Below are 230686 nucleotides of genomic sequence, written 5' to 3' on the forward strand. Positions count from 1 at the left end.
CGAAGATGCAACAGATGCAGGTCCGTTTGACAGATGGCCGACAGGAAAAGGATTCGATCATTTCTATGGATTCTTAGGTTCTCAAACCGATCAATACAATCCTGATTTGGTGGAAGATCAAGTTCATATTAAACCTGACGGACGTCACTTAAATGAACTAATTACTGATAAAGCAATCAGCTATATTCAAAAACAGCAAAAAGCTGCGCCAGGAAAACCATTTTTCTTATACTATGCGCCAGGAGCAGTTCACGCACCTCATCAAGTGGCTGAAAAATGGGTTGAACCTTACAAAGGAAAATTTGACGAAGGTTGGGATGTTTACCGCGAAAAAGTTTTAGCTAACCAAAAGAAATTAGGTGTAATTCCTCAAAATGCTGTATTGCCAGAACGTAACGCTTTAATTACAGAATGGAAAAAATTAACTCCAGACCAAAAGAAAGTGTACGCAAGATTCATGGAAGTTTACGCTGGATTCTTAACGTATACAGATTATGAAATTGGAAGAGTTGTCGATTATTTGAAACAAAGCGGAAAGCTTGATAATACTTTGATTTTTGTTGCTATTGGAGATAACGGAGCAAGTAAAGAAGGAACTTTACAAGGAACAATCAGTCAAAGTTTGTTTTCTCAAGGAAAAACGGATGAAGAAAACTTTCAAAGCAATTTAAATAATATTGGAGAAATTGGAACAGCTAAAGGTTTGAATACGAATTATCCTTTAGGATGGGCTCAAGCGACAAATGCTCCTTTCAAAAACTGGAAACAAGATGCGCAATCTGAAGGTGGAACTCGTAATCCGCTGATCGTATTTTATCCAAACGGAATTAAAGATAAAGGCGGCATCAGAAATCAATACAGCCACGTAACCGATCTTTTGCCTACAACTTTGGATATCGCTGGAATTAAAGCTCCGGAATACATCAAAAATATCAAACAAGATATTATTCAAGGTTCTACTTTTAAAGCTTCTTTGGATAATCCTAAAGCAGAATCACTGCATAAAGTTCAATATTACTACATCTTCGGAAATAGAGCGATTTATAAAGACGGATGGAAAGCTTCTGCAGCACACTTACCAGATTCTTTCGCAGTAAAAAAATCTATTGGAAACAACGAAAAACCTGCTCCAAGCAATTTTGATACTGATGTCTGGGAATTATACAATCTAAACGAAGACTTTAACGAACGTAATAATCTGGCGAAAAAATATCCTGAAAAACTAGCTGAACTTCAAAAATTATTTGACGAACAAGCAAAAGAAAATAATGTCTATCCGTTGATCGATTGGCAAGATGTTTACAACAGAAGAATTCACAACACAGGAGCTGAAAAAGGAAAAACAGTTTCTGATTTAATTAAACAGGTTACAAAACCTGGAGGAACAAATAATTAAAACACACAACCTACAAGGTTTTTCAAACCTTGTAGGTTTCTACTAAAAAACAAATACCTACAAGGTTTGAAAACCTTGCAGGAAAAAATAAAACGAACGATTATGAAACGAGTAGATTATGAAATTATAGGAAAAAAGATTGTCGTTGGGATAATCTTATTTTTAGTTCCGCTGGCGATTTTAGCTGGAGGATTATCAATAATAAATCAATTTTTAAAATAAGAAATCATGGCAATAGTACAAAAAGAAAAATTAACAAGAGACTTGACTATTAGTTTCTTCATTTATTCGCTGCCTGTGTTGGCGATATATCTTTATTTTAAATTGGGCGGAAGCGCCGTGAGCGAATCACATATCACTCTACCTTCATTTTTAGAATTTGCGCAACCTATTTTCGCAAACATTAGAACTTGGGGACTAACAGTATTTATGATTGTTTTAGGAATTATAGAATTTGCGGCAGGTTTGTACGATGACGATTGGACAGGCGAAGAACGCAAAATTGATATTGTTTCTTTCTTAGCTCCAAAATTAATTTTACCGCCAGTAATTGCCTTTTTCAGTTTAACTGCTTTGCCTTATTTAATTCCAAATCTGGCCAACTCATTATCTTGGGTTCCGTTTTGGGGAGGCTTTTTCTTGATTGCAATTGCTGATGACTTAACGCAATATTGGTACCACAGATTGCATCATCAAGTGCCGTTTTTATGGCGTTTTCATAGAACGCACCATTCAGCTCCGTATATGGGAATGGCAATGCTTTCGAGACAAAACTTTATCTACACAGTTTTCTTTTCTCAAATTTATTTGACAGCAACTTTAACTTATTTAGGTTTGGGATTACCAGCTTTGTTTGTTTTGGTAATTAAAAGTTTCATCACTTTAGGTGCACATTCAAGCATTGCTTGGGACAAACCATTTTATAAATACAAAGTATTGCATCCAATTGCTTGGGTTTTAGAAAGACTAATTTCTACTCCTGCGACTCATCACGCACACCACGCAGATACAAGCGGAGATGGTGTCGGCTACTTTAAAGGAAACTTCGGAAATATGTTTTTCATCTGGGACGTAATCTTCGGAACAGGTTTAATCACTCGAAAATTCCCAGAATCTTACGGAACAAAATCATACAAACAGGAAGAATGGTACGCTCAATTTTTATGGCCAATATTCAAATCCAAAAAAGAAGGAAGTCCTCTTGCTGAAGGCGTATTAGCATTTTCGACAAAGCCAAAAGTTGTTATCGAAGAAACTCCTGCTCCAGTATTAGAACAGGTTTAATAATTCTTTTAGAAAATTATATATCAAAAGTGCCTTTTTGATTTATATTATATAGCATAATTACTTTTTTTGATATTTTAAGTAATTATACAAAAGCGGTTGTTGCTACAGCAATCGCTTTTAAAAAAAATGGTCTACAAAAAAAGCAGCAATTAAATTTGCTGCTTTTTTATTTTGTTCCCCAAGTATTATTTTATTTTCTAAAATCATTCAAAGATTTCTCGATAATCTCCAAACATTCTTGAATTTGTTCTTCCGTCATTACCAAAGGCGGCGCCAATCTGATTTTGTTTCCGTGCGTTGGTTTTGCTAATAATCCGTTGTCTCTAAATTTCAAGCAGATTTCCCAAGCTAGATCAGATTCTTCATCTGTATTGATTACAATTGCGTTCAATAGACCTTTTCCGCGTACCAGCGTAATCAAATCATTTTTAGCAGCAATGTCGTTTAATCCTTTTCTTAAAATGATTCCAAGACGCTCCGCATTTTCAGCCAGTTTTTCGTCTTTAATAACATCAAGAGCTGCAATCGCAACAGCCGCCGCAACTGGATTTCCTCCAAAAGTAGATCCGTGCTGTCCTGGTTTAATTACGTTCATGATTTCATCATTACATAAAACAGCAGAAACTGGATACACTCCGCCAGAAATTGCTTTTCCTAAAATTAAAACATCTGGCTGTACATTTTCGTGATGAACGGCTAATAATTTCCCTGTTCTTGCAATTCCTGTTTGAACTTCATCAGCAATAAATAATACATTATGCTTTTCGCAAAGAGCTTTCGCTTTCGCTAAATAACCTTCAGAAGGAACATAAACTCCAGCTTCTCCTTGAATTGGCTCAACTAAAAATCCAGCGATATTTTTTGATGAATTTAAAGCGTTTTCAAGCGCTTCAAGATTGTCGTATTCAATTTTAATGAAACCATCTGTAAATGGTCCGAAGTTTTTACGTGCCGTTTCATCATTTGAAAATGAAATAATTGTAGTCGTTCTTCCGTGAAAATTATTCTCGCAAACAATAATCTGCGCTTGATTTTCTGGAATTCCTTTTACTTCGTAGGCCCATTTTCTAGAAATTTTCAAAGCAGTTTCTACCGCTTCGGCTCCAGTATTCATTGGAAGAACTTTATCAAAACCAAAATATTTGGTTACATATTCTTCGTAATCTCCTAATTTATCATTGTAAAAAGCACGAGAAGTCAAAGTCAGTTTTTGCGCTTGCTCTACCATTGCATTCACAATTTTCGGATGGCAATGACCTTGATTTACTGCAGAATAAGCAGATAAAAAATCGTAATATTTCTTTCCGTCCACATCCCAAACATATACGCCTTCTCCGCGTTCTAAAACTACAGGAAGCGGGTGGTAATTATGAGCTCCATATTTGTTTTCTTTTTCAATCAAAACTTCAGATTTTGACGAAAGTGTTTTTTCTGTACTTATCATAATATGCTTTTATTTCTACAAAAATATCAAAATTAAATTAAAAAAGGGATTTAAAATTAAATTTTGACTTATAAATAACAAAAAATAAGTCAAAAAATATATTTTTCAATCATAAAAAAATAAATTTTATTGAAGAGAGACATTATTTATGAATGTTTATTAAAAAAAATAATTACTTTTATAAATCACAAAAACGCAAATTTTAAAAGATTTTTTACTGCATGGAATTATTAGATGAATTTGATATTAGCATTATTAAGGAATTAGAAAAAGACGGAAGAATGGCTTTTTCTGCAATCGCAGCTAATTTAAAAATATCAAATACGATGGTGCATCAGCGTATTAACAGAATGATTGAACAAGGTGTAATTGGAGGCATCAAACCTATTATTCAAGAAAAGAAAATAGGTTATGATTGGGCTTCTTTTACTGGAATTACACTAAATAAAGATTCTGATTCTGATCGTATTATTGAAGCGCTGAAAGAAATACCAGAAATCACAGAATGTTATTATGTAACAGGTTCATTTACACTTTACATTAAAATCATTGCCAAAAATCACGAACACATGCGACGCATTCTTTACGAAAAAATCGATGGTATTCCAGGCATTGCCAAAACCGATTCTATCGTAGAACTGGGGTGCGCTTTTAAACGAAACATATCCTTATAAAAGAGAAAAAACATTCTTTCACAATATTCGTTACAAACCTCACAAGAATTTAGTTGTGAGGTTTTTTTGTAACATAATATTTCTGATATTTGTTAAAAATTGATAAAATCATGAAAAACTCTATAATCATTTTATTCAGTGCAATCTTAATCTCTAATCTTATGAATGCGCAGTTAAAACCCGTAAAATATACCGAAGGAAGCCAACAGCTAAATGGGTTATTTATTAAATCTGCTAAAAAAAGCAGTAATAATCCTGGAATCTTGCTTTTGCCCGCTTGGCTGGGAATTGACAATGCTTCTAAAGGAATTGCAGAAGAATTATCAAAACTAGGTTACAACGTTTTTATCGCTGATATCTATGGCGAAGGAAACTATCCTAAAAATACTGGTGAAGCTGGAAAACAAGCTGGTTTTTATAAAACTAACTTCGAAGCGTATCAAAAACGTATTGATGCTGCTTTGAAAGAATTGGTAAAATCGGGAGCAAATGCAGATAATATTGTAGCGATTGGCTATTGTTTTGGCGGAACTGGAGTTCTAGAAGCTGCCCGCGGACATTTGAATGTAAAAGGAATCGCTTCTTTTCATGGCGGTTTAGGAAAAGATGCCAACAGAAAAACAGAAGCTATCAATACAAAAGTTTTAATCTGTCACGGTGCTGACGATCCGTTTGTTTCTAAAGACGAAATTGCTTCCTTCCAACAAGAAATGCGCGACTCAAAAGCCGATTGGCAAATGATTTATTACGCAAATTCTGTTCACTCCTTTACAAATCCAGAAGCTGGAAATGACAATTCTAAAGGCGCAGCTTATAATGCCGTTGCAGCAAAAAGATCTTTTGAGCATTTACAGCTTTTTTTAAATGAAGTCTTAAAAAAATAATATCATATTAACACCCACCAAAAATAAAATCATAACATAAACCAATGTCACATAGTAAAATTAGAGAAGATAAAACATGCTTAAATTGCAGGCACGTTGTGGATCAGAAATTCTGCCCCAACTGCGGACAAGAAAATAGCGACAGCAGAAAAACTTTTCACCATCTCTTTATTCACTTTTTTGAAGACTTAACGCATTACGAAAATGCTTTTTGGAAAACCATAAAAAACCTTCTTTTTAAGCCTTCAACACTTACTAAAGAATATCTTTCAGGAAAAAGATTGTCTTATCTGGCTCCTGTTCGTCTTTATATCTTCATTAGTTTTGTCACCTTTCTTTTAATTGCGCTATTTCCAAGTAATTTAACAGAGGATCTAGCGAAAAGCGACAAGGAAATAACGTCTAATTTTGAAATAGCAGTCACTCAAGAAAAGAAAAACTGGAATGAGAAATCCTATTTAAAATCTAAAGTAGTAGACAAGTCCTATTTTCAATTGAAAACAATGAAAGAAATTGATTCCATTCAGAAATATGGAAAGCAAAGTGAAAAGTTAAATAGCACGTCGTACTGGTTTTATGAAAAAGCCGTCCATGTAACTGAAAAATATACTAAAAAGGAAATAATTATAAAATTCATAGAATCTTTCTTTCACAATCTTCCAAAAATCCTATTCATTATTATGCCATTTTTCGCTTTTTTCTTGTGGCTTTTTCACAACAAAAAGAAATGGTATTATTTTGATCACGGAATTTTTACGCTCCATTATTTCTCCTTTCTCTTATTGATTTTCCTCCTTATGTTTATCATAGACAGGATTATTGGCTCATTTGGCGAAAATAGTCCGTTGTCTTTAATTTCGGGAATTACAAATTCTGTCGGAACCATCTGGATGTGTTACTATTTTTATCCTGCACATCATCGTTTTTATGGCGAGTCTAGAATTGTGTCATTTGTTAAAAGCGCTATACTCTTTGTAATAAACTCACTTTTTATTCTATTTTTACTGACCCTTTACGTTCTTTACACATTTATTAATTTACACTAACTATTTAGAATGAAAAAATTACTCATTTTATTTTTAATTGTTACTGCGTATTCTTGTAAAACTACGCAGTCAACCGCATCGAAAGACAATTCGGATCCTTCAAAATATATTAAGGCGATCAGCGAAAAAGATCTTAAAACAATGCTTTATACTGTTGCTTCTGATGAAATGGAAGGTCGCGAAACTGGTTCTAAAGGACAGAAAAAAGCGGGTCTTTATATGATTGAGCAATACAAAAAAAATGGAATATCTTTTCCAAAAGGAGCGTCAGATTACTATCAGCCTGTTCCTGCTGCATTTATGAACGCAAAACGTAATCAAAATTTACCTGATTCAGAAAATATCTGGGCTTACATTGAAGGTTCTGAAAAACCAGAGGAAGTTTTGGTAATTTCTGCTCACTACGATCACGTTGGAATTAAAGATGGCGAAGTTTACAATGGAGCTGATGATGATGGTTCTGGAACTGTAGCGGTTATGGAAATGGCTAAAGCTTTCGCGAAAGCAAAAAAACAAGGACACGGACCAAAACGTTCTATTTTGTTCTTGCACGTAACTGGTGAAGAACACGGTTTACACGGATCGCGTTATTATTCTGAAAATCCTTTGTTTCCAGTCGCAAACACAATTGCAGACATCAATATCGATATGATCGGACGTCGCGATGTGGAGCATGCAAACACAAACAATTATGTATATGTAATTGGTGCTGACAGATTATCATCTGATTTACACAATGCTGTTGTAGCTCAAAATGAGAAATTCATCAAAATGGACTTAGATTTTAAATTTAATGATCCAAAAGATCCAAACCATTTCTATGAGCGTTCTGACCACTATAACTTCGCAAAACATGGTATTCCAGCTGTTTTCTTCTTCAACGGAGTTCACGAAGATTACCACGGAAAAGGCGACGAGCCTCAAAAAATCGAATATGATGCTTTAACAAAAAGAACTCAACTTGCTTTTGTTGTAGCTTGGGAATTGGCAAATAGAGAGAATAGACCTGTAGTTGATAAGAAATAGTTAAAGGTTCAGAGGTACAAAGTGATAAAGGCTTCTAATCTTTTCTTTAGCAATAAAAAAGGATGAGTTAAAATGAACTGCCCCAAAAAAGTTAGATACTATTTGGGGGCATTTTTATGGAAAGAAAAGTCAAATACAGTTATGAATTTAAGCTTCTTTGTGTCAATGAAGTTTTAAAAAAGAATTATTCAATTAATTCAGTTGCAAAAGAGAAAAATTTAAGAATATCAAATCTCTGCAAATGGATTAGTTTTTACAAAAAGGTTGGTAAAGAAGGGCTTTTACCTAGAAAGAATCAACACTATTCTGTTGATTTCAAACAAAATGTATTGCAGGGAATTATAGATAAGTCACTATCTTTGGAAGAAGCTTGTGTTGAGTTTAATATTCCCAGTAGTTCCGTTATCATTCAATGGCAGAAGAATTATCAAAAACTAGGAGTTTTAGGCTTACAGAATAAACCTAAAGGAAGACCTAAGCCTATGACTTTCAAAAGAGCCAAAAAGAAATCCGCTAAACCTCTCACTAGAGAAGAAGAACTTTTACTTGAGATAGAATCATTAAGATGTGAAAATGCTCTTTTAAAAAAGTTCAATGCCTTAGTTCAAGCCGACGAAATCAAGAATTTAAAGCGCAAGCCATAATAGAATTAAGGCATGATTATGACCTGGGCATCATGCTGGGCCATATGAATATGGCACGAAGCAGTTATTATTACTATGAAAAAAAATATCATATAATTGATAAATATAGAGATATAAAATTACTCATTCAGCAGATTTACCATCAGCATAAAGGCAGGTTTGGCTACAGGCGCATTACTTTAGAAATAAAAAATAAAGGCGTTTTAATTAATCATAAAACTGTACTCAGATTAATGAAGCTTTTAGGCTTAAAAAGCTTAATAAGAGTTAAAAAATATAAATCATATAAAGGAGAGCATGGGAAAATAGCTCCAAATATATTAAAGCGTAATTTTAAGGCAGAAAAGCCTAATCAAAAATGGGCTACAGATGTCACAGAATTTAATGTATCCGGAAAAAAGTTATATCTCTCTCCAATAATTGATTTATTTAATGGAGAAATTATCAGTTATGATTTATCTGAAAGGCCAGTTTTTAATCAAATTGCATCCATGCTTGAAAAATCTTTTGAAAGAATACCCGATAAGACTAATTTAATATTGCATTCAGATCAGGGATGGCAGTACCAAATGAAACAATATCAGCACTTATTAAAACAAAAGGGAATTAAGCAAAGTATGTCTAGAAGAGGTAATTGTCTTGACAACGCAATAATTGAAAACTTCTTCGGAATATTGAAATCAGAACTTTTTTACCTTAAAAAATTCAATTCCGTTACTCAATTAAAACAGGAAATAATCGAATATATAGAATATTACAATAATGACAGAATAAAACTTAATCTAAAAGGAATGAGCCCGATACAATATCGAGCTCATTATTATCAAATTTAATTATAAATTCGTCTAAACTTTTGGGTGCAGTCTAAAACTCATCCTTTTTTATTGCATTTATATTTTTAAACTCAAAGACAAAACCTTTGTCACTTTGTACCTCTGAGCCTTTGTTCCTTTAAATTAATCATTCATAGAAATCAAAAACTCTTCGTTATTCTTCGTTTTCTTGAAACGATCATTTACGAAGTCCATAGATTCTACTGGGTTCATATCTGATAGATATTTACGCATGATCCACATTCTTTGTAATGTTTTCTCATCCAATAATAAATCGTCACGACGTGTACTAGATGAAGTAAGGTCGATTGCAGGGAAAATACGTTTATTAGCTATCTTACGATCTAATTGTAACTCCATGTTACCCGTTCCTTTAAATTCTTCGAAGATAACTTCGTCCATTTTAGAACCAGTTTCTGTCAATGCAGTTGCGATGATACTTAAAGAACCTCCGTTTTCTACATTTCTAGCCGCTCCAAAGAAACGTTTTGGTTTTTGTAATGCATTCGCATCAACACCTCCACTTAATACTTTTCCTGATGCAGGCTGAACCGTATTGTAAGCTCTAGCTAAACGCGTAATCGAATCTAATAAAATCACAACATCGTGACCGCATTCTACCAAACGTTTTGCTTTTTCCAATACAATGTTTGCAATTTTTACGTGTTCTTGTGGCTCTCTGTCGAAAGTTGAAGCGATAACCTCACCACGAACACTTCTTTGCATATCTGTAACCTCCTCAGGACGCTCATCAATAAGAAGAACAATCAAATAAACTTCAGGATGGTTGGCAGCAATTGCGTTTGCAATATCTTTAAGAAGCATTGTTTTACCTGTTTTAGGCTGAGCAACGATCATACCACGCTGACCTTTACCTATTGGTGAAAACAAATCTATAATTCTTGTTGAAATAGAACTGCCTTTTTCGGCTAGTTTGAATTTTTCTGAAGGAAAAACTGGGGTCAAGTGTTCAAAAGAAACTCTATCGCGAACAACTTGCGGATCGTGACCATTAATTTTTAATACACGAACCAATGGGAAAAACTTCTCACCTTCTTTTGGCGGACGAACCACTCCTTTTACGGTGTCTCCAGTTTTTAAACCAAATAATCTGATTTGTGAAGTTGATAAATAAATATCATCTGGAGAAGCTAAATAATTATAATCTGATGAACGTAAAAATCCGTAACCGTCTGGCATCATTTCTAAAACACCTTCACTTTCAATAATTCCGTCAAATTCAAAATCTGAATCTCTGAAGTTATTATTGTTCTTTTTATTCTTGTGATTAGGGTTTTGGTTGTTGTGATTTCCGTTTCCATTGCCATTCCCGCTCTGATTTTGATTTTGATTCGGGTTTTGGTTCTGGTTCTGATTTTTATTCTGATTCGGATTGATCTTTTTTGCAGGAGCAGTTTGTGGAGTTTTTTCAGCTGTTTCGGCTGTTGGCTCAGAAATAATTGGTTCTGATGGAGCCGATTCTGCAACTTCCTCAGTAGTAACTGCTTCTTTTTCTTTTTTCAGGGCTACTTTTTTCTCATAGGCCTGTTTATTGAATTTTCCACCTTTAGGCTCCTTTTTTTCGGCTGCTGCTTTATTTTCCTGTACTGCTTCAGTTGCCGTTTCTGCAATTGGCTGAACTGTTTCTGCAGTCTCGTTTTTTTGAACAGTTTCCTCTACTTTATCAAATTCTAAAACGGGAGCATTTTTTGTATTAGCTGCTTTTGGTTTTACTGGTGCAATTCTAGCGCGTTTTGGCTTTTCATCTTTAGCATCAGAAACTACTTCTGCTTGAGGTGCTTGAGCCGGAGCATTAGCGCTCTCTTGGTGTGCTAAAATCTGACTAATTAAAGTCTCTTTCTTGACACCGGTAATCTTTATTGTTTTAGCTAACTTAGCTATTTCTTGAAGCTCAGCAAGCTTCATTTCTTTTAATGCAGAAATATCAAACATGAATGTTCTATGAATTTAATTATTTTAAAGGAAATACTGTAAAAAGAATAGGTAGATAATTAATTTGAATTGACCGCAGTATGAAGTGCTTACGGTATTATGATGCAATAATACGAATAAAATTTTATCATACAATAGTATTTTAAAAAAAGAAAATATATTTTTGTAAAACAATTTTTGACCATGATACAAAGAATTCAGACTGTATATTTATTTCTAGCTTTTGCTGCAACTGGCATTTTAATGCTTTTTGTTCCGCTTTGGACAACTAGTGCAGGAAAGCCATTCTTTTTTATGCAGGACCAACTTTATGCCGTTTTATTAGGCTTAACAACTATGCTTAGTATAATCAGTATAATTTCATTTAAAAAGAGACAAAATCAGTTTGTATTAAACAGACTTAATATAATATTAAATTTAATTTTATTAGGATTATTTGTATATCGATCACTAAATTTATCTGGAGAGGCTGAGGTCTCTGAGAAAGGTATTGGGATGTTCATGCCGATTGTTGCTATCGTGTTATTAGTTTTAGCTAATAAGGCCATCAAAAAGGATGAAGATCTTGTAAAATCTGTTGATCGTTTGAGGTAAACCTATAAACTTAGTTTATTTGTGCGAAGAAAAACCCGGATTCTTATTCGGGTTTTTTTTATGCCTAAAACGAAACTATTGTAAGATATTTTTTATATTTTTACCGTTTAATTGGTTTCTCTAAAATGACTTCTAAAATAAAAATATATCTTGCAGACGATCATCAAGTTTTAATTGATGGCTTATCAAACTTGCTTCAAACTGTTTCAAACTTTGATGTTGTGGGAAGTTCGCTTGACGGCACCACAGTTTATGATGATGTGATAAAAGACAAAGCCGATGTCCTAATTTTAGACATAAGCATGCCGAAGAAAGACGGCATTGAAACACTCAAAGAATTTAACGAAAAACAACTGTCTTGCAAAGTCATTATTTTATCTAGTTATGACGACCTAAAAATCATTAAAGAAGTAATGAAATTGGGCGCAAAAGGTTATTTGACAAAAAATTGCGCTGGCGAAAATATTATCGAAGCTGTGGAAGCTGTTTATCAGGGGGAGGAATACTTTAGCGATGCCGTTAGAGAAAAGATTTTCAACACCTTCAGAGACAATCCGAAACTGAACCCGAATGTAATTATAGAAAATCCGATTTTAAGTCCACGCGAGATTGAAATCATTATTTTAATTGCGCTAGAATACAGCGGGAAAGAAATCAGCGAAAAGCTTTTTATTAGTTCGCATACTGTCGAAACGCATCGTAAAAACATCATGAAAAAGCTTAATGTCAAAAGCACAATAGGTTTGGTAAAATATGCCCTCAAAAACAATTTGATTAATCCTTAAAATTGCTTTCATGTTTCGATTCAAACTCCTTATATCACTGCTTTTGCTTTTTGCTATTGAAGGAATTAGCGTCGCAAAGCATAATGACACGATAAAAGTTCCGCAAACTGAAACTAAGAGCAAAACTACAAATCTAAATCTCAGGACATCAGAACAATTACGAAACAAAAAAATCGTCAGTTTATCAATTATACTTACTGTCATTATTTTTCTTTTGCTTTACTTTTTATACCAAAACAATAAATTAAAACAGAAAATAAAACGAAAAGACACTAAACAAAAAATCCTTCTAAACATTATCAATTCAGGTATTGATTCTCAAGAAATTGAGCATAAAAAAATTGCTTCTTTTCTGCACGACAATATTAATTCCCTATTGTCTTCTGCAGGATTACATTTAAATACTTTTACAGCACAAAACGATATAAAATCGGATGAAATACAAAAAGCAAAAGCTATTCTGTCGGAAGCGCATGAACTTTTACGCGACATGTCTCACGATCTTGTGCCGACACTTTTGGTTCGTTTTGGATTAATTTATGCCTTGGAAGATTTATGTGAAAAAAACTCTAATTCTGCTATAGATTTTGAATTTTCAAGCTCAATTCCTACTAACAAAAGATATGTTGAAAAATTCGAAATGAAAATCTATTTTATTATCAGCGAATTATTTAGCAACATTACCAAACACAGTAATGCAAAAAAAGCAAAACTTTCTTTGACCGAAAAAGAAAATCAATTAATCCTAAGAATTTACGATGACGGGATTGGTTTTAAAACTCAGAAATTAAAAGATGCTGAGGGGTTTGGCTTAAACAGAATTAGAGCTCGAATTAAAAAATACAAAGGGACTTTGTCTATCATTTCAAAAGAAAATCAAGGAACTAAAATAAAAATTGAGATTCCTCTTCTTCATTAGATTACTTCGCTCCTATTTCGATAATTTCCAAATCTTTGATTTTATCCTCATCAATTACAAATCGAAGCATGGTTCTCACTTTATGAAATCCGCTTTTCCCAGCCGCGCCCGGATTCATGTGCAGTAAATTATTCTTTTTATCGAAGATGACTTTCAAAATATGCGAGTGTCCGCAAATAAACAGTTTGGGCGGATTCGAAGCCAATTCTTCCCTAACATTTTGATTGTATTTGCCTGGATAACCACCGATATGTGTAATCCAAACTGAAACATTTTCGCATGAAAATCGGTTATTTAGCGGAAATTCTAATCTTGCTTTTGCATCGTCAATATTTCCGTAAACTGCTCTTAAGGGTTTTAGCTTTTTAATGGCATCTGTAACTGCTAAATCTCCAATATCTCCAGCATGCCACACTTCATCTGCCTGAGCAACATATTTTAAAATTGTATCGTCGATGTGGCTGTGAGTATCTGAGAGAAGGAGGATTTTAGTCAATTTTTTGGAGGTTCAAAAGGTTCAGAGGTACAAAGGTACAAAGGTTTTTTCTCTAAATACTAAAATACAATCTTGATATTTATTATTAGCTAATCTAGCGTTAGAGGCACCGCACCGCATCGTATCTACATTATTAAACATATTGAAAAATTTCAAATCTCTTCTCCTTTGAACCTTTGCACCTTTTAAAAGTCATCTTTAAAAAAACCTTTGTACCTTTGTACCTCTGAACCTTTGACCCTCAATTGTGAGATATTTTATTCAATTCGCTTATAACGGAACACACTATCATGGCTGGCAAATACAGCCGAATGCTTCTTCAATTCAAGAAACTTTAAACAAGGCTTTTTCAGTTTTATTAAATGAAACTATTAGCATTATGGGCGCTGGGAGAACCGATGCTGGTGTTCATGCGAGTGAAATGTACGGTCATTTTGACACAGAAAAAACCTTAGATATTCCGGTTTTAATTCATAAACTGAATTCGTATTTACCAAAAGACATTGCTATTTTTAATATTATCTTAGTTCACGACGAAGCACATTGTAGATTTGATGCTACAAAACGAACTTACGAATATCATATTAATACATTGAAAAATCCGTTTTTACAGGAATTGAGCTGGTATGTTACACAAAAACTGGATGTTAGTTTAATGAATGAAGCTGCTCAGTTATTATTGAAACATACCGATTTCCAATGTTTTTCAAAAGTTAATACTGACGTAAACACATTTGATTGCACGATTTTTGAGGCATACTGGAAACAAGAAAATGGAAAACTGATTTTCACCATTTCAGCAAATCGATTTTTAAGAAATATGGTTCGCGCAATTGTCGGCACTTTGATTAATATCGGTTTAAAGAAAATCACTTTAACGGACTTCGAAAACATCATTGCCAGCAAAAGCAGAGAAAAAGCAGGATTTTCGGTTCCCGCACATGGTTTATATTTAACCAAAATAGATTACGATTATTTATAGCTAAAAGCTATAAGCTTCAGGCAATAAGCTCCAAACTTTTGCCTAAGCCTAAAGCCTAAAGCTTAAAGCTTAAAAAGATGAAAGCAAAAGCATTCGATACTGGATTATTCAAAAGAATTTTAAAATATACGCGTCCTTATAAATGGCGATATTATGGCGTAATCATATTTGCCATTTCACTATCAATTTTCGCAGCACTTCGTCCTTATTTACTTAAAGAAACGGTCGATGGCTACATCAAAACCCATGACAAAATGGGATTGCTGATGTACATCGTTTTGATGGGAGTAGTTTTACTGATGGAAGTTTTTTCTCAATTCTATTTTGTTTATTGGGCAAACTGGCTTGGGCAGGATATTGTAAAAGACATTCGAACTAAGCTTTTTAAGCACATTTTGAGTTTCAGAATGAAATATTTTGATTTAGTTCCAGTTGGACAGTTGGTTACGCGTGCCGTTTCAGATATTGAGTCGATTGCCCGTATTTTCAGTCAAGGTTTATTTATGATTATAAGCGATTTGATGAAAATGGTTGTAGTCCTTATTTTTATGTTTTACATGAACTGGAAACTGACTTGGATTGTCGTGATTGCAATGCCTATTTTAGTTTATATAACTAGAATTTTCCAACGCAAAATGCAAGTGGCTTTTGAGGAAGTAAGAACTCAGATTGCCAACATGAACTCGTTTGTGCAGGAACGTGTGACAGGAATGAAAATCGTTCAGCTTTTTAACCGTGAAAAAATCGAAGCCGAAAACTTTAAAGAAATCAACAATAAACATAGAGTTGCTTGGATTAAGACTATTTTATACAACTCGATCTTCTTCCCTATTGCCGATATTATTTCGTCAATAACTTTAGGTTTGGTTGTGGTTTACGGCGGTTTCAGAATTTTAAACGGAGATCATTTTACGACTTTTGGAGATTTATTTTCATATACAATGTTTATCGGAATGCTATTTAATCCGTTGAGACAAATTGCGGATAAATTTAACGAGATGCAATTAGGAATGATTGCTGCCAATCGTGTTTTTGATATTATCGATACACAAGATCACATTCAAGATACCGGAACAATTGAAGCACCCGTTTTTGATGGAAGAATTGATTTTAAAGACGTTCGTTTCAGCTACATTCCAGAAGAAGAAGTCATAAAAGGAATCGATTTATCTGTTTCTGCCGGACAAACTATTGCTATTGTGGGTTCTACAGGAGCAGGAAAATCTACGATTATTAATCTGTTGAATCGTTTTTACGAAATCAATAGCGGGACAATCTGCATTGACGGAGAAAATATCGAAAACTACACTTTGGCTTCTTTAAGAAAACAAATTGCTGTCGTTTTGCAAGATGTGTTTTTGTTTGCCGATACGATTTATAACAATATTACTTTGCACAATCCAGAAATTACTCGAGACAAAGTAATTGATGCTGCAAAGAAAATTGGTGTTCATGATTTTATTATGAATCTACCAGACAATTATGATTTTGATGTAAAAGAGCGCGGGGTTATGCTTTCGTCTGGACAGCGCCAGCTGATTGCCTTTTTACGTTCTTATGTAAGCAATCCAAGTATTTTGATTTTGGACGAAGCGACTTCTTCTATCGATACCTATTCTGAAGAAATGATTCAGCGTGCGACAGAAACGATTACAAAAGGAAGAACTTCGATAATTATAGCGCACAGACTAGCAACAATTGTAAATGCTGATAAAATTGTGGTAATGGATAAGGGTTTAATTGTGGAACAAGGAACGCATCAGGAATTATTGCATAAAACTGATGGTTATTATAAAAACTTGTATGATTCGCAATTTTCAGTAGCTAACTAGCTTAGAGAAATCACCTACATCTTTAATTTTTAAAGCCTTACAAATATTTAAACACTAAAAACACAATTATTCATTATATTTAGTGAAAATGAATTTAACACAAACTCAATAATTTTAATTGTATTCTTACAAATAAATAAGTATGTTTGATGAATAAATAAATCATTTTTAAAAAATACTTATGAAAAAAAAATTACTTTTTCTCGTTTTCTTTTTAGTCTTTTCGGCTAATGCATTCTCAATGCAAATTTTTATAAACGTTCTGGGTGGAAGAGTTATAACTATTGAGATGGAAAGCTCTGACACTATTGATAATGTTAAAGCAAAAATATTTGATAAGGAAGGAATTAGACCTGAGTGCATAAGATTAATATTTGCAGGAAAACAACTTGAAGACGGAAGAACATTATCTGATTATAACATTCAAAAAGAAAGCACTATACATGCAGTTATAAGATTTCCATGTCCATAATTTAATCAATTTATTAAAAAATAAAATTCTATTGATTGCATTTTAAAAATAGCTTTCAATACACACTTATTACAATAAAAGGGTTTGACTTTAAAAAGTCAAACCCTTTTGTTTTTAATATAGTTTGAGAATTGATTCTGAATGTGAATCCCAACCGAATTTGATACTATTGTATCATCAAAAAAAGGAATTCATAATTTAAGCATTCGCAAAACCAATAAATTAATAATTATTTAGCTATAAATTGACGTTTGTTTCTTAAATTAAAAAACTGCAGTATTCCTAAATTGTGATTTAAAATCCGACTAAAAACTATTATAAACGCTTTAAAACGTTAAATTAGCGTTATAGAAATCATAAAATTACTCTTTCCCAATCAGTTAGATAGCAGGATTTTTTTGTTTATTCTTTATCTTTGAGAGTATAGAAATCAAATGTAAAAGAAAATGCCACAAAATAGATTTTATCCTGATGAGAAATTCAAAGAAATAGAAGTAAATGCCTCATTACAATTAAGATACGCCATTTCAAACAGAGGTCGTTTAATAAGTTTTACAGACGAAATTGAAAATGGACGCATTTTAAAAGGAGGTTTAAGCGACGGATATCCAACTTTCCGTTTTAAGGTTAAAAAAGACGATAAAATCGTAAACAAATACCTCTTCTTGTATAAATTAGTTGCCCAATATTTTATCCCAAAAGATTCTGAAGAACAAACGTATGTTCTGCATTTGGATTACAACAGAGCAAATGATGACGCAAGGAATCTTCGCTGGGCAACCAAACAAGAAATGATGGCGCACAGCCGTAAGAGTCCGCGCGTAATTCAGGCTAAAAAGAATTTAATTGAACACAATCTTAAAGCCGACGGACGAAAATTGACTACAACTAAAGTGATGTTAATTAAAAAAATCCTGGCAAGACCTGAACAAAAAACACGTCTTAAAATGATTGCAAAACAATTTGGCGTAAGCGAAATGCAAATCAGGAGAATTGCCAGTGGAGAAAACTGGGGACATGTGAAGATTTAATCATTCAAAAATATATTATATTATTCAAACAAGAAGGAGCTTCCAATAATTGGAAGCTCCTTCTTGTTTGAACGAACTTCTATGAATTCAGATAAAACTATAAATTTTAACTTTTATATTTATTTTCTTTTAAAATATTAAAAAAATAATTCTAAAAAGGCAGAATAATATGATCAAATAATTTTAATAATCGTAAACTTGCATACCAAATCCAAAGATACTTTTATGAAGAGAAAATTACTTATTTTATTGTCTTTTATTACTTTATCCTCTTTTTCACAAAACACTTTAATTCCAGATCCAAAATTTGAATCAAAACTAATTTCACTTGGTTTGGACACAGTCCTAGACGGACAAGTACCAACTTCGAACATTTCATCTATTACTTCTTTAGATGTAAGTTCTTCTTCAATCAAAGATCTTACAGGAATTCAGGATTTTGTTAATCTTCAGACCTTAAAATGTGCTTACAACGAATTAACCGCTTTAAATGTTAGTCAAAATACTAAACTGGTTACTTTGTCTTGTTATGCCAATCAAATAAAAAGTCTGGATGTTACGCAACTTAAATCCCTTCGAACGTTAGATTGTTACACCAATCAATTAAGCTCTTTAGATGTTTCTAAGAACACAGCTTTAATGGATTTATCTTGTTTTCAAAATCAATTAACTGCTTTAAATACATCTAAAAATCCAGAACTGAGCAAACTTTACTGTTCTGACAACTTAATTGGTTCATTAAACTTAACTAACAATCCTTTCCTTATTTTTCTTAATTGTACTAACAATAAGATAAAAAATGTGCTTGATGTTACTAAAAATAGTGGTTTGATGCATTTGTTTTGTGCAAATAACGAAATCACCTTAATAGATGCTTCAAAAATAAGAGAACTCCGAAATATTGATGTGTCGTCAAACAAACTTGTAAGCTTAAATCTAAAAAACGGAAACAATACATCAATAAATCTTGGTCAGAACTTTTGTACAAACAATCCAAAACTGACTTGCATACAGGTAGATGATGTGAGTTATTCCAATTCAAAGTGGCCAAATGCAAAAGATGCTACTGCAAGTTATGCTACAACTTGTCCTAGTTATACTTTGATTCCCGATATCAATTTCGAGAACAAACTTATTTCTTTAGGAATTGACTCTGGAACCCCAGACGGAATGGTTTTGACTTCAAGAGTTTCTCTTGTATCACAATTAGATTTCGGTGTCAATACAACCATTACTGATCTAACAGGGATACAAGATTTTACAGCGTTACAAAGATTATATTGCCATGGAAATACAGGACGTTTAGGTGATGGAGGAAATGGTAAACTAAAAACTATTGATGTTTCTAAAAATGTTAATCTAACTGTTCTTGATGTTTCGTACAATCAACTTGCGAGTTTAGATGTTACGAACAATCCCCTATTGATTTCGTTAAATTGTCAAGTTAATAAATTCACAACACTTGATATTTCTAAGAACGTTAAACTAGACAATTTAAGTGTAAGTCACAACCTTATTACAGAGCTTGACGTTTCAAAAATTCCTACTTTACGCTATTTATCAACTGATAATACCAAATTAACAGCATTAGATCTTTCAAGCAATACCGCTCTTGTAGGCGTGTTTTCTAACAATAGCGATTTAAGAAGTGTAAATTTAAAAAATGGCCAAAATGGATTAATTGTTCCTCAAAGCATTAGCTTTAAAGTGAACCCTAATTTAACTTGCATTCAGGTTGATAATGCTGCAACTTCAACTTCAAATTGGGCTAGTGCAAAAGATGCTACAGCAAACTATTCATCAGACTGCCAATCATTTTCATCTTACACTTTGATTCCCGATATTAATTTCGAAAATAAACTTATTGATTTAGGAATAGATTCTGGAACTCCAGATGGAAAAGTATTGACTTCTAATATCTCTTCTGTAACAATATTAGATTTCGGAACCAATACAACCATTACTGATCTGACAGGAATCCAAGATTTTACAGCATTGCAAAGATTACATTGTCATGGAAATACCGGACGCGCAGGTGATGGCGGAAATGGTAAACTAACGAACATTGATGTTTCAAAAAACGTGAATTTAACTGTATTGGACATTTCATACAATCAGCTTACAAGTTTAAATGTTTCCAACAATCCGCTATTGATTTCATTAAATTGTCAGGTTAATAAACTTACAGCAATTGACGTTTCAAAAAATATTAAACTGGATAATTTAGATGTAAACAGCAATTTGATTACAGAACTTAAGGTCTCACAAATCCCAACTTTACGCTATTTATCAACTGATTTTACCAGACTAACAGCATTAGACCTTTCACAAAATCCTAAACTAGTAGGGCTAATTTGTAACAATAGTGATTTAAGAAGTCTAAATTTGAAAAATGGTCAGAATCAATTAATTTCACCTCAAAGCATAAGATTTACAGCAAACCCAAATTTAACTTGTATTCAGGTTGATAATACTGCAACTTCAAATGCAAATTGGGCTAGTGCAAAAGATGTTACAGCGAACTATTCTACAGATTGTCAGCCTACTTCATCTTACACTTTGATTCCCGATATTAATTTCGAAAACAAGCTTATTGATTTAGGAATTGATTCTGGAACTCCAGATGGAAAAGTATTGACTTCAAATGTTTCTTCTTTAATAACTCTAGATTTAGGAATTAATACAACCATTACTGATCTAACAGGGATACAAGATTTTACAGCATTGCAAAGATTGTATTGCCATGGAAATACAGGACGCGCAGGTGATGGCGGAAATGGTAAACTAACAAGTATTGATGTTTCTAAAAACTTGAATTTAATTGTGTTGGACGTTTCTTACAATCAGCTTACAAGCTTAGATGTTACGAATAATCCTTTATTAATTTCATTTAATTGTAGTGTTAATAAACTTACAGCAATTGACATTTCAAAAAACATTAAACTGGATAATTTAGATGTAAGCCTTAATCTTATTACAGAACTTAACGTTTCACAAATTCCGACCTTACGCTATCTATCAGCTGGTTACACTAGACTAACGACATTAGACATTTCAAGCAATCCTGCCATGGTAGGGCTTTTATGCGACAATAGTGACTTAAGAAGTTTAAATTTGAAGAATGGTCAGAATCAATTAATTGCAGCTCAAAGCATAAGATTTACAGCAAACCCTAATTTAACTTGTATTCAGGTTGATAATGCTGCGACTTCAAATGCAAATTGGGCTAGTGCGAAAGATGCAAATGCAAGTTATTCTAATGAATGCCAAACAAATTCATATACAGCAATTCCAGACAGCAACTTTGAGAAAAAATTAATTGCTTTAGGAATTGATTCTGGAGCTCCAGATGGAAGAGTATTAACTTCAAGCATTGATAAAATAACTGATTTAGACGTTTCTTACAGCTCTATTACAAACTTAACTGGTCTTGAAGCTTTCACCTCTTTAACTTCCCTAAAATGTAATGGCAATTATACTTTACAAGCTTTAGACGTTACAAGAAACAAAGCTCTAAGAACATTAGATTGCAACAACAACTATCTTGTAACTTACTTAGATTTATATCAGAATACTGATTTAGTTTCACTTAATTGTACAGCTAATAAATTGTCCTATTTAGATGTTAGTAGTAATAAAAATCTAACTTCTTTAGAATGTTCATCTAACAAAATATCTTATATAGATGTTTCTAACAATACTGCTTTAACTAAATTGAATGTTGGTTATAATACAATTGCATATCTAAGTGTCTCAAAAAACACAGAATTGACATCATTGACTTGTACATCAAATCAAATTGCGTATTTAGATATTAGCACCAACACAAAACTAGTAGAATTGTGGGCTGGGAATAATCAATACAGTGTTTTAAATGTTTCTAAAAATACTGCTTTGAACACATTAGTTTGTAATACAAATAAGTTGACAACATTAGACGTTTCTGCAAATACGGCATTAACAAGATTACTGGTTTACGGAAACAAACTAACAAACATAGATGTCTCAAATAACACTCTATTAAGTTCGTTTGATTGTAATTCAAATCTAATAACAGACTTAAATGTTTCTAAAAACATAAACTTGCAATTTCTATATTGTGACAATAACAAACTGACTGCTCTAGATGTTTCTGCAAATACAAAACTTGGAACGTTAGATTGTGCTAAAAACGAACTTACAAATCTGGATGTTTCAAACAATAAAAACCTGAGTTCGTTGGAATGCGAATCGAACAAATTAAAAAGTCTTAACTTAAAAAACGGAAACAATACTGCATTTGATTCTTATCAACTTGATCCTAATTTAATTATTTATAGAATAGATTTTAGAGATAATCCTGATTTAACTTGTATCCAAGTTGATAATGCTGCTTACTCAAATGAAAAATGGTCTTCTAGAAAAGATTCTTCTGCAAACTTTAGCACCGATTGTAATAACTCTACATTGATTACCGATTCTAATTTTGAAGATTTCCTTATTGCTGCAGGAATTGATACCGACGGAAAAAACGGAAAAGTATCAACTTCAAGCATTTCAAGCATTAAAACTTTAGACATTTCAAATTCTAATATCAGCGATTTAACTGGGCTTCAAAATTTTACAGCTTTAGAGAAATTAGTTTGTACAGGAAATTCAATCACAACAATTGACTTGTCTGCTAATACGCAATTAACTTATTTGGATATTTCAAATAATCCGCTAACAAGTGTGAACGTTTCAAACAATAAATTGCTAAAAGAATTTTATGTTAATGGAATGAAGATCAATGTTAGAAAATCAGTTTCAACTTCAAACGGATTGACAAGTTTGGATTTGTCAAACAATACTTTGTTGACAAAACTTAACGTTTCAAATAATCAGTTAACAAGTCTTGATTTATCAAAAAACCCAAATCTGACAGATATTAACACTTCTAATAATAATTTATCTGAATTAAATTTACAAAACGGCCACAATGAGCTTTTAGTAAATTTAGATTTCAAAAACAACGCTCAACTATCTTGCATTAAAGTTGATGATCCAACTTATTCTAATTCAAATTGGTCTGGTGCTAAAGATGCTACAGCAGAATATACTGCAAAATGCAGTGCTTTAGGAATTCCAGATGCAGTTTTCAATAAAGCGACAATTTATCCAAATCCTTCAAATGGAGATTTTTATATAATGAATGCTTCAATGAAAAAAGCAAGTATTTACGACAACTCAGGTAAGCTGATAAAAGTGATGCTTTTAGATTCTGAAAAAGAAGAAAATCATATTAAACTTCAAGGAGCTCCACGTGGTGTTTACTATCTTTACCTAGAAAATGAAGATGCGCACATTGTCAAAAAAATCATTATTCAGTAAATATTCTATTTATATTTTAAAATTAAAAACCACGCTTTTACTAAATTAAAAGTGTGGTTTTTAGTTTATGTAAACTTCGATTCAGAATTTCGCGCCAGCAACTTTGCTGTGATTTTATTAAAAAAAAGCAGGATATTATTCTTTTTTTACCTTTTCATATAACTTTTCATTTAATCTCTGTGAAAAGACCAAAATCTCTCTCTTTAAAAACAAAATTTCAAGTGTTCATTTAAAATAAATCCTTAAATTCGCAAACACAAATAACAAAAGAAGAAATCGAAAGATGAGTTTCGGAAATACAAACTTCATTTTCGATAGTTAATACTAAAAACAAAAAAAATGAAATACGACGTTATTGTTTTAGGAAGTGGTCCTGGAGGATATGTAACAGCGATTAGAGCTTCTCAATTAGGCTTTAAAGTAGCTGTAGTAGAAAAAGAAAATCTTGGTGGAGTTTGCCTTAACTGGGGATGTATCCCAACAAAAGCGCTTTTAAAATCTGCTCAAGTTTTTGATTACCTTAAACACGCTTCTGACTACGGATTGAAAGTTTCTGAATTTGATAAAGATTTCCCAGCAGTTGTTCAACGTAGCCGTGGTGTTGCGGAAGGAATGAGCAAAGGGGTTCAATTCTTAATGAAAAAAAACAAAATTGACGTTATTGAAGGTTTTGGAAAACTAAAACCAGGTAAAAAACTTGACGTTACTGATAAAGACAATAAAGTTACAGAATACAGCGCTGATCACATTATCATCGCAACTGGTGCTCGTTCTCGTGAGTTGCCAAACTTACCTCAAGATGGTGTTAAAGTAATTGGATACCGTCAGGCAATGACATTACCAACTCAACCAAAATCTATGATCATTGTAGGTTCTGGAGCAATTGGAGTTGAGTTTGCTCACTTCTACAACTCAATGGGAACTGACGTTACTATTGTAGAATTTATGCCAAACATTGTTCCTGTAGAAGACGAAGACGTTTCTAAACAAATGGAGCGTTCTATGAAGAAAGCTGGTGTGAAAATCATGACTAACTCTTCTGTAGAAAAAATTGATACTTCAGGAAACGGAGTAAAAGCAACTGTAAAAACAGCAAAAGGGGAAGAAATTCTTGAAGCTGACATCGTACTTTCTGCAGTTGGAATCAAAACAAACATCGAAAACATCGGATTAGAAGAAGTTGGTATTGCAGTTGACAGAGATAAAATCTTAGTAAACGCTTACAACCAAACTAATATTCCAGGATACTACGCAATTGGAGACGTTACTCCAGGTCAAGCTTTAGCTCACGTTGCTTCTGCTGAAGGAATCAACTGTGTGGAGAAAATTAAAGGTTTACACGTTGATCCAATCGATTACGGAAACATTCCGGGTTGTACTTACGCAACTCCAGAAATCGCTTCTGTTGGTTTGACTGAAAAACAAGCTAAAGAAAAAGGTTACGAATTAAAAATTGGTAAATTCCCATTTTCAGCTTCTGGAAAAGCAAAAGCTGCTGGAGCTGCTGACGGATTCGTAAAAGTAATCTTCGATGCTAAATACGGAGAATGGTTAGGATGCCACATGATTGGTGCTGGTGTTACAGATATGATTGCTGAAGCAGTTGTAGCTCGTAAACTAGAAACTACTGGTCACGAAATCCTTAAATCTATCCACCCTCACCCAACAATGAGCGAGGCGGTTATGGAAGCTGTTGCTGATGCTTACGGCGAAGTAATTCACTTGTAAAAATATACAATGTAAAGAATTGATTTCTTTACGGAGTTATATATAATTTTCAATTTATAAAATCCGATTTGCGAAAGCAGGTCGGATTTTTTTTATCTAAAATTCAGAATTTATTTATAAATTTAGTACTAAATATTACAATATTTTTTTCAGTCAATTATCACATTATAAGAAAATATCAAGTTTTTATTTTATCGTAGTATCTCTTAAAAACTACTGTTTTCTGCTTTTTTCTGATTATTCGTTACCCATTCAAGAGTAAAAATTAGTATTAAAAAATAAATTGATTCTATGAAAAAATTTCTCCTTCCCATTTTATCTGTACTTCTTTTGATAGCATGCAAACAAAATGCAGAAACAGATACTGCTCAACCAATTGCTGCAGAGAACGACACTACAACCATAAAAAAACTGCCTTCTGGCCCCGATATAAAAGTTAAAATTACAGAATCGTATGCTAGACAAGTTGCAAGAGATGCTTACTTCTGGGCATGGCCTTTAGAGAACATTTATAATCGCCGTTTAGCCTTCAAACAAGCTCCGAAAGTTGGTTTAATGAATGGCGTTCTTCCTTTTGCTCCCTTAAACTCTTTAGCCATGCTTCATGATTACATTCAGCCCGAACAACGCTGGGTTGCTTGTCCCAATCAAGATGTGGTTTATGGCGCTGCAATTGCGGCATTAGACGAAACTCCAGTTATCGTTCAAGTGCCCGACTTTGGCGATCGTTTCTGGGTTTATCAAGTAGTAGATTTAAGAACAGATTCTTTTGCACAGCTTGGCAAAATGTACGACACAAAACCAGGGTTTTATCTGCTTGTTGGACCAAACTGGAAAGGAGAAACTCCAAAAGGAATTACAAAAGTATTTCGCAGTAAAACCGGAACCGCCTTTATTGTTCCAAGAGTTTTTCAAGATGACACTCCCGAAGATAAAAAAGCAGTACAAACCATCATAAATAAAATCGATGTCTATGCTTTGGATAAATTTGACGGAAAAGAAAAAACGCAAGACTGGAGCAAACTTCCTTCATTAGGTTTTCCTACAAAAGATGGTGGATCTGGTGAAACCAAATGGGTATTTCCGGATAAATTTTTCGACGAACTTCCTATAGTTTTAAAAGACGCTCCGCCCCTACCAGGCGAAGAATCTCGCTACGCGCAAATTCTCGCTGTTCTTGAAGCTGCAAAAAAAGATCCTGCCTTAAAAAAAGCAATTGTTGAAGAAGCTTTTAAAGCCGAAAAAGAATTGATTGACCCATTATTACAATTTCGCAATTGGGGAATTCCGTTAAGCGATAATTGGTCGACTGCCGATAACTGCGCCGCTTTTGGAACAGATTATTTTACTCGTACTGCTATGGCAAAATCAAATATATTGGTAAATGCAAAAGCAGAAACCAAATATTTTTATCAAGATCTGGATTCAAAAGGTGCTCAATTAAACGGAGCAAATTCTTATACTGTCACTTTTGCAAAAGATAAAATGCCGCCTGTAAAAGGTTTTTGGTCACTTACTTTGTATGACGAACATCATTTCTTTTCACCAAATCCAATTAAACGTTATTCTGTAGGTACAAAAAATAAAGATCTAAAATATAATAGTGACGGCTCTCTTACCATATATATTCATAATTCTGAACCTTCTGGAGATAAAAAAGCAAACTGGCTGCCATGCCCAAAAGGTATTTTTTGTCTGTACTTTAGATGTTATGGTCCAGAAGAAAAAACAATTAAAAATGAATGGACACCGCCAGCTGTTCTTCTTTCAAAATAAATGAAGTTTCATTTTAATTTAAAAGAATCCGATTTGTTAAGCAAATCGGATTCTTTATTTATAAAGTTTATTCAAAACTATAAAACTTCTTCAATCCCCATGGTATTAATGACAATAAAAGTAATCCAACACTTGACCAGACCACATTTTCAATAGAAAAACTAGATATAAACCAGCCTCCAACCATTGCACCACATGTTACAGCCGCATTTCCGCATGTCGTAAATATGCTATTCACAAATTCTGGCGATTCTGAAACTGAAGAAGTAAGATTGACATTACTTATTAAAAAACCAGATGTATGCATAAAACCCCAAATAATAATTAATAACAACATGGGCACATAGTGAGATCCATAAAAATATAAAAGCAGATGTATAAACGATAGTGAAACTATAAAGACAAAAACAGTTAATAGAATATTTTTTCTTAAAAGCTTACCCGCAATCCAATTGCCGGCAACGCCAGTTAGTCCAAAAACAAATAGCATAAAACTAATTTGTATTCCATCCATTTTGGTAATCTTATTTAGAAAATCTGCCATATATCCATAAGTAGAATACATACCGGCTATCATCAAAAATGACAAAGAAAAACTAATCCATAATATAGGCTTTTTCAGGATTTTGGTCTGAGAAGTCAGAGATTCTTTTTTAGTACTGCTTATTGAGGGCATAAAAAACAATATTCCCAGAAAAGACAATGCATTAATGATTGCGCATAAAATAAAAGAGGATTTCCAACTAAATATCGAAGCAATTAAAGTCGCTATTGGCACACCAATAACACTTGCAATGGTAAAACCTCCAAAAACAACAGCAACACCATTTGAAGAATTCTCATCAGATGGATTATTTGCTGCAATTGAAAGAGAAATTGCCCAAAATACAGCATGTAAAAAAGCAGGCAATACTCTGGCTACCAAAAGCATATTAAAACTTAATGAAAATACAGAAACTATATTTGATAGGGTAAAAACACTTAAAGCAAATAACAAAGTTTTCTTCTTGTCAAAAGACCTTAATAAAAGAACCACAAATGGTCCAGATACAGCAACAATTAATGCAAAAAGACTTAAAAGCCATCCTGCTTTTTCTATTGTTACTGAAAAAGCAGATGCAATTTGGGGTAAAATTCCAATTACTCCAAACTCGGTTGTCCCAATTCCAAATGTCCCCAATGCTAAAAGATAATGTATACGTTTCATAAATTTATTTTTTGCAAATTTGCAATGGCAAAAAATAATTTACACACTACTTACCTTTAAGTAATCCACTTACTTTTTTGAAAGTTAACTGATATTTAAACACTTACTAAAATGCCTGATTTTTTTCACGACAGAAAACTTTACTATACTCCCATAGAATTTGCCTTAGCGCACATTGGAGGCACATGGAAAATGCCGATATTATGGAGATTGCAAAATAATATTCTGCGATTTAGCGAATTAAAAAAAGATATTCCGCACATAACAGACAAAATGCTGACAAGTCAATTAAAAGAATTGGAATCTAAAGGCTTAATTACTAGAAAAGCATATCCTACAGTACCTCCAAAAGTAGAATATAGTATTACATCTAAAGGAAAAAAAGCAATTCCTGTAATTGAAATAATAATGAAATATGGCTACGATTTGATTCAAGAAGAAGGAATAGATTATCCTCCTTTAAAAAAAGAATAAACCCTCCTTATTAAAGGTTAAATAGAAATCTGTTTGTTAAGTCAAATCGGATTTTTTTTTATCCTTTTTGTATTAAAAATATTACTGACAAACTAACATCCGAAACAAAATAATTCTTTAATTTTAACACATATAATCTATCAAAAAAATAAATTAAAAATCATGTCTGAAACAAAGATATTCTACGCCGACGGGGAAAGCCCAAAAATGATCGAAGCCTATAAAAGAGCTCAAGAAACCTTCAAATATTTCTGGAGAGAACTTTCTTGGGAATATAGAAGAATAATTCCAGGATTGGATGTTGCCTGCGTAAAACTAGCTTTTACTCAAGATATTGACGGAGAAACCGTAGTTGAACACATGTGGATTAATGATGTAAATTTTGACGGTGAAACGATCTACGGAATTTTAGTAAACGATCCTAATGAATTGACGAATGTAAATAATGGAGATGAAATCGCAATTCCGATTAATCAGATTAGCGATTGGTTATTTGCAAGTCAAGGAAAAACACACGGTGCATTTACAATTCAGGCAATGCGTTCAGAAATGAGCGATGAAGAAAGAGAAGCTCATGATGAAGCTTGGGGATTAGACTTTGGAGATTTTAACGATATTCAGATTGTTTTTGAACAAAAAGAAAAACCAGAAAATCTGATTGAACATCCAATGAGTAAAAACATGAAAGAAAGTCTCATTGAATTCTTAAAGAGCAATCCAGAAGAAATAGAAGCGCAAGACGATTTGGGCTATACATTTTTACATCGAGAAGCCATTGCTGGAAATCAAACTTCTGTAGAACTCATTTTAAACGCAGGTGCAAATGCAAATGCAAAAACCAATAACGGAAAAACCGCTTTAGATTTTGCCAAAGAACTCAAATGGGATCACTTAATCCCTGTACTTCAATAAAAATTTTCAAAATCCGATTTGCAAAAGCAGGTCGGATTTTTTAGTTTAAATAAAATTCAAAAAACAAAACTATACTTTTAACTTCTTTAAAATTTAGAAAAATTTAAAGAAAATTTCTCTGCACGGCAATCTGTCTTATTTTAATACAAAAAAGACTTCTAGCGACCTCTCATCAATTTAAAGCGAATTAGTTTTGTAATATTTAAAATTCAAAACACTATTAAGATGAGAATCAAAATCATTATCATTGTTCTATTATCAATTTTTATAGCTGGTATTGTATGGAGCTGTAAGCATAACGAAGAAAAAAATGTTGGTAAAAACACCAACGAAGCAGAACAATTAGAAACCGGAAATCAACGTTTTTTAGAAGGTAAATCTATTCATCCGCGTCAAGACAAGAAAACCGTTCTCGCAAATCAAAATGGACAAAAACCTTTTGCGGTTATCGTAACGTGTTCTGACAGCAGGGTATCGCCAGAAATTATTTTCGATCAAGGAATTGGTGATTTATTTGTAATACGAAATGCTGGAAATCTAATTTCAGATATCGATATGGGAAGTATTGAATATGCCATACAACATCTAGACACAAAATTAATCGTGGTTTTAGGCCACACAGAATGTGGTGCTGTAAAAGCGTATATTAATGACAAAGACAGATCGTATAAAAAACATTTAAATCATATTGACGATATTGTAGAAACGATCTCAAATGAAGATGAAGAAATCCAAGCCGACAAAATTTTACCAAAAGCACAAAATTATTTAGGTGCGATTAAAGCCAACGTTAAACATTCAACCAAACAAATTCAGGATAATGCTATTGCAAAAGGGCATAAAGTAAAAGTAGTCTCAATGTGTTACGACGTGCATACAGGAAAAACTGAAAAAATATAGTCTGTGAAAACAGATTCTTAAAAATCCAATTGGCTCTTTTGCTTCTTGGATTTTTTTTCGTTTAATTAATATATTCTTCACTTTCGTAGCTTATTTAAAGTCAAGAATGTGCTACTTTTGCTGCACCAAATCTAACCTCCTCAAGAATGAAAAAATTATTCTTTTTAATTATACTGTTTTCATCAGTTCTTTTATCTGCCCAAATAAAAAACAATGCTGAGTTTGCTTCAAATTTAAAAAATACTTTTTCACAGTCTTCAGACTGTGTTAACGACTTCGAAAAAATTCTTAAACCAGAAGAACTTAAAACCTTAAACACAACTCTAAACAATTTTGAAAAAAAATATCTTTATAAAATTGTTATTATAACGACTCCTTCTGTTCAGCCGTTTCCTTCTTTTGAAGAATTTGCTGTAGATCTTGACAAGTTTTTATCAAAAGATCCGAGATTAGATCCTACCATTTTAATCCTTGTCAGCAAATCATTAAGACAGATTCAGGTTTTAAGCGTAGATTTCATAAAATACAAATTAAATACCGAAGAAACGCAAGTCATAATCAGTACATATGCAGTTCCTGAACTCAAAAAAGGAAACTATTATAAAGCTTTAGAAATGGCTTCGAATGAATTCATGAAAAAATTGCAACAATAAAAATAAATACGTAAAATCCGATTTGTACAAACAGGTCGGATTTTTTATTTATCTTGTCTCTTTCTTAACTCAATTAAAATGATTAATTACAACAATAAAACTTTCAAACCTATCAGCAATAGCGAAAACGGAGAAACATCTAACGAAACTGCTTTTCATTATAAACAAGAAGGAAACATTTTGACTTCAGAATATTCAGGAGGAAAAATCAAAAAAGGCCATCTTATTGGTTTGGTTGATGAAAAAGGGAATATTGAAATGAGATACCATCAAATAAACGAAAAAGGAGAATTAATGACCGGTATTTGCAATTCTAAACCCGAAATTTTAGAAAATGGAAAAATAAGACTTCATGAAACCTGGCAATGGACATCGGGCGACGAATCTAAAGGAAATTCTATAATCGAAGAGCAATAAATGCAAATTCTAAATGGTGCAAATAATAGAATTACGAGAAATCGATTTACCAAATTTAAGAGAACTATTCTTAAATGAAAGACAACGCACATTTATAGAAGAAGACATTTCCGCATTCAGGCTAGAAGATTTTGACAAGCAAACACAGGGAGAATACATTTTAACTGCTCATATAGACAATATTCTTGTTGGATTTATTTCGATCTGGATGCCCAATAATTTTATCCATCATCTTTATGTTGATAACGAATTTCAAGGAAAAAACATCGGTACCAAATTATTAAAAGCCGCCATACAGAAAACCACATTTCCAATTACCTTAAAATGCCTCGTAAGCAATACTAAAGCAGTTGAATTTTATATTAAAAAAGGATTTATAGAAAAATCGAAAGGGCATTCAAGCAACGGAACTTATATTTTATTTGAGCTAACAAAAGATATAAAATAACCCTAAACGCTAAAGACATGAATCAGATTCAAGATTATAACGATGCTCAGACAGCTGAAAACAAAGAAATCTGCGATATTCTTTATTCGATTATCATGAAAAACCTGCCTGATGCCGAAAACAAAATCTGGCACGCTCATCCCGTTTGGTTTCTAGAAGGAAATCCGGTTGTGGGGTATAGTAAATTAAAAGATTCTGTTAGATTACTTTTCTGGAGCGGTCAATCTTTTGACGAAGAACAACTCCAAAACGAAGGCTCATTTAAGGCAGCCGAAAAACGTTATACAAATGCTGATCAAATAGATAAGCAAGATCTAAAACGCTGGCTTGAAAAAAGCAGAGAAATTCAATGGGATTACAAAAACATTGTTAAACGAAAAGGTGAATTGCTTCGATTGAAATAACGCCAGTAAAATACAAAACACGAATTTCAATATTTAATTTTATTAACGTCATATTACTGTTACAAAATTATTTTCCTTTTATAAAATAAAAAGATGGAGACTAAAACCCTTAACGCGCATCAGAGCAAAAAATCGTAGATTTTTCAAGTGTTAAGGCCGATTTGATTCATAAAGAATGATTATCTTAGGGACATTTAGAACATTGAAAATGTAATGGCTAAACACTTTGAACTTATTAATAAAATTCCAGAAAAAAATAAAACAATAAAATAATTCCTAAATCTTAACCAACCTAAAATGATACCAGACAATTCAACTGAAAAATCAGTTTTTGAAGAAATTCCAACGGAGAAAATATATTCTAAAAAAGCGATCAGCACTGCAACTTTTTTTGGCGGTCCATTGGTTGCAGGATATTGCATTGCTCAAAATTTTAAAACTTTTAATGATTTTGAAAAAGCCAGAAACACTTGGATTATTACAGCATCATGCACAATCGCTATCATAGGAATCTCATTTAGTCTTCCTGAAAAATTTCCTAAAATTATTTTCCCTGCCATTTATTCGTTCATTGCTTCTTACATAATTCAGACTTATCAAGAAGAAAATATAAAAAAACATAACGATAACGGAGGAGACACCTTTGGCGGATGGAGAGTAACTTTTATCGCTTTCCTAAGTTTTCTAATTTTATTTGCATCAATTATGGCACTTGCAATACTCTTTTATGGCATTTAAACTTGTCTGAAATCCGTTAAGAAAACAAACTATTTTAATTAAAAGCAATGACAATAGAACAAATTATTGACCTTCAAATGAAAGCCTTCAATAATCGATCAATCGAAGAAATGATGCCTTTGTATACAGACGATATTAAAATTTTTAATTTCTCTGATCGCCAGTTGATTATTAATGACAAAAAAGAATGTGAAGAAATGTTTCTCAAACTTTTTGAACAATCACCAACCTTAAATGCAGCAATCATAAAAACAATTTTTTTTGACACAAAAGCAATTGTTCACGAATACATTACTGGCAGAAATGGAGACGAAACCAAAAAAGAACAAGTAGTAATTTTTGAAGTGCAAAATCAAAAAATAAGCAGAATGGACATAATACGATCTTAACTTGTCTTAAATGCCCCTTAAAATTGTCTCTCAAACACCTTAATTAATTGATTTTTAGATTGTAAATTTACTTTACTAATTTAAAAATCAATTAATTATGAATACTCAAGATTTTACCACATCTATAATAGTCGATCAATCACCACAAGAAGTTTTTAAAGCAATACAAAATGTTAGCGGTTGGTGGTCTGAAGAAATTGAAGGAAAAACAGCAAACGAAGGTGACGAATTTAAATATCATTACGAAGACGTTCACCGATGTAAAATAAAATTGATTGAAGTAATTCCGAATCAGAAAATCGTTTGGCTGATTGAGGAAAATTATTTCAGTTTTACGAAAGACGATACCGAATGGACCAATACAACAGCCGTTTTTGACATTTCGAAAGAAAACGACAAGACAAAACTCACTTTTACACATGTCGGTCTGGTTCCAGAATATGAATGTTTTGAAGTTTGCAAAACCGGTTGGACAAACTACATCGAGAATAGTTTAAAAAAACTCATTGAAACTGGAAAAGGACAGCCAAATGCTACTGGAAAGCCTCAACTTGAAACGGAAAGGAAATTATCCGAAAAATAAAATCATATTTCATACTATTATTTTAGACTACGTCAATCATAGATTTGGCTAAATCTGTTTGTATGATGCTTCGCAACTTTGTATCATCAAAAAAATAGTATTATGAAAATTATAATTACAGGTTCTTTAGGGAACATTAGCAAGCCTTTAGCGAAAGCTTTATTAAAAGACGAACATCAAATTACAGTAATTGCAAGCAGTAATGAAAGAAAATCGGAAATTGAAAATCTTGGAGCTCAAGCCGAAATTGGTTCGGTAAATGATGTCAATTTTTTAACTCAAACTTTTACAGGAGCAGATGCCGTATATTGCATGATTCCGCGTGCAAATTATTTTGACCCAAATCTTGATTTAGATGCTTTTACTCGTACAATTGGAAGTAATTATGCAGAAGCTATCGAGAAATCTGGCGTAAAACGTGTGGTATTTTTAAGCAGTATTGGCGCACATTTAAAACAAGGTTCTGGAATTATTCAGCGTTATAATGAAATCGAAACGGTTTTGAACAAGCTTTCAGATGTTTCAATTACATTCATGCGTCCAACTTCTTTTTACTACAATTTGCTGGCTTATATCCCGATGATTAAAAATCAAGGAATTATCGCTGCTAATTATGGAGCAGATCAATTGATTCCGTGGGTTTCTCCAAACGATATTGCCGAAGCAATTGCAGAAGAACTTACCACTCCGCTTGACGGAAAAAAAATACGTTATGTATCGAGCGAAGAGCTTTCTGGAGATCAAACCGCAAAAATCTTAGGTGAAGCAATTGGAAATCCAGATTTAGAATGGAAATTAATTACTGACGAAGAAACTCTAAACGGATTAATTGCTGTTGGAATGCAACCTAAAATTGCGCAAGGTTTGGTAGAAATGTACGCCGCACTTAACAGCGGTTTGCTAGTTAAAGATTATAATCAAAATCGTCCTGCGGTTTTAGGAAAAACAAAACTGGCAGATTATGCAAAAGAATTTGCTTCTATTTTCAACCAAAATTAAGTACTTTGTAGTATGGCAAATCAGCAACCACTTCGATTTAAAACAATAAGCGAATTTCATGATTTTAGAGATTTGCCAAAACCCGAACATCCTTTGGTGAGCGTTTACAATTTTGAAGATTTAAAATATCTCAATAACGAAGAACCAAAAAGCTTAATGTTGGATTTTTATTCGATTGCTTTAAAAAGAAATGCCAACGCAAAAATGCGATATGGGCAACAGGAATATGATTTTAAAGAAGGAGTTTTAATTTTTCTTTCGCCAGGACAAGTTTTTTCTATTGAAGGAAACGCAGAAATGAAACACACAGGATGGTCATTATTGATTCATCCTGATTTTCTTTGGAATACACCGCTTGCGCAGAAAATCAAACAGTATGATTTCTTTGGTTATGCCGCCAATGAGGCACTTCATCTTTCTGATAAAGAGGAAAATATGTTAATTGATATCATTAAAAATATTCAGCAAGAATATAAATCCAATATCGATAAGTTTAGCCAAGATGTAATTATTGCGCAAATTGAATTGTTTTTGACTTACGCCGAAAGGTTTTATAACAGACAATTTATTACTCGAAAAATTAGCAGTCATCAGATTTTAGCGCGTTTAGAAAAATTGCTTGACGATCATTTTAAAGATGATTCCCTTAAAAATCAAGGACTTCCAACGGTACAATTTATAGCCGAAAATTTAAATGTTTCTCCCAATTATCTTAGTGCATTATTAAAAACGAATACTGGTCAAAGCACGCAACAGCACATTCATAATAAATTGATTGAAAAAGCCAAAGAAAAGCTCTCAACCACTACGCTATCGATCAGCGAAATTGCATTTGAACTTGGTTTTGAGCATCAGCAATCATTCAGTAAATTATTCAAAACAAAGACCAATACTTCGCCTTTAGAATTCAGACAATCATTTAACTAATTGCTTTATTTTTCATAAATTCGTTAGGTAAAAACGAAAATTATGAATCCATTTTTAAGAAATACTTTGGCTGTAATTGCAGGTCTTGTTATTGGAAGCATTGTCAATATGAGTATTATTTTATTGAGCAATTCAATAATTCCGGCTCCAAATGGTGTGGATGTTACCACTACCGAAGGTTTAAAGGCAACCATGCATTTATTTGAACCAAAGCATTTTCTTTTTCCTTTTTTAGCACACGCAATCGGGACTTTTGCAGGAGCATTGACAACGGCTATTGCAGCTATTCATCACAAAACAAAATTAGCTTTCGGAATTGGCGCTTTCTTTTTGTTTGGCGGTATTGTTACGGTTTTTACTTTGCCGTCTCCTATTTGGTTTAGTTTTGTAGATATAATTTTCGCTTATCTTCCGATGGCTTATTTAGCTTCTAAAATTGCTTTAAAAAAGAAAAAATAAAATGAGCGACAAAACCATAAAACCAGCAAAAAAATGCTACGAACATATTGGTGGCAAATTGGGCGAATTGCTTTTAGAGACATTTGCCGACAAAAAATGGATTGCTAAAAATAATCCCGCAGACAAACATTTCTACATAACCGAATTGGGCGAAAAAGAATTTACCAAACTGGGCGTAGACCTTAGCAAAATAAAATCGGAAGTCCTTTAATTTTATAAATTTCCAATCCTTTTCTGCAAAATTTATAGCACTTTATTTCATAACTTAGTTTGCTTTTAAATTTTGAATTATGACTAAGAAAGAAATCGCTAAAAACTTCCTGAAATTGGCAGCAAAAGGGCATCCTCACGAAGGTTTTCGGTTATATGTTGGAAAGAATTTCAAACACCACAACGCTTATTTCAAAGGCGATGCAGACACCTTAATGCTTGCCATGGAAGAATCTGCCAGAACAAATCCGAATAAGGTTTTTAAAATTCATCATATTCTAGAAGACGGAAATTTGGTTGCTGTGCATTCACATCTCAAACAAACGCCTTCAGACATTGGTTTTGCCGTTGTACACATTCTTAAATTTGAATCGGATAAAATCGTCGAACTTTGGGATCTCGGACAGCCCGTTCCTAAAGATTCTATTAACAAAAACGGAATGTTTTAAATTAAAATTTTGTTTCAAGTTTCAGGTTTCAAGTTGCCTGCAAAAAACGTTAAACCTGAAACTTGAAACTCAAAACAAAAAGAAACTCCCAATAACCAAAATGAACTTCATCTCTAAAATTTCCTTATCACTGCTAGTAATCTTAACAAGTTGTCATTCTTCAGCACAGAAAAAAGACAATTTCAAAAAAAGTATCGATAGTATAATTCAAAATACCAATCCTAAATTTAATGGTACAGTTTTGATCTCACAAAACGGAAAAACTTTGTATTCTAAAGCAGAAGGCTTTTCGAATTTTGAAACTAGAACGCCTTTGAAAATGGATACACAGTTTGAGATAATGTCGAACAGTAAATTAATTGCTGCCGTTTTACTTTTATTAGAAGTAGAAAAAGGAAAAGTAGATTTGAATGCTCCGATTAAAAAATATTTGCCTGAGCTCAAACAAACTTGGGCTGATTCTGTTACCGTTCATCAGCTTTTAAACCATTCGCATGGAATTGTCGATTTGCAAAAACCATTGGCTTTTAAACCGGGAACGCAATTTAAATATGGTAATTTAAACTATAGTTTAATCGGAAAGATTGTTGAATTTACCACGAAGAAAAGTTATACAGAAGTAGCCGAATCGCTTTTTAAGAAATTAAAAATGAATCATACTTTTTGTTATTCTGCAAACAAAACTGAGGATTTAGCAACTGGATATGACAACAATAAAAACACTCTAACTCCTTTGAAGTTTGGTTTTATAAATAATGATAACTTAGGCGCAGATGGCGTTATTTCAACAGTTTCAGATCTTGCTATTTGGAATAATAATCTGCATAAAGGAAAAATATTAAAGTCAGAATCGTATCAATTATTGACTAAAAATACAATTCTGTCACAACATAATTTCTTCCGAAAAGAAAAACAACCTTACGGCTACGGAATTAGAATTGTTGAAGAAGATAATGTAAAATATCTTGGACACACTGGTTTAGGAGGTGATGGATTTTCTTCTGTAAATATTTATTTCCCAGAAAGTGATGTAAGTTTTATTGCTATGGAAAATCAGATGCCACAAGATGCTGATTTGTTTTACATAACCGAATTTAAAATCAAAAACTTTTTGCTTAAAAGTGATTTAATAAAGAAAAATAATTCTCAAAATGGCAAAAAATAAAACCAACGAAACAGCAGAAAGCGTTACTGATTTTATTAATGCTGTCGAAAATGAAGTTAAAAGAAATGATGCTTTTGAACTTCTTAAAATAATGCAAGAAACATCTGGTTTTGAACCCAAAATGTGGGGACCAAGCATTATTGGTTTTGGAAGTTATCATTACAAATACGACAGCGGACACGAAGGCGACGCACCATTAGCCGGATTTTCACCAAGAAAAACAGCAATGACCGTTTATTTCTATCTGCCAGAAGAAAAAAGAGAAGAACTTTTACCGAAACTAGGAAAACATACTTCTTCAAAAGCTTGTATTTACATCAAAAAGCTAGATGATGTTGATAAAGAAATTTTAAAAAAGATAATTTTACTTTCTATTCAGTACACCCAAAATTTATATCCCTCAAAATAAAATGATTACATTCTTAATTCTATTATTCATAATAGTTCTTGCCGTTTACTTTTTTTTACAGCATCCTCAATTTGGAAAAGCGCCGTCTGGCGAAAGATTGATTCTAATTCAGAATTCGCCACAATACAAAAACGGAAAATTCGAAAACCAGAGCTTTACGCCAGATCTTGCTGAAGGTGCAAGCATGCCTGGAGTTTTGTTTGATTTCTTCTTCAAAAAAGTAGAAAGAAAAATCCCCACTGATTTGATTCCGTCAATTAAAACCAATTTGAAAGAACTTTCTTTAGATCAAGATATCTTGATTTGGTTCGGACATTCGTCTTATTTTATTCAGTTGGAAGGAAAATGCTTTTTAATAGATCCTGTTTTTAGCGGAAACGCCTCTCCTATTCCAGGAACAACAAAATCGTTTAAAGGCTCTGATATTTATACGGTTGACGATCTTCCAGAAATTGATTATTTATTGATTACACATGATCATTACGATCATTTGGATTATAAAACGATTTTAAAATTAAAGCCTAAAACAAAGAAAATAATTACTGCTCTTGGCGTCGGTTCCCACTTCGAATTCTGGGGATTTCCTACTGAAAACATTATTGAAAAAGATTGGTACAGCACTATCCAATTAGATGAAAATCTAACAATTCATACCGCGCCATCAAGACATTTTTCGGGCAGAAGTTTTAAAAGATGTAATACGCTTTGGACTTCTTTTGTTTTAGAAAGCAAAGACTTTAAAATGTATTTGGGCGGAGACAGCGGTTACGACAAACATTTTGCTGAAATTAGCGAAAAATATGGTCCTTTTGATGTTGCTTTAATTGATAATGGACAATATAATCAGAGCTGGAAATACATTCATAATTTACCAGAAGATGTAATAAAAGCAATGAAAGACTTGAAAGCAAAACGAGTATTTCCGGTGCATTCTTCTAAGTTTGCTTTATCGCTTCATGCGTGGGACGAACCTTTGAAAAAAGTAACCGAATTGAATAGTTTGTCTGAAAATCCGATTAGTTTAATTACTCCAATGATTGGAGAAGCAGTTGAACTAAAAAATGATAAACAGGAGTTTAAAGAATGGTGGCTTAATATTCGATGATTTTTTTTAAGGAACAAAGGCTCAGAGGAACAAAGGGACAAAGGTTTTCTTTCAGCTAATAAACTAAGACAAACAAAAAACATCTGTAATGTCACCCTGAGCGAAGTCGAAGGGCGCAAAGGGCTTCGACTTCGCTCAGCCAGACAATGCAAACCAAAAAACTAAAAATGAAATCAAAAATATATTATTTCACAATTGCATTTCTATTAACAATAAACCTATTTTCTCAAAACACCTACGTGTTTTTGGGTTCTTATAACCGCGATAAAACTGCCGAAGCTATTCAGGTTTATCAATTGGATACTTTGAGCGGAAAATTAACCAAATTTACTTCAGTCAAAAATATTGTGAATCCATCTTATTTGACGGTTTCGCCAAACGGGAAATATGTTTATGCTTGCACAGACACCAAAACTCCAAATGCGGGAAGCGTGAGTAGTTTTGAATTTAATCCGTCAGCGAAAACATTGACTTTTTTAAACAGTCAGAGAAGCGGTGGCGAAAATCCTGTCTATGTAAGCGTTCATAAAAATGGGAAATGGCTTGCGAATGCCAATTATACAGAAGGAAGCGTTTCGGTTTATCCGCTTTTAGAAAATGGAAAAATTGATTCGCTTGCGCAGAATTTTCAATATTCAGATGGTAGCATAAATAAAGAACGCCAAACCAAATCTCACGTGCATTCCGCGGTGTTTTCTCCGCAATGCGATTATTTGTTTTTACCCGATTTAGGAGCCGATAAAATTCGCTGTTATGCATTTGATGAAAATCTGAAAAAGCCTTTAGTCGAAACCAAAAATCCGTTTACAAAAACCGATTTAGAGGCTGGACCAAGACATTTTACTTTTCACCCAAATCAAAAATGGGGATACTGCATTGAAGAAATGGCAGGGCAAATAAGCGTTTATAGTTATGAAAATGGTGTTTTAAATAAAATTCAGCGCATTGCTACGCATTCAGATAAAATAAAAGAGGGTTTCGAAAGTTCTGATATTCATATTTCTCCTGATGGAAAGTTTTTGTATGCGACAAATCGAGGAAAAGAAAACAATATTGCCATTTTTTCTATCGATGAAAACGGATTGCTTAAAAACATTGGCTATCAGTCTACTTTAGGAAAACATCCGAGAATTTTTGCTCTTGATGAAAGCGGAAAATTTTTAGTTGCCTCGAATGTCTTAACCGGAGATGTAATTGTTTTTAAAAGAGATTCTAAAACTGGATTATTGAAAAAAACAGGAAAACAGATTAAAATGAAAAATGTTTCTTGTGTACAAGTTCGAAAAATTTAGCCTTTAACTAAAATCATAAAAATGCAAACATCAAACTTTAATTTACAGCCAGATTTCTTAGAAAACGAAATCTCAAAGTTAATTCCGTTAGAAGAAAAACATTTTGAAGCCTTATTTGAAGCCGCTTCAGACCCGTTAATTTGGGAACAAAATCCAGTTAATGATCGCTATAAAAAAGACGTTTTTAGAAATTACTTTGATATCATCCTTACAAAAAGTCCGTTCCTAATTCTCGATAAACAAACCAATGAAATTATGGGAACAACAAGTTTCTACGATTATAATCCAGAAAAATCGAACGTTGGAATTGGTTACACTTTTATCACCAGAAAATATTGGGGCGGTCCGTACAATAAATCAAATAAAAAATTAATGATCGATTATGCGTTTCAGCATGTTGATTCGGTACTTTTTCACATCGGAGCAGAAAACTTCCGATCGCAAAAAGCTGTTTTAAAACTTGGAGCAGAAAAGATCAATGAGTTAACATTTACGATTAATGGTCTAGAAGTTCCGTATTTTGAATATGAATTGAAGAAAAAATGAGACTTGAGCTGAAATGAAAGAAGCAAGAAACAAGAAACAAGAGGAAAGATATTGAGCATAATCAATTGTCTTGCTTCTTGTTTCTTTGCTCTTTCTCCTCTAAAAAAATAAAAATAAATGAAAAGAATAACCGTTTTCTGTGCATCTAGTTTTGGCACCGAAAAAATTTACGAAGAACAAGCAATTGCTTTGGGTAAAACCTTAGCGGAACAAAATATAGAATTAATTTATGGCGGTGCAAATGTCGGTTTAATGGGCGCTGTAGCTGATGGAGCTTTAAACGCTGGAGGAAAAGTTATTGGTGTATTGCCTAATTTTTTAAGATCTAAAGAAATTGCTCATTTAGGCTTAACTGAATTAATTTTGGTTGAAAGCATGCATGAAAGAAAAACCAAAATGAACGATTTATGCGATGGTGTAATTGGGCTTCCAGGCGGTTTTGGAACTCTCGAAGAACTTTTTGAAATGCTGACTTGGGCACAATTAGGATTGCATAAAAAACCAATCGCCATTTTGAACATAAACGGTTTTTACGATTCACTGATTGAGTTATTGCAAACAATGACAGATAAAGGATTGCTAAAAGAAGCTAATCAAAAAATGTTATTGGTTAGTGATTCTATTGATGATTTATTAAATCAAATGCGAAATTACACCGCGCCAACTGTCGGAAAATGGATTGATAAAAAAAAGTTATAAGTCAGAACTTAAGATCTCAGTACAAAATTTAGAGTTATATTTACATTTCCTCTTTGCACGTAACTAACTAATTTCAAACAAAATGAAAACAGAAAACAACAAATATGCAAAGGCCGAAATGCTGATAAGAAAACCTGTTGCTGAAGTTTTTCAGGCTTTTATTGATCCTCGCATTACAAGTAAATTTTGGTTTACAAAAGGATCAGGAAAATTAGAAGAAAATCAAAAAACAGAATGGACTTGGGAAATGTATGGTTTTTCGCTTTCTGTTACTACACTTGTTCTTCAAGAAAATAAAAAGATTGTAATTGAATGGGGAAATCCTGATGAAATTACTTTGGTAGAATGGGTTTTTAGTCCGTTGAACGAAAATGAAACTTTTGTGAGTATCATCAATTCTGGTTTTCATGGCGACACAGATAAAATTATAGATCAGGTTCGTAATTCGACTGAAGGTTTTACTTTGGTTTTGGCTGGAGCAAAAGCTTATTTAGAACATAATCTGCAATTGAATTTGGTTTTGGATCGTTTTCCTAAGGGACTTGCGTGATGAAGATTTAACCTCAAATTTGTGCCAACTCTGCGTAAAAATTTAACCGCAAAGAGCGCAAAGATTTTTGAGAGTCATTAAAATGAAAAGTTCACAAAGCTAAATCTACGCAAAGCTTTGCGAACTTAAAATAAGGTTCTGCTTAAGTCTCGCAATAAAATAACTTTGCGAACTTTGCGGTAAAAAAATTAACCGCAAAGAAAAGACAACTTGAAACCTGAAACTTGAAACAAAAAAACAAAAGTCATGGACGTTAAAAAACCAGAAAACATAGACGAGTACATTGGCGGATTTCCAAATGATGTTCAGGAAATTTTGGAAAAAGTCAGAATGACGATTAAGAAAGCAGCTCCCGATGCTACAGAGAAAATCAGTTATTCGATGCCAGCTTTTGAGCAAAATGGCATTGTAGTTTATTTTGCAGCTTTTAAAAACCATATCGGACTTTATGCTTTACCTAGCGGACACGAAGCTTTTGCAGAAAAACTTTCTAAATACAAATCAGGAAAGGGCTCTGTGCAATTTCCTTTAAAAGATCCAATGCCTTACGATTTGATCACAGAAATTGTAAAATTTAGAGTCAAAGAAAATCTGGCAAAAGCCAAAAAGAAATAATACCACAATGAATTTAACTGAACACTACAACCAACTTTACAAAACATCTTCTGAAATCATTTCAGCAGGAAAGTATTCTATAGATTCTGAACTTAAAAACAAATCTGATTCTCGTTTCGGAATTACGCTGCTTATTCGTCCAAACGATGAAATTAAAACTAACATCCAGACTTTTATTAACGAATTAAAAAAAGCCGAACCTGAACAGTATTTTTACCCCGATTCAGACATTCATATTACGGTTATGTCAATTATTTCTTGTTCTTCTGATTTTATTTTGAATCAGATTTCTCCAAACGAATATATCGAAGTGATTTGCAGAAGTTTGGTTGATGTTGAGAAAATCAAAATTCAGTTTAAAGGTATAACCGCTTCTCCTTCAGCATTAATGATTCAAGGATTTTCGAGTGATGAAACTTTAAATAATTTACGAAATAGACTTCGTGAAAACTTCAAGAATTCAGTGCTAAAGCAAAGCATTGACAGCCGATATTCTATATCGACGGCATATTCTACTATAATGCGTTTTCAAGAAAAACTTCATGATCCGAAAAAACTAATAGAAATCGCAGAAAAATTCCGTGATTATGATTTCGGAGAATTCGAAGTCAAAAACTTAGAATTGGTTTATAATGATTGGTATCATCGTAAAAATACAACACGCGTTTTGGGTAATTTTTGCTTGAGATAATTTATTTAAAGCCAAAAACATTTTGTTAATAAAACTTCTATTTTCAAGTTTTTAGCATTACAAAATACAGCTACCTTTGAGTTCAAAATAACCAATTATACAAACTTTCAACGGTGGATAAAAAACTTTTCGGACTGGATCATTTACGTGCTTTTGCAATCTGTTATGTTTTTTTATTTCATTATCAAGTTCCCGTTTTCGGTCATCCAGAATGGCTTCCAACAATTGCTAAATTTGGCTGGACAGGAGTCGATTTGTTTTTTGTTTTAAGCGGATTTCTGATTTCTTCCCAGCTATTTTTACAAATTAAAAATGGTATCGAAATTTCTTTTAAAGACTTTTTTGTAAAACGCTTTTTTAGAATTCTTCCAGCTTTTTGGTTTGTTACGGCAATCTATTTTCTTTTTCCATTTTTTAGAGAAAGAGAAGCGTTGCCTTCTTTATGGAAGTTCCTTACTTTTACTCAGAATTTTGATTTAAATCTGAAGGATTTTGGTGCTTTTTCGCATGCTTGGTCACTTTGCGTTGAGGAACATTTTTATCTTCTTCTTCCCGTTTTTCTATACTTTCTAATAACGACAAAATTCTTTTACAAATCATATTGGCTGGTGATAGCCTTTTTTCTTTTGGGATTTGCGATTCGTTTTTACAGTTGGGAAAAATTGTATCTTCCAATTATCGAAAATGAAGATTCTTGGCTTTATTGGTATAAGTACATTTATTATCCAACATATAATCGTTTGGACGGACTTTTAATTGGAGTTTCTATCGCGGCGCTCTATCAATTTCTTCCTGAATTATGGAATAAAATCTCCAAATACGGAAATCTTTTACTGATTACTGGAGTTCTAATATTAGTCGGAGCTTACATTCTTTGCATTGATGAAAGATCTTTTTACGCATCAATTTTCGGATTTCCAGTTATTGCACTCGGCTACGGATTTGTGGTAATGGGTGCGATTTCTCCTGAAAGTGTATTGTATAAATGGAATTCTAAAATCACATCTTTTATAGCGGCGCTTTCGTATGGAATTTATTTAACTCACAAAGGAATTATTCATATTACGCAAGAATTTCTCTCTTATTTGAATATTGATACAAATAGTACATTATCAATGCTAATTTGTATTATTACTTGTGTTACAGCGGCATATCTGCTTCATCAAATAATAGAAAAACCATTTATGAAGTTGCGAGCGAGATTTTTAAGTACGAAAAAATTATTATTTGAATTTCCCAAAATGCCATAAAACTCCAGACGGATCATGCAGAAAACATTCGCTTCCCCAATCTAAATATTTTATCGGAGTTAATTTTGCTCCTTCATATTTTTCGGGAAGATTTAAAGCTAAAAGTTCACTGTAATAATGTTCAACATCATCTACTTCAAGGAAAATCATGGTGTTTTCAATCCAGTTTTTATCGTAGTAATCTTGAAGATAAAAAGCAATTTCTCCTGTTTTAAAAACTGAAAAGTTAGATTCTAAAACTGTTTCTTCAAATCCTAAATCGCGATAAAAACTTCTTGAAATTTCAAAATTCTTAGCGCCTATAAACGGTCGGATAGATTTAGCATTGTGATTCATTTTACTATAAATTTATGTCGTTATAATAAATTAAAAACCATTTGTTCTTAATCAGTTTAAATTTCCTTTCTACATCAAAACCACTATCTGGAATCCAAAATTTTTCTGTGATTAAAGTGTCTGTTTTTACTAATGAATGCTGGTATTCTTCAAATTTTGTATTTTCAGCAACAGGAATAGCTTGAAATTGCCAATTCTTTCTTGTCCAATTGTACTGTTCAAAACCTGCAACGTGTTTTCCTTCAATTGGAAAATCAACTCTTGAAACTTGAAAAAGAGAATCAGAATGGAATTTTTTATTGAATTCGTCAAAATTCTCAGGCAGTTCTTTTTTTATAGGTTTTGCAACGCTATCACTTTTAACAGCAACTTCAGAATTTAAAATCGGCTCTTCTTTAACTTTATTACAATTAAAAGAAATAAAAGCGAAAGCCAAAACAGCAAAAATAGTTGAGATTTTCATGAAGTTCAGATTTTAGCCTTTCTTTAAAATACTTCCTAAACCACGTCCGATTTGTTCGATTGCCTCAATACCTTTTGCTAAAGGTGATGCAGTAAAATCTTCGTAAGCGTCCATTGCGCTTTCTTTACGATCGTCTTGCGGATAAACAAGCATTACGTTATTGCTGTCGAAATACTTTTCAAACTTCGTTGGTAATTTTTCAAAGATTGATTGATAAGAAACAGAACCTTTTCGAGATAAATTGACAACAACCAAATCTGTAGGTTTTATATCGCTTGAAATCACATCAAAATCTTCCCAATCGGAAACATTTTTAAAAGCGAATTTACTGTTCAATTTTAAATTAGAAGCAATCTGCTGAATAGCCTGAAATGTTTTTTCTTCACCAAAAATCACAATCGGAATGCTTAATTCTTGCGCCAAACGGCTGACTTTCTGCATTAGCAAATGAAAACCAACTCCTCTTTCTGAAAACGGCGGGCAAATAAAAACCAGTCTTTTTTCTTCAATAAAATTCTTTTGAAACCTGCAGATAAACAAAGTCTTATCTACATTATTGATAATTGAATCTACATTTTCTCCGAAGATTTTGTCTATAAATCCTGTCTTTCTCGGCCATCCTACAATCACAATATCCGACATGATTTCTTTTGAAGTTCTTGCAATTCCGCTTGCAGGATTATGATCGATTCTCGCAATAGTATTAATTTTCACTTCTGAAGCCGATCCTTGAATTACAAATTTATCAGCAGCTTTTCTGTATTTTAAAATGTTCTTTTCTGCCTGATTATTGTTCGGAACAATCGTCAATAAAGTAACTGGATTTGACGATTTTTTATCTTTTATTAAAAGTGCAAAATCCAGTAAACTTGCCGCAGCAGAAGATTTTGCCAACGGAATTAAAATATGTTCGTCTAATATCTGATCTCTGCCTGCGTCGTCAGGTGAAATTTCTTCTTCGCAGATGGCGATTTTTTTTGCTGCTTTTTCTGTCGCAAAAGAAGCTACAATACAAGTAATTAGAATTAAAATAATAGTTCCGTTTAAAATATTTTCATCTAATATTTTTGCTTTAAATCCCACTAAAATTACAGCCAAAGTTGCTGCAGCGTGCGCACTGCTCAATCCAAAAATAAGCTGTCTTTCGGTTTTGGTATATTTAAAAACAATTTGAGTAAAAAATGCAGCAATCCATTTTCCAAATATTGCTACAACACTCAAAGTTCCTGCAACGATCAAAGCTGTTGGTCCGCTCAAAATAACACTTACATCAACAAGCATTCCCACAGAAATCAAGAAAAACGGAATAAATAGGGAATTCCCCATAAATTCAATTCTATTCATTAAAGCAGAAGAATGCGGAATTAAAGGATTCAAAGCCAAACCTGCAACGAAAGCTCCAATAATAGGCTCTACTCCTGCTACTTCGGCCAAGAAGGCTGCAAAGAAAACTACAGAAAGTACAAAAATATAATGGGCGTGTTTTTCACTTTCTAACTTCTTAAAAAACCATTTTGCAACACGAGGGATTATCAAAAACATTATAGCAGAGAAAATCGCCAATGAAATGATCAATTTAACCCAAAATGCCTGATTTAGATTTCCCTGACTGCTTCCCATAATTACTGCCAGAATAATCAAAACGGCAGTATCGGTCAAAATAGTTCCTCCAACTGTAATCGCAACGGCTTGATTTTTTGCAATTCCTAATTTACTCACAATCGGATATGCGACCAAAGTGTGTGTCGCAAACATACTTGCAGTTAAAAAACTAGCATTAAAATCATATTTCAATAAATAAAAACAAACTGGAAATCCTATTGAAAGTGGTAATATAAACGTAAAAAAACCAAACAGCAAACTCTTATTTTTGTTAGCTTTAAACTCATTCATATCCAATTCTAGTCCAGCAATAAACATAATATATAGAAGTCCGATTGTCGAAAATAAATCGACTGCTGAATTTTTCGCTAGAATATTTAATCCGTGTGGACCAATGATAACACCAGAAATAATAAGTCCGATAATTCCTGGAATGTTAATTTTTTTAAGTAAAATTGGGCTAAGCAGAATTATAAAAAGTATCAATGAAAAAATCAATACTGGATTGCTTAAGGGTAATTCAAATTCTTGTAATAGATGTCTGAAAAATTCTATCATATGGTAACTTTATCTTCTTGTGGTATTATTATTTGTAAAAAGACATTTCAGAATTAAAACAAAAATCCAAGAGGTATTAATATAAAGAATCAGGCGTTATTGCCGTTCGTTCTTTTACAAAAATACCGAAAAAACGTGAACTTTTTACGTAAACTGCATATTAAGGTTTTAAAATTATTTCATTGCCGAATTATTAAATTTTAATATTTTTTTTAACAAATACGCAAGATTAATAATCAAAAAGAAATCATCATTGCATTATTCGATTATCTTTGTCTTAACAAAAATTGAACAATGGAAGAATGTATCTCTGTTTTTGATATGCTTAAAATTGGCGTTGGCCCTTCAAGCTCACACACTTTAGGTCCTTGGCGCGCAGCCGAACGCTTTCTGGAAGAGCTGAAAGACGAAGCAATTTTAGACAATATCACAAGGGTAAAAGTCGATTTATATGGCTCACTTTCTTTAACTGGAAAAGGCCACGCAACAGACCTTGCCGTAATGCTTGGATTGAGCGGACAAGATCCTGAATATATTCCTGTAGAAGATATCGCAGGAATTATTAAAAAAATCGAAACATCAAACGAAATCAATTTGGGCAACCAAAAAGTGATTCCATTCTTTTTTCTTCAAGACATTGTTTTCAATAAAGACTTTCTTCCTTTCCATGCAAACGGATTGAAATTTACAGCTTACAAATCTGACGATTCTGAATATGAATCTACTTTTTATTCTATCGGAGGCGGATTTGTTGTGAAAGAAGAACGCACAAATGCCAAAGTAAAGGAAGCAATAAAATGTGCATTTCCTTATCCGATTCAAAATGCGGTGGAATTATTGAATTATTCGGTTACTGAAAATAAATCGATTTCTGAAATTGTATACGAAAATGAAATTTCGATGCGACCAGAAGCAGAAGTTCATTCTGAATTAATGCGCATTTGGAACACGATGCTGGAATGTATGTATATTGGCTGTCACTCGGAAGGTATTCTTCCTGGCGGACTTCACGTACGCAGAAGAGCTTTTGACATGCACCAAAACTTAATTGGATTATCTAATTATACCGACCCGCAAAGCTGGTTGGAAGAAATTAGAAAAACGGAGGTTAAATTTCGTCAAATCTTAAAATGGGTAAGCTGTTTTGCACTTGCCGTGAATGAGGTCAATGCGTCTTTAGGACGTGTGGTTACTGCCCCAACTAATGGAAGTTCGGGTGTAATTCCTGCTGTTTTAATGTATTATATGGTAATTGAAAACCATAATGCGGGCGAAAAAGAAATCAAACAATTTTTAATGGTGGCTGGCGAAATTGGAAGCATCTTCAAAAAAGGTTCTACTATTTCTGCAGCAATGGGCGGATGTCAAGCTGAGATTGGCGTTTCGTCTTCTATGGCAGCGGCGGCACTTTGCGAATTAATGGGCGGAACTCCTGCACAGGTTTTAATGGCTGCAGAAATTGCCATGGAGCATCATTTAGGTTTAACCTGCGATCCTATTGGCGGTTTGGTTCAAATTCCATGTATCGAAAGAAATACAATGGGCGCAATTAAAGCGATAAATGCTGCTGAATTGGCTTTAGAAACAGATTCTAAAAATGCTAAAGTTCCTTTAGACAAAGTGATCAACACAATGTGGGAAACAGCAAAAGATATGAATTCAAAATATAAAGAAACTTCTGAAGGAGGTCTTGCAATTGCCGTAAATATGGCTGATTGCTAAATTTAAAGTTTGCCATGAATTCCACGAATTAGGACTAATTTAAATAAAAAGGAATTCGTAAAAATTAAGGGAATTCGTGGCAAAAAATCTTAAAAATCACTACACAATTATTTTATTGTATTGGAAACCGTCAATTTCTATTAGAATTTAAAGACCGAAAAACATTTTCTCTCGAAATATTCTATAATTGCTAATTCCCTTTTTACAATTATTCAATACTTTTACAATATCAAAAAAACATAAAATGTCAGTAGCAAAAAAAGATTATAAAAGAATCACAACAAAGTCATTAATTGAAATGAAAAGCAACGGAGAAAAAATCTCTATGCTAACTGCTTACGATTACACAATGGCGAAAATTGTTGACACTGCAGGTGTTGACGTAATTTTGGTTGGTGATTCGGCATCAAACGTAATGGCTGGTCACGAAACGACTTTGCCAATTACTTTAGATCAGATGATTTATCACGCTTCTTCTGTAGTTCGTGCTGTAGAAAGAGGTTTAGTTGTAGTTGACTTGCCTTTTGGAAGTTATCAATCTGACCCAAAAGAGGCGTTACGTTCTTCTATCAGAATCATGAAAGAAAGCGGGGCTCATGCTGTAAAATTAGAAGGCGGAAAAGAAATTAAAGAATCAATCAAAAAAATATTAAACGCTGGAATTCCAGTAATGGGACACTTAGGTTTAACTCCTCAATCTATCTACAAATTTGGAACTTACAGTGTTCGTGCAAAAGAAGAAGAAGAGGCTGACAAACTAATTGAAGATGCTCAAATGCTTGAAAAAGTAGGATGTTTTGCAGTTGTTCTGGAAAAAATTCCAGCAGACCTTGCTAAAAAAGTAGCAGAAAGCATTACTATTCCTGTAATCGGAATTGGAGCTGGAGGCGGTGTTGACGGTCAGGTTTTAGTAATTCACGACATGTTAGGGATGAACAACGAATTCAGTCCGCGTTTCTTACGTCGCTACTTAAATCTTTATGATGAAATGACTAAAGCGATTGGCCAATATGCTGCAGATGTTAAGTCTAGTGATTTCCCAAACACAAATGAACAATATTAATCTAAGGTGCTAAGATTCTGAGATGCTAAGTTTTTCTCTTAGATTCAAAGATTTAAAAAATATGAATTGCCTCCAGCTTTAGCTGGAGGTTCTTTTTAAGATAATATCAAAGGCTTTAGCCAAACTTCATTTTCTAAAGTATAAATTCCATTCTATGAAAATTCTTTCAGACAAAAATAATCTCCAAGTTTTACACGAAGATAATCACATTATTGTGGTCAATAAACGTGTGGGTGATATTGTTCAGGGAGACAAAACTGGCGACAAACCTTTGTCTGATGTTGTAAAAGAATATATCAAAGCCAAATACAACAAACCTGGAGATGTTTTCTTGGGCGTAATTCATCGTTTGGATCGACCTACAACAGGAATTGTAGTTTTCGCTAGAACAAGCAAGGCTTTATCACGAATGAATGAATTGTTTAGCAATCGTGAAACGAAAAAAACATATTGGGCTGTTGTAAAAAACAAACCGAAAGAAGCACAGGCTAAATTGGTTCATTATTTAAAAAGAAACGAAAAAAATAACACTTCAAAAGCGCATTTAAAAGAAGTTCCTGACAGTAAATTAGCTAGTTTAGATTACACCATAATTCAAGAGCTTCAAAATTATACGGCGTTGGAAATTAATCTTCATACGGGGCGTCACCATCAAATTCGCGCACAGTTGAGCGCAATCGGATCGCCAATTAAAGGAGATTTAAAATACGGTGCAGACCGAAGCAATCCTGATGGCGGAATTCATCTTCATGCCCGAAAACTAACTTTTGTTCACCCTGTTTCAAAAGAGAATATCACAATTATTGCCCCTACTCCAGATGATTCAATTTGGAATGCTGTATGATTTTTATGATTTATTTGTTAAATTATTAAATTTTATCGATTAACTTGCAAAGAGAAAAAAACAAGCTAATCGTAAAATGGACTTCAAAAACGACATCGGATATCGAAAAGAAACTCTAAAAAAGTTATTGTATAATATTCAGAAAAGTGAAGACTTGATCGTAAAAGCTTTACATGATGACTTTAAAAAACCGGAGTTCGAAGCCGTTTTGACAGAAACCAATTATGTCATTTCGGAACTTAAAGATGTTATAAAAAACATTCATAAATGGGCTAAACCCAAACGTGTTTTCCCATCGTTGCTTAATTTTCCTTCTTCAGATTATCTTTACAAAGAACCTTATGGCGAGGTGTTAATCATTGCTCCTTGGAATTATCCTTTCCAACTTGCTTTATGTCCGCTAGTTGCAGCGGTCGCTGCAGGAAACCGAGTTGTTTTAAAACCATCTGAACTTACTCCTCACACATCATCAATTATTGCGAAAATTATAGAAAAAACATTTCATATTAATCACGTAGAAGTTTTTGAAGGTGGTGTCGATGTTTCGAATAAATTACTCGCACAACGCTGGGATTATATCTTTTTTACAGGAAGTGTCGCTGTAGGTAAAATTGTCGCAAAAGCTGCAGCAGAAAATTTAACTCCAGTTACTCTCGAATTAGGCGGAAAAAACCCTTGTATCGTTGATGAAACAGCCAATTTAAAACTTGCTGCCAAACGAATTGTGTGGGGAAAATTTATCAATGCAGGACAAACTTGCATCGCACCAGATTATATTCTGATTCAAAAAAATATGAAGGTTAATTTCATTTCTTATATGATTGAAGAAATCATAAAAGCTTATGGAAAGAAAATTGACAAATCACCAGACTTTGCTAGAATAATAAACACAAAAAACTGGTATCGATTAACCAATATGATTCAAGGCGAACATATTCTATTTGGCGGAGAAAGCGATGCCAACAAACTTTATATTGCTCCAACTCTTCTTGAAGAACCAGATTTGGATAGCGCAGTTATGAAGGAAGAAATCTTTGGCCCTATCCTTCCGATTCTTGTTTATGAAAATGAAAATGATATTGAAAAGGTTGTAAGCCGTTATGAGAAACCTCTTTCATTTTACATTTTTAGCGAAAATAATTCATTTGCAAAGAAATTAATTTCAAAATACTCTTTTGGAGGCGGGTGTATCAACGATACAGTCGTTCATTTTTCTAATAAAAGACTGCCTTTTGGCGGTGTCGGGCACAGCGGAATCGGCGCTTATCATGGCAAACGAAGCTTCGATACATTTTCTCATCATAAAGCAATTGTAAAAAAAGGAAATTGGCTGGATTTACCTATGCGTTATGCGCCTTACAAAGATAAATTAACTTCCATAAAACGAATTTTAGACTGGCTATAAATCAGTTAAAAACATTTCGTAATGTTTTGTAGATTTTTATAAGGAATTGATTAAATATATTATATTTACGTCAAGATACCTTTCAAATATTACACGTCTATAAAACAATTTTACATAAAAATGAAATCTACACTTAACCAAATTGAGGACATTAAAAAAAATGGCTATTCCCTTGATTTTGCTACAGTTTTTAATCACGCTTTCGAAAACTATAAAAAAATAGCGCTGTACTCTGGACTTATCATCCTAGTATTTTCGATAATTGCTGCCGTTGCATTTGTGGGTATAATAATTGCCTATTTTGGAGCGGAGGCAATGACAAAAGATTTCATTCAAAATTTAGAAAATCAAGAATTTACTTCGATACAGCTTGTAATACAAACTGTTGCTGTTTCTGTAGTTGCAGGAATTACAGCTCCTTTTGGTGCTGGTTTCCTAAAAATGGCAGATTCTGCAGACAAAGATATCGAATTTAATGTTTCAACTATTTTCAGCTATTACAAGGCTCAATATTTTGGACAAATTTTTGTGGCAGCTTTCATTCCTGCTTTGTTAGGCACGGCTCTTGCCAATTTAATTGAAAGTACAGGAATCTTATTCGTTGGAAATATAATTTCGTTTACTACTTCTTTTTTTATGTATCTATCGATTCCGTTAATTGTTTTCGGAAATCTTAATGCTATAGATGCTATAAAATCTAGCATTATTATCGTCACAAAAAATCCGCTTAACATGTTTGCGTTTTTCATTATAGGTTTTCTGGGTTCAATGGTTGGTTTTATTGGCTGTTGTATTGGAATAATTTTTACTGTTGTTTTTAACAGCTCGATGATATATGCCACATATTTTGCCATTTTTGGAACACAATCAGAAGAAGAAGATTCAATTGATTCAATTGGAAAACAAAATGTAGATTAAAACCGAAAATTCTTATTCATCGAGAACTTAACCACTTCTTTTTAAGAATCTTCAAAAGGCTATTTACTAAACCAACATACCTCAAATTCTATGGCCATAAACTGTAGTTTTTTCAATTCGTTGATTTCAGGAATTTCCAATATTGGAGGTACCTTCGAATCAATTATGACTAGATGGTATGTATTTAATTCTGATATTATTTATTACAACAATCATAAACTTGTTGTCTTAGCATTATCTCTCTTCGCACTTCTTTCGCTTTTGGTTTACCAATTTTTTAGAATCAAAGCTAAGATTGGATATTTTATCGAAAAAAAGAAAGAACAAGATACTGTTGGCAGAGAGTATCAGCTTTACATTTTGTTTTTTGGCATTGCAGTAATTGTTATCGAAATTATAAATGAAATCTTCAAAATCAGGCCAAAAAGTCTATTGTTGACCAATGTTTTAATTGGTATTTTTGTTCTTATAATTTATACAGTAACCGACAAAATCAAATGGGTAAGAGATCAAATCCAGCAGATTTTCATTTCCTGTTTTTTCATTTATATCAGTTATGTAGCTTGCAATATCATCCTTCTAAAAAATGATGTTGTCCCAATCATTGTTTTCCTGATTTCATTTTTCTTTTCGTACAGCATCCTAAAACCCATAAGAATTTATTGGTCTTTTGTTGCCTTAACATTTACATTTCTAATTACCACATTAGTATTTCAGCTCATTCCGATAAAATCTTCTATTTTATTGCTTAATTTCTGCATTCTAATTTTCATTATAAATCAGGTAAAATATGCCGTTTTATTAAACAATCGTGACAATTTCAGATTTGCAAATGAAATTGTCCATAAAGGAAATTCGCTAACAATCGCTTCCAATCAAAAAGGCGAAATACTCTTTTGCAGCGAAACTATAACTCCAATCTTAGGTTATCAGACTGATGAAGTTATGGGCTTAAAATTCTGGGAATTAACCCAAGACTCAGAATCAGAAGAAAAATTAAACCCTATAAAAAGTCAGGAAAACAAGCTTTACATCAGAAAATTGAAAGCCGCAAATGGCGAATACAAATACATTCAATGGAAAGATAAAAAGTTCTCTGACAATCTAATTATCAGTATTGGGCAAGATGTTACAGAACAAGTTATCGTTCAGGATCAATACAAAAATCTAATTCAGACAGCAACCGATATTATTTTTGAAATTGATGCTGAAGGCCATTTTACTTTTATAAATGAATTTGGAATTTCAACTCTTGGATATAGTGAAAATGAAATAATTAAAAAACATTATTCCAATTTTATACATGAAAGCTATATCAATAGCGCCGTCGATTTTTACGAAAATCTAGTCCTTAACGAAAGTAATTATCCGATTATTGAAATCCCTATTTTGAAGAAAAATGGAGAAGAAATATGGATGTCGCAAAAAATTATTGTCCGTAAAAATGAATTAGGATTAACAATCGGATTCTCAGGAATTGCAAGAGATGTCACAGAGAAAAAAAATATTGAAAACGAGAAAAAAAGACGTCTCAAAAAAATTGAAGCCTACACCAATTCAACTAAAAAATTATCTACAACAGACTTTAGCAAGTATAATGACTTAAACACCGTTATTGATTTAATATTAAAAGAAGCTGCTTCAATAAGCAATACCAATCGTGTAAGCTTCTGGAAATATGACGATGATTTAATTACTTGCAAAAACCTTTTCAGCCTTGATAATCAAAGCTTAAGCGACAAAAATATTTTAAACAAAGAATCGTACCCTATTTATTTTGAAACATTAAACAATAAAGCAATTATTAATGCTCCAGACGTATTCACTAAATTGGAAACATCTGAATTTCAAAAGCTTTACTTTACAAAAAACAATATTAAGTCAATGCTGGATGTGCCTATTTTCCTAACAGGCCAATTAGCTGGTGTAGCTTGTTTTGAAAGCACGGAACAGAAACGCGATTGGGACAATGAGGACATCAATTATGCGAGAACTATTTCAGACGTAATTTCTCTTGCCATTTCTTCTCAAATGCGTTTAGAAGCAGAACGAAAATTAGAGCTTAAAAGTCAGCTTTTGTCTGCGCTTTCTTTATGCACCGAAAAATTCCTGTTGAGTAAAACCACTCACCAAATGTTTCATGAAACCTATAACATTATTGGAAAAGCGGCCAAAGTAGACCACATGTATTACTACGAAAAAGATGTAATTTACAATACCGTTAGTCAAAAATACAAATGGTCACGTGAAGGTGTCACGCATCAGATTACGCCTTTGCATCATATGACAGAAGAAAATCTTCAAGAAATTTATGAGGTTGCGTCACAAAGAAAAATCCTAAATACCTTAACTCGAAATCTTAATGATGGTTTTTTCAAAAAGCTTCTGATCGATAATGAAATTCAATCTATTTTAATTTTACCCCTTTACATTAACGATATTTTTACTGGTTTTATTGGTTTTGACGATTGTACAACAGAAAGAAAATGGTCTGAAGACGAAATTAATATCTTTCAGGTATTGGCCAATAACATCTCATCTGCATTAGAAAGAAACCGAAACGAAACTAAAATTATTGAAAGTGAAGAGAAATTCAAATTGATTGCAAACAACATTCCTGGAACGGTTTATTTGTCAAAATTTGATGCTTTTTCAACCAAAATATTCTTAAATGATGAAGTTTTAAATCTTACAGGATATTCAAAATCCGAGTTTATTGAAAATAATTTATCCTTTCTGTCGTTAATTCATCCTGAAGATAAAGAAGAAGTAATCAACAATCAGATTGATAATCTGCAAAACGGAATGCCTTTACATAATGTTTATCGCATTCAGCGCAAAAGTGGCGAGTTTATTTGGATAGAAGAGTTTGGAGATGTGATTAAGCGAGATGACGAAATTGAATTTGTCGGCGGAATTTATTTTGACATTACAAGCAAAAAAGAAATAGAAGACGCTATAAAAGCCAAACAGTTGGCTGAAGCGGCAAACAAATCAAAATCTGACTTTTTAGCTAATATGTCTCACGAAATCAGAACTCCATTAAACGGAATTATTGGTTTTACACACTTATTAATGAAAACAGATTTGGAAGAAATTCAAGAAAAATACATGACCACAATTAATCAATCGGCTCATTCTCTTCTTGAAATTATAAATGACATTCTCGATTTCTCGAAAATTGAGGCTGGAAAACTGGAGCTATTTATTGATTTATACGATATTAAAAAAATCTTAGGACAAGTTTTTGACCTAATCATTTACGAGTCTAACAAAAAAAATCTGGAACTTGAACTGAATATCGATCCTGATGTGCCTAAATATATTTGGACAGATATTGTTCGGATCAAACAGATTTTGATTAATCTGCTTTCGAACGCGGTTAAATTTACAACTGAAGGCTCTATTAAATTAAAAGTTTCTGTTTTAGAGAAAAAACACAACAACAACTGTCTAATTCGTTTTGCTGTAATCGATACTGGAATTGGTATTCTTGAAAAAAATCAGAAGAAAATTTTTAAAGCTTTTTTACAAGAAGATAGCTCTACAACCAGAAAATTTGGAGGAACAGGATTAGGCTTAACCATATCCAACCAACTGCTTGCGTTAATGGAAAGCCGTTTACAGCTAGAAAGCAAAATTGACGAAGGAAGTACTTTTTTCTTTGATTTAAATTTAAAGACGAGCAATCAAAGCATTCATGATAAGTATAATGCCGAACTCAAAAGTTTAAATATCAGCTTAGATTCTGACGAGATAGAGGCTAACGACAACAATATTACTTTTTTAATTGTAGAAGATAATAAGGTAAACATGCTTCTTCTTAAAACAATTATAAAAAATCTATACAATAATGCTTTTATTTTCGAATGTGAAAATGGATATGAAGCCATTCAGCGATTTGAAGAAATTAATCCGACCATTATTTTTATGGATATTCAGATGCCGATTATGAACGGTTACGAAACTGCAAAAGCAATTAGAAATACAAAAAGAGGGCGCGACGTTCCTATAATTGCAGTTACGGCTGGCGCTGAAAAAGAAGAGCGAAATAAATGCATTTCTGCCGGAATGGACGATTATATTTCTAAACCAATTATGAAAGGAAGTGTCGAACAGGCTTTAGTAAAATGGCTCGGATGATTTAGTTTTTCAGTCGCATTCGCAATTAACCACTTTAAATTGAAAACCGAGAGTGAAAAACTTAATACGCAGATTGTGAAATTTATCATAAAAAATCTATAAATTCGTACAACAAAAAATTAAAAAGATCAAAAAGCAATCAATATGAAATGGTTAGGTAGAAGACAAAGCGATAATGTAGAAGACAGAAGAGGTCTTTCTGGAGGAAAAGTCGCTGTTGGCGGAGGTGTTATTGGCATCATTATTTTGTTATTAAATGTCTTTGGAGGTGAAACTGGCCAAACCGTAGGAAACGTTTTGGAACAAATGCAAGGCGGACAGCAACAAACTGAAGCCGCTGCTCCTTTAAGCAAAGAAGATGAAGAAATGGGAGCTTTTGTTAAAACTATCCTAGCTTATAATGAAGACACATGGACTAAAATTTTCGCAGAAAACGGAATGACTTACGAAAAACCAAAATTAGTTCTTTTTAAAGGCTCTGTACAGACTGCATGCGGTGGCGCATCATCTGCCTCTGGCCCTTTTTATTGCCCAGGTGACCGCAAAGTATATATGGATTTAGCTTTCTTTGAAGAATTACAAACCAAATTTGGCGCAAAAGGAGGCGATTTTGCAATTGCATACGTTATTGCGCATGAAATTGGCCATCACATTCAAACTTTAATGGGAACGTCTTCAAAAATGCGTCAAATGCAAGAAGGAAAAAGCGAAGCGGAGGCAAATAAATTATCCGTAGCTTTAGAATTACAAGCTGATTTTTATGCTGGAGTTTGGGCACATGATAACCAGAAAGACCTCGACGTTGGGGATATAGACGAAGCCTTAAGTGCAGCAAATGCAGTTGGTGACGATGCAATTCAAAGTAAAATGCAAGGACACGTAGTTCCCGATTCTTTTACACACGGAACTTCCGAACAAAGAATGTACTGGTTTAAAAAAGGTTTTAAAACTGGAGATATTAACCAAGGAAATACATTTGAAGAAATTAGATAATACATTACATAAACCAAATATATTAACCACCAGAAAAGCACGACTAAACAGTTGTGCTTTTTTTATTTTGAACCCATATAAGTTATATAAATTCATTTCGGATACAGTTCAACATAAGCTTGTCATCCTATAAAACAAGAATCACAAAAGCGGCGCAAATTAATTCGTCATTCGTCAGAATGAGAAAAAAAACAAATAGTCAAAACTTAAATTACTTACATGAACTTATATGGTTTAAAAAAATATAAGCACAAAAAAAGCCTTGAATTTCTTCAAGGCTTTAAATCTGGGTGGCTGACCGGGTTCGAACCGGCGACCCGCGGCACCACAAACCGCTACTCTAACCAGCTGAGCTACAACCACCATTTTTCTGCTTAGCGAGTGCAAATATAGAACAAAGGTTGAGTTCTACAAAGAAAAAAATGAAAAATTTTTATAAAAATTAAATCAAATCCTCTAAACTATTGACTGCCAAACACCTTTCAATTGTAAATCCTTCAGCAAAATCTTTCCCAACTAGCCTTCCTAAGTCTTGCGCACGATAATTTAGGCTTTCAAAAAAGTTTTTACTCGTAATTGGCGTTGCAGGTTCTTTCGAATTCGGATCGTAAAATTGAGTTTTATATGCCATAATAGCTTCAACCTTCTTATCTTCGAATCCTGTTATGTCTACAACGAAATCCGGTTCTAAGTTTTTCCACTGAATATAATGATAAACTACTTTAGGTCTCCAAGCTTCTTGTTGCACTCCGTCAATCGAAGTTTCAATTTTCATTAATCCTGAAAGAAAACAAGAATCAGAAACTAATTTGCTTCCTTTTCCGTGATCGATATGGCGATCGTCAACTGCATTGCACAAGACAATCTCAGGTCTATATTTTCGAATCATTTTAATGACTTCTAATTGATGCTTTTCATCATTAACGAAAAATCCATCGCGCATTGCTAAATTTTCACGCACAAGAACTCCTAAAATCTTCGCCGCATCTTTTGCTTCTTGATCTCTCGTTTCTGCTGTACCACGCGTCCCTAATTCGCCGCGCGTCAAATCTACAATACCTACTTTTTTTCCAAGAGAAACTTCTTTTAAAATTGTTCCAGCACAACCTAATTCAACATCGTCTGGATGCGCCCCAAAGGCTAATATATCTAATTTCATGTTTTTTTGTTTTGTTCTTTTTGTTTCAAGTTTCAAGTTTCAAGTTGAGTTGCAGTCTCAGTTTTCTGTCCCAGTAACTGCAAACTGCGACTGCGACTGAAAACTCATAATTCATAACTTCTAACCCATAACTCTCAATACTCTTTTCATCGTCATCGATTTATTGACGCTTTCTTCCCATTCTTTTTCAGGAATACTTTCTTTTGTAATACCGCAGCCCATGTATAAAATGGCTTTATTTTCCTGAATCTGCATGCATCGTAAATTTACAAATAAATCAGAACTCGAATTATTACCTTCAAATGTGCTGTTTAATTCTCCTAGAAAACCTGTGTAGAAAGTTCTATCGTAATTTTCGTTTTCAATTATAAATGTCTTCGATTTCTTTTTTGGAAGTCCGCAAACGGCTGGCGTTGGATGCAACGTATCAATTACTTCTTCTAGAGTTGAATTTTCTTTTAAAACACCAGAAATATCTGTTTTAATATGCCAAATCGATCCTGCTTTTAAACTATAAGGCTCAGAAACTACAACCGAAGCCGTAAATTCTCGAAGTCTTTTTACAATAAAATCAGTCACAAATTGCTGCTCGTCTTTTTCTTTTTGTTGCCAGACAATTTCCGTTTCCTTATTATCTTTTTGCGTTCCCGCTAAAGCCATTGTTTCAAAAGCATTTTCGTTTGCTTTCAATAATTTCTCAGGTATTGCTCCCATCCAAAGTCCGATTTTAGGATGATAGAAACAATAACAGAAAGTTGCAGGATATAGCTGAACCAAGTGCTGAAAAGTTTCAATAAAATCAAATTCAGACAAAGGAACTTCTTCGCTTCGCGATAAAACTACTTTTTTGAATTCTTCATTTTTAATCGCTTGAATTCCTTGAGCAACTAAATATTCATATTGAAATTTAGCTTCAGGATCAAAATTTAAATCGTCAATTTCGATTGGTTCAAATGAAGTTGTTTCTTTATCGACAGTAATAATTTCCGATTCGTTTTCTGGAATCAGGATTAATTGTTTTTCATCAAAAGAAGCAAAAACAAATCCTTTTTCGCTGTAATCAGAAACTTTGTGTAACGTATTATTTTTTTGTAAAATCCCAACATAATTTTCTGTATTGGGTTTGGAATAAAGTACAAAAGGTAAATTTTGTTCTTTATGATTTTTAATTTTTAAGAAAAATGAATTCATATTTATTCGCTTTTCTTTCTATCCAAAACCATATTCGTCAATTTGCAAAGCGAAACTAAATTCCCTTCTTCATCGGTAATTTTAATTTCCCAAAGATGAAGACTTCTTCCTTTGTGAATAATTCTGGCTGTTCCGAAAACATAACCTTCACGAATACTTTTTAGATGATTTGCCGAAATTTCGATACCTCTTACCTCCTGCTCTTTCGGATTAATAAAAAAGAAGGAAGCTGCACTGCCAACACTTTCTGCCAAAGCAACAGAAGCGCCTCCATGCAATAATCCCATTGGCTGGTGAACACTTGGATTTACTGGCATTTTTGCAGTTAAAAAATCTTCTCCAGCGTCGATATATTCTATTTTTAGCGTTTCCATCAATGTGTTTTTAGTAAATTCATTGCAGCGCGCTAAAATCTGCTCTTTTGTATAATTCATTAAAATAAACTTTAAAATCGTAAAATTAAAGAAAGATAAGACATAAATCTAAAATCGCATTCTAAAATTTAAAATTCAACTCCAAACCTGTAGGTTTTTTGTTATTTTTACAAAAACAATCGCAAACCAATCTTTGGCTCAATATTTTTTGCCACAGATTTCACTGATTATATGGATTATTTTTTTTGCATACAGAAAAAATCATTTAAATCCTTTTAATCTGTGGCTATAAAAAATTAAATATTCAAATGCGTCAATACTTTGCACTCTCCATTATTGGTCTAATTTTAGTTTTTAGTTCTTGTCGAACTGATTTTGATACTGTTGCCAGTTCTGGAGATTTAAAGTTCTCAAAAGACACTGTTTATTTAGACACTGTTTTCAAAAATATTGGTTCAAGCACTTACCAATTGAAAGTTTATAATAAGAGTAAAAACGACATTTCGATTCCTGTTGTACAATTTAAAAAAGGCTTAAATTCTAAATACAGAATGACTGTTGATGGAATGGCTGGTAACAACGGCAAAATCTTTAATAATGTTACGCTTTTAGCCAAAGACAGTCTGTACATTTTCATAGAAACAACGGCAGATATTACAGACGCAAATCCTGCTGATTTTTTATATACTGACGAAATTCAGTTTGACAGCGGAGCCAATCTGCAAGAAGTTGCTTTGGTTACTTTAATTCAAGATGCTGTATTTTTATATCCGAACCAAAATGCAGACGGAACTAAAGAAAAAATAAAAATCGATGGCAAAGACGTTGATGGATTTTATTTAAGTGAAAATGATCCAGCAAATGGAAATGAGCTTCTTTTTACAAACGAAAAACCATACGTAATCTATGGATACGCGGGAGTTCCAGAAAACAAAACGATAACTTTTGAAGCTGGCGCGAGAGTTTATTTTCATGCTAATTCTGGATTATATGTTGGTAAAAGTGCTTCTCTAGAAATTAACGGAACGACTTCTACAACTGATAAATTGGAGAACGAAGTGATTTTTGAAGGAGATCGCTTAGAATCTCTTTATGCTGATATTCCTGGACAATGGAAATCGGTTATTTTTGAAAAAGGAAGTGCAAATCACTCTATTAATCATTTGACTTTAAAAAATGCCGTTGTGGGTCTAGACTTCAGAGGTACACTAAATCCAATTTCGATCAAAAATACTCAAGTCTATAATTGCGTCGAATACGGAATTCTAGCTCAAAATGCACAAATTTCTGGAGAAAACATTGTTATAAACCGTGCTGGAATAGCGAGTTTATCTTGTGTTTATGGCGGAAATTATAGTTTTGCACACTGTACGTTTAATAATAATTGGTCAGGAAGTTCTCCGTTTGCTGTAAATTTAAGCAACTCTTTGGCAGGAGCAACTCCAGAAACTAATCCGCTTACACAGGCTTCTTTCAATAATTGCATTATTTACGGTTCGGCTACAAATGAGTTTAATTTGGATATCAATACAAAAGCATCATTTGTTTATAAATTAAACAATTGCTTATTGAAATTTGGAAGTACTTCAAATCCAAATTATCAATTCAAAACTGATACAGAACATTACACTAATATAATTTTGAACGAAAATCCGAAGTTTTATAATGTTTCTGAGAATAAATTCAATATTGATAAAACTTCTTCCGCTTTCGCGAAAGGGAATCAGGCATATATAATTCCAACTGATATTTTAGGAATTACGAGAACTTCTCCACCAGATTTGGGCGCTTACCAAAGTCAAGATTTTCCTAAAAAGTGATTTGCCACAAAGGCGAACAGGCACGAAGGTTTTAATCTTGCAAAGTCGCGAAGATTTTTAAAAAATAAACTTTGAGCCTTAGCGCCTTTGTGGCAATAAAAGACATCGTAAGAAAATATATCTAAAATTAAACATCGCTTAACATTTTCAATTCATAAAAGTAGTAGATTTGTTACAATACAATTTTAACCTTCTAAAATTCAAATATTTAAAAAGTTTAAAATTCAACTCCAAACCAAATCTTAAAAACTATTGATTATGAAAAAAAACTACTTTTTACTGTTATTGATGTTTGCCACAATTGGTTTTGCTCAAATTCCTTCTGGATATTACAGCACTGCAACTGGAACAGGTTATACTTTAAAAACACAATTGTATAATATTATTAAAGGCCATACCAACAACGGTTATGCCGGACTTTACACAACTTATCTGACTTCTGACGTTGATAATTTTTATGAAAACGACGGAACTATTTTAGACATGTATTCTGAGAATCCTTCTGGAACAGATCCTTACAATTATACAACTGGAACAACTCAAAGATGCGGGAATTATTCTGTTGAAGGCGATTGCTACAATAGAGAACATATTATTCCGCAATCGGTTTTTAATGAACAATCGCCAATGGTTGCAGATGCTCATTTTATTACACCAACGGATGGAAAAGTAAACGGAATGCGTTCCAACTATCCGCACGGAAATGTTAGTTCAGCGACCTATACTTCACAAAATGGCAGCAAATTAGGTTCAAGTGCAGTTTCAGGATATTCAGGAACCGTTTTCGAGCCTATAAATGCCTTTAAAGGAGATATTGCCAGAATGTATTTCTATTTTGCAACACGATACGAAAACACAGTTGCAGGATATTCTTTTCCGATGTTTAATGGTTCTAGCAATCAAGTTTTTACAACCGCTTTCTTAAATATGCTTTTGGCTTGGCACGCGCAAGATCCTGTAAGCGCAAGAGAAATTGCAAGAAATAATGCCATTTATACACGCCAAAATAACCGAAATCCGTTTATCGATCATCCTGAATATGTAAACCAAATTTGGGGAGGAACATCTTCTGGAGATACACAAGCGCCAACTGCACCAACAAGTTTAGCTTCGACCGCAAAAACAGCTACTTCAATTTCGCTTAACTGGACAGCTTCTACCGATAATGTTGCTGTAACAGGATATGAGGTTTATGCAAATAGCACATTAAAAACAACTGTTTCGGGAACTACAGCAACAATTACAGGTTTAACAGCCTCTACAGTTTATTCCATTTATGTAAAAGCAAAAGATGCTGCTGGAAACCCTTCTGCGTCAAGCAATACAATAAGCGTTACAACAGAAAGTGGCGGAACAGGAACTGCATCCGACCTTCTTTTCTCTGAATACATTGAAGGTTCTGGAAACAACAAAGCTTTAGAAATTGCCAACAATACTGGAAGTTCTATAAATCTATCCGCTTACACCATTAAAAAACAAACAAACGGCGCAGGTTCTTGGAGCACAGGATTGGCTTTGAGCGGAACTTTAACAACAGGAAGCAAATTTGTAATTGTAAATAGTTCAATGTCGTCAAGCTGTTTTTCTACAAGTGCAGCCAACATTTCGACAACAGCAACCGAACTGACTTTTAACGGAAATGATGCTGTAGGTTTATTCAAAAATGGAGTATTAATCGACATCATCGGAACTTTCAATGGCGGAACAGCCAATTTTGCTATCGATGTTACTTTAAGAAGAAAATCGACTGTCACTTCTCCTAGTACTACTTTCAATTTGAGTGCGCAATGGGATTCGTATTCTCAAGATACTTGCAACAACTTAGCTAGTAAAATGGTTCAAGCTGCCGAAATTGAAGAAGAAATTATTATAGATCAAATTTCAATTTATCCAAATCCTTCTAAAGGAAATTTCGATATTCAACCAGGAATTGTCGATGGTCCTTATTCAATTGAAATTTTCTCGTTTTCTGGACAAAAAGTTTTCGAAAAGCAAAATACAACTTCAACAGAAGTTTCTGTGCATAATCTTTCAACAGGAATCTATATTATTAAAATTATAAAAGGAGAAAAAATAGCATTCAAAAAGGTCATTATTAATTAAAAATTAGATTTTCATCAATCGAAAAAGCGGCAAATTGCCGCTTTTTTTATAACCTTAGAAAGAATTTTCTTTAAAACCTTTTTTTCTCTTATTCTAAAGCTTCATAAATTTTGCAGATTCATTCCTTAAAAAACATCAAAATTGTGCCGTTTTCTTTTGGATTATTTTCTTTCTAAAACTTTAATATTACAGAACATATCAAAGAAGAGATTTTAATAAATCTTTAATTTTCACAAAACATCGAAACCTATTGATATTGCGTCTTTTTGGTAGAAAAAATGCAAGAAAAAAGCAATTTCATTTTTTTTGAAAAGAGATCGTTTGCAAATTTGCGCTTACTATTTATTTACATTAAATTTGCAGCTCAATACAACAAACTACACAAATGATCCATTTCTTTGAAAACCAAAGCAAAACTGTTTTTGCCGTACAAACGCAAAACGAAATTTCAGCTCAAGACATTTCAAAATTAAACTGGCTTTTTGCCGACGCGAGTAAAATCGAAAAATCAGCATTGACTGGTTTCTTCGTTGGTCCGCGCGCTACAATGATTACACCTTGGAGTACAAATGCTGTAGAAATCACTCAAAATATGGGTGTTCCGGGCATTATCAGAATTGAAGAATTTCATCCGGCAACGGAAGATTTTACTGATTTTGATCCGATGCTTTTCCAAAAATTCAACGAATTAGATCAAGAAATCTTCACTATCAACATTCAGCCAGAACCAATTTTGGAGATTGAGGATATTTCAACTTACAACAAAGTTGAAGGTTTAGCTTTAAGCGAAGAAGAAGTTGAATACTTAAATAATCTTTCGACTAAACTTGGAAGAAAACTTACTGACTCTGAGATTTTTGCTTTCTCACAAGCAAATTCAGAGCACTGCCGTCACAAAATTTTCAACGGAACTTTTGTTATTGACGGTGAAGAAAAAGAAACTTCTCTTTTCAAATTAATCAAAAAAACATCTCAGGAAAACCCTAACGATATAGTTTCTGCTTACAAAGACAACGTTGCTTTTGTAAAAGGACCAAAAGTGCAGCAATTTGCACCAAAATCGGCTGACAAACCTGATTTTTACGAAATAAAAGAATTTGATTCGGTTTTATCTTTAAAAGCCGAAACACATAATTTCCCAACTACAGTTGAGCCTTTCAATGGAGCTGCAACAGGATCAGGAGGAGAAATTCGTGACCGTTTAGCAGGAGGTCAAGGTTCATTGCCATTGGCAGGAACTGCGGTTTACATGACTTCTTACTCTCGTTTGAACGACGACAGAAAATGGGAAAACGCTCTTGAAGAAAGAAAATGGTTGTACCAAACTCCAATGGATATTTTGATCAAAGCTTCAAACGGAGCTTCAGATTTCGGAAATAAATTTGGACAACCGCTTATTACAGGTTCTGTTTTAACTTTCGAACATGGAGAAAACGACCGTAAAATTGGTTACGATAAAGTGATCATGCAAGCGGGTGGAATTGGTTACGGAAAATTAAATCAAGCGATAAAAAACAAACCGCAAGAAGGCGATAAAATCGTAATTCTTGGTGGAGAAAATTATAGAATTGGAATGGGTGGTGCTGCGGTTTCGTCTGCAGATACAGGAGCTTTCGGTTCAGGAATTGAGTTGAATGCAATTCAGCGTTCAAATCCGGAAATGCAAAAACGTGCTGCAAACGCGATTCGTGGTTTGGTAGAAAGCGACAATAATCCAATTGTTTCGATTCACGATCACGGTGCGGGTGGACACTTAAACTGTCTTTCTGAATTGGTTGAAGAAACTGGAGGTTTGATCGATTTAGACAAATTGCCTGTTGGAGACCCAACTCTTTCTGCAAAAGAAATTATAGGTAACGAATCTCAAGAAAGAATGGGATTGGTTATTGGTCAAAAAGATATTGATACGTTGCAAAGAATTGCTGACAGAGAGCGTTCGCCAATGTATCAGGTTGGAGATGTAACGGGAGATCACCGTTTTACTTTTCAATCAAAATCAAACGGTTCAAAACCGATGGATTATGCTTTAGAAGATTTCTTCGGAAGTTCTCCAAAAACGGTTATGACCGACAAAACTATCGACAGAAAATATGCTGATGTTTCGTATTCTGCAAATGATTTCGAAAGTTATTTAAAAGACGTTTTACGTTTAGAGGCAGTTGCTTCAAAAGACTGGCTGACCAACAAAGTTGACCGTTGTGTTGGAGGAAGAGTTGCTAAACAACAAAATGCAGGTCCGCTACAATTGCCATTGAACAATGTGGGTGTAATGGCTTTGGATTATTTAGGAAAAGAAGGAATCGCAACTTCTATCGGGCACGCTCCTATCGCTGCTTTGATTGATCCAGTTGCAGGATCTAGAAATGCAATTGCAGAATCATTATCAAACATTATCTGGGCTCCGATTAAAGACGGAATGAAAGGAATTTCATTGTCTGCAAACTGGATGTGGGCTTGTAAAAACGAAGGTGAAGATGCTCGTTTGTACGCTGCAGTTGAAGGTTGTTCAGAATTTGCAATCGAATTGGGAATCAATATTCCGACAGGAAAAGATTCACTTTCGATGAAACAAAAATATCCAAACGACGAAGTAATTGCGCCAGGAACGGTTATTATTTCAGCTGGAGGAAACTGTACAGATATTAGAAAAGTGGTTGAGCCTGTTTTACAAAAAGACGGAGAATCAATTTATTATATCAATTTGTCTCAGGATGATTTCAAATTAGGAGGTTCATCTTTTGCACAAATTAGAAATACAATCGGAAAAGAAACTTCTACAATTAAAGATTCGGCTTTCTTCAAAAATGCATTTAATACAGTTCAGGAATTAATCGGCGAAAGCCAAATTTTAGCGGGGCACGATATCGGAAGCGGTGGTTTGATCACTACTTTATTAGAAATGTGTTTTGCTGATGTAAATCTTGGAGCTAAAATTGATTTCAGCGCTTTCGCGGAAAAAGACTTGTTGAAAATCCTTTTCGCAGAAAACATCGGAATTGTTTTCCAAGCAAAATCTGATTCAGCTGTTGAAGCTAAATTAAAATCAAACAATGTTGAATTCTTCAAAATTGGTTCTGTACAAAACACAGCAGTTTTGGAATTTGGAATTTACAAATTGGATATTCCAACTTACAGAGATGTTTGGTTCGAAACTTCTTATTTATTAGATCAAAAACAATCTAAAAACGGAACTGCAAAAGCACGTTTTGAAAACTATAAAAATCAGGTTTTAAATTATACTTTCCCAACTCATTTCACAGGAAAAGCTCCTGTCATCGCGAGCGGAGTCGAGCGACCAAAAGCGGCAATTATTCGTGAAAAAGGAAGTAATTCTGAGCGTGAAATGGCAAACGCAATGTACTTGGCTGGATTTGACGTAAAAGACGTTCACATGACCGATTTAATTTCTGGACGTGAAACTTTAGAAGACATTCAGTTTATTGGTGCAGTTGGTGGATTCTCTAACTCTGACGTTTTAGGTTCTGCTAAAGGTTGGGCCGGAGCTTTCAAATACAACGAAAAAGCAAATACAGCATTGAAAAACTTCTTTAAAAGAGAAGATACTTTATCTGTTGGAATTTGCAACGGTTGCCAATTGTTTATGGAATTAGAAGTTATTAATCCGGAGCACGAAGTTCACGGAAAAATGCACCATAACGAAAGTAATAAACACGAAAGCATCTTTACTTCTGTGAAAGTTCAGGAAAACAATTCGGTTATGTTATCGACTTTGGCAGGAAGCACTTTAGGAGTTTGGGTTTCTCACGGAGAAGGTAAATTCAAATTGCCTTATGCTGAAGACCAATACAACATTGTTTCTAAATATGCTTACGAAGGATATCCAGCAAACCCGAACGGTTCTGATTTCAACACTGCAATGATGTGTGACAAAACCGGAAGACACTTGGTTATGATGCCACATATTGAGCGTTCGACTTTCCAATGGAACTGGGCGCATTATCCAAAAGACAGAAATGACGAGGTTTCTCCTTGGCATGAAGCTTTTGTTAATGCCAGAAAATGGATTGAGAAAAACTAATTTTTTAGTTTCCATTATATAAAAAAATGCCCCGACGCTATCCTTGTCGGGGCATTTTTTAATTTCTAAAGGTTGAAACAATTCCAGTCACAACATTTGAAGCACCAAAAGCAAATAGTCCAGAAGCAACTGCATTTTGACCTGCAAAAAATTGATTTTCCAAAATAGCATTACTAAAGATTAATCCGCCGGCAGCTCCTGCTACAAGACCAATTCCGATTAATGCAATTGTCCACCATGGTTCTGGATCTGGCGGTGGCGGCGGGTTTTTCCAAAAACGTCTCCACCATCCTGGGTACTTTGTTCCGCACCATCCCATCGCTAAAAATAAAGCAGTTTCCATAATTTCAATGATTTAATTTGTGCCTACTCTTGTGCTTTTCGGCTTTCGCATCATAGAGGTAAAATTATTAGTCTTCTTGATCAAACCTCTTCTGGTTTTACCTGTTTTTTAAAGGGGAAAAACACCTATTTTTTCTTCGTTTTTAATTCCCTTTCTTAAGCCAATTAATTTACCCTAAGTTTAATTTAATAGTATCTTAAGGCGCTTTATTATTCATTTTTTAATTGGATAAATAACTTTGTTTCATGGAAAAATGGAACCAAAATTTAATCGCCTCAATTATCTTATTCGCTTTAAGCCAACACTCTTTTAGTCAAAAAACAAATTCTATAAACGGAACTGTATCAGATGGAAAAAATCCAATCGAGTTTGCAGATGTGATTTTAAAACCTGTCACCGATACAACCAAAACAGTCGCTTATGCTACTACAGATTCTTCTGGAAAATTCATTCTCGAAAATATAAAACCCGCAGAATACATTTTAAAATTTCGCCTGATTGGTTTTAAAACTTACAACCAGAAAGTAAAATATACTGGCTCTCCTATTTCGCTTAATAATATTGTATTGCAAGAAGATGCGAATCTTTTAAATACTGTAGTCGTAAAATCTGAGAAAAAACAGATTCAAAAAACTGCTGAAGGTTTTGTTTTTAATGCGGTTTCAAATATTTCACAATCTGGCGGAACAGCAATTGATATGTTAAAAAATATTCCAACAGTTTCAGTCGATGCCGATGATGTTATTTCGTTAAGAGGAAAAACGCCTTTAATTTTAATTAATGGAAAAAATTCTGCTATTACCAATATGAATCAGATTCTGGCAAGCAGCATTGAAAGTATCGAAATCATTACAAGTCCGACCGCAAAATACGATGCCAATGCAGAAAGCGGCATAATTAATATTAAACTTAAAAAGAACAATTTAAACGGAATAAATGGCGCTGCGGTTTTAGGTGCGGGTTTTGGGGCAAAAGGAAGATTAAGCAGTTCTTCTCTTTTAAATTATAAAAATGACAAATGGAACGTTGGTCTTGCTTATGACAATCGTTTTGCTGGAAGAACAAAAAGCATAAAAGGCGAAAGAACGAATTATTATATTGATGATGAGCATTATATTAATCAAAAGAGAAATGATGAACGAACAGAAGGTTTACAAAATTTGAAATTTAATTTAGATTTTACTCCGAATGAAAAAAACAGCTTTTCATTTGAAGCGCTTGGAAATATGGAAAGTCAGGACAATCATGAAACTTTGCACACTCTTGTCAACACTAGCAGTAATGCTTTTTTTTCCAAAAATAAAAGACATTCCCTAGAGCTTGAGCGCTCAAAAGTAGCTGAATTTGCTTTCAATTACGACAGAAAATTTGATGACAGCCAAAAATCTCTAAATACAAGTATTAGCTCTTCATTTAATCATGATCGAGAAAATACAGATATTGATACCTACAATTATGACGAATACAATCAGCAAATTGGCGATGTTTTGTTGCAACGCACGCATAATTATGAACACGAAAACATAACAAACGCAATTTTAAACTATGCTGTACCAGTTTCTACAAAAACTGTGCTCGAAACAGGTTATAAGGGAACTTTCAGATTCTTTAATTCTGATTTTCAAAGTGCCGATTTTGTCAATGGTGAGTATATAATTAATCCGCTTTCTAGTAATATTTTCCATTTTAACGAACAGATAAGTGCATTTTACGGTCTTTTAAATTCTTATTCCGGTACAAAAGACAATCAAAAATGGAAATACAACTTAGGGCTTCGCGCTGAACAAGTTTCAAATAATGGAAAAACAGAAACTGGAACGGATAATTTCTCGAACAGTTATCTAAAACTTTTCCCATCAGCATCAATTCAATTAAATCTGAAATCGGATGAGTTTCTAAAATTGGGGTACAGCAAACGTATCAATCGCCCAGATTTAGATGATTTGAATCCTTTTATTGACATTACAGATGCACTTAATCCGCATGGAGGAAACCCTTACTTAAAACCTGAAATTATTCATATTGCAGAGTTAAACTATAATAAAGAGTGGGATGAATATTCATTATCTGGAAATGCTTTTTATAGAAATGCTAATAATACCATCAGACAATATGGAACGCTTCAAGACAATGGAGTTGTTTTATTACAGCCTCAAAATATTGGAAACATGGTTACCTACGGACTTGAAACTATTTTTAGCTTAAAACCTTTTTCGTTTTATGATGCCAATATTAGCTTGACGGCTTTTCAGCAAAATATTAGCACAGGCAATTTAGCAGAAACGGAAGATGTTGTTAAAAGTGCTTTCAGCTGGTACGGAAAAGTCATCAATAATTTTGTTTTGTGGAAAGGCGGAAAACTTCAAATTATAGGAAATTACAATTCTGCTGTGGCAACTCCGCAAGGAAAAAGAATTCCGATTTATAATGTCGACATGGGATTTCAGCAAAAATTAGGAAAAGGAAATGCCCGATTAGGATTGGTTGTAACCGATATATTTAACACGTTGGAAAGCGGTTATAAAAACAATACTTTATTGTTTAAAAACAGCAGAACTTCAAAATCTGATACACGAGCTTTGATGGTTACATTTGCTTATACGTTTAGATCTGATTTTAAAGAAAAATTATTAGAAAATCAGTTTTCTACGGAATAAAAACTTAATTGAAATCATAAAAAAAAGAAAAATTTCATTCTTGTATTTTTAAGGTATAATTCTAATGAAAATTTGGATTATATTAGCCAAAAGAAATCAGCCCGACAGATTTTTTAAAGCCCAAAAACACTTAATCCTACATAGAATGAAATTTTTACCTGTATTCCTTGCTGCTTTATTTTTTATTAATGTAAACTCATATTCTCAAGAAGTAAACCAAATTACCCATAATTCTAAAGAACGTTATATTACCACAACCATTGGTTTTCCTGTTCAAGGAACTTATGCGCCAATTGGAATGAAAGAACCAATTACGGTTTTAAATCCAGATGGTACAGGTTTTATTCAGGCTGATGATTTAAGTAAGAAAAAAATCAATTGGGGAATCGAATGTTCTGAAGAAGGTGTTGCTATTTTTAAAGAAGGTTTTAACAGCAAATCATATACATTTTGGTACAGACCAACTGACGAAAATGAATGGTATTATTCTCAATTCTCAATTCATCTTACGAAGAAAAAAATGTTTTTAATGGGAGAAAGAGTTAAAGTTTATGAAGATTACAACGTACAATAGCATTCAAAAAGCATCTTCAAATTAAATTTTTCTTGATTTTTTAGAAATTTCATAGTGAAAAAGAAAACGTTTTCGTTGATTTTTAATTATCTCTACAAATTTTCTCATTAAATTTTATAAAACTGAAAATCATACCCAAATTTTATTTAATTTGCAATAAAATTCAATATATTAAACATGGTTTCAATCACACGCCTTTTTGATTTTCCCTATTATCAACAAGAAACTTACAACCTTCCAGTTGCTCTTGCAACCAAAAAAAATGGAGTCTGGGAAAAAACATCTAGCCAGGAATATATTGCAAAAGCAAATGCTATTTCGAGAGCATTATTGCGTATAGGCGTTCAGAAAGATGATAAAATTGCTTTAATTACTTCAAATAATAGAACAGAGTGGAATATTATGGATATTGGTATTTTGCAGACTGGTGCTCAAAATGTCCCGATATATCCAACCATTGCTGAAGAAGATTACGAATATATTTTAAACCATAGCGGCAGCATTTACTGTTTTGTTTCTGATGAAGAAGTATTACAGAAAGTAAATGCTATTAAAGCGAATGTGCCAACTTTAAAAGAAGTTTATTCTTTTAATGAAATTGCAGGATGCAAACACTGGACAGATCTTCTTGCTCTTGGTGAAGACGAAAGCAATCAAAGCGAAGTTGAAGCTAGAAAAGACAGCATCAAAGCCGAAGATTTGGCAACTATCATTTATACTTCTGGAACAACTGGAAGACCTAAAGGAGTTATGCTTTCGCACAAAAACATTGTATCGAATGTTTTAGATAGCGCGCCAAGAATTCCTTTTGATCCAGGAAAAAGCACTGCATTAAGCTTTTTGCCTATTTGCCATATTTTTGAAAGAATGATTTTGTACATCTATCAATATTATGGGGTATCGGTTTATTTTGGAGAATCGATTGAAAAAATTAGCGATAACTTAAAAGAAGTGCGCCCAACTGTAATTACCGCTGTACCAAGACTTTTAGAAAAAGTTTACGATAAAATTTATGCTAAAGGTGCAGAACTAACAGGAATTAAGAAAAAACTATTTTTCTGGGCTATTGATTTAGGTTTAAGATACGAACCCTACGGAGCAAATGGCGCTTGGTATGAATTCCAACTAAAAATTGCCCGCAAACTGATTTTCAGCAAATGGAAAGAAGGTTTGGGAGGAAATTTAGATTTAATGGTTTCTGGAAGTGCCGCTTTACAGCCACGTTTGACTAGAGTTTTTGCTGCTGCAGAAATTCCAGTTATGGAAGGTTACGGTTTATCTGAAACTTCTCCGGTAATTGCGGTTAACGACCAAAGAAATAAAGGTTTCAAAATTGGAACGGTTGGAAAACCAATCCAAAATCTTGAAGTTAAAATTGCTCAGGATGGTGAAATTTTATTGAAAGGACCAAACGTAATGTTGGGTTATTTCAAAGATCCTGAAAAAACTGCTGAAGCAATTATAGACGGCTATTTCCACACAGGTGATATCGGAGAAATTGACAGCGAAGGTTTCTTGAAAATTACAGATCGTAAAAAAGAAATGTTTAAAACTTCTGGAGGTAAATATATCGCTCCGCAAATGATTGAAAATGCCATGAAACAATCTCGTTTTATTGAGCAGATTATGGTTGTTGGCGAAGGCGAAAAAATGCCTTCTGCGTTTATTCAGCCAAACTTTGAATTTGTAAAAGAATGGGCTAAAATCCATAAAATAGCTTTAGGAAATTCATCAGCTGAAATTGCTGCAAATCCTGAAGTAGTAAAACGCATTGATAGTGAAGTGGAAGAAATCAACAAAAAATTTGGCCATTGGGAACAAATTAAACGTTTTGAGCTTACTCCTGATGTTTGGTCAATTGATGGCGGACAGCTTACTCCAACTTTAAAATTGAAACGAAAAATTATTAAAGAGATCTACAAAGATCTTTATGCTAAAATCTACGGAAACAATTAATAAATCAAATAATATAACCAACCGAAAAGGCTGTCTCATTGAGATAGCCTTTTCTAGTTTTGAGTAATATTTTTCTTTTCTAAATGTTTTTTTTAATTACTTTTAGCCTACTAAAATTAGAATAATGAAAGAATTTATCGATAGCATAAATTGGCTAGAAGTTTGGGATTTTTCAAAACAATATGTTCTGCCAAACATAGGTTGGTTTATATTTTGGATTATTTTATTTATTGTTCTGGGAATTATTTTAGGCATTATTTTCAATGTTTTTTTATATCGAAGAAAATTCTTTTACCGCGATAGAAAATATTACAACTGGATTGCCAAACTCTGGATTCCGTATTTCGTAATTGTCATTTTATATTTTATGACCATGATTGGCTTATTCTACGCAACACATTCTATTTTACGAAGCGAAAATAAAAAAATTGCCGCTCAGATTTACACTAACACTTTCGGAACTACATTTTCATCTGAAAAGGAGAAAAAAGAATTTCTGCATGCTTTGCAAATCTTCTCAAATTCTTCAGAAGATGCCAGTAAATCGCTTTCCAAAGCATTCGGTGCTTATATCCAACAAAACAATAGCGGTGTAAGTACTCTTGATAATTTCAAAAATTCTTCGACTTCTTATTTGCTTCAAAAATACGAATCGGATGTCTACAGCGCTTGTGTATACGGTTTCATGAAAGCTGTTGACAAAAATGCCGATATGAGAAATGTAAAAGATATTGATTACTCAGAATTCAAATCTACTTTAGCAAAGCTAGATGAGATTGAACCTCAGAAAATTGAACTCTCTTTACAATCAGAAATAGGTAGAAAAGTACAGTCGTTTCAGAATTTTATTTTTTACGGAATTCTGAAACATGAATTGCTTTTTTTCTTGTTTTTTCTTTTGATTCCGTTTGTTGAACTTCTCATTTATATCAAATTTGTAAAAACGCCAGCAACAGCTCAGAATACAGATGCTTCTAATATTTAACAGAAAGGCTTTCTCAATGAGAAAGCCTTTCTTATATCAAAAAACGGGTATTTTTACTTTAAACATCGAACTTTAAATGGTGTATTTTTAAGTTTTCTTTTAACTAAAAACTGAAAAATATGCCTTGGACCGTTCTCGAACCGCTATGGAAACGTTCTCTAAATCCTGAAAACGCAAATCCAGACCTTACCAACTGGAACAACGAAATTAAAACACTCTATCAATTGGGCATTGGAATGGAGGATACTTTGCGCTTTTTATACTCTGAAAAACCTGATTTTGAAACTTTCAAAACATGGATTACTAACAGAAAACAAAATACGGCACCAGAAATAGAGGATTTATCTGAAAACGTTTTGTCTGAACAAGATCTTGATTTTTGGAATCTAAACGGTTATGTTGTGGTTAAAAATGCCATTTCTAAAGAAGAATGCGAAGCCACGCAAAATGCTATTTGGGATTATCTAAAAATGGATCCGAATAAAAAAGAAAGCTGGTACAAAAGACACGAAGAACAAAAAGGACTAATGCTTAATTTTTCAGATCATGAAACGCTAAACCGCAACCGTTTTTCGCCAAGAATAAAAAAGGCTTATGAACAGCTTTATAAAACTACCAAAATCTACAAAACGATTGATAAAGTTAGTTTTAACCCTCCCGAAACAAGTAATTTTTCTTTTTTAGGAAATTCACTTCATTGGGATATGAGTCTAAAAAAACCTCTTACTTATGGCCTTCAAGGATTGCTTTATTTAACTGAATGCGGAGAAAATGATGGAGCTTTTCATTGTGTTCCAGGGTTTCATAACCAAATTAATGAATGGTTGGACAAGGTTGATCCTCATGAAAATCCAAGAGAAAAAGCATTACAAACCTTGCAACCGAAACCAATTATTGGCGATGCTGGCGATTTTATAATATGGCATAATGCGCTTCCGCACTGTGCAACAGCCAATAAAGGAGAAAACCCAAGAATGGTTCAATATCTTACCTATCTCCCAGATGATTACAATGCCACAGGCGAATGGATTTAAATTTTTGAGTAATTGTAAAACGCGAAAAACTGTAAATGCAACGATTTACAGTTTTCTACAGTTATCAGCTATCCTTTGATAACTGCGATTAACAAATTAAATTCTAATTTTTACCCCATAGGAGCGCTAAGATTTGTTTCACGCAGATTGAGCAGATTTGAGCAAACATTTTTATCCTTAATCTGTAGCAAAAAAACTTTGCGTCTTAGCGCCTTTGTGGCAAATGCTTAGAAAAACATGCTTTTGAAATCTAGAAAGAAACTTCTTTTCTTAGACTTTTTTTCAGGCTTTTCTTTTTTTGCAACGGTCTTCTTTTTTTCAAAAACAGCTTTAACTTTTTCAAGCTTTTTAGCTGGTTTTATTTCTTCAGTTTTAGACATTTCGTAAAACTTTTTGAACGGACGTGGCTCAAAATCAACCAAAATAGCTGCCATATTTATAGCATCGATGTTTGATGGATCTGTTTCTCCTTTGAAGAACGTTTCGATAGGTCGGAATTTGTCTTTCTTTTCCTTGAACTTGTTCTTTTTGGTGTGATCGAAATCTAACCCCAAAAGATTCTTGAAAACATTCAAATCATCCTGAGTTGGGTTATTTTCGAAAATAAGCCAGCACAAATCACGAAGTTTACCACGAGAAGGCTTGTACAAATAATCAAAGTATTTACCGCCTTTTTCTATCTCGTATTTATTTCTAATTGCTTTTTTATATATTTCTAGTGTATTGTTTTGCATGGTGTTTTTTTTTTTTGCAATTCTTGGAATCTCAGGAAATCGAAGGTTTTTCTGGGAAATCCAATATCACAAAAGTTCAAAAGCCCTTGCTCTATCAGAGAGATATCTCTAAACGATATATCTCATATCCCAAAATTTCACCTTTTCATTCCATAGGTTAGTGCGTTCTAAATTTGCTTCTCTAATCGAGGCAAATGAAGATTCACTTAACTCCACTGTATCTGTTTGACCGGTATTAAGACCAGACGAAAATCCTATTTCTTGATTCATCCTTAAATTTTTATTATTAAACTAAACTCTCAGCGTTTACGACTAATCGTTTTATTTTTACTTTACGAAGATTTCTTTTAATTGACCAATTACGTTTCCACTGCCAGAAATGGTAATTTCACCAATTTTTTCAGCGATTTTTTCAACGTATTCCATCTCTTTCAACTTCCACAGCATTTCGTTTTCTTCCATCAGCTTTGCTGTGTTAAGCAAACTTCTTGTTGCAGCAGTTTCTTCTCTTCTCATAATACTATTTGCTTGCGCTTTTTTCTCCGCAACCAAAACCTGATTCATGATTTCTTTCATATCTCCTGGAAGAATTACATCTCTTATTCCAGCATCAGAAATTTTCAAACCTAAACCTTCGATTTTAGTTTTTGCTTCTTCTAAAATAGCATCGGCAATTGCATCTTTCTTAGTTAACAATTCATCTAAAGTCAAGCCTCCAACAAAAGCTCTTAAAGCCAATTGCATTGCGACATACAATTGTTTTTCAAAATCTTTATTTTCGACCAAAGCTTTCATAATATCAACAACTTGGTATCTCACAAAAAAGTTGATTCTCAATCCTGCTTTATCTTTAGTTAACAACTCTTGGCCGGAAATCTCCAATTGTTGTTGTCTTGTATCGACAGTTTTCACTTCGATAGTAATGGCATTATTCCAGAAATAATATGATCCTGATTTCAACTCTTTCACAAAATTTCCATTCACAAACAACAATGCTTTATCGTTGCTTGCTACAATGAATTTTCTGCTAAAAATCTTCAATTGCAGATCTAAAAGATTTACTGGAATATCTTCCGTAATTTCAATTTTAGAAAGGTCTGCTCTAGTAAATTCATTTTTTACAATTCCTTTCCAGAACGCATATCTTCCCGCTGGCAGAACTCCTTTAAAGTTTCCGTTTATATATTGCAGAACAATTTCATTATCTGCAACTTCTACAACTTCTAACATTGATGCCAACACTTCATTTTGCAATAAAATATTCAATTCAAATGGAGCCTTAAATGATGCACTCATATCGTAAATCATTACGTTTTTGTTTCCAAAAACCCAGTGCATTCCTTCTTCTAATACTTTTAATAATTTTCTATTTTCGAAAAGCAATCCTACTTGGTATGCTTCTATTTTTATTCTCTTTATCATGGTTATATTTTTTTTTAGTTTTGTTTGTTTCATGTTTCAAGATTCATGTTGAATCATGTTTCTTCTATTATCTTTAATTTTCTTCTATTTTTTCTTTTTTAATAAAAAACCTCTTTGTCTTTCTCCTCCAAGAAAAACGGACGGATAGTTTGTTCTTTGTATGTCTGAATTGTTTCTGATTCTATTTTGTTGAGAGAATCCCCAAATTCTCATAACAATCAAATCAAAAAGAATACAAACTTTTCAAAACACATTGCTATTCGCGCTGGCTTTATCAGAGTGTAAAATTTCAGATCCTAAAATCTTGATTTCACTGACAAAGACAAATCGGTTTTTTTAATGGTCATCTTTTTAAGAGTGATGGTCTCTATGTTACAGGTTTTTGAGACCCGTCGACTTACCGGATTCGTCCAACCGAAGCATATTTGGTGCAGGATTCGAACCTGCATAACACATCCAATGCTCTATCCAAATTGAGCTACCACATTACTGTGAATGGGATTCGAACCCACAACCCTTAGATCCCTTGTGAGATAATTTTTTGGAAAACTACCGAAACCTCCAAACCAAGCTGCATAGAAAAACATAATACGCTTTCGCGAAAAGTCCGCTACATTGGTGCTATACTGAAACACCCAACAAGGCTTGTTTGATATTGTTAAATCAAAGTTTCCTTTGATGTCATTTCATTTTGTAAAAGAACGTACATTGATTCTTAATCAAATATTCAAACGGTACTGCGCAATCATTTTGCGCAGAGAGCAAAATTTTCATTTTGTACAGGAAGAGAGACTCGAACTCTCAGGAAACTGATTCTAAATCAGCCGTGTTTACCATTTCACCATTCCTGTATTTGTCTGGGAAGCAGGATTCGAACCTGCGACCTCCCGCATCCAAAGCGGGTAAACAACCACCGTTATCTTCCCAGTTTCTTTTTTAAGTTTCTAAGCATTTGAAAGCTTTGTCCCTTTGTTCCTTTGAGCCTAAGCAAAAAAAAAGCACCCGATTAAAGGTGCTTCATAACAAATACGATATAATTATCTTATTGCCTATAATGATGCACCGACATGTTTGTCCCTTCACGATCCGAACTCGCTAATAGCCCTTTTGCGTTAGGTATGTTAGTATTAAAATCCATTTTATATATTTTATTATTATTTATAATCATTGCTGTTTGAAACTTTTTGTTTCGATTTTGTTTGGCAAAGATATGATGGAAAAATTCATATTTCCAAATTATTTTAACATTATTTTATTGATAATCAAATAGTTAAACACAAAATAAAAGCAAAGAAATTCCTGTCCGCATACTAGTGCAGATTTCTGTTTTGTATCAAATGGCTGTCGCTCATCGGGTTACTCTCCAAGACTATATTTCGCTATTTTGATTAATCATTAAACATTTTTGTCAATTATTTTTTTGATTTTTTTTAGTTATGGTTTGATTTTCTATTATTTTCTTGTCATTCTATCCCATTTTCTTGTCACACTGAGCGAAGTCGAAGTGGCTTAAAACAAAAAAAGCGCCCTACTTTGAGGACGCTTTTCTATTTTATGATGAGTTTGACTCTAAATTCTACATTTCTTTTTCATAAAAATACATATTGCATCCTGATACTTTAGCTGGAAGTGATCCGGCTAAGTGGTCAAAATATTTTGCTATTGAAAGTGTCATATGTATTTCTTCTGTTTATTGTGAAACAAATGTAGTCTTTTATTTCTTAATTTAACATATAATTACAAAAATGTTTAATTTATAACAATAAAAAGACTTTTATAAAAACAAAAATCATGTGAAAAAATATTTTTTACAATTTCATAATAATGTTCAAAAACTGCTACATCCTCATAATGAAAAACTTACAAATAGTGCGGAAGAAAAGTTTAAAAAAGACGGTATTTTTTAATTTTTACAGTATTCAATTAAAACTTTTTTTTCTATGTTTGTTTTGAGTTTAAGAAATACCTTGCTTTTTCTTGCAAAAGAAAATGATGATGTTTCGTCATCGGTGTAAAATATTTGACATTCAGCACTACTTCTATCTTATGGATGAGAAAAGGTACTATACGTACAGTTTCGGTTCCACCTCCTCGAGATTAACTGTACGTATAGTACCCTTTCTCGGGAGTTGATAGACATAGTCCTTAGAGAATACGAAGGTTTTAAACTTTAAGCCCTATTGCTGCAATAGGGCTTTTTTTTTAATAAAAAAATCGATTATAATTATGTCTGAACAGCTTAGCAAACAACAAATTTATGATAGAATAAGAGCTACCTCAAAAGATAGCTACGTATTAGAAGAGATGCAGCGTTTAGGTTTTTGGGAGTCTAGTGACCAGCCTACTCTATCTGAAATCCTTATCAAGCAAGAAGCTACGATAGAAAAGGAATTGAATGAGCTTTTGGCGCAAGACAGAAAATTTAACAATAAAGAAGCGATGATTCTTGAAATGCGTAAAGCAAGAATGAAAGCTGCTAAAGAAAAAAGAGTCGAAACCAAATTAAAACAAGAACAGAAACGTCTTGATAAAGCTGAAAACTGGAAATTATTACAAGAAAAACAGATTCTTTATTTAGGCGAAACGGTATCAAAAGGGCTAAATTTTAAAGAGGCAAATACTGCAATTTTAGAAAAATACAATCTGCCTGTTTTTGAAGATGCATTGGCTTTGGCTAAAAGCATGAATATCGATTTAAAAGCTTTACAATATCTTGCTTACAACAGAAAGGTTTCTAAAATTAATCATTACCATACTTTTGAACTTGAAAAAAAATCAGGTGGCAAACGTAAAATTTCAGCTCCAAAGCCAAAACTAAAAGAAATTCAAACTTGGGTTTTAGAAAATATCCTTCATAAAATACCTTATACTGCAGAAGCAAATGGTTTTATAAAAGAACGTTCTATTGTAACCAATGCACAGCCGCATATTAACAAAGACATTGTTGTTAATATCGATTTAAAAGATTTTTTTCCAACTATAACTTATAAAAGAGTAAAAGGATTATTCTGTAAAATAGGTTATTCTGAGGAAGTTGCTACGATTTTAGGTTTAGTTTGCACGTATTCTGAAATTAACGAAACAACCTTAGACGGCGTTACCTATTACGTTCAGGCTGGCGAGCGCAAATTACCACAAGGTTCTCCTGCAAGTCCGGCAATTAGTAATTTAATTGTATATAAGCTGGACAAAAAAACAAACGGATTAGCTAAAAAACTGAACTTCAGCTATTCGCGTTATGCAGACGACATGAGTTTTTCTACCACTCAAGAAAACAGCCAAAATGTTTCGCGTTTATTATATTTTACAAAAAAAATAATTGAAGCGGAAGGTTTTATCGTTCATCCTGAAAAAATTCATGTGATGCGAAAAGGAATGCAGCAAAAAGTAACCGGAATTGTTGTAAACGAAAAACTTAATGTTGATCGAAATCAGTTACGAAAATTTCGCGCCCTTCTTCATAATATCGAAAAAAATGGCTGGAAAGACCAGAAATGGGGAAAAGCTATTCATGTAATTAATGCCATAGAAGGTTATATCAATTATATCAATATGGTAAATCCTGAAAAAGGAACTGCATTTAAACAAAACTTGAAAAACATTATAAAGCTTCACGGCTTACCGAACATAGAAAAAATAAGTATTCCAAAAGAAGAAACTCCTATAGTTATTCCTGTATTAGAGGAAAAAGAAGAAGTAACAATAGAGCAAAAGCCAGAAAACTGGTGGAATATTTTTTAATTAAGAGCCTTTTGATTTATGAAATTAATTAAACAGATTAAACTTTTCTATAAAGAAGGAAATTCAGATAAAGTATACGAAATAGACTTATGCGCTATTGATGACACCAATTTTGTGGTAAATTTTAGATACGGAAGAAGAGGCGCTGCATTAAAAGACGGCACAAAAACTCCCGAATATGTATCTGAAGAAAAAGCACAGGTTATTTTTGATAAGCTCGAAAATGAAAAAAAATCTAAAGGTTATGCTTCAGAAATAGAAACACTTATAGATCTTCCTTCATTAGAAAGTGTAGAACCAAATAGTATAAATGGAGTTATTCTTCAGCGTCTTCAAGATGCGGTTACGGGCAAAAACACTTTTAAAACCAATTGGAAAACGAGTCGTGTTATTTGGAAAGCTGGTTTGTTGAACATTCAAGAAGCTATTCCTTATATAATTAAATTGGCTTCAAAAGGAGATGATTTACAAACTTACGCTGCTATTTGGGCTTTAACAAAACTAAAAGCCGAGGCTGGTAAAGAGGTTTTTAAATCCAATGCTTTCCAAGGAAAACAAAAAGAATATATCCGAAATCTTTCCCATGAAGCACTTTTAGAAATCTTAAAAGAGTCTGAATTACAACAGCATATTGCTGTAATTCTAGAAACTATTCCGCAGGAAGCAAGATATTATATTGATAAAAAAGATTTTGATTCGCTAGTTAATTTCCTCAAAGAAGAATTAGAAAATAATGCGATTACCTATCTGACTGCTTTGTATTTAGTGGCAAAATTTGATGCAAAACTGCACGAAATTGTGGAGTTTTTATTAGAAGCTGTTCCTTTTAAACCGCCGTATTTTAAACATATCAGAGCTATTTATAAACTGGCGCATTTAAGAAATGATGCCGATGTGGTTGCTGTTCTTGCTTATCGTTTTGAAAACGAAAACGCAATGTTTAACAGTAATGCCTCTTTACGAAAACAACTTAAAAGAGAAGATACAAAAATTGCATTTTCAAACTTTACAAAATTTTATTTTCAGAAAAATAGCCTTAATTTCTTAAAAGGACTAAACAAGGAAAACGATGCAAAAAAGTATCTAAAATTTGCTGTTTCTATTTTATCAAAGTATAACGAATACGATTATAGAAAAGCAGACAAATCTCCTGTTAACACCTATGGACAATACAATTACCACGATAAAAGATATTATTATACAGTAGTAGATTACCCAGAGTGTTCTAATCTAGCCTTGTTGTCGACTATTTTATTTGGTAATGATAAAAAACGAATTTTAAATTCAAAATTGAGATTCATTTATGGTCAGGAAGTTTTCTCTACCAAAAATTATTACTACATAGAAAATGATCCGACCAGAATTGATCAGAATTCAAATCAGGAGAGAAAAACTAATGAAAATGCTGCCAGTGAAAATTCTAATTCTGTTTTAGATACTGCGAAAAAAGTATTTTCTACATTTTTTGGAAAAAAAGAGGAGGAAAAAAAGCCAGAAAATATTATTTTTAAGGAAGAAGAAAATAGTACTAAAAGCACAGTTTCAAACCGTTTAGAATTATTTCCAGAACATTGGGATGCTTTTCCAGAAGCTTATATTCAGTTAATTATGGAAACGCAGATGAATATTATTCATCAATTTGCTTATAATAATTTAAAAGTAAGAAACGATTTTAATACTTTAATCGGTCGTTTTGACGAGACTAATATTCTATATCTCTTAAATAGTGATTTTGCGATACCAAATAATTTAGGATTCGAAACCATACTTCTAAAAAATGATGCACTTGCCTCTCAAATTGGTTTTGTTGCTGAAGTATTAAACTCTAAAACGGAGTCGGCAAGAAATTGGGCAAAAAAACAGATTGAAGCTAACATTCCTTTGTTTTTTAATGACAACGATTATGTTGTAAAACTGATTTTTAATGAAATTCCAGATTTAAAAAACTGGATTGCCTCTGCTTTAGGAAATTTTACGTTTACTGAAGACAAAGCCAAAGTAATAACCGGAAAAGTTATTGTAGAATTGCTTACGCTTGAAGAATCTCCAGAAAATAACGACCTGGCTACAATTGCTATCGAAAGACTTAAAATAATTGCTACACCACAATTGGAACAATTAAGCTGGGATATTGTAGCAAGTTTAGTTTCTTCTGATTTAAAGACAAATAATCTTCTGGCAAGTACGATTTTAATTTTGAAATCTAAAAAAGTAGATTCGAAAGAAATTCCGTTTTCATTGATTACACTTTTTCTAGAAGATGAAAATCTTGAAATTAGAAAAAATGGAGTTCAATTATTCCAAAATTACCAGCCAGATTATTTACTGGCAAATAGTGAATTGTTGCTAAGTCTATTTCATAATCCGTTTCAAGATGTTCTTTCGGCTGCTTTGGAATGCATTAACAAATTAGGAAAATCTGATGCTGACTTTTTCAATATTGCGCTTCCAAGTGCGGTTTATGCAATGATTAGAAAAGAAAAATTTGAAGGCGCTCATTCGTTCTTTAAAAAATTCATTCTCGAAGAAACACCGAATCATTGGAACACGGCTTTAAAACCGCGTGATGTTATTAAATTAATTTACGCTAATTACAGAGAAAGCCAATTAACAGGTTACGAAATATTGAAAAAATATTCTCGCACTTCCGAATTTACCATACCGCAGATTATCGCCTTAGCCAATCACGAGATTTTGGCGATAAGACAATGGGCTTGGAATTATTTTATGGCCAATAAAGAAAGAATTCGTGCCGAAAGAAATAATGCTTTAGCCATTTTAGATACCACTTGGGATGACACAAGAGCTTTTGCTTTTAATTTTTTTAAAACCGAATTTGATGAAAGTGATTGGGATTTAGATTGTCTAATCAGTATTACAGATTCTGTGCTTCCGGCTGTAGAACAGTTTGGAAAAGAAATGATTACCCGATATTTTAATCCAAATGATGGCGTAACATATTTAACCAAATTGAGTCAGCACCCGAGCGTAAATATTCAGCTTTTTGTGACCAATTACCTCAACACTTATGCTGTTGATAATTTGCCTAAATTAAGAGAACTTGATTTTTATTTCCGTTCTGTCTTAACAAGAGTGCATAAAGCCCGAATTGCCAAACAACGTGTATTCCAATTTTTGCAAAGCGAAGGCAGAAAAAATGAAGAAGCAGCCATTTTTGTAACTGAAATTCTAGACGAAATTTCGGCAACGGTTGCCATTCAAGACAAAGCGAACTGCATTGAAATCCTTACCGATTTAAAAACGCTTTATCCAAATTTGAATACCCATTTAATCCTTAAAAACTAAGTTATGTTATTTGATTATAAATACAGTGGCAGCACGATTGTAAATAACACTTCCAATAGTACGGGCATGAGTTTTTCGCCAGATACATTGCGAGAACCGACTTTTTTTGTTGGAAAACTAAATCAGAAAATTGCTTTTAGAGAAGCTATTTCTGCATTGCACGATGTGGTGATTTCAGATTTACGTTTTTTTCCAAAGGATAAAGAACAATATAAATTATGGGCAGCCGAGCAGGAAAAAATCTGGCTGAGCGAATATATGGCCGATTTCCAAATCGAAAATGTACGTGCGCGTATTCAGGAATTAAAAGAACAATTGAGCGCCGTTCATAAAGAAAAAGCAACGGTTATGGGACCTTTCAACAAAGCCAAATCTGCTTATTTCGATTATTTATACAAAAATGACAGAGATGCTTGGTTTGTTCTAGATCCTGTAATCACGGTGCATCCAGATGAAGTATTCTTTGAATGTTTCAGTAAAGACGAATCATCTTACGGAAAGTTGAGCTGCAACTATAATATATTTACTGAAATCAGTGATTTTAAATGCGGTACAACCAATATTGATTATTCTGAAGGATTGTACAACGAATTTCAAAAAATAAGAAATTACAAAGAAACCGAGTTCAAAATCGATCCTTCTGGTTTTGAGGCTAAAACTACAAACGAAGAAGTCTATAAAGAAGTAAAAATCGATCTGCCCGATTCTTGGGTTCGAGGATTTTTGCAGGTAAGTTCGGCAATGACGCTTCCGGCTACAGTGCTCGATTTACATCCTATGGATATTTTTAGTTTGTGCCAATATTTACGCCGTTTTAAAGAAAAGAAAGGGCCAAGAGCATTACGATTTGTACTCGAACCAGACAAACCTATTAAAGCGGTTTTTGAACCTTCTTATGACGAATTAACTTTTCATCGTTCTCTTTTTCAAGGAAACGAAGCCAAAACAATTCGTATCTGGGGAAGACGCCGTTTATTGATATTGGAAAGATTAGTTCCAGTAGCCAGAAATTTTAAAGTCGTATTATTAGGATCTGGTTTGCCTTCATTTTTTATTGCCGATCTTGGCGATATGTCTTATACGCTCGGACTTTCTGGCTGGACAAAAAATGACTGGAGCACTGCCGGAAATTTTGATTTGATGGCACCAAGAACCAATGTCGATTTATTTACCCAGGAAAAAGTTTTTAATGCCTTAAAAGAAAATTGGTTCGATACGTCTGATAATTTGGCTAAAAAACTAAATCTCGATCCATCGACAGTTTCGGCATCTTTGACAGCATACACGCAAGCGGGACGTGTGATTTACGATTTAAATTTAGGTCTGTACCGCGTAAGAGAATTGACTCAAGAACCGCTAAATATGAAAACCTTACGTTTTGCAAGTCCGCAAGAAGAGGTTGCGAATGCATACATTACGCAAAACCGCGTAAAAATTGACGCCACTGTAAAAGGCGATCAATTACAGATAAAAGGAAGAGTTACTGATAAAGAGTACATTTATTCGACTTTGGCAGTTTTAGACAAAGACAACCGACTGATTGAGGGCAAATGTGAATGCTCTTTCTACAAATCGAATCAATTGCGAAAAGGTCCTTGCGAACATATTTTAGCTACAAGAATGGCAATAAATGAAAAATTGCCAGTATAGATTTTAAAATTTATTAATAAAAAAACTGCCCCAAATACTTGATTAAGTTTTTGGGGCAGTTTTTTAGATAACGTTATTTTCGCAATCAAAAATCCTCGTAAGTAAATTTAATTTGATAAAAGAGGTTTTTATTCTTTTCTATTATAAGTGTTTTTCTACCTTGCTCATCATAAGAATAAAGATGTGTTAGCTCAGAACCTTTTCCAACTACACTTTCTCCTTTGGCTGAAACAATATAACTATCTTTACTTGGTTCGGTTCCTTTTTGCATATAATTATCGTCTCTGCCGATCATTTCATTCTTTTTATTGTATTTAAAATTCTCAGTCCTAACCAAAATTGGCGACTTGTCACCGTCTAAAACTGTCCGTACTTTTTTTATTAGATTTTTATTTTCATAATAATATTCGGTATCATTTAATACTAAATTTCCACTCAGCCATTTCTTCTGTTTCAACTGATACAAATTGTTAAAATAAAAATCGTGTGAATATATATCATCTAATTCATAACTTACCGATGCACCTTGTCCTTTACTAGGCAACACCAATAAACGAAGTGCGAGAGAATCGGGTGTTTTAAGCAATATTGTTTCGTACGATTTTGAGTTAATAGTGGTACGTTCGTTAAGATGCTCAATTTTTTTAATCAACCCATCTGAGAAATAATTTATTTTGTAAGTATCAATATCAGTATTATCATTTAATCTTCTTTTGTAAGTTACAATTCGGTGATGCATATCATATTTAAAAGTATAATTCCTCCCCTTCCAACTGCCTTCCGTATATTCTACATAAACCTGTTTTATATTGCTCAACGTTTTATAATCAGGAAAAATCTCTTCTTCTACAAATAAGGTTTTAAGAATTTGATCATTAGCCGCATCTACAGCATCTTTTGGAAAAGCAATATGCTCTCCTTCACTTTCATTAATATCATTTATTTTATTTTTGAATTCTTTTTTAAATTCTTTGTTGCTTTTTCTGTCCGCTTTTCTCTCAAATCTACTGATCAGTTTTTGAAATTCTTCTGTAGTATTAACTTTGAAAAATTCTTTAAATTGAGGCAGACAAGAATCTTTTAGACCTCTTATAATAATTGGCGCATCTTTTCCATTGCTCAAAATAACACCACATTCTGGATTATAAACACTGTCTAACACAAATTCTCTTTCGCCGTTTTTAAAGCTTAAAGCACCGCTGGAAGTTGTCATCATAGGAAACGAAGTGCCAATTCCATCAAAACCGGAAAATTTATAAATCTCTTGCTGAAGTTTTCTAAATTTATTGAACGCCTGTGGATTTTTGTCTCGATAATTATTAATAAAAATTGCTGCAGGCGTATCGGTAATCTCAAGTCCGTTTTTCTTTTGTTTTTGTATTTGTTTTAAAGCAATCGGAGATAATATTTCTATATCCGGAAGTTTTTCAAAAGCAGTTTGTGCCTGCAAAGAACATATTGGAAATACAAGACAAAGAATAATGCCATAAAGAGCATTTTTAAAATCAATAAGAGAATTATACATAGATTTTTTTAGATAAAAACTAAAGCAGCCGTTTATCTAAATGCATTAAATAATCGGCTGCTTTATAATTAGGAACTCACTTTAAGACTTTTTTTATGCGTACGTTTTATCAATCTGACTTAAAATCGTTGGATCCTGAATTTCGTCGTCTTTAGCAAACAATAAAACTTTAGACATTACCTCAGCCGATTTCGGATCTTCATCTGCAAATGGAAGGAACAAACGTCCTCTGCGCTGCGAATGAATTGGTAGAACCGATAAATACTTACCAGGAAGCTGATGCACAATCGCACTTCCTAAATGCACGCTATAATCTGCCATTTTCCCTTTTATAATCGCATGATTTTCTTTGATTTCAACATTTTTCACTTTAAACAATCTTAATGTTTCTCTCAATAAAACGCCTCTCATTTCGATAGAAGAATGACTTGCTTCTGGATCTACTCCGCCAACATGAGCAACACTTACCACCAAATCAATATCGCGCATTACTTCTGAGAAAATTCTCGGATTGATATCTTCAAAAGCAATATTTTTATAATCTTTTAAAGAATGGAATTCGATCGTTTCTAAAGTCGGACTTTCCACATCTGCTGGCGAAAACCAATCGGCCATTGCATACATTTTTACTTGATAGCCTTCTTTATGGAAAACTTTCTGCAATCCTTCTTCGTAATCTACTTTCCAGCCTCTTGTTTTCAATAAAGCCAAAGTTTGGTTCGGCTGAACTTGATGTCCTGCGTAACGTCTTGAAACCGATTTCTCTTTCAATTCGTCTGGCGTTGGCACATACAATTCTCTGAAAACTTGCTTAAACGGCTGTTGCAATTTATTATCAAAACAATATTTTTGATAATCAACCCAAACGTTATTTTTATGCAAATCAAAACAATGCGCAATTCTAAAAGTCTGTTTTTCGTTTAACGAAATCATTTCTCCTAAACCAGTCACCAAACTTCCATCGACATAAAAACCAATTTTATCATCATTAGAGATAAAAACTAATTTCTCTAGGTGTTTTGAAATAATTGGATGTTCAAAAAGGTTTTGCATTTCTGCGAATAAAAACTCATCGCCACGAATCATACTTTCTTCTAATCCTTTTCTCGAACGTGTCCATTGTTCGCGCATCGTTTTTCTGTAATTCGTTAATTCCAGAATACCTTTGTCTTTTTTGTATTTCGGCGGAATCGATTTTAATTCTTTTCCTGCTTTATACGTGACCAAATCAGCTTTTCCTTCATTATTGATGACCAAACTAATGGTAACATCGTCTAAAACCACTTCGGTTTCTTTCGATAAAATATTCTGAACTTGCTTCGTTTCCATTGCCCAAGTCAAACGAACTGGATCTGGATAACCTGCATTTCTTGCTAAGTTTTCTAACGCTACACGAATTGCTAAAGCCTCGCTCGCCTGTTTCATCGATCCAAATTCTTTACTTTCTTTTTTAAATTGCTGCAAGTATTCGTAACGAGACAAAATATCTTTTTCCGGACTCGCTTTACTCAACGGAACCAATCCGTAAACTCTTAAGTAATCCTGATCGCGTTTGTCTTTTACTTTCGCTGTAACTTCTCTAATTTTCAAATCTCCTGTAATCGTATCAGCGTACAATCTCGCACGTCTGTGACCGTTTCCGTCTGTTACGTATTTTGCAGATTCGTATAAAAGTTCCCATTTTGCTTTTCCTAATTTTTTGTAAGCCGATGAAAACCAATTTTTATCAACAGCACCGTCTTTAAAATCTTGTAAATCTAAAGTCGAAAATCTTGCTGCTTCACTTTCTAATTCTGAATTGGTAGCACTGTAAGACGCTGTTTTAGTATGCGCATGAAACCACCAGATTCCTTCATCTAGCCCGTTCCAATCTAAATAACTGCTGATAAACTTTTGCCATTGCGGTGCGTAAATCGCAGTCTGAATCAATCTTTCTTCAGAGATTTTAGCTTTTTTAATTAAAGCGTTAAAACTTTCCTGTGTATCGGTTTCTAACGGATAACATCTTTTCAATAAGAAACTGAATAATTTCTGTTTCGTTAAATCGGTGTACCTCCACGAATAGATATAACCTTTGTACAAACTTGCTTTTCCAAGCGCTGTAATCAATTCGACTAAGCGGTTTGCGCCAAAAATCTTCTGGAAACTCTGCACCAAATGCGTTACCGTCGTATTAGAATCTCCCCTTTTAAACTCAACATCCAAAAACGTCTCTCTGATTTTATCAATCATCGGAACTAGGAACGGAAACTTCTTGATTAATTCCTCACTTCCATAATGTCTGTAATGTTTGGTTTCGCTTGTTAAAACAGAAATTCTTTCGCTTTCTAAAATACCTTCGTACAATTCGCCTTCGGTAATTAATTTTTGCTCAAACGCAACGCAATACAAGTGAATTGGCGGTTTGGCAAACGATCTGTTTTTTTCCAAACCGTTCAATTGTCTCCATCTGTGCAAATGCCAAACCTTCGTATTTTGCTCTTCTGTCAAATCAAGCAAGCCGATTTTATTCAAATAAACATCAAAAAAGCCTTGACTTTGCCAGCCGTTTCCGTTATTGTTATTGTAATAATACTCGTCTTTTGCAGGTTTATATTCAAACTCGATTACCGATTCTGGAAGATCAGCATACAAAGTACTGCAAGCATCAATTAAGAAATCGGCTTTTTCTTCAAAAACATATTTTAACTGTAATGCATTCAAAATGTTCAGAATAGCATTATCCCAATCGTAACCTCTTTTGTTTTGGTGAGGCAATAATTCTTTATAGTAAAAAACATGCTTTTCTAGAAAATCTCTCCAAATTTTTCTATCGCAATTGCTTACCATTGTCATTAAAAACAAATCTCTATTGGTAAGACCTGATTTTTCAAACCAACCCGACCAAACCTCATACAACGGATAATTGGTTGCCGCTAATTCTGAATTCTTTTCGTCTTTTAGATTTTTTAATTGTCTAAAAGTATTTCCAAGTAAAACAGTCGATTTGCTATTATCGTAGTTTTCAATTTCGTATTCGTGATTTCTATTTTCTTCAAACAATTTATAAAGCTTCGCAATTTCATCTTTAATATGAGACATCGATTTTGAGAAACCGTATTGATGTTCTTTTACCGCTTTAGCATACAAAGAATCTGCTTTTGGTTTTGGAAGCTCATAAGCCGAAATTTCATTTGGCGTAAAAAATCCGTAACCGTTTTCTGCGCTTAAAAGATCTTGCTTTTTTGAAGGCTCTAATTGCTCAATAAACTTGGTTTCTTTCTCGGTAATTTTTGGTCTTTTCAGATAATCTTGAACCCAATCATTAACTTTATCCGTCAATTTATTATTTTTCTGAAGCTGCAACATAACATCCAACATAGACATACGCTGTTCTAAATCGCCTTTTTCTACCGTCTGATCAACAAAATTGATTATTTTCTGATCTTCTTGTTTAATCAGAATCGCCGTTAGGTTTTTCTTTAAATTAGAATTTTTACGTTTAAATAATTCCTGAAAAATCGCCAATTCGTCTTCCGTTAAACTCAAATTATTTAAAACATTAATCGCCGAAGCCACAAGAGATTCTCCTCTATCTTTTAAAATGCGCAAGGCAAAATTTCTCTGGAATTCAGTTGGTTCTGTTTTATCCTTATTATTGTTTTGATTACTGTAGAAAGAATAACTGTAATAATTTCCCAATAAATTTCTAGTCAGTTTCTCTCTTAAATTGATCGAGAAACCTTCAAAATGTTGTAAAACTACCTCTAATCTTTCGTTGTTGTCGCCAACCAAATTAATCGCTGCGGCATAAAGTGTATCTCTTTCGAACTTCGCATTCAGCCATGAAAATACTTTTCCTTCAAAAGTTTTTTCTTTCTCCGTAATACTTTGCGCAAGATTGTAAACTTTATCGAAGAAGTTCGGGTAATCTGCATTTTCAATATAAAACTTCGATTTTGTATTGGCTTCCAACAAAGAATTCATTCTCGGAACTGCGAATGCTAAAACCTGCAGATTTTCATCTTCTAATGCTTTAAAATACAGCGGCATTTCGATATAAGGATCGCTAGTTTCTCCAGCAAATTTCAATGCCAAAGATTTCTTTTCAGCCGAACCTTTTTCTAATAATTCATGCAGATACGGAACTGTTTTCTCCACATCCAAAACACCTTGAACCCAAAGTGCCATATAAACTTCGTTGTTATTTTTGCTTTTTACGCCAGTCGGAATCGTTTCTGGTTTTGAAAAATAGCCGTAAGCCAACTCGATAATATTACGAACAACCGTTTCTTTTTCAGAATCCCAACCTAAACCTGTCCACGTATCAATCGCTCTTACTACTGATGAAAAACGAGTCAGTTTATTGTCGATCAAAACTTTAATCATGTATTGCAAAGCTCCGATACTTGTTTCGTCTAAAGCTTCCAGAATTGTCTGGCGCAAACCTTCCTGACGCTGAGCCGCAAGAAGCAGCTTTTCTACCAACTCCCAGTTTTGTTGTTTTTCGCTGTTTAAAAGTGCTTTGATTATATTTCTAGACACTTTTCCGTGAGCATCTTTATTGAAAATAATATCTTCAAATAATTGATAAAGTCCTTCTTTGCCAGAATCTAAAGCGGCAGACCAAACCATGAATTTATTGTTGGTATTTGAAACCTCGGTATCGTAACGAATTTCGTCTTCAATACTCAAATTATAATAAAAAGTACTGCTGTCCTGATAATGGTATTTGTAAGTTGCGTTTAACAAAGAACGCAGAAAATTAATCTGATTGACAAGCAAATAACTTTTATGATTTGGTGCTCTAAAAGCTCTTCGCGTATAACCACTCTGATACATTTTTTGAGGCAATCTGCTCCAAGCTTCTTTTACGTACACAGCATTTTCTTCGCCAAAAAAGAAAAGCAAAAGGTCGTAATACTCTTTATCTTCCCACATATTCTCTTTTACCAAATCGGCAAATTTTTCGGCTTCTTTAGAACCGAGCGAAATATAAGTGCTGTAATAACTGTCCTGAAGTTTTAAGAGTTCTAGACCAAACTCCGCCACTTCTTTTTTTAGTTTTGTTTTAGAAAGTAATTTCGTAACCAGATTGCTGTTTACAATTTCTTCCAGTTCTTTTTTAAATCTCTTTATTGGATTTTCAATTACTTTACTTTTTAAAAGATCTTCGATCGTCATGATTTGATATTTTAGATTTTAGATTGCAGATTTTAGATTTTTGTTGAGACGTAAAATGTTAGATGTGAATTGTAAAAAGTTTTCACATTTTACATTTTACAATTAACAATTCACCATTAAAATTTACCAATAACTTCCCGCCAAGAAAGTCAGCCTGATAAAAGTGAGGTTTTTATTTTGAGACAAATCGATTTGTTCGGTTAGCGTTTCTAGCTGATCGTCTCCGTAGAAAACAGCGTACATTCCGTCTTCGAAAGCTTGAATGGCATTTTCCTGCGCTTTGGCCAAATCGACTTGATTGTGATTGTACAGCGCGCCGAAACCCACTTTTCCGGTATCGGTAAGAATGGGCAAATAATTTTCTTTTGGAAGATGGATTTTGTCTTCGTCTTCAAACTCAAACGAAGCAGCACGGAACAATTGTACCTGATGATCGACAATCGATTCTATGAGTTTTTGTGTAGTAATGACAGGATTTTCTATCGCCAAAGCGATATTTTTCTCCTGAAGAAGCGGATGTTTTTTTCCTAATTGTTTAACTGAGATGCTTATATTCATCTTTACTGGCTTTTATTTTGAAGCTGTAAAATAAGAATTTTACAGCAAGTTTTGCTTAAAAGAACATCTTTTAAGTGTTAAAAAATTTCGCGAATTAAAAGTACAATTTGATTGCAAAAAAATACCCCACCAATTGGTATTGGTAGGGTTTGAGTTTTTTTATTGCATTGTTTTTAAACTGGCGCAAGCCTCATAAATTTGCCTCTCTGAAAACGGAGCCAAAGTTTCTGCCAAATTTCTGCTTGTTCGTAAACAGCTTAGCATTTTTTGCCTTAACCGAATATCATCGCCATATTCAGTATACATGAGAAGCTCGAAGACTTCCTGCAAATACATTGGCTGTTCTTTGTACTCTTCATCAAACATTTCGTCTGAAAGGAAATTAAGTACGGATGGCACTACATCACGATGTGTTGGTTTGTGATTTTCTTTTTGCATAATAGAAAATTTTAGATGCACGAATACCTCGCTTTAGGTGTGCAAAACATTCAAAGGAATGATTTAGGACAGTTTCCTGTTCCTTCACCGTGACGAGGTATTCGTTTATGTTAACTTTAAAAAAGTTTAAGGATTACTCCTTTGATTGTTTTGCATCGCAAATATATACTATTATTTAAAAAAAAGAAAGAAAAGGATTACTTTATTTAACGTTTTCTGTTTTTTCGTCTATTACCTAAACCTAGTCTATACTTATAAAGAAATGCAAAAGAATATTTGGTATTACCTCCAACTGGTCTCCTTCTAATTATACCATTAATTATTAATAATTCCTCAAGTTCTTTTATACTTTCATTCAATGAGTACTCATTTTTAACATCTAAAAGAAGTTCGTAAAAATCCTTTTGCAAAGATTCATAATATTTGTATTGATGATTATTATCAATATAATCAAATATAATTTCTAGATTTTCATTCCCTTTTTCCTTGATTAAATCATTAAAGTGATTATCTACTGCCTTTCTTCTCACACTTTTTTCAGTATAATATTTACTTGGTAAAATTGGAGTAAAATCACTATTATTACGATCTAAATTGTAACCTTCAATTGATAGTTTTAATAAGTCAATAAAAGGTCTAAGGCTAATAGTTTCGTCTGCATTCATTACATTTTTATAAAGCCAATCATATGAATCACCATGCGCTTTAAAATCAGGATATTGTCCAAAGAAAACCCAACATAATCTTCTTAAAATATATTCTTCTTGATTAATTTGCTTTTCATTTTGGAAATTTTTCGTAAACTTTCCTATCCAACCAATATCATCATTGCTTATAGATTTAAAATCAAAATTATTAGTTGCTAAAATAAAATTATCCTTTGCGTATAATTTAACCAAGTTAAAAAAGTAATTAAAAATTTCTTCCTTCGTCCATTCAATTGAAATGCTTTTATTAATTAACTCTTGGCTATTATTAAGTCCTCTTATTTTTTTAAACAAATCAGATCTTAGAAATAATTTCGAATGAATCCTTTTATAATTCGAATAGTTCCAAAAATTAATTAAAGGCGCGATCTGATCAACCCATTTTAATGGTTGAACCATTAAATCTAAATTATCGTAAATCACTATCAAATTTATTTCTTTGGAATTGAGCGATTTATCAAGTTCTTTTAAGTCTTCTTCTACTTTAATAATATTATCAATTTCAGATATGAAATGTACTATTTTCTTGATATTTATAGTATTATTTTCGATAGTAAAATCTGAACTAATTTTAGACTCAAAAGTTATATTTAATTCGGCAATTTTGGTCATTATTGCTTTCCATGAATATACTTTCCAAAACTTAGTATAAAAATCACCAATTGAATCTATTTCATTTAAAAAAGATTCAAATCCATCCGTATTTATAAAATACTTTGTTTTTTTATCTACTAAATGAAGAAATTGAATTTTTAAGGTTGGCTTTTGAGCTATTTTTTGTAATTCAGCTACAATTGTTTTATTTTTTAATGCTTGAAATAAATAAGATTTTCCAGTGCCTTTATTACCTAAAATTAAGAATTTATCAAAATTAAAAAGATCCTTCATAGAATCTCTATAGAAAAATTTTCCACTTTCAAGCTCTATATCAAAATTCAATGAATCACTATCCCCATACAAATTTGGCCAATTGTTATCTAATGCACTAAGAATTTCCTTTTGAATTAATTCATCAAGAGAATAAGTCAATTCCTCAACTTGAATGTTTTTATTATTAACTTGATAATTTTTAGTAACTATTTCTGGAATATCAACATCTTTCGTATACTCTTTCATTAAGTCATTCAATCTATCAGAGACATCTCCGTAACCTCTATTGAAACGATTATTATCTAGGGAGTCAATCCAATTCCTTCTTTTTTCCCTGCTTGTCCCTATTTCTGCTATTGCAACGTCGTAGTTAAAGAAAAACAAATCTGGAGTGAATAACGAATCATCTAATTCATCATCAGATGTCATATTGATATAGTCATTTACCTTATCTTTAAACTCATCCTCAAAAAAATCTATATCTGAAAATGAATTAACAATTAATGCCCTAAATTCATTTCTTCTTTCTGGAATAGATTTAATGCTATCAATAAATTGATAAATTCCAGGCAAATTTTGAACACTATTACTAAAAAAACCAACAACATGTGATGCCAATTTTAATCCAACTATTCCAAACATATCAGTAAAACCAGTTCTACTATCTATAAATATCGCATCAGGTTTATAAGTGTTTTCAATCTTTTCAATTAAATTTTTAAATTTATTAATTATGTTATCTTTTGAAGAGAAATCTAATCTTGATAATCCTTCCAAGTAATGGGCCAAGTGATTTTCAAATATAATATTATCAACATTCTCAATATTCAGATTTCCCGCCGGAAATATTCTAATTTTACCATCTTTCGAAAATCCCTGAGAGGCTTCCCATGAATAATTATCTAAATTGATTTCATCATCAACTTCAACATCAAAAAAATATTCAATTAATCCGTTTTGATATCTCGGTGCTGCTGGGTTTTCTAAAAAAAAATTTGAGAATCCAGGGGCTTCAAAATCACAATCTAATATTATTATTTTCTTATTATATTTTCGCGCTAAATGTGTAGCAGTTATAGCTAAATGAGTAGATCTTCCCATTCCTCCTTTATAACTATAATATCCTATAATTGGAGTTTTGCTAACATAATCACTTTCTGCATTTAATAAATTAGTAAGTTTTCTTCTAGAATTTTTATAGTATATCAATTCATCTTTTTCTTGAAATAAATCTAAAAAATATTCATCTTCTTCCAACTCATTCGGTTTTAGCTTAGTGAATTTTATATAAAATTTTGACAAATCTTCTTTAGTAATATTATTTTCAGAAACAACTACTACCTGAATAGTATTAGTTTGACTTAACTGTATAAAATACTTTTCAATATCATTTCTCTCTTTTAATAATTTTAATTTTTTTATAATTTCATTGAAAACATCTAATATAAGTATCATGAGAATCTTAAGGTTATTTTTTTATTAATATCTTTAATTGTTTCTATATATTTCTTTATTTCATTATATTCTAAATCAACTTGCTTTATTCCTTTTTTACTCAAATTTAAACTATAACGAATTTGCACATCCCATGAATCAAAAAGTTTAACAACCTCTTTGTCGAATGTATTCGTTCCAAAATATGGTATATCAGTGGAAAAAGTTAAACCTTCATTTTGACACAGAATATTAAGTTGGTCAAAATTATGAACCTTCCATTTTTTTTGAAACTCTAAATTTCCGTAGTTATATACATTTTCATTAGAATCTAGGCTCAAATGACTAAAGAGAGAAAATTTATAAAGAAATTCTATCACATATCCCCCTAAATAAAAAGTTTTATAAAGAATCTGTTTCTGATTAACTAACTTTTCTGTTTCATAGCTTTTTAACAAAATCTCACAAACATTAATATTTCTAATTGCTGCTTTTCGAAATTCTATATAAGACAAAGTTTTATCTGACATAAATTATAAATGGTATTAGTACAAAAGTATGGTTTATATTTAAATATCATAAAAAAGTAAATTTATTTCATTTTGTTTCTTTTGTATATATTTTTTGCTAGTCTTCAAATATATACAAACAAAAAGCCCTCAAACCAAGTAAAAACACCTGATTTAAAAGCCAACATTTTTTTGCCACAAAGGCATTATCATTAAAAAATTATTCTTCCAGAAAATCTTCTAAAAATCCAATAAACTTTTTCCCATCTGCAGACCATCGTAAACCTTGGCCATTTTGCACTCTTATTTCGTACACCAAACCATGTTTATAATGAAAGAAAATATTCCACCATGTTTTATGACTTATAATGTAATGAATTAGTTCTTTAACTTTTTCTTTTTTCTGGGTTGTATTTCCTTTTATTTCTCCAAAAATACTGTCCTTTTTTCTACCAACATGTTTTTCCCAAGCTCTTGCTGCAATTGAAATTTCTTTATTGAAAGGTTCAAAACAGCTTTCTAAAAGAATTTCTTTTTTAGGCGGAATTCCTGTTTCATCTCTTTTACTCGCTGGTGTTAATCGCTGACCTAAAATAAGCAATAAAACTTCAAATGGCGTTTCTTCAAAAGCAAAAACCAAACTTGCCTGCAACTGATCTGAATTATTTTTAAAATTCTCCAAAACAGTTTTAAAATAAGAAATAGCATCTTGCAATGAAACCACAATTTCATCCTTAAAATAAGGCAATCTCGAAATTTCTATTTTCTGATTGTAAAACGAAATCAGGTTTTCTGAAAAAAGACTCAGATTTTCATCTGTTAGAAACAAAGCATATTTCTGTTTCCAGTCTAGATTTAGATCCGGAATTATTGCTTTTATTTCGTTAAAAAGAAGATTTGGATTCATTTTTTGCGTTAATCAAATGTCCCGATGGGACATGCCTTGCCGATCATTATTTTTTTCTACCAACGAAATGTCCCAATGGGACATATTCTAGCAATCTATTACTGTTTCTTTTCCACTCATTTGCGACAGCATATATTTCATCAAATTAAAATTAGCCTTCGCATTATCCAAAATCCAAGCATCAGAAGTTACAGCAATATAATTACTTTCAGCCATTACTTTGTCGGGATTGTTTACTAATTGCACTTCCCAGTTCAAATTATTGTTCAAAGCAATTTCTTCTATTATTTGCTTTAATCTTCCACTATTTGAAACAGGTTTGTCAAATAACCAAAGTGCTTTATTAACTTTTTCATTTCTAAAAAAAGCAGCAATCATTTCAATTGCCTCAGAAGTTTGTTTTACTTTTTTATAAGTTCCATAAACACTTGACAAATCTCGGATAAAACCATCTTGTCCTTTAAAAACATAAGCATTTGATAAAATACTTTCGAGTAAAATCAGAACATTAAATCCGTCAAAACAAATCTCTTTTCCTTCCAAATCCTGACTCTGAATTTCTTTTGATTTTCGGTCTTCAATCTGTTCTTGAGAAGCACTCATTCCGCGAACCGCCTGCTGCTGACGCGCATTTAAACGATAACGGTTTCCAACTAAAGCTAATGTCGATTTTTCGCCATATCCTCGGCTTAAAAAATAATGCATATCGGTTACGGCTTCTTTTAGTTTTAACTGCATTTTTTCAGTTCCAAACAAAGCGTCGTCGCTTGCTTCTTTTCCTCGGTTTTTGAGATCTGTCATTGATAAAACTTTTCTATTTCAATTGGGTCCTAAATATTAAAAAAACTTTTCGAATTCCTCGTCGTTTCCTCCGCAACTTTATCCAAAGCAATTCCTTTAAACTGTGCGATAGTTCCCGCTACATAAGGCAGAAAAGACGGTTCGCATCGTCGTTCGTGGTATTTCTTCAAAAGGCTGTTCGGAACGTTTTTAGGAAGCATAAACGGCGCATCGGTTTCAATCATCATTCGGTCGAGCGGTACGTACTGAATGACTTCTTTTAAATGGCTGAAACGTTTGGCATCTGAAATCGCTCCCGTAAAACCGAGATAAAATCCGTTATCGAGATAGGTTTTAGCTTCTTGCAGCGTTCCTGTAAAACAATGCACAACGCCTTTTGGCAGTTTTGGCAGATAGTCTTTTGTGATATTCATAAAAGAACTAAAAGCGGCTCTCTCATGCAAAAACAAAGGTTTCTGAACTTCAATCGCCAATTCTAACTGCGCTCTATAACATTCTTCCTGTTTGTTTCGGGGCGAAAAATCACGATCAAAATCGAGTCCGCATTCTCCAACAGAAATTACGTGTTTCTGCTGTAATAAATTCTTTAGTTTCGAAATGCTCTGCGCATCAAAACTCTTCGCATCATGCGGGTGAATTCCTGCCGTCGCATACAACACGCCTGGGTATTGTCGGGCAATTTTAGCCGATTCTTCGCTATTTCGTACGCTCGTTCCTGTGAGTATCATTTGCGATACGTCGGCATCTTGCGCGTCTTGTACAACATCGTCTATGTCGTTTTGGAATTGTTTGTTTGTTAGGTTGATTCCTATGTCTATGTATTTCATTTTTTAAAGTTGCTAAGGTTCTGAGGGGCTAAGATTCTAAGTTTTTCCCCTCTTTACCTTGAATTATTTTTTTGTTTTTTGGCCACTAAGGCGCTAAGACGCAAAGTTTTTTTTTCACGCAGATTCTACAGATTTTAGCAGATTTACTTAGATTTTTTTTAAAATAATCTGCGACTATCTGCTTAAATCTTTTTAAATCTGCGTGAAAAAAAAACTTTGCGCAATATCTTGCCTCTTGCTTCTTTCCTCTCCTTAGTCTTCTCGACTCCCATCATCCGCCATTCTCACTAATTTAGGTGTAAACTTGGCTACAACATCAACTAAATCTTGCTGCGCTTCCATCACTTGATTGATATCTTTATACGCCATTGGAGCTTCGTCTAGTCCCGCACCGATAAGCGTAACGCCATGATCTCTCAAGATGGATTTCATTTCATTTTTTGTAATGTTTTTTATAGCCTGAGTTCTGCTCATTTGTCTTCCTGCTCCATGCGAAGCCGAATTAATGGCGTTCTCTTCGCCTTTTCCTCTCACCAAAAATCCTGGCGCGGTCATACTTCCCGGAATGATTCCCATAACGCCTTTTCCGGCTGGAGTTGCTCCTTTTCTATGCACGATCACTTCTTCGCCGTTCCAGATTTCTTTCCAAGCGAAATTATGGTGGTTTTCGACTTTGGCTAAAATCGTTGCGCCTAAAGCTCTTTCCATTTTATTATGGATAATCTCGTGACAAGCCGAAGCGTAATCTCCCGCCAAATTCATCGCCAGCCAATATTCCTGACCTAATTGTGAGTTCATATCCAAATAAGCCAAATTTCTCGCCACTTCTGGAAGTTTACATTCGTCTTTGGCAATTTTAGTGTAATGTCCAGCGATTGTTGCACCCATTCCGCGTGAACCAGAATGCGTCAATAAAGCGACATATTTACCTTTTGGAATATTCAAAACTGCATCTTCTTTGGCAAATTCCATAATTCCGAATTCCACAAAATGGTTTCCACCACCCGAAGATCCTAATTGCGACCACGCTTTATCTTTCAAATTCTTCACAAACGGATTCATATTGAAAGTCTCGTTCTCCAAAACCGCATGATCTGATTTGTACTGACCGTGAAATCCGTGTCCTGCTCCGAAAATCGAATTTGTGATTAATTCTCTTTTGAATTTAGCTTCGTTTTCAAAGTAAAAATCTTCCGGAATATCGTAAACCGACAAAGCCATTCTACAACCAATATCGACACCAACTCCATACGGAATAATAGCGTTTTTAGTCGCAAGAACTCCGCCAATCGGTAATCCGTAACCTTGATGCGCGTCTGGCATTAAAGCGCCTGCAACCGTAACGGGAAGTTTCATCGCAATCTCCATTTGTTTTCTTGCACCGTCTTCGATATGATCTAATCCGTACGCCGAATATGCATTTGGGTTTTCATTTAAAGCAATAAAATCTTCTGGTTTTTCATTGGCTTTTTCGATTAAAGCAACACCCAATTTGCTAAATACTTTATCGTCTATATAATTTTCTGGAGCTTCGAGAACGTTTTTAAAATTTGTTATCATTTCGTCTCTAGTGAATCCGTTTCTTTTGCTGTTTATTTTTAAGGCGATTCCGATTATTTTTCCTTCTGGAAATCCTAATTCTAATATATCTGTACCGTTTATTTGTGTTTTCATTTTTTTTCTTTTTTAAGGGACAAAGGTCTAGAGGTTTATAGGTGCAAAGGTTTATTATTACTGCGCAGTTATTTTGCGTAGATTATTTATTTCACGCAGATTTTGCTGATTTTAGCAGATCTAGACAGATTTTTTTTAAATAATCTGCGTAATCTGCTTTGATCATTTTTAAATCTGCGTGAAACCTTTGCTCCTTTGCTCCTTTGAACCTCTGTCCCCTTTTTCTAATCAATTAACAATTGCGTCACAGCAGCTGAGTTCATCGCCCATTGCGCTGTGTACACCTCATCAGCGATTTCATTTTCGGTGATTGTTAAACCTTGAGCTTCCGCTTTTAGCTGCAATAAATTACCGATATTCAATTTGCTGTTTAATTTTGCCAATAACGCCTGAACTCCTTTAGAATCCAAACCTCCAACAACCTGACCTCCGAACGTCATCTCTAACCAAACGATTTCTCTTTTGGCAACATCCAACACTCCAAAAACCAAACCTTTGGCAACATTTTGCGTCACACGAACCTGATGATCTACACACGACGGATCGTACGCAACACCTGTTTTCTCCGAAATTCTCATCGGATATTTGCTGTTCATCCAACCTACAACTAGATTTGGCGTAATACTTCCGTTGCTGTACGCATTACAGGTAAAAGTCACAAATTTTGCTTTCGCTTTCGCTAATTCCTCGATGTTGACATTGATGTATTCAGCAGTTCCAATTTTATTCGGAATACTTCTGATATCACCGCTATGCTGACAACCTGTTGTGTTTAAACGGCTGAAAGAACAAATATCTGAGCTGTTTTCGTAAGCGATATGACAGCTTAAATCCATATCTAAATGTTGCGCTGGCAAAGCTGCACCCCATTGCATAAACAATCTAACTTCGTTTCCTTCAACTGGGAAACGTGTTCCCATTAAAGCAACTGGCAAATCTTGAACTGTCTCGCTTCGATCTCCAATAGAAACCGGAATATTAAACAATTGCGGATCGATATAAATTGTTTTATTTGAATTTGAAACCGATGAAAATCGTTTTTTCATCGCCAAAATAGTCAAGTCTTCGATTTGATTTTTCATTGTTTCCAACTGATTATCATCGTACAACTTTAACAACTGATTTGATCCTACACGTTTGTTTGTTCCACCCAAAGGTTTCACACTTCTCTGCATGTTTACATCAAAGTAATTTTGTGCATACATGTTTAACGTAAACACCAATCTCGCTGGAACTTTATCAATAATTTCTTCAAAATGAGCGATTGTTTCATCGGCACCAAACCATAGCATATTCGAAAATAACGAACGAGCAAACAATCCTGGACGTTGTTTCAACAAACCGAATGTTTTATCGGCATCAAATTTCAATCTAGACGAATTCACTTTGCTTTGCCAAACATCGTACACTTGGTTGTAGAATACATCCATTAAAAAATTCAATTTCTCAAATCCTTTTCTTTTGCTGTATTCTGCCAAACGCAACGCTCGGATAAAACGAACCCACATTCCTCTTTTTGGATGCATAATTTCGCACATCGCTTCTACATCCAAATTCATGTTATTCAACCAATTTGCAACCATTAAACATTCTTTTCGAGAATATTTTAGTTTCAAATCTTTTTTAGATGCAATTCTTGCTTGCGCGCTTGTATCCAAAGAATTATGAAAATGCTGACCGTTTTTAGTCGCTCTTTTGATAATCGTTTTTGGTTCGATAATTTGCAGCATTCCAGTATTTTTATACCATAAATAACGCAAAATATCAGTTGGAGTTTTCAAAAATTGAGAAGCTAAATCTTCATTGCAATTTTCAATCAAAAGATCGATCACAAGCATTAAAGTTTCCTTCATTGCGATTTCTGTTTTAGGCAAAGCCAAATATTTCATTGCCATTTTTAAACTATCTACCTGAGTAGCGTCTAAAGCTGTTCTTGACTGTAATAACGAAATATAAAAGTTCTCTAAATCTTTTTCATTCCATAATTCAAGGACTTTCAATTTGCTTCCTTGACCGATTTTTTCCAGTTTTCCAAATTCAAACGGAGTACCGCAGAAAGGACAACCGTTGTATCTTTCTAATGGAAAAGTATGATCTGGAATTGTATGTCCGCATTGTAAAGCTGTTCCGTTTTTAGTTTGGAAAACATTTCCGAAAAACGTGATGATATGATCGATGACAGATTCATTTGTTGGCACATTCCATTCTTTCACCAATGGCGTCCAGTTTTTATCAGTTCCTAAAACTTCTCTTAGCACTTCTAAAACCTCGATTTTATAATTTGGGCTGACGTTATTTAAAGCATGCAGTAACGTTTCAGAAAACGTATATCCCAATTTTGAAACATTGGCTGCAAAAACCGATGTTATTCCTGATAAATTTTGGTTATCATTCGCAATCCTTTCTGTTGGAATGAAAATAGCGTTCTGACGCAAACTGATTTTTAATAATTCTTTTGTTTTCATTTTTTTTTAATTTTTAAAATTTAGATAATGGTGCTTCTGAGTTCTACCTTAAAGAGTGTTTGAAGTAAGAAGCACTTGACCTTAAATTCGAGTGTAATTAATTAGCTAGCAAATTTTAAGTCTGTGGGTTTCCCCGAGAAGTAAGCTAATTTTGACCCTCGTTTTTTTTATTAATGATGATTTTAAAACTTGCCGGACTCGAACCGGAAAAACCAATTTTCTAGACGTAAGTTTTAATTGACCATTAATAGTGAAGCAGATGGGATTCGAACCCACGACACGGACATTAGAAGTGTACGAAGTAAGTTTGGATTGACCTTTTAAGGATAATTTCAAAACTACCTGCTCTACCGCTGAGCTACTGCTTCAAATATTGAATAAAAAGGTAATGGTGTAAGTAGTACGTGGAAAGTGTTTCGAAGTAACTCAAACTTGACCTGTTTTTTTTCAATTTTTTATTTCTATGAACGTTTGTTTTTATTTCTGAACAAAGATTTCCAAACTAGTACGCAATTATTCTGCGTAGTATTAAAATTAGAAATGTATTTCTTCAAAACTGTTATTATTATTTTTTTGTTTAACAATAACACTATTAATATCGAATTTAATGTAATGACTTGTCCAACAATCCGAAATCTCAGTTGCAACCTCATGACCATTTAAACATAATTTATTAAGTCCATTAGCCCCACTACTTCCACAGCATCCACTGAATTTTCTTGAATCAGAATGATCTTTTAATTTATGTTTAGTTAATGCGGCTAATAAAAATTGTATTTTAGACTGCGGTTCAACAACATAACAAAAATTATTTTCAGCCATCATATCTTCATAATCTTCATAGCATAAATCTGTTTCAGGAATCTCTATTAATTCATGAGTCAATTCAATTTCACATTCTTTACAATAAATTTTTATAGTCTTCATAATTGTTTCATTTTGACAGAGCAAAGATTTCAAAACTACTACGCAATTATTTTGCGCAGTAAAAAAAGAATTTTAAATTTGAGTAAAAAACAAGATGAATTTGAATAAAATCTACACCGATTTACTTCTAAATATTGGCTTTTCAGCTAACGAAATTCAGCAAAACTGGACTGATTTAGAAAAAGCATATTCCAAGAAATCAAGACATTATCATAATCTGACGCATTTAAAAGAAATGATTGAGAGTTTTGAAATCTATCGAGATCGACTTCAAAATCCGAACGAAATATTATTTTCTATTTTTTATCATGATTTTGTGTATTCAGCTTCAAAAAAAGATAATGAATTAAAAAGTGCTCAATTTGCTCTGTCGATTTTATCTGAAAAACATCTTTTAAATAAGCAATTCGTTTTTGATGCGATCTGCGCAACACAGCTTCACGCACACAACACAAACGAAGATATTAATTGGTTAATTGATTTTGATTTGAAAATCCTTGCCAAAGATTGGGACGATTATAAAATCTATTTTGAACAAATTAGAAAAGAATATCGCATATATCCTGATTTTCTATACAAACCTGGAAGAGCAAAAGCGTTGAAGCATTTTCTGGAATATGAATTTATTTTTCAAACGAATGAATTTAGGAATTTGTATGAAGAGAAAGCGAGAAGAAATATTGAAAAAGAGATAAGTTATTTAGAAAGTAAAAAATAATCTCGCAAAGTCACTAAGACGCAAAGTTTTTTTTATTTCACGCAGATTCTACAGATTTGAGCAGATCTAATAAGATTTTTTTATTATCTCAAATAATCTGTTGAATCTGCCTAAATCATTTTTAATCTGCGTGAAATAATCTGAATAACCTTTATTAAAAAACTTTGCGCCTTCGTGTCTTTGTGGCAAAACAAAATATATGTCACAAAACAAAAACGCCTTAATCCGATATAAAATAATCGACAAATGCCTGCAAAACAAATACAGACAATGGACGCTGGAAGATTTAATCGAATGCTGTTCTGAAGCTTTATCTGAATATGAAGGTCGAGATATTCCCATTAGCAAACGAACCATTCAAATGGATATTCAGCTAATGCGAAGTGAAAAATTGGGTTATAACGCTCCAATTGTCGTTTACGATAAAAAGTATTATAAATATGAAGACGAAGATTTTTCGATAACCGATATTCCGTTAACAGAAACTGATATGAATGTTTTAACTGAAACCGTTTCGATGTTGAAGCAATTTAAAGATTTCTCTTTATTTAATGATGTGTCTGATATTTTACAGCGATTGGAAGATAAAATCTATTCCGAAAAGTCGCATACCAAACCAGTCATTTATCTCGACAAAAACGAAAATTTAAAAGGACTTCATTATTTGGATGAAATATATCAGGCGATAATCAAAAAAATGGTTTTGATAATTACCTATAAATCTTTTAAATCTCGAGAAGAAACCGTATTCCACTTTCATCCATTTATTTTAAAAGAATTCAACAATCGTTGGTTTTTAATTGGAAAGAAAAAGACAACACAACCTATTACCAATTTAGCTTTGGACAGAATTGTTTCAATAGATTACGATTTTAACCTTCCTTATATAGAAGAAGATTTTGATGCTGAATCTTACTACAAAGATATTATAGGTGTAACAGTCAATTCTGGTTTGCCACCGCGACGCATTGAACTTTGGATTGATGCATCGAATGCGCCTTACGTCATTACAAAACCTTTGCATCCTTCCCAGCGATTAATCAAAGAAAATGAAGATCACAGTATTATTGTGCATTTGTTTATTTCGCCTAATTATGAAATGGAAAGGCTTTTATTAGGATTTGGAGATTCTATTGAAATTATACGTCCAGAGAATTTACGAAATCGTATGAAAAAGATATTGCAACAAGCAATTTCTAGATACACGTCAGAAGAAAAAAATGAAATAAATTCATAATTTTTTGAATATTAAAAAATTAAATTCAAAATAAATACCATAAAAAGATTTTTAGCTATATCAAATTGTTAAAATCTAAAAAAAGAATAGTATATTTCATTTTAAAAAAACCACAAACCCCAGTAAATCAAGGGAATCATTTAACTAACCAAAAATTTATGAAAAAATAATATGCATGCATAGTATTTTTTCATTATATTTGAAATCGATATAGTTACCTATGAAAGACAAAACGATAGATTATATTTTGAGAGCAACATGGCAGGCTGTTTCAAGAATGTATAATGAAGAGGCTGCAAAATACGATGCTACAATGGCAACGGGATTTGCTCTGTTAAGTATTGACAAGGAAGAAGGAACTCCGTCGACCGCTTTAGGGCCAAGAATGGGAATGGAAGCCACAAGCTTAACAAGAACATTAAAATCAATGGAAGACAAAGGTTTGATTGTTCGCAAAAAAAACCCAAGCGACGGAAGAGGAGTTTTAATCTATCTGACGGAGTTTGGAAAAGAAAAAAGAGAATTATCTAAAAATACTGTCCTGAAGTTTAATGAAACCGTTAGAAAACATGTTTCAGACGAAAAGCTGAGTCATTTTATCGAAGTTTCGGAAATCATTAATGAATTGATTCACGACAAAAACATATTTAATCAAACAGAAAACGCAGACAAAGAATAGCATTTCGCAAGGCAAGAAATGATTCGAAAACTGCAAAAAACAAACAAGTAACAAATTATGAAACGCACAATTAAAAAAGTTGCTGTAATTGGATCCGGAATTATGGGTTCAGGTATAGCTTGTCATTTTGCCAACATTGGTGTTGAAGTTTTACTGCTTGACATCGTTCCTCGCGAGTTGACAGAAGCTGAAGCTAAAAAAGGATTAACTCTTGAAAGTAAAGCCGTTCGTAACCGTGTGGTAAATGAGCACTTGGCGAATTCATTAAAATCGAAACCGTCTCCTATTTACAGTCAAAAATTCGCTAATAGAATTACGACTGGAAATACGACTGATGATATGGCAAAAATTGCCAATGTTGACTGGATTATTGAAGTTGTAGTGGAACGTTTGGATATTAAAAAATTGGTATTCGAACAAATCGAGAAATTCCGCAAGCCGGGAACTTTGGTTACTTCTAATACTTCTGGTATTCCAATTCACTTTATGAGCGAAGGAAGAAGCGAAGATTTTCAACAACACTTCTGCGGAACTCACTTTTTTAACCCTGCGCGTTACTTAAAATTATTTGAAATTATTCCGGGTCCAAAAACTTCAACTGAAGTATTGGATTTCTTAAACGAATACGGTTCTAAATTCTTAGGAAAAACTTCAGTTGTTGCTAAAGATACTCCGGCGTTTATTGGAAACAGAATTGGTATTTACGGAATTCAGAGTTTGTTCCATTTAGTTAAAGAAATGGGATTAACGATTGAAGAAGTTGATAAATTGACTGGACCAGTTATTGGTCGACCAAAATCGGCTACTTTCCGTACCGTTGACGTTGTTGGTTTGGATACTTTGGTGCACGTTGCCAACGGTATTTACGAAAACTGCCCAACTGACGAACAACACGAATTGTTCAAACTTCCAGATTTCATCAACAAAATGATGGAAAATAATTGGTTAGGAAGTAAAACGGGACAAGGTTTCTATAAAAAAGTAGATAAAGATATTCTTTCTTTAGACTTAGATACATTAGAATACCGCGCTGCAAAAAAAGCAAATTTTGCAACTTTAGAATTAACTAAAACGATCGATAAACCTATTAATCGTTTTAAAGTTTTAGTAAAAGGAACAGACAAAGCGGGAGAATTCTACCGTAAGAGTTTCGCCGGAATGTTTGCTTATGTTTCAAACAGAATTCCAGAGATCTCAGACGAATTATACAAAATAGACGACGCTATGAAAGCTGGTTTTGGATGGGAAAATGGTCCATTTGAAATCTGGGATGCTATTGGCGTTGCCAAAGGAATTGAAATCATGAAAGCTGAAGGTTTAGAGCCTGCTGCATGGGTGAACGAAATGTTGGCTTCTGGAAGCGACAGTTTTTATACTGTGAAAGAAGGAGCAACTTTCTTCTACAACATTCCGACAAAATCACAAGTGAAAGTTCCTGGACAAGATTCATTTATTATTCTGAACAACATCCGCGAAAGCAAAAAAGTTTGGAGCAACAGTGGAGCAATTATTCAGGATTTAGGAGACGGAATTTTGAATTTAGAATTCCAATCTAAAATGAATACAATTGGTGGCGATGTTCTTCAAGCTATCAATAAAGCAATCGACTTATCTGAAAAAGAATATCAAGGTTTAGTTATTGGAAACCAAGCAGCGAATTTCTCTGTTGGAGCTAATATCGGAATGATTTTCATGATGGCGGTTGAGCAAGAATACGACGAATTGAATATGGCAATTAAATTGTTCCAAGATACAATGATGCGCGTTCGTTATTCTTCAATTCCAGTTGTAGTGGCGCCTCACGGAATGACTTTTGGTGGTGGATGCGAAATGAGTTTACACGCTGATAAAGTGGTTGCTGCTGCAGAAACATATATGGGATTAGTTGAATTTGGTGTTGGTGTACTTCCTGGTGGTGGTGGATCTAAAGAAATGGCTTTGAGAGCTTCAGATTTATTCCGCAAAAACGATGTGGAATTAAACGTTCTTCAAGAGTATTTCTTGACAATCGCTATGGCAAAAGTTTCGACTTCTGGTTATGAAGCTTTTGATACAGGTCTTCTTCAACATGGAAAAGACGTTATCGTAGTAAACAAAGATCGTCAGATTGCTGAAGCTAAAAAACATGCGTTGTTAATGGCTGAAGCGGGTTATACACAACCTATCAGAAGAACTGATGTTAAGGTTTTAGGAAAACAAGCTCTTGGTATGTTCTTAGTTGGAACAGACCAAATGGAAGCTGGAAAATATATCTCTGAACACGACAAGAAAATCGCTAACAAACTTGCTTATGTAATGGCTGGTGGTGATTTATCTGAAGCGACTTTAGTATCTGAGCAATACTTATTAGATATCGAAAGAGAAGCTTTCTTATCTCTTTGTACAGAAAGAAAAACTTTGGAGAGAATTCAATACATGTTGACTAAAGGAAAACCGCTTCGTAACTAGAAAAATAGATAAAAAGAAGAAAGAAGCAAGAGAAAAGACAAAACTCTGTTTTGAAATCTTGCTTCTTGCATCTTTCTTCTACCAATCTTAAAAAAACAAAAACAAATGAAAACAGCATATATAGTAAAAGCTTACCGTACTGCGGTAGGAAAAGCACCAAAAGGGGTTTTTAGATTTAAAAGACCTGACGAATTAGCGGCAGAAACTATTCAGTTTATGATGAATGAACTGCCTGATTTCGACAAAAAACGTATCGATGACGTTATGGTTGGAAACGCCATGCCAGAAGCAGAACAAGGACTTAACGTTGGGCGTTTAATTTCTCTTATGGGATTAAAAGTAGAAGACGTTCCTGGAGTTACGGTAAACCGTTACTGTGCATCTGGATTAGAAACTATCGGAATGGCGACAGCTAAAATCCAATCTGGAATGGCTGATTGTATTATCGCTGGTGGTGCAGAAAGTATGAGTTTTATTCCGATGGGAGGTTACAAACCAACTCCGGATTATCAAGTTGCAGCTGCAGGTCACGAAGATTACTATTGGGGAATGGGACTTACTGCTGAAGCTGTTGCGAAACAATACAATGTTTCGAGAGAAGATCAGGATGAGTTCGCATACAATTCTCATATGAAAGCTTTGAAAGCTCAGGCTGAAGGAAAATTTGACAAACAAATCGTTCCGATTACTGTTGAGCAGACTTTCATCAATGAAAATGGTAAAAAAGAAACTAAATCATACGTAGTTAATAAAGACGAAGGTCCAAGAGCTGGAACTTCAGTTGCTGCTTTAGCTGGTTTAAGACCTGTTTTTGCTGCGGACGGAAGTGTAACTGCTGGTAACTCATCTCAAATGAGTGACGGTGCTGCTTTTGTTTTAATCATGAGTGAGGACATGGTTAAAGAATTAAATATCGAACCAATCGCACGTTTGGTAAACTTCGCTTCTTCTGGTGTTGAGCCAAGAATTATGGGTATCGGACCTGTAAAAGCTATTCCGAAAGCCTTAAAACAAGCTGGTTTAACATTAAACGACATCGAATTAATCGAGTTAAACGAGGCTTTTGCTTCACAAGCTTTAGCAGTAACTCGCGAATTAGGCTTAAATCCAGATATCGTAAACGTAAACGGTGGAGCTATTTCTTTGGGACATCCGCTGGGTTGTACTGGTGCTAAACTTTCTGTTCAATTATTTGACGAGATGAAACGAAGAGGTAACAAATACGGAATCGTTTCTATGTGTGTGGGGACTGGACAAGGTTCTGCGGGGATTTACGAGGTTTTATAAAACAGTATTATTAAGTAAAGCATAACGTTCAGTTTGTCATTTCGACGAAGGAGAAATCTCCGTAAGTAACTCGACAAAGATTGAAATACTATGTGGATAATCGTCGCGGAGATTTCTCCTTCGTCGAAATGACAAGATTGAGCAAAAACAAAATATAAAAAAACATAATCATGGCAGATACAATCGAAAAAAACGTGACTCGTGGTGGTCAGTTTTTGGTAAAAGAAACAAAATGTGAAGATATCTTTACTCCAGAAGATTTCTCAGAAGAGCAGTTAATGATGCGTGACTCTGTAAAAGAGTTCGTAGACAAAGAATTATGGGCGCATAAAGATCGTTTTGAAAAGAAAGATTACGCTTATACCGAATCTTCAATGCGTAAAGCAGGTGAATTGGGACTTCTTGGAGTTGCGGTTCCAGAAGAATACGGCGGATTAGGAATGGGATTTGTTTCTACAATGTTAGTTTGCGACTACATTTCTGGAGCAACTGGATCTTTCTCTACAGCTTTTGGTGCTCATACCGGAATTGGAACAATGCCAATTACACTTTACGGAACTGAGGAACAAAAGAAAAAATACGTTCCGAAATTAGCTTCTGGTGAATGGTTCGGTGCTTATTGTTTAACTGAGCCAGGCGCAGGATCTGATGCTAACTCAGGAAAAACAAAAGCAGTTTTATCTGATGACGGAAAATATTATTCAATCACTGGACAAAAAATGTGGATTTCGAATGCAGGTTTCTGCAGCGTTTTCATCGTTTTTGCTCGTATTGGAGATGATAAAAATATTACAGGTTTCATCGTAGAAAACGATCCTTCAAACGGAATTTCTATGAATGAAGAAGAGCATAAATTAGGAATCCGTGCTTCTTCTACTCGTCAGGTTTTCTTCAACGAAACAAAAGTTCCAGTTGAAAACATGTTATCTGAAAGAGGAAACGGTTTCAAAATCGCAATGAATGCTTTAAATGTTGGTCGTATTAAATTGGCAGCTGCTTGTTTAGATGCTCAAAGAAGAGTTACTTCTGGCGCTGTAAAATACGCTAACGAAAGAATTCAGTTCAATACTTCTATTTCATCTTTTGGAGCAATTCGTTCTAAATTAGCTGAAATGGCAACTAGCGCATACGCTGGAGAAAGTGCTTCTTACCGTGCTGCAAAAGACATCGAAGACAGAATCGCTGCTCGTGAAGCGGAAGGAACTTCTCACCAAGAAGCAGAATTAAAAGGTGTTGAAGAATACGCTATCGAGTGTTCTATCTTGAAAGTAGCAGTTTCTGAAGACGTTCAAAACTGTTCTGACGAAGGAATTCAGATTTTTGGTGGAATGGGATTCTCTGAAGATACTCCGATGGAGAGCGCTTGGAGAGATGCTCGTATCGCTCGTATTTACGAAGGTACAAACGAAATCAACAGAATGCTTTCTGTAGGTATGTTGATCAAAAAAGCAATGAAAGGTCACGTAGATTTACTTGGACCAGCAATGAAAGTTCAAGAAGAATTAATGGGAATTCCATCTTTTGATACTCCAGATTTCTCTGAATTATTTGCAGAAGAAAAAGGAATCGTTGCAAACCTGAAAAAAGTTTTCTTAATGGTTGCCGGAAGTGCTGTTCAAAAATACGGTCCGGATTTAGATTCTCACCAACAATTATTGATGGCTGCTTCTGATATCTTAATCGAAATCTACATGGCAGAAAGTACAATCTTGAGAACTGAAAAATTAGCAAAATCTCAAGGTGAAGATAAAGTACAAGAGCAAATCGCAATGGCAAAATTATACTTGTACAAAGCTGTAGATATCGTAAACCTGAGAGGAAAAGAAGGAATCGCTTCTTTTGCTGAAGGAGACGAACAACGCATGATGTTAATGGGATTAAAACGTTTTACAAAATATACAAACTTGCCAAACGTAATTGCCCTTAGAGAAAAAATTGCAGAAAAATTAGTTGCAGAAAATTCATACTGCTTCTAATCTCAAAATAGTTTTTAGCTTTTAATTTGTTTAAGCCCGCGCAAGTCCGAAACTGCGCGGGCTTTTTTTATGTATTTTTTTTCCTGAAAGGCATCACTTACAGGGCGCAATAATTTTGCAACTATTTGCAAAATATTCGTTAAAATAACATCTTGTAAGCCGTGTATTAGTTAAATATCAAATGTATTGCAGTATATTTAGCATTCTAAAAACTATAAAAACAAAATAATGAAAAGAATTACCCTAATCGCATCTTTTTTATTGTGCTTTAGTCTTACTACGACTTTCGCACAAAAAAATAAAAAAATGGATATTATTGCCTATTACACTGGCGATTCAGAACTCATTGATAAATATGAAGTTAACAAATTAAACCAAATCATCTTCAGTTTTTGTCACTTAAAAGATGGAAAATTAACTGTTGATTCAGATAAAGATTCTAATACTATTAAACATTTAGTTTCGCTTAAAGCGAAAAATCCGCAGCTTAAAATTATTTTATCTCTTGGAGGATGGGGAGGTTGCGAACCTTGTTCTGAAGCTTTTTCTACAGCTGAAGGACGCTTAAAATTTGCAAAATCAGTAAAAGAATTAAGTGATTCTTATAAAGTTGACGGATTAGATTTAGATTGGGAATACCCTGCAATTGAAGGACTTCCTGGACATTTGTATCAAGCAGTTGACAAACCAAACTTTACTGAATTAATAAAAATCCTTCGTTCAACATTAGGCAAAAAATATGAGTTAAGTTTTGCTGCTGGAGGATTCCAAAAATACTTAGACGAATCTATTGACTGGAAAGCAGTTACTCCATTAGTTAACAGAATCAATATTATGAGCTATGATTTAGTGAACGGATATTCTAAAGTTACGGGGCACCACACTCCTATTTACAGCACAAATCCTAAAGAAGAATCTACAGATAGAGCTGTTGAGTTTTTATTGAAAGCTGGCGTTCCTGCTGAAAAATTAGTTATTGGCGGTGCTTTTTATTCTAGAACTTGGAAAAATGTAGAAAACATTAATAACGGATTATATCAGGCTGGTGAGCACATTCAAGGAGTTGATTTTAAAAACTTTGCTACAACTTATACTGAAGCTAATGGCTGGAAATATTTTTATGATGAAAAAGCGCAAGCTCCATATTGGTACAATGCTGATACAAAAACTTTTGCAACGTCAGATGATTTAAAATCTATCAAAGCAAAAGCAGAATATGCAAAAGCTAAAAAATTAGGAGGAATTATGTTTTGGGAACTTACTTTAGACAGTTTCCGTGACGGAATGGTAAACGAGATTTACAAAGTTAAAACAGAGAAATAATAAGAAAGGGAATCAATTGATTCCCTTTCTTATTGCTTATTATTATTTTACATCACTTTAGTCTTATCCATTTCGCCAATAAACGGAATCGCTTCTAGAATTTCACTTCTAATTATGGTTTGAAGATAAACCTCAAGCTGAATAAACTTTGCCGCATTTATTGATCCAATTGCTTTTTTCGTCTGATTATACGTTTTTGAGTAAAGTTTCTCATAATCAATATGATTTTTCAAAGTAGCTTTTGCTAATTCATCCGCTTTCGCATCTGTTAAAGTTTCATAATTCGCTGCATAATCATTTATTAATTTGAATTTTGTCTGCCCTAGAGCTTTACGAGCCACTTCGTAATCATCATAAACTTTTGTAAAGGCCGTTGCTTGCGCATCAGATAAATTCATGTATTGTTTTACAAGATCACTTTTAGATTTTCCGTAAACACTTTGTACAACTTCCAAATCTTCCTTATAAGAAGATTGTGCATAAGATGAAAACGAGGCTGCCGCCATGATAAGAATAAGTCCTAATTTTTTCATAGTTTTAATTTTAAATTTGTTTTTAAAAATATATGCATAATAAAATATACTGATTCTAAACACATTAACTCATAATCCAATTCTAAAAAAAGGAATATTGATAAACCGCTGATAAGGCATAATAATTTAATCCGTTGTTGGTATAAGCCCCGATATGATATTGTAATCTGATCGATTGGCCTTTTGCGATTGGAGTAGAAAAAGTTCCTCCAACACGCCAATTATCAATTTGGCTATCGTCAGAAACTCCATCAACAATTGTTTTTCCTCCAAAAAACCAAGTGGTATTAAAACCCAGCCACATCTGATTTTTAAAATAATAACTGGCATGAGCTTGTAAACTATATGTAGATTTCTGCTCCAATTTTTTCCCCATGTAATCATTATTATCGGTATAAAACCAAACCCCAGCGTACGCTTCAGCGTAAACATGTTTAAATAATTTGGAAACGCCAATTTCTGGTTTAAATCCCCAACGATTTGTGCCAATATTAACCTGCTTATCTTCATAATATCTTCCTGTAGGAACAGAAGTAACTAAACTTACCCCAAGAATCGTTTTCTGCTGAAAGGATCTAAATTCTGATTTATCTAAAGCTGGAGAACCCAAAAGATTAATACCAAGTCTAATTTTCATATCTGCAAAACCAGTTCTCGATCCAGTTAGAATATCTCCACTTGTACGCGTTACTTCGCCATCCATAAAAGAATAAGGAAGCGCCACTTGAATACGAGCCAGTTTATCGTACAAACCAAATGTTCTGACATAGTTTACAGCCAGATTATGACTTCGAAGCGTAAAATCGGCGATAGGCAAAGACGGATCTGTGAGTACATTTCCATTCATAAAAACATACCCTGCCGCAATCACATTCAGATCTTTGGGAACATTAGCATAAGCCCGAGGCTCCAAATCCTGACCAAACATGGCGAACGTACCAAAGGAGAAAAACAAAACCGAAAACCGCCACTTTAATAACCAAAAAAACTTTCTTACCATATTATTCAGACGAATTTGTGACAAGTTTGCTAAAATGAATTATGCTATTTTTTCTCCGCTGTTTTTGGAGCATATATTATTCCATCGTAATTAATTGGAGCTCTGTTATTACTAGAAACAGAAAGCGTTGTGCTTCCATTATAATAAATAGAAAACAGTAAATCATATACATCACTCTTACCCTTTACCGTCGCTTTGAAAATTGTATTATTCTTTTTGGCTTCGACTTTAACGTTTTCAGGCTTGCCTTCAAATTTTATTCCGCCATCACTATTATAACCAACATTATAAGCGCGTCCGAAGAAAGGAAGATCGCAAGTTGTGCTATCAGCTTTAAACTTTAAGAAATAAGTATTATAGTCTAGTTGAAGCAATCTTCCGCCTTGAGTCGTTGCTTTTTGAGCTTCAAAAACAAAATTTTGCGAATCAATAAGCGCTTTGATTTCATTCTGTTTTTTTAATTCTCTTTCTTGTTTGAGCTCTTTTTTTGTTTTTTCTTGTGCGGAAACTGAAAAACTTACAACATTTATCAGCAACAGCAAAATCGATAATGTGGTTTTCATGGCATCATTTTTTAGTAAAACGCATCATAGCAATATCTCCAGAAATAAAGTTTAAAGTCTTACCATCATCTGTAATATCGTAAGAAGTTATTTTTTGAAGAGTGTCCAAACACATCATTTTAGTTACTGCTATTGGCTGTGTAAAATCTATTTTATTTCCATCTACAACTAATTTTCCTGTGTATGAATTACAACTGCTGTTTCCAGAAACCTGATTTGCTTTGGCATCAAATTTTATAGTCGGTTTTTTATTTGGATATAATCCATCAAAAGTAATTCGCGGGCCAGAAATATAATTAAGCTCCCAAGATCCGTCCAGTTTAGAAACTGCATCGGTTTTTGCGCATTTGCAAGAAATTAAAAACGAACTAAAAAAAACGAGGGTAAAAATCTTTTTCATCATAACATTAAGGATTAAATGTGAGCGAATTAGATAAATAGGTTTCAGAAATTTTTCGTTAAAAACCTATACGAATTTAAACAATATTTTCGGTTTTTAACTCAATCAACACCAAATTATAACGTATAGTTTGACTTTTTTTTAACTTTTAGAGTCAATCAAATCCGTTATTTTATGTTAAATTTACTTAATCTTTAATTAAAAATGCCCGTAGATATGAAAAAACTAATTGTTTCTTTCGCTATAATTACAGCCTTAATCGTTGGTTGTAAAACAAATAACAAATCAAATGATGCTAAAACTCTGACTGTTGCACTAGAGCCAAAAAGCAACAGTAAAGTTGCCGGAACTGCAACTTTTGTTGAAAAAAATGGCAAAGTAACTTTCACAGCAAAAATAACAGGATTAGAGCCAGGAGTTCACGCGATCCACATTCATGAAAAAGCAGATTGTAGCTCTGCAGACGGAAGTTCTGCTGGAGGACACTGGAATCCGACTTTCAAAAAACATGGAAAATGGGGAGTTGCAGAATATCATAAAGGTGATATCGGAAACTTTACCGCTGACGCAAAAGGTAACGGATCTATCACTTTAACCACTGACGAATGGTGTATTGGTTGTGGAGATGCCAACAAAGATATTCTAGGAAAAGGCTTGATTGTACACGCTGGAACAGATGACTTTACAACTCAGCCAACAGGAAATGCAGGAGGAAGAGTTGCTTGTGCAGGAATCATAAAATAAGAAAAATTTGAATAACCGCTATTTTTAACAAAATCTAGCGGTTATTTCATTTTAAAATGAATTCTAAAACAAGAAAAAGACATAGCTTTGCATCAGCAAAATTAAGTCAATGATTAACCCATCAGCACCAGGCTGGATCGATAAGTTTTTTAGTGAACAGAAGTTTTCAGAAGCTATTCCTTTTGAAACAGTAGATTCGTTTTACTATAAAGTGAGAGAAACGGGATTCATCTACGGACATATTATTGCTATAGATTCTCAATTTCCAATACCTATAAAAGGCTGGTTTAAAACCGAAATTTCTAAAGTAGCTTTACTAAATACGCTCTATCATGTTTTTTGTTTAGAGAAAAGAAATTCGGAACCTAAACATTTTATTTCTGAAGTTTTAAAATTTTACAAGCAAATGAGTCCAGAAGGATTTAATTTGTTTAAAATTTTATTGCCTAAAGATACTCCTTCCCTATCTCTAGAAAATATTATTGATCAGAGAGTTCAAACCAATGATAGCATCATTAGTAAAAACTTTTCGCATTTGGTAACCAATGCTTTATTGTTTATTGATGTTTTAGCTTTCAGACAATATCTAGAACATGGCGAAATCCCTGAAAAATATTTAAAAAGAATAGAAGAAACTGTACTCGGAATTGTTGGTTTGGCTTTAAAAACCAAAACATCAAAATCGCAACACGATGCTCTTTTAATCAAACTTTTTGAAGCTTCTATACGTTATTCTAAATTTTCGAAAGTTACAGTAGAGACTTTAGAAACTTTAAGTTTGGAATACTTCACAAACAGACTTGAACAATATTACTTAATCGATATGGCCGGAATGGCCTTGTGGAGCGATGGAGTTGTAGAAAATGAAGAATCTTATTTTCTATATGCTTTAGGTTCGACAATGGGAGTAGCTGACGATTTTGTAACACAAAGTATGGACACAACCAATACTTTTATTACGACTCATAAAAAGAAGATTCCGTACTTTAATTATTCGAATCCTGTTAAACATTTTTATGATCAAATGACTCATAGCGTAGTCAAATTAATCATTAGAAATAAAAACAGATTAATTAAGGAAATCGTTCAGAGTAAAGAATTAATGGTACTTCTTGCCTATTCGACAACGCGAGATTTGGATGCAAAAGAAAAAAAGAAAGTAAAAAAACAGCTTTTGGATATTTGCAAAACCATTCCGTCGCTTACCATATTTTTACTTCCAGGCGGAAGTTTATTACTGCCGATATTAATCAAGTTTATTCCAACGATGTTGCCATCAGCATTTAATGAGAATTTAGACGAAAACGAATAAAAAAAATCGCCCTGTAAAAGGGCGATTTTTTTTGAACTATATTTTTTAATTAAAATTTCAATTGATAAACTTCATCAAGTTCGTCATTCGAAGCGATATTTACATTCAAATCTGTTACAAATCCAGAATTCAAACCGTAAACCCATCCATGAAGCATTAGATCCTGACCGTTTCTCCAAGCATTTTGTACAATCGATGTTTTAGCTAAATTGTAAACTTGTTCTTTAGCATTGATTTCAACAAAAGCATTAAAACGCTCCGTTTCATCTTCAATTGAGTTTAAATATTTATCGTGTAAACGGTATTCGTCTTTAATATGGCGGATCCAGTTATCAATAATACCAACAGATTGATTTCCCATAGCAGCTTTTACACCACCGCATCCGTAATGACCGCAAACAATTACGTGTTTAATTTTTAGCACATTTACAGCGTAATCTAAAACACTCAGCATATTCATATCAGAGTGCACAACCATATTAGCAATATTACGGTGAACGAAAACTTCACCTGGTTTTGCACCAACAATTTCGTTTGCAGGAACACGGCTGTCAGAACATCCAATCCATAATAATGGCGGTGACTGCCCTTTTGCAAGATCAGCAAAATAATTTGGATCTAAAGCCAATGAATTTTCAACCCACTTCTTATTATTTTCTAATAACTGCTCATAAAATTTTCTCATTTTCTTATTTTTTGTGTGGTAATTTCTAATTCTAAAAATGTCTCAAAAAAGAACTTGAATGTAAAGTTACCTAAAATTTGACATTTCTTTGTTTCTAAAAATACCTAATTTTAATTATTATTTCCTAACAACTTCTTTTTGAACCACTTCCCTTTTAGCCACATCATAATAATGTTCTATCGTAACATGATTATGGTTTTCTGGTGTATTTTCTAATTCGTATGCTTCTTTAAAACCTTTGAGCTTCACTTTTATATTTTCGTCGATTGCTCTGGTTTCTTTAAATTCACGAATTAAATCTAAAACATCATGCGAAATATACTCTGTATCATGAGCATTGATGATAACTTTAGAATTCTCTGGAATTTCAGCTAACGTTTGCTTAATCGCCGCTTTATTCAAGAACGAAACCTCTTGCGCCAAATCGATATGAATGATATCGCCATCTTCATATTCTTCTTTTTTGAAGTTGTAAGCTCTCTTTAAGTTTCCTCTCAAAACAAAAATGATACTAATGATAATTCCCAACGCAACACCTTTTAGCAAATCTGTCGCAACGACAAAGACCAAAGTTGCAATAAAAGGGACAAACTGGTATTTACCCTTTTTCCAGAAATGCATAAAGGCTGCTGGTTTTGCTAATTTATATCCAACCAAAATCAAAACTGTTGCCAATGTTGCCAACGGAATTTTGTTTAAAATTACTGGTATAGACAATACACTTATTAATAAAAGTACACCATGAATTATGGCAGACATTTTAGATTTTGCTCCTGCATTGTTATTTGCAGAAGATCTTACTACTACAGATGTCATTGGCAAACCTCCTAAAAGAGAGCTTATAATGTTACCAACACCTTGCGCTCTAAGCTCTACATTAGTGTTAGTGTAACGTTTTTGCACATCCATTCTATCGGTAGCTTCAATACACAAAAGCGTTTCAATAGAAGCAACAATGGCAATCGTAATAGCAACCACCCAAACTTGCGGATTTGTAACAGCGGTAAAGTCTGGCGTAATTATAATTGATTTAAAGTCATCAAAAGAGTTTGGAACTGGCAAAGAAACCAAATGTTCTTTTGCAATTGCCAAAGTGCTTCCTGTAGAGATAAATATTTGATTCAAAACAATCCCCGCAATAACAGCAACCAAAGCTCCAGGAACTAGTTTCATTCTTTTTAAGAAAGGAACTTTATCCCAAGCCAATAAAATTACCAATGAGACTGCAGAAACTACCACAGCTCCTAAGTGAATATGCTTTAGAACATCAAATAGAAATGAGAATGAATTGCTTCCATCGTTTTGAATAAAAGCCTGATCCCCTTCGAAATCTGCATCATAACCAAAAGCGTGCGGTATTTGTTTTAAGATGATAATAATTCCGATACCTGCTAGCATTCCCTCAATTACGTTTGTTGGAAAATAGTTCGATATACTTCCAGCCTTTAAAAATCCTAATGCTAATTGAATTAATCCAGCAATAAAAACAGACATTAAAAATACATCGAAAGCTCCTAAATCGGTAATTGCGGTTAAAATGATAGCTGTTAACCCAGCTGCTGGACCTGATACACTAATATGTGATTGGCTTAAATATCCTACAACGATACCACCCACAATACCAGCGATAATTCCAGAAAATAATGGCGCTCCAGAAGCCATTGCAATACCTAAACACAACGGAAGAGCCACCAAGAAAACCACTAAACCTGAAGCAAAATCAGATTTAAGGTTGGCAAAAAGATTGATTTTTTTTGTCATAATATAATACTAAAAAAATTATTCATTAAAGATTTACCACATCTCGGTAGAAATGCGGCTAAAGTTCGAAATAATCGGAAGTATTATGCTACGTTAGGTGGTGGAGCAAATATGCTCGGAGATATATTGTCTAATTTGACAATATTTTCAGAAATGATGGTTTTTTTCTCGATGCAAACCGGAATTAAAACTTCGTGCTCAAGAATAGTTGGATGAACTACATTTTTAAGTTCTTTATGCACCTCTTCTTCAGCGATGCTAAAAGATATAGCCGCACTATTCCCTTTCTTCAACGCCTGAACAATTGTCGGGGTCGATAAGAAGGCAATAAATATGAATAATAATATGCGAGCTATATATTTCATCGAAACAAAAATAGCGTTAAACAAATAAAATCAAAGAGATTTGATAGAAATTTAACAAAAATAAAAAAGCAGAATGCGATTTTCATTCCATTCTGCTTTTAATTCTTTAAAAAACAATTATTTACAAAGTTTCTTCTAACCAAGCATTCATCATCCAAATCGTTTTTTCTTGTTCAGAAATGAAATCACTCATCATTGAATTAGTTCCTTCGTCGTTAATTTCATCAGATTTGTTCAATATTTCTCTTTCGATTTTTAATAAATCTGATAACGAATGAACAATTAATTGAACCGCTTTTTCATCATTAGAAATATTTTTCCCAACTGCTAATTTATTGTTTTGGATATAGTCTTCAAAAGTATGCAATGGAGTTCCTCCAATTGTTAAAACTCTTTCGGCTATCATGTCTATTTTTAATTGCGCATCTGTATATAATTCTTCGAATTTTACATGTAAATCAAAAAAACGTTTTCCGCGAATGTTCCAATGAATTCCTCTCAAGTTTTGATAATACACCTGAAAATTCGACAATAATACATTCAGTTCTTTTACTAATAATTCTGATTCTTTTACAGGTAATCCTAAAATATTTGTCTTCATAATCTACTTTTTTACACTAATTTACTACAAATTTAGAGTAACTTTACTAAAATAAACATAAATAAAAATTATATTTTCTTATTTTTGCATCACAAATTACTATCAAAATGACTATAACTCAATTGCAATATGTATTAGCGGTTGCTGAACATAAAAATTTCACTCTTGCTGCTGAAAAATGCTTCGTTACACAGCCAACTTTAAGTATGCAAATACAAAAAATTGAAGAAGAGCTTAATATTTTAATTTTCGACAGAAGTAAAAAACCGATTCAGCTTACCGATATTGGACAAAAAATTGTCAATCAGGCTAAGAATATCGTAAACGAGGCTGATCGTATAAAAGATATTGTAGAACAACAGAAAGGTTTTATTGGAGGAGAATTTCGTTTAGGAATTATCCCAACGATTATGCCTACGTTGCTCCCTATGTTTTTAAATAATTTTATTAAAAAATATCCTAAAGTAAAACTCTTGATCGAAGAGTTAAATACAGAAGAGATTATCTTAAAATTAAAGAATGGACATTTAGATGCTGCAATTGCTGCAACTCCGCTTGAAGACGAAAAAATCAAAGAGATTGTTTTGTATTTTGAGCCTTTCGTAGCGTATATTCCTGAGCATCATTCAAGTTTCCAGAAAAATGAAATTGAAGTTGCCGACTTAAATCTGAACGAAATTCTATTATTACAAGACGGACATTGCTTTAGAGATGGGATTTTGAATTTGTGCAAAAATGTCTCAGACTCCGATCAAAATAATTTCCAGATTCAAAGCGGTAGTTTTGAAACCTTAATTAAATTGGCAGACGAAGGCCTTGGCACAACGTTACTTCCGTACTTGCACACTTTAGACTTAAAAGAATCCGATAGACTGAAACTCCGTAATTTTAAGGAACCAAAACCAGCTCGAGAGGTAAGTTTGATTTACCCAAAGAGCGAATTAAAAATGCAAATTATTGATGCTCTGAGATCTACAATTGCAGGCGTTGTAAAAGGCGCAATTGTTTTTCAGAACGTTCAAATCATTAGTCCGTTGCAAAAGAAAGCGTAATAAAAAAGGAGCCAAATTGGCTCCTTTCTTTTCTTTTATACTTTAATTAGCTGTAGACTTTGTTTTAATTCTGGTTTTCCAACTACAAAATTTAATAACCATTCTTGCAATTGTTCCATTTCATAAGGTAACAGTGTTTTGATAGCTTTTTCTAGCTCTTTGCAGAAAAGTATCGGATCGAAACTAACTCTTTCAAGTATTGATTTCGTGTAATCAAACATCATTTTTGACATAATAAAATAAGATTTTCGGGGGTTATCTATTTTTTAAACTCGAGCCAAATTTAAACAATTAACTAACATAAATTCCATTTTTAACTTATTTTTTAAAAAAAATTAGCAACGAATACGTTTTCTTAAAACATATAAATCAATATGGAATGATTCTAAATAATTCATTTAAACCTTTTTAAAGGCCCTAAACATTTCTCTCTTCCCTGGAGGTCCGGCTAATTTTTCTACAGTAAATCCAACTTCAATCATGCTTCTTTTAACAACTCCTCGCGCTGCGTATGTAACAAGAACTCCATTTGGCTTTAAACTATTATACATTTTCTGAAAAATTTCGGTACTCCAAAGTTCTGGTTGCACTCTGTAACCAAAGGCATCAAAATAAATCAAATCAAAAATTTCAAAATCGTTTATTTCATGAAAAAATTGTTTTCTTTTGGTTAAGGAGAACTGGTCGCAAATTTCTATTTTTTCATTCCATTCAGATTTATGCATTTTTTCAAAAATGTTGTAAAATTCCGACGCTTCTAATTCTTCAGCATAATTCATTTCCAAAATCTCTTCTGCATCTACAGGATAAGCTTCTACTCCAACATAATCAATAATCTGTTGCTTTTTAACAGATTCCAAAAAAGTAATAAAAGTATTTAATCCTGTCCCAAAACCTATTTCTAATATACTTATAGGATTCTCAAATAGAGAAAGTCCATTTTTTATAAATACATGTTTTGCTTCCTGAATTGCACCGTGTTTAGAATGGTAGCATTCGTCCCATTCTGGCAAACGAATTGTAGTTGAGCCATCTAGCGTTTTAATTATTTCTCTTTTCACTTTTTCACAATTTAACAATAGCTATTTATTGATTTCCAAGCCATTTCAGCAATCAAATTTAGTCAAAACTAATGCGTAAAGCCTTAAAAATCGATAGTTTTTTCATAAATTCTTTATAAAAATCAGTTAAATATTTGAGTTTATTATAGGATAAATAAATCTCAGTCAAAACCATTAAATAATGAATTTTCACTAAATGTTTTAGAGATTTTTACGTAATTTTGCATTCTATAAATTCTATTTTACACGATATCATCACTTTGATTTTTATTAAGTGAAAAATATCACACAAAAAACTTACATAACTATGAGTACAACTCAAACAAGCAAAATTGAAATCAGAAAAGCTGATTCGTCTAAGATAAGCTCTGTAGACTTTGAAAACTTAAGTTTTGGTGCTGTATTTACAGACCATTTATTTGAATGCGATTATAAAGACGGACAATGGCAAAACCCTGTCATTAAGCCTTATGCTCCGATCTTAATGGATCCATCATCAAAAGTCTTTCATTATGGTCAAGCTATTTTTGAAGGAATGAAAGCTTACAAAGATGAGAGCAATGATGTTTGGTTGTTTAGACCTGATGAAAATTACAAACGTTTTAATAATTCTGCAGTTCGTATGGCAATGCCAGAAGTTCCAGAAGATATTTTCATGGATGGTTTAAATGAATTATTGAAAATTGATCAAGAATGGATTCAGAGAGGAAACGGCGCAAGTATGTATATCCGTCCTTTTATGATTGCTACAGGTCCTGGAGTTATCGCAAATCCTTCTGACGAATATAAATTTATGATTTTACTTTCTCCAGCAAAAGCATATTACGGAGGTGAAGTAAAAGTTATCATTGCTGAACATTATAGTAGAGCTGCAAATGGAGGAATCGGAGCTGCAAAAGCTGCTGGAAACTACGCTGCTCAATTTTATCCAACCAACTTGGCAAACAAAGATGGTTTCCAACAAGTTATTTGGACAGATGATGCAACGCACACAAAACTAGAAGAAGCGGGAACAATGAACGTTTTCTTCAGAATCAACGATACTTTATTGACAGCTCCAACAAGCGAAAGAATTTTAGATGGTGTTACTAGAAAAAGTTTGATCGCAATGGCTGAAAAAGAAGGATTAAATGTAGAAGTTCGTCCAGTAATTGTTACTGAATTGGTTGAAGCGGCTAAAAACGGATCTTTGAAAGAAATCTTCGGAGCGGGAACTGCAGCGGTTATCAGCGTGATCAAAGGATTCTCTTATAAAGATGAATATTTTGAAATGGCTCCAATCGAAAATTCGTATGCTTCTTTCTTAAAAGAAAAACTAACAAGTCTTCAAAACAAACTTTCTGAAGACACTTACGGATGGACAGTTAAAGTTCAATAATCCAAAACCATATTACAAAAGAAACCCGATAAATTAAGTTTTATCGGGTTTTTTATTTTTATAACAATTTAGAAAAATCTGGTTTAAAGTAATTTGGACCTTTCATTACTTTTCCGTCTTCGCGATAAATTGGTTGTCCATTTTCTCCAAGTTTACTCATGTTACTTCGCTGGATTTCATCAAAAACAGCTTCAATTTTATCTTGAAGTCCGTGCTCGATAATTGTTCCGCACAAAATATACATCATATCCCCAAGAGCGTCTGCAATTTCAACTAAATCATTATTTTGAACCGCTTCATAATATTCCTCGTTTTCTTCCTTCATTAAATTATAACGAAGCAATTTTTTCTCTGATCCTACATCAGCAACTGGCGTATCGCTGTGGCCAATTTTAAAAGCAGTGTGAAATTCTGTTACGGCGTCAAGTTGTTTTTTCATATAGTGGTTTTCTTTTTTTTGGCTAATTTAAGTCACTTTCTTGTAAATCTGAAAATTTATTAACCGAAATGGAAAGGCAATTTAGCAGCAAATCGTTTACAAATCTCTAAATTTGCTAAAAATTTTTATAACTATGTTTAGTCAAGGTCAAATACAATTTGGAATATGTTTTTTTATCGTTTTTGTAATCATTATGATATTTGCTTATCGAAAAGATTTAAAATTACACAGAGTCTTTTATAAAGGAAATTACAAAGTATTACTTGCCTTTCTACTTTTCATTGTTCTTTTGTTTGTAATCAAAATATTTTTGAAAAGATAAATTATTCTCTGGTTCCAATAAAATAAAACCTAATAATTATGGGTTATTAGTAAGACTCATAATAAAATTTATAACTTTACCGAAACCAAAAAATCTGCCATGAAAATTCTAAAGTATTTATTTCTTTTCGCCTTATTAAGCTTTGTCGCCCTTACTGTTTTTGTTGCTACTCAGAAAGGCGATTTTTCTGTAGAAAGAAGTAAAGTTATCAATTCTCCTCGTACAACGGTTTATAACTACTTAAATGACTTTAGAAATTACGAAGATTTTGAATCATGGTCTATTGAAGATACTTCTATAAAAATGACCTACCCTAATAAAACTAGCGGAAATGGCGCTACATTTTATTGGGATGGTGCTGATGGAAAAGGAAATTCTATTATTCTTAAAACAAAAGAAAGCGAAAGCATTGACCAAAAAATGCAATTTGACGGCACAGAAGCTGATGTAAATTGGACATTAAAAGATACTTTGAATGGAAAAACAAAAGTTACTTGGAAAGGAAAAGGAACTATGAGTTTTTTGTTTAAAATATACACTGCTTTACACGGAGGCTCTGACAGAGTTATCGGAACTATCTACGAAAAAAGTTTAGCCAATATTGACAAAAACTTAGATTACGAAACCAAAACTTATGCAGTAAAAGTAGATGGAGTAGTTAAGAAAGATGAAACACCTTATATCAAACAGACTTTTACAAGCGAAATTGCCAAAGTATACAAGAATGCTAGAATTGTGATTCCAAAACTTATTCATTTTAGCGAAACAAATGGTTTGGCTGCAAGCGGAAAACCATTCATTATTTATCATACTTATGATACTAAAACTGGTTTAGCAAAGATTTCAATCTGTCTGCCTATTAATAAAGAAATTTCTACTAGTTCTGGAAGCGATATTTTAGCTGGAAAACTGAATGGTTTTGATGCCGTAAAAACAACTCTAACTGGAGATTACTCACATAGAAATGAAGCAATCAATAAAACAACAGCTTACATAAATAACGAAAAGATTATTCCAGATTTAAGCTGGTCACATCTTGAAATTTTGACATTAAGCAAGTTGGATGTAAAAGCTTCATCTAAATTGGTAACTGAAATTTATTTCCCAATAAAACCAAAAGTAGTTCCAGTTACTCCTGAGGCTGTTTATGCTCCTGAAGATACTGGCGAAACTACAAGTGAACCTCGTACAGAACAGCCACGCACAGAGCCAGTAAAACGCAAACCAGCTGCTCCTGCACCTGCTCCAACGCAAACACCTGCAAAAGAAGAAGATTCAGAATTTTAAATAATTTCACAGACGCATTAAACCTTTTGCGTTAAATTCTGTCTTACTTCTATTAAAGAAAGTTTACAAAACAAAAAGTTTGATAGACGAGAAAGAATTTATAAAACAATTATTAAGTCCTGAAACGCAAAATACTGCGTTTCAAAAACTCTTGTCTGATTATCAGAGACCTTTGTATTCTCATATTCGAAACATCGTTTTGAATCATGACGATGCAGACGATGTTTTACAAAACACTTTTGTAAAAGTCTTTCAAAATCTTAAAAACTTTAAAGGAGAAAGTAAACTTTTTTCCTGGATGTATCGTATTGCTACAAACGAAGCTTTGACTTTTTTATCGCAAAAAGCAAAATTAAGCGGAATTTCATCTGAAGATCTTCAAAACAAAACGATTGACAATTTAAAAGCAGATCTTTATTTTGACGGAGATGAGATTCAAATCAAACTTCAAAAGGCAATCGTACTTCTTCCAGAAAAACAGCAATTGGTTTTCAAGATGAAATATTTTGAAGAATTAAAATATGAAGAAATTGCAGAAATCTTAGGAACATCTGTTGGAGCCTTAAAAGCATCTTATCATCACGCAGTAAAAAAAATTGAATTATATGTTACATCAAATTAAACCTTTTGTAACTAAAACTATCTTATAAGTATTATGAAAACATTTAAATTAGAAAACGAACCCAAAATAAAATCTGGTTTTAAAACCCCAGACAATTATTTTGATGATTTTTCAGGAAAGGTTTTACAGCAATTAAACGAAAAAGAAGTTAAAGTAATTCCTTTTTACAAACGCAAAAAAACATTTACACTAGCGGCCGCGGCAGTAATTGTTTTTGCATTATTAATTCCGATTGTAAACAATTACAAAGCCAATTCTAACGAACTTGATGAAGCTACTTTAGAAAATTACTTATCATATCACTCTAATATCAGCCAATACGATTTAATCCAAACCTTAGACGACAGTGATATTGAAAAATTAGGCAACGATGTTACTCTAGAAGACGAAACACTAGAAGATATTTTAGCTACAAGTCCAAACATAGAACACTTAATTTCAGAACAAAATTAAATCAAACTTAACTCAACAACTTAGCTTAACAATGAAAATAAAAAACATTTTACCGCTATTGCTATTTCTGACAACTTTTTCATTTTTTGCACAAAATGGAAAAATTGATGAAAAGCGAGAAAAAATTAAAGCTTTTAAAGTGTCGTTTTTAACAACAGAATTAGAATTAACTTCAACCGAAGCAGAAAAATTCTGGCCTATTTATAATGCTTATGATGATAAGCAATATGAATTAAAGTATTTAAAGATGAAGACTTATCTGAAACAGCTGAAAGACGACAGTCTTAAAAATCTTTCAGATAAAGAAGCAGCGACTTTATTATCTCAAATAGAAAGCACAGATAAAGAAATATATCAGCTTCGCGAAAAATACATGAGCAATCTGAAAAAAGTACTTCCTGCAAAGAAAATATTGTTGCTTAAAAAATCAGAAGACGATTTTAATCGAAAATTATTGCAACAATATCGCGACAAAGCCAATAAAGATTAAGCTTAACGAAACAACAGCGATAAGAACCCTATATAATAATACTTACTTTATTATTTAGGGTTCTTGTTTTTTTATCTAAAGTGAATGCGAACCATTTTATTATAACCAGCCGCAATTGCAGTATTTCTATTGATAAAACGAATGGTAAAAAGTTTATCGTCTTGTGACATCATAGTCCAAGTTTCTCCTCCATTTTGAGAATATTGAATTCCGCCAGAACCTACACAAACCAATTCTTTTCCTCCTCCGCCAGGCACATATTGAACGCAAGAAGCATATCCAAAACCTTGATTCTGACCAACTAATTCCCAAGTTTTTCCTCCGTCTTTAGTAACGATTTTATTATCTGTTTTCAGCATTGGCGATTCATAATCTCCTCCTGCAGCAAAACCATGTTTAGAATCGTAGAAATCGGCAGTAAAAATACCCGTCATTTCTTTTCCTTGCACGATTGGTGTCTCTACCGCTTTCCAGGTTTTTCCTTTATCTCCAGAATAAAAAACACGAGATCTTTTTCCGCCAGAAACGATCCAAGTATCATTTCCTTTAATTACAATATTCGAATTACTGGCTGCAAAAGCCGCTTCGCCTTGAGCATTTGTTGGAAGTTTATGAGATAAAACTTTTGTCCATGTCTCTCCGCCATCTCTTGTAATAATAACTGAAAATGCATCTTCTGTTGGATCACCAATTGCAATTCCTTCTTTATCATTCCAAAACTGCATGCTATCGTAAAATACTTTTGGATGAACTTCTTTGTAAACCAATTTCACTTTATTGGTTTTCTTAGAAACCTGATATAATAATGCAGGATTTCCAACACTTAACAGAAATATGTTTTTTGAGTTCTGAGCAATACTTCTGAATTCTAACTTTAAAGTATCTCTGTAAATATGCTCTTCAAATTTTTCTTTTTTTTCTAAATCAAAACTGCCAAAGCGAGAATTATCTCCTCCGTACCAAACCTTATTTTTATCGATTACGATGGCACGAATACTAATTTTCTCCTGAAATAAAGTATCAACCTGTATTGCTATAAAACCATTTTCAAAATTTGCTTTATTCTTATTTGTCAATGTTTTAAAGGACACAAACAAAACAAACATGCAAAAAAATAGCGTTACTTTTTTCATATAATTAAAATTTAGGGTTTTGCTAAAATACAATTATTTATAAAAAATAAAACTAATTTTTACTTTTTTTGAATTGTATTACAAAATAAAAAAGAATGGAGACAAAAAGCGGCTTATACAACAAATTCTGGCATTAGGCCGAAAGACATTATCATTCCATTAATGTTTACCATGCGGGATCTTATTACATTAAAACAGCAACAACAACAAGAACTAAACAACTGAAAAACAATACGTAAGAACAGAACAATTCAGTAAAAATTTTGTGGCACAGTAATTGAATATCTCAGAATATTAATCTTCAATATGATTTTATCATGAAAGCGAAAATACTTTTATTAGCCCTATTTGCATTAGGAATTAGTTCTTGTGCCGTACAAGGTCAGACTACTGTTTATGCAAAAAACTCAGATATAAGCGATAACTTAGATTTAAGAGCTGTTGCCTCGATGTTTGGAGAATCAGCTAACCTTCAAGATTTTGAAAGACGTTTAAATGATCCAAAATATCAAATATCAAACTTAGACCTTAATGGAGATAACGAAGTGGATTATCTTCGTGTTATTGAGAGTGTTGAAAACAGAACGCACGTTGTTATTATACAAGCGGTTTTAGATCGTGATGTCTACCAAGACATTGCAACTATAGATGTTGAAAGAGACAATTACAACCAAGTAAGCGTTCAGGTTGTCGGCAACACTTATTTATACGGAGCAAATTACATTTACGAACCTGTTTATAACGTAGTTCCTGTTATTTATTCTTCTTTCTGGGTTACAAATTACAGACCATACTGTTCAACTTGGTATTGGGGTTATTACCCAACCTATTACACAGCTTGGAACCCGTATCCAGTTTACAGATATAGAAATAATGTAAATGTTTATATCAACGTAAACAATCATTACAACTATGTAAATGCAAGAAGAAGTTATGCAGCTCCTCGAATCTACGAAACAAGACGTACTTATGGTTATGAAAGAATGCGTCCGAACTATAGTTTCGCTGATAGACATGCTAACACATCAAATAGATATGAATTAGACCAAAGACGTGTTGCTAGCAGAGAAACTAACAGAAATACCTATAATACAAACAGAAACTATACTGGCAGAACAACTTCTAATAATGGAGCTTCTAACAGAACTTATGCAGAAAACAGAAATACGACAAATAGACCTTCTGTAGACAGAACCAACAACGGTTATGGAAACGGCAGCAGAAATGGAGGTTACAACTCTACAGGCAGAAGCTCTGAAAATGTAAACACACCAAGAAGCACTAATCGCGGATATTCTAATAGTGATAACAATTCTCCAAGAGTTGAAAATACTCCTAGAGTTCAGAATACTTCAAGAGATTACGGAAATAACAATTCTTCTAATGCATCATCAAGAAGATATTCAAACAATGAAGCATCTTCTCCAAGAGTAGAAAGAAGCTCAAGAAGTTCTGAAAACCAATCAAACAATTCAAATAGAGATTATTCTGCTAGACCACAACAAAGCCAGCGTTCAGAATCTCCTAGAATGAATCAGGAAACTTCTAGAGGAAGCCAAGAATCAAGAGGCGGACAAAGCCAGAGAGAAAGCGGTTCTAGTTCTCGAGGAGGTGGAAGACGAGGTTAATTTTAGAAACAAATAACATTCAAAAAAGGAAGCACAATTTTACGATTGTGCTTTTTTTTATCTTTTTGATTATAATAGCTGCTAATTTGTTTTAAAAGAGTAAATTTGCAACCGTCTTTTTATAAAATTATACATGAGCGCATCGCATAAAAACTTACATAGTAAGTTATCTATTGGGGGTCTATTAATTACTTTAGGGATTATTTATGGAGATATTGGAACCTCTCCATTGTATGTAATGAAAGCCATTTTAGGAGATCACACCATAAATGCTGATATTGTTTTAGGAGGTATTTCTTGTGTCTTTTGGACTTTAACGTTACAAACTACAATAAAATATGTGCTAATAACCTTAAGTGCAGACAACCATGGCGAAGGAGGAATTTTTGCATTATATGCATTAGTCAAGAAAACAAAAATTCAATGGCTCATTGTACCCGCGATAATTGGAGGTAGCGCCTTGCTTGCTGATGGGATTATAACCCCACCAATTTCGATATCATCTGCTGTAGAAGGAATTAGAGCATTCTATCCGACTATGGAAACGCAAACAATTGTATACATTGTAATTACAATTTTATTCGTTTTGTTCACCATTCAGCAATTTGGAACTAAATTGGTCGGTAAATTTTTTGCCCCAATGATGTTAATCTGGTTTGCAATGTTAGGAACGTTAGGATTCATCCAGATCTTACAACATCCAGAAGTAATAAAAGCAGTTAATCCTTATTATGCCTACCATTTATTACAAATTCATCCTGAAGGATTTTTTGTACTTGGATTGGTTTTCTTATGTACAACTGGAGCAGAAGCTTTATATTCGGATATGGGACACTGCGGTCGAAAAAACATCAGAATCAGCTGGATTTTTGTAAAACTGACTCTGGTCTTAAATTATTTTGGACAAGCAGCTTATTTAACACACCATGAAGGGAGTACTTTACAACAATTAGGTGGAGAAAACGGAAACCCATTTTACTTAATTATGCCGCATTGGTTTTTACCATTCGGAATTGTAGTTGCCACTTTGGCGGCCGTAATTGCTTCTCAAGCACTTATCTCAGGTTCGTTTACTTTGATTAACGAAGCAATGCGTTTGAATTTCTGGCCAAAAGTAAAAATCAAATATCCGACAGAAGTAAAGGGTCAGTTATATATTCCATCAATTAACTGGTTATTGTTTTTTGGCTGTGTTGGTATCGTTTTACATTTTAAAAAGTCAAGTAATATGGAACATGCATACGGTTTAGCAATCGTATTATGCATGATCATGACTACCATATTACTTAACTATTATCTAATCATGAAACGTGTGAAATTATATTTCATGGTACCGCTTATTACCATTTATTTAGTAATCGAGTTCAGTTTCTTAATTGCTAATATTACAAAATTTGCCGACGGTGGTTATGTAACGTTGATTATTGCCAGTATGCTGATTTCTGTAATGACAATCTGGTATTTGGCTAAGAAAATCAACAAAAACTACACAAAAGTCGTTAAAATTGATGATTATAAACAAGTTTTGGTAGAGTTAAGCCAAGATTTATCTATCCCGAAATATGCTACACATTTAGTTTATATGACTAACGCAAACCGCATTGATGAATTAGAGGAAAAAATCATTTATTCTATTCTTCAAAAGCGTCCAAAACGTGCTGATATTTATTGGTTTGTTCACGTTAATATTTTGACTGAGCCATACAAAACGCAATACAAAGTAACAGAAATAGCAAAAGACGATATTTACAGAATTGATTTTAATTTAGGTTTTAGAGAACCGACAAAAATCAACTTAATGTTTAGAGAAGTTATCAAAGATATGGTAAAACGTGGCGAAGTGGATATTACCAGCCGTTACGAATCTTTAAACAAAAACAATATCATTGGAGACTTTAAATTTGTATTGTCTGAGAAATTCCTTTCAAACGACAACGACTTAAGATGGCATGAAAATATTATCATGAATTCTTATTTCTTCATCAAAAAGCTGAGTTTGTCTGAAGAAAGAGCTTTTGGTCTCGACAGCAGTTCTGTTAAAGTAGAAAAATTCCCAATGGTGCTTCATGCTCCAGAAAATATTGGATTAACGCGTATTGTTTCGAAAGAATAAAGCCTTAAAAATATTTCAAAAAAACACTCTAAATAAGAGTGTTTTTTTCTTTTAATGTGAGTCTGAATAAGATTCGGCATTAAAAATTTAACTTTCAATCAATTAATAGTACCTTTGCAACTCAAATTATAGAAATGAGATTACACAGAAATTTAGTTTATACTACCATTGACTCTTTGAATGCAATTTTCAATGAAGGAGAATATGCCGATAAAGTGGTAGCAAGAGCATTAAAAAAAGACAAACGTTGGGGAAGTTCTGACAGGAAGTTTGTTGCTGAAACGATATACGAAATTGTTCGCTGGAAACGATTATACGCTGAAATTGCCGAAGTAAAAGAACCTTACGACAGAGATAATCTATGGAGAATGTTTGCTGTTTGGGCTGTTTTACGCGGTTATCCAATTCCAGATTGGAGACAATTGGAGGGAACACCAGAAAGAAAAATAAAAGGCCGTTTCGACGAATTATCTAAAAACAGAGCACTAAAAGAATCTATTCCAGATTGGATGGATGAACTGGGCGTTAAGGAATTAGGCGAAAAAGTTTGGTCAAAAGAAATCACTGCTCAAAATCAGCCAGCAAAAGTCATCCTTAGAACAAACACTTTAAAAGGAACAAAAGAAAGCCTTAGAAATACTTTAATGGATTTAAATATTGAAACTGAATATTTAAAAGACCAGCCAGAAGCTCTTGTTTTAAAAGAAAGAGCAAATGTATTTTTAACTGACGCTTTCAAACAAGGTTTATTTGAAGTTCAGGATGCCAACTCTCAATTAGTTGCAGGATTTTTGGACGTAAAACCAGGTATGCGTGTAGTTGATACTTGCGCAGGAGCGGGTGGAAAAACATTGCACATGGCCTCTTTAATGGAAAACAAAGGGCAATTGATTGCAATGGACTTGTACGAAAGTAAATTAAAGCAATTAAAATTAAGAGCTAAAAGAAATGGAGCTTTTAATATTGAATACCGTATTATTGACAGCACAAAAGTGATTAAAAAATTACACGAGAAAGCTGATCGTGTTTTAATCGATGCGCCTTGTAGCGGATTAGGAGTTTTAAAAAGAAACCCAGATTCTAAATGGAAATTACAGCCTGAATTTATCGATAACATTCGTAAAGTTCAGAGTGAGGTTTTAGAAAGTTATTCTAAAATTGTAAAACCAGGCGGAAAATTAGTTTACGCAACATGTTCTGTTTTGCCATCAGAAAATCAAGAACAAGTAGAAAAATTCTTAAAAACTGAAATCGGACAACAATTTAAGTTCATTGAAGATCGTAAAATGTTAGCTTCAGAGTCTGGTTTTGACGGATTCTACATGGCACTTTTGGAGCGTAAAGCTTAAAATTAAATTCCAATTCTTGGAATTACTTCATATTAAAAATCCCAAATTTCAATCTGAGTTATTGAAATTTGGGATTTTTATTTTTTTAGTAAAACTTTCAAAGTATAGCAATTTGGAATTTTAATCCTGTAAAGTTGGCTTACGAAGTAATTTTCCGTTTTCGTTTTCTTTGAATTTTGACACAAAAACAATTTCCTTTGGTTTTTCATATTTTCCTAAAACGTCAAAGAAGTCAGACTCAAACTGTTGTTTTTCTCCTTCAATAACCAAAACCATTTTTTCTCCTAAAGTAGCATCAGGAAGTCCGGTTACGAAAAATCTATTAACAATTTTTCCAATCAGTTTAGCTTCAATCTGTTCCGGAATTAGCTTTACTCCTCCACTATTGATTATGTTATCGATTCGTCCTAAAAATTTAAATTGCTGTTCATTTAATAATTCAACCAAATCATTTGTTACAATTGGATCATCCGAAACGGTAGCCACTTTAATAACCAAACATTGACGATCATCCTGAGAAATTTTTACATTAGGCAGAATTGAAAAAACAGAATCACCTAAACGTTTCGCAGCAATATGCGTAATAGTTTCGGTCATTCCATACGTTTCGTAGATTTCCGTTTTAAGTGGTAACAATTTTTCTTCTAAAGCAGAATCTAATTTAGCTCCTCCAATAATTAACTTTCGAACTTTAGAAAGTCCTTGAATTGAATTTTGAACTTGAAGCGGCACCATTGCCACAAAATCGTATCTAGTTTTATTCAATTCAAGCGGATGAAGACTTGGCGAAACAACATCCAATTCTAATCCTAAAATTAAACTTCTTACTAGCATCATTTTTCCTGCAATAAACTGCGTTGGAAGACACAATAAAGCTTTATCTCCTGGCTTTAAATCGAAAAAATCTCCAGTTGCAAGCGCTGATTGTATCATTGCCTGTTTTTTCAATCTGACCAATTTTGGAAGACCAGTTGTTCCAGAAGTAGTCATTTCGATATAATCTTTTTTATCAAACCAATCCAAAAAGAACTCACCAATCGATTGTTCGTAAGCATCTCCCTCTTTGATAAAACTATAAGCAATACGGCACAAATCTTTTGCATTTAAATGATATCCATTTAATTTGAAATAATTGTGAACGTTATTTTGAGTTAAGTTTTGCATATTCTTAAGCTTTTAATTCGACATTACTAATTTTTCCTGTTAATTTCTCTTTCCAATTTGTCCATCCGTATTTTTTACTGAAAATAAAAAGCAGAATAGGATAAATAACCGCAACTGGCAAAATCACATCTATTCCTGCTGAAGGCTCTGAAAGGTCTTTAAATATAGAATTAGTTTGAAAAACGGTCCAATCTGAGGTAACCAATAACGCTCCCACAAGATTGTTTGCTGCGTGAAATCCAAGCGCCAGTTCCATACCTTCATCCATCAAGGTTATAACGCCTAAAAACAATCCAGTTCCTATATAATAAATCATTATGATATTTCCCATTTTACCAACTTCTGGATTTGTCCAGTGCATTGAACCAAATATTACGGAAGTCATCAGGAGTGGAAACCATCTGTTCTTCGCTAAATTGGCAAATCCTTGCATTAGATATCCTCTAAAAACATATTCTTCTGTACTAGTCTGAATCGGTATTAAAACAAAGCTTAAAACCGCTAATATCAAAAAAGGAACTAATTTAAATTGCAATACAAATTGTTCTGGGGATTTTAAATATACGAACAAAAAACTAAGCAATGAAAAGAATGCCCATATAAAAAAAGAAAAACAAATTCGTTTCCAATCTACTTTAGGCCTTGAAGTGGTAACTGACAACAAGGTTTGATGATGAATAAATTTTAAAACAAAATAAATTCCTGCAAAAGCAAAAACAAAAGAAATCATCACTAGAAAAAGAGTTGTATTTGGATCGAACATTTTCATAACGCCTTCGTTGGTAGTTGGAAAAGCGATGTGGTCCTTAAATGTTTTATAAAACACCGCCGCAGTAATTGGAATTTGCCCAACAAAAGACGCTGAAATAATAAAAACAGATCCTAAAAGATATTTCCAAAATTTATTTTCGGGATTAATCCCTTGCTCTAAAAACATAAATCTAAATTTTTAAAAAATGAGAATTCAAATTCGATAAGTTAATCTTACTTTTGATATTGCGAAAATACCCCTTTTTTATCTTACAAATATTTGAACGTTTAAATATAACGAAATGATACAAATTTACCATAATCCGAGATGCGGAAAATCTAGAAACTGTCTTGCTTTTATTGAACAATCGAACCAAGATTTTGAAATTATTCCTTATTTAACAGAAACTCCTACTTTTGAACAGTTAAAGACATTATTAAGTCAATTAAACTTGGAGCCTCTTCAATTGATTAGAACTAAAGAAAAAATCTGGATCGAAAATTATAAAGGCAAGACTTTGAGTAATGACGAAATTATCAATGCAATGGTAGAAAATCCTATTTTAATTGAGCGTCCGATTGTTGTAAAAGATGGAAAAGCCATTATTGGAAGAGACCCTGAATTGGTTGCTTCTTTTTTAGATTGATTCTAAAATATCCTATTAACATTTTTTTGTGATTTCTCTCTTTAAACCAAAAACTACATTTGCCGTCTAAAGGAAAAAGAAAAACCAGAAAATGAAAAAAATCAAATTTGCTGTATTACTTGTATTCTTATTTACAAGTTTTTACAATTACTCTCAACAAGGAAGCCCAGGAGGCAAAAACAAAGTAAAAGTCACTGGAAAAGTTTTCGAGAAAGTAAGCAAACAGCCATTAGAATACGCTACTATTTCGATTACTGCTCCAAATGACACAAAAGTTATTGCTGGAGGTATAACAAATCCAAAAGGAGAATTTGAGGTTGCTGTTGCACCTGGAATTTACGATATTAAAGTTGAGTTTATTTCGTTTAAACCAACTGAAATTAAAGGAAAAAGCATTACAGACGATACTAATTTAGGCGTGGTAAATCTATCTGAAGATGCGGCACAATTAAATGAAGTTGTAGTTCGTGCTGAAAAATCGACTGTTGAAATTAAACTGGACAAAAAAGTTTACAACGTTGGCCAAGATATGATCGTAAAAGGCGGAAGCGTAAGCGATGTTTTAGACAACGTTCCATCTGTTTCTGTTGATACAGAAGGAAATGTAAGTTTAAGAGGGAGCGATAATATTCGTATCCTAATTGACGGAAGACCTTCACAAGCAATAAACATGGCAGAAGCTCTAAGACAGCTTCCTGCAGATGCAATTGATAAAGTAGAAGTTATTACCAACCCATCGGCGCGTTACGATGCTGAAGGAGGTTCTGGAATTATCAATATTGTTCTTAAAAAAGGAAAAAATCAAGGTTTCAACGGAACTTTTATTGCTTCAACGGGTTTACCAGAAACGTATGGTGCAAGTGCCAATGTGAATTATAAAACCGAAAAACTGAACTACTTCACAACTGCTGGCTACAACTACAGAACAACAGAAGGTGCAGGTAAAACGAATTCTGAATATTTAAATGCAGACGGTTCAACTAAAAGCTTTTTAGATGAAGATCGAGATACAGAACGTATTAGAAAAGGTTTTAACGGAAGAGCTGGTGTAGAATGGACATTAACTCCAACTACATTTTGGACAAATGCGATCAACTACCAAAAAAATACTGGTGACGATAGAGATTTGATCAATTATTACAACTACGATGCAGATCGTAATTTCACAGGAACAACATATCGTTTAAACAACGCAGATACTGGAAGTGAAAACGTTGAATTTACTTCAAATTTGATTAAAAATTTCAACGATAAAGGACATAAACTTACTGCCGATTTTTCTATTTCAAGAAATACAGACGACAGTAATAGTACAATTACAGATTCGCCAAGATTTGATACTACATTAAACGATCAAATTCAGAAACAAGTTTTATTTCAAACAGATTATGTTTTGCCTTTAGGAAAAGGAGGACAGTTTGAAGCAGGTTATAAAGGAAGTTTTGGAGATTTGAATAACGAATATTTTGTTAAAGACGATGCAGGAACTGTAAATCCGAATTTATCTAACACATTAGAATACAAAGAAAACATACAGGCGCTTTACACGCAGTACGGTTTCAAAGTAAATAAATTCTCTTATTTATTTGGTTTAAGATGGGAAGACACAAACATTCATGTTAATCTATTAGATACAAACGATTTTAATACTAAAAAGTACAACAACTTATTTCCAAGTGCTTTTATTAGTTACGAAATCTCAGATCAAAGCAACTTCTCTGCAAGTTATAGCAAACGTTTGTCTAGACCAAGAGGACGTTTCATGAACCCTGCCGTAAACTATGCAAGTAACATTAACATCTTTCAAGGAAATCCAGACTTAGATCCTTCATTAACTGATAAATATGATATTGGCTACATTAAAAGATGGAGTAAAGTAACTTTTAATACATCTGCTTATTTTGAAGACACAAAAGATGTTTTCAGCTTTGTAAGATCTCCTACGGGCGATGAAGTTAACGGAATTCCAGTTATTAAAAGTCAACCTATTAACTTAGGAAAAGAGCAAAAATTTGGTTTTGAATTTACATTCAATTACACGCCATATAAATGGTGGAAATTAAACAGTAATTTTAACTTTTTCAACGTAAAAACAACCGGAAGCCACAGTTACATTGACACACAAGGAAATGAAATTGTTCAAGATTTAGACAATCAAGCCAATTCTTGGTTTGCAAGAGTAAACTCTAAAGTAACTCTTCCATATAAAATTGACTGGCAGTTGACTGCAATGTACAACGGAGAGCAAAAAACTGCTCAGGGTAAAAACTTAGGTCAATTCGGAATGAATACAGCTTTCAGTAAAGACGTAATGAAAGACAAAGCGACAATTGCATTCAACATTAGCGATGTCTTCAATTCTAGAAAAATGAGATCTTATACATATTTAGATAATGTAAATTCTTATAGCGAATTCCAATTCCGTAAACGTCAGTTCAATTTATCATTCACTTACCGTTTCAACAAAGCAAAAGGCGAAAGAGATAAAAATGCACAGCCTAAAAATGATGGTGGCGGCGAAGGCGGTGGAGACTTTCCAGGCTAAAATTCCAATATAAAAAATCCAAATTCCAAAACTGGAGAAATCAAAAAAAAATCCAAATTCCAACTTCTAAATTGGAATTTGGATTTTTTTTATTTAAAATTTATCCAATCAATTGGAAATATATTTTCTTATTGGCACAAAAAAAAGGACTCGTAAAAACGGTCCTTTTTTTATGACATCAATCTAAAATTAAATAGATTGTTCTTCTTGTCTTTTTCTGGCTCTTTTTTCTTTGATCATTTCCCAGCTTGCTCCCGTAACCCAATAAGATACGAAACCAACTAAGAAAAACATTAACCAAAATCCTATAGTAAGAATGGTTAAGAAAAGTAAAAAGCCTAAGTACTGTGAAAATTCAAACATGTTTTCCGGAATTTTTGAATGTTACCGCAAATGTAGGCTATATATTGTTTCTCAGCAATAAAATCTAAATCAATTTTCGTTAAATAACATTTATCCGTATATTTATACTCATTTTAAATAAGCTTTTTTTCGAATGCGAAACCTCTTAGATAAAGACTTGATAGAAATTCACAATATTTTTCAGGAGCTGTTTCCTGCTGTCCACTATATCTTTTGTGCTGAACCCCTGCACAAAAGGATGCCGCTCCCATCAGGGCTAAGAGACTCATTTTCAAAAGAAGTTTTAATTTAAAATTTACATTTTACGAATAACATTTTACATACAACATAATGAAATATAGAATTGAAAAAGACACCATGGGCGAAGTTCAAGTCCCAGCCGATAAATATTGGGGTGCGCAAACAGAACGTTCCAGAAATAATTTCAAAATCGGCCCTTCAGGTTCAATGCCAAAAGAAATCATAGAAGGTTTTGCCTACTTAAAAAAAGCTGCTGCTTATGCAAACTACGATTTAGGCGTTTTACCAATCGAAAAAAGAGATGCCATCGCAGCAGTCTGCGACGAAATTCTAGAAGGCAAACTAGACGATCAATTTCCGTTGGTAATCTGGCAAACAGGTTCTGGAACGCAAAGCAACATGAATGTTAACGAAGTAATCGCTAACCGAGCTCAAGTTCTTAAAGGTTTTGAAATTGGCGAAGGAGAACAATTCATCAAAGCCAACGATGATGTAAACAAATCACAATCTTCAAACGATACTTTTCCAACCGGAATGCATATCGCCGCTTACAAAATGGTCGTAGAAACGACAATTCCAGGAGTTGAAAAACTTCATGCTACTTTAGCCAAAAAAGCAGCAGAATATAAAGACGTTGTAAAAATTGGCCGTACACACTTAATGGACGCAACGCCTTTAACTCTCGGACAAGAAATTTCAGGTTACGCGGCTCAATTGGCTTTCGGATTAAAAGCTTTAAAAAACACTTTAGCGCATTTATCTGAAATTGCTTTAGGCGGAACTGCCGTTGGAACTGGATTAAACACTCCAAAAGGTTACGATGTAAAAGTTGCTGAATATATTGCGAAATTTACAAATCACCCTTTTATAACGGCAGAAAACAAATTTGAAGCCCTTGCAGCGCACGATGCAATTGTAGAAACACACGGAGCTTTAAAACAATTAGCTGTTTCTTTAAATAAAATCGCAAATGATGTTCGAATGTTGGCTTCTGGACCTCGTTCTGGAATTGGTGAAATTCATATTCCTGAAAATGAACCTGGTTCTTCTATCATGCCTGGAAAAGTAAATCCAACGCAATGTGAAGCTTTAACAATGGTTTGCGCTCAAGTTATCGGAAATGACATGGCAATTGCTGTTGGAGGAATGCAAGGTCATTACGAATTAAATGTTTTTAAACCTGTAATGGCAGCCAACTTTCTACAATCGGCACAATTATTAGGAGATGCTTGTGTTTCTTTTGACGAACATTGCGCACAAGGAATCGAACCAAATCATAAAAGAATTAAAGAATTGGTAGATAATTCATTAATGCTAGTTACAGCTTTAAATACTAAAATCGGATATTACAAAGCCGCAGAAATTGCTCAAACAGCACACAAAAATGGAACTACTTTAAAAGAAGAAGCTGTTCGTTTAGGTTATGTAACTCCAGAAGATTTTGATGCTTGGGTAAAACCTGAAGATATGGTCTAAATTGAAATTATGAGTTATGAATTATAAATTATAAGTTATCATACGTTATGAACTAAAAAGGCAGAAACATCCAGTTTCTGCCTTTTTTCATCATGAGTACAAACTCATAACTTATAATTCATAATTTATAACTTAATTCCCGTCTACATAATCTTGCAGATAACTAAATCTTTCCGTCAATTTTCCGTTTTCTGTGATTTTGGCACGTTTTAAAATTCCGTCTTTATCTCCGTTGAAGAAAGCTGGAATTACATGCTCCATAAATTGTTCTCCAAAACCTTTGCTGGCATCTTTTGGAATTTCGCATGGCAGATTATCAACCGCCATTACTGCAACCGCTGCTGGATGAAATAAATCTATTTCTCTATCTTCTAAGGGAAAATAACCATACAAAGGATCTTCAATTGTTGAAGAACGAACTGTACAAGCAATTGGCCCGTTAACATCACAAGAAATATCAGCTACTACTTTCAATTTACAGTCGCTTTCATTCAGCATTTCTTTAGTTAAAATCATTGGAGCATTGCTTGCATAAAAATGTCCTGCAAAATAAATATCCGACACTTTCGTGAATCTTTCAAAATCAGATTCATATTCTTCTGGATGATTTACAAAATCTACAAAATCTAAAACTTGCCCGTCTTTTCTCTTGTTATACTCTAAAACATCTAACTGAACATAAACTGCTTGAGCATATTTTTTAGTCAAATAATTATCTATCGTAATTTCTTTTACTTTTATGGCATCCAAAATTTCTTTCGCACCGCTCCCAACCTTTCCTGTTCCAGTAACGACAAATTTTAGCGCCGGCATTGTAATTCGTTTTAAATGCTTGATCAAATCTTCTTTTCCTGAAAGCGTTTCTGCTTTAGGAAGTTTGAATAATTCAAATTTAATTCCGAAAGCACGAATTCCATTATAAACGCCAACCATTCCGGCATATCTTCCGAAACCAATTAAACGGCGATCATGTTCGTCTACAATTGTTTCGTGGTCGTATAAATTGATATTTTTTTCTAAAATAGCTTGAAGCAATTTCCTGTTATGAGGCTGCTTTTTAATAGTATGAGAAAAAAAGAAATATGCTTTGTTTGGAATTAAATCTGCTACAGGAACTTCCTTTACGCCAAATAAAACATCGCAATCAGATACATCATCTGCAACGGCGATTCCCATATTTTTATAATCATTATCAGAAAAAATTCTAATATCAGAACTTTCAACTTTTACAGAAGCATCATGATAAAGTTGTTTTAATCTTGTCAATTCATTTGGTGAAAATACAACTCTTCTATCCGGCGGATTTTTTCTTTCTTTTATGATTCCAAATTTCATCTAAACTGATTTTTTAATATTTTAAAATATAACTTTTTACACAGTATTTGTTTCAAATATAACAAATTTAGTTAAATTTTTGTTTCTAAAATTCTATTTAAAATGTTCAAAAACTGTTAGCATCTGAAAAACAAACAACTAAAATTTTTAATTCTTAAAAATATGTTAAAAAACACAAATTAAAGCCTCAGAACTGAGAAAACAACAAAATTGAATTCGATATATTTGTTTTTAAAGAACGATGCAAATGATTTTCCTTAAAAAAACAAAGATACCACAAATACTTTTTTCTATACTAGTTTTAAGTTCTTGTGGTCAAAACAAAACAACAACACCAGATATACCTCAAACAGTCGAAGATACATTACCTAAAATGAAGCCTTTAGGTACAGAAAAACAAGTTTCTCAGGCTTATAAAAACTCGGTTGTCGGCAGAATAAATCACTTTTACAATAAAAATTGGCCCAATAATAACATGAACGGAAGCTTCTTGGTGGCCAAAGACGGACAGATTTTATTTGAAAGATATAATGGTTTTGCCAATAAAAATGAAGGAACCAAAATAACACCAGAAACACCTGTACAAATTGCTTCGGTAAGTAAAGTTTTGACCGCTACAGCGGTTTTAAAATTAGTTAATGCAGGTAAAATCGAATTGGACCAAAAAGTAAATACTATTTTAAAAACTTTCCCTTACGAAGAATGTACTATTAGAATGTTACTATCTCATCGTACAGGAATGCGTAATTATGCTTATTTCACAGATCACGATAAATCGGTTTGGGATAGACATAATCAATTGACGAATAAAGATATTCTAGATATTTTAGCAACAAAAGATATTGGTTTAGAATCTAAAACAGGAACGCGTTTTAGCTACTGCAACACCAATTATGCAATGTTGGCGCTTATTATCGAAAAAATTACTGGTTTAAGTTATAAAGAAGCCATGTCTGAAATGATTTTCAAACCGCTTGGAATGACTCACACTTATGTTTTTGATGATGATAAAGACAGAAAAAAGATTGTTCCTTCTTATAAAGGTAACGGTGTAGAAATTGGTTTTGATTATCTAGATAATGTTTACGGAGATAAAAATATTTTCTCTACTGCGAGAGATCTTTTAAAGTTTGACAGAGCAAGACAATCTACAGATTTCTTAAAACCTGAATTGTTGAAACAAGTCTATACGGGTTATAGCAATGAACGCAAAGGAACTAAAAATTATGGCCTAGGAATTAGAATGATTAATTGGGAAACGGGTCAGAATTACTATTTTCATAATGGGTGGTGGCACGGAAACACTTCGTCTTATATTACTTTGATGAATGAAGGAGTAACGATTATTGCTTTATCTAATAAAATGACTCGAAATACTTATGCGGTTCGTAAATTAGCTCCGATCTTTGGGGATTACCCTTTTAATTTTAAAGAAGAAGAATAAAATAGTCATAAAGTCAAAAGTCGAAAGTCTTAAAGCGACTATAAATATTGAATTTGTTTTTATTAAATACAAAATTTCGGAAACAACAAAAAAAGACACAACAGATCGCAAGCATTTGACTTTAAAAAACTTACAACTTGCGACTTTGCAATTTTCGACTTTATCACTTTTGACTTTCTAATTTTTCTGAAAATTTTAGCAGAAAGTAATTTCAAATACTCTAAATTTGCAGACTTATTTTTGGGGTCGACTGGTTTTGACAGCAAGTCGAATTGAACAGTAAGCACGTCGAGCATTGAGACCTTGCTCGTAAATATAAGATCTCAAACTTTTACACGGCGAAAATAATTACGCTTTAGCTGCATAATCCGAATCATAGTAAGATTGCGCCACGTCTCTACAAGGTAGAGAAGCTGGATTCTCCTGGAAAGCCTTGGTTTGTGGCGTTCCGTTCAGGGGAACCGTAAAAATAAACCTAGATTTCCATGAGCTTCGGGTGGATTTCGAAACTTAAGAAGATAAGTGTTCGGTGGCTGTTTCTGGCCTAGCTTAACATCGAAAATCTAATCAGGAAATAAGCGTGTAGAAAGCTCTTTAGTTGCTTGTTTGGACCCGGGTTCGATTCCCGGCGACTCCACAAAAAAGCCTGTAAACTATTTGTTTACAGGCTTTTTTTTATGTTTGTCTCGTCCTGAAAAAAATTAACCCATAAAGATTATAATTTTTGATCTAAACGATTATGATTAGATACTTACTGTTAATCCAAAAGAGATATTGATCCCAGGCAGTGGCGCCAAATACTTTAAAAAAGAGTTCTGTGGTCTAGCTTCCACATTAAGCAAATTGGTTCCGGCCGCAAAATATTCTATTCTATAATCTTTAAAAATCATATTGTAGGCCATTCTTGCAGAAAGAAGCGAATAGGCAGGCATTGGCGGTTCTGGATTAATGTTCTTGCCAAGATAGCGCTGTTCTAGATAGCGGTCGAACGAGGCATTGAATTCTAACCTCCTAAAAACAAAACCTCCTGAAAATCCAAACCTGCTGGTAGGCATGTTGGGCATATAATCTCCCTCAGCCCAGTCTCTCATATGGTCTTTAGAGACATTCACATTTTTAACCAGATCAAAGTACGACCCCAACTGAATATTTAAATTTTTATTTATTTTTTTATTGCACGTCATTTCAGCTTCCCACCCGTTCAATTCGGTATCAGATTGGCGCCATTCCTTTACTAAAAACCCTCCTGAACGTGCAATTCCTGTATGGGCGAGATATAAATAATTATCTAACCTCGTACGATAGTGAGTAATGGAAAGCTTTGCTCCATCATACGTAAATCCCGTTTCAAACTCCATGATCTTTGCTGTTTCCTTATTCAATCTGTCATCTCCGTTTTCTTCCAAAATAATGGCAAAATGATTATTGCCAGCGTAAAGTTCATTGACATCTGGCGCACGCTCAGAATGTGAATAAGTACCTCGCAAATAAACATACCTGTTAATGTTTACCTGCGCTCCAGAAGTAAATTGGTTAAGATTAAAATCCCGATCAGAAAGCTTTCCTCCGCCCAGTCCTCTACTTGGTTTATATCCTTCTGTAAGCATTGCTCTTCTTTGAACGAGGTCATGGCGGTAACTCGCATTTAACTTTAAGAACTTAATAGCAAACTGCTGTAAGGTAAATATCCCATATTCCCTACTTTTATTATCTGGAAGATATCGCTGCTCTCCGCTTCCATTTATATCTGCAAGCGAAATATCAGCACCTGATATTCCTTTTAAAAGCTCTACGGGTTTCTGATCTACTTCTATCCTAACAATATGTCGTGAAGCAGAAAATTTGTTGGCAAGATAATCACCAATAAGCTCGCTGTTTTTGGAAAGCTGCATCATATAATTTAATCTCACAGCCGAAATATTTGCCGATTGTGGTCTATATTCAGATTCCATCATAATGCTATTATTCTCAGATTTTGTATTTATTGGCAGATAAATGTTTTCTCCTTCAATTTCATCCTCATTCGTCTGGCCAGGCAGTTTGCGAAGAGCAAAACCCGGAATTCCATAATAGCCGTATGTTCTTCTATACCCTACACCAACGCTGTATTTTTCGCCAATATACCCTGTTCCAAAATTTACTGCATAACTGTTGGCATGGCTATTAGGCATTGTTCCTTTTTTTACAGGCGCATAATCAGTTATACTTTTTACAATAGTTGTAGATAATGGTGTTCCTGCGGGCTGTCCTGCTATGTATAAATTATTTTTAGGATTAGATACATAAGCACCATCTACAAAAGATTTTTCTTCAAAAGTGTACAAGTCCGCTTCGGTCAGATCCCACTGCGGATTATTCATTTTTTCTAAAACAAACTGACTGATGTAAGGATACAATGTCAGGTTTCTTGTCGTTTGCTTTTCTACATGCACCTGTGCCATTGCAGAAGTTAAATCATCAATCTTAGGATCGTATGCAATTGGCGCTTTGGTATTTCCAGGTATTTTAATATCGTCATTTCGTCTGTTCATGCCTCCTGCGTGCCATACCCAATTTTTTCCGATATTTCCATTTAAATCAAAGGATTGTTTATATCCCAGATTAGTGCTTCCTTCTGCCCGAACAAACCCAGAAAGGGATTTAGGCTCTTTTTCTTTCGGAATTGTATTGTCTTTAAGATTGATTGCACCGCCAATTGCTCTTCCTCCAAAAAGAACATTACCGTCATTAATATGAATATCAATCTCTTGCAGATTATCAAAATCAGTAATCAGATTAAGGTTTGGACTGATTCCTGAAAGATCATTCATTGCCATTCCGTTATTGAGCACCTTTACGCGGTTGCCACTAAGACTTCTAATGACTACTGCTCCCGAATTTGGTCCGAAATACGAATTTTGAATTCCAGGAACATGGCTCAATGCATCTCCTAAAGTCGATGACTGATTTTTCAAAATTTCTTTTCGAGAAATCTTCCGAGCATTTGATACCTCCGATTTGCCGATATTGCTGATTACAACTTCATTTAATACGTTCGTTTTAATACTGTCGGTCGGTTTGTTTTGCGAATATGCATTTAGGCTAAAAGCAAAGAAAAATAGATATGAAAAATGGGGGTTAAATTGCATGAATGCTGAATTTAAATAAATAATGGTCGCAAATATATAGTTAAAAAATATTATTGCAACAATATTGCGATAAAATATTGCAACTTTGTTGCGATAGTAAATTTTAAAATATACTTTTGGCAAAAATTTTAATTATGAAAAAAGAGAAAAACTTTGCCAGACTCCTAATTACAGCTCTTCTGGCTTTATCAATCACATCTTGTAGTAGTGACAATGAGGAAACACCTCCAAAACAAATTGACATGGAACTTACGCCATCATCTTCTATTGTCTATGGAGAAAAACAAGAAATTGATCTTCCATCGAATATTTTAGGCGCATCTGATGTTCAAATAACTTTAGACTTCAGTCTTAATGAAAATGTAAAAGTGAATTCAACTGAATTTTTGAATGATAAACTTTCAAAAGCTGTTACTGTAAATAAGGAAACTGGAAAAATTAGCGTAAATAGCACTTTACTTTATCCCAATAATGCGCTTTCAACAAATGGCATAAAACTGCCTGAGAGTTATAAAGTTACTCTTAACGTAAGTTCTGCTAGCCAAAACTTTCAGGGTAAAGAAACTATCGATTTAAAAATTACTCCTGCAAAACTGACCGTTAAAGGCATCGACAGCAAAGCTTCAATTCCAGTTGCTTATGTAATGTATGGTGATCAGGCTAACTTTGAACTTGAAGCAGCTCAAAATATTCAGACTGATACAAATTGGGCTATTGATAATCCAACAGCTATTGGAACAGAGGTTTCGCTTAGTTCGAATATTTTAAAACTTACTGATAATGCGGGAGATCCTGATAAAAAAGCCGAAAAAGCGTATGATGTTACTCCAGTGCTTCTTAAGGACAGATTTCCTGTAGCATCTGTTACATTTAGAGTGATATTTATTCCAAAAATTAAATTCTTTTATGGTACTTATTACCCGGAATATGATCTAACTATACTGCTGAACAATCTTCATATTGCCTTATCAAACGGATACGTATCTGTAACACCAGCTTTTTCTCCTGAAGCCTACAAATCATCATTTGCCATTAACGGAATTAAAAAAGACGGTCAGCTTTTTACCGATACCGAAAATATATTTTCTATAAACGAAAAAACAGGTTCAATTACCGTAAAGAAAAGCACTTCCTTAACAGCTGGCGCATATGAAATCACCGTTAAAGCACTGACAACGACTGGACTTGAATTTTTAACAACTTTGACCTTAAATATGTCAAAAGCGGAATAAAATTACGATTTGTACTTTGTTTTAAAGAGAAACCAGCTCATTTAGAGCTGGTATTCTTTATATAGTTTTATAGCAATAAATTCTGTTTATCGAAACAAAACAATTATTTAATGCAGTGAAAACCGCATTATACATAGAAATACTTTTATTTTACTTCTACTAATTAAAGCACAATGAACAGACGCAGATTTTTAAAAGGCTCATCAGTTTTAGCAGGACTATTTACTCTTAGTCCATCCGTTATTCTTTCAAATGATTTAGAGGCAATAACTAAAAAAGGGAAAAAAGCAAAAAACATAATTTTTCTGATAAGCGACGGAATGAGCTCCGGAACGCTTCAAATGGCAAATCTTTACTCGCAAAATATTTTAGGAAAAAATGGAAACTGGATGAATCTATATAAAGAGAATAAAGTTTCGAGAGCATTGATGGACACCGCATCTGCAAGTTCTGCTGTGACAGATTCTGCTGCGGCAAGTTCATCTTTTGGAGGCGGGCATCGTGTTAAAAATGGTGTTTTGAATATTGGTCCAAATGGCGAGAAATATCTTCCTATCTGGCAGAAATTTAAGAATGAAGGAAAAAAAGCGGGCTGTGTTACTACAGTTACCATAACTCATGCTACGCCAGCGGGCTTTTGCGTGAATTCAGACAGCAGAAATGCTGAAAATGAAATTGCCGAAATGTATGCCAATCTTGGACTAGATGTTATGATGGGAGGTGGCGATGAGTTTTTTAATCCTTCTAAAAGAGCTGATAAAAAAGATATTTATAAGATTTATGAAAATAAGGGATATCAGGTCTTAAAACAAAAATCAGATTTAGAAAAAATCAAAAAAGGCGAGAAAACATTAGGGGTTTTTACCACTGGTGCACTTCCGTACACTATTGATAGAAACAGCATCGAAGAGTTACAGCAGTCACCGACTCTAGCAGAAATGAGCGCCGCAGCTATTGATCAGATGAAAGACCATAAAAATGGTTTTGTATTGATGATTGAAGGCGGAAAAGTAGATTGGGCTGCGCATGCAAATGATATTGCGGCTTTGATTCACGATCAGCTTGCTTTTGATGAAGCGGTTAAAACTGCAATTGATTTTGCTGAAAAAGACAAAGAAACACTGGTAATTATAACAACAGATCACGGAAATGCAAATCCTGGTCTTATATACGGTGCTGACGCAGTTAAAAATTTCAACAGTATTGCAGATTATAAATACACTAATGAATATATTCTAAATTCTATCCATGCCGATTTTAATTTGCAGCAAGTTAAAGACTGGATTAAAGAAACCAATAATATCAGTCTTACAGACGATGAAGCTAAACATTTATTGAATTTCTATTCGGGATTAGAAAAGCAAGAAGATGGGCTTTATAATTATAAAAAATTGCCCTTTAAGGCCTATTCAGAAATCCAGAAAAAACATAATAATGTAGGATGGATTAGTATGGATCACTCCGGAGATTATGTTGAATTGGCAATGTTCGGTCCAGGAAGTGAATTATTAAAACCCTTTGTGCAAAACATAGATCTTCATTATTTGATGCTTCAAGCTTCTATTGAAAAGGAATCTTAATTTAATATCTTCTTCAAAGGGTGAAAAAAATATACCTTGCCCTTTTCCTGTTATTAAACAAAAAAAGCCTGTAAACTTAATTTTTACAGACTTTTTTTTATTTAATCAAACTTTATATTTTCCTTTATTAATAAGTGGTATTTGCCTTAAACAACAAATACGGCTCCCTACAAAGAATACCGCATTTATCAAACTAATTCAAATTAAAAAAACTATAAACTTGCTTTTATTTCACCGCAAGTCAACATATTTTTTGGATAGTATGGATTTTTAATTTCCTTACTGTCACTTGTCCAAACTGCGCCTGTCATTGGGCAAACTTGTAAATATAATGTCTCATCAACAGGTTTGAATTTTGAAGCCTGATCCCAGTATTTTACTGAAAGAGTTTCAAAAATCTTGCGCTGTTTGTTGATGTTTTTTGTTGCTGTTAATGCCGTTGCCAATTCGATAATTTCTTTTCTCGAAGTTGTAGCTGCATTCATATTTTCTAAGCTTAATTTTTTAAACCTAAAGTTTTTTAAAGAACTTTTAAATGCTTCTGCATTTTTCACAACCGCTAAACTATCTGAAGTTAAAAAGCTATTTTTTAAAGCCAAATAACTTTTTGTGATTTCTTTTTTCTCTGCTTCGCGTTTTGCAACTAATTCAGGCGTTACTTCTTCTTTTGAAGTTAGTTGTGCTTGCGCTAAAAAACTAAAGAAAAGGAATGCTATAACTAATAAATTTTTCATGATGTAGGTTTATCTAATTTGGTAATAATTTTATCGATGTCTATTAAAATGCTTTCGTAATGATCTTTATTGATTCCTGTTGCTGAAGCTTTTAATTTTTCAATATCTGTTTTTAATTTTAGAAGATGCTGTTTTGCATACAATTTCACATCACTTCGCTGTGCTGCATTTGCTGCTTTTCCAGGTTCTAATTCTTTCGGTAACAAAAGCATGCCTAATTTTTCGATGTAGCCACGCTGAAAACCTCTTCTGTAAAAATCTTGTTTTTCGTCTCCGCTAAATTTCACCCAAACTGTTTGCTCAACATCGTTCAAAAACTCTGGAACCGTATAAGCTCCTTCAGACTGCATTGATTTAAGGTTAATATTATAAAGCATTCCTGAACTCAATAACATATTTAAAACCTGATTTTGCTGGTCTGAAATTTGATCTTCTCTTTTTAAAGCAATCAAATCATCAATTTCTTGCGGATACATCCAAAGTGGCGAAACAAACAATTGTCTTCCTAAATAATCTATCGCAGCTTTTACTTTTGCTTTAGGAACTGGTTTGTAAACTGCTCCTTTTTCATCGACAGTTCGTTTTGTAACGTAATTGTTTCCGATATTTTTCAGAACGTGATACAAATACAAACCATATTGTCTTACTACTGCTTTGTGCATGTCTGCTAAATTATCGTACGGATCGTTTGGCTGATAGGTCCATTCGATAAGATGAGGCACAACACGCTTTAAGTTTTTAATTCCGTAATCGCTGGCAAGAACTGCATCGTCTCCAAGATCCTCAGATTGACTGCGCGGATCTTCGTCTTTACCTTCTCCTCCAAACCATAATTTCGGATTTGCCGTTAAACTATCAGTCGTTAATTTGGCTAATAATTTTTCTTCTTCAAACTCATCTTTAGTATTTGGATAATATTTGTAACCCCATTCAACAGCCCATTTATCATAACTTCCAATTCTCGGATAAAGACCTTTTGGGCTAATATTATCTTCTGGCTGCGCTACATAATTAAAACGAGCGTAATCCATAATAGAAACCGTATGTCCGTTTTCTTCCACCCATTTTTTGTCACGCAATTTTTCTACTGGAGTTGCACTGCTCGCTCCCATATTATGACGTAAACCAATCGTGTGACCGATTTCGTGAGAAGAAACAAAACGGATTAATTGTCCCATTAATTCATCATCCAAATGCATTTTTCTCGCTCTTGGATCTAAAGGTCCAGCCTGAATCATGTACCATCTTTGAACTAATTTCATCACATTATGATACCATCCAACGTGACTTTCCATAATTTCACCGCTTCTCGGATCGCTAATTCTTGGTCCGTAAGCATTTGGCGTTTCAGAAGCTAAATATCGTACTACCGAATATCTTGCATCTTCCAAACTCATTGTTTTATCGTCTTCTGGCCATTCTTTACCTACAATGGCATTTTTAAAACCTGCCGCTTCAAAAGCTTTCTGCCAATCGTTGATACCTGCAATTAAATAAGGTCTCCATTTTTTTGGAGTTGCAGGATCGATGTAGTAAACAATCTGTTTCTTTGGTTCGACTAATTCACCTTTTAAATATTTTTTAATATCCTTCTCTTTTGGTTCTAAACGATAACGCTGTACAATAAATTTCTTTTGAGCACTCTGTTCATCATCATCAAACAAAACATATTTATTGGCAAAATAACCAACTCTTTCATCAAAGAAACGTTTGCGCATTGGTGTTTTAGGAAGCAATACAATCGATGTGTTCAATCGTAATGTGATACTTCCACTGCTTGCTGTCGAACTTGTATAGGTTTTTGTTGTTTTTGTTTCAATATTAATTGGATACGCATCGATGCTTTCAACAAAAGATTTGTCATCAGCAAGAGAAGTTAATTTTTTTTCCGTTTTCTCCTGACTTCCGATAGAAAACATGGCATTGTCTTTCTTGAAAACATCTGTCACTTCAATAACCACATCTTTGGTATCTGGATTAGTTGTTTTTATTGGAAAAGCAGCCACAATCGGATTTTCGTTACTTCCTTCTAATGCTTTTGCCAGCATCGAATCGGCAGAACGAACATCTTGTCTATATTGCAGAGATCTTAAATAAACCGTATTATTCAAACCTTTTTCAAAATAGATAGTCTGCTCGTTGGCTTTTTCTCCACCAAAAGTTCCAAAACCTTCTGGCGTTGAAAGATACCTCGTTACGACCAGCATGTATCTATTAAATAAACTGTCTGGAATTTGAAAGTAATATTTGGCATCAACTTGGCTAACCGTAAAAAGACCCGATTTGTTTTTAGCTTTATCGGTAATAATTTTATTGTAAGCCTGCATGCCTTTTGGCTGTGCGCTGGTACTATCTGCTTTTTTTTCGGGAGTCTGAGCAAAACCATGCTGCCAAGCCGACAGCATGATTAGGAATATAATTAACTTTTTCATCTAAATTAAAATGGAACTTTTTCGTCTGTGTTTAATGTCAATTTCGGATTTTTCTGTAAAACCGATAAAGGAAACGGAATTATGTATAATCGAGAATTTGGCTGCAAGGTATAAGTTTTTTGAGGAACAGTTTTATTTACAATTGGAAATACTCGTGTAATCGTTTTTGCATATTCAGTTTCAATATTTAATCTTTTAAGATCAAAGAAACGATTAAATCCTAAAAGCAATTCTTTTCTTCTTTCATTAATTACCAATTCCATTGTTTCTTTTCTTGTCGCTGGAACCGTCAAATCAACAGTACCAGAAAGAATACGTTTTGCTCTTAATGTATTTAAAACAGCAACTGCTTCGGCAAACTTATTATCTCTCGCATAACATTCTGCTAGAATTAAATATACTTCTGTTGTTTTCATCCCCACGGTTGGATAAAAAAATCTAGTATATTGCGTACCCCAGTAAGCGGTGCCTGAACCTTGATCTAAGTTTGTTGTGCTTGTTGAGTTGAAAAACAAATTGAAACGTCCATCGTTTATTCCGAATAAAGTTCTTAGTTCTGGACTAATGATATAACTCTGAGCAAAGTTCATTTCGTTATAACCTGTCATGTACATGTAACTCAAAACTTCTACGTTACTTGCCGCCGGAACTGGAACTGCTGTTGGTCCGCCCTGTTTGTTGTAAGCTACTAAATCGAATATTTGATTGTTATAACTTAATGATTTTTCTGCTGCTTCTTGAGCTTTAGCAATTTCACGTTTAAACAAATGCACTTTAGCTTTAAACGCATACGCAAATGCTAATGATGGATGATAAACATCGCTTGGTTTTTCTTTAATGAATGGCAATGCGTCTTCAATATCTCTCTGAATGAAATCATAAACCTGTGCAACAGTAGATTTTGAAGGCTGTGATTCCAGATCAAATTTATCCATTATACAAATTCCCCCATCTGTAGCGGCAGTCTGTGGATCATAAGCTTTTGCATACGTATTTACTAAAAGGAAGTGATCGTAAGCTCTAAAAATTTTAGCTTCAGCTTTCGCTAATTGTTTCACATTTGTATCTCCTTTACTATCATCAACTAATGAAATAATCGTATTCCATCTGTTGATATAACTGTAAGCTTGATTGTAAAAACTTGACCCTGTCAACAACGAAACTCTATCAATACTTTCATCAAAAGTAAAATTAATAATATCGATGTTTGGCGTTCTTCCGATTACATTAGTTTCTCTCATCCATTGGTCGTCTGACAAATATTGAAAGTTATTGATTGGATAACCTCTATTTGGCAGAGACACTAAGTCTAGAAATTGTTCTGGAGTTTCAATTACTAAGGCTCCTTTTGGTGTGATTTCCGTATAATCGTCGCATGATGAAACTGTTAGCATCATCACAGACAGTAATGTTATATATATCTGTTTCATTTTTTTAAAGTGTAAGATTAAAGCCAAATAAATATGTTTTTGGCAATGGTAAACTGCGTACACCAGAATTTGCACTATAAACTTCTGGATCGATACGGTTTCCAGCTGCGCTCCAGTACCAGATATTATTCATCTGGAAAGTGAACTTCGCTGCTGCCATCTTAATTTTATTTGCGAAAGACTTTGGCAAATTATAACCCAAAGAAACGTTTCTCAATTTAATATAATCACCATCAACAACATTTGCAGTTGAATATCGCCATTGGCTGCTCATAGTTCCAGCATAGTTTCTAACACTTTCGTCTAAATCTACATACAAACGAGTATTGCCGTTTCTATTCGTGTTGGTGTAACGATCTGTAATACCAGAAAGATTTACGTTATCAGAACTCATGTCAAGGGTTTCTTTACGCATCACGTTTCCACCAGAGAAAACAAATAAGAAATTCAAATCAAATTGTTTGTACGAAAAACGTTGTGACAATGAACCTGTGTAAGTTGGCATTAATGAACCCACATTTTCTAAAGCAGCTGGATTTGTAATTGTTTTTATGCTTGTTGAAATTGGATTTCCATTTTCATCAAAAGTGATAGACGGATTTCCATTTTCATCCAAAACATAAGGATAACCATTTACCGTTCCGCCATATTTGTAAGCATACATACTATTAAAATAATCGCCTTCTACAAAGTAACTCGTTGGAGAAGAAACATAAACCGAAGCTGTAGATTCTGCTCTTGTTACTTTTTGCACCGTTGTTCTGTTGAAAGCAAAAACGACATTAGAATTGATGCGAAGACTACCATTATTAAACCACTCAGAACCCACAGTAAACTCGATCCCTTTATTTAATAATGCTCCTGCGTTAATTCTTCTTGATAAAGCACCAACAGTAGGATCAAGATCTGTGGTCGCCAATAAATCGCTGCTGTATTTACGGTAAACATCGATCGAACCATTTAATTTGGCTCTGAATAAACTATAGTCCACACCAAAATTTAAACTTTGTGTTTTTTCCCATCTTAACATCGGATTTGGCTGCGAAGTAATATTCGTATATTGTAAAGACTGGTACAAGTTATCGTTTCTTCGAGTTGCAGTAATATAAGGCGTTGTGCTTTGATCTACATTTCCATTGATACCGTAAGTTGATCTTAATTTCAGCATACTCACCCATTTCACTGGTTTCATAAATTCTTCATTACTAATGTTCCATCCTAAACCTGCAGACCATAATGGGCGGTTTTTATACTTCGGATCAACACCAAATAAATCGGCTTTATCTACACGGTAACTTCCTGTAATGTTATATTTAGATAAATAAGTATAACTCGCCGTACTAAAAATAGAAAAGTAACGGTGCAAAACTTCTGTCTGTGATCTTCCCAAAGCAGCCAGTGTACGGTTATTTCCATATATATAACTAGAAACTCCAGTTTGACTTAATGCAAGATTGTTTAATACCGCAGAACTTAGAGTTACCGGATCATAACCATATCGCACCTGTTCGATAGTTCTTGGAACATAAGTCTCACGCATTTCTGTACCTACCAAAGCATTAACAGAATGTTTGCCATCTGCAAATTCTTGATTAAAATCTAATTGATTTCTGAAAGAATAATTACTTGCCTGAGAACTATTTTGCTCATATCGTCCTCCTGTAGAAAAACCATCAACGTATGTGTAGGTATTTGTAGTCGGATTGTATCCTGTCAATGCATTAATCGCATAACGCATTCTATACGAATTAACGTCAAGATACTGTTCGCTATCGTTTTTTCTTACTTCGTACTGAAATTGTGTATTAAAACTTAACCCTTTATATAGTTTTGCTTTTATGTTAGCAAAAGTTCTTAAGCTTAATGAATTTCGTTCTTCAATACCTTCTTTAAGTGCATCTAAAACATTAAAATTTAAAGATTTGAATCCTGTTAAACCTGCTAATTTATCAACCATTGCTGGATTTATAGCGCCACTAGAAGTAAAGCCATCTTTAATTGCTACACCTGTTGATTGCACCAAATTTCCGTTATCGTCGGTAATACGCTCGTATCGTTTTTGAATATCGTAATTGCCAAGATCATATTCGGTCGCTTCATCATTACTATAAGTTCCATTTACTCCAAATGTAGCATTTAGCCAGTTGTTTACCTGAAAACTACTTTTTGCATAAAGGTTAAACGAACGTCCTTTATTGTATTTTACACGAGCTTGCGATTCATCATAATTAAGCGAAACATACGTATTCTGCTTGCTTGTGCTTCCCGAAAAAGCAACATTATAACGCTGTCTTAATTCATTTTGCCAAACATTATCACGATAATCTTTATTGTAATCGTTCTTTCTCCATTGTGAAAGGGTCGCGTCGTAAGTAGCATTATCGATTTTTCCCTCTTCCAGATTTCTGTTTAACTGGTAAAGCGGACTGTAGTATTTTGTATTGCTGTTTCCAATATCTCCATAACTGCTAAACATTGTTGCAGTATCTGCAAATCTGGCTCTTTCTCTATTATAAACTGCTTGTTCAAAGTCAATCAAATCGCTTGTTGAAGCATAGTTCATATCTCTCAAATTTGGTTTTGATGAAATAAAGAAATCTGAGTTTATGGTCACTTTTAATTTACCATTTCCTTTTTTTGTAGTTAAAACAATGATACCATTTGCAGCTCTCGAACCATAAATAGACGCTGCTGCTGCATCTTTTAGAACGTCAACGCTTTCAATATCATACGGATTAATTTCATCCAAAGTCAATTCACTTGGAAGACCATCAATTACAATAAGCGGACTGTAGCCCACATTATCGGAAAAAGTACCGATACCTCTCAAAATAGGCGTATCAGATCCAAGTCCGTTTGGATTTTTCTGAAACATCAAACCCGCAACACGTCCTTCTATTGCGCCTGATAAGTTAGAATTGATATTTTCGTTTAATACTTTTTCATCAACTTTAGAAATTGCTCCTGTAAAATTACTTCTTGCAATTGTCTGATAACCCGTTACCACAACTTCTTTCATTGCAGCCACTTTATCTTCAGCAACAAGGGTAAAATCTGTTCGCCCTCCAATACCAAAAGATTTATTTTCTATCGTTAATCCAGATAATTCAAGAACAGCATTTGGTGAAATTTTATCAAAAGAAAAACTACCATCAAAGTCGGTTATACTCGTTCTGTTAGTTCCTCCAATAGTAACAGTTACCCCCGGAAACGATTCATTTTTATTATTTACTACCTTTCCTTTGATATCGATTAATCCGTTTCCCACGCTCTCGTTTTTTTCTTTTGGAGCAGTAACAACAATCGTTTGGTTAGTAAGCGTATATTTTATGCTCTGATTTTTAAAAACTTGGCTTAAAGTTTCGTTCAAAGTCGCATTCTTAACAGAAATACTAACAGGTTTTGAATCTTTAAGCAGTTTCTGTGTATAAAGCACTTCGTAATTGGCTTGTTTTGCCACTTCTTTCAAAACTTTTTCAAGAGGTGCATCTTTAAAATTTATGGTGATGCTCTGCGCTTGCCCAGTAAAACTGCACAATAGCATAAACACGCCTATTATCAATAGATTAGCCGAAAAAGAAACTCTAGGAATCTTTTTTTTAAGTTTTTTGTAAGGTTTTTTTGGTTGTAAATTTAATTTCATACATTTACATTGGTTATAGTTAAACAATAGTGGACAACTTATATTGGCTATAAACTTTTAAACAAACCGGAAGCATCGCAACTGCCTCTGGTTTTTTAGTTTATAGACTCAATATAATCGGTTAAATAAAGATCTTACGGATAGACAATAATCGTTTTTCCTTCAATCTTAAATTTTATATTACTTAGCTCAAGCACTTTTAATACTTCAGACAAATTTTTATTTCTAAATGTACCTCCGTTAAATCTAACGTCTGAGGCATCACCGCGGTATTCTACTTTAATTCCGTACCAGCGTTCCAATTGCTTCATTACTGATTTCAAATCGGCATTATCAAATTTAAATCGGCCGTTTTTCCAAGCAATTGCTGCTTCGGTATCGACTTCTTTAACTGCAATTTTATTAGAACTTTCAGACACATTTGATTGTTGTCCTGGTTTTAAAATTGCTTTTTGATTTTTAGAAGAAACCGCAACACTTCCTTCTAATAATGTCGTTTTTACAGCAGATTCATTATTGTACGCATGAACATTAAAATGCGTCCCTAAAACTTCAATTGTTTGATTGTCTGATTTTACTAAGAAAGGCTTGTTTTTATTTTTAGCAACTTCAAAGTAAGCTTCTCCTTCTAACTCAACAATTCTTTCATTACCATTAAACTGAGTTGGATATTTGATAGACGAAACAGCATTCAAGAATACTTTTGTACCATCTGCCAAAACAATATTATATTGTCCGCCAGTTGGAGTTGAAAGTGTATTGAATGAATTCTCATCTTCTTTTGAAGTTTCAGCATTTGGATTTATGACATAAGTAATCACTCCGTTGGCATCCATTTTAATAGTTACCTCATCTTGATCTTCTTTAGCAATAATATCTTTTGAAGAAATATCTGAAAGTATAATTTGCTTTCCGTTTGAAAGAGTCAAAATTCCTCTGTTTCCGCCTGGAGCAATTTCCTTCGGTTTTTCAACAACTTGAATACTTTCTTGTTTTACAACCGATTCCGATTTTGTAAAATAGAATAATCCTGCACCAAATAACAAAGCAATTGATGCCGCAGCCGCAACACGCGGCCAAAGATTAATTACGTGAGTTTGCTTCACTAATGGAAGTCTAGATTTCAAATGTTCGTAACTATCTGCTAGTTCGTATTCGCTAAGCTGCCTCTTACTATTTGAAGCTTTATGCAAATACCAAGCATCGAGTTTATCTTTATCTTCATGAGATAAAGTGTCATTTTGATGTCTTTTAAGCAGTTCTAGAAATTCAGTTTCATTCATAATTACAACACGAAATTTTGTCTTGTTTTATTATAAGACAGTTAGAAATGGGTTTTGTCATAGATGAAAATCAAAAAAATATTAATTTATTATTAATAAATTCGCCGAAACATTAGTTTCTCTTTATTAATGAGGCTTTTATGAGTAGGTTTTATTTTAAAATTTAACAAAAAGAACAAGAAAAATTTACCAGATAAAAACATTCAACGCCGATTTTAGTTTTCCGCGGAGAATTTTTAGCGAATTATAAACTTGCTGTTTCGCTGTTTTGTCTGTTATATTTAATTGTATTGCGATTTCGTCGTATGAAAGTTCTTCTACTTTTCTCAAAAGAAAAACTTCACGCATTTTTTCAGGAAGTAAAGCAATTTCGTTTTCAATGATTTTCTCTAATTCTTTTTCTCGAAGTTTAGAGTCTGCAAAAACATAATCATTTTCAATAAAGTTTGAAATAGAATCGGCATAACGCGAAACCACTTTTTCGTGAGCGATATGATTTAAGATTCTGTTTTTGGTTGCTTTGTATAAATAAGAAGAAAGAGATCCCGTAATTTCCAGCTCCTGACGTTTGTTCCAGATAAACAAAAATACTTCTTGAACAACATCATTGGCTTCATCATGATTGCCAATCATTTTGTATGCATGATTTACTAAAAGTCTCGAGTACCTTTCAAAGATTTCTGTATAGGCCAATTGATCATCTTCCTTAAGGAGATTTAATAAGATATGATCAGCATATTTGCTATAAACAGACATTAATTAATAAAAAGTGAGGATCAAAAACGCAATATTAAACAATTTTAATGTTAAAAGCCAAAAGATTATTAAGTTAAAAAAAGCGCAAAGGATTTCGTAGACATTTTTGAAGAAAATTCAATATGATTAATCTTAATAATATTGAAAAGCAGCACTCTAGTCTTAAAAAAGCTATTTTGATTTTCAAAAGTTTGATTTAATTCGAAAAAAAAAAAAGCCTGTAAAAATAAATTTACAGGCTTGAAAAAAAATATTTTACCAGTTAGTGAAATTAAGAAGGTTAATTTTAACACATAGAAACATAGTTTTTACTTCTCTAAAAAGAGTTACAAAGAGAAAGTCTTTCTCTCACATAGCCACACTATGTGTATTTTAATTAGTGAAACGCCTTTTAAGTTTACAAAAAGCTATGTTTCTATGTGTTAGAACAATTTCTCACTACAAATTCTTAACTAAGACTTCCTCGATTTCTCTTCGCAATTTTCCCCCAATATAAAAGATATGCAATCCCTAAAACGAGAATCAGAATATCAAATTTCATAATCTGCGGAATACGCATAATTTGATCGCTGTAATAACTACCTCCTAAAAGTGCTCCAGAACCAATTCCGAGTTCCATCGAAATATACATGGTTGCAACCGCTTTTCCTCTGTGGTCAGGATTGCTCAAATCGATTGTCCAAGCGCTAATTGCGGGAGATAAAATCCCTGTACCAATTCCATAAATTGCAGCTCCAACCAATAACATCTGAACATCTCTTCCTTCGCTAATTACAAAAAGTGCAGAAGCCATTATGATTAATCCAGCCAGTATCACTTTTGGTCGGCCGTGTCTATCTGAAACTTTTCCCGCTGCAAAACGAACCATAACCGAAGCTACCGTAAAAGCAGTAAAAAATATCCCTTTATTGGTTGCTCCAACATGCTCGCTCCAATCTGGAATTAAAGTCAAAATAATCCCAAATGCGGTGTACGAAAGGAACGTGATAATTCCTGCCGGAAACACATTTCGATCTACAATATCTTTTCGTCCAATAATAAACATCGAACGGTTCAGTTTTTCTTTTGTAGCAAGAGTTTCTTTCATATTCAATACAATAATAATAGAGAAAAATGCAAGAAACGAAGAGCAATAAAACATGACATTAATTCCGTACAAGTTTACAATCATACTTCCTAATGCTGGGCCAAGTGCGCCACCAATGCCAAAACACAATCCGTGCATTCCAAGTGCTTCTCCCCATCGGTGCTGCGGAATAATATCTGCCACATAAGCCGATGTTGATGTAGGTTTAAATCCAGTTGAAAAACCATGAACCAAACGCAACAATAAAAACCCAGAGACAGAACTCAAGATTGGATAAAGAAATCCGCATACGACACAAACCGAAGATCCGATTGCCATAACAGGAACTCGTCCCCATTTGTCGGTTAACTTACCGCTAAAAGGGCGCGAAATCGCTGCCGTCAAAGTAAATAATGAAATAATAAGTCCTTTATATTCTGCTCCTCCTAAACTGGTCAAATAGTTTGGAAGCTCAGGAATCATCATATTAAAACTTGATGAAAACAGTAAAGAACTCAAGCAAAGCAAAATGAATTGTAAAGTATAGATTGATTTTTCTTTTTGTGGCATTCTTGGATTTTTAAATAACTAAAGGCTGATAAGAAATTATGCTTTTTTAAAATAATTCCAGCTGATTACTTGGGTTTATAGGTTTCTTTTTAGGAGGTTTTGCCTCTCCAAAAATGGTTCTTCCGCCATATAAATGAGATTGTTCTCTTTCTCTCTGAACTAATGCATCAAAATTAGAATTTGGAGTAAAACTTTCTTCTGCTTTCCGCGAAATTTCAGATAATTTTTGAATGGCACTCAACTTATCACTGTTCCCAATTTTAGCCCGATTAATAGCCCTTTGAAGCGTGTCGATTGTTTCATCATAAATTTTTACTGGAACAGGAAACGGATGTCCGTCTTTTCCGCCATGAGCAAAAGAAAAACGAGCCGGATCTTCAAATCGAGTTGGTGTTCCGTAAATTATTTCGCTCACTAAAGCTAAAGATTGCAAAGCTCTTGGTCCCATTCCTTTTAAAAGCAGCAATTCTTCAAAATCTTCTGGTTTATTTTCGTGCGTAGTCCAAAGCATTGCGCCTAGTCGTTTCATATTCACATCTTCCATTCTCACATCGTGATGCGCGGGCATAGAAAGATGCTGCATTTCTTTTATGATTTTAACGGGCGATTCTTTTACCAATTCTAAAATTCCTTCACGAGATTTTGTTGCGGCGTTCGCAGTAAGATTTAAAATAGAACCTTGATTTTCGCCATAAATAAAAGTATGTGGTTCGTTTATAAAAGATTTCAAATCTTGTGAATGCCAATGGTATCTTCTAGCAGTTCGAGAATCTGGATTCATTCCTTGCTGAATAACAGCCCATTGCCCTTTATTATCAACAATAAAATTATGCTGATACAATTGAAATCCGTCCTGAATGGCGGTGTTGTCTACTTTGGCGGTAAGTCGGCTACAGTTGGCGAGATTATTTCCGTCAAGACCTGTCTTTTCACCAACAAATAAAAGTTCTTGAGGTGTTGCCATAGAATGCTTTCCTTTGCCTCCACAAATATAAATTCCGAGTTCTTTTGAATGCGGATTAACTGATTTCTTCAATGCTCCAAGCACCGAAGTTGTGATTCCAGAAGAATGCCAATCCATTCCCATAACGGCTCCAAAACTCTGAAACCAAAACGGATTGCTCAATTTGCTTATAACTTCAGCAGTCGAAAATTCCATTGCAATAGTTTCAACAATAGCAAAACCAAGCTTTGACATTCGTTCAGCAAGCCACATTGGAACATGTCCATAATGTAAAGGAAGATCTGCCGTGCCTGAACGTTTCATCTTTGAATAATTATAATCCTGCAAAAATACTTCTTTTAATTGTTAATTCAATTGTAAAAAGTGAGATGTGAAAAATGTGAAATGTTAGATGTGAATTGTTTCAAGTGTAAAAAGTAAAAATGTGAAAAGTAAAAAATACTCACATTTTACTTTTCACATTTTTACTTTTCACATTTTACATCTAACAATTCACAATTAACTAATTTCAATATCTTCTGCAGGTTCTTCAATTGGTTCCGCATTGTCGTCTAGCCACGCGACAAACAGTTTGTAACCTATTGAAAACACAATTGGTCCAACAAACAATCCGATGAAACCTGACATGATAAAACCTCCAATTACACCTAGAAAAATCACAAGCATTGGTACAAGCGCACCTTTTCCTAATAACAACGGTTTTAAAACATTATCTGATAATCCGCTGATGATGAAAAATATAGTCCAAAAAATGGCATAACCAGAATCTCCTGTTGAGAAAAGATAAATGATAACTCCGATATTAATTATAATTGGTCCAATTTGTAAAATTGAAAATATCAAGCAGATCAAAGTCAAAATTCCAGCATACGGAATATCTGCCCAAAACAATCCAATTGCCTGAATAATGGTCTGAATAACCGCAACACCCAAAATTCCTTTTACTACCTGATAAATGGTAGAAACCGAAATTATCATAATTTCTTCAGCTTCATTTCCTGCAATTTTTTTAAGGAATTTCATAAAGAAAACTTTTGAACTTGGCGATACTAATAAAATTCCCGCAATAATAATAGATAGAATAAACTGTAGAAATGCAGCACCAGAACTCAAAATACTCGCCATTATTTTAGAAGTCAATTCTCTTATCTGATCTTGGTATTTCACAACGCCTTGTTCCAAATCTGTTGACATCGAAAGCAAAAACTCATAAAGCGGCTTCCCAATTATCGGCCATTCTTTTATAGAAGGTCCTGGTGGCGAAACTTTTAGTGTTCCTGCTTCAAAACTATCTTTTAGTTCTAAGAAATTACCCGTTGCCGCTTTCAAAAAATAAATCAAAGGCACTAACATTATGGCAATAATCAAAATAGTAATGATAACCGAAGCCAATCCTTTTCGACCTTTCAATATTTTTTGCAATGAATTAAATAAAGGATAAAATACCACCGACAGGATTACCGCCCAAAGAATTGGCATAAAAAAAGGCAACAGCAATTTAAGGCAAAATCCAACAATCAGGAAAATGAAAAATAACTGCAAAATAGTTTCAAAGAGTTCTTTTCTTTTATTCGAATTAGGTGTTGTTTTCATGGTTATGATTTTTAATAATGGTGAATTGTTAATTATCAAAGTTTACGTTATATTTTCTGTCTTTCTTCTTTCTTCTAGCATCTTTCATTTCACTTCTTCCCAGCCCCAAAATTCGCATCTGAAACCAATCTTCCAATCAAGATCACAGGATACAAAACGCCTGTCAAAACTTCAATCTGGACGAGCGAGCGAGCCAAAGGATGCAAAGGCACGATTTCTCCATAACCTGTCGAAGTCATCGTGATATAACTGAAATAAAGGAAACTAGCTTGATCGCTATTACTTGCAAATTTTGACTCCGCTATTTGAAAAGAACCTTCAATATGTTCGAAAAGAAATAAATAAAGCGTCGACAAAAAGTGAACCAATAGCATGTAAACCACAATTGATCCAATGATGCGATACGTTGTTACAGGACCTGGTTCTAAAACTTTTACCAAAACCAAAGTGATCAAAAGAAGCATAATAGCAACCGAAAAAACAAGATCGGCAAATAGTATAATTACGTTATGGTTTAAATAATTGATCCATTGAATAATAAGAAACAGAATCGGAATTATGGAAAGACTAATAGCTTGTTTTTTATGTTTGGACAATGCTACAATTCCTGCAAAGAGAAACAGCATCCAAAATATATTAACAGCCACCATAAAATGAGATTTACCTCCAAAGAACGGAATAGCAATAAAATGCATAATACACAGCAATATCAGCATCCCACTAAGTCCCTTTTCTCGAGTCCAAAAACGATATAAAAACCGATCTTTTTTTGCTATCATAATAAAATCAAAATGATTAATTAACTTCTTTAGAGTCTTTCTTCTTGCCTCTTTCATCTTTCTAGTCTAGCCTCTTCACCCTCAAATCGGTATCGGCTCAACTTCTACTCTTCCAATTGGTCTTCGCCAAAGATTAAAAAGCAGAATAATGAAAATGGGCAGAAAACAAATTGCCGACATGACGAGATAAATATCTTTGTAAGCCAATAAAATAGAAGCTTCTGAAGTTTGGTTAGAAAGGCTTTTTTCTGCTTTTTTCTGAGCCTCGGCATCTGACAATCCCATGAATAAAAATTTCTTTTTTGAATTTTCCAGCTGATTTTCGGCTTGTTTGTTTATCGCACTCAATTGCTGACTTAAACCCGTTTTATGCTGCACATTCATATTCGAAATAAAAGTGCCTAAAACAGCTCCTCCCAATAAAGAAGCAAAAACCGCCTGAGCAATAATTCCAGTCATCATACGCGAAGTGCTTAATTGCGGCGGAACTCCTTCTGAAATATAAAGCAGCGAAACAGGAAAAATAAATCCCATTCCTAATCCTTTAAAAATTAAGGGCAGATAAAAATCGGAAGCATCAATTCCGGGATAGAATCTGTAAAAAAGCGTTATATGATAGATGCCGTAACAGGCAAAACCAATCACCCAAATCGTTGCCAGATAAATTCGTTTATACAAAAGATAAGTTGAAAGCGGAATCGAAATACATAATCCGATCAATAATGAAAGATGCGTAACTGCTCCCAGAACAGAATCAAATCCGAGAACATTGGTCATATAACCTGTTACGACACTTCCAGTTCCGTTCATTAAACCGATATAAAACATTAAAAATGTACCTGCAATGACATTTTTAAATTTATAAACGTCAGGATTAATTAATGGTTCTTCCGTAAAACGAACATGAAGCAGATAAATTCCTGCCATAATAAATAAAAATGCAAAAGCAAGAGTTATTTTAGAATCGCTGAACCAATTTCTTGTTTGTCCTTCGGCACATAAAAAGAGAATAATCATAAAAAATAAAATCATGATAATCCAACCTCTCCAATCAAATTGAAATTTGGTTTTAAGAGGCGCAACATCGGCTCTGTAAAAATACCAAGCCAAAATAATGCAGATTAAAAAATTGACATTCAAGAAATAAACGCCAAATGTCCAGTTATGAAAACTCACAAAATTCGCTCCTAAATATTGATACAAATGCTGACTTCCTTTTTGTATAAATTGAAAAATGCCATACATCAAAGCCATATTTAACGCCGGATTGTATTTCAATAAAATAGGAACCATCGAAGCAAATATTCCGATGATCGAAACTATTGCCAAAAGAGAACGACATAAAACAAACCACGCAATAGTCGGCGCAAACAATGAAGCGGTATTAAACAAAAGCGATAAAAATGAAACCGATAAAATCATTGTTCGAACTTTGATTTGTTTTCCTAATTTTAATCCTAAAGGCAAAAAAGCGAGCATGGTAAAAATGGGAATGTAAACCGCATAACTAAAAGCAGTTGTAGAAGGTCCAAAATGTCCTAATATCTGCGAATTATCATAAGTCGTAACATTCAATCCGTTAAAAAAAGGAATCGTCAGAATGTATAATCCTGTCAGTGTAAAAAGGCTCCTTTTTTTTCCTGCAAACATCTTTTACTTTTTTACTTCAACCGTTACATTCATTCCTGGTCTTATTTCCTGAAGCTCTTTTGACGGAGTTTCAAATTCAATTTTAACTGGAATTCGTTGCGTTATTTTTACAAAATTTCCTGTTGAATTATCTGGTTCCACCATTGAGAATTTGGCTCCTGTTGCTGGTGAAAAACCTGCTACTTTTCCTTTAAATTCTTTTCCGTTCAAAGCATCAATCGTAATGGTAACTTCTTGACCCTGTTTTATTTTTTCAATTTGAGTTTCTTTAAAATTGGCTGAAATCCATAATTTTTCCGTCAGCACCATTGTGGCAATAGTTTGATTGGCATTGATTAATTCGCCAATAGATAGATTTCGCTCTCCAATAAAACCATCCGCTGGCGCCATAATTGCCGTATAAGACAATTGCAATTTTGCTGCATCCAAATCTGCTTTTTTTCTGGCAACGGTTGCAGTGGCTGCTTCCAGATTAATCGAACTCTGTTTGGTAATCGAACCGCTTGCTTCCAAACCCTTTTTTCCTGCCTTAACATAAGCTTCTTCCGATTTTAATTTGGAAATAACCTGATCGTACTGATTTCGCGTAACCGCCGAATCTGCAAACATATTCTTGAAACGCTGATAATCTTTTTGAGCCTTTTCTAAACTTGCTAAATCTCCTGCTAGTTTCTCTTTTCCCGAGGCTTGATTGGAAACTGAAGTTGTTATATTTTGCTGTAGCGAATGCAAATTTCCTTCGGCTATAGCCAAATCTGCTTCTGCTTGTTTGACTTTTATGATATATTCTTCATCGTCTAAAACAACCAATGTATCACCCTTTTTCACTTGTTGATTGGATTCAAATTTTATTTCTTTTATGTGTCCGGTTGCGCGCGCTGCAATGTTGTTTATGTAAGCTTCGACTTGAGCGTTATTTGTAGTTTCATAAGAGCTGAAATCAAAGAATAAACTTAAAATCCACAATCCTCCTGCGATTAAAAAAACAAAAGACAGAATGGTGAAAACTCTGTTTCTCCTTTTTTCGCTTTTCTGAATTGCTGTATTTTGTGTATCTACTTCGCTCATAACAAGATATATTAAAGTTTGCCCATCGCGTATTGAAGTGAGTAATATTGAATAATCAAATCTAAATTGGCGTTTACGAGTGAAATTCTAGAATTATTTAGTTGTAATTCGGCATCGACAATTTCACTGATTAAAGCAAAATCGTTTTCATAACGGCTTTTTACAATTTTATAATTGCTCATTGAAAGTTCTACATCTTTTTTGTAGGTTTTGATATTTTCCTTGCTTTCCGCATATCTGACAAAGGCATTTTTCACTTCTGTAGAAATCTGATCTTTAGTAACTTCTAAGGCAATATTACTTTTATCAATTTCTAATTTGTCTCCGCTTATGCGATGTTTCAGATTATAGAAACTAGAAATATCCCAGTTTAAAGAAAGTCCTGCCGCCCAATAATTCAGTACATTCACATAATTAGGCCATTGCGCTGGATATTCTGTATTGAGGATAAGATTTGCATTTAAGTTCGGTTTGAATCCGCTTTTGGTTAAACTCAATGAAGATTCTGATAATTTGATTTTTACAGCTGCGCGTTTGATCTCTTCTCTGTTCTGAAAAGCTTCTTCTAAACTTTGCTGCAGATTCATGTTTTCTGTCGGAATCATACTTTCTGCGACTTCTGGTTTCAGAATAGTATTTGTCGGAAAACCGATTAAGATATCCAAATAATTACTGATCAATTCAATCGTATTGGTACTTCTAAAAACCGAAACTTTAAAATTAGATTGCTGTAATTCGGTTCTTAAAAGATCACTCGTCAAATTCTGACCATTTTTTACACGAGATTTTAATTGATTGATTCGAATATCGGTATTAATGATATTTTGTTTCGTTACTTCAATTTGGCGATATAGTTTTTCGAGCGTGAAATATTGTTCCGTAATCGCGTTTTTAACATCAGCTTCTGTCATTTTCACTGCAGATTGCTGCATTTCGGTAATTAATTCCTGCTGATTAATTCTGGTATTTATGGCGTTTCCAGCGTAAATAGGCAATGACGAAATAATATTGGCAAACGCCTGATGGTTGTAATAATTGACGGTAATTTGGTTTTCATAAAATCCTTCATACAGTTTTGGATCTCCAATATAATTGTAACCTCCGTTTAAACCGATCCTTGGCATTTTGGCAATTTTAGCCTGGCCGACATTTTCATTGGCAATTGCCAAATCAGCATTTGCCAGTTTTAGTTGCCGGTTATTTTTAATTCCTAATAAAATTGCTTCGTCGAGCCTTATTTTTTTTGCAGATGCAAGACTGACCGTATCTTGCTGTGCAAAACTTAAGTTACAGCTGCAGCACAATAAAACTAGAGTCAAATGTTTTAAATTTAAAACTCTAAATTGCCAATAACTCATTCGATTATATTGATTTAGTTTTGCTTTTTTTGGGAATTTGTAATCAATATTATTTAGCAAACTTTCTGTAGAGGCTTTGAAATTCTTTTTAAGGCAGTTATTTTCGAATTAAATTTAAAACTTTAATAATCAAAACTTTAAATATAAATAATCAAAATGGTTTCATATTATAAAATGAAACCATTTTGAGGTATTTTTGAGCCTATGCTAAAACAAAAAAATCGCATCAATCAATTTCTGATCGATACGATTTACAAATAAATCAAAATGTAATTATTGGCGTATAACTTTTATTTTTCAGCTTTAGACGCATCCAGCAAAACAGCCAATTGAATGCATGGCGAATCAGATCGATTGCTCCAAGCATGATTAGTTCCACGTTGAATAACAATATCTCCAGCTTTCAACAAGGTTTCTTCTTCATCAACAATTAGATAAATTTCACCCGAAATAATAATGATATAATCTAAAGTATCCGTCTGATGCATTAAAGGATGCGGCTCTCCTTCTTTGGCTATCACACCCAAATCTTTATCGGGCGGAATCTGGACATAACGAAAATAACTTCCATTTTTTGGCGTGTTCGGAAAAGCAGTATTCTTAATAACTTTTTCTTCAAATTTTGCAGGTGTCGAATCTGTTGACCAAATATCTGAAATGATTAGTCCCGGAAAATGTTCTGAGACATTTGTAACAATTTCATCTTGTTCTATAATTGATTTTCCATTTCGTAAACCTGTTACGATTCTTCTTGGTATTGTTTTCATTCTTTATTGATCTTCATTATTAATTTTCTGCCGCTTGTTTTATTTTCTTTTAGAATTGAAAGCGCTTTCTCAACAGTTTCTTTGTTCAATTCACCAACTATAGAAATACTGGGCGGACTAATTATTTCATTTTCTATTATATGGCTTAGTTCTGTTAATCCATTTTTATAATAATTATATTGTTTTTCAATTCCGTATGCATAATTTGAAATATTGTAAATTGAAGTTCCTCTTGAAAAAAGAATTCCGCGGGATTCTGGAGTCGAAAAATTGGTAACATCAATATAAATTCCGTTTATTTTTAGGAGTTTTGCGGCAATTTCAGCGACATTATTTCCTACTAAATCTACAGCAATATCAAATTTTTTATTTTCGTTTAAAGAAAGAGCCCTTTCGTAAATATCTTCTTTTTTATAATTAATGATTTGTTTTGCTTTAACTCCAAGATCAACCAAAGAAGCGATACTTTCTTCATTTCCTGCGGTAACTACAAAATTGGAAAAACCTTTCGCGACAAGCAGTTTGATAAAAATATTTCCTACTCCTCCAGCCGCTCCTGTAATCAATATCGAATCAGTCAAAGAAGCATTCATTCGTTTAAAAGCCTGCAAAGCGGTAAGTCCCGCTGATGGAATTCCTGCCGCTTGTTCAAAAGAAATATTCTGAGGTTTGTTGACTGCAATTCCTTCTGGAACACAAATATATTCAGCATAAGTTCCGTTTGACCCCATACTTCCTGATCCGCAAAACACAGCGTCGCCAATTTTAAACTCAGTTACTTCACTTCCAATTGCCGTAATTATCCCCGAAAATTCACGTCCTAGAATTGGCGAATGAATCAACTTTCTTTCTGAGCCGTTTTCGGTCATTTGATAATCAATCGGATTAAAACCTGAAGCCATAATTTTTACCTGAATCTGATTTGATTCAGGTTGCGGAATTTCAACTGTTTCCAGCCTAAATTCACGATTTTCCTGTAATACTATTGCTTTCATTTTTATCAGTTTAGTTTACAAAAGTATCGCCGTAATATTTTATTTTTGTTATGGGTTAACCCGAGGTAACCGGTTACCAAAGAGAAACTAGTATGGCAAAAATTAATGATAATGGAGTACTTCGCGAAGCCAATTGTTCTGAAGAACTTATGGCAATGCGTGACAGTCTTGATGTTTTAGGTGGAAAATGGAAATTGATGATTCTAAGATTTTTAACTAATAGAACTCATCAGGTTATCCATTTTAAAAAAATGCAGCGTGAGATTAATGGAATTTCTGCTAAAATGCTTAGCAAAGAACTTAAGTAGCTTGAAACCAATTTACTCATTTCCAGAACCGAGCAAGATACTAAACCTGCTACAGTGATTTATGCTATTACCGAATATGGAAAATCCGTCCTTCCTGTTACAGAAACCTTAGTTAATTGGGGATTGGCGCACCGAGAAAAAATCATCGAATCGATTAAATAATCTTTTCAAGATACATAAGAGGTTATAAAAAACAATTTCATTCCGTAGGAATGTCTCGTCGGTAGAAGACAATTTGAATTTTGATATGCGTTCCGTAGGAACGTTTGATTATTGAAACATGCCATTTTCATATCAGGTGTCCCTACAGGACGCAACTCAAATAATATCATTTTTTTCTACCGACGAGATATTCCTAACGGAATATTAAATTGCTCAACTAACTAACTAACTTAACTCAAACTAACTTAAACCATTCTTTAACATCTCTTTCGATGTTATCTTTAATCTTCGGATTTTCAAATTCATTTGAAACCGAATTATATTCATAATCTTTCTTCCATTTTTTATAATTCAGAGCTACTTTTTCAATCGCATCGCAGATATAAAAAAGCTCTTCATTACTCATAATTGGGTGCAATGACAAACGAACCCAACCCGGTTTATTGGTCTGATTTCGCTGCAATAATTCATTTGTAATTTCAGCCGATTTTTTTTCATTGATATTAAAAAGATAATGCGCATACGTACTGGCACACGACCAGCCGCCACGAACCTGAATTCCGAAACGGTCATTTAAAAGTCTAACAATCAAATTGTAGTGAATATCTTCAATCACAAAAGAAACACAGCCAATTCGTTCTGTTGTTAAATCTCCTAAAATTGATAATCCTTCTATTTTCTGAAGTCTTGAAAAACAAAGATCAAGCAATTCTTCTTCTCTTTTTTTGATGTTCTCCACACCCATTTGTTCTTTTAGCTCTAAAGCCAAAGCGGTTCTAATCACTTGCAGAAAACCTGGAGTTCCGCCATCTTCCCTAACTTCAATGACATCGCTATAACAATATTTCCCTAATGGATTGGTCCATTTTACGTTTCCCCCGCCTGGATTATCAGGAAAATCAGATTGATATAATTTTTCATCGAAAACCAAAATACCGCATGTTCCTGGTCCGCCCAAGAATTTATGAGGCGAAAAGAAAATCGCATCCAATTGTTCTTCTGGATCTTTTGGATGCATATCGATTTTGACATACGGCGCCGAAGCTGCAAAATCTACAAAACAAAGTCCGCCGTTTTGGTGCATGATTTTGGCTAATTCGTGATACGGCGTAATAATTCCTGTAACATTCGAACAAGCTGTAAACGAACCAATTTTCAAACTTCTATCAGCATATTTTTTAATTTCATCCGAAAGAACTTTTGGATCAACTAAGTTATTTTCATCTGGAGGAAGAATTACAACATCTGCATTAATTTCGTACCACGGAACTTGGTTTGAATGATGCTCCATGTGCGTAATAAAAACTACTGGTTTATCTATTTCAGATTCGTAGTTTCTTCTCACGCCAATAATGCGCTGAAGTTTGGATAAAGCAGCTGTCATTCCGCTTCCTGTAGTTACCAAAACATCTGATGAACTGGCATTAACCGCTTTTTTAATAATATCTCTTGCATGCTGATAAGCATAAGTAGACGTTTTTCCCGTCTGACTTGAAAATGAATGTGTATTGGCTATCATTGGACCAATTTTATTGAGCATTATATCTTCAATCGGAGCGTATAATCTTCCGCTGGCAACCCAGTCTGCATAAACTAGATTTTGTTCTCCATAAACCGATTCGAAAATATGATTGATTCCTACCGTATTTTCTCTAAATTTAGAGAAGTAACACTCAGATTCTGTTGGTTTTGTTGTTGGCTCAATAGCATTCATATCCTTATCATTTTAAATTAACTTAATTGTATTGTGTGTGTTTTCTTTATCAAATTTTATTCTCCAAAAGTGATTTTAAGGTCGATTGCAATTCTTCTCCATGCAGGTTTTTCGCAACGATTATTCCTTTAGAATCAATTAAATAATTTCCAGGAATTGCTCTCACTCCGTATAATTTGGCAACGGCGCTGTTCCAGAAAAGCAAATCAGAAACGTGTGTCCATGTTAGATTATCGTCTTGAATTCCTTTAATCCAATTTTCTTTCTTTTTGTCTAAAGAAATTGCTACAATGTTGAATCCTTTATCATGGTATTCTTTGTAAGCAGCAACGATATTCGGATTCTCTTTTCGGCATGGACCACACCAAGATGCCCAAAAATCTACCAAAGTGTATCCTTTTAAATTTTCATAAAGGCGAACTGGTTTTCCATCTGGATCTTTAGCGGTAAAATCAGGGGCTTTTTTACCAACTGCCAATCCGTCTAAAACGGTAACCAGTTCTTTTAGTTCTTTCACGTAAGTGATATTTTGAAGGCTTTTATCTAATAAAGCAATATTTTGAGTGATTTGCTCTGGCGATAATCTGTATGACCAATTTCTGTACAGCACATAAGCCGAACAATCGATTTTGGATGTTCTGTTATGAATTTGCTGATTTCAACGTCTTTTGTCTTTTTATAAGTTTCGAATAAATCTTGAGAAGCCGAACCTTCAACCACAGAACCCGTGTAATATTTCTTCGGATTTAGTTTTACTGTGATTGGGTCTTTTTCAAGAAAAATATACAAAGGCGAACTTTCTGTATTTACACTCAATCCGTATAATTCTGGTGTTTTTACTTTTGTTTTAAAACTAAAATTTCCGTCTTTTACTTTAGCCGAATCAATCGTGGTAAACATTTTATTGTGAAACTTCTGCAAGTAAACGTATTGTGCCACAGTATCGACAACAGTTCCTTTTAACTGCAGATTATTTTCCTGAGCTTGAGTTTGAAAAGCTCCAAGAAGCAAAGCAAAACCTAATAGTATTTTTTTCATTTTATTTTTAGTTTAAGATTAGACAAAAGAATTTCAGGCCAATGACAAAAGCCATTAGCGTTATTATTATTTTATAAAGGGAATCTGGGAAAGATTATCGTCTTCGCATTCAGAAAAAGGCAAAGCTGTTTTTTTCAAAAATGGAATTCAAGAGTTCATAACCGCTGTACAAAATAGATTCTGCTTTCATAATAAAGATTTTAATATGGATGAACTTAAACAGATTTACGGAGAAATCTTTCTTATCTACCCGCACAGAGCGGAAGGATTTAGCACCTTATTTGGCAACAGGTTGCTAAGACATCAATGGGCCTATTCCCTCAGTCTTTCTGGATAAGTATCATTATTTAAATTTTCTGTGATACAAATATATATTAATTCTACCGAATTAGTATAATTTAAATTGTGATTTTTTAAATTTTTATTTAGAAACACTTTTACATCATTACAAAACCATACAAATCAACACTTTAAAACAAATTGTTGTTTTAAAATCATATATTTTTTATAAAAGAAATTCATACTTTTTATTGAAATGTAATCTTTATTCTCAAAGAAAAACATGTAGATATTTGTTCTTTTCCAGATTTGGAAGCGATTCTTTTAATCCGTTTTCAAGATTTGAAGTAATTAATCCCAACACTTGTTTGAGGTCTTTAAAAGTATTCGGTTTCACAAAATAGCAGACCGCTCCAAGATTGGCGGCAGTGTCCATGTCATTTTTATGCGAAGAGGTCGAAATCATAATTACAGGAATATCTTTATAACGTTCCTCTTGTTTTAATTTCTTCAAACATTCCCAGCCATTCATTATTGGCATATTTAAATCCAGAAAAAAACCCTTGGAATTTTATTTTGATCTTTCAACATATTCAGCACTCCACTACCGTTTTCCGAACAATGGCAAACAATACTGTCGTCGATTTCAGCCAATGCTTCGCAAAACATTTCTGTATCATCTGTATCATCATCAGCTAATAAATCATCTTCCCTTCCATAATTAAATGTCTTTTATTTTTTGTTCAAATGGCAGTGTTATAATAAAAATGGCACCTTTATCAGCAATTCCAGTTGCGGTAATACTTCCGCCGTGACGTTCGGCTATTTTTTTACAAAGTGACAAACCTAAACCTGTTCCTTCGTAGCGATCTTTAGAATTTAAACGAGTAAACGTTTCAAAAATACGTCTTGTTTGATCAAGATCAAAACCAATTCCGTTATCTTCTACTGTAATTATAGCTACTTTATTTCCGTCTTCAATTTGTTCTGTAGCCGTTATGCTAACTTGTGGCGGAACGTTTTCTTGAGCAAATTTTATAGAATTATTAATCAAGTTATAAAACAGCTGATATAACAACACAGATGCTCCTTCTAGAATTGGAAGCTTTCAAAATAAATTTTACCATTGGTTTGTTGGAGCGCAATTTCAAGATCGGTTTCTATATTTTTAATGACTTCATTTAAATCGACTATTGTTGTTTTTTGCGAATCGGCATTTATTTTAGAATATGCCAGCACACCATCAATCATATTAAACATACGATCTGAAGCGACATGAATTCGTTCAATATATTTTGATGAAGATTCATCTAACTGTCCTTCCATATGATCTTCTAAACGGCTTAAGAAGGTTTTAATTTTTCGAACAGGTTCTTTCAAATCATGCGAAGCAACATGCGCAAATTGCTGTAAATCATCATTGGATCTTTGCAATTCTTTGGTACGTTCTGCTACCAAAATTTCAAGCTTTTCGGTAATAGATTTTTGCTCATGAATATCGGTGCATGTACCAAACCAATTGGTAATTATACCTTCCTTATCTTTAATAGGAAGCGCTTTGCTTAAAAACCAACGTATTCTCCTGTATTAGCATTCTTTAAACGAAATTCAAGCTGATAAGGAACTCCTGCGTTAACACTTTCGTACCAAGTTTTTGAAACTAAATAAACATCATCTTTATGAAGTTTTGAAATCCAGCTTGGATCACCAAATTCGCCTTCTTCAAAACCTGTATATTCGTACCAGCGGCTATTGTAATAATCAACAAAACCTTCTGAATTGGCTGTCCAGATAATTTGAGGAACCAAATCTGCAAGCTGCCTGAATCTTTCTTCGCTTTCTGCGATAACATTTTGAAGTTCTTTCTGCGAAGTAATATCACTCGACGCTCCAAACCATTCAATAATCTTATTTTGATCATCTAATATTGGCACTATTCTAGAGAAAATCCATCTAAGAGAATCATCACTATTGATAAACCTGTGTTCCATTTCAAAAATAGATTTCTCTACTATCGATTTAGAAATAAGATGAACTGCCATCTGCAAATCGCTAGCATGGATAAATTTATCCAACCAATTGACTCCACGTTCTCTTTCATTAGCTAAGCGTCCGTCTCCTTCTAAATCTTGCATAATCATCCAATCGGAATCCATTCGATAAACCAAATCTGAAGATGCGTTGATTAAGGCTCGAAAACGGCTTTCGCTTTCTTCCATTTTTTGTCGCGCTACGACTTGCTGCGTAACCTCAACCGCAACCTGTATCATTCCTGTTATCTGCCCGTCTTCAATTAACGGACGATAAGCCAAATTATAATAATAGTCTTTTAATTCTCCTGTACGGTTGTGAGGCACCAAAACTTCACTTTGATCAAAATGAATTCCTTCATTGTAAACCTTTAAAACTTGTTCCCAAACATATTGTCCTTCGAGTTCTGGCAAAACATCAATGAGTCGCATGCCTACAATTTCTTCTCCGCAACCTATCATTTCAAGCATATGTTTATTGATCTGCTCAATGATAAGATCATCACCTTTAAGCACTAAAGTCGGAGCTGGTGTTTGATGAATCATTTTGCGAAAACGATTCTCGCTTTGCTGCAGTTTTTCTTCTGCTTGCTTGCTTTCAGTAATGTCTCGTGTTGTTCCTGCAACAAGCTCTACTTCTCCTTTTTCGTTAAAAACGGGAATAAGAATGTAATCATAGATTCTTATTCCCAATTCAGCATGAGGAAAAGAAACAGTTCCTCTAATTGATCTTTTTTCTGCAACAATAGTATCTATTTCTCTTTCGTGCATTTCGGCATGCCAATCTTCATAACCATTTTCAATTAATCTTTTTCCGATTGAGTCTTCTGCCGATTTGCCCCACATAGTTAGCAAAGCTTTGTTTGCGTATGTAAATTTATAATCAAGATCAAATACGTAAACCAAATCGGGAGTTCCGTTTATAATAGAATTGTATAGCCTTCTTTGTTTTTCTGCATCAAGCAATGCATTATTAAGAGCAGTTTCGGCATGTTTCTTTTCGGTGACATCTTCCATTGTTACCACCAACACTTCAACTTGTTTTACAACCGTAAATCTAAAACATAGTTTTTTGGTTTCTTCACCATACCATTGTTCAAAATTGGCTGTAATTCCAGTTTCGGCAGTCTCGATAAACTGCTGTAAAATATTAGTTTCTTTTACTTCGGAGAAAACTTTACTGAATCGCTTGTTTGCGTAATCCTTCTCACCGATCCAGTTGATAATATAAGTATTGAGCAACAATATTGAAAAATCTTCGATTTTATCTTTATTATCGTACAAAGGCCTTAAAACTGCAATTCCATTTGGTGCAGAATTAAAAACGGTCTGAAAAAGATCTAAATTATTTATTAGCTCCATTATCGTAATAAAGTAAATTGTTTTCTAAAGTTTTTCAATATAAAAGGCATTTCAACTGTTAAATTCTCTCTCAAATATAGAGAAAAACGTTTTTATTTTTAACATTCGTTAAATACTTTTATCTTCTTCCAAAATCAAAAAAGCCGAATCATTAAGATTCAGCTTTTATATTTCTAATACCTAATAATTATTTTGCGGTAGTATCTAATCTCACTACGGCCGTTGTATCCATATTAATGGTATCCATATCTGGTCCAACTGTATCAAAGGTATTTTTAATGCTATCATTTTCATGTGAATCTATTATAACACTTTCACTCTTTTTGCAAGAAGAAAATGCCAATCCTATCAAAAGAATCAGAAAAGCTGCTTTAGTTTCTCATCTGCGTTTTCATAATTAAATTTTTAAATGATTATTTCTAATTTGCTTTTGATAAAAATAATCTTTTTAAAAAATGTAATTTTTACACAATTTCAGCAACTTTTTACATAATGAGATTATTTTTTTTTGAAATTTTCTTTTTTAAGTCTTATACTATCCTTTTGCACGCCAGATTCACTTGTATATGTTGCTCCATCTGATGCGCTTGCTGGGTCCGCTGCCTGTCCCAGAGGTACTTTCTGATCCATTTTTTTGAGTGGAGTTAATCCCTGTGGAAATATTATTTTCGGTTTTTACACTGTCTATTTTATTTTCTGTGCTGTCGAGAGGCGATATAACAGTATCTATTTCATCGCTGTAACCATCATTTTTTTTACACGAACTTAATACTCCTATCAGAACTATCAGAATCATTATTTTTAATTTCATAACTGTTTTCATAATTATTTAATTTTCAATTTATGCTAAGTAACTATTATTAAATCGGTTAAGCTTATACTATTTCTTTTGATTCTTACATAAAACCGCACTGGAAATCCTATAAAATTTTAGAATTGAATCTGTAAGCCTTCTCTAGTTTTTAGGTAGCTTTGAAATGAATGTTTTACGCATCATTAAATAATAAAAAATGGAAAATTCAAATCAAAATATAAATGAAGGCAGCATTACTTCGGGCGATAATGTTTCTTTTTGGATTGATTCTACCGATATAATTGCCTACGAAAAACCAAGTCAAGACATTACTGCTGAAATACTAATTATCGGAGGCGGTATCGCTGGACTGACAACGGCTTATAAACTTTTGAAAGCAGGAAAAAAAGTAGTTTTAGTTGAAGATGGTTTTATAGGAAGTGGAGAAACCGGACGTACCACAGCGCATTTGACCTCCGCTTTAGACGATCGGTATTATTATCTTCAAAGTACTTTTGGAAAAGAAAATGCAAGACTTGCCGCCGAAAGCCATTCTGCTGCTATTGACGAAATCGAAAAAATTGTCAATGAATTAAATATTGATTGTGATTTTGAAAGAGTAAATGGTTATTTATTTCTTCATCCGAACGACAAAGAAAAAAATCTCGATAAAGAATTTGAAGCCACTCAAAACGCGGGATTACAAACTGTTCTTTTAAATCATACTCCATCTTTAGCGGAAGCGAAAGACCAAAGATGTTTGGCTTTAAAATCATTTGGCCGGCGGGGGCAAGAAGCTCATGCTGAAAATATAACCGAAAAAGGCGCGACTGTAAACGGTTTTAATTTTTGTGCTGAATATATTGTCGTAGCGACCAATACGCCAATTAATGACGTTTTGACCATGCATACCAAACAGCATGCTTATAGAACGTATGTTATTGCAGGAAAAATTCCAAAAAACAGTCTGCCGCATGCTTTGTGGTGGGATACGGGAGATCCGAAATCGAAATGGGTTGCGCAACCTTATCATTATGTGCGTTTGCAGAATTTTGATGATGAATATGATTTACTGATTATTGGTGGTGAAGATCATAAAACAGGACAAGCTGACGAAGAAGGCATTTCTGAATTCTCACGTTATGAACGATTAGAAATTTGGGCTAAAAAATATTTTCCTTTATTAGACGAAATCAGTTATAAATGGTCGGGGCAAGTCATGGAACCTTTTGATTCTTTGGGCTTTTTAGGAAAAAATCCAGGCGATGATAATGTGTTTGTCATTACAGGAGATTCTGGAAACGGAATGACGCATGCCACTATTGGTGCGATGATAATTTCTGATATGATTCAAGGAATTGACAATAAATGGCAGGAATTATATAGTCCGTCGCGAATAACTTTTAAAGCACTTGGGGATTATATGAAAGAAGCGGGAAATATGGCTTCGCAATACCTCGACTGGATTACGGCATCTGATCTTAATAATACCGCCGATTTGGAAACTGGAGAAGGCGGAATTCTCTCTTTCGGATTAAAAAAAATTGCAGTTTATCGAGATTATGATAAAACATTGCACGCCTTTTCTGCCGTTTGCCCACATTTAGGTTGTGTAGTGCAATGGAATTCAGACGAAAAATCATTTGACTGTCCTTGTCACGGTTCAAGATTCGCAACCGACGGAACAGTACTAAATGGTCCTGCCGAAACCAATTTAAACAATATTGAAATTAAATAATAAAAACATATACTATGGAAATCTTGTCAAATTACTTTAGCGATAATATCTGCCACAAACGAATTGTAATCACAGGCGGCACAACAGGAATTGGTAAGGCAATTGCAGATTTGCTGGTTTCTCTTGGCGGTCGGGTGCTTATTTTTGGAAGGGATGAAAATGACTTTTACAGCGCCATGGATGACATTAAAACAAAATCATCTAAAGGAGAAATCTTGGCGAAACGGCAGACATCACCAAAAAAGAAGATATTACCAGAATTTGGGAAAGAGCCGACAAGGTTCTAGGCGGAATAGATATTTTAATCAATAACGCTGCTTTACCTGCTGGAGGCATTATCGAAGGCGAGTATGACGACTGGAAATATATTTTGGAAACTAATATTTTAGGATACATCGCTTTCGCGAAAGAAGCCGTCAACAGAATGAAAGAACAGAAATCTGGACATATTGTAAACATTGGTTCAATGAGTGCAGAGGTAAAAGAAAAAACTGGTGTTATTTATGTAGCAACGAAAACTGCGATAAGGGGTTTCAGCACAGCACTTCGTAAAGAAATTAATCCGTTGGGAATTAAAGTTTCACATGTAGAGCCTGGTGCTGTTATAAGTGATATGCAGCCAGATTCAAAGGAAATTCAAAAAGAAAAAATAAAAGAAATGGAAATGCTCGAAGCTGAAGACATCGCTATGAGTGTTTTATTCTGCTTATGCCAGCCCAAACGTTGCGATATTGTAAGCATGCAGGTTAGACCTCATCTTCAAATCATTTAAAAAATACCCCACACTTTTTCATTTTTTTAATTTGAAAACACCTGTACCGTTTCTGTGCAGGTGTTTTTTATTTAAAAGAAATCGCTAATCCATATTCTTTTTTTTATAAAATAAAAAGAGCGGAAAATTACCGCTCTTTTTAATCTTTAATCTATTTTGGTTGCATCATTTTCAGCAATATCATTACGGAAATTACTTTTGTGCCTCAATTCTTCATAATCGGCATCATCTCCCCAATCTCCTGTGTTTGGTTTTTGAATAGAATTGTTTCTTTCATTAAGATGTTCATCCTTATTTTCATCATTCGGAAAATACATTTGATAACCCAAAATAGGATCCCAATTTGATTCTTGCGTACGATCAATTCCATCTTGAAATAAATCATTTTGTTGATTTCTTGTATCCATTTTCTAACTTTTTTATACTAACAGAAACCGCAGGAACTGAAAGTATGATTATTACTTCGTTTTCATAGATTCGTAAAATTCAACAAATTAAGCCAAGTTTTGTTATATCATTTTGAAGAAAATTTATATGATTCTTTGTCATTGCTTACTTTTATTGCTTTTCAATCTTCAAGAATAATAATTACCTTTAGATTTCTCTAAAGACCAATTATGACTGAGATTTTCAAAATGTTTAAGATTACGGCATCCGAATCTGAAAAAATTATGCAATCGGTAAACGAACCTCATGCGCATGATTTTGAAGAACTTATAATTGGAAATAAAGGCCAGCTGGAACATTTTATAGATTTTCAGTCCAAATTGATAGATGCGCCTTTTATTAGTTTTGTCACTCAGGGAAAAATTCATCGAGCAAAACCGCTCATCAAAGACGGCGATTGCGATATGTGGGTTTTACGATTTAAAAGCGAATTTATTGCCGAAACTACTTTCAGTCTTTACGCCTCTTTTCACGATAAGGCCAATATCAGCCTGCAAAGCAATCAATGTTTTGAAAAACTAGATACGATCTGTAAAATTATTTTTGATGAATATGAGCAAGAAGCTCCAGATCTTGCGGTTATAAAACAATTATTGAGCGCACTTTTTACGATTATCGAATCGGAAAGACGAAAGTTAAATTTGGATAACGATGAATCGAAAAAAATTCAGAGTTCAACTTTTAAAAACTTTCTCAGATTATTAGAAGAATATTATAAAGAATCAAAAGACGTTAATTTCTATGCAGAAAAACTCTTTATGACTTCGCGAAATCTAAATAATATCTGCCAGAATATTTTACAGCAAAGTGTTTCCGAAATTATTGAAACCCGAAAATTGACCGAAGCCAAAAACTTATTAATGACCACAGATAAAAACATTGCAGAAATAGGTTACGAACTCGGATTTAATGAAAAAACCTATTTTACACACGCTTTCAAACGTAAAGCTGGAATGACTCCAACCGAATTTAGAGAAGAAATGAAAAAGCTTCTTTCTTAAAAACACAACCTTTCTTCCGAAAATCGTTACCCCTTTCTTTATATTTAATTGCAATTTTGTATCTCAAATTAAAGATACTTTTTAAGCAATTAATCATAAAAAATGAATCGTAAAGATTTTCTAAAAACCATGGCAATTTTACCTATCGGAGCTGCAGCAATGAAACTCAGCTCACTTAAAACCGCTGTAGACACTTTTGGACCTACAGAACGAATGCCAGTTCTTTTTCTAGGACACGGAAATCCGATGAATGCATTGGCAGATAATAATTTTACTCAAGGTTTTCAGCAAGTGGCAAAAACACTTCCAAAACCTAGAGCGATACTTTGTATTTCGGCGCACTGGGAAACCAAAGGAACTTTTGTAACCGCAATGCAAAAACCACCTACAATTCACGATTTTGGAGGTTTTCCGCAAGCACTTTTTGATGTGCAATATCCTGCGCCAGGAAGTCCAGAATTGGCTTTAGAAACACAAAAACTAATTACTTCCACTTCGGTTGGTTTAGATAATAGTTGGGGATTGGATCACGGATGTTGGACAGTTATCAAATTTCTTTACCCAAATGCTGATATTCCGATTATCGAAATGAGTATAGATTATTCTCAGCCTGCTTCTTACCATTACGAATTAGGAAAAGAATTGGCTGCTTTACGCCGAAAAGGTGTTCTTATTGTTGGAAGTGGGAATACCGTTCACAATTTACGCCTTGCCGCTTGGGACAAAATGATGGTTCCGGGTTATGCTTTTGAATGGGCGCATATTGCGAATGAAAAAATGAAAACCATGATTTTGGATAAAGATCACAATTCACTAATCCATTTTGATAAACAAGGAAGAGAATTTGAATTGGCAGTTCCAACTCCAGAACACTATATGCCGTTATTGTACATTTTATCGCTTCAGGAAAAAGACGAAAAAGCAACTATTTTTAATGACGAATTGGTGGCTGGATCACTCAACATGATGTCTGTAAAAATAGACAAAGCATGAGTTTAAAAAAGCCTTTTTGGATTGCATTTGCAATTCTTATCACAATTTCAATTTTGAGTTTTACGATTATGAATTCGACTAAAGAAAAAACTAAACTGCATTATTTAATTAGAGAACCTAAAATAAAAACGGCAAATCCTCCATTGGTGATTTTGCTACATGGCGTTGGCGGAAACGAACAAAATCTTTTTTCGTTTGCTCCCGAATTGCCAGATAATTTTGTGGTCGTTTCTGCTCGAGGACCGCTAACTTTTGGACCAAATAGTTTCGCTTGGTTTCAAGTTGATTTTTCTACGGGAAAACCTCAGATCAATGCAGAACAAGCAGAAAACTCAAGATTGATGCTAATTGATTTTATTACTGATTTAAAGTCTGAAATCAACTTTAATTCTGATGAAGTTTATTTAATGGGATTTAGCCAAGGCGGAATTATGAGTTACAGCGTTGCGCTTACAGCTCCAGAAAAAGTAAGAGGAATTGCCGTAATGAGCGGAAGACTTCTACCTGAAATAAAACCTTTTATGGCAGATGAAAAGCGTCTTGAAAAACTAAAAATCTTCATTTCGCACGGAAAACAAGATGCAGTTTTAAATTATCAATACGCCATCGATGCTACTGATTTTCTGAAAACCAAAAACTTAAATCCTGATTTTCATTCTTATGAAGAAGGTCACACCGTAAATAGACAGATGTTTGATGATGTCAATCTTTGGTTAAAGAACAATAACCGTTAATAAAAAAAAGCCTGTAAACGTAACATTTACAGGCTTTTTTACATGAATCTAATTTCCTAAATCAAGTAATTAAAAAGTAACTAATTTCACTCCCAATGTAAACCATCTTGAAGGTAGTGGCACTGCTCCTACTTCATAATACGTTGCATTGAAAATATTTTGTCCATCTAAGAAAATGGTGAATTTATTAATCGTCTGACTTACTCTAAAGTCATTTACCCAATACGAAGGTCCTGTAATTCTTTCGTTAAAACGAGTTGCAAACATTACAGATAGATTTTTAAACTGATAATCTATCGTATTGGTAATTTGATGTTTTAAAGAAGAAATCGAATATTTAGAATACGTTTCTGTACGCGCTGTTTTGAATTCAGAATCTAAATACGTGTATCCTAAAAGAATGTTCAATCTCGAATCTTTAGAGAAATCAAATCTGTAAGTTCCGCGTAAATTGATTCCATTTGTGTTCAAATCTCCAGTGTTTTGACTTTGCCACGGTTGCGTCGTAAGGTTACGCATCCAATCGATATAATTATCAATTTTTCTGTAGAAATAATTCGCATTAAAACTCAACGCTCTTTTGTTGTATTTAAATCCAATCTCGCTCTGAAAAGCATTTTCTGAATCTAAATCTGCATTTCCGATATTTCCAGTTTGTTTCAAATATAAATCGGTAAACGATGGGATTCTTTGGCTTGTCCCCACATTTCCAATGATTTTAAATGAATCTGTAATCTCATAACTTGCATCAATTCCAGGATAAATTTGCCATTTATAATCTGAATTGTAGTTTAAGTATGTTCCGATATTTACATCTAATTTTTCCGTAAAACTTGTTCTATATTCGGCATAAAGACCAACATTTTCGCGATCGTGATCTCCAATGTTTGAAGAGTGAATATTTTCATTTCTGAATTCAGCTCCAAAACCAATTTCTCCTTTAGATAATTTAACCGTAGAGTTCAATTCACCCGCAATAGAATTCGTATAATGCTGACTTCTTCCCACTGCTAAATTTGAATTTCCTAAATAACGGTAATCGTCGTAATTGTATCTGTAAGTCACTCTCGGCATAATTTTCCAACTATCTGTAATTTGATGATTGGACTGAATGTTAGCAAATGTAGTCTGAACAATTTCTGTAGCATTTCTGTCAGTTGGCGCAGCGTAGAATCCGTTTGCTCCAAATCCGTTGTTGATGTAACCTGCAGAACCTAAAATTTCGTTTTTATCATTAATCTGAACATTTCCTTGGTAGAAAATTTTATTGTTTTCGAATGCCGTATTGTAACGGTAACCGTTGCTTTTATCGTGCGAAGCAAAGATTAAATGCTGTTGTTTTTCTTTTCCTAAAACAGCTCCAGCCTGAATTCCTGTTCCGTAAAAAGTATCTCCTGTATCTTGCGTATCTTTTTCAAAATTTGAACCTGCATAAGTGCTCACTAAAAATCCAGAATCGGTTGGCTTTTTGGTAATGATATTGATCGCTCCCGTTAAACTGTTGATTCCGTAAATTCTCGCAGCCGGACCACGAACAACTTCAATTCTTTCTATCGCTTCAACCGGAAGAGGAAGATTCAACATATTATGAGCAGTTTGCGAATCGATAACTTTTGCTCCGTTTAATAAAACAACAGTCTGTTCAAAACTTCCTCCGTCAACACTGATGTCGGCTTGAGTTCCAAAAGGTCCTCTTTGTCTAATATCTACTCCGTTAGCATATTGCAAAACTTCTTGCAGTGTTCTTCCTGGAAGTTTTTTTATTGTTTCGCTCGAAATAACATAAACATTTCTGTTTTGTTTAGAAATCGGCGTATTAAAACGACCTTCACTAATAACAACTTCATCCATTTGGTTTATGGAATCTTTCTTTGTCTGTGCGTAAAAATTGGTACAAATTACTGTAAAAACAGCAAAATAGATTTTTTTCATTTTGGTTTACTATTTTTTTGGCAAAAGTAGACTCTTACCGTACCAACAAAGTATACCAGTTTGATAATTATAAGTAGTCCGGATGGTTTTCTATTCTATTTGAAGTGAAATTAAATAAAATGAAAGCAAACCTGAAAGATATTACTTATAAACCAAATATTTAGCTTTATTTTTTCTGCCACGAATTCACGGATTATTTTTTCAAATCTATATGGAAATCGACGCGCTGAATTACACTAATTAATCTGTAATAATTCGTGAATTCGTGGCGAAAAAAATCTTTTAATACTTATTAATTTGCTTCCAGATTTTAGCACTAAAATCATCTTTATACATTAATCTGTTGGCTCTGGTTGGATTTACGCGATTTGTTAGAATAATTAAAAATCGGTTTGTCTTTCTATTCATAAAGAAAAAAGTTCCTGTAAAACCCGTATGTCCGAAATCGTCTTTGGAGAAAAACTCGTCTGGTTTTCTTTTATCAAAACCTAAACCGCGATAAATGCCACTTTTCGCTAAAGGAGAATCCGTAAACTCTTTTACAACATTGGCTTTTAGAATTTGTTTCCCTTTATAAGTTCCATTATTCATGAGCATTTTGCAGATAACAGCAATGGATTCTGCGTTGGCAAATAAACCTGCATTTCCAGAAACTCCTCCAAAAATCGCTGCTGCTTCGTCGTGGACATAACCTTTAATTGTATCTTTTCTAAAAAGATTATCTACTTCTGTTGGCATCACATTATCGATCGAAGTCCATTTTAGCGGATTATATCCAATTTTTGAAATGCCTAATTCGGTATAAATTTCATTTGTAGATTGACCTAGTTTTTTTCTTGTTTTAGTTTCGATCATTTGCTTTACCAAAAGAAGATTCAAATCGCTGTACAAATATTTTCCTCTCGGATTGGTATTCGCTTTTGCAATTCGATCATAAACTGATGGATAAAATTCTGGATTCAGCCACATGTTTTTATAAATCTGAACCCAATTTTCTTTTGGTTGAAAAGAAAGGTATTTTGAATCGTAAACAATATTTTTGTTGACATACATAACATCAAACGGCTCAACATATTGTTCTGATTTTTGATTGCTCAGCAAAGGCGATTTATCTGGTGTAGAAAGCAATGCTTGATAAAAAGTAATACTTGGCGTTAATCCAGAAGTATGCGTTAGCAGTTCAAAAAGCGTTAAATCGGAAATCGCTGTATTTTTGTACATCGGAACAATTTCACCTACTTGGTCTGTCAGTTTTAGTTTTCCATCTCCAACCAAACGCATGGTTACTAATGTCGCTCCTAAAACTTTAGACATTGAAGCCAAATCAAAAACATCTTCTGATTTTACCAGTTGCTTTTTGGTGTAATCATGATAACCGTAGTTTTTAGAAATCAAATTAAAATCTCCTGTCCCAACAATAACTTGCGCTCCTGGAAAAAAACCTTTTTTAAGCGCATTGGTCATCATCGAATCGATGTAGGCTTCATTTCGGTTAACATTAAAAGATTCATTTGATTTTTTCTGAGAATAACCATTTATTCCTAAAGAAATCAGGCAGAGAATTAAAAGCTTGATCGATATATTCTTCATAAATTCTACGGATTAATTTTTAAATCTTGTCCTGCCATCAAAGGCTCATTATTCGTTCCTGTAATTTTAATTCGAACAGCTTTTACAGGTTGTTTTGGATAAATGGATGCATTTCCATAATCAAAATTATCGCCTTTTATAAAATCAATTCCATTGTATGAAAACTCGACAAAACCGTTATTTATGATAAATCTCGGGTGATGAGGAATTCCAGTTAAAACATCTATTTTAGAAGAAGTTACAGGATTAGTAAAGGTATACAAAATCCAATCTCCATCTTTGCACGCCACATCGGTACGCAAATAGGTTTCTTCGTTATAATCTTGCAAATTCGCAATTGGAAACTTCGGATTCTCTGCCATAGAAGAAGTCACTTTCAATTCTGGTTCTTGATATGGCGAACAATTGAATTTTACATTTGCCGCAGACTTTTTCTCTTCTTTATTTTCAACCGTAAAATCTAATCTGTACGTGTTTTTTTCGTTGTAATTATCAATCACAAATCTCAAGCGAGGTTTCGATTTCAGCCATTTTTCATCTGAATACGTCTGTACTAATTTATCATTTTCAAAAAGAGAAACATTTTTTATTGTTCCGTTTGCACCATCATCACTCGGATTAAAAGTCAAATACCAAATCCCTTTTTTATCAACGTATTCTGAAATATTTTCTGAAATCGTTAAAACTACTACTTTCGAAGTATTCCAGTTTGCAACAGGCAATTTCTCCACTTTCGCCACTGGACTTGCCGAAGTTTCATTAAAGAAAACTCTAAATAGATAATGCTCGTAATCTTTCGTCTGAATTGGTTTCGTATATAAAGGCGATTGTCTCGTTGGCTCATTTCCATCTTTGTCGTAACGAACAATAGCGTTTTCATAAGGTGGAGTTACGGTAATCGTTCCGTTTTTGTAAATTGCTGTTGGAGGAAAATCTCTAAATGCAATTCCCATATCGGCCAATCTTTGCAAATGGCTGTTGGTTAATCTTCCGTAAAAATCATCCCAATTTTTATCTTCTTTTTTAGACCAGCCGATTTCGGACAAAGCACTAATTCTCGGATAACTTTGATATTCCATAATTCTTGCCGGACGATCCAAATATTCGCTCCACAAAGCGCCTTGAACGCCTATAATATTTTTTTGTTCTTCTGCCGTTAACTCAGCATCTGGAATTGGTTCGAATGAATACGCACGTTTTGTATCGGTAATCGCTGCCCAACGATGACCGCGTTCTGTTTCAGATTGTGCCATATCGTAATAGGTAAACTGCCCTGGCATCATGATGGTTTTGTATCCTTTTTTAGCCGATTCGATTCCGTAACTAATTCCTTGCCAAGCAGAAATTAGCGTGTTTGGATCTATTTCTCCGCCTTTTAGAATTTCATTCCAACCGTCTGTTTTTTTATGGTATTTGTCTACAATTTTTTGAACTCTTTTAAAGAAATAATTCTGAAGCTGAAAACTGTCTGTAAAACCTTCTTTTGCCATCAAAGCTTGACATTTTGGACAATGTTCCCAATTCGCACGATTGACTTCATCTCCTGCTACATGAATATATTCGAAAGGAAATAATCCAGAAACTTCTTTAATTATATTATCTAGAAGCTCATAATTCTCTTCACGCCCCACACACCAAACATTTTTTACTTCGCCTTGAACACTTTTCAATTCCTGCGTTATAGCGCAACCTACTTCTGGATACGAAGCAGTTACAGCACGCGAATGGCCCGGAATTTCAATTTCTGGCATGACTGAGATTCCGCGATCAGCAGCATAAGCAACGACTTCTTTTATATCTTCTTGCGTATAAAAACCTCCGTAACGTTTGTCTCCTGAACCGTAAGAAGGCAATAGAACTTCGCCTGGACCTCTCCAAGCGCCTTTTAAAGTTAAATCTGGCAACGATTTTATTTCGATTCTCCAACCATTATCGTCAGTTAAATGCCAATGAAAAACATTCATTTTATGGGCTGCCAACCAATCGATATAATTTTTTACAGTTTGTTTATCGAAGAATTGTCTTGAACAATCCAGCATCATTCCGCGCCAATCAAAACGAGGATAATCTTCAATTTTCACAAACGGAACTGTTCCTTTTTTTACTTCTTTTGCCGAACAAATTTGGACTAAAGTCTGAAATCCGTTTAAAACTCCGTTGGATGTTTTTCCTTTTACGAAAATTCCTTTTTCATTTATTTCTAATTGATACGCTTCATTTGGAAGATCTAATTTCTTATCAACTAAAAATGAAATGTTATTTTTTCCATGTTTTTTCCCAATCGAAACAATCGGATTAATTCCGGTATTTTTTGAAATACTTGCAGAAATATAGTCGGCACTATTTTTTAGTTTTTTATCTACAATAACTTTTAATGGCGAAGTCAAAACCAACTGTCCAGCGCTTTGCTGCACTGAAACAGGTTTCGGAATAATATCTAATTTTTGTGCTTGTACAAAAGGTATCGAACTTAGAAATATTGCAATTAGAAGAATACTTTTTCTCATTTCTTTATATTTTTATTTTACTGAAAATTCTATCGGACTGCTTTCTGTCTGAGTCTGACTCAAAGCGGTGAGTGCATAAACATAGTTTTCCAAATCGGCATTTGGAACTTCTAGTTTTAGAGCTGTTGTCACATAATAAATGTTTTCAGGATTTGAGAAATCGGTTATTCTTCCTTTTGGAAATCTGTAAATCACATATTTCTTGTCGTTAAATGAGGCTTTCCAAGTTAAAACTGCATTATTACCTTTTTTAGCAATTACTGCATTTGTTGGCACTTCTGGTTTTAATCTCGTAATTCTATTTGCCTCAGGAGTTAAAGCGATGTATTTGTATTCTTTTTGAATTAAAGGCTGTCTCAAAGTATCACCTTTTTTTAGAAAAGTTGAAGCGGTAAAATGCATTGAACCCTCAATTTGAGGCAGTTTACGAATCATTTCAATCTGTTTTACAATCTGGTCAGGACTTCTCCACTCTGGTTCTTTCGCCGAAGTCGAAATTTTATAATCGCCATGACCAATATAAACATTTGCTCCATATTTGTGTTCTGCCCACCATTTTGCCAGAACTTCAAAATTTGCTTTGTCAAAACCGATGTGCCAGTAAATTTGAGGCGTTACATAATCAATCCAGTTTTCTTTTTGCCATTTTAAAATATTCGCATACAAATCATCGTAGTTTGTAGCTCCGGCGACTGTATTAGAACCTTGAGAATCTTTCGCAATATTTCTCCAAACTCCAAAAGGCGAAATTCCGAATTCAACTTCTGGTTTATTGGCAATAATAGTATCTCTGATTTGTTTGATGATTAAATCGACATTGTCTCTTCGCCAATCGTCTTTGTCTTTAAACTGGCGTGGTTCTTTAGCGAAAGCTTTATCATCTGGAAATTCTTGTCCTGCAATTTTATACGGATAAAAATAATCATCCATATGAACGGCTTGAATATCGTATTTACGAACAATTTCGCCCACAACAGAAGCAACAAAATTTCTGGTTTCTTGCAAACCTGGATTAAAATATCTCGTTTTTCCGTAAGTCAGGAAAAGGTCTGGTCTTTTAAAATATAAGTGATTTTTTGAAAGCACATCGCGAACTGTATCTTTCTGCACACGATACGGATTCAGCCAAACGTGTACGTTCATTCCGCGTTTTCCTGCTTCATCAATCATCATCTGCAACGGATCAAAACCTGGCGCAACGCCTTGAGTGCCTGTTATCCAATGTGAAGCGGGTTCTTTTGTCGATTTATAAAAAGCATCGGCAGTTGGACGAATTTGAAAAATTACAGTATTTAGATTATACGAACGAAGATTATCCAAAATGGCAATCATTTCGTTTTTCATTTCTTTATCTGACAATCCTGGTTTAGACGGCCAGTCGATATTTTCTACAGTAGAAATCCAAGCTGCTCGCATTTCTCTTTTTGGAGATTGCTGACTGAAAATTTTGGTCTGTATCAGCAATACCAAAATCATAATTTTTACGCTTTTCATAATTATTATTTTGGGTAAGTTTGTAAAGTAAGTTTTAACCGCAAAGAGCGCAAAGGTTTACGCAATGTTCGCTAAGTTTTTTTTGATTGTGGTTATTTTTTCTCTCGCAGATTTCGCAGATCCAACAGATTTAATTCGTGGAAATTTGTGCAATTCGTGGCGAAAAAAAATTACCTAACAGGCTTTATAAAAACCTGTTAGGAGATAACCAACCAAAATTTATGTATTGTGAATTATCGGTAGTTTCGCAATACACTTTACGATTATTTTGTTTTTACACTTTCGTTGAAGAAATCATGAAAAAACAAAAGTTGATATTTTAATGCGTTTTCCCAGTATTTGAGATTGTGCTCTCCTGGACGTTCAATATAATCGTGATTTATTTTTAGAGTTAGCATTTTTGCATGAAGTTCTCTGTTTACTGTCATGAAAAAATCGTCAACTCCGCAATCAATAATCAGTTTTAATTTATTGTCTTTTACCAAATCTAACATGTTGGTAACGGTATTTTTATCCCAGTTTTCTGGATGTTCTGCAATTGTTCCCAATCGTTTTTTGATATCCCAATTTTCGGGAAACGGGCGAAAATCTACTCCACCGCTCATACTTCCTGCAGCTCCAAATACATCTTGATGTTTGAAAGACAAATACAAAGCACCGTGTCCACCCATACTTAAACCAGAAATGGCTCTTCCTGTGCGATCTTCAATTGTTTTGTAATTTTTATCAATAAAAGGAACTAACTCTTTAACAACATAAGTTTCATATTTAAAACTCGGATCGATCGGACTGTCAAAATACCAACTTGAATAATTTCCGTCTACACCAACCACTATAAAACCGAATTCGTCAACCTGTCTCCCTAATTCCTTAAAATCTTTGGCCCAAGAAGCGTAATTTCCGCTGTAACCATGAAGCAGATAAACTACTGGAAATGCTTTTTTGCTCTTTTTATAATTGTCTGGAACCATGACACAAGTTTTAATATTCTTCTGCATCGAAGCGCTAAAAACCTGTAAAGTATCAACCTTTGCTGCTCTTGCTGTAAAAATTAGAAAGGCGAATAGAAAGGTGTAAATTGTTTTTTTCATAACTGCTGTTTTTTTTAAAATAATATTTCTGAAAAGCACAGGGAAAATACAAAAAATTATTTCAAACAATCTTTTAAAACAGTAACGGGATGCAAAGCTTTTCTGCTTGTTCCGTCAAAAATCTGATGACGACAGCTTGTTCCTGCTGCAGCAATCGTTGTTGTCGCTTCTGTTGCTCTGATTTTCGGGAACAAAGTATCTTCTCCCATTTTCATACTGATTTCGTAATGTTCTTTTTCATAACCAAATGAACCCGCCATTCCGCAGCAACCTGAATTATAAATTGTAACCATATTATTTTTAGGAACATTCAGCATCGCAAAAGAAGCTTCAACACTACTCAATGATTTTTGATGACAATGTCCATGAATCTTTATATTTTTCTCTTTTTCAGAAAATTGTCCCGCGTAAATTTTTCCGTTTGAAATTTCTCTTTTGAAAAATTCTTCGATAGTAAAAGTATTTTCTGCTACTTTTTGAGCACTTTCTTTATCTCCAGCCAATCGAAGATATTCATCTCTGAAAGTCAAAATTGCTGAAGGTTCGAGTCCGATTAAAGGCGTATTTTCAGAAACTATATTTTTAAATGTATTAATGTTTTTATTCGCAATTTCTTGCGCTTCTTCCAGAAAACCTTTCGAAATAAAAGCTCTTCCACTTTCTTCGTGATCGATTACAATTACGTTGTAACCTAATTTCGTCAATAACTCAAAAGCATCAATTCCGACCGAAACATCATAATAATTGGTGAATTCATCACAGAAAAGATAAACGCTTCCGTTTTCAAAAGAGTTCGTTTCGTAAAGTTTTTTATTGGTTTGATACCATTTTCTAAACGTTTTTGGAGCTAATGACGGCACTTGTCTTTCAGATGCAATTCCCATTCTTTTTTTAACGAAAGAAAGATTCGAAACCCAATTGGTAACAGACGGCGCAATACTTCCCAGTTCATTTAATTTTGAATTGAAAGCAAATATTTTATTTCGGAAAGAAAAACCGTTTGCCTTTTGATATTGATATAAAAATTCAGCTTTTAAAGTCGCGACATCCACATTACTCGGACATTCGCTAGCGCAGGCTTTGCAACTCACACACAATTCGAAAACTTTATATAATTCTTCGTGATCGAATTTATTTTCTTTTTCTGAATTTGTCAAATATTCGCGTAAAGCGTTGGCACGTGCGCGAGTAGTATCTTTTTCGTTTCTGGTCGCACGATAACTTGGACATAAAGTTCCGCCCGCAGAAGGCATTTTTCGGCAATCTCCAGATCCGTTGCACTTTTCGGCAGCACGCAAAATTCCTAAACTATCTGAAAAATCCTGAATCGTTTTAATATCTGGTTCAATTCTTCCTGCTTCAAAACGAAGATTTTCATCCATTTTAGAAGCATTTACGATTTTTCCAACATTTAGAATCGTATCAGGATCAAATGCGTTTTTGATTCTTTTTAGCAATTCATAATTTTTATCGCCAATCATAAAAGGCAAAAACTCTCCTCGTAAAATTCCATCGCCATGTTCTCCACTTAAAGAACCTCTATATTTTTTTACTAAATGAGCGACTTCGGTAGATATATTTCTAAACTGATGTAAACCTTCTTTTGTTTTTAAATTGATTTTAGGTCGCAAATGCAACTCTCCTGCTCCGGCGTGTGCGTAATAAATCGCACTTTGTCCGTGGCTTTCCATCATCGCCGCAAAATCTGCGATATAATTCGGAAGATCGCTTAATTCTACGGCTGTGTCTTCAATCGAATCGGCTGCTTTGTCGTCTCCTACGATACTTCCTAAAAGTCCAAGACCAGCTTTTCGAACTTCGTTTACTTTATCAATATCAGCTCCATAAATTTTTGGCAATGCATATCCGAAGCCATTAATTTGAAGATCTTTAATTAAAGTATCGGCTTGCAATTCGGCATCTTCCATACTAATGTGCGAACCCACTTCTAGCATAATAACTGCTTTTGGTTCGCCCACAATGAAGAATCGATTTTTAGCTTGTTCTCGATTGGTTTTGGTACAATCTAAAATCGTATCGTCCATCATTTCGCAAGTGTACAAATGATGTTTCATTGCGACTACGACAGCTTCCAAACTTTCTTGAATGGTGTGAAAATGCGCCACAACCATAATGTTATTTGTCGGTGGAAGATCGTCTACTTTTAAAGTAACTTCTGTTGTGAATGCCAAAGTCCCTTCGCTTCCGCAAAGCAATTTCCCTAAATTGATGGTATTTTCTGTTCCCGAAAAAAGTTCTGATTTCAACAAAGTATCAATCGCATAACCTGTATTTCTTCGGTGAATTTCTGGTTTCGGAAATTCTCTTAAGATTTCTTCTTGATTTTCTTTGTTTGAAAGTTCTTCGAAAATCGTTTTGTAGATTTTATTTTCTAAAGAATCACCTTTTGTCTTCTCAATGAATTCTTCAGAAGTCAAATCTTTAAAAACGGCGAGACTTCCGTCGCTTAAAACTGCTTTTATTTCTACAATTTTATCTCGGGTAACTCCGTAACGAATTGAAGTTGTTCCCGACGAATTATTTCCAACCATTCCGCCAATCATACATCTATTGGTTGTTGATGTTGTTGGAGAAAAAAATAAGCCGTGCGGTTTTAAATATAAATTCAGTTCGTCGCGAATAACTCCAGGCTGAACTGTTATGGTTTTATTTTTTGGATCAAAAGCAATAATTTTATTGAAATGTTTCGAAACATCAACAATGATTCCGCTTCCTACGGTTTGACCAGCGAGAGAAGTTCCTGCTGTTCTAGGCGTTATTGAAATTTTATTTTTTGAAGCAAAACGAATAATATTTACAATATCATTTTCTGATTTCGGAATCGCCACAGCAAGCGGCATAATTCTATAAGCAGAGGCATCTGTGGCATATATTTTTTTATGAAGTTCATCATAAAAAAGTTTTCCTTCTAAGGAATTTTCTAATTCTTGTAGTTGAAGAGAATCGGACATTTAATTGGTTCTGTGGCTTTTGGTTTTTTAATAAATGTTCCATTTCTGCATTCGCTTAAAAAAACTTGTCGGCAAAAACGATACAATTTTATATCTTATTAGAAATGTATAGATATTAAAACATCAACTGAAGCGTTAGAACTTCTTCAAATGCACCAAAAAATAGTAGGCAACTGAAATAATGTTTTTCACAAATATATTTAGCTAATACAAATTAGTTTTAACAAATATAGATACAAAAAACATATAAATACATTATTTTGCGTTTTTTAACACAATAAAATTACAAAAACGCAACAACATGCAATTTTAATTTAAAAAAAGTTCTTATTATAAAATAAAAACCCCAGATTTTTTATATTCTTCCAATCTATTATCCTCAGGATCTAATTCGGTTACAATCGTATCCAGCTGTGTAAGATCACAAACGCCATGGGGCATTTTTGTATTTAATTTATCAGAGGAAAACATCGAAACTACTCTATCAGAAGCTTCTATCATTGCTTTTTTGACTATCGATATTTCATAACCAACTTCAGTCAATCCTTGTTTTATATTAATGCTGCTGGCACCGATAAAACAAATATCCGCTTTAATTTTAGACACGACCTGAATCACATCCATACCAATTGTAACCATTGCATTTTTCTGCATTTTACCACCAATAAATATTAGATCGATATTTGGGTGTTGAGACAATTGCATAGCAATTGGCAGACTATAAGTATATATTGTAGCCTTTAAATCGGCAGGAATTAGCTTTGCAAAAACCAAATTTGTGCTTCCACCACTCATTATAATAACCTGATCGTCATGAAGTAAGGACAGTGCTTTTGAAACGATTTGCTTTTTCTGTTCTTCTGCAGTTATCGCAATGTCAAATACATTTGCAGGTTTTTCTTTAACTTGAACTGCTCCGCCATACACCTTCTCTAACTGGTTTTTACTATCCAATTCGTTCAAATCTCTTCTTATAGTATCTTCTGACAAATCGAGAGCCAAGGCTAAATCTGTTGTAACAACTTTTTGGTCTTCAATAAGCTTAGTCATTATGTATTTATGTCTTTCGGCTTTCAGCATCTTTTTTAAAAAAGTTAAAGTTCATGACAAATATATCAAATATTTCAATCTATATCAGAAAAGAGCCTTAAAACTGCAAAATCATGCATTAGTTAAATTTTAAAAACAAATCAGATAAATATTTTTCTGCAAAACTTGCGTTTTTTTGCGTTATTCAAAACTATTTTAGAAAATAAATTCAAAATAACGCATTTATATGCAATAATTAAATATATTTGCTCAACAACAACCATAAAAAACCAGATTAATCATGAAAAAGTTACTCTTTATTTCAGTGTTGTTTTTGTGCATTCAAACAGCATTTGGACAAGCAAAAACAGTTACTGGAACAGTAAAAAGCAAATCAGACGGAATTCCAATTCCCGGAGTCAGCGTCGTTATTCAAGGAACAAATAACGGCACAACAACTGACTTTGATGGAAACTACAGCATTTCTGCAGCGCAGGGACGAACTCTAAGCTTTAGTTATATGGGCTACGAAACCCAATCAATTAAAGTAGAAAGCCAGCAGAAAATAAATGTTGGCCTTATAGAAAGTACTTCGAAACTTGACGAAGTAGTTGTTGTAGGTTTTGCTTCTCAGAAAAAAGCAAATCTAACAGGTGCCGTTGCCAATATTGACGTTGCTAAAACAATCGGCAGCAGACCTTTAACTGATGTTAGTAGAGCTTTACAAGGTACTACGCCAGGTGTTAATATTAATTTCAATTCAGGAAATATCAACCGTGCTGCAAAAATCAACATTCGTGGAGCAGGTACAATTAATGGTTCTGACGATCCTTTAATATTAGTCGATGGTGTTCCGACAGACTTATCATTAATCAATCCAAATGATATCGCAACGATGTCTGTACTTAAAGATGCAGCTTCTGCGTCTATTTATGGTGCTCGTGCCGCTTTTGGTGTTGTTCTTATTACTACAAAAGGAGGAAAAACAGGCGAAGGAAAAGTGAGATTTTCTTATTCTGCCAATACTGCTTTTACCAACCCAATTTCTACACTTAAATTCTTAGATCCAACAGAAGAAATTCCGGGATTAATTGCAGCCGGAACAAGAACTGACGGTGCTACGCCAGAGATTTTTGGCCAGAACTATAGCATTTTGTTAGACGGAATTAAAAACTGGAAAGAGAAATACGCAAACAATCGTACTAGCCGTGAGATGGTTTATGGAGAAGATTGGGAAATAAAAAATGGTACACCTTACTTCTACAGAGTTTGGGATGCTAATAAAGAATTGTATGCTAGCAATGCATTGCAAACAACTCACAACATTTCTGCACAAGGAAATTTAGGAGATAAAAGTTCATTCTTCGCTTCGTTTGGTCTTACCAACCAAGACGGTATGTTGAGAGTTAACCAAGAAAAAAGACAGAGAATCAACATCAATTTAGGTTTTACAACAAAATTAGCAGATTGGCTTACTGGAGATTTTAAAGTAATGACAATCAACAGTTCTTATGATCAGCCGTTTAACTATTATGGTGGTTCTGGAACTGATGACACAAGTTATGGAGGTTATTTTGGTTATGCACTTCGTTGGGGGCAATATTTCCCGAATTTTGGAACTTACAGAGGATATAATTTCCGTACAGCTGGAGGATATTTATCCAATGCTTCTAGAAATGAAAATAACAAACGCAACACAAGGGTAAGTGCTAAATTTACAGCAGATATTACTAAAGATTTAAATCTTATTACAGAAATAAGTAGTGTAAACGAATATTACAACAGAAAACAGAATGGTGGTAAATTCTTAGCATGGGACAGCTGGTCTGCAATGCCTTACGATGCTACTACAATTCAGACTGCTACTCCTGCAACTCTTGAAACAGGAAATGATTTTGTTGGACAATCAAAATCGGAGTCGACTACAAATGTTGTGAATATTTATGGTAACTATAAAAAACAATTTGACAAGCATAATTTCAAATTCTTAGCTGGTTTCAACTCTGAGTGGCAAAATTTCTCTCGTAATTATGCAAGAAGAAATACACTTTTAGACAAATCTAAACCAGAATTTAACCTTGCAGTTGGTGAGCAATTTGTTGGTGGAGCTACAAATACAGATTTAAACCCAACTGTAACTGAGTACTCAATTGCAGGTTTCTTTGGTCGTATCAACTATGATTATAACGGAATTTATTTAGTAGAACTTAATGCTCGTTATGATGGTTCTTCAAGATTTCCAACAAACGAACAATGGGGATTCTTCCCTTCTGCTTCTGTAGGATACAAAATTGTTAACGAGAAATTTATGGAAGGAACTCGCGGTTGGTTAAACGACCTTAAATTGCGTGGTTCTATTGGATCTATCGGAAACCAAAACGTTGGAAACAATGCTTTCTTATCGATCATGACAGCTAAAAACCCTTCTTGGATTAATAGTGGGGCTACTATTCCTCCTTCTACAAACTTGCCAACTAACGTAGATCCTGCCTTAACTTGGGAAAAAGTAATGACTAAAGATGTTGGTATCGATATTAAAATACTTGATATGCTTGGTGCTTCTTTCGACTGGTACCAACGTGATACAAAAGGAATGCTTGCTCCTGGTATAACACTTCCGGGTTCATTCGGTCAGACTTCTGCACAGACTAACTCAGGAAACATGAGAACTAAAGGTTGGGAGCTTTCTTTAAACTTTAATAAAAATTTAAGCGAAACGGCTTCTGTTTTTGTTGACCTTGCTTTATCTGATTCTAAATCAGTTATTACAAAATGGAATAACTCTTCTAAATTGTTAGCTTTAGTTACTACAGATACAAAACCTTACTATGATGGTTTCGAAATTGGTCAAATCTGGGGATTAACGAGTGATAGACTTCTTCAAGCTGATGACGTAATTACAAATAATGGTAAAACGGTAAATGGCGTTGACTACTCTAAAACAATGGGCGGTAACTTTAAATACGGAGCTGGAGACGTTCACTACGTAGATGTAGACGGAGACGGAGCAATTACTCGTGGAGCTGGAACTGCTGATGATCACGGAGATTTGAAAAAAATTGGTAACTCAACACCTCGTTACAGATATGGTATTACATTAGGTGGAAAATTCCGCGGATTTGATATTTCGACTTTCTTCCAAGGAGTTGGAAAACGTGATTACTGGGCTGCTTCTGATGCTGTTTTGCCTTTCTATCGTGCACCTCAGCAAATGTACGCTAACCAAGCAGATTACTGGACTCCAGAAAATACAGGAGCTTATTTCCCAAATCCATATTATGGAAATGAAGCGAATACATTTGGTTCTGGTACAAACGGACAAAATAACTTTGTTACTTCAACAAGATATTTATTAGACATGTCTTATTTCCGCCTAAAAAACTTTACGATCGGATATAATTTACCAGCAGATCTTGTGAAAAAAGCAGGATTAGAAAAAGTAAGATTATATACTTCTGGTGAAAATATTGCAACTTGGAAAGACAAACGTCTACCTGTAGATCCAGAAATTGACGAAACAGAAGTTTTCTGGGGAAGAGCTTATCCTTACACTAAAACTTGGTCAGTTGGTGTTGATATCGCTTTCTAATCTCTAACTATTCAAAACTTATACAATGAAAAAATACAATATAAAATCTAAATTTCTGCTAATGTTTGCAACTGCTTTACTAGCAGGAAGCGCAGTTAGCTGTTCCGATTATCTTACTGATGATCCTGCAGATAAATTTACAAACGATAACTTTTGGCAGTCAGAAGACAACGTGAAAACCTTTTCATGGCTTAACTATGACACTTTTTATGGTTACGGAAACGGAACGACAATCGGACTTTCTTTTTTCTACTATCATGGAAGCGATTATAGAGTAGATGATAACTTGTCTGCTTTTACTTTCTATCAAATGCCAGTTACTGCTGCAACTACGAATGTTTATTCTTGGAATGAATATTACACGCTTATCCGCCGTTGCAATTTGATGCTAGAAAAAATTCCGACAGTAAATATGTCGACTGAAAAAAAGAACCACTATATAGGAGTTGCTAAGTTTTTTAGAGCGTATACGTATTTCCGTTTAGTGCAGAAATTTGGAGATGTGCCTTATACAGATAAATATTTAGCGCAAGGCGATGCAGAAGTTTATGCTCCTGCAAAACCAAGAGCTGAAATTATGGATAAAGTAATTGCAGAACTTCAAGAAGCAGCCGATTTAATGCTTCCAAACGATGATAGAAATGCTACCGCAAACAAATACACAGCTTATGCTGCTTTAAGTAATGCTTGCCTTTATGAAGGAACTTTCAGAAAATACCATTTAGGACAGGACGGAAGCGTTTACCTTAACAAAGCAAAAGCGTCTTCGTTGATGATCATGAACAATCCAAGCTACAAATTAAATGCCGATTGGAAAGGACTTTACAATTCTGTTGAATTACTTGGAAACTCAGAAGTGATATTAGCAAAACGTTATTTAACAAACGTATTGATGCACTCTCTTCAAAACTATACGAATACATCAACGATTCAGTATGGTTTAACAAAATGGGCTGCTGACAGTTATGTAACAACAAACGGATTGCCAATTCAGCAAGCAGGAAACAGCCAATTTACTGGTGATGACACCGCTGCAAAAACATTTGCAAACAGAGATCCTCGTTTTGCTAAAACAGTAAATCCGGCAAATTATGGTTATAAAGGAAAACCTTTTGGTACAGCAGCTTTAGTTTCCATGTCAGGATATGTGTTTGAATTGTACAACAACCCTGCTACAACAGGTCCAGATGTAACTACTGGAGGGCGTAACTATACTGATGCTCCATTATTTACTTTAAGTGAAGTGTATTTGAATTATGCTGAAGCTTGTGCTGAATTAGGAAACGCAACAAACAGCGATCTAGATTTGTCAATCAATAAAGTTCGTGCACGTGCAGGAATCGCTCCTTTGACTACAGACGGAATAAATGCTTCTGCTAATGGAGTTCAAATTAATGACCCAAGAAGAACCTCTTCATTAGAACAACTTTCTGGTGTTGTTAATCCATTAATATGGGAAGTTCGTCGCGAGCGTCAAATCGAATTTATGAGCTGGACCACTTTAAGACAAGCTGATATCTATCGTTGGAAAAAAGGAGATTATTTAGATACTAATAAAAACCCTGACGTAAATCTTGGTGCTAGAATTGGCACTCCAGTAGGTTCTCAAACTGTAGTTGACGGAAATGGATATGTAAAAATATATCCTGCAAGCACAAGAACTTTCGAGCCTAAACATTATTTAATGAACGTTCCAACAAACGACATAGATTTGTACAAAGCTCAAGGTGTAGAATTAAAACAAAACCCAGGCTGGTAATTCGTTAAAAACTGAAAACCAATCTTTAATACAACTGCCTCTGAAATAAGAAATTTTAGAGGCAGTATTTTAAAAACACTCTTTTTAAACACATAGTGACTGATAAAAAGACCAAATAAAATTTCATCTTGAAAAAATCAGGCTTTCAAAACTTAGTTTTTAGATTTCCTCAATCTACACTTAAACATTCATATACTCGGATAAAATCTTAATTTTATTAGTCCATTTTGTCTTTAACTAATAACTGTATTTAAAATGATAAAATTTATAGCAAAAAGTACTTTTGTTGCAGCATTTCTATTCTGTGCACCAACTTATTCGGCAGAAAATCGATCAATTGAAATCAATAATTCCGCAGCTTTCAATTACGCTGTAATAAAAACCGGAGCCGACAATTACGAAAAATACCTTCCGCTTTTAAAAGATAAAAAAGTCGGAATAGTAACCAACCAAACTGGAATTTTAACCAACAAAACTCATGTGGTTGATTTCCTTTTGGAGAAAAAAATTGCGGTTCAGACTATTTTTGCCCCAGAACACGGATTTAGAGGAACAGCCGATGCAGGAGAACATATCGTTGATGGTAAAGATCCTAAAACCGGTTTGCCTATTATTTCACTTTACGGCGATAACAAAAAACCAAAACCAGCGCAGTTATCTGGTCTTGACGTCATGATTTTTGACCTTCAAGATGTTGGTGCAAGATTCTACACTTACATTTCTTCCTTGCATTATGTAATGGAAGCTTGTGCAGAAAACAATATTCCGCTTATTGTTTTTGACCGACCAAATCCTAATGGTTCTATTGTAGACGGACCTCTTTTAGAAAAAGAATTTACAAGTTTTGTCGGCATGCACCAGATTCCGCTCCTTCACGGAATGACAATTGGTGAATATGCACAAATGATAAATGGAGAAAAATGGCTGAAAGATGGTACTCAATGCAAACTAACTGTAATTCCTTGTTTGGATTATAAAAGAACAATGCCTTATAGTTTATTGGTAAAACCCTCTCCAAACTTACCCAACGATCAATCGATAAATTTATACGCCAGCTTATGCCTTTTTGAAGGAACAAATGTAAGCATGGGACGCGGAACCGAAAAACAATTTCAAATTTATGGCTCTCCTTATTTAACTAAAACTAATTTCAGCTTTACGCCAAAACCTAACTTTGGTGCAAAAGATCCTTTATATAATGGAAAAGAATGTTTTGGTGAAGATTTAACAGCTTATCCAAAACTAAAACAATTAGAATTGAAATGGCTTATCAAAGCTTATCAAAACACCAGCGATAAAACGAAATTCTTCAATGCTTTTTTCACCAAACTCACAGGAACAAAAAAATTACAACAGCAAATTGAAAGTGGCGTTTCTGAAAGTGAGATCAGAAAAACATGGCAGAAAGACCTTGAAACTTTCAAAACAATGCGAACAAAATATCTGATTTATAAATCTGTTTAGACTTTGCTTCATAATTTTAAAATCTATTTAAAATTCAATGCAAAAGTATTTCACGCAGATTAAATCTAAGCAGATGGATCGATTAAAAATATATTTTTCCAACTAACAGATTGTACTTGTATGTGTTTAAATAATTTAGTTTAGCAAATAAAAAATCATTTTAATCTGCTTTAATCTTTTTAAATCTGCGTGAAAAATCAAAATCAAAAAAAAAAGAAAAATGAAAAATAAAAATCCCGAAACGGAACAAGAATCTTTGTACAAAGACTTGGATCAAATGAGCGTGAAAGAACTTCTTACCAACATCAATACAGAAGACAAAAAAGTTCCGCAAATTATAGAAGAACAGATTCCTAAAATAGAAAAACTGGTTAAAGCAATTGTAAAAAAAATGCAATTGGGCGGTCGATTATTTTATATCGGAGCAGGAACTTCTGGAAGAATCGGGATTTTAGACGCATCAGAATGTCCTCCTACTTTTGGTGTTCCTCATGATATGATTATCGGAATTATTGCAGGTGGAGACACTGCGATTAGAAAAGCAGTTGAAAATGCCGAAGACGATACAGAACAAGCTTGGAAAGATTTAGCCAAATTTGAAATTTCTAGTTTGGATATGATTATCGGAATTGCGGCTTCTGGAAACACTCCTTATGTTTTAGGAGCGCTAAAAAAAGCGAAAGAACACAATATCAAAACAGGAAGTATTTCTTGCATCAGCAACGGACTTATTGCTCAAGAAGCCGATTATCCTATCGAATTAATTGTCGGGCCAGAATTCTTAACCGGAAGTACGAGAATGAAAGCAGGAACGGCTCAAAAACTTACTTTGAACATGATTTCTACTTCGGTAATGATCAAACTTGGAAAAGTAAAAGGTAATAAAATGGTTGACATGCAATTGTCTAACGAAAAGTTAGTAAAACGCGCCATTAAAATGATCGTTGAAGAACTTGAAATAGAACATGATGTAGCCGAAGAATTATTGCATAAACACAAGAGCGTTAGAGCTGTTTTATTGGCGCACAGCAAAAACCAAAAAATATAAACCTCCCTATTAAAATCTTTTATAGATTTATACAAATTCAAAAGCTGAATAAATTCATTTTTTGGAGTTTTAACACTGGCCTGATAGAGTAAAATTTGTCAGGTCAATTAAAAAATCTTGATCTGAATTATTTATAAAAAACCAAAAAACTACCAAATTATAAAATGACACCAAGCACCATTCTTCTATTAATTATAATTTATTTCGGAACATTATTCTATATCTCGCACCGAGTGAGCAAGAAAGACAGCGGAAACGAAGCTTTTTTTACCGCAAATAAAAATTCAAAATGGTATTTAGTTGCTTTCGGAATGATTGGAACGGCACTTTCTGGAGTGACTTTTATTTCGGTTCCAGGAGAAGTTGGCGCTGCCAGCGGAGAACAATTTAAATATTTTCAGTTTGTTTTGGGTAATGCATTGGGTTTTATTGTTATTACAAAATTATTATTGCCATTGTACTATAGAATGAATCTGACTTCAATTTATAGTTATATCGAACACAGAATGGGTATTTTCAGCTATAAAACGGCGGCTTCTATTTTCCTGATTAGCAGAACGATTAGCTCGGCATTTAGACTTTATTTGGTTGTCATTGTTTTACAGCGTTTTGTATTCGATTTTTATCATATTCCGTTTGCTTTTACCGTTTTGATTTCGCTATTGCTAATTTTCTCTTACACCTACAGAGGCGGATTAAAAACGATTATTATTACGGATACTTTACAAACTTTCTTCTTGGTTACTTCTGTTTTCTTAACCATTTATTTTATTTGTGATCGAATGGATTTAAGTGCCATCAGCGCATTTGAAGAAGTAAAAAATAGCAACTATTCTAAGATCTTTTTCTTTGATGATTTCATGGGAAGTAAATTCCATTTCATAAAACAAATTTTAGGAGGAATGTTTGTAACCATTGCCATGACAGGTTTAGATCAGGATTTAATGCAAAAAAACCTGAGCTGTAAAAACATTGGCGAAGCGCAAAAAAACATGTTCACTTTTACAGGGATTTTTGTGATCATCAATATTTTCTTTTTGAGTGTTGGAGCACTTTTATACATCTACGCAAACAAAAACGGAATCGCAATCCCAACCGATTTGGTGACAGGAAAACCAAGAACCGATTTGCTTTTCCCTGAAATTGCTTTAAATCATTTAGCTCTTGTTCCGGCAATTGTATTCTTATTAGGAATTATTGCGGCAACTTTTGCAACTACAGATTCAGCTTTAACGGCTTTAACAACTTCTTTCTGCGTTGACTTTTTAGGAATGGATAAAGCGGAAAACACTAAAAAAAATACGGTTAGAACCAGACATTTAGTCCATATTAGTTTTTCTATATTAATTTTCTTTGTGATAATTGTTTTCAATACAATCAACGACAGTTCAGTGGTTGGAATGATCTTCAAAGTAGCGTCTTACACTTACGGACCATTATTAGGATTATACGCTTTTGGTTTGTTCCAAAAATCTAGAAATGTGCACGACAAACTAGTTCCAATAATCTGTTTATTGTCTCCATTTTTCACTTATTTAATTAATGAAAATTCGAAACTATTATTTGCAGGATATGTTTTTGATAACGAATTAATCGTGCTAAACGGATTAATAACGTATTTAGGATTATTTATTACAAGCTCAAAAAGGAGCGACAAAATAAGCTTCTAATCAGCTTATCAATATTGATTAATCAATTTGTTTTTAATGCGTTAAATTCAAATTGATTTTAAAAAAAATCGCATGAAAAATTCATTCATAAAAATTAGTTTATACGCCTCTTTTATATTTTTAATTACCAATTGTGCTACTAAAAAAAACAGCGTAACTGACGCTACCAAAGACATTCCTTTGAAAGACACCGTTACTTACGTTCAAAAAAATGTTGCTGAGAAAAAAACTTTCTTTAAAGATTCAGATAAAGAAACAGCTTGGGTTGACAGCATTTACAACAAAATGACGGTTCAAGAAAAAATTGGTCAATTGTTTATGGTTTCTGCTTATTCGAACAAAGATTCGGTACATGTTAAAGAAATCAGCAAACTGATTACAGATTACAAAATCGGAAACTTAATTTTCTTTCAAGGAGGGCCAGTTCGTCAAGCGAAATTGACCAATTTATATCAGTCAAAAGCAAAAGTGCCTTTAATGATTGGAATCGATGCAGAATGGGGATTAGCCATGCGTTTAGATTCAACTTATCGTTATCCTTGGAACATGACTTTGGGTGCGATTCAAGATTTGAGTCTAATTGAAAAAGTGGGAAGAAATATGGCTTCCGAAAACAAAAGAATCGGCGTTCATTTCAACTTTGCTCCTGTTTTAGATATTAATACCAATCCTAAAAATCCAATTATTGGAAACCGTTCTTTTGGTGAAGATAAAATAAATGTAACCGAAAAAGCGCTTGCTTTAATGAAAGGAATTCAAGGAAATGGCGTTTTCTGTACCGGAAAACATTTTCCCGGACACGGCGATACCTCAACCGATTCACATAAAGCTTTACCAACCGTTGATTTTTCTAAAGAACGTCTAGAGTTAGTCGAATTATATCCGTACAAAAAATTATTCGACGAAGGTTTGGCTTCTGTAATGGTTGCGCATCTAAATATTCCAAGTTTAGAATCAGAGCCAAATTGCCCTTCTTCGGCTTCTTATAATGTAGTTACAAACCTTCTCCAGAAAGAATTAGGTTTCAACGGATTGATTTTTACTGATGGTTTAGCTATGAAAGGCGCTGCTAATTTTAAAAGTCCTGGCGATTTGGAAATTGCAGTTCTTTTGGCTGGAAACGATATTTTACTTTGTCCAGATAATGTTCCTGTTGCTTTTCAGAAACTAGAAACCGCTTACAATGAAAATGTAATTACAGAAGAAAGATTAGCGCATTCGGTAAAAAAAATATTGCATTTCAAATACAAAGCGGGATTAAATAAATACAAGCCAATTGATTTGAATAATTTGGTTGAAGATTTAAATCCGTCGCAAAATGATGCGCTTCATTATAAATTGTATGAAAATGCCATTACGGTTTTAAAAAATGAAAAAGAAATCCTTCCGATAAAAGATTTAAGCGAAAAAATTGCATACATAAAATTGGGTGAAGACACCAACAGCACTTTCGTTTCGACTTTAAAAAAATATACCAATATTACAGAAGTTAAAGACACCAATCTTGATAGTCTGAATAAAGAATTAAGAAAATTCGACAAGGTAATTATCAGTTTTCACAAAGTAAATAAACCTTGGGAAAAACAAGAATTCACGCTTCAAGAAATGCTTTGGCTGAAAGAAATTGCAAAACAAAACAAAGTCATTTTAGACATTTTTGCAAAACCGTATTCATTACTTTCAATTAAAAATTTTGATGATATTGAAGGATTGGTCGTTTCCTATCAAAACTCAGATATTAGTCAAGTGGTTTCGGCTGAATTGCTTTTTGGAGCAATCGATGCTAAAGGAAAATTGCCTGTTTCAATTAATAATTCTTTTCATGTAAATGATGGTTTAACGACCGATAAACTAAATCGTTTAGCGTTTACAGCTCCAGAAAATGTAAATATGAATTCAGCCATTTTATCTAAAATAGATGCTGTGGCACAAAAAGCAATCGATGGGAAAATGGCTCCAGGGATGCAGGTTTTAGTAGCCCGAAAAGGAAATGTGATTTTTCAAAAATCGTACGGAGCACAAACTTATGACAACGGGAAAAAAGTTGCTAATACAGATTTGTATGACGTTGCTTCAATTTCAAAAATGATTTCGACTTTGCCAAATGTTATGCAATTGTATGATAAAAATAAAGTAGAACTAGATACGAAGCTAAAAGACATGTTGCCTTTTTTTGCTAAAACAAACAAAGAAAATATCACTTTCAAAGATTTACTTAACCATTACGCCGGACTTCAAGCTTGGATTCCGTTTTATAAATCAACTTTAGATAGTAAAAATCAACCTTCTGAAAAATATTATAGAAAAATAGCTGGTCCCGATTTCACAACGAAAGTTGCCAAGAATCTTTACATCCGAAATGATTATCATGACACGATTATGAAAATCATTGCTGAAAGTCCTGTTTCTCTAAAAAAAGAATACAAATACAGCGATTTTACTTTTATCATTCTAAAGGAATATTTAGAAAGAAAAACACATAAAAAGTTGGAAGATTTAAGCAAAGAAAATTTCTACAACACACTAGGAATGACGAATACGCTTTACAATCCGCTAGAGAAATTTGACAAAAGTAATATTGCTCCAACTGAAGTTGATAATTATTTCAGACATCAAGTAATTCAAGGTTATGTTCACGATATGGCCGCAGCGATGGAAGGCGGAGTTGCAGGTCACGCAGGAATTTTTTCTAACAGTATGGATGTTGCCAAAATGATGCAGCTGTTTTTACAAAAAGGAAATTACGGCGGAATTCAATACTTTTCTCCAGAAACTTTTGATGCTTTTAATACTTGTTATTACAAAGATCAAGGCGTTTTGAGAGGTTTAGGATTTGATAAAAGAGTCCACAAAGGCGGACCAACTTGCGATTGCGTTTCAGAATCTAGTTTCGGTCACACTGGTTTTACAGGAAATATGGCTTGGGCAGATCCAGAAACCGAAATTGTGTATGTTTTTCTTTCAAACCGAACCTATCCAGAAGTAGTGAACGACGAAAATAAATTAGCCAAAGGAAAAATCAGAGAAGAAATTCAGCAAATAATTCAAAACGCAATTATAAAATAATATGAAAGCAAAGCGTCAAAAGTCTTTCCTCTTGCTTCTTTCTTCTTAAAAAACTAACTATCTAAAAAACCAAAACCAATGACAAAAGAACGTTTAACCTCACTAGATGTCTTTAGAGGATTTACCATTTTCTTAATGACGATTGTAAATAATCCGGGAAGCTGGTCTTCTATTTATCCGCCCCTAGAACACGCCGAATGGCATGGTTGCACGCCTACAGACCTAGTTTTCCCGTTTTTTATTTTTATAATGGGAACTGCAATTCCGTTTGCAATGCCAGTAAAACATTTTGACGGAACTGTTTTTAATAAAATCTTAGTTCGTTCGCTTCGAATTTTCTGCTTAGGATTGTTTTTAAGTGTTTTCAGCCGAATTCATTTATTTGATTTAGAAGGAATTCCGTTATTAATAGTACGATTATTTATTGCTTTTGCCGTTGCTTATGCGCTTTTAGGAAACTTCTCGATGAAAGTGAAAACCATTCTTGCAGTTGGAATCTTTTTAATACTTATCGGTTTATCATTTAGCGGATTAGAGCATTTTGAAGACACTAGAATTCCAGGTGTTTTACAGCGAATTGCCATTGTGTATTTCTTTACTTCTATTTTGTATTTAAAAACCAATTTAAAAACTCAGCTTTTAGTTTTAGCCACACTTTTAATCGGATATTGGCTTTTAATGGCTTTTGTTCCCGTTCCTGGATTTGGTCCTGCGAATTTCGATAAAGGAACCAATTTAGCCGCTTGGATAGACGATACACTTTTAAACGGTCATTTATGGGCATCGTCTAAAACTTGGGATCCAGAGGGAATTTTGAGTACGTTCCCAGCCATCGGAACAGGGATTTTAGGAATGTATATTGGTCAGCTTTTAAATCTTTCAATAGATAAAATTGAAATAGTGAAAAAGACAGCTATTGCAGGAGTTGTTTTAGTAATCGGAGGTTTAATTTGGAGCACCTTCTTCCCGATCAACAAATCGCTTTGGACAAGTTCTTATGTTTTATATACAGCTGGAATTGCGACAATCTGTTTAACGCTCTTGTATTTTATAATTGATATTAAAGGCCATAAAAAATGGACAAAATTATTCTTGATTTGGGGTGTAAATCCAATGATTGTATTTTTCTTTTCTGGAATAATTCCGAGAGTTTTAAGTTCTATAAAAGTTGCCGATCCAGAAACTGCTGGAGAAGAAATCGGTCTTCTAGCTTATATTTATAATCACGGAATTGTACCATATTTTGAAAATCCGTTGAATGCTTCATTGGCTTATGCTTTGTCTTACGCCGTTTTCTGGTCTTTCATTTTATGGATTTTCTACAAAAAGAAACTGATTTTTAAAGTCTAATATTCCGTAGGAATATCTGGTCGGTAGAAAAAAAATATCGTTTTGCATTGTGTTCCGTAGGAACACCTGATTTTATAGAAATGGGATAATATTTTATTAGTCAAACGTTCCTAACGGAACGATAACCACAATTTCAAATTTAATCTACCTATGAGACATTCCTAAGGAATGTTTTTTTCTGATAAAAAATAATTTCAGCTGGACTAACGTAATTGTTTGTTAGTTATGATTCTGATACTTGTATAAAATAGAGTTGCTTTTCTTTTTTCTAAAAATTTTGAGAAAAGCAGTATCTTGCCGTACTAATCAAAAGCATCAGTTTCGAATTATGGATAGTCCGGTTGAAATTCCTTTTAAAAGCTTTATTCAGCTTAAACCAGAAGAAAGCACTGCAATATATCTGCAGATTGTTTTTGAGTTTATCAAAGCGATACAAACGGGTTTTCTTCCTGAAGGCACCAAACTTCCTGGCACTCGAATTTTATGTAAAGTACTATCTGTTAACCGAAATACTTTAATTAAGGCTTTTCAAGATTTAGAATCTCAAGGCTGGATCGAAACACTTCCGAACAAAGGAACTTTTATTTTATCGCAGCAAAAACAAAAAAATAAAGCTGAATTTACGATTTCAAAAGAACAAAATTCATCTGAAGGAAATATAGGATTTAGTTTTCAGCGTTCTACTATTCTCGAAAATCCGATAGAAATTAGCAATCTTCCTCATCAATTTAATGACGGAATGCCCGATTTACGATTGGTTCAAACCGATGTTTTGGCTCGATTATATGTTTCGAAATTAAAAAGAAGAAAAACGTCTAAAACCTACGAACAGATAGAATTGCGTTCGCATTCAAATTTTAAAACTCATTTTTCTAATTATCTCAATCTTACTCGTGGAATTCGAATTTCAACTTCAAATTTGCTTACCACAAGCAGTCACGAAATCGCTTTGTATTTGGTTACCAAAGTATTGATTGCTCCAAATGATAAAGTTGTTGTAGCTTCACCAGGTTATTATATGTCGAATATGACACTGACGAATACGGGCGCACAAATTATTTCGATTCCTGTAAATGAAGACGGAATCGATACTAAAAGATTGAAAGAAATCTGCGAAACGACCAAAATTCGAGTTTTATATTTAACCTCCAATTATCATTATCCGACCACAATTTCGCTTAGCGCGAAAAAAAGAATCGAAGTTCTGGAATTGGCCAATCAATACGGATTTGTGATTCTGGAAGACGATTACGATTTTGATTTTCATTACGATAACAATCCCGTTTTGCCTTTAGCCGCTTTTGATTCGAATCAGAAAGTGGTTTATATCGGTTCTTTTGGGAGATCGCTTCCTTCTGGATTTAGTTACGGATTTGTTGCCGCTCCTGCGGAATTTATTAAAGAACTCGAAAAACATCAAAACATTCTCGAGCCTAGAATCGACGTTCTAAAAGAGCAAGTTTTAACAGAATGGATTACCGAAGGCGAAGTGCATCGACTTTCTAAAAAGAATAAAAAAATTTATAAAGAACGCCGCGATTATTTTGTTTCTGTTTTAAATGAAAAATTAAAAGGCAAAATCAAATTTAAGGTTCCGCCTCGAGGATTGGCGATTTGGGTTGAATGGCTGGACCAATTTAATTTGATTCAATTTCAAAAGGAATGTTCTAATCATGGATTATTTCTGCCGAAAACCATTTTATATCAAACCAGAAATCTTACGGCAACTCGCCTAGGTTTCGGGCATTTAGAAAAAGAAGAAATGGAAAAAGCGATTTCTATTTTGAGTGAAAGTTTGGAGATTATTCTAGGGAAATAATTTTTAACACATGGAAACATAGTTATTCTAAACCTGAAAAGGTGTTTCACTAATTTAAAAACACATAGAGAAACGAAATATTTTTCCCAGCTCGCATTTAAAACATAGCCCAAGGTTTCAACCTTGGGGAACATGCAGAATAAGCACCACATTGCGTACCCAAGGTTGAAACCTTGGGCTATGTTTGAATAGAATTGACTTAATTTTTTTTATAATATAAAGGCTGTCTTCTCAGACAGCCTTTATATTATTTATCAAAGATTTTTTTCCCTTTCCCAGAAACGGTGTCTTCCTAAAGCTTTTATAAAAGAAACGCTTAAGTTTTTATCCGAATTGTTTTCGCTCAACAAAACTCCTGGGTCATTATTTATATCGCTATTATTTTTTATAATCTGAGTTCCTTCACCTTCCGCTGCAATAAATTTACAGTGATGGTACGAATCATTTAAAAACTCCTTTACCTCCTTAATTTTTGAAAGATCCAAAATTCCTTTTCCAGCAGGAACAAAAACACCATCAAAAAGTACAGATGCCGCAATTTTATAGGTTTGATCAACCGAAATTTCTGTTCCTTCTTCAGAAACAATTGTTCCTAAATGTGGTGCAATAATAACGGCTTTTGCTCCTGCATTTTGCAGAGCTGTTTTCATCACTTTAATCGAATCTGCGCTTACACCTTCAGTGCATAAGAAGGCAATCTGTCGTGTTGCAATCGTATTGGAAATAGTCGGATTTTTAAGCATGCTCAACGCGTCTGAAGGAGTTATATTCTGATTGGCTTTCTTCGGTTCTTGTTTCCCTTCATCATCTGCGCCAACTCCGTGATTAATTGGTTTTTCAATATCTTTTGGAACTGGAATCCCTAAATTTTTACCAACCTTTGCTGCTAAACTCGAATCGACTTGATTTAAAAGTCCAAGCATTCTTTCTCGAATTGCAACTGTTTCAACTTTTCCTAATTCAAAAGATAAAGCGCTCACAATATGATCTTGCTCAATTGGCGTTTGACTGTTATAAAAAAGTTTTGCCTGACTAAAATGATCTGCAAAGCTTGTGCTTCTTGCTCGCACTTTATGCGCATCTACACGTTCGTTAAAACTCACAAATCCGCCTTGATCCATTTTTGCTTGAAACGGGCATCCTCCTCCCAAAGAATTTGGATGATAACTTACTTTACCAACGGCAATTTCCTGACGCATGTGTCCATCTCGCTGGTTGTTATGCATTGGAGCAATTGTTCTGTTAATTGGAATTTCATGAAAATTCGGACTTCCTAATCTTGAAAGTTGCGTATCAGTATACGAAAATAATCGGCCTTGCAATAAAGGATCGTTTGTAAAATCTATTCCGGGAACAATATGCCCTGGATGAAAAGCAACTTGCTCTGTTTCTGCAAAAAAGTTATCGGTATTTCGATTCAAAACCATTTTCCCGATTATGGTTACAGGAACCAATTCTTCTGGAACTAACTTTGTCGGATCAAGCAGATCGAAATCAAATTTATGTTCGTCGCTTTCGGGAATAATTTGTACGCCCAATTCCCATTCTGGAAAATTTCCTTCTTCTATGGCTTCCCATAAATCCTTTTTATGAAAATCTGAATTTTTTCCTGATATTTTTTGTGCTTCATCCCATGCCACTCCGTGTGTTCCTAATTTTGGTTTCCAATGAAATTTCACAAAATGCGACTCGTTTTTGTCATTCACAAATCTAAAAGTGTGCACGCCAAAACCTTCCATCATTCTTAAACTTCTCGGAATCGCTCTATCGCTCATTACCCACATAATCATGTGCATGGATTCGGGCATTAGCGAAATAAAATCCCAAAAAGTATCATGTGCCGAAGCAGCTTGCGGAATTTCATTGTGCGGTTCTGCCTTTACAGCATGAACTAAATCAGGAAACTTCATAGCATCTTGAATAAAAAAGACTGGCATATTATTTCCAACCAAATCAAAAACACCTTCTTGCGTATAAAATTTCACAGCAAAACCACGAACATCTCGCGCTAAATCTGTTGAGCCTCTTGAACCTGCAACGGTTGAGAATCGAACAAAAACTGGCGTTTTAGTACTTATATCATTTAAAAAGCCCGCTTTGGTATATTTTTCCATTGTTTCATAAAGTTCAAAATAACCGTGCGCGCCAGAGCCTCTCGCATGCACAATTCGTTCTGGAATTCTTTCGTGATCAAAATGGGTAATTTTTTCTCTTAATATAAAATCTTCTAAAAGAGAAGGCCCTCTTTCTCCAGACTTTAAAGAATTGTTATTGTCATTAATTTTAACGCCTTGGTTTGTGGTTAAAAATTCGTTTTCAGCATTTGATTTGTTATATTCTAAATCGTTCTGTTTGCTGTCTGAATTGTCTTGATTTGTTTTTTTTGAATTTTTCATTTTCTGTTGATTTACAATTTATCATTCAATGAACTACTGTTGTAATGAGGCATTTCTCAAAAAATAGGTCAACAAAGTTAGACAGCTTTTTAGCTTAAAATTTATACAATTAAACTTAAGGATTATAATATTCGAACTACAAAATTAATGATAATCAATACTTTACTGATAATTATATAAGTAGGATTTTTAATCCTATAACAGAAAAAGTCTTTTTAAAATTAACTTTGAAAATAGAGTTTAATTCAAAAAAACGTACCAATGAACATTTACATTATTATAGAATTAATCTTAGTTTCTATTGGAGCGACATCGGCTATGACTTGGTTTAGTTATGCTATGTCAGAAAATTTTAGAGAATTGTACAAGGAACCTGTTTTATTGGGTTTTGCTCTCCAAAAAACAAACATCAGCCTTTCAAAAAAATCTCAGAAAACGTGGGGATGGCTGATACATTATATTATTGGTTTTCTATTTGTTATGGGATATTATGTAGTATGGGTAAAGGACATATTATCAGTTTCGCCACTCAGTGCTCTTATATTAGGAGTTATCAGTGGTGTAATTGGCATACTTAGTTGGATAATTATATTTAAAATGACCAATCATCAACCCCCAATTGACTTTAAAGGTTATTACATTCAACTGTTCTTTGCCCATATTATTTTTGCTGTTGCCGCTACAGCGCTCTACTCTATTACACTAACTCTTTTAATATTTGTAAAAGCCTATGTCACTGTCTAAATACAACCAAAAAAGAGATTTTAAACAAACTCAAGAACCGAAAGGAAAAATCGAAAAATCGGCTAGCGAACTGATTTTTGTGGTGCAGAAACATGCTGCATCGCATCTTCATTATGATTTTAGGTTAGAAATGGACGGTGTTTTAAAAAGTTGGGCAGTGCCAAAAGGTCCGTCGATGGATCCGGAAGTAAAACGTTTGGCCATGATGGTCGAAGATCATCCGTACAGTTATAAAGATTTTGAAGGCACCATTCCTGAAGGAAATTACGGCGCAGGAAATGTGATTGTTTGGGATAACGGAACTTATACTTCTGATGAAAAAACAGCTTCTGACGAAAAACAATTATTAAGCGATCTCGCAAAAGGACGTTTGAGTTTTATTCTAAAAGGCAAAAAACTGAAGGGCGAATTTTCATTGGTTAAACTTCATGGTAAACAGGAAAATGCTTGGCTTTTAATTAAGAAAAATGACAAATATGCTTCTGATGAAGATATTTTAGAAAAAAATAAATCGGTTATTTCTAAAAGAAGTTTGGAACAATTAGAGGAAAAATCTAAAAAATTGGATTCTAAAACAGAAGAAAAAACGACAGAGAAAAAAGCAGTAAAAAAAAAGTCCAATCCAAAAGTTGAAATAGCAGAATTTCTAAAACCAATGCTCGCAACCGTACGCGAAAAACCTTTTGATGATGATGAGTGGATTTTCGAAAACAAATACGATGGCTACAGAACGATTGCGGTTATTAATGCGCAACAAGTTGATTTATTCAGCCGAAATGAACTTTCTTTTAATGCTAATTTTAAATCCATTGCAGACGAATTAAAAGAAATCGATCACACTGTGGTTTTGGATGGTGAAATTGTAGTTGAAAATGACGCTGGAAAAGCTGACTTTCAACTGCTTCAAAACTATATGAAAACGGGAATTGGAAATCTCAAATACTACGTTTTTGATTTATTGAATTTGGACGGAAATCTTATTACCGAATTATCGCTTTTAGAACGAAAAGAACTGCTTAAAATTCTCTTTAATAAATATCCATTTTCAAATGTTTTTTATTCTGAACATACCGTTGGCGACGGAATCAAACAATTTGAAAAAGCCGTTAAAAATAAAACCGAAGGCATAATTGCTAAAAGAGCTGACAGCACTTATGCTGTTAATCGAAGAAGTTCAAATTGGCTCAAAATAAAAACGGCAAACGAAGAAGAAGCCATTATTATCGGGATTACGGAGCCTAAAAATTCGAGAAAATATTTTGGAGCAATTCTTCTAGGTCAATACGACGGCAAAAAACTCCAATACATTGGAAAATGCGGAACTGGTTTTACAGAATCTGTTTTAAAAGATTTGTACACCAAACTTGAACCGTATTTTATTGAAAAATCTCCGCTTGACGAAAAAATTCCGATACACGACAAAATTCAATGGGTAAAACCAAAAGTAGTCTGTCAAGTTAAATTTTCAGAATGGACGCAAGATCAACATTTGCGACATCCTGTTTATCTCGGAATACGAATTGATAAAAAAGCGGAAGAAGTTCTTTTGTCTTTTAAAAACGATACTGCAGCACAACTAAACTCAAAAGAAATGACCGCTACAAAAAATAAAACGCAGATTCAAACTGAGAATGATTTTGATTTGAAAGTCGGAAAAACGATTTTGCATCTTACGAATCAGAACAAAATTTATTTTCCAAAGGATAAAATTACAAAGGGAGAAATTGTTCAATATTATGATGAAGTTTCAGAATTGATTCTTCCGTATTTAAAGGATCGTCCAGAATCTATGAATCGTTTTCCGAACGGAATTGACTCGCCAAGTTTCTACCAAAAAGATGTTGATGTAGATAAAACTCCGAAATGGCTCAAAACCAAAAAAATCTTCTCAGAATCTAATAATGCTGATATTGATTATCTTATTTGCAACAATAAAGAAACGTTACTTTATATGGCCAATTTAGGCTGTATAGAAATGAATCCGTGGAATTCGACGATTAAACATATTCACAATCCAGATTGGCTGGTTATTGATTTAGATCCTGCAAAAGACGATTTTAAACAAGTTGTACAAGTTGCATTGGTCGTAAAAGAAGTTTTAGACGAATTAGAAACCGAATGTTTGTGTAAAACTTCGGGCGCCTCTGGACTTCACATTTACATTCCGCTTGGAGCGCAATACGATTATGATTCGATTAAAATTTTAGCTGAATTAATAGCGAAAGAAGTTCATTCTAGAATTCCTGAAATTACTTCGATTGACAGAAGCATTAAAAAGAGAAAAAATAAATTATACATAGACTTTCTGCAAAACAGACGCGGGCAAACTTTAGCTTCGCCTTATTCTGTTCGTCCAAAACCTGGAGCGACCGTTTCAACGCCTTTAGAATGGAGTGAAGTAAATGAGAAATTGCATCCGTCTCAATTTACGATCAAAAATGTTTTGAAACGTTTTGAGAAAAAAGGCGATTTATGGAAACCTGTTTTATCGAAAGGAGCTAATATTAAAAAGATTATTCACAAACTAGAAGCAAGTCAAAACGCTTAAGAAGATTTTTTCTTTTTGGTTTCTAAACTTGCTTTTAGCATTTCCATTAAATCGTCGCTTTGTTTGTGCACAACTTTTAGTTTTGGAGCTGCTTTTTGCGGTTTTCCTTTGGCTTTCTTTTTAATAATATCTAAAAGCTTGGCAGTGTATTCGTCTTTAAAACCAGAAATATCAAATTTCTCTGTTAGCTGATCGATTAGTTTTTCGGCCATATCCATTTCTTTTGTAGACTTTTTGGACATTGGCGGGAGTTTCAATTCTGCAGTGCTTCGAATTTCTTGTTCAAATCGGATTCGGTTTAAAACAATGACATTTTTGTATGGTTTTAAAATCGCAAGACTTTCTTTATTTCGAAGGACAAATCTTGTAACTCCAACTTTTCCAGAAGCTTCAAGCGCATCACGAAGCAATCCGTAGGCATTCATCGCACCTTTATCTGGTTCGAGATAATAGGGCTGCTCGTAATAAATACTTTGGATTTCTTTTTCGAAAGCAAAACTTTCAATATCAATTGTTTTGGTTTTAATCGCATCAGCGGCTTCAAAATCGGAATCTTCTAAAATGACATATTTATCATCGAGTTTGTAGCCTTTCACGATATTCGCAAAGTCTACTTCTTTTCCTGTGTCTTCATTAACACGTTTGAACTTGATATTCGCATGATCTTTCGCGTCAAGCATATCCATATCCAAACTGCTTTCTTGCACCGCCGAAAACATTTTTATCGGAATATTAATTAATCCAAAACTTACCGAACCTGTCCAAATTGATCTCATGGCTTTTGCTTTAAAATTGAACATTAAATTTAGTTCAAGCAAAAAACGTAACCCTTATAAAATCAAAATATTACTTTATAAAATTATGAGTTATAAGTTGTTTTACAGAAACTCATAACTCATAATTCATAACTCATAACTAAAAACTTACCAGCCTTTTACAGCTCCGCCTTTAAATTCCTGATCAGCTACTTTTTCAACTTCTGGCGATTGAAAAGCTTGTAAAAACTGTTTTACTTTTTCTTCGTTTTTATTGTCTTCACGGCTTACAACCAAATTCACATAAGGAGATTCTTTATCTTCAACAAACAACGCATCGCGCGATGGAACTAAACCTGCAGCAGAAGCAAAAGTATTGTTGATGATTGCGATAGAAACATTTTGATCGTCTAAAGCGCGAGGCAATTGAGGCGCTTCTAATTCTAAAATTTTTAAGTTTTTAGGATTGCTCACAATGTCTGTTACTTTTGGCAATAAACCAACTCCGTCTTTTAATTTTAATAATCCGTTTTTCTGTAAAAGCAATAATGAACGCCCTCCGTTTGTTGGATCATTTGGGATAATGATTGTGCTTTCATTTGTCAATTCAGAAAGGCTTTTTATTTTTTTAGAATATCCAGCAATTGGATAAACAAATGTCTTTCCGATAATAGCCAATTTGTAGCCTCTTTGTTTTGATTGCTCGTCTAAATATGGTTTGTGCTGAAAAGCATTCGCATCAATATCGCCTTGACTTAAAGCTTCATTTGGAATAACATAATCGTTGAAAGAAACCAATTCAACTTCCAATCCGTATTTTTCTTTGGCTACTTTTTTTGCAGCTTCAGCTACTTTTAATTCTGGTCCAGAAGCAACTCCAACTTTAATAAAATGTGGATCATTCTTTTTATCGCTTCCGCAGTTTGATAAAACTAATGCCAAAGCCAAAACTCCAGCCGTTTTTAAAATATTAAGTTTCATATATTTTTAATTGTAAAATGTTAATTATTAATTGATGATTATCTGTGATCAAATCGTTTTGATAATTTGTCACCTGCAAACTGAATTATAAATACTAAGATTACCAATAAAGCTAGAACAGAATTCATTGTTACGGCATCATAACCAATATATCCGTATTGATAACCCACTTGTCCTAAACCTCCAGCTCCAACAGCTCCACCCATTGCAGAATATCCGACAAGTGTGATTAAAGTAATGGAAGCCGCGTTAATTAAAGACGGCAATGCTTCTGGCAATAATACTTTGTAAACGATTTGAAATGGCGTTGCTCCTAAAGCTCTTGCTGCTTCAATTAATCCTGACGGAAGACTTAGCAAACTGTTTTCTACCAAACGAGCAATAAAAGGCGCTGCACCAATGCTTAACGGAACCAAAGCCGCGCTAACACCAATAGAAGTTCCAACGATTGCACGTGTAAATGGAATCATCCAAACGATTAAAATAATGAATGGAATGGAACGAAAAACATTTACCACAACCGATAATGTTCTATTTAAAACGGGTTGATCCAAAATCTGATTTTTACGAGTCAAGAAAAGCAAAATTCCTGTTGGAAGTCCTAATAAAAAACCGAAAAAGCCCGATACAAAAGTCATAACAATGGTTTCCCATGTTCCTTTTAATAATAAATCTATAAGAGAATCAGACATAACCTATAATTTCTGTTTTAATATGTTTTGAATTAAAATATTGAATCGCAGCATGGTAATTTTCGCGTTTTCCTGAGAGTTCAATCAGCATTACGCCAAAATTCACTTCACCAGCCTGATCCATTTGTGCGCTTACAATTTTGAAATCGGTATCAAAAAGTCTTGAAACTTCTGAGATGACAGGTTCGTTAACCGATTTTCCTGTCATTTCTAATTTCAATAACGGATTTAAACTTCCGTTATCTTGCTTTTGCAATTTCTCCAGATAAACCGATGGAACATCAATATGTAAAGACGAAGCAATAAACTCTTTTGTCAATTCGTGTTTCGGATCTGCGAAGATTTCGCCAACACTTCCCTGCTCGATTAATTTTCCGTGACTGATAACCGCTACTTCATCACAAATTGATTTTACCACTTCCATTTGGTGTGTAATCAACAGAACTGTAATATTCAAGCGTTTGTTAATGTCTTTCAATAAATTTAAAATCGATCTTGTTGTTGCAGGATCTAGCGCGCTCGTAGCTTCATCACACAAAAGCACTTTCGGATTATTAGCCAAAGTTCTCGCAATGGCAACTCTTTGTTTTTGTCCACCCGAAAGACTTGCAGGATAATCGTTTGCTTTTTCTGCCAAACCAACCAATTGCAACAATTCTAAAACACGCGTTTTGATTTCGCTTTTTGAAATTCCAGCCAATTCTAACGGAAATGCAACATTGTCAAAAACTGTTCTTGAAGAAAGCAGATTGAAATGCTGAAAAATCATTCCGATTTGTCTTCTTTCGATTGCCAATTCTGAATTTGATAATTGCATTAAAGCTTTACCGTCAACAATAATTTCACCAGAAGTTGGTCTTTCCAACAAATTGACGCAGCGAATCAGTGTACTTTTTCCTGCTCCAGAAGTTCCGATTACACCAAAAATTTTCCCTTCAGGAACTGTCAGCGAGACATCAGACAAAGCCGAAACGATTTTGTCTTTCTGATGAAAAGTTTTGGTTACATTTTTTAATTCAATCATTTTTTGAGTTTTAAAAACAAAAAAGCCTTCCATAAATTAGTTGAAAGGCCTTTTTGAAATAAATTTTATCATTTTATATATAAGCCAGATCAATAAATACCATAACAGCAGCACAGTACATCATACTGCAACGATAATAATTATTCATTTTCTGGTTCTGTTTCTTCATAGCGAGTGCAAATTTAAATAGTTATTTTCAATTTTTACGTATAAATTTTTAAAACTTTTATTAACCTATCAATTTAGTAGGTTTTTAATATTTCTTTTTTTATGTTTTATTTTCAATTCAAAAAAAAAATCCAAACTCCAATTTGAAGTTTGGAATTTGGAATTTAAAATATTTGAGTTTAAATCTTAATTATTTTGTTCTGCAATTACAGATTTATTGATTTTTATTACTCTAATTTTTTTATTGGTGTTATCTGATAAGAAAATACGGTCGTCAAGCTGAGCTGTACCGACAATTGTTCCGAATGGATTTTGCCCTAAAATATCAGAAACGCTTAAAACGGTGTTGTAATTCATTTTAACGAATTCTGATTTAGTATACAATTTTAAATAAGAGGCACTACCCACATTTTCTGAAGTAACTGCCCAATCTTTACTGAATGATACTGCAATAGGTTTTACATCCACTAACTGAACTTTTTGCGGCTCAATAGGAGTTGTTAGTGAAGCTGCGGCCTTGGCTTTAATGTTGGCGATGTCATAATACAAGTAACTTTTTGCATCTCTTCCTGCCACAACCAGATTTCCGTCTGAAACATCTAACGAATACACTTCTGTAAATCCGTTTAAAGTATTCAATTTAGCAATAGGTTTTAAATTCCAATCGCTTGTTTCTGTAATTTGAGAAGCGTCAAGTACTTTTATGCTTTTTTCTTTTTCTTTTACGAAAACCAATCCGTCTTTTGCCACAACACCAAAAACGTGTACAAAAGTCTGCCACCATTGACCGTTTCCAACCGTACTGATTCCTGCATTCGTAGTCTCATCAAAAACAAATAATCTCGATTCTGTGCTACCTACATAAATACGGCCATTATCAACAGAAACCGATGTTAAACTCGTCAACGGAATAGTTGTAGCTCCTTTCGTAAATTCTTTTATTGTTTTAAGGTGCGCCAAAGTCAAAGCATTAAAAATCTCCAATACATTTCCGTTAATTACATACAATTTCTCATTTGCAACTGCGATTCCTTTTGGATCAAATGCTTCTGTGCTTCCTGGAATATTTTCGTTTGTAATCGAAGCTTCATCAGTCGGATAATAATACGTATAATCTTTAGATGCTGGACCATCGTCTTTACTGCAGCTTGTAAACAAACAAAGTGCTAAAATTAGAGGCAGGATATGTTTCATGTGTAATTTATTTTTTAGTTCCATTTTCCTTCTCCTTTATATTTCACTAAAAATGGATTTTTAGGATCGATTTTAAATACTGGTTTTTTATAAGTTCCTTTTAAGTAAGCCGTTTTGGTGTACGTTTTTAAAACATCTGGATCTGTAAACGGAAGATCATTTAAGTGAATCAAGTATTTATAAAAATCGGTTAGCATTTCCTGTTGGCCTCCGCCCTCTCCGCTGTTTGCTAAATTACTGCTGTGGTTAAAACCAATGTGATGTGAATATTCGTGAGACCAAACCGACATGTCTCCTACCCAATGTCCAGTTACATAACCCGATTCCCATTGCGATGCCAGATTTCCTCCGCCCCAAGCAGAATCTCCTCCTACCATAGCCAGCCAAACGGTTCTTTTATCTAGATAATTCCAGTATATTTTTTCGATTTCTTCTTTAGAATAATAATCATAAACGCCATCAACATCATCAGCATTTCCGTGCCAGTTTAATGCTCCGTTTATTCCAGTTCCGGCAGCAGTTGCTTGTTCTTGCTTGTATTTATCGAAATTGGTAAAAGTGCTGTAATACAAAGGATGGCTTAACGCATAAGAATAATTAATAATCATCGTGATCGCCTCTTTTGCCAAAGTTGGATTCATTGGAAGAAATTTCCCCAATTCGTTAATATGATATCCATCGTGAAATTGAACTAAGTGATTTGATTTTATTTTTTTGAATTTCTGAAATAAAGGATCATCCGATTCTACAGAAAACTCAATTGCTCCAGAAGAAAATCCTTCAATTTTATCGATTGTTACTGTATTTCCTGTTTCCAGCAAATAATCGTTTTTCTGTTCCGTCAAAGGAATTTTATGAAATGAACGGTGAAAAGCTGGAACTTTTGAAAAACTAAAAAGCAAAAACTTCTTATCGTAATTCGGCAGTTTTGCGTACACTTTTACATCTGTCAATCCAACTGGAGAATAAAGTGAAACTTGTACAGAATCTTTTCCTTTTTGTATAACTTGAAATGGTTCATTTACTCTAAACCAGCGGTCTGTTTTGTTGTACATTTTTGAAGGACTTTCGTCATCTTCAAACATGGTCATCGGTTTGTTTTCTGCTGGTAAAGCCGAAGCATCGATGCTTGACAGGTAATTTGGCTTGTAATTTTCGCCATCATCACTACAGCCAAAAATAATACTTGCCAATAAGGCAAATACAAAAAAGTGAGTGTTTTTTCTCATCGGTAAGTAAAGTAGGTTTGGGGTTAAATATCCTGCAAAACTATAAATATGCTTGTTATAAACAAGTCTATTGCAAGAAAAATATGAATATAAAATATACTGAAAAGTAAATTTTATAAAAACCTACTATACTTAAAAGTCAGATTGTAAAATGACTACTTCGTTAAATCTAAAGTTCTGATGGCAGATAAATCGGCATTGAATTGAACAAAACTCGCAGGAAAACCAGCTTTAATTTTTCCTAATTTATCCTTCATGCCAATTGCAGATGCGACTCTAGTCGTTGCCATTTTTACAGCTTCATCTGCCGAAACATTCAGGTGGTTATAAGCATTTTGAACCGCATCTTCCATCGAGATTGAAGCTCCTGCCAGATTGCCATCTTCGTTTCTGTAGAAACCGTCTACTAAATGAGCGTCAAAATTATCCCATTTAAAATTGGCTACTTTTCGTCCTAAAAAAGTGGCGTCACTGATTAAAAAGAATTTCTCTTGCTTTAGCTTGTAAGCAATTTTAGCAGCCGCATAATCGCAATGAACTCCATCTAAAATTACTGGCGCGTAAACATCTTCATTTTCAAAAACAGCTCCAACCAAACCTGGTTCGCGATGTCCAAATTGTGTCATGGCATTAAACAGATGCGTTACAAGATTTATTCCTTTAGAAAAATAAAATTGTGCTTCTTTATGCGTTATCGTCGAATGTCCTATTGAAATTGTTATTCCACTATCAATCAACATTTGCAATTGCTCTTCTGTAAAACATTCTGGCGCAATTGTAATGAGTTTTATAACGTCTTTTCCTTTGCTGATAATTTCTTGAAGTTCTTCGTTAGTTGGTTTTCTAACCTGATCGATACTGTGCGCTCCACGCCTTTGCGGATTTAAAAATGGTCCTTCCAAGTGCATTCCGATAACGCCGTTTTTGTATTTTTTCATGTAATCACGAACGGCTTCAATTCCTTGCAAAATGGTTTCTCGAGAAGAAGAAATCAAACAGGGTAAAACATGCGTCGTGCCGTATTTCATGCTGGCATCATAAATATCTTGAATGGTTTCTTCGTTCGGAGTCTGGCTAAAATAGTACTTTTCTCCGCCATTAATTTGAATATCGATAAATCCTGCTGCAAGGTGATTTCCTTCTAAATCGATGGTTTGAATATCGTTTGGAATTTCTTTCTGCACTGAAATAATAGTTCCGTTTTGTACAATTACAACCCCATTTTCTATTATTTCTTCACCTGTATGCACAACAGCATTTACAATCGCTTGCTTCATGTTTAATTAATTTCTTTTTTCCAAATTTAAAGAAGTTTGAATTAATTCCTAAATAAAAAAAAGCTTCAGAAAATTTCTGAAGCTTTTTCAATTTTAAATCTAAAACCTAAGTATTATGCAGACAGGTACGGACTGCATATTTTTTTTAATTAATCTGGGTTTGCCAATATTTTATACAATTCGGCATTCGAAATATAAAATTGGTTTTCTAAACTAATCTGCGAAAGCTTAGCGCTTACCAAATTGTTTTCTCTCGAATTGATTAAGAAAATTGAACTTTCGCCAAACGAGAATAATTTCTCTTCTGAGTTCAACATCGTCATATAATCGTTTACCAGATTATCTATTACAACTTTCTGTTTTCTTAGCGAAGCAATTTCTGTCTGTTGCGCTT

General features: G+C 33.6%; 184 protein-coding genes, 4 tRNA genes, 1 other RNA gene, 1 pseudogene and 1 riboswitch (2 of these 191 cut by a window edge). Of the genes and pseudogenes, 102 read left to right on the top strand and 88 right to left on the bottom strand.

Annotation, left to right across the window (positions count from 1 at the left end; genetic code table 11):
* Both QLQ96_RS21465 and QLQ96_RS21470 read left to right on the top strand, forming a co-directional pair.
* Positions 1-1396, top strand: the 3' portion of a protein-coding gene (locus QLQ96_RS21465; protein ID WP_482493161.1) for an arylsulfatase. Its footprint begins 521 nt before the window's first position; the window shows 1396 of its 1917 coding nt (coding positions 522-1917); the start codon falls outside the window, past its left edge; the stop codon is at positions 1394-1396.
* A gap of 228 nt (positions 1397-1624) precedes the next feature.
* Positions 1625-2680 (top strand): sterol desaturase family protein, encoded by a 1056-nt coding sequence (locus tag QLQ96_RS21470; RefSeq protein ID WP_482493162.1) that lies wholly within the window; start codon positions 1625-1627, stop codon positions 2678-2680.
* Positions 2681-2873: 193 nt separating this feature from the next.
* Here the strand turns inward: QLQ96_RS21470 and rocD are convergent, their stop codons facing one another.
* A complete protein-coding gene (gene rocD / locus QLQ96_RS21475) occupies positions 2874-4127 on the bottom strand; it encodes an ornithine--oxo-acid transaminase (protein WP_482493163.1) in 1254 nt (417 codons plus the stop codon).
* 221 nt (positions 4128-4348) lie between these two features.
* Here rocD and QLQ96_RS21480 point away from each other — a divergent pair, with 221 nt between their 5' ends.
* From QLQ96_RS21480 to QLQ96_RS21500, 5 genes are all read left to right on the top strand, one after another.
* A complete protein-coding gene (locus QLQ96_RS21480) occupies positions 4349-4801 on the top strand; it encodes an Lrp/AsnC family transcriptional regulator (protein ID WP_057116602.1) in 453 nt (150 codons plus the stop codon).
* A 110-nt stretch (positions 4802-4911) separates the two neighbouring features.
* Complete coding sequence (locus QLQ96_RS21485) at positions 4912-5685, top strand: dienelactone hydrolase family protein (protein ID WP_482493164.1); 774 nt, start codon at positions 4912-4914, stop codon at positions 5683-5685.
* 44 nt (positions 5686-5729) lie between these two features.
* Positions 5730-6731 (top strand): DUF3667 domain-containing protein, encoded by a 1002-nt coding sequence (locus QLQ96_RS21490; RefSeq protein ID WP_482493165.1) that lies wholly within the window; start codon positions 5730-5732, stop codon positions 6729-6731.
* Positions 6732-6740: 9 nt separating this feature from the next.
* Complete coding sequence (locus QLQ96_RS21495; RefSeq protein WP_482493166.1) at positions 6741-7757, top strand: M28 family peptidase; 1017 nt, start codon at positions 6741-6743, stop codon at positions 7755-7757.
* 116 nt (positions 7758-7873) lie between these two features.
* Positions 7874-9234, top strand: a protein-coding gene (locus tag QLQ96_RS21500; protein WP_482493167.1) for an IS3 family transposase whose coding sequence is annotated in 2 segments (ribosomal slippage) — positions 7874-8336 and positions 8336-9234 — 1362 coding nt in all. Because the reading frame shifts where the segments join, the coding sequence is not laid out codon by codon here.
* A gap of 123 nt (positions 9235-9357) precedes the next feature.
* Here the strand turns inward: QLQ96_RS21500 and rho are convergent.
* Positions 9358-11187 (bottom strand): transcription termination factor Rho, encoded by a 1830-nt coding sequence (gene rho, locus QLQ96_RS21505; protein WP_482493168.1) that lies wholly within the window; start codon positions 11185-11187, stop codon positions 9358-9360.
* 183 nt (positions 11188-11370) lie between these two features.
* Here rho and QLQ96_RS21510 point away from each other — a divergent pair, with 183 nt between their 5' ends.
* The 3 genes from QLQ96_RS21510 to QLQ96_RS21520 all read left to right on the top strand — a co-directional run bounded on the left by QLQ96_RS21510 (position 11371) and on the right by QLQ96_RS21520 (position 13485).
* Entirely contained in the window at positions 11371-11781 is a 411-nt protein-coding gene (locus QLQ96_RS21510; RefSeq protein WP_482493169.1) for a DUF4293 domain-containing protein, read from the top strand.
* 125 nt (positions 11782-11906) lie between these two features.
* A complete protein-coding gene (locus tag QLQ96_RS21515; RefSeq protein WP_482493170.1) occupies positions 11907-12566 on the top strand; it encodes a response regulator in 660 nt (219 codons plus the stop codon).
* A gap of 10 nt (positions 12567-12576) precedes the next feature.
* The gene (locus QLQ96_RS21520) at positions 12577-13485 is read left to right on the top strand and encodes a sensor histidine kinase (protein WP_482493171.1); all 909 of its coding nucleotides are present in this window, start codon (positions 12577-12579) and stop codon (positions 13483-13485) included.
* A 1-nt stretch (position 13486) separates the two neighbouring features.
* Here the strand turns inward: QLQ96_RS21520 and QLQ96_RS21525 are convergent, their stop codons facing one another.
* The gene (locus QLQ96_RS21525; RefSeq protein ID WP_482493172.1) at positions 13487-13981 is read right to left on the bottom strand and encodes a metallophosphoesterase family protein; all 495 of its coding nucleotides are present in this window, start codon (positions 13979-13981) and stop codon (positions 13487-13489) included.
* 247 nt (positions 13982-14228) lie between these two features.
* Here QLQ96_RS21525 and truA point away from each other — a divergent pair, with 247 nt between their 5' ends.
* The 7 genes from truA (at position 14229) to QLQ96_RS21560 (ending at position 27151) form a co-directional block, all read left to right on the top strand.
* Positions 14229-14963, top strand: coding sequence for a tRNA pseudouridine(38-40) synthase TruA (truA, locus tag QLQ96_RS21530; RefSeq protein ID WP_482493173.1), 735 nt, complete (start codon positions 14229-14231; stop codon positions 14961-14963).
* A gap of 77 nt (positions 14964-15040) precedes the next feature.
* The gene (locus QLQ96_RS21535) at positions 15041-16795 is read left to right on the top strand and encodes an ABC transporter ATP-binding protein (RefSeq protein ID WP_482493174.1); all 1755 of its coding nucleotides are present in this window, start codon (positions 15041-15043) and stop codon (positions 16793-16795) included.
* A gap of 181 nt (positions 16796-16976) precedes the next feature.
* Positions 16977-17267 (top strand): ubiquitin-like protein, encoded by a 291-nt coding sequence (locus QLQ96_RS21540; RefSeq protein ID WP_482493175.1) that lies wholly within the window; start codon positions 16977-16979, stop codon positions 17265-17267.
* Positions 17268-17713: 446 nt separating this feature from the next.
* On the top strand, positions 17714-18298 hold the full coding sequence (locus QLQ96_RS21545) for an NUMOD4 domain-containing protein (RefSeq protein WP_482493176.1): 585 nt from the start codon (positions 17714-17716) through the stop codon (positions 18296-18298).
* Positions 18299-18523: 225 nt separating this feature from the next.
* Positions 18524-23647, top strand: coding sequence for a T9SS type A sorting domain-containing protein (locus QLQ96_RS21550; protein WP_482493177.1), 5124 nt, complete (start codon positions 18524-18526; stop codon positions 23645-23647).
* A gap of 339 nt (positions 23648-23986) precedes the next feature.
* Positions 23987-25375 (top strand): dihydrolipoyl dehydrogenase, encoded by a 1389-nt coding sequence (lpdA, locus tag QLQ96_RS21555; protein WP_482493178.1) that lies wholly within the window; start codon positions 23987-23989, stop codon positions 25373-25375.
* 291 nt (positions 25376-25666) lie between these two features.
* Entirely contained in the window at positions 25667-27151 is a 1485-nt protein-coding gene (locus QLQ96_RS21560) for a DUF1254 domain-containing protein (protein ID WP_482493179.1), read from the top strand.
* A 67-nt stretch (positions 27152-27218) separates the two neighbouring features.
* On the opposite strand, the gene QLQ96_RS21565 is transcribed toward QLQ96_RS21560, so the two are convergent.
* Positions 27219-28358, bottom strand: coding sequence for an MFS transporter (locus QLQ96_RS21565; protein WP_482493180.1), 1140 nt, complete (start codon positions 28356-28358; stop codon positions 27219-27221).
* A 111-nt stretch (positions 28359-28469) separates the two neighbouring features.
* Between QLQ96_RS21565 and QLQ96_RS21570 the strand changes: the two genes are divergently transcribed.
* From QLQ96_RS21570 to QLQ96_RS21690, 25 genes are all read left to right on the top strand, one after another.
* Positions 28470-28832, top strand: coding sequence for a winged helix-turn-helix transcriptional regulator (locus tag QLQ96_RS21570; protein ID WP_482493181.1), 363 nt, complete (start codon positions 28470-28472; stop codon positions 28830-28832).
* Positions 28833-28994: 162 nt separating this feature from the next.
* Complete coding sequence (locus QLQ96_RS21575; protein WP_482493182.1) at positions 28995-29744, top strand: YegJ family protein; 750 nt, start codon at positions 28995-28997, stop codon at positions 29742-29744.
* A 225-nt stretch (positions 29745-29969) separates the two neighbouring features.
* Positions 29970-30644 carry a carbonic anhydrase gene (locus tag QLQ96_RS21580; RefSeq protein WP_482493183.1) on the top strand — a complete coding sequence of 225 codons (675 nt, stop codon included), beginning with the start codon at positions 29970-29972 and terminating at the stop codon, positions 30642-30644.
* Between the two features lie 146 nt (positions 30645-30790).
* Positions 30791-31297: a TPM domain-containing protein gene (locus QLQ96_RS21585; protein ID WP_482493184.1), complete on the top strand. Its 507-nt coding sequence runs from the start codon at positions 30791-30793 to the stop codon at positions 31295-31297.
* A 78-nt stretch (positions 31298-31375) separates the two neighbouring features.
* Entirely contained in the window at positions 31376-31714 is a 339-nt protein-coding gene (locus QLQ96_RS21590) for an avidin-fold protein (protein ID WP_482493185.1), read from the top strand.
* A gap of 13 nt (positions 31715-31727) precedes the next feature.
* Positions 31728-32162 (top strand): GNAT family N-acetyltransferase, encoded by a 435-nt coding sequence (locus tag QLQ96_RS21595; protein ID WP_482493186.1) that lies wholly within the window; start codon positions 31728-31730, stop codon positions 32160-32162.
* Positions 32163-32179: 17 nt separating this feature from the next.
* Positions 32180-32566, top strand: coding sequence for a DUF1801 domain-containing protein (locus QLQ96_RS21600; RefSeq protein ID WP_482493187.1), 387 nt, complete (start codon positions 32180-32182; stop codon positions 32564-32566).
* A 297-nt stretch (positions 32567-32863) separates the two neighbouring features.
* Complete coding sequence (locus QLQ96_RS21605; RefSeq protein ID WP_482493188.1) at positions 32864-33304, top strand: hypothetical protein; 441 nt, start codon at positions 32864-32866, stop codon at positions 33302-33304.
* Positions 33305-33351: 47 nt separating this feature from the next.
* Positions 33352-33693 (top strand): nuclear transport factor 2 family protein, encoded by a 342-nt coding sequence (locus QLQ96_RS21610; RefSeq protein WP_482493189.1) that lies wholly within the window; start codon positions 33352-33354, stop codon positions 33691-33693.
* Between the two features lie 97 nt (positions 33694-33790).
* The gene (locus tag QLQ96_RS21615; protein ID WP_482493190.1) at positions 33791-34276 is read left to right on the top strand and encodes an SRPBCC family protein; all 486 of its coding nucleotides are present in this window, start codon (positions 33791-33793) and stop codon (positions 34274-34276) included.
* A gap of 102 nt (positions 34277-34378) precedes the next feature.
* A complete protein-coding gene (locus QLQ96_RS21620) occupies positions 34379-35275 on the top strand; it encodes an NmrA family NAD(P)-binding protein (protein WP_482493191.1) in 897 nt (298 codons plus the stop codon).
* Between the two features lie 12 nt (positions 35276-35287).
* Positions 35288-36202 (top strand): helix-turn-helix domain-containing protein, encoded by a 915-nt coding sequence (locus QLQ96_RS21625; RefSeq protein ID WP_482493192.1) that lies wholly within the window; start codon positions 35288-35290, stop codon positions 36200-36202.
* A gap of 42 nt (positions 36203-36244) precedes the next feature.
* Entirely contained in the window at positions 36245-36661 is a 417-nt protein-coding gene (locus tag QLQ96_RS21630; protein WP_482493193.1) for a hypothetical protein, read from the top strand.
* Position 36662: 1 nt separating this feature from the next.
* The gene (locus tag QLQ96_RS21635) at positions 36663-36872 is read left to right on the top strand and encodes an ArsR family transcriptional regulator (RefSeq protein ID WP_482493194.1); all 210 of its coding nucleotides are present in this window, start codon (positions 36663-36665) and stop codon (positions 36870-36872) included.
* A gap of 79 nt (positions 36873-36951) precedes the next feature.
* Positions 36952-37320, top strand: coding sequence for a nuclear transport factor 2 family protein (locus QLQ96_RS21640; protein WP_482493195.1), 369 nt, complete (start codon positions 36952-36954; stop codon positions 37318-37320).
* A gap of 100 nt (positions 37321-37420) precedes the next feature.
* Positions 37421-38485, top strand: a complete 1065-nt coding sequence (locus QLQ96_RS21645) for a serine hydrolase domain-containing protein (RefSeq protein ID WP_482493196.1) — start codon at positions 37421-37423, stop codon at positions 38483-38485.
* Positions 38472-38894, top strand: coding sequence for a DUF1801 domain-containing protein (locus QLQ96_RS21650; RefSeq protein ID WP_482493197.1), 423 nt, complete (start codon positions 38472-38474; stop codon positions 38892-38894). Before QLQ96_RS21645 ends, QLQ96_RS21650 begins: the two co-directional genes overlap by 14 nt.
* Position 38895: 1 nt before the next feature.
* Positions 38896-39999, top strand: coding sequence for an MBL fold metallo-hydrolase (locus QLQ96_RS21655; RefSeq protein ID WP_482493198.1), 1104 nt, complete (start codon positions 38896-38898; stop codon positions 39997-39999).
* A gap of 167 nt (positions 40000-40166) precedes the next feature.
* Entirely contained in the window at positions 40167-41291 is a 1125-nt protein-coding gene (locus QLQ96_RS21660) for a lactonase family protein (RefSeq protein WP_482493199.1), read from the top strand.
* Between the two features lie 21 nt (positions 41292-41312).
* Positions 41313-41837 (top strand): GNAT family N-acetyltransferase, encoded by a 525-nt coding sequence (locus QLQ96_RS21665; RefSeq protein ID WP_482493200.1) that lies wholly within the window; start codon positions 41313-41315, stop codon positions 41835-41837.
* A gap of 117 nt (positions 41838-41954) precedes the next feature.
* Positions 41955-42536 (top strand): LOG family protein, encoded by a 582-nt coding sequence (locus tag QLQ96_RS21670; RefSeq protein WP_482493201.1) that lies wholly within the window; start codon positions 41955-41957, stop codon positions 42534-42536.
* A gap of 82 nt (positions 42537-42618) precedes the next feature.
* Positions 42619-43086, top strand: a complete 468-nt coding sequence (locus QLQ96_RS21675; RefSeq protein ID WP_482493202.1) for an SRPBCC family protein — start codon at positions 42619-42621, stop codon at positions 43084-43086.
* Between the two features lie 246 nt (positions 43087-43332).
* Entirely contained in the window at positions 43333-43701 is a 369-nt protein-coding gene (locus tag QLQ96_RS21680) for an iron chaperone (RefSeq protein ID WP_482493203.1), read from the top strand.
* Between the two features lie 7 nt (positions 43702-43708).
* Positions 43709-44392, top strand: coding sequence for a 2'-5' RNA ligase family protein (locus tag QLQ96_RS21685; RefSeq protein WP_482493204.1), 684 nt, complete (start codon positions 43709-43711; stop codon positions 44390-44392).
* 113 nt (positions 44393-44505) lie between these two features.
* A complete protein-coding gene (locus QLQ96_RS21690; protein WP_482493205.1) occupies positions 44506-45642 on the top strand; it encodes an acyltransferase family protein in 1137 nt (378 codons plus the stop codon).
* On the opposite strand, the gene QLQ96_RS21695 is transcribed toward QLQ96_RS21690, so the two are convergent.
* Genes QLQ96_RS21695 through QLQ96_RS21705 form a run of 3 tightly spaced genes read right to left on the bottom strand, consistent with a single transcriptional unit; the run spans position 45616 to position 48601 of the window.
* Entirely contained in the window at positions 45616-45978 is a 363-nt protein-coding gene (locus QLQ96_RS21695) for a VOC family protein (protein WP_482493206.1), read from the bottom strand. The genes QLQ96_RS21690 and QLQ96_RS21695 overlap by 27 nt on opposite strands.
* Positions 45979-45982: 4 nt before the next feature.
* Entirely contained in the window at positions 45983-46441 is a 459-nt protein-coding gene (locus QLQ96_RS21700) for a hypothetical protein (protein WP_482493207.1), read from the bottom strand.
* Between the two features lie 12 nt (positions 46442-46453).
* Positions 46454-48601, bottom strand: a complete 2148-nt coding sequence (locus tag QLQ96_RS21705) for a cation:proton antiporter (protein ID WP_482493208.1) — start codon at positions 48599-48601, stop codon at positions 46454-46456.
* Positions 48602-48895: 294 nt separating this feature from the next.
* Between QLQ96_RS21705 and QLQ96_RS21710 the strand changes: the two genes are divergently transcribed.
* The 7 genes from QLQ96_RS21710 (at position 48896) to ypfJ (ending at position 59689) form a co-directional block, all read left to right on the top strand.
* A complete protein-coding gene (locus tag QLQ96_RS21710; protein WP_482493209.1) occupies positions 48896-50323 on the top strand; it encodes an L-serine ammonia-lyase in 1428 nt (475 codons plus the stop codon).
* A gap of 244 nt (positions 50324-50567) precedes the next feature.
* Entirely contained in the window at positions 50568-51386 is an 819-nt protein-coding gene (gene panB, locus QLQ96_RS21715) for a 3-methyl-2-oxobutanoate hydroxymethyltransferase (RefSeq protein ID WP_482493210.1), read from the top strand.
* 154 nt (positions 51387-51540) lie between these two features.
* Positions 51541-52230, top strand: a complete 690-nt coding sequence (locus QLQ96_RS21720; RefSeq protein ID WP_482493211.1) for an RluA family pseudouridine synthase — start codon at positions 51541-51543, stop codon at positions 52228-52230.
* A gap of 76 nt (positions 52231-52306) precedes the next feature.
* The gene (locus QLQ96_RS21725; protein WP_482493212.1) at positions 52307-53635 is read left to right on the top strand and encodes an aldehyde dehydrogenase; all 1329 of its coding nucleotides are present in this window, start codon (positions 52307-52309) and stop codon (positions 53633-53635) included.
* A 120-nt stretch (positions 53636-53755) separates the two neighbouring features.
* On the top strand, positions 53756-54553 hold the full coding sequence (locus QLQ96_RS21730) for a hypothetical protein (RefSeq protein WP_482493213.1): 798 nt from the start codon (positions 53756-53758) through the stop codon (positions 54551-54553).
* Between the two features lie 90 nt (positions 54554-54643).
* A complete protein-coding gene (locus QLQ96_RS21735; protein ID WP_482493214.1) occupies positions 54644-58696 on the top strand; it encodes a PAS domain S-box protein in 4053 nt (1350 codons plus the stop codon).
* 144 nt (positions 58697-58840) lie between these two features.
* Complete coding sequence (gene ypfJ, locus QLQ96_RS21740) at positions 58841-59689, top strand: KPN_02809 family neutral zinc metallopeptidase (RefSeq protein WP_482493215.1); 849 nt, start codon at positions 58841-58843, stop codon at positions 59687-59689.
* 289 nt (positions 59690-59978) lie between these two features.
* On the opposite strand, the gene QLQ96_RS21745 is transcribed toward ypfJ, so the two are convergent.
* The 4 genes from QLQ96_RS21745 to QLQ96_RS21760 all read right to left on the bottom strand — a co-directional run bounded on the left by QLQ96_RS21745 (position 59979) and on the right by QLQ96_RS21760 (position 62473).
* Positions 59979-60052: transfer RNA gene (locus QLQ96_RS21745), tRNA-His, on the bottom strand.
* A gap of 79 nt (positions 60053-60131) precedes the next feature.
* The gene (gene bshB1, locus QLQ96_RS21750; protein ID WP_482493216.1) at positions 60132-60848 is read right to left on the bottom strand and encodes a bacillithiol biosynthesis deacetylase BshB1; all 717 of its coding nucleotides are present in this window, start codon (positions 60846-60848) and stop codon (positions 60132-60134) included.
* A 120-nt stretch (positions 60849-60968) separates the two neighbouring features.
* Complete coding sequence (locus tag QLQ96_RS21755; protein WP_482493217.1) at positions 60969-62039, bottom strand: chorismate-binding protein; 1071 nt, start codon at positions 62037-62039, stop codon at positions 60969-60971.
* A 2-nt stretch (positions 62040-62041) separates the two neighbouring features.
* On the bottom strand, positions 62042-62473 hold the full coding sequence (locus QLQ96_RS21760; protein WP_379698664.1) for a PaaI family thioesterase: 432 nt from the start codon (positions 62471-62473) through the stop codon (positions 62042-62044).
* 248 nt (positions 62474-62721) lie between these two features.
* On the opposite strand from QLQ96_RS21760, the gene QLQ96_RS21765 reads away from it, so the two are divergent.
* The 3 genes from QLQ96_RS21765 to purL all read left to right on the top strand — a co-directional run bounded on the left by QLQ96_RS21765 (position 62722) and on the right by purL (position 70375).
* Complete coding sequence (locus QLQ96_RS21765) at positions 62722-64233, top strand: hypothetical protein (RefSeq protein WP_482493218.1); 1512 nt, start codon at positions 62722-62724, stop codon at positions 64231-64233.
* Between the two features lie 258 nt (positions 64234-64491).
* Positions 64492-66336, top strand: coding sequence for an endonuclease (locus QLQ96_RS21770; RefSeq protein ID WP_482493219.1), 1845 nt, complete (start codon positions 64492-64494; stop codon positions 66334-66336).
* A gap of 385 nt (positions 66337-66721) precedes the next feature.
* Complete coding sequence (gene purL, locus QLQ96_RS21775; protein WP_482493220.1) at positions 66722-70375, top strand: phosphoribosylformylglycinamidine synthase; 3654 nt, start codon at positions 66722-66724, stop codon at positions 70373-70375.
* Positions 70376-70433: 58 nt separating this feature from the next.
* Here the strand turns inward: purL and QLQ96_RS21780 are convergent, their stop codons facing one another.
* Positions 70434-70718: a hypothetical protein gene (locus QLQ96_RS21780; protein WP_482493221.1), complete on the bottom strand. Its 285-nt coding sequence runs from the start codon at positions 70716-70718 to the stop codon at positions 70434-70436.
* 245 nt (positions 70719-70963) lie between these two features.
* Here QLQ96_RS21780 and QLQ96_RS21785 point away from each other — a divergent pair, with 245 nt between their 5' ends.
* The 5 genes from QLQ96_RS21785 to QLQ96_RS21805 all read left to right on the top strand — a co-directional run bounded on the left by QLQ96_RS21785 (position 70964) and on the right by QLQ96_RS21805 (position 77924).
* Positions 70964-73375, top strand: coding sequence for a TonB-dependent receptor (locus QLQ96_RS21785; RefSeq protein WP_482493222.1), 2412 nt, complete (start codon positions 70964-70966; stop codon positions 73373-73375).
* A gap of 145 nt (positions 73376-73520) precedes the next feature.
* Positions 73521-73949: a hypothetical protein gene (locus tag QLQ96_RS21790; RefSeq protein WP_482493223.1), complete on the top strand. Its 429-nt coding sequence runs from the start codon at positions 73521-73523 to the stop codon at positions 73947-73949.
* 177 nt (positions 73950-74126) lie between these two features.
* Positions 74127-75905 carry an AMP-dependent synthetase/ligase gene (locus QLQ96_RS21795; RefSeq protein ID WP_482493224.1) on the top strand — a complete coding sequence of 593 codons (1779 nt, stop codon included), beginning with the start codon at positions 74127-74129 and terminating at the stop codon, positions 75903-75905.
* A 124-nt stretch (positions 75906-76029) separates the two neighbouring features.
* Complete coding sequence (locus tag QLQ96_RS21800; RefSeq protein WP_482493225.1) at positions 76030-76890, top strand: hypothetical protein; 861 nt, start codon at positions 76030-76032, stop codon at positions 76888-76890.
* Between the two features lie 119 nt (positions 76891-77009).
* Positions 77010-77924 carry a phytanoyl-CoA dioxygenase family protein gene (locus tag QLQ96_RS21805; protein WP_482493226.1) on the top strand — a complete coding sequence of 305 codons (915 nt, stop codon included), beginning with the start codon at positions 77010-77012 and terminating at the stop codon, positions 77922-77924.
* Positions 77925-78151: 227 nt separating this feature from the next.
* On the opposite strand, the gene QLQ96_RS21810 is transcribed toward QLQ96_RS21805, so the two are convergent.
* The 5 genes from QLQ96_RS21810 to QLQ96_RS21830 all read right to left on the bottom strand — a co-directional run bounded on the left by QLQ96_RS21810 (position 78152) and on the right by QLQ96_RS21830 (position 81008).
* On the bottom strand, positions 78152-78658 hold the full coding sequence (locus QLQ96_RS21810; RefSeq protein WP_482493227.1) for a hypothetical protein: 507 nt from the start codon (positions 78656-78658) through the stop codon (positions 78152-78154).
* A 108-nt stretch (positions 78659-78766) separates the two neighbouring features.
* Positions 78767-78928 (bottom strand): hypothetical protein, encoded by a 162-nt coding sequence (locus QLQ96_RS21815; protein WP_482493228.1) that lies wholly within the window; start codon positions 78926-78928, stop codon positions 78767-78769.
* Between the two features lie 57 nt (positions 78929-78985).
* Positions 78986-80080 carry a slipin family protein gene (locus QLQ96_RS21820; protein ID WP_482493229.1) on the bottom strand — a complete coding sequence of 365 codons (1095 nt, stop codon included), beginning with the start codon at positions 80078-80080 and terminating at the stop codon, positions 78986-78988.
* Positions 80081-80858: 778 nt separating this feature from the next.
* Positions 80859-80931, bottom strand: a tRNA-Leu gene (locus QLQ96_RS21825).
* Between the two features lie 5 nt (positions 80932-80936).
* Positions 80937-81008: transfer RNA gene (locus tag QLQ96_RS21830), tRNA-Pro, on the bottom strand.
* 1298 nt (positions 81009-82306) lie between these two features.
* Between QLQ96_RS21830 and QLQ96_RS21835 the strand changes: the two genes are divergently transcribed.
* From QLQ96_RS21835 to QLQ96_RS21845, 3 genes are read left to right on the top strand one after another with little or no spacing between them, the layout of a single operon-like run.
* Entirely contained in the window at positions 82307-83821 is a 1515-nt protein-coding gene (locus QLQ96_RS21835; RefSeq protein WP_482493230.1) for a reverse transcriptase family protein, read from the top strand.
* Between the two features lie 18 nt (positions 83822-83839).
* The gene (locus tag QLQ96_RS21840; RefSeq protein ID WP_482493231.1) at positions 83840-87127 is read left to right on the top strand and encodes a WGR domain-containing protein; all 3288 of its coding nucleotides are present in this window, start codon (positions 83840-83842) and stop codon (positions 87125-87127) included.
* Positions 87128-87130: 3 nt separating this feature from the next.
* Positions 87131-88777: an SWIM zinc finger family protein gene (locus QLQ96_RS21845; protein ID WP_482493232.1), complete on the top strand. Its 1647-nt coding sequence runs from the start codon at positions 87131-87133 to the stop codon at positions 88775-88777.
* An 85-nt stretch (positions 88778-88862) separates the two neighbouring features.
* Here the strand turns inward: QLQ96_RS21845 and QLQ96_RS21850 are convergent, their stop codons facing one another.
* The 13 genes from QLQ96_RS21850 to QLQ96_RS21910 form a co-directional block, all read right to left on the bottom strand.
* The gene (locus QLQ96_RS21850) at positions 88863-90302 is read right to left on the bottom strand and encodes a hypothetical protein (protein ID WP_482493233.1); all 1440 of its coding nucleotides are present in this window, start codon (positions 90300-90302) and stop codon (positions 88863-88865) included.
* A gap of 93 nt (positions 90303-90395) precedes the next feature.
* Entirely contained in the window at positions 90396-95465 is a 5070-nt protein-coding gene (locus QLQ96_RS21855) for a DUF5724 domain-containing protein (protein WP_482493234.1), read from the bottom strand.
* 123 nt (positions 95466-95588) lie between these two features.
* Entirely contained in the window at positions 95589-96023 is a 435-nt protein-coding gene (locus QLQ96_RS21860; protein ID WP_482493235.1) for a hypothetical protein, read from the bottom strand.
* Positions 96024-96182: 159 nt separating this feature from the next.
* On the bottom strand, positions 96183-96461 hold the full coding sequence (locus QLQ96_RS21865; RefSeq protein WP_482493236.1) for a hypothetical protein: 279 nt from the start codon (positions 96459-96461) through the stop codon (positions 96183-96185).
* A gap of 206 nt (positions 96462-96667) precedes the next feature.
* Positions 96668-99493, bottom strand: a complete 2826-nt coding sequence (locus QLQ96_RS21870) for a KGGVGR-motif variant AAA ATPase (protein ID WP_482493237.1) — start codon at positions 99491-99493, stop codon at positions 96668-96670.
* Positions 99490-100002, bottom strand: coding sequence for a hypothetical protein (locus tag QLQ96_RS21875; protein ID WP_482493238.1), 513 nt, complete (start codon positions 100000-100002; stop codon positions 99490-99492). The genes QLQ96_RS21870 and QLQ96_RS21875 overlap by 4 nt, the downstream gene beginning before the upstream one ends.
* 199 nt (positions 100003-100201) lie before the next feature.
* Complete coding sequence (locus QLQ96_RS21880) at positions 100202-100888, bottom strand: hypothetical protein (RefSeq protein WP_482493239.1); 687 nt, start codon at positions 100886-100888, stop codon at positions 100202-100204.
* Between the two features lie 87 nt (positions 100889-100975).
* Positions 100976-101689 (bottom strand): DUF434 domain-containing protein, encoded by a 714-nt coding sequence (locus QLQ96_RS21885; protein ID WP_482493240.1) that lies wholly within the window; start codon positions 101687-101689, stop codon positions 100976-100978.
* A 29-nt stretch (positions 101690-101718) separates the two neighbouring features.
* Entirely contained in the window at positions 101719-102516 is a 798-nt protein-coding gene (locus tag QLQ96_RS21890) for a TatD family hydrolase (protein ID WP_482493241.1), read from the bottom strand.
* A 252-nt stretch (positions 102517-102768) separates the two neighbouring features.
* Positions 102769-104190 (bottom strand): RtcB family protein, encoded by a 1422-nt coding sequence (locus tag QLQ96_RS21895; RefSeq protein ID WP_482493242.1) that lies wholly within the window; start codon positions 104188-104190, stop codon positions 102769-102771.
* 224 nt (positions 104191-104414) lie between these two features.
* Positions 104415-106655 carry a hypothetical protein gene (locus tag QLQ96_RS21900; RefSeq protein WP_482493243.1) on the bottom strand — a complete coding sequence of 747 codons (2241 nt, stop codon included), beginning with the start codon at positions 106653-106655 and terminating at the stop codon, positions 104415-104417.
* Positions 106656-106906: 251 nt separating this feature from the next.
* Positions 106907-107023: transfer RNA gene (locus QLQ96_RS21905), tRNA-OTHER, on the bottom strand.
* Positions 107024-107189: 166 nt separating this feature from the next.
* Positions 107190-107582, bottom strand: a complete 393-nt coding sequence (locus tag QLQ96_RS21910; protein ID WP_482493244.1) for a hypothetical protein — start codon at positions 107580-107582, stop codon at positions 107190-107192.
* A gap of 94 nt (positions 107583-107676) precedes the next feature.
* Here QLQ96_RS21910 and QLQ96_RS21915 point away from each other — a divergent pair, with 94 nt between their 5' ends.
* The 7 genes from QLQ96_RS21915 (at position 107677) to QLQ96_RS21945 (ending at position 117250) form a co-directional block, all read left to right on the top strand.
* The gene (locus QLQ96_RS21915) at positions 107677-108300 is read left to right on the top strand and encodes an HD domain-containing protein (RefSeq protein WP_482493245.1); all 624 of its coding nucleotides are present in this window, start codon (positions 107677-107679) and stop codon (positions 108298-108300) included.
* Positions 108301-108499: 199 nt separating this feature from the next.
* Positions 108500-109537, top strand: a complete 1038-nt coding sequence (locus tag QLQ96_RS21920) for a helix-turn-helix transcriptional regulator (protein WP_482493246.1) — start codon at positions 108500-108502, stop codon at positions 109535-109537.
* 220 nt (positions 109538-109757) lie between these two features.
* The gene (locus QLQ96_RS21925; RefSeq protein ID WP_482493247.1) at positions 109758-110216 is read left to right on the top strand and encodes a MarR family winged helix-turn-helix transcriptional regulator; all 459 of its coding nucleotides are present in this window, start codon (positions 109758-109760) and stop codon (positions 110214-110216) included.
* A gap of 57 nt (positions 110217-110273) precedes the next feature.
* Positions 110274-112664 carry a 3-hydroxyacyl-CoA dehydrogenase NAD-binding domain-containing protein gene (locus QLQ96_RS21930; protein ID WP_482493248.1) on the top strand — a complete coding sequence of 797 codons (2391 nt, stop codon included), beginning with the start codon at positions 110274-110276 and terminating at the stop codon, positions 112662-112664.
* A gap of 105 nt (positions 112665-112769) precedes the next feature.
* Entirely contained in the window at positions 112770-113951 is a 1182-nt protein-coding gene (locus QLQ96_RS21935; protein WP_482493249.1) for a thiolase family protein, read from the top strand.
* Between the two features lie 170 nt (positions 113952-114121).
* Positions 114122-115927 carry an acyl-CoA dehydrogenase family protein gene (locus tag QLQ96_RS21940; protein ID WP_482493250.1) on the top strand — a complete coding sequence of 602 codons (1806 nt, stop codon included), beginning with the start codon at positions 114122-114124 and terminating at the stop codon, positions 115925-115927.
* 306 nt (positions 115928-116233) lie between these two features.
* On the top strand, positions 116234-117250 hold the full coding sequence (locus QLQ96_RS21945; protein ID WP_482493251.1) for a glycoside hydrolase family 18 protein: 1017 nt from the start codon (positions 116234-116236) through the stop codon (positions 117248-117250).
* A 47-nt stretch (positions 117251-117297) separates the two neighbouring features.
* Here QLQ96_RS21945 and QLQ96_RS21950 read toward each other — a convergent pair whose 3' ends face one another.
* The 4 genes from QLQ96_RS21950 to QLQ96_RS21965 form a co-directional block, all read right to left on the bottom strand.
* Entirely contained in the window at positions 117298-117783 is a 486-nt protein-coding gene (locus tag QLQ96_RS21950) for a hypothetical protein (protein ID WP_482493252.1), read from the bottom strand.
* An 82-nt stretch (positions 117784-117865) separates the two neighbouring features.
* Complete coding sequence (locus tag QLQ96_RS21955; RefSeq protein WP_482493253.1) at positions 117866-118711, bottom strand: transporter; 846 nt, start codon at positions 118709-118711, stop codon at positions 117866-117868.
* Between the two features lie 116 nt (positions 118712-118827).
* Positions 118828-119346: a DUF4251 domain-containing protein gene (locus QLQ96_RS21960; RefSeq protein ID WP_482493254.1), complete on the bottom strand. Its 519-nt coding sequence runs from the start codon at positions 119344-119346 to the stop codon at positions 118828-118830.
* Positions 119347-119350: 4 nt separating this feature from the next.
* Positions 119351-119749, bottom strand: coding sequence for an META domain-containing protein (locus QLQ96_RS21965; protein WP_482493255.1), 399 nt, complete (start codon positions 119747-119749; stop codon positions 119351-119353).
* 213 nt (positions 119750-119962) lie between these two features.
* Between QLQ96_RS21965 and QLQ96_RS21970 the strand changes: the two genes are divergently transcribed.
* Together QLQ96_RS21970 and QLQ96_RS21975 are read left to right on the top strand one after the other, a co-directional pair.
* Positions 119963-120490, top strand: coding sequence for a superoxide dismutase family protein (locus QLQ96_RS21970; protein ID WP_482493256.1), 528 nt, complete (start codon positions 119963-119965; stop codon positions 120488-120490).
* A 109-nt stretch (positions 120491-120599) separates the two neighbouring features.
* The gene (locus tag QLQ96_RS21975; protein WP_482493257.1) at positions 120600-121802 is read left to right on the top strand and encodes an LETM1-related biofilm-associated protein; all 1203 of its coding nucleotides are present in this window, start codon (positions 120600-120602) and stop codon (positions 121800-121802) included.
* 49 nt (positions 121803-121851) lie between these two features.
* Here the strand turns inward: QLQ96_RS21975 and can are convergent, their stop codons facing one another.
* The 4 genes from can to QLQ96_RS21995 form a co-directional block, all read right to left on the bottom strand.
* Positions 121852-122487 (bottom strand): carbonate dehydratase, encoded by a 636-nt coding sequence (can, locus tag QLQ96_RS21980; protein ID WP_482493258.1) that lies wholly within the window; start codon positions 122485-122487, stop codon positions 121852-121854.
* 117 nt (positions 122488-122604) lie between these two features.
* On the bottom strand, positions 122605-124248 hold the full coding sequence (locus tag QLQ96_RS21985) for a SulP family inorganic anion transporter (RefSeq protein ID WP_482493259.1): 1644 nt from the start codon (positions 124246-124248) through the stop codon (positions 122605-122607).
* Positions 124249-124331: 83 nt separating this feature from the next.
* Positions 124332-124613: a hypothetical protein gene (locus QLQ96_RS21990; RefSeq protein ID WP_482493260.1), complete on the bottom strand. Its 282-nt coding sequence runs from the start codon at positions 124611-124613 to the stop codon at positions 124332-124334.
* A 121-nt stretch (positions 124614-124734) separates the two neighbouring features.
* Positions 124735-125214: a Dps family protein gene (locus tag QLQ96_RS21995; RefSeq protein WP_482493261.1), complete on the bottom strand. Its 480-nt coding sequence runs from the start codon at positions 125212-125214 to the stop codon at positions 124735-124737.
* Positions 125215-125321: 107 nt separating this feature from the next.
* Here QLQ96_RS21995 and QLQ96_RS22000 point away from each other — a divergent pair, with 107 nt between their 5' ends.
* Positions 125322-126266, top strand: a complete 945-nt coding sequence (locus QLQ96_RS22000; RefSeq protein WP_482493262.1) for a LysR substrate-binding domain-containing protein — start codon at positions 125322-125324, stop codon at positions 126264-126266.
* 35 nt (positions 126267-126301) lie between these two features.
* Here the strand turns inward: QLQ96_RS22000 and QLQ96_RS22005 are convergent, their stop codons facing one another.
* Complete coding sequence (locus QLQ96_RS22005; protein WP_095928926.1) at positions 126302-126499, bottom strand: hypothetical protein; 198 nt, start codon at positions 126497-126499, stop codon at positions 126302-126304.
* Between the two features lie 165 nt (positions 126500-126664).
* On the bottom strand, positions 126665-127327 hold the full coding sequence (mnmC2, locus tag QLQ96_RS22010) for a tRNA (5-methylaminomethyl-2-thiouridine)(34)-methyltransferase MnmC2 (RefSeq protein ID WP_482493263.1): 663 nt from the start codon (positions 127325-127327) through the stop codon (positions 126665-126667).
* Between the two features lie 307 nt (positions 127328-127634).
* Here mnmC2 and QLQ96_RS22015 point away from each other — a divergent pair, with 307 nt between their 5' ends.
* On the top strand, positions 127635-128705 hold the full coding sequence (locus QLQ96_RS22015) for a branched-chain amino acid aminotransferase (RefSeq protein ID WP_482493264.1): 1071 nt from the start codon (positions 127635-127637) through the stop codon (positions 128703-128705).
* Between the two features lie 58 nt (positions 128706-128763).
* On the opposite strand, the gene QLQ96_RS22020 is transcribed toward QLQ96_RS22015, so the two are convergent.
* Positions 128764-129144 carry a pyrophosphohydrolase domain-containing protein gene (locus tag QLQ96_RS22020; protein WP_482493265.1) on the bottom strand — a complete coding sequence of 127 codons (381 nt, stop codon included), beginning with the start codon at positions 129142-129144 and terminating at the stop codon, positions 128764-128766.
* Between the two features lie 421 nt (positions 129145-129565).
* On the opposite strand from QLQ96_RS22020, the gene QLQ96_RS22025 reads away from it, so the two are divergent.
* The 4 genes from QLQ96_RS22025 to QLQ96_RS22040 all read left to right on the top strand — a co-directional run bounded on the left by QLQ96_RS22025 (position 129566) and on the right by QLQ96_RS22040 (position 132318).
* Positions 129566-130753 (top strand): SRPBCC family protein, encoded by a 1188-nt coding sequence (locus QLQ96_RS22025; RefSeq protein ID WP_482493266.1) that lies wholly within the window; start codon positions 129566-129568, stop codon positions 130751-130753.
* Between the two features lie 79 nt (positions 130754-130832).
* Entirely contained in the window at positions 130833-131375 is a 543-nt protein-coding gene (locus QLQ96_RS22030) for an RNA polymerase sigma factor (RefSeq protein WP_482493267.1), read from the top strand.
* Positions 131376-131408: 33 nt separating this feature from the next.
* Positions 131409-131828 (top strand): hypothetical protein, encoded by a 420-nt coding sequence (locus QLQ96_RS22035; protein WP_482493268.1) that lies wholly within the window; start codon positions 131409-131411, stop codon positions 131826-131828.
* 31 nt (positions 131829-131859) lie between these two features.
* Entirely contained in the window at positions 131860-132318 is a 459-nt protein-coding gene (locus tag QLQ96_RS22040; RefSeq protein WP_482493269.1) for a sensor of ECF-type sigma factor, read from the top strand.
* A 71-nt stretch (positions 132319-132389) separates the two neighbouring features.
* Here the strand turns inward: QLQ96_RS22040 and QLQ96_RS22045 are convergent, their stop codons facing one another.
* Entirely contained in the window at positions 132390-133451 is a 1062-nt protein-coding gene (locus QLQ96_RS22045) for a WD40/YVTN/BNR-like repeat-containing protein (protein WP_482493270.1), read from the bottom strand.
* 317 nt (positions 133452-133768) lie between these two features.
* On the opposite strand from QLQ96_RS22045, the gene QLQ96_RS22050 reads away from it, so the two are divergent.
* The 3 genes from QLQ96_RS22050 (at position 133769) to QLQ96_RS22060 (ending at position 138541) form a co-directional block, all read left to right on the top strand.
* Positions 133769-135079, top strand: coding sequence for a hypothetical protein (locus QLQ96_RS22050; protein ID WP_482493271.1), 1311 nt, complete (start codon positions 133769-133771; stop codon positions 135077-135079).
* A 133-nt stretch (positions 135080-135212) separates the two neighbouring features.
* On the top strand, positions 135213-137192 hold the full coding sequence (locus QLQ96_RS22055; RefSeq protein ID WP_482493272.1) for a KUP/HAK/KT family potassium transporter: 1980 nt from the start codon (positions 135213-135215) through the stop codon (positions 137190-137192).
* 134 nt (positions 137193-137326) lie between these two features.
* Positions 137327-138541, top strand: coding sequence for an RsmB/NOP family class I SAM-dependent RNA methyltransferase (locus tag QLQ96_RS22060; RefSeq protein ID WP_482493273.1), 1215 nt, complete (start codon positions 137327-137329; stop codon positions 138539-138541).
* Between the two features lie 120 nt (positions 138542-138661).
* On the opposite strand, the gene QLQ96_RS22065 is transcribed toward QLQ96_RS22060, so the two are convergent.
* Entirely contained in the window at positions 138662-139705 is a 1044-nt protein-coding gene (locus QLQ96_RS22065; RefSeq protein WP_482493274.1) for an AMP-binding protein, read from the bottom strand.
* A 4-nt stretch (positions 139706-139709) separates the two neighbouring features.
* Entirely contained in the window at positions 139710-140642 is a 933-nt protein-coding gene (locus QLQ96_RS22070) for a CPBP family intramembrane glutamic endopeptidase (RefSeq protein ID WP_482493275.1), read from the bottom strand.
* 115 nt (positions 140643-140757) lie between these two features.
* On the opposite strand from QLQ96_RS22070, the gene arsC reads away from it, so the two are divergent.
* Both arsC and QLQ96_RS22080 read left to right on the top strand, forming a co-directional pair.
* Positions 140758-141102: an arsenate reductase (glutaredoxin) gene (arsC, locus tag QLQ96_RS22075; RefSeq protein ID WP_482493276.1), complete on the top strand. Its 345-nt coding sequence runs from the start codon at positions 140758-140760 to the stop codon at positions 141100-141102.
* Between the two features lie 91 nt (positions 141103-141193).
* On the top strand, positions 141194-143647 hold the full coding sequence (locus QLQ96_RS22080) for a TonB-dependent receptor (protein WP_482493277.1): 2454 nt from the start codon (positions 141194-141196) through the stop codon (positions 143645-143647).
* A 189-nt stretch (positions 143648-143836) separates the two neighbouring features.
* On the opposite strand, the gene QLQ96_RS22085 is transcribed toward QLQ96_RS22080, so the two are convergent.
* A complete protein-coding gene (locus QLQ96_RS22085; protein ID WP_111288649.1) occupies positions 143837-144010 on the bottom strand; it encodes a hypothetical protein in 174 nt (57 codons plus the stop codon).
* A 113-nt stretch (positions 144011-144123) separates the two neighbouring features.
* Positions 144124-144279 (bottom strand): hypothetical protein, encoded by a 156-nt coding sequence (locus QLQ96_RS22090; protein WP_482493278.1) that lies wholly within the window; start codon positions 144277-144279, stop codon positions 144124-144126.
* A 61-nt stretch (positions 144280-144340) separates the two neighbouring features.
* Here QLQ96_RS22090 and fumC point away from each other — a divergent pair, with 61 nt between their 5' ends.
* Positions 144341-145726 carry a class II fumarate hydratase gene (gene fumC, locus QLQ96_RS22095; protein WP_482493279.1) on the top strand — a complete coding sequence of 462 codons (1386 nt, stop codon included), beginning with the start codon at positions 144341-144343 and terminating at the stop codon, positions 145724-145726.
* Positions 145727-145858: 132 nt separating this feature from the next.
* On the opposite strand, the gene QLQ96_RS22100 is transcribed toward fumC, so the two are convergent.
* Positions 145859-147061, bottom strand: coding sequence for an NAD(P)-dependent oxidoreductase (locus QLQ96_RS22100; RefSeq protein ID WP_482493280.1), 1203 nt, complete (start codon positions 147059-147061; stop codon positions 145859-145861).
* Positions 147062-147302: 241 nt separating this feature from the next.
* Here QLQ96_RS22100 and QLQ96_RS22105 point away from each other — a divergent pair, with 241 nt between their 5' ends.
* Both QLQ96_RS22105 and ssrA read left to right on the top strand, forming a co-directional pair.
* Positions 147303-148505 carry a serine hydrolase domain-containing protein gene (locus tag QLQ96_RS22105; RefSeq protein WP_482493281.1) on the top strand — a complete coding sequence of 401 codons (1203 nt, stop codon included), beginning with the start codon at positions 147303-147305 and terminating at the stop codon, positions 148503-148505.
* Positions 148506-148747: 242 nt separating this feature from the next.
* Positions 148748-149145: a transfer-messenger RNA gene (ssrA, locus tag QLQ96_RS22110) on the top strand.
* Positions 149146-149248: 103 nt separating this feature from the next.
* Here the strand turns inward: ssrA and QLQ96_RS22115 are convergent.
* Positions 149249-151633: a TonB-dependent receptor domain-containing protein gene (locus QLQ96_RS22115; RefSeq protein ID WP_482493282.1), complete on the bottom strand. Its 2385-nt coding sequence runs from the start codon at positions 151631-151633 to the stop codon at positions 149249-149251.
* Between the two features lie 134 nt (positions 151634-151767).
* Between QLQ96_RS22115 and QLQ96_RS22120 the strand changes: the two genes are divergently transcribed.
* Both QLQ96_RS22120 and QLQ96_RS22125 read left to right on the top strand, forming a co-directional pair.
* A complete protein-coding gene (locus QLQ96_RS22120; protein ID WP_482493283.1) occupies positions 151768-152865 on the top strand; it encodes a hypothetical protein in 1098 nt (365 codons plus the stop codon).
* A 173-nt stretch (positions 152866-153038) separates the two neighbouring features.
* Positions 153039-154445, top strand: coding sequence for an alkaline phosphatase (locus QLQ96_RS22125; RefSeq protein WP_482493284.1), 1407 nt, complete (start codon positions 153039-153041; stop codon positions 154443-154445).
* Between the two features lie 212 nt (positions 154446-154657).
* Here QLQ96_RS22125 and QLQ96_RS22130 read toward each other — a convergent pair whose 3' ends face one another.
* From QLQ96_RS22130 to QLQ96_RS22200, 15 genes are all read right to left on the bottom strand, one after another.
* Positions 154658-155179 (bottom strand): DUF3347 domain-containing protein, encoded by a 522-nt coding sequence (locus QLQ96_RS22130; protein ID WP_482493285.1) that lies wholly within the window; start codon positions 155177-155179, stop codon positions 154658-154660.
* Positions 155176-157611, bottom strand: coding sequence for a zinc-dependent metalloprotease (locus QLQ96_RS22135; protein WP_482493286.1), 2436 nt, complete (start codon positions 157609-157611; stop codon positions 155176-155178). The genes QLQ96_RS22130 and QLQ96_RS22135 overlap by 4 nt, the downstream gene beginning before the upstream one ends.
* Before the next feature lie 5 nt (positions 157612-157616).
* Entirely contained in the window at positions 157617-159041 is a 1425-nt protein-coding gene (locus QLQ96_RS22140) for a RagB/SusD family nutrient uptake outer membrane protein (protein WP_482493287.1), read from the bottom strand.
* Positions 159042-159045: 4 nt separating this feature from the next.
* Positions 159046-162684 carry a SusC/RagA family TonB-linked outer membrane protein gene (locus QLQ96_RS22145; RefSeq protein ID WP_482493288.1) on the bottom strand — a complete coding sequence of 1213 codons (3639 nt, stop codon included), beginning with the start codon at positions 162682-162684 and terminating at the stop codon, positions 159046-159048.
* A gap of 134 nt (positions 162685-162818) precedes the next feature.
* Positions 162819-163967 carry a FecR family protein gene (locus tag QLQ96_RS22150; protein ID WP_482493289.1) on the bottom strand — a complete coding sequence of 383 codons (1149 nt, stop codon included), beginning with the start codon at positions 163965-163967 and terminating at the stop codon, positions 162819-162821.
* Positions 163968-164153: 186 nt separating this feature from the next.
* The gene (locus QLQ96_RS22155; RefSeq protein WP_482493290.1) at positions 164154-164723 is read right to left on the bottom strand and encodes an RNA polymerase sigma factor; all 570 of its coding nucleotides are present in this window, start codon (positions 164721-164723) and stop codon (positions 164154-164156) included.
* 448 nt (positions 164724-165171) lie between these two features.
* Complete coding sequence (locus QLQ96_RS22160) at positions 165172-166359, bottom strand: MFS transporter (protein WP_482493291.1); 1188 nt, start codon at positions 166357-166359, stop codon at positions 165172-165174.
* A gap of 46 nt (positions 166360-166405) precedes the next feature.
* Complete coding sequence (locus QLQ96_RS22165; RefSeq protein ID WP_482493292.1) at positions 166406-167626, bottom strand: DUF763 domain-containing protein; 1221 nt, start codon at positions 167624-167626, stop codon at positions 166406-166408.
* Between the two features lie 195 nt (positions 167627-167821).
* Positions 167822-168916 carry an AI-2E family transporter gene (locus QLQ96_RS22170; protein WP_482493293.1) on the bottom strand — a complete coding sequence of 365 codons (1095 nt, stop codon included), beginning with the start codon at positions 168914-168916 and terminating at the stop codon, positions 167822-167824.
* Between the two features lie 89 nt (positions 168917-169005).
* On the bottom strand, positions 169006-169695 hold the full coding sequence (locus tag QLQ96_RS22175; RefSeq protein WP_482493294.1) for an ion channel: 690 nt from the start codon (positions 169693-169695) through the stop codon (positions 169006-169008).
* Positions 169696-169776: 81 nt separating this feature from the next.
* The gene (locus tag QLQ96_RS22180) at positions 169777-171345 is read right to left on the bottom strand and encodes an efflux MFS transporter permease (protein WP_482493295.1); all 1569 of its coding nucleotides are present in this window, start codon (positions 171343-171345) and stop codon (positions 169777-169779) included.
* 3 nt (positions 171346-171348) lie between these two features.
* Positions 171349-172413 carry an HlyD family secretion protein gene (locus tag QLQ96_RS22185; RefSeq protein ID WP_482493296.1) on the bottom strand — a complete coding sequence of 355 codons (1065 nt, stop codon included), beginning with the start codon at positions 172411-172413 and terminating at the stop codon, positions 171349-171351.
* Positions 172414-172424: 11 nt separating this feature from the next.
* The gene (locus QLQ96_RS22190) at positions 172425-173771 is read right to left on the bottom strand and encodes a TolC family protein (RefSeq protein WP_482493297.1); all 1347 of its coding nucleotides are present in this window, start codon (positions 173769-173771) and stop codon (positions 172425-172427) included.
* 290 nt (positions 173772-174061) lie between these two features.
* Positions 174062-174538 carry a cupin domain-containing protein gene (locus tag QLQ96_RS22195; protein WP_482493298.1) on the bottom strand — a complete coding sequence of 159 codons (477 nt, stop codon included), beginning with the start codon at positions 174536-174538 and terminating at the stop codon, positions 174062-174064.
* The gene (locus QLQ96_RS22200) at positions 174535-175533 is read right to left on the bottom strand and encodes an NADP-dependent oxidoreductase (protein WP_482493299.1); all 999 of its coding nucleotides are present in this window, start codon (positions 175531-175533) and stop codon (positions 174535-174537) included. Before QLQ96_RS22200 ends, QLQ96_RS22195 begins: the two co-directional genes overlap by 4 nt.
* 92 nt (positions 175534-175625) lie before the next feature.
* Here QLQ96_RS22200 and QLQ96_RS22205 point away from each other — a divergent pair.
* Positions 175626-176003, top strand: a pseudogene (locus QLQ96_RS22205) (winged helix-turn-helix transcriptional regulator).
* A 235-nt stretch (positions 176004-176238) separates the two neighbouring features.
* Here QLQ96_RS22205 and QLQ96_RS22210 read toward each other — a convergent pair.
* From QLQ96_RS22210 to QLQ96_RS22245, 8 genes are all read right to left on the bottom strand, one after another.
* Positions 176239-177717, bottom strand: coding sequence for an aminotransferase class V-fold PLP-dependent enzyme (locus QLQ96_RS22210; protein ID WP_482493300.1), 1479 nt, complete (start codon positions 177715-177717; stop codon positions 176239-176241).
* A 49-nt stretch (positions 177718-177766) separates the two neighbouring features.
* The gene (locus QLQ96_RS22215; RefSeq protein WP_482493301.1) at positions 177767-178234 is read right to left on the bottom strand and encodes a peroxiredoxin family protein; all 468 of its coding nucleotides are present in this window, start codon (positions 178232-178234) and stop codon (positions 177767-177769) included.
* A gap of 26 nt (positions 178235-178260) precedes the next feature.
* Complete coding sequence (locus QLQ96_RS22220; RefSeq protein ID WP_482493302.1) at positions 178261-178755, bottom strand: DUF4369 domain-containing protein; 495 nt, start codon at positions 178753-178755, stop codon at positions 178261-178263.
* A 239-nt stretch (positions 178756-178994) separates the two neighbouring features.
* A riboswitch (SAM riboswitch) is annotated at positions 178995-179095 on the bottom strand.
* Positions 179096-179305: 210 nt separating this feature from the next.
* Entirely contained in the window at positions 179306-179566 is a 261-nt protein-coding gene (locus QLQ96_RS22225; RefSeq protein WP_482493303.1) for a response regulator, read from the bottom strand.
* A gap of 189 nt (positions 179567-179755) precedes the next feature.
* Positions 179756-180088 (bottom strand): sensor histidine kinase, encoded by a 333-nt coding sequence (locus tag QLQ96_RS22230; protein WP_482493304.1) that lies wholly within the window; start codon positions 180086-180088, stop codon positions 179756-179758.
* Between the two features lie 38 nt (positions 180089-180126).
* Positions 180127-180492 carry a sensor histidine kinase gene (locus tag QLQ96_RS22235; protein ID WP_482493305.1) on the bottom strand — a complete coding sequence of 122 codons (366 nt, stop codon included), beginning with the start codon at positions 180490-180492 and terminating at the stop codon, positions 180127-180129.
* A gap of 104 nt (positions 180493-180596) precedes the next feature.
* Positions 180597-182426 (bottom strand): PAS domain-containing protein, encoded by a 1830-nt coding sequence (locus tag QLQ96_RS22240; RefSeq protein ID WP_482493306.1) that lies wholly within the window; start codon positions 182424-182426, stop codon positions 180597-180599.
* A 498-nt stretch (positions 182427-182924) separates the two neighbouring features.
* A complete protein-coding gene (locus QLQ96_RS22245; protein ID WP_482493307.1) occupies positions 182925-183056 on the bottom strand; it encodes a hypothetical protein in 132 nt (43 codons plus the stop codon).
* 380 nt (positions 183057-183436) lie between these two features.
* Here QLQ96_RS22245 and QLQ96_RS22250 point away from each other — a divergent pair, with 380 nt between their 5' ends.
* The 3 genes from QLQ96_RS22250 to QLQ96_RS22260 are packed head-to-tail and all read left to right on the top strand — an operon-like array spanning position 183437 to position 185729.
* Positions 183437-184957, top strand: a complete 1521-nt coding sequence (locus QLQ96_RS22250; protein ID WP_482493308.1) for an FAD-dependent oxidoreductase — start codon at positions 183437-183439, stop codon at positions 184955-184957.
* 14 nt (positions 184958-184971) lie between these two features.
* Positions 184972-185244 (top strand): SDR family NAD(P)-dependent oxidoreductase, encoded by a 273-nt coding sequence (locus QLQ96_RS22255; protein WP_482493309.1) that lies wholly within the window; start codon positions 184972-184974, stop codon positions 185242-185244.
* Positions 185217-185729, top strand: coding sequence for an SDR family oxidoreductase (locus tag QLQ96_RS22260; RefSeq protein ID WP_482496995.1), 513 nt, complete (start codon positions 185217-185219; stop codon positions 185727-185729). The genes QLQ96_RS22255 and QLQ96_RS22260 overlap by 28 nt, the downstream gene beginning before the upstream one ends.
* A 146-nt stretch (positions 185730-185875) precedes the next feature.
* Here the strand turns inward: QLQ96_RS22260 and QLQ96_RS22265 are convergent, their stop codons facing one another.
* A complete protein-coding gene (locus QLQ96_RS22265; RefSeq protein ID WP_482493310.1) occupies positions 185876-186136 on the bottom strand; it encodes a hypothetical protein in 261 nt (86 codons plus the stop codon).
* A gap of 210 nt (positions 186137-186346) precedes the next feature.
* On the opposite strand from QLQ96_RS22265, the gene QLQ96_RS22270 reads away from it, so the two are divergent.
* The 3 genes from QLQ96_RS22270 (at position 186347) to QLQ96_RS22280 (ending at position 188904) form a co-directional block, all read left to right on the top strand.
* Complete coding sequence (locus QLQ96_RS22270) at positions 186347-187177, top strand: helix-turn-helix domain-containing protein (protein ID WP_482493311.1); 831 nt, start codon at positions 186347-186349, stop codon at positions 187175-187177.
* Positions 187178-187336: 159 nt separating this feature from the next.
* Positions 187337-188170 (top strand): 4,5-DOPA-extradiol-dioxygenase, encoded by an 834-nt coding sequence (gene ygiD, locus QLQ96_RS22275; protein ID WP_482496997.1) that lies wholly within the window; start codon positions 187337-187339, stop codon positions 188168-188170.
* On the top strand, positions 188167-188904 hold the full coding sequence (locus tag QLQ96_RS22280; protein ID WP_482493312.1) for an alpha/beta hydrolase: 738 nt from the start codon (positions 188167-188169) through the stop codon (positions 188902-188904). Before ygiD ends, QLQ96_RS22280 begins: the two co-directional genes overlap by 4 nt.
* Before the next feature lie 69 nt (positions 188905-188973).
* Here QLQ96_RS22280 and QLQ96_RS22285 read toward each other — a convergent pair whose 3' ends face one another.
* From QLQ96_RS22285 to QLQ96_RS22315, 7 genes are all read right to left on the bottom strand, one after another.
* Positions 188974-190836 (bottom strand): TonB-dependent receptor plug domain-containing protein, encoded by a 1863-nt coding sequence (locus QLQ96_RS22285; RefSeq protein WP_482493313.1) that lies wholly within the window; start codon positions 190834-190836, stop codon positions 188974-188976.
* Between the two features lie 282 nt (positions 190837-191118).
* Positions 191119-192426, bottom strand: a complete 1308-nt coding sequence (locus QLQ96_RS22290) for a serine hydrolase domain-containing protein (protein ID WP_482493314.1) — start codon at positions 192424-192426, stop codon at positions 191119-191121.
* A 5-nt stretch (positions 192427-192431) separates the two neighbouring features.
* On the bottom strand, positions 192432-194933 hold the full coding sequence (locus tag QLQ96_RS22295) for a beta-N-acetylhexosaminidase (protein ID WP_482493315.1): 2502 nt from the start codon (positions 194931-194933) through the stop codon (positions 192432-192434).
* A gap of 12 nt (positions 194934-194945) precedes the next feature.
* The gene (locus QLQ96_RS22300; protein WP_482493316.1) at positions 194946-196427 is read right to left on the bottom strand and encodes a glycoside hydrolase family 10-like protein; all 1482 of its coding nucleotides are present in this window, start codon (positions 196425-196427) and stop codon (positions 194946-194948) included.
* A 263-nt stretch (positions 196428-196690) separates the two neighbouring features.
* Positions 196691-197518 (bottom strand): alpha/beta hydrolase, encoded by an 828-nt coding sequence (locus tag QLQ96_RS22305; protein WP_482493317.1) that lies wholly within the window; start codon positions 197516-197518, stop codon positions 196691-196693.
* Positions 197519-197574: 56 nt separating this feature from the next.
* The gene (locus QLQ96_RS22310) at positions 197575-200490 is read right to left on the bottom strand and encodes an FAD-binding and (Fe-S)-binding domain-containing protein (RefSeq protein ID WP_482493318.1); all 2916 of its coding nucleotides are present in this window, start codon (positions 200488-200490) and stop codon (positions 197575-197577) included.
* A gap of 330 nt (positions 200491-200820) precedes the next feature.
* Positions 200821-201570, bottom strand: coding sequence for a DeoR/GlpR family DNA-binding transcription regulator (locus tag QLQ96_RS22315; RefSeq protein WP_482493319.1), 750 nt, complete (start codon positions 201568-201570; stop codon positions 200821-200823).
* 250 nt (positions 201571-201820) lie between these two features.
* Between QLQ96_RS22315 and QLQ96_RS22320 the strand changes: the two genes are divergently transcribed.
* The 8 genes from QLQ96_RS22320 to QLQ96_RS22355 all read left to right on the top strand — a co-directional run bounded on the left by QLQ96_RS22320 (position 201821) and on the right by QLQ96_RS22355 (position 217284).
* Positions 201821-205108: a SusC/RagA family TonB-linked outer membrane protein gene (locus QLQ96_RS22320; protein ID WP_482493320.1), complete on the top strand. Its 3288-nt coding sequence runs from the start codon at positions 201821-201823 to the stop codon at positions 205106-205108.
* A 25-nt stretch (positions 205109-205133) separates the two neighbouring features.
* Positions 205134-206867 carry a RagB/SusD family nutrient uptake outer membrane protein gene (locus QLQ96_RS22325; RefSeq protein WP_482493321.1) on the top strand — a complete coding sequence of 578 codons (1734 nt, stop codon included), beginning with the start codon at positions 205134-205136 and terminating at the stop codon, positions 206865-206867.
* Positions 206868-207122: 255 nt separating this feature from the next.
* The gene (locus QLQ96_RS22330; RefSeq protein WP_482493322.1) at positions 207123-208331 is read left to right on the top strand and encodes an exo-beta-N-acetylmuramidase NamZ family protein; all 1209 of its coding nucleotides are present in this window, start codon (positions 207123-207125) and stop codon (positions 208329-208331) included.
* 220 nt (positions 208332-208551) lie between these two features.
* Positions 208552-209379, top strand: a complete 828-nt coding sequence (gene murQ, locus QLQ96_RS22335) for an N-acetylmuramic acid 6-phosphate etherase (protein ID WP_482493323.1) — start codon at positions 208552-208554, stop codon at positions 209377-209379.
* A gap of 164 nt (positions 209380-209543) precedes the next feature.
* Positions 209544-211049 carry a sodium:solute symporter gene (locus tag QLQ96_RS22340; RefSeq protein ID WP_482493324.1) on the top strand — a complete coding sequence of 502 codons (1506 nt, stop codon included), beginning with the start codon at positions 209544-209546 and terminating at the stop codon, positions 211047-211049.
* A 72-nt stretch (positions 211050-211121) separates the two neighbouring features.
* On the top strand, positions 211122-214115 hold the full coding sequence (locus QLQ96_RS22345) for a serine hydrolase domain-containing protein (protein ID WP_482493325.1): 2994 nt from the start codon (positions 211122-211124) through the stop codon (positions 214113-214115).
* A gap of 78 nt (positions 214116-214193) precedes the next feature.
* Positions 214194-215465 carry an acyltransferase family protein gene (locus QLQ96_RS22350; protein WP_482493326.1) on the top strand — a complete coding sequence of 424 codons (1272 nt, stop codon included), beginning with the start codon at positions 214194-214196 and terminating at the stop codon, positions 215463-215465.
* Between the two features lie 277 nt (positions 215466-215742).
* The gene (locus QLQ96_RS22355; protein WP_482493327.1) at positions 215743-217284 is read left to right on the top strand and encodes an aminotransferase-like domain-containing protein; all 1542 of its coding nucleotides are present in this window, start codon (positions 215743-215745) and stop codon (positions 217282-217284) included.
* Between the two features lie 254 nt (positions 217285-217538).
* On the opposite strand, the gene QLQ96_RS22360 is transcribed toward QLQ96_RS22355, so the two are convergent.
* A complete protein-coding gene (locus QLQ96_RS22360; protein ID WP_482493328.1) occupies positions 217539-219680 on the bottom strand; it encodes a catalase in 2142 nt (713 codons plus the stop codon).
* A gap of 261 nt (positions 219681-219941) precedes the next feature.
* Here QLQ96_RS22360 and QLQ96_RS22365 point away from each other — a divergent pair, with 261 nt between their 5' ends.
* Positions 219942-220424, top strand: a complete 483-nt coding sequence (locus QLQ96_RS22365) for a hypothetical protein (RefSeq protein ID WP_482493329.1) — start codon at positions 219942-219944, stop codon at positions 220422-220424.
* Positions 220411-222972, top strand: coding sequence for a DNA ligase D (gene ligD, locus QLQ96_RS22370; RefSeq protein ID WP_482493330.1), 2562 nt, complete (start codon positions 220411-220413; stop codon positions 222970-222972). Before QLQ96_RS22365 ends, ligD begins: the two co-directional genes overlap by 14 nt.
* Here the strand turns inward: ligD and ku are convergent.
* The 8 genes from ku to QLQ96_RS22410 form a co-directional block, all read right to left on the bottom strand.
* Positions 222969-223748, bottom strand: coding sequence for a non-homologous end joining protein Ku (gene ku, locus QLQ96_RS22375; RefSeq protein WP_482493331.1), 780 nt, complete (start codon positions 223746-223748; stop codon positions 222969-222971). The two genes, ligD and ku, sit on opposite strands and share 4 nt — an antisense overlap.
* A gap of 147 nt (positions 223749-223895) precedes the next feature.
* Positions 223896-224708 carry a methionine ABC transporter substrate-binding lipoprotein MetQ gene (gene metQ, locus QLQ96_RS22380; protein WP_482493332.1) on the bottom strand — a complete coding sequence of 271 codons (813 nt, stop codon included), beginning with the start codon at positions 224706-224708 and terminating at the stop codon, positions 223896-223898.
* 38 nt (positions 224709-224746) lie between these two features.
* Entirely contained in the window at positions 224747-225400 is a 654-nt protein-coding gene (locus tag QLQ96_RS22385) for a methionine ABC transporter permease MetI (RefSeq protein WP_379700849.1), read from the bottom strand.
* On the bottom strand, positions 225393-226424 hold the full coding sequence (gene metN, locus QLQ96_RS22390) for a methionine ABC transporter ATP-binding protein MetN (RefSeq protein ID WP_482493333.1): 1032 nt from the start codon (positions 226422-226424) through the stop codon (positions 225393-225395). The genes QLQ96_RS22385 and metN overlap by 8 nt, the downstream gene beginning before the upstream one ends.
* 354 nt (positions 226425-226778) lie before the next feature.
* Complete coding sequence (locus QLQ96_RS22395; protein ID WP_482493334.1) at positions 226779-227786, bottom strand: NHL repeat-containing protein; 1008 nt, start codon at positions 227784-227786, stop codon at positions 226779-226781.
* Positions 227787-227800: 14 nt separating this feature from the next.
* Complete coding sequence (locus QLQ96_RS22400; RefSeq protein ID WP_482493335.1) at positions 227801-229015, bottom strand: hypothetical protein; 1215 nt, start codon at positions 229013-229015, stop codon at positions 227801-227803.
* A gap of 155 nt (positions 229016-229170) precedes the next feature.
* Positions 229171-230292: an N-acetylglucosamine-6-phosphate deacetylase gene (gene nagA, locus QLQ96_RS22405; RefSeq protein WP_482493336.1), complete on the bottom strand. Its 1122-nt coding sequence runs from the start codon at positions 230290-230292 to the stop codon at positions 229171-229173.
* A 149-nt stretch (positions 230293-230441) separates the two neighbouring features.
* Positions 230442-230686 carry the final stretch of a TolC family protein gene (locus QLQ96_RS22410; RefSeq protein WP_482493337.1) on the bottom strand. Its footprint extends 1153 nt past the window's final position, so the window shows 245 of its 1398 coding nt (coding positions 1154-1398); the start codon falls outside the window, past its right edge; its stop codon occupies positions 230442-230444.

It is taken from the genome of Flavobacterium sp. B167r, assembly GCF_056824315.1.

What these genes read in the sequence shown, in the direction of transcription:
- QLQ96_RS21470 (WP_482493162.1), top strand. Translation starts at nt 1,625, where the DNA reads ATGGCAATAGTACAAAAAGAAAAATTAACAAGAGACTTGACTATTAGT.
- rocD (WP_482493163.1), bottom strand. Translation starts at nt 4,127, where the DNA reads ATGATAAGTACAGAAAAAACACTTTCGTCAAAATCTGAAGTTTTGATT.
- QLQ96_RS21480 (WP_057116602.1), top strand. Translation starts at nt 4,349, where the DNA reads ATGGAATTATTAGATGAATTTGATATTAGCATTATTAAGGAATTAGAA.
- QLQ96_RS21485 (WP_482493164.1), top strand. Translation starts at nt 4,912, where the DNA reads ATGAAAAACTCTATAATCATTTTATTCAGTGCAATCTTAATCTCTAAT.
- QLQ96_RS21490 (WP_482493165.1), top strand. Translation starts at nt 5,730, where the DNA reads ATGTCACATAGTAAAATTAGAGAAGATAAAACATGCTTAAATTGCAGG.
- QLQ96_RS21495 (WP_482493166.1), top strand. Translation starts at nt 6,741, where the DNA reads ATGAAAAAATTACTCATTTTATTTTTAATTGTTACTGCGTATTCTTGT.
- rho (WP_482493168.1), bottom strand. Translation starts at nt 11,187, where the DNA reads ATGTTTGATATTTCTGCATTAAAAGAAATGAAGCTTGCTGAGCTTCAA.
- QLQ96_RS21510 (WP_482493169.1), top strand. Translation starts at nt 11,371, where the DNA reads ATGATACAAAGAATTCAGACTGTATATTTATTTCTAGCTTTTGCTGCA.
- QLQ96_RS21515 (WP_482493170.1), top strand. Translation starts at nt 11,907, where the DNA reads ATGACTTCTAAAATAAAAATATATCTTGCAGACGATCATCAAGTTTTA.
- QLQ96_RS21520 (WP_482493171.1), top strand. Translation starts at nt 12,577, where the DNA reads ATGTTTCGATTCAAACTCCTTATATCACTGCTTTTGCTTTTTGCTATT.
- QLQ96_RS21535 (WP_482493174.1), top strand. Translation starts at nt 15,041, where the DNA reads ATGAAAGCAAAAGCATTCGATACTGGATTATTCAAAAGAATTTTAAAA.
- QLQ96_RS21540 (WP_482493175.1), top strand. Translation starts at nt 16,977, where the DNA reads ATGAAAAAAAAATTACTTTTTCTCGTTTTCTTTTTAGTCTTTTCGGCT.
- QLQ96_RS21545 (WP_482493176.1), top strand. Translation starts at nt 17,714, where the DNA reads ATGCCACAAAATAGATTTTATCCTGATGAGAAATTCAAAGAAATAGAA.
- QLQ96_RS21550 (WP_482493177.1), top strand. Translation starts at nt 18,524, where the DNA reads ATGAAGAGAAAATTACTTATTTTATTGTCTTTTATTACTTTATCCTCT.
- lpdA (WP_482493178.1), top strand. Translation starts at nt 23,987, where the DNA reads ATGAAATACGACGTTATTGTTTTAGGAAGTGGTCCTGGAGGATATGTA.
- QLQ96_RS21560 (WP_482493179.1), top strand. Translation starts at nt 25,667, where the DNA reads ATGAAAAAATTTCTCCTTCCCATTTTATCTGTACTTCTTTTGATAGCA.
- QLQ96_RS21565 (WP_482493180.1), bottom strand. Translation starts at nt 28,358, where the DNA reads ATGAAACGTATACATTATCTTTTAGCATTGGGGACATTTGGAATTGGG.
- QLQ96_RS21570 (WP_482493181.1), top strand. Translation starts at nt 28,470, where the DNA reads ATGCCTGATTTTTTTCACGACAGAAAACTTTACTATACTCCCATAGAA.
- QLQ96_RS21575 (WP_482493182.1), top strand. Translation starts at nt 28,995, where the DNA reads ATGTCTGAAACAAAGATATTCTACGCCGACGGGGAAAGCCCAAAAATG.
- QLQ96_RS21580 (WP_482493183.1), top strand. Translation starts at nt 29,970, where the DNA reads ATGAGAATCAAAATCATTATCATTGTTCTATTATCAATTTTTATAGCT.
- QLQ96_RS21585 (WP_482493184.1), top strand. Translation starts at nt 30,791, where the DNA reads ATGAAAAAATTATTCTTTTTAATTATACTGTTTTCATCAGTTCTTTTA.
- QLQ96_RS21590 (WP_482493185.1), top strand. Translation starts at nt 31,376, where the DNA reads ATGATTAATTACAACAATAAAACTTTCAAACCTATCAGCAATAGCGAA.
- QLQ96_RS21595 (WP_482493186.1), top strand. Translation starts at nt 31,728, where the DNA reads ATGGTGCAAATAATAGAATTACGAGAAATCGATTTACCAAATTTAAGA.
- QLQ96_RS21600 (WP_482493187.1), top strand. Translation starts at nt 32,180, where the DNA reads ATGAATCAGATTCAAGATTATAACGATGCTCAGACAGCTGAAAACAAA.
- QLQ96_RS21605 (WP_482493188.1), top strand. Translation starts at nt 32,864, where the DNA reads ATGATACCAGACAATTCAACTGAAAAATCAGTTTTTGAAGAAATTCCA.
- QLQ96_RS21610 (WP_482493189.1), top strand. Translation starts at nt 33,352, where the DNA reads ATGACAATAGAACAAATTATTGACCTTCAAATGAAAGCCTTCAATAAT.
- QLQ96_RS21615 (WP_482493190.1), top strand. Translation starts at nt 33,791, where the DNA reads ATGAATACTCAAGATTTTACCACATCTATAATAGTCGATCAATCACCA.
- QLQ96_RS21620 (WP_482493191.1), top strand. Translation starts at nt 34,379, where the DNA reads ATGAAAATTATAATTACAGGTTCTTTAGGGAACATTAGCAAGCCTTTA.
- QLQ96_RS21625 (WP_482493192.1), top strand. Translation starts at nt 35,288, where the DNA reads ATGGCAAATCAGCAACCACTTCGATTTAAAACAATAAGCGAATTTCAT.
- QLQ96_RS21630 (WP_482493193.1), top strand. Translation starts at nt 36,245, where the DNA reads ATGAATCCATTTTTAAGAAATACTTTGGCTGTAATTGCAGGTCTTGTT.
- QLQ96_RS21635 (WP_482493194.1), top strand. Translation starts at nt 36,663, where the DNA reads ATGAGCGACAAAACCATAAAACCAGCAAAAAAATGCTACGAACATATT.
- QLQ96_RS21640 (WP_482493195.1), top strand. Translation starts at nt 36,952, where the DNA reads ATGACTAAGAAAGAAATCGCTAAAAACTTCCTGAAATTGGCAGCAAAA.
- QLQ96_RS21645 (WP_482493196.1), top strand. Translation starts at nt 37,421, where the DNA reads ATGAACTTCATCTCTAAAATTTCCTTATCACTGCTAGTAATCTTAACA.
- QLQ96_RS21650 (WP_482493197.1), top strand. Translation starts at nt 38,472, where the DNA reads ATGGCAAAAAATAAAACCAACGAAACAGCAGAAAGCGTTACTGATTTT.
- QLQ96_RS21655 (WP_482493198.1), top strand. Translation starts at nt 38,896, where the DNA reads ATGATTACATTCTTAATTCTATTATTCATAATAGTTCTTGCCGTTTAC.
- QLQ96_RS21660 (WP_482493199.1), top strand. Translation starts at nt 40,167, where the DNA reads ATGAAATCAAAAATATATTATTTCACAATTGCATTTCTATTAACAATA.
- QLQ96_RS21665 (WP_482493200.1), top strand. Translation starts at nt 41,313, where the DNA reads ATGCAAACATCAAACTTTAATTTACAGCCAGATTTCTTAGAAAACGAA.
- QLQ96_RS21670 (WP_482493201.1), top strand. Translation starts at nt 41,955, where the DNA reads ATGAAAAGAATAACCGTTTTCTGTGCATCTAGTTTTGGCACCGAAAAA.
- QLQ96_RS21675 (WP_482493202.1), top strand. Translation starts at nt 42,619, where the DNA reads ATGAAAACAGAAAACAACAAATATGCAAAGGCCGAAATGCTGATAAGA.
- QLQ96_RS21680 (WP_482493203.1), top strand. Translation starts at nt 43,333, where the DNA reads ATGGACGTTAAAAAACCAGAAAACATAGACGAGTACATTGGCGGATTT.
- QLQ96_RS21685 (WP_482493204.1), top strand. Translation starts at nt 43,709, where the DNA reads ATGAATTTAACTGAACACTACAACCAACTTTACAAAACATCTTCTGAA.
- QLQ96_RS21695 (WP_482493206.1), bottom strand. Translation starts at nt 45,978, where the DNA reads ATGAATCACAATGCTAAATCTATCCGACCGTTTATAGGCGCTAAGAAT.
- QLQ96_RS21700 (WP_482493207.1), bottom strand. Translation starts at nt 46,441, where the DNA reads ATGAAAATCTCAACTATTTTTGCTGTTTTGGCTTTCGCTTTTATTTCT.
- QLQ96_RS21705 (WP_482493208.1), bottom strand. Translation starts at nt 48,601, where the DNA reads ATGATAGAATTTTTCAGACATCTATTACAAGAATTTGAATTACCCTTA.
- QLQ96_RS21710 (WP_482493209.1), top strand. Translation starts at nt 48,896, where the DNA reads ATGGAAGAATGTATCTCTGTTTTTGATATGCTTAAAATTGGCGTTGGC.
- panB (WP_482493210.1), top strand. Translation starts at nt 50,568, where the DNA reads ATGTCAGTAGCAAAAAAAGATTATAAAAGAATCACAACAAAGTCATTA.
- QLQ96_RS21720 (WP_482493211.1), top strand. Translation starts at nt 51,541, where the DNA reads ATGAAAATTCTTTCAGACAAAAATAATCTCCAAGTTTTACACGAAGAT.
- QLQ96_RS21725 (WP_482493212.1), top strand. Translation starts at nt 52,307, where the DNA reads ATGGACTTCAAAAACGACATCGGATATCGAAAAGAAACTCTAAAAAAG.
- QLQ96_RS21730 (WP_482493213.1), top strand. Translation starts at nt 53,756, where the DNA reads ATGAAATCTACACTTAACCAAATTGAGGACATTAAAAAAAATGGCTAT.
- QLQ96_RS21735 (WP_482493214.1), top strand. Translation starts at nt 54,644, where the DNA reads ATGGCCATAAACTGTAGTTTTTTCAATTCGTTGATTTCAGGAATTTCC.
- ypfJ (WP_482493215.1), top strand. Translation starts at nt 58,841, where the DNA reads ATGAAATGGTTAGGTAGAAGACAAAGCGATAATGTAGAAGACAGAAGA.
- bshB1 (WP_482493216.1), bottom strand. Translation starts at nt 60,848, where the DNA reads ATGAAATTAGATATATTAGCCTTTGGGGCGCATCCAGACGATGTTGAA.
- QLQ96_RS21755 (WP_482493217.1), bottom strand. Translation starts at nt 62,039, where the DNA reads ATGAATTCATTTTTCTTAAAAATTAAAAATCATAAAGAACAAAATTTA.
- QLQ96_RS21760 (WP_379698664.1), bottom strand. Translation starts at nt 62,473, where the DNA reads ATGAATTATACAAAAGAGCAGATTTTAGCGCGCTGCAATGAATTTACT.
- QLQ96_RS21765 (WP_482493218.1), top strand. Translation starts at nt 62,722, where the DNA reads ATGCGTCAATACTTTGCACTCTCCATTATTGGTCTAATTTTAGTTTTT.
- QLQ96_RS21770 (WP_482493219.1), top strand. Translation starts at nt 64,492, where the DNA reads ATGAAAAAAAACTACTTTTTACTGTTATTGATGTTTGCCACAATTGGT.
- purL (WP_482493220.1), top strand. Translation starts at nt 66,722, where the DNA reads ATGATCCATTTCTTTGAAAACCAAAGCAAAACTGTTTTTGCCGTACAA.
- QLQ96_RS21780 (WP_482493221.1), bottom strand. Translation starts at nt 70,718, where the DNA reads ATGGAAACTGCTTTATTTTTAGCGATGGGATGGTGCGGAACAAAGTAC.
- QLQ96_RS21785 (WP_482493222.1), top strand. Translation starts at nt 70,964, where the DNA reads ATGGAAAAATGGAACCAAAATTTAATCGCCTCAATTATCTTATTCGCT.
- QLQ96_RS21790 (WP_482493223.1), top strand. Translation starts at nt 73,521, where the DNA reads ATGAAATTTTTACCTGTATTCCTTGCTGCTTTATTTTTTATTAATGTA.
- QLQ96_RS21795 (WP_482493224.1), top strand. Translation starts at nt 74,127, where the DNA reads ATGGTTTCAATCACACGCCTTTTTGATTTTCCCTATTATCAACAAGAA.
- QLQ96_RS21800 (WP_482493225.1), top strand. Translation starts at nt 76,030, where the DNA reads ATGAAAGAATTTATCGATAGCATAAATTGGCTAGAAGTTTGGGATTTT.
- QLQ96_RS21805 (WP_482493226.1), top strand. Translation starts at nt 77,010, where the DNA reads ATGCCTTGGACCGTTCTCGAACCGCTATGGAAACGTTCTCTAAATCCT.
- QLQ96_RS21810 (WP_482493227.1), bottom strand. Translation starts at nt 78,658, where the DNA reads ATGCAAAACAATACACTAGAAATATATAAAAAAGCAATTAGAAATAAA.
- QLQ96_RS21815 (WP_482493228.1), bottom strand. Translation starts at nt 78,928, where the DNA reads ATGAATCAAGAAATAGGATTTTCGTCTGGTCTTAATACCGGTCAAACA.
- QLQ96_RS21820 (WP_482493229.1), bottom strand. Translation starts at nt 80,080, where the DNA reads ATGATAAAGAGAATAAAAATAGAAGCATACCAAGTAGGATTGCTTTTC.
- QLQ96_RS21835 (WP_482493230.1), top strand. Translation starts at nt 82,307, where the DNA reads ATGTCTGAACAGCTTAGCAAACAACAAATTTATGATAGAATAAGAGCT.
- QLQ96_RS21840 (WP_482493231.1), top strand. Translation starts at nt 83,840, where the DNA reads ATGAAATTAATTAAACAGATTAAACTTTTCTATAAAGAAGGAAATTCA.
- QLQ96_RS21845 (WP_482493232.1), top strand. Translation starts at nt 87,131, where the DNA reads ATGTTATTTGATTATAAATACAGTGGCAGCACGATTGTAAATAACACT.
- QLQ96_RS21850 (WP_482493233.1), bottom strand. Translation starts at nt 90,302, where the DNA reads ATGTATAATTCTCTTATTGATTTTAAAAATGCTCTTTATGGCATTATT.
- QLQ96_RS21855 (WP_482493234.1), bottom strand. Translation starts at nt 95,465, where the DNA reads ATGACGATCGAAGATCTTTTAAAAAGTAAAGTAATTGAAAATCCAATA.
- QLQ96_RS21860 (WP_482493235.1), bottom strand. Translation starts at nt 96,023, where the DNA reads ATGAATATAAGCATCTCAGTTAAACAATTAGGAAAAAAACATCCGCTT.
- QLQ96_RS21865 (WP_482493236.1), bottom strand. Translation starts at nt 96,461, where the DNA reads ATGCAAAAAGAAAATCACAAACCAACACATCGTGATGTAGTGCCATCC.
- QLQ96_RS21870 (WP_482493237.1), bottom strand. Translation starts at nt 99,493, where the DNA reads ATGATACTTATATTAGATGTTTTCAATGAAATTATAAAAAAATTAAAA.
- QLQ96_RS21875 (WP_482493238.1), bottom strand. Translation starts at nt 100,002, where the DNA reads ATGTCAGATAAAACTTTGTCTTATATAGAATTTCGAAAAGCAGCAATT.
- QLQ96_RS21880 (WP_482493239.1), bottom strand. Translation starts at nt 100,888, where the DNA reads ATGAATCCAAATCTTCTTTTTAACGAAATAAAAGCAATAATTCCGGAT.
- QLQ96_RS21885 (WP_482493240.1), bottom strand. Translation starts at nt 101,689, where the DNA reads ATGACAGATCTCAAAAACCGAGGAAAAGAAGCAAGCGACGACGCTTTG.
- QLQ96_RS21890 (WP_482493241.1), bottom strand. Translation starts at nt 102,516, where the DNA reads ATGAAATACATAGACATAGGAATCAACCTAACAAACAAACAATTCCAA.
- QLQ96_RS21895 (WP_482493242.1), bottom strand. Translation starts at nt 104,190, where the DNA reads ATGAAAACACAAATAAACGGTACAGATATATTAGAATTAGGATTTCCA.
- QLQ96_RS21900 (WP_482493243.1), bottom strand. Translation starts at nt 106,655, where the DNA reads ATGAAAACAAAAGAATTATTAAAAATCAGTTTGCGTCAGAACGCTATT.
- QLQ96_RS21910 (WP_482493244.1), bottom strand. Translation starts at nt 107,582, where the DNA reads ATGAAGACTATAAAAATTTATTGTAAAGAATGTGAAATTGAATTGACT.
- QLQ96_RS21915 (WP_482493245.1), top strand. Translation starts at nt 107,677, where the DNA reads ATGAATTTGAATAAAATCTACACCGATTTACTTCTAAATATTGGCTTT.
- QLQ96_RS21920 (WP_482493246.1), top strand. Translation starts at nt 108,500, where the DNA reads ATGTCACAAAACAAAAACGCCTTAATCCGATATAAAATAATCGACAAA.
- QLQ96_RS21925 (WP_482493247.1), top strand. Translation starts at nt 109,758, where the DNA reads ATGAAAGACAAAACGATAGATTATATTTTGAGAGCAACATGGCAGGCT.
- QLQ96_RS21930 (WP_482493248.1), top strand. Translation starts at nt 110,274, where the DNA reads ATGAAACGCACAATTAAAAAAGTTGCTGTAATTGGATCCGGAATTATG.
- QLQ96_RS21935 (WP_482493249.1), top strand. Translation starts at nt 112,770, where the DNA reads ATGAAAACAGCATATATAGTAAAAGCTTACCGTACTGCGGTAGGAAAA.
- QLQ96_RS21940 (WP_482493250.1), top strand. Translation starts at nt 114,122, where the DNA reads ATGGCAGATACAATCGAAAAAAACGTGACTCGTGGTGGTCAGTTTTTG.
- QLQ96_RS21945 (WP_482493251.1), top strand. Translation starts at nt 116,234, where the DNA reads ATGGATATTATTGCCTATTACACTGGCGATTCAGAACTCATTGATAAA.
- QLQ96_RS21950 (WP_482493252.1), bottom strand. Translation starts at nt 117,783, where the DNA reads ATGAAAAAATTAGGACTTATTCTTATCATGGCGGCAGCCTCGTTTTCA.
- QLQ96_RS21955 (WP_482493253.1), bottom strand. Translation starts at nt 118,711, where the DNA reads ATGTTTGGTCAGGATTTGGAGCCTCGGGCTTATGCTAATGTTCCCAAA.
- QLQ96_RS21960 (WP_482493254.1), bottom strand. Translation starts at nt 119,346, where the DNA reads ATGAAAACCACATTATCGATTTTGCTGTTGCTGATAAATGTTGTAAGT.
- QLQ96_RS21965 (WP_482493255.1), bottom strand. Translation starts at nt 119,749, where the DNA reads ATGATGAAAAAGATTTTTACCCTCGTTTTTTTTAGTTCGTTTTTAATT.
- QLQ96_RS21970 (WP_482493256.1), top strand. Translation starts at nt 119,963, where the DNA reads ATGAAAAAACTAATTGTTTCTTTCGCTATAATTACAGCCTTAATCGTT.
- QLQ96_RS21975 (WP_482493257.1), top strand. Translation starts at nt 120,600, where the DNA reads ATGATTAACCCATCAGCACCAGGCTGGATCGATAAGTTTTTTAGTGAA.
- can (WP_482493258.1), bottom strand. Translation starts at nt 122,487, where the DNA reads ATGAGAAAATTTTATGAGCAGTTATTAGAAAATAATAAGAAGTGGGTT.
- QLQ96_RS21985 (WP_482493259.1), bottom strand. Translation starts at nt 124,248, where the DNA reads ATGACAAAAAAAATCAATCTTTTTGCCAACCTTAAATCTGATTTTGCT.
- QLQ96_RS21990 (WP_482493260.1), bottom strand. Translation starts at nt 124,613, where the DNA reads ATGAAATATATAGCTCGCATATTATTATTCATATTTATTGCCTTCTTA.
- QLQ96_RS21995 (WP_482493261.1), bottom strand. Translation starts at nt 125,214, where the DNA reads ATGAAGACAAATATTTTAGGATTACCTGTAAAAGAATCAGAATTATTA.
- QLQ96_RS22000 (WP_482493262.1), top strand. Translation starts at nt 125,322, where the DNA reads ATGACTATAACTCAATTGCAATATGTATTAGCGGTTGCTGAACATAAA.
- QLQ96_RS22005 (WP_095928926.1), bottom strand. Translation starts at nt 126,499, where the DNA reads ATGTCAAAAATGATGTTTGATTACACGAAATCAATACTTGAAAGAGTT.
- QLQ96_RS22015 (WP_482493264.1), top strand. Translation starts at nt 127,635, where the DNA reads ATGAGTACAACTCAAACAAGCAAAATTGAAATCAGAAAAGCTGATTCG.
- QLQ96_RS22020 (WP_482493265.1), bottom strand. Translation starts at nt 129,144, where the DNA reads ATGAAAAAACAACTTGACGCCGTAACAGAATTTCACACTGCTTTTAAA.
- QLQ96_RS22025 (WP_482493266.1), top strand. Translation starts at nt 129,566, where the DNA reads ATGAAAATTCTAAAGTATTTATTTCTTTTCGCCTTATTAAGCTTTGTC.
- QLQ96_RS22035 (WP_482493268.1), top strand. Translation starts at nt 131,409, where the DNA reads ATGAAAACATTTAAATTAGAAAACGAACCCAAAATAAAATCTGGTTTT.
- QLQ96_RS22040 (WP_482493269.1), top strand. Translation starts at nt 131,860, where the DNA reads ATGAAAATAAAAAACATTTTACCGCTATTGCTATTTCTGACAACTTTT.
- QLQ96_RS22045 (WP_482493270.1), bottom strand. Translation starts at nt 133,451, where the DNA reads ATGAAAAAAGTAACGCTATTTTTTTGCATGTTTGTTTTGTTTGTGTCC.
- QLQ96_RS22050 (WP_482493271.1), top strand. Translation starts at nt 133,769, where the DNA reads ATGAAAGCGAAAATACTTTTATTAGCCCTATTTGCATTAGGAATTAGT.
- QLQ96_RS22055 (WP_482493272.1), top strand. Translation starts at nt 135,213, where the DNA reads ATGAGCGCATCGCATAAAAACTTACATAGTAAGTTATCTATTGGGGGT.
- QLQ96_RS22060 (WP_482493273.1), top strand. Translation starts at nt 137,327, where the DNA reads ATGAGATTACACAGAAATTTAGTTTATACTACCATTGACTCTTTGAAT.
- QLQ96_RS22065 (WP_482493274.1), bottom strand. Translation starts at nt 139,705, where the DNA reads ATGCAAAACTTAACTCAAAATAACGTTCACAATTATTTCAAATTAAAT.
- QLQ96_RS22070 (WP_482493275.1), bottom strand. Translation starts at nt 140,642, where the DNA reads ATGTTTTTAGAGCAAGGGATTAATCCCGAAAATAAATTTTGGAAATAT.
- arsC (WP_482493276.1), top strand. Translation starts at nt 140,758, where the DNA reads ATGATACAAATTTACCATAATCCGAGATGCGGAAAATCTAGAAACTGT.
- QLQ96_RS22080 (WP_482493277.1), top strand. Translation starts at nt 141,194, where the DNA reads ATGAAAAAAATCAAATTTGCTGTATTACTTGTATTCTTATTTACAAGT.
- QLQ96_RS22085 (WP_111288649.1), bottom strand. Translation starts at nt 144,010, where the DNA reads ATGTTTGAATTTTCACAGTACTTAGGCTTTTTACTTTTCTTAACCATT.
- QLQ96_RS22090 (WP_482493278.1), bottom strand. Translation starts at nt 144,279, where the DNA reads ATGAGTCTCTTAGCCCTGATGGGAGCGGCATCCTTTTGTGCAGGGGTT.
- fumC (WP_482493279.1), top strand. Translation starts at nt 144,341, where the DNA reads ATGAAATATAGAATTGAAAAAGACACCATGGGCGAAGTTCAAGTCCCA.
- QLQ96_RS22100 (WP_482493280.1), bottom strand. Translation starts at nt 147,061, where the DNA reads ATGAAATTTGGAATCATAAAAGAAAGAAAAAATCCGCCGGATAGAAGA.
- QLQ96_RS22105 (WP_482493281.1), top strand. Translation starts at nt 147,303, where the DNA reads ATGCAAATGATTTTCCTTAAAAAAACAAAGATACCACAAATACTTTTT.
- QLQ96_RS22115 (WP_482493282.1), bottom strand. Translation starts at nt 151,633, where the DNA reads ATGCAATTTAACCCCCATTTTTCATATCTATTTTTCTTTGCTTTTAGC.
- QLQ96_RS22120 (WP_482493283.1), top strand. Translation starts at nt 151,768, where the DNA reads ATGAAAAAAGAGAAAAACTTTGCCAGACTCCTAATTACAGCTCTTCTG.
- QLQ96_RS22125 (WP_482493284.1), top strand. Translation starts at nt 153,039, where the DNA reads ATGAACAGACGCAGATTTTTAAAAGGCTCATCAGTTTTAGCAGGACTA.
- QLQ96_RS22130 (WP_482493285.1), bottom strand. Translation starts at nt 155,179, where the DNA reads ATGAAAAATTTATTAGTTATAGCATTCCTTTTCTTTAGTTTTTTAGCG.
- QLQ96_RS22135 (WP_482493286.1), bottom strand. Translation starts at nt 157,611, where the DNA reads ATGAAAAAGTTAATTATATTCCTAATCATGCTGTCGGCTTGGCAGCAT.
- QLQ96_RS22140 (WP_482493287.1), bottom strand. Translation starts at nt 159,041, where the DNA reads ATGAAACAGATATATATAACATTACTGTCTGTGATGATGCTAACAGTT.
- QLQ96_RS22145 (WP_482493288.1), bottom strand. Translation starts at nt 162,684, where the DNA reads ATGAAATTAAATTTACAACCAAAAAAACCTTACAAAAAACTTAAAAAA.
- QLQ96_RS22150 (WP_482493289.1), bottom strand. Translation starts at nt 163,967, where the DNA reads ATGAATGAAACTGAATTTCTAGAACTGCTTAAAAGACATCAAAATGAC.
- QLQ96_RS22155 (WP_482493290.1), bottom strand. Translation starts at nt 164,723, where the DNA reads ATGTCTGTTTATAGCAAATATGCTGATCATATCTTATTAAATCTCCTT.
- QLQ96_RS22160 (WP_482493291.1), bottom strand. Translation starts at nt 166,359, where the DNA reads ATGCCACAAAAAGAAAAATCAATCTATACTTTACAATTCATTTTGCTT.
- QLQ96_RS22165 (WP_482493292.1), bottom strand. Translation starts at nt 167,626, where the DNA reads ATGAAACGTTCAGGCACGGCAGATCTTCCTTTACATTATGGACATGTT.
- QLQ96_RS22170 (WP_482493293.1), bottom strand. Translation starts at nt 168,916, where the DNA reads ATGAAAACAACACCTAATTCGAATAAAAGAAAAGAACTCTTTGAAACT.
- QLQ96_RS22175 (WP_482493294.1), bottom strand. Translation starts at nt 169,695, where the DNA reads ATGATAGCAAAAAAAGATCGGTTTTTATATCGTTTTTGGACTCGAGAA.
- QLQ96_RS22180 (WP_482493295.1), bottom strand. Translation starts at nt 171,345, where the DNA reads ATGTTTGCAGGAAAAAAAAGGAGCCTTTTTACACTGACAGGATTATAC.
- QLQ96_RS22185 (WP_482493296.1), bottom strand. Translation starts at nt 172,413, where the DNA reads ATGAGCGAAGTAGATACACAAAATACAGCAATTCAGAAAAGCGAAAAA.
- QLQ96_RS22190 (WP_482493297.1), bottom strand. Translation starts at nt 173,771, where the DNA reads ATGAGTTATTGGCAATTTAGAGTTTTAAATTTAAAACATTTGACTCTA.
- QLQ96_RS22195 (WP_482493298.1), bottom strand. Translation starts at nt 174,538, where the DNA reads ATGAAAACAATACCAAGAAGAATCGTAACAGGTTTACGAAATGGAAAA.
- QLQ96_RS22200 (WP_482493299.1), bottom strand. Translation starts at nt 175,533, where the DNA reads ATGAAAGCAATAGTATTACAGGAAAATCGTGAATTTAGGCTGGAAACA.
- QLQ96_RS22210 (WP_482493300.1), bottom strand. Translation starts at nt 177,717, where the DNA reads ATGAATGCTATTGAGCCAACAACAAAACCAACAGAATCTGAGTGTTAC.
- QLQ96_RS22220 (WP_482493302.1), bottom strand. Translation starts at nt 178,755, where the DNA reads ATGAAAAAAATACTATTAGGTTTTGCTTTGCTTCTTGGAGCTTTTCAA.
- QLQ96_RS22225 (WP_482493303.1), bottom strand. Translation starts at nt 179,566, where the DNA reads ATGAATGGCTGGGAATGTTTGAAGAAATTAAAACAAGAGGAACGTTAT.
- QLQ96_RS22240 (WP_482493306.1), bottom strand. Translation starts at nt 182,426, where the DNA reads ATGGAGCTAATAAATAATTTAGATCTTTTTCAGACCGTTTTTAATTCT.
- QLQ96_RS22245 (WP_482493307.1), bottom strand. Translation starts at nt 183,056, where the DNA reads ATGGATCAGAAAGTACCTCTGGGACAGGCAGCGGACCCAGCAAGCGCA.
- QLQ96_RS22250 (WP_482493308.1), top strand. Translation starts at nt 183,437, where the DNA reads ATGGAAAATTCAAATCAAAATATAAATGAAGGCAGCATTACTTCGGGC.
- QLQ96_RS22255 (WP_482493309.1), top strand. Translation starts at nt 184,972, where the DNA reads ATGGAAATCTTGTCAAATTACTTTAGCGATAATATCTGCCACAAACGA.
- QLQ96_RS22265 (WP_482493310.1), bottom strand. Translation starts at nt 186,136, where the DNA reads ATGGATACAAGAAATCAACAAAATGATTTATTTCAAGATGGAATTGAT.
- QLQ96_RS22270 (WP_482493311.1), top strand. Translation starts at nt 186,347, where the DNA reads ATGACTGAGATTTTCAAAATGTTTAAGATTACGGCATCCGAATCTGAA.
- ygiD (WP_482496997.1), top strand. Translation starts at nt 187,337, where the DNA reads ATGAAACTCAGCTCACTTAAAACCGCTGTAGACACTTTTGGACCTACA.
- QLQ96_RS22280 (WP_482493312.1), top strand. Translation starts at nt 188,167, where the DNA reads ATGAGTTTAAAAAAGCCTTTTTGGATTGCATTTGCAATTCTTATCACA.
- QLQ96_RS22285 (WP_482493313.1), bottom strand. Translation starts at nt 190,836, where the DNA reads ATGAAAAAAATCTATTTTGCTGTTTTTACAGTAATTTGTACCAATTTT.
- QLQ96_RS22290 (WP_482493314.1), bottom strand. Translation starts at nt 192,426, where the DNA reads ATGAAGAATATATCGATCAAGCTTTTAATTCTCTGCCTGATTTCTTTA.
- QLQ96_RS22295 (WP_482493315.1), bottom strand. Translation starts at nt 194,933, where the DNA reads ATGAGAAAAAGTATTCTTCTAATTGCAATATTTCTAAGTTCGATACCT.
- QLQ96_RS22300 (WP_482493316.1), bottom strand. Translation starts at nt 196,427, where the DNA reads ATGAAAAGCGTAAAAATTATGATTTTGGTATTGCTGATACAGACCAAA.
- QLQ96_RS22305 (WP_482493317.1), bottom strand. Translation starts at nt 197,518, where the DNA reads ATGAAAAAAACAATTTACACCTTTCTATTCGCCTTTCTAATTTTTACA.
- QLQ96_RS22310 (WP_482493318.1), bottom strand. Translation starts at nt 200,490, where the DNA reads ATGTCCGATTCTCTTCAACTACAAGAATTAGAAAATTCCTTAGAAGGA.
- QLQ96_RS22315 (WP_482493319.1), bottom strand. Translation starts at nt 201,570, where the DNA reads ATGCTGAAAGCCGAAAGACATAAATACATAATGACTAAGCTTATTGAA.
- QLQ96_RS22320 (WP_482493320.1), top strand. Translation starts at nt 201,821, where the DNA reads ATGAAAAAGTTACTCTTTATTTCAGTGTTGTTTTTGTGCATTCAAACA.
- QLQ96_RS22325 (WP_482493321.1), top strand. Translation starts at nt 205,134, where the DNA reads ATGAAAAAATACAATATAAAATCTAAATTTCTGCTAATGTTTGCAACT.
- QLQ96_RS22330 (WP_482493322.1), top strand. Translation starts at nt 207,123, where the DNA reads ATGATAAAATTTATAGCAAAAAGTACTTTTGTTGCAGCATTTCTATTC.
- murQ (WP_482493323.1), top strand. Translation starts at nt 208,552, where the DNA reads ATGAAAAATAAAAATCCCGAAACGGAACAAGAATCTTTGTACAAAGAC.
- QLQ96_RS22340 (WP_482493324.1), top strand. Translation starts at nt 209,544, where the DNA reads ATGACACCAAGCACCATTCTTCTATTAATTATAATTTATTTCGGAACA.
- QLQ96_RS22345 (WP_482493325.1), top strand. Translation starts at nt 211,122, where the DNA reads ATGAAAAATTCATTCATAAAAATTAGTTTATACGCCTCTTTTATATTT.
- QLQ96_RS22350 (WP_482493326.1), top strand. Translation starts at nt 214,194, where the DNA reads ATGACAAAAGAACGTTTAACCTCACTAGATGTCTTTAGAGGATTTACC.
- QLQ96_RS22360 (WP_482493328.1), bottom strand. Translation starts at nt 219,680, where the DNA reads ATGAAAAATTCAAAAAAAACAAATCAAGACAATTCAGACAGCAAACAG.
- QLQ96_RS22365 (WP_482493329.1), top strand. Translation starts at nt 219,942, where the DNA reads ATGAACATTTACATTATTATAGAATTAATCTTAGTTTCTATTGGAGCG.
- ligD (WP_482493330.1), top strand. Translation starts at nt 220,411, where the DNA reads ATGTCACTGTCTAAATACAACCAAAAAAGAGATTTTAAACAAACTCAA.
- ku (WP_482493331.1), bottom strand. Translation starts at nt 223,748, where the DNA reads ATGAGATCAATTTGGACAGGTTCGGTAAGTTTTGGATTAATTAATATT.
- metQ (WP_482493332.1), bottom strand. Translation starts at nt 224,708, where the DNA reads ATGAAACTTAATATTTTAAAAACGGCTGGAGTTTTGGCTTTGGCATTA.
- QLQ96_RS22385 (WP_379700849.1), bottom strand. Translation starts at nt 225,400, where the DNA reads ATGTCTGATTCTCTTATAGATTTATTATTAAAAGGAACATGGGAAACC.
- metN (WP_482493333.1), bottom strand. Translation starts at nt 226,424, where the DNA reads ATGATTGAATTAAAAAATGTAACCAAAACTTTTCATCAGAAAGACAAA.
- QLQ96_RS22395 (WP_482493334.1), bottom strand. Translation starts at nt 227,786, where the DNA reads ATGAAACATATCCTGCCTCTAATTTTAGCACTTTGTTTGTTTACAAGC.
- QLQ96_RS22400 (WP_482493335.1), bottom strand. Translation starts at nt 229,015, where the DNA reads ATGAGAAAAAACACTCACTTTTTTGTATTTGCCTTATTGGCAAGTATT.
- nagA (WP_482493336.1), bottom strand. Translation starts at nt 230,292, where the DNA reads ATGAAGCAAGCGATTGTAAATGCTGTTGTGCATACAGGTGAAGAAATA.